This is a genomic window from Peribacillus sp. QJM3NY_7, from assembly GCF_056173225.1.
In genome coordinates this window covers 1,226,778-1,457,463 of the sequence record NZ_CM149663.1, presented here as the reverse complement: position 1 = coordinate 1,457,463, position 230,686 = coordinate 1,226,778, and the positions used below count along the sequence as shown (strand labels likewise).

Here is a 230,686-nt window from a genome sequence, read left to right as displayed (position 1 = left end):
GTCAGATCAAAACATAGTTGATTGGAGCGGGTGTGCGAGACTCCTGCGGGAATAGCGGGTCCAAGGGATACCCCACAGGCGCAAGTGCGCCGAGTCCGGACCGACCGCGGAAAGCGAGTGCCTTACGTTCCAATCAACGTCCAAATTTGTACAAGCAAAAAAATGCAGACAATCGGCAATTCGGATTGTTTTTTGTTTTTTAATAAGGCTCTTTTCGTAAAGATTGTTGTTTTTAAAACGAAACTATTTAAGGTTGATTGGAGCGGAAGTGCGAGACTCCTGCGGGAGCAGCGGGACAGGTGAGACCCCACAGGCGTTTACGCCGAGGAGGCTCACCGCCCGCACCAAGGAAAGCGAGCATCTGGAGGGGAAATCAACAACACCTCACTACCTGGTAAATAGCAACAAAGTATGTGAAAACAGCCTTTAATAACAATGAAAGTATTGTATTTCATGCGCGTCCGTCCCATAATAGGCCCATCGCTGTTGACTTCGTCTCCAACGATAACCTGCCACTGAATTATATCCGACATATGTTGGGTAAAACCAAAATGAACGGCCATTCTTAAGCCAAATATACGTATATTTGTATAAGCACCCTTTCATTGACCCAGTGTCCATTGCCTTATACATTCCTTGAAGTTGTGGAGTGAATAATGGCGGAGCTATATGAGGCGGTCCTCCTCCGTGCGGCGGCCGAGGCGGTGGCTGGCCCCCTCCGTAGGACGGACCAGGCGGGCCAGGAGGAGTCCTTACATCCATCATCTGATTCTCTAATGGATATGCCCCTTCCATGAAATGATTGCCCATATTTCAGAGATGTGCATTTCGTTCATTACCGTTATGGTCGTTCTATTGATTGAATGAATCGTAGGGTTTCATACCTTTTCACCTCATAATTTGAACGTCCATTTATCCGTATGTAGACGAATGACCATTTGTGCAACCTTTGCTCTGAACGGTCTCGAATTTGATTTCCATTTGATCTATTTTTGAAATTGATGCATCAGAAAATATTCCCTGTTTTTTTTTTGAAAAAACCCCTATATTTTTTAGCTTTCTTGCCCTAGAATTGATATAGTGTTGGTAATGATTTAAATGTGGTCAAAAGTAATATCAGGCCCTAAATCATTTTTGGACAAATTTTCTTATCTTAGAAAAAACGAGGGATTCCTATGTGGGAATTATTATTAGAATTCGATTATCAAACCGTTCGCCATGCGGTATGGGCAGGTTACTTATTTACCTTTGTCTTTCCACTGGCCGCGTTTTACTTCTTAAATAAAAAGCAATCGCTCTTGAATGACAAATATCAAGCTTCCGTTCATACAGATAAAAGTAAATCCCCTGTTCATACAGGCAGCACCTTTGACTGGCGCGGTGCACAGCGCTTTTTCACCTTTATCCGGCAAAAAGATTCACCAGATGATTCCGATGAGCCAAGCCTCCTTCTAGTTGTTTAAACATTAACAATTCGAGGAGGAATTTATATTGAAGAAGAAAAACATGTTTTTAATTGCCGTCCTATTTTTGGCAACGACCCTTTTGACTGGTTGCTCAGCAGCAACGAGCGGACCATTTCATACTGCATTGGTTAACCCTATGACAAAAATGCTGGAATTCAATGCTGGTTTATTTAATGGCAACTATGGTTTAAGCATCATCATGATGACATTTTTGATTCGCCTTGTTTTGCTACCTCTGACTGCCAAACAATACAAAACACAGCTTAGCATGAAGACGAAGATGAATGGGTTGAAACCGGAAATGACAGCAATCCAGCAGAAAATCAAAGAGACGAAAGATCCTGCTAAACAAAAGGCCCTTCAGCAGGAAATGATGCAGCTTTACCAAAAACATGGAGTCAATCCTTTAAACATGGGCTGCCTGCCGCTCTTAATTCAAATGCCGATCCTAATGGGCTTTTATTATGCGATTCAAGGTTCCCATGAAATTGCGACCCATAGTTTCCTTTGGTACAGCCTAGGTCAGCCGAATATTGCCATGGCGATAATCGCTGGTGTCATTTATTACTTCCAATCGGTCATTTCCGTGAGACAAATGCCGGAAGAACAGCAGAAACAAATGAAGATGATGAGCTTGCTCTCACCAGCAATGATTTTATTCATTTCTTTCTCTGCTCCTGCTGCATTGCCACTATATTGGTCAATCGGTGGTATATTCATGATTGTTCAGTCATTCGTGCTTCAGCGAATATATAAAAAAGACCGTGCCGCTGTCCCAGCTGCAAATGAAACGGTCATGAAAAAAAGCTAATCCACTTGGATTAGCTTTTTTCTTACATTCATTTTCCACTTACGCTGGAAAGTGAAGCGATTTCCTGGGTGAGATCACTTTGTTTTATTTCTTCGGCAACGGATTTGTAGAAACCTTTTCGAAAAATCTCTCTACATATTCGAAATCCGTGTAAAAGAACAATAATAGGTCACCCGGTTGTGATTTCTCCCAGGCTTTTATGAATGCGTCCAATTCATTAGGTTCGATGAATGTCCGATCTTTTTGTAACCCAGCTTCTACCGCAGCATCCTGAAGCAGCCCGGCTACTTCTAACGGCTCCCTCCCCCGCAAATCATCGTCTTCTTTAATGATGAACAGATCGGAATTAATGGCCGCTACCTTGGAGAGTCTGATAAGTTCTTCATCAATACGATCCCCCGGCCCTGCCAAAACAGTGATAAGATGATTTTTGTTATAGGCACTGACCGTTTCGAATATGGCCTTCAATCCCGCTTCATTATGAGCATAGTCGATGATGATCGTGCGCTCTTTTAACTTTTTCAAATTGAACCGTCCTTTGGACAAATTCGTATCAGGCATAAATGTGGCAGCCTTCCTTCTTAGTTCTTCCATGGAAATGCCTTGTGTTTCGGCTGCGGCTAACGCCTGAAGTAAATTGGCGATATTATGACGTGCCATGCCGGAAATCGTAATTGGAACCATGGTGCAATCCATAAATGGATGGATGACTCCATCAGCTGAATGACAAATGACGCCGTTTTCATTGACGTACCAAACTTTACATCCCTTATCTATCGCAGCTTTCACGTGAGGCTGGGTGGCATCTGTAGAGGTGTAAATGACCTCCCCATCTGTATAAGCGTTCATGGCAGCTACATTCGGATCATCTGCATTCAGTACACAATAGCCTGTTTTCATTACGACTTCAGCTACCAGCCTCTTTAATTTAATGAGATCATCCAATGTATCGATTCCATCACGGCCGAGGTGATCCTCACTTACATTGGTGATGATCCCCACATCACATTTACGAAAAGCAAGACCTTCACGCAGAATCCCGCCCCGGGCCGTTTCCAATACGGCAATATCGACTTCAGGATGGGCCAATACCATTCTTGCACTGACAGGGCCACTGCAGTCACCGTGATCCAATACCTCATCGCCGATATATACTCCATCAGAATTTGTCATCCCAACTTTTGTTTTTTCATTAGTAAGAAAATAATGAATCAATCTGGTTGTTGTCGTCTTGCCATTTGTTCCGGTCACTGCAATGATCGGTATAGCCCCCTCTTCCCTGGTCGGAAATAAATAATCGACAATGGCTTTGCCTACATCCCTTTTTTTCCCTTCACTCGGATAATGATGCATTCGAATTCCCGGTGCAGCATTCACTTCAATAATTGCAGTCTTTGAATGTTCGATCGGTTTTGATATATCCTCACAAATAAAATCTATTCCGGCGATATCCAAACCGATCGCTTTCGCAGCTGCAACAGCCATATTCTTAATGGTCGGATGAACCTGGTCCGTTACATCGATTGCCTTTCCGCCAGTCGAAAGATTTGCATTGCCGACAACTTGAACCAATTCACCTTGATTCGGAATCGTATCGAGCGTCCGATTCGATTTTTCCAAGTAACACGTCACGGTATGTGTAAGTGGGATTTTTGACATCGGCTTTTCATGACCTTCTCCCCGCAAATCATTACAATTTTCCTTTTCTATCAAACTGCGTATCGTTTCCTTGCCATTGCCAATAACATAAGGTGGAAGCCTCAAACTGGCGGCGATAAGTTCTCCATTAACTATCAGTAACCGATAATCATGTCCTTCAATATGCCGTTCGATAATATACTTCTCCACATGCAGCTCCAAACAATTGATTACATTGAATAGCTCATCCTTATTTTTGATATGGGTGATGACACCCTGACCCTGTCTCCCATTATACGGTTTTATGACCAGCGGAAAACCCAGCCTGTCCGCCGAGGTAAAGATATCTTCAATGGAATGGGCAACTTCCCCTTCAGGTACAGGGAGGCCACATCCTCTTAAAATGGATTTGGTCAATGCTTTGTCACATGAATTCTCAACCGCAATATTCGAAGTCTGGCTAGAGATTGTCGCCTGGACATACTTCTGCCTTGCACCTGTTCCTAAACGCAATAAGCTTTCATCACCCATTCGCTCGACAGGGATATCTTTTGCTTGCGCTGCCTTAAAAATGGCTTCGGTACTTGGCCCCAGCTTATTTTTATAATATAACTGCTCTATTTGTTTTACATAAGATTGTACATTTATAAGTTTTTCACCATTCAGGATGGCCTCCGCGATATCTTTTGCTGCTAAAAAAGCTTGAAGACCTGAGTAAGGCTCCTGATAGTCAAAGGTAACATAATAAAAACCCTTCTTTTCCATCATTATCGTTTTTCCCCGAATGGCTTCGATTCCGGCCAAGTTTTGAAGCTCAATCGTCATATGCTCCAATATATGTCCCATCCATGTTCCTTTTCTCAGCCTTTCGGCGAATCCGCCTCGATACCCTTTTGAACATGTATGGCTTCCCAAGTTCGGGAGCACCTTTAACAATTTTTCATTGAATCCAGGTATTGAATCAGATGGTTTCTGTTCCAGTTCCCCTATATCCAATTCAATGCAAATCGTAGGTGTATAAGCAAAATAATTAGGTCCTTTTAAATAACGGACTCGATTGATCTTCATTGTTGGATCCCCTTTTTCATCAACAATTTCCTTTTAAGCAGGTCAAAACGGTATCCCCTGGTTAGTGCATGAAGGTTGAAACCCGAAAGAGTCAACTCTTCACTGCCATTATCAGAAGATGTGATATTGATATAATCACTGGTGCTGCCATCAAGAACCAATACTTGATGTTGGCCGACTACTTCAAAATGACCGTCTTTAACTAAAACTGCTGTATTTTCATCAATGCCAATACCCATAATTTCTTTTTTCCCTGCTATTGCACTTAACAGACGATCAAAACGGCCACGCTGGGAAAAGTGTTGATCGATTATCAGTCCGTCCAGGAAGCCGAAACCTACGCCAATTTCAACCTTTAACTTATTGTCATTCAGCATCGTGTCAGCTGCAACGATCATATACTTACCTAAAATCGAAGCACCAGCACTTGTCCCTGCTATTACCATTCCTTCATGCCAGGCTTTAGAAAGGGCATCGTGGAACTTTGTTTTTCCAATCAGTTCAGACAATCGGCTTTGGTTTCCCCCTGAAATGAAGATGGCGGAAAAAGATGCAAGCTGTTCACAAATTGCCGGATCGTCTGCATCCTGCCTTGAATCCAGCTTGATCACTTCCACCCTGTCCACACCTAAATCCCTGAAAATCTTGATATACTCTGTACTCACTTCCTCAGGAATTTCACTCGCTGTAGGCAATATTCCTATTCCGCCTTCGCTATGGGTTGCAAGCTCGACAAATTTATTTAATACTTCACCTTCAAGGCACTTATCCTCTGCCCCGCCAATGATAAGTAATTCACCACAATTCATTCATCATACTCACCTTTACAAATGGATTCACATCATGAAATTGCTCTAAACAGAACACATAATGACTAGTATGGCAACTTCTTTCAGTATTCATTCATAAAAATGGCAAACTGCATAATTTTGTTTAACTTAATGAAAAAAGAGGAAAAGTAATAGAGTAAAAAATAAAAGGAGTGTATAAAAATGAGCCAAAACCAAATAAAAGAAAAAGTATTGAACATCATCCGTGATCATAAAATAGGAGTTTTATCTTCAGTTGAAAACAACAAACCACATTCACGCTATATGACATTTTTTAACGATGAATTAACTTTATACACACCAACGAGCGGAAAGACGGAAAAAATCGATGAAATTGCAAAGAACCCTAATGTTCATATCCTGATCGGCTATGATAATGAAGGATTGGGCGATTCTTACCTGGAAATCTCAGGTACCTCGAAAATAAACGAATCACAGGAACTGAAAGATAAATTATGGAATGAATCCTTTGAAAAGTGGTTCGAAGGTCCGAAAGATCCAAATTATTTAATTCTGCAAATTAAGCCGGAGAGCATACGGTTGATGAACAACAATGGTGAACCTCCACAAGAATTATCATTATAAATCTTTATTTTTTGTACTTACGCCAATTGACGAGTATTACGCTCAAACTCACGAGTAAACGGCCAAAATTCACGAGTAAAACACCAAAACTCACGAGTATTTGATCGAAATTCACGAGTATTACTCCAAATCACAAGTAAATGACCGAAATTCACGTGCATTTCACTAACTCAGTTACTATACTAAAAATAGCGCTATAAAACAGTTAAAAGCCCGCACATGAGTGCGGGCTTCAGACTGTAGACAAACTCGATGAAAATCGAGTTTGTCTATTTTTATGGCTTGTACAATTTGGACGTTGATTGGAACGTAGGGCACTCGCTTTCCGCGGGCGGTCGGAGAGCCTCCTCGGCTTTTGCCTGCGGGGTCTCCCCTAGACGCGCTTTTCCCGCAGGAGTCTCGTACCTTCCGTTCCATTCAACTTTGTTTTACCTTTTAGATAGAACACTTTTGCCTGGAGTCATTTTTGTTTTAAAATAGAAGTATTAAAACTTGAGGTGATGAGGATGCTTTCTAAACGAAGAAGCAGATCATCTGCGTCATCATCAAGATGTAATACCTATATATGCAAAACGTAAAGAAACGATAGAGCGTGTATTCGCAGACGCAAAAGAAAAGCATGGTATGCGTTGGACTACTTTAAGGGGACTTAAAAAATTCGATGCTTATTTTCGCTGCCATTAATTTAAAGAAGATGGCCAATTGACATGGCGAGGTCCAAAAATGGCCTAACATAGTGTGCTCGTAGAGCCCCAATCTCTTAACTTTAGGCGAAAATTCAAAGGGAATTTCAAAGTGGTTCAGAATTTTTTAATTCCGAACCCCTTTTGTCTACAAACTGAAGCCCGCACAAGAGTGCGGGCTTTTCTCATGATTATACCAACTCTGATTGGATATAATGCAAAATCAGATTGGCTGTATGCTTTAATGAAGAGACATGTGTCCGCTCGAAGGCATGTGATGCATCGATTCCCGGTCCGATCAGGCCATGGACGACATCATATCCTGCCCGGATGGCAGCGGAAGCGTCCGATCCGTAAAATGGATAAATATCGACGCGGTAGTCGACGGCATTTGCTTGGGCAAGTGAGACCAGATGCTGACGCAGTTTATAATGATAAGGACCCGAGGAGTCTTTTGCGCAAATGGAAACGCTGAATTCATCCGTCGTTTGTCCATCACCGATCGCGCCCATATCGACAGCAAGATATTCGACTGTTTTCTCAGGGATATTGGAATTTCCGCCATAGCCGATTTCTTCATTGTTGGAAATCAGGAAATGGGTCGTATATGCCAATTTTATCTTTCCTCTGGAAATGAGGTCAATGATATGAAGGAGGATGCCCACGCTAGCTTTATCATCTAAATGCCTTGATTTCAAAAAGCCTGTATCCGTCACTTCCACTCTCGGTTCAAAGGAGACAAAATCTCCAACAGAAATGCCAATGGCCTCGGTTTCCGCTTTGGTTTTCACGACAGCATCTATCCGGACCTCTATTGTCTCATCATCACGCTTCGCATCGCCGGCATTTTTATATACGTGGACAGAGGTCTGGTTGATTAAAATGGTCCCGGTGATAATGGCTCCGTCAGCAGTATGGATTTTACAATATTCCCCTTCCACCGAGTTCCAGCGGAATCCGCCGATCATCGTCAATTTAAGGCGGCCATTCGCTTTGATTTCCTTTACCATGGCCCCCAGTGTATCGACATGGGCAGTCAGCAAGCGATGTTTGTTATCATCTTCGCCTTTTAATGTAGCAAGCAGTGCCCCTTTATTAGTGATGTTATATGAAACCTTCCTCTGCTCCATGAAATCGGCCGCGTATTTAATGGCTTGCTCAGTATAGCCGGAGGGGCTGGGTATGGACACCAATTCTTTTATGTAAGATACGATTTCTTTTTCTTCGATCACGCTCATGCATATCTCTCCTTTCCTCTTTGTTCATTATATCTTTTCATGGCAACTTTTAACATATTAAAAGACCGCCAAAAGGCGGCCCTTTAATAGATTTAACTCATAAAAGCCATGACAGGCAAGATGGCCATAGCTAATGTTGCAATTCCATATAACGCTAAATTCTCCATATTCACTCTTCTTTTCCACTTATCGCGCCATACCTTGTATCTGTCCATATCTTCGTTTCTCATAAAAAAACCTCCTTCATGATGAAAGTTCAACTTCACTTCAATTGTCTTTGTTTGTTGGACATTTCCTTCATATATTCCAAGAAGGCAATTCTCTTTTCGTCTGGATAGGCTACAATGTCTGCAATGATTTCCTCTTCGAGAGGTTTCAGTAAACGGCCAACCGATTCAGTAAACAATATTTCTAACTCTCTCTTTGTTTCATTAGGATTTCTCACTTCCATCAATATCACCCTTCCAATTACTTCTATTATCTATATAACCTTTATCCACTCCATTGAAACGCAAAAAATCGACCGCCATAAAGGCAGCCGATAGTCAGCTTAAATTATTTCGTTACCCCAACATTATGCCATTGATATTGACGGCCTGCGAGATAATCGTAACCTGTAACGCGTTCATTCACTCCAGCCAATTGATAACGGAATAATGTCGGAATGACCGGAACCTCTTCATGAATCAATTCTTGCCACTCATTATACGTATCGATTCGATATTGATCATCGAAGGCTTCCTCTGAAATCCCTTTAGCAAGAAGCTCATCATTTTTTTCACTCACCCAGCGGGTATAGTTAAATTCTGCAGACCTGGACCATATTCCTGATGGATCCGGATCTGAAGCGACGCCCCATGCTGCTGAATAAACATCAACTTCGTCATTATCCTTTTTCAGGAGGTCGTAGAATGAATTGAACTCATGCAGCCTTCCATCCTGCAATTCGACGTCCAACCCTACTTGTTCCCATTGCTGGATATAATATCTTGCCAGTGGCTCAGAAACATCGGAACCGCTCATGGAAGCAAAGTTGATTTTGAACTCTTTTCCATCAGCATCTTCACGAATGCCATCATTATTCGTATCTACAAACCCTGCTTCATCCAAAAGTTCCTTAGCCTTTTCAGGATTATATTCATATGGTTTTACATCTTTGTTATTATATTTAAAGTTCGGTGTAATGACAGAGTTGGCAGGGAAGCGAAGGCCCTTGTACATCTTTTCGCCAACTTCTTCATTATTGATGGCATATGCCATCGCCTGACGAAGGCGTTTGTCCCCGAATTTCGGATTCTCATCCATAACATTTTCTTCTTTTTCCTTATCATAGTAGCCGAAATTGAATCCAATATAGGAATAGGCCAATTCAACTTTCCCCAATAATTCGACATTATCCAATTCCTTGGCCTGATCATATTGTTCAGCCAAGACCTCCGCTACATCGAGGTCACCATTTTCAAGTGACTTGACGACAACAGACGGATTCACCACTTTCAATGTGATACTGTCCAATTTAGGTGCACCGCGGTAATAATCTTTATTCGCTTCAAATTCCACCGCTTCCCCTTGAACGATTTTCTTCACTTTGAATGGTCCAAACCCAATCGGATTTTTACGGATTTTATCCGAAGATTCCAACTCTGCAATCGGAACATCTTTTAAGTATTCTTTATGAAGCGGGTATGTCCATAATCCAGTCGTGACGGAAGGATTCGCTTTTTTGAATGTGAATATGATTTTTTTGCCGTCGACTTTAATGCCTGAAATCTTATCCGCTTTCCCTTCATGATACTCTTCCATACCCTCGATTAAAGCCATTTGCTCATCATAGCGGACACCTTTGTAATCTTTGCTTCCCATGACAAGATATGCATATTCCAAATCAGCACCTGTCACAGGCTTTCCATCTTGCCAATTTACATTATCCTTAATCGTCAGCGTAACCGTTTTATGATCGTCTGAAATCTCATATGAAGCGGCACCTTCATTCGTATATACATAGTTTTCGTCTGTATCCAATAAATCCTCATCAAAGAATGTAATAACTTGGTTATCGGGTTCGCCTTGATAGAAAACCTTGTTTAATATCCCTTCAAACGGAGTATCGGATACCAAACCATATGTCAAATGGCCGCCCTTAATCGGCTCTCCTTGATTTGTCGTCTTTGTCGGGAATTTAGAAGTATCGACCTGTTCGACATCTTTCCCTTTTTTCTCTTTCGTTGACGATTTCTCCGTATCATTCGAACATGCAGCAAGCAGTAGAGACGAAATGGCCAATGCACTTAATACCTTACTGTAGCTTTTGATTTTCATATCCTACACTCCCCTTTTTTATCCTCTTCTTTGTCTTGCATCGGCGGCGCGTTTTAACGCTTGACCAACGAAATTTATACTCAGCATCAACACTAGAATCATGAGTGATGCGGGTACCCATATCCACCACTTGTTTTCCAGAACATCTGGATTTCGAGCATAACTGATGAGCGTCCCTAAACTCGGGGTGCTCTCCGGAAGGCCGAACCCTAAGAAAGTCAAACTGGATTCTAAGCCAATATTGCCTGCAAGGTTCAAAATGAAGTTGACGATGATCAATGAACTGACATTGGGCAGAAGCTGAAACAGGATGATTTTCCAATGTGGCGTCCCAAGTGTCTGTGAGGCGTGGATATAATCCAGCTCACGCTCAGACAAAGCCTTTGAACGAATCAGCCTTGCCTTTCCTGTCCATAAAAACATCGTCATGATTAAAATGAAAACATATACATTGAAGATCGGCACAATCGTGACCACAACGATGATGAACATCAATTGCGGCAGGGCAATCACGAAATCGATGACACGCATGATCACATTATCGGTTGCCCCGCCGAAGTAGCCCGCCAGAAGCCCTAATGATAAACCGATGATAGCCGTGAATAATGTAATGAATAAACTGATCGTGAATGAATTTCTGGTACCTATTATCAGTTGGCCGAATACATCCCGGCCGCCATAATCGGTTCCAAGCCAATAGTCTGAGGATGGTTCCAAATAAATGGAAAGAAAATCGACCTTGGCTATTTCTTTGGCGTCCATGAAAAACGACGCACCGTAAACAAAAAGCAATATGGCTGCTAATATAATCAATGAGCCCATGGCAAGCTTGTCTTTCTTGATTTCCTGCCAGATGATCTTGATACCTGAAGGGCTCACATCATTAACTTGTATGTTCTTACCGGTTTCCACTTTCATTTCCATACGACTCACCCCGCTCCTATTCTATCCGTATGCGCGGATCGACCGCACTAAGTATGATGTCCGAAAGAAGGGTGCCAAGCAGAGTGGCAAATCCCGTCATCATGACGATGGCCGTGACAACACTGAAGTCCCGCAGACTGACTGAACTAAGGAAAAGCTGCCCAAGTCCCGGATAACTGAAAATGGTCTCGATTATGACCGCGCCGCCGACCAATCCAGTAATTTCATAACCTAAGAATGCCGCTATCGGTAAAAAGGAATTTCTCAGGATATGCCGTGAATACACTTTTGATTCGGGCACTCCCTTCGAACGCGCTGTCCTTACGAAATCCTTGATCTTATTATCGATGATTTCATTTCGCAAATATTGGATCGTACTTGTTGTTGCAATTAAAGCTGTACTTAACGCTGGTAAAATTAAATGATTGATCTTACTTAAAACATAGGCGAATGTTCCTTCATCCACTTTTGAATCGACACTGCCTCCAGACGGGAACCAATCAAGGGCAAATCCGAAAACGAATAACATGATTAAAGCAAAAATGAAAATTGGCGTGCCAAACCCTAAATAGCTATAACCCGTAACGGTTTTATCCACCCAGGTATCGTTATACCTTCCGCTAAGTATGCCTAATGGTATCGCAAGCATATATGTAAAGATCAGCGTGACCAACGCGAGGAACACCGTATTCCAAAGCCTGTCTTCGATCACATCCATAACGGGCGTCTTATGTGTATAGGAAACACCGAAATCCCCCTGTACTGCATTGGATGCCCACCTTAGATATTGTTGGTACCAAGGATCATTCAAACCCAGCTCTTCCCTGATCCTATCAAGCTCGGCTGGATTGGCCCTAGGGTTGATTTCTTGGCCGGACAGTGCATCTCCCGGCATTGCTTTTGCCATCATGAAAACGATGATGCTCAATAAAAAGAGCTGCGGGATCATTACTAATAATCGTCTTAGGATAAATTTCCACATATTCCTTCCACCTCCTTATTGTAATGCGACTCTATGTGTCGATGAGATTGGCTTCAAATCGTAAGCACGTCCATTCTCATCGAAATATTTTGAGTAGGTAGACTCATATTCCGAGGTGAGTTTTTTTCTAAGCTGCACTTTATCTTCGCGGACTTCCGGCTCTAAATCAGGGATGGCGGCAATCAGGCGCTTCGTGTATATATGTTGGGGGTTTTCATAGATTTCCTCGCTTTTGCCTTCCTCTACCAATCTACCTTGATACATAACACCCATCCGGTCACACATATGCCGGATTACACCTAAATCATGCCCGACAAATAAATAAGTCAAATTGAACTCCTGTTGGAGATCCTGAAGAAAATTCAATACTTGTGCCTGAACGGAAACATCCAGTGCTGACACCGGTTCATCCGCAATGATCAGTTTAGGTTTCAATGTCAATGATCGGGCAATCCCGATTCGCTGGCGCTGCCCCCCAGAAAATTCATGAGGATACTTGTGAATCGATTCCGGACTCAGTCCGACTTTGTCCAAGAAATCCTGTACGATTTTCTTTTCCTCTGAAGGGGATAACCGTTCGAAGTTCCTCAGCGGTTCGGCAATGATGTCAAGTACCCTCTTCTTCGGATTCAATGATGAATACGGGTCTTGGAAAATCATTTGGATATCTTTTCTGAACGGTTTAATTTCTCTTCTGCTTAAAGATGCTAAATCCCTGCCTTCAAACAGGATTTGTCCGGATGTCACCTCATTCAGTTTGACCACTGCCTTGCCTGTCGTGGACTTGCCGCTTCCGGATTCCCCGACCAAACCATATGTTTCCCCTTGCTGCAACTCAAAGGAAACACCGTCAACTGCCTTTACGTGATCGACCACCCTTCGAAAAAAACCGCCCCTTATTGGAAAATGCACTTTTAGATTATCTAACTTTAGTAATGTCATGAGCCGATGCATCTCCTTCAGCTTGAAAATAGAATGCTTTATAGCAGGTACAGCGGACAAAATGACCGTTGCCCACTTCGTGAAGCCGGGGTGTCTCTTCATGCGCATGTTTTGGTATCCATGGAATCCTATCTTGGAAGCGGCATCCAATCCGATCCATTTTGGCTATCGATGGAACGATTCCCTCGATAACATGCAAACGGTTTTTCTCGTTTGCGGCCGAAGGAATCGAATTCAATAATGACCTTGTATATGGATGCAGCGGATTGTTGAATATCTCTTTAACACTTCCCGTTTCCACTACCTGACCTGCATACATGACAACGATCCTGTCAGCGACCTCAGCTACGACGCTAAGATCATGTGTAATTAAGATGATCCCCATTTTCGTCCTGCTTTGGATATCTTTCAGCAGATCAAGTATTTGCGCTTGGATCGTAACATCCAATGCCGTCGTGGGTTCATCGGCGATGACCAGTGCAGGGTTGCAAGCAATGGCAATCGAGATCATTGCCCTTTGCCGCATTCCGCCCGAGAGCTCATGCGGATATTGCTTGTACGTCCGTTCAGGGTATGGAATTCCCACTTGTGTCAAAAGTTCGATCGTCCTGTTCTTTTTTTCAGCACTGGAGAGTTCAGTATGGTAATCAAGATTCTCCTCGATCTGTTTTCCGATGGTCATGAGCGGGTTCAAAGCCGTTAAAGGTTCCTGGAATATCATACCCAATTCCTTACCACGGACTTTATTCATTTGTACATCATTCAACTTAAGGAGATTTTGGCTATTATAATGGATGTTTCCTTCGGATTTCGTTCTTTGCTTATTATGTAATTGCATGATGGATAAGGCCAATGCACTCTTTCCACACCCTGATTCTCCAACAACTGCTACAATTTCATTTTCATTCACCGTAAACGAAACATCATCCACCGCTGCATGATATTTGTTACCGATTCGGAATGAGGTAGTTAGGTTTTCTATTTGCAAAATAGCTTTCTTCATCCTTGCTCCCCCTAAACTATTTTATCGGGAAAATAATTAATCTTCTGATAATTATTTAAAATTTTAATCATTTTTTTACAATTATACAATAGTTTTTATAGAAAATAATCACATTTTTTTCATATTTTATAACTTTAGGAATAATTTTCTGCAACATAAAAACGTTTCCTTTATAACTGTTATACAGTAAAGTTTTGAAGTCCGATTAAATATATAGAATCAATAATTTCGGATTTATTATTTCGAGATAGCTTTTTTTGAAGTTTATGTCTATTTATTGACCTTATCATTTTACTTACCGCGGAATGGTTTCGTTTAAAGTATTTTAATATTTCAGAAAAATTAGTATATTTGTAAGAATATCATAGAAAAGGTAATTACTTCATATATATTTCAATACTTTTAAAAAAACACCAAATTTTCATTGTATGCAATGAAACCTTTTTAAAACAGATTCGTAGAAAACGGTAGAAAATAAATGATGGGGTGATTGAATGTATTCACAAACTGTACAAACATATATGCCGTCCGTCATGCGGACGTTCGCTTTATCTCTTGCCGTTTCCGTTTTAGGTATGGCTCTCGGCACTCTTGTTCCGCCATCCTTGTTTCTTCCCTTGGCGATACTTGAGATTGCCATGTTGATTGGAGCATTCATATTGCGAAGGAAAAAAGCCATCGGTTACACATTTTTGTATATTTTCACGTTGATCTCCGGAATTACGACCTATCCGATCATTGCCCACTACCTAGCCGCAGCAGGGGCAAATGTGGTGATCCTGGCAGGTGTTACGACGACAGTCGTATTTGGAGGACTGGCGGTTTATGCCACAACCACCAAAAGGGACCTTTCATTCTTGGGGGGAATGTTATTTGCGGCCTTGCTAGCTTTAGTCGTCATTAGCATTTTCAACATTTTCTATCCATTAAGTTCTACAGCCATGCTGGTCTTTTCATTTATAGGGATTTTAGTTTTCAGCGGTTATATTTTATATGATTTCAATCGAATGAAGCATTACGGGGTAACAGCCGAAGAAGTACCGCTCATGGCGTTGAATCTATACCTTGATTTCATTAACCTATTCATTAACATCTTGCGCTTCTTTGGTATTTTAGCTAGCGATGACTAAAAGACCTAACAAGGGAACATAAACAAGACGCTTGGAATTATCCAAGCGTCTTTTCACTTAATGTCTCGATCATCAATAAGAACGGCTGAAGGGATGCCTATCTTATTTATATAATCCTGGATTTGATTGATCGGTCCATGGCAGTTTCACACCGAAAGTACTTGCAATGAACTGTGTATCTTCCCTTCTTTTTTTCCTTATTTGGGCCCGTTGTTTTGCTGATTCATTTAAATTCATTTCCATCTCCGTTTCCGGAACCAAACGGGGAACAGGAATTGGTTTACCTTCTTCATTAATGGCAACAAATGTCAGGAAGGAAATGACGCATAAATTTCGGGCTCCTGTAACTAAATCCTCTGCAATCACCTTTACGATGATTTCCATTGATGTTCTGCCCGTATAAGTCACGAAGCTTTCAAGGCAAACTGCATTTCCTTCGTGAATAGGGTGCAGGAAATCGACGGAATCAGTTGATGCCGTAACGACGTTGCTTCGCGCATGACGCATGGCTGATATAGCCGCTACATCATCAATGTATGCCATTAATTTGCCTCCGAACATCGTACCAATATTATTTGTATCCGGCGGGAGGACCAGGCTTGTTTTTATGACCAAAGAGTCCCGGCAATTTTTTGTTTCTTCCATGGTGACTGCACTCCTTTATGTCTGATTTCTCACTAGTTCACTTTATCGAATTCTTACCTGTAAAGCAATTCACATGCTTATTTTCCTGCTTTTAGTCAAAATTATGCGGCTTATGATGAAGCCAACCACTTTCACTGCCCTTTTGGCTGCTTGCCTTGCTGCAGCTCACGCAGGCTTAAGCCAAATGTCATTTGTAAATGCGGATAATCCTTGAACCCTGCCCAATCCCCTCCCCAATCGAAACCTAACCCTTTAGCGATTGTTACGACTTCCATCCAGTCCGACTTTCCATTATCGTTACCGTCATAACTCATATCCCAAATGGCCTCGCCTTGTTTGTTAAGGAGGGCAAAATCTATCGCCAAACCGAAATTATGCAGCGACTCGCCACCTCTTGCATTCGTTACGATGTTGCCCGGGTCTGATCGGCCCTTTTCATAGAGTTCATTTTGCTCGGCTAAAGACCGGAATCCGGCCGTAATGATTACCGGGATGCCTTTGTCCTTAGCCAGTTGAATGAGCTCGTCTTTTTTTTCGGCTACGATCGGATTCAGCTCGTCAGTCAGTTCGATTTCGTCTAGATCAGGCGGAAGCATATACTTGAACAATAGCCACAGCAGCAATCCGAAAAAGCCCAATACCAAACATGTCCTTATCCAAGTGGCTTTCACTTAAAAAATCCTTCCTTTACGAAAATATCTATCTGAAAATGAAAAACTCAACCAGAGACGGATGAGTTTTTCTTCTATTATAACTTTGCTTTTAATTCTTCAATTTGCAATAAATGCCGTTTTTCATGCAGTCCCACGAACGGAATCCATTGCTTCAGGCTTAAATCTTTGAACAAAGGATGCGTAAAAGACTTTTGTTCGAGATCAATTTCCTTTGCATGGTCAACGACATGTACAAAAGCTTTTCGGGATTCGGACAACTTCTCCTTAACTTCACTCAAAGTTTGGTATGATTCCGACGGAGTGACAAATGGCGGGGCCTGGACCTTCATTTTACGATTTAACGTAAGTTCTATCGGTTTATCCACAGCAGGAATGCTTTCATCGCTTTTCAATTTATCGGAAATGCTCTTTGTTATGGCCCTCTCCATTAAATATAAATGATCCAAAACCTGGATGATGCTCCATCTTCCTGTTTCAGGTTGGGCGTTCAGCTGTTCATCCGATAGTCCGTTGACCGCATTTAAAAGTTCTCCCCTGATTTTTTCATTTTCATTCATTTTAGCATCTCCTCTTATCAGCCTCGCTAATCTCCTTTAATTATTCCATGTCCTATAGGAAAGTGTAAAATAATAATTCTTTTTTTGACAAAACGAACCGATTTAAAGTTGTCTATTTTTAGAAAAGCTCTATGATAGTCATAAAGGCAAAAATCATCTAGGACAGTAAAATAGGAGTGATCGTTATGAGTGGAGGACATATTCCATTCAGCCACAAAGGGCGCAGTGCAATACATGCAATACCCTCAAAAGGAAGCATATGGTTGATGCTTAAACAAATGTTCAATCGGGTCCCGTCGAAATGGAAGTTTTGCTCTTTGGTTTTATGTATCATGCTTTTCATTTCATTGCTTGAGATAATATGCGGACATTGAAGCATCTGCCGCAGGAAAAGCAGAGTAGGATATCGAATGAGACGTTGGAAATCTTTGCACCGCTTGCCCATCGTCTTGGTATCAGCACGATTAAATGGAGTTCTCCATCCCCCAATTGACACAATTTACGATTGATAAAATCATTCCCGAAAAAAGATATGACTCGTTGATCTGGATTGGTGCAGGAATTCTTTGTACTGCAATCTTATTGGCTATACTGAACTACTTTAACAGCTATATCGTTTCCAAGGTCGGTCAAAAGGCCATCATGGATATACGCAATAGCATGTATGAACATATTCAAACACTGGATATGAAATTCTTTGATAAAAACCGGACTGGTACTTAATGTCGCGTTGACCAATGATGTCAATTTACTGCAGCAGCTCATCTCTTCGAGCATGCTTCAAGTCTTGACTGACACGGTGACCTTCATTGCCGTAGCGGTATATATGCTTTTCATTAACTGGAAGCTTACCATTGTCCTTCTTATTACATTCCCTTTCATGTTCTATATCACAAGGGTATTCGGGAAACGCATCAGGATGTCATTTAGGTCTGTACAAAGTTCCGCAGGAGATGTCAGCAACCAGTTACAGGATTCGATTTCAGGAATGCGGCTCATTCAATCTTTTACAAATGAAGAATTCGAATCAAGGAGGTTTGCGGAGCGTAATCAGGAAAATATGACTGCAAACCTTAAGTCCGTTCGGCTGCGTTCCATGTTCGGGCCGATTATTGATTTATTGAACAATATCGGTCTTGTAGCAGTCATTGTGTTCGGTGCTTGGCAAGTAATGGAAGGTGAATTCACAATAGGATTAATCGTGGCCTTTCTCGCCTATTTGAGGTTACTGCAGAGTCCCGTTCGCAACTTTAGCCGGGTAATCAGCATTGTCCAGCAATCAGCCGCCGCCTTTGAGCGGATAACTGAAATATTGGAAACCAAACCTGAAATAAGTGACAAGGGAAATGCCATTGAACTCCATGCCATAAAAAAGAAAATTGAGTTTAAAAGTGTTGACTTTGCTTATGATGAGACTGTTCCAGTTCTCGGCAATCTAAACCTGACCATGAAAGCTGGTCAAGTAACCGCTCTGGTCGGCTCCTCCGGCGCAGGAAAATCGACCATCACGAGCCTACTGATCCGATTTTATGATCCGCAAAATGGAACGATTAAAATGGATGGACATAATATCAAAGATGTGTCACTGAAGTCATTACGGGGACAAATGGGAATTGTTTCTCAGGATATCATTCTATTCAATGGTTCCATCCGTGATAACATCGTGTATGGCAAACTTAATGCTACAGATTATGAAATCATCGAATCCGCCAAAGCGGCAAATGCGCATGACTTTATCTGTGCCTTTCCTGATGGTTATGATTCTCAGATCGGAGAGCGCGGAGTCAAGCTTTCAGGCGGACAAAAACAGCGCATTGCCATTGCCAGGGCACTTTTGAAAAATCCGCAAATCATCATTCTTGATGAAGCAACGGCGGCGGCCTTGGATACAGAATCTGAACATTTGATCCAGCAAGCCTTGTCACGTTTAATGAAAAAACGGACTTCAATAGTCATTGCACATCGTTTATCGACCATTCATGATGCCGATCAAATCATCGTTCTGGAAAAAGGGCAGGTTCTTGAAAAAGGAACACATGACCAGTTAATGCTAAACAACGGCCGATACAAGCAGCTCCATGACTTACAGTTCCCTCAACTAAGCGATATCAAATACCTAGCAACTTAGCAGGCAAACATGCACAGAAAGCCTTTCAGTGCATGTTTGGTTTCATTTGAAATCATAACTTTCCAAAACCCGATTCGCAATGAGCTGATACCCTTTTTCATTCGGATGTAACTTATCACTGAAATACTTTGTTTTCTTTTCATCTTCAAAAAGATCATTTGTAGGAATGAATAAAATCCTTTCATCTTTATCCGCTAATCCCTTTATTGACTCGTTATAATCGCGAATGTGCTTTTCAAGTTTTTGATTGTCTTTAATTGGGTTATATAGTCCTATTACCAGAATATCCGCTTTATCGTTTGCCTCTATCAGTGTTGATGTAATCTTTTTCAGATGGTTGATATATTCCCGTTTACCCTCATTGATTTTTCGGTCACTTATTTTCTCCAAGTTCCCGCCATTACTATTGATCAAGTCATTCGTTCCAATAAAAACAATGAAAGTATCGGCTTCATCAAGTTTCGTTTTAATTCGGTAATCATCTAGCTGTTTCATCACCCCATCCGTTTCCTGGCCTTTAATACCGTAATTCCAAAAACTCACTTTTTGCTCCGATTGGGGATTATTCAATTCATCTTCAAGGCCATCTATATATCCTTCCCCGTCCTTATCCCCTTTTCCATAGGTTAATGAATCTCCAAAAGCCATGACCCTTTGCACATCTTCCGACTCCGAGGCCTGAAATTCATATGCAGCAAAACATATAACCAGTACGATAATCAATATACCTGCCAATTTTTTCATTTGGTTCTCCTCTTGTTTTTTACTAGAAGTATTTAATCTTTTTCATACCCAAAAAATCTGCAGTACTAACATAAAAAAGAATTGTCAGATAAAGAATAAAGAGTGTATGATAATATAAAACTTTCAATGGATTGGGTTTCATTCAACGTCCCTAAAACCAAAAACGGGATTACCCTACATTCTGGAGATTGAATAAATGATAGTTAGGAGTTTAAATCATGGAAGAACACATAGAGTTTAGAGAGGCAGAACTATCTGATCTACCCAGAATTGTTGAAATATATAATTCGACAATTGCTTCAAGGATGGTCACGGCAGATACGGAACCTGTATCCGTCCAATCGAGGGTTAAATGGTTTGAGGAACATCATTCAGAAAGTAGACCGCTATATATCATTACTATAGAAGGGAAAACCGCTGGATGGATGAGCTTTCAATCCTTTTATGGCCGACCGGCATATAATTCCACTGCCGAAATCAGCATTTACATTGATGATTATTTCCGGGGAAAAGGAATTGGACAAATTTCGATTCGAAAGGCAATTGAATTGAGTCCAAAATTAGGTGTTAAGACTTTATTGGGTTTCATTTTCGCCCATAATACACCAAGCCTTAAGCTTTTTTCTAAATTCGGGTTTGAAGAATGGGCACATTTACCTCAAGTTGCCGAGATGGATGGCATTGAGCGGGATTTGATCATTCTAGGTAAACGTGTCGATATTTAAATATAATTCTTTAGAGCTATTGCCTTGAGCAGTAGCTTTTTTAGATTAATACAGGTTGAATTGCTAATTTAAAAATACCTATATGCTTCTTGAAGGGAAAAATATTCAGAATCTCTTTTACTTGCTAACGCATTCAATAGCATATCCAATTCTTGGCTGGCTTGTACAGTCTGCAGACTTGTTAAGCCGTAAATCGCTCCCAACTTTATCATTTCCTGTCTCTTCTCTTCTACTTTTTCTATAGTTACCTTACGGCAAGGCATCATAGCCACCTCCCATTTATTCAATATTTTTACACTTTTATCATAATGAAATCACTAGTTAAAATCAACTATTTTCCAGAAATTAAATGTGTTATTTTATAGGTCAAATGTGACAAAACACCTATTTTGTTATTTAATTATGTATAATTTGTGTCGTTTTCTAATAAACGCAAAAAAAGCATCCACTAGTGTAGACTGCGAATGCTTACATCATATCCCTTATTCAAAAATCCAAATATTGTATTACTATGTCATCCATTCAGAAGGTGACTCGTTATTAGGTCTATTTATAACAATCTTATATTCATCTTCAAGTACTTTTAATGGGGCATCATAAAGGTGCCTTTCATCAGAGGTTTTGTATACTCCATTGGCCAATAGCTCTTCAATGAGTTTTGCCTTCCTCTGTTCAATCCTCTTAAATAATTCTGCCATGTAAATGGCTCCTTTCCGTCCTAGTGCCTGCTTCTAGTTAGCTAAACTTTATCAACTTGTTTGATTTCACCAAATTATATATACCTTTTCTAGTATGTCACTAAACGTTATTTCCCAAAAATAAAAGCCCCTTCTAATGTAAGAAGAGGCTGACAGTGTCCGTTCGGCTCTTCTTATCTTCCAAGCATATGCTTGTTGGATTTAGCACAGTTCCCTAAACGGGTCCGCTGCCGAGGTTTCTTAGGGCCAAGTCCCTCCACCTCTCTGGATAAGAATTCAATATATAATGATGTAGAAATGATTCTATCCTAATAATCTTCAAAAGTCAATTACCTGGTTCTCCCTTTTTTCCTGGACATAAAGTGATTCCTCTTTCAAATACGGGTTGCATTTTCTTGTCTTTCTGATATGATGTCAGTAATTACATACAATTCACACCACTAGGGGAGTCTTTTTTAAGACTGAGATGGAATTAGTTCCGGACCCTTTGAACCTGAACCGGCTCATACCGGCGGAGGGAAGTGGATGATATCGTCCATTTTACAGACTATATCCATCTACCCCGTTCCGTATTCAGGAACGGGGTTTTTATTTAACAAAGGGAGCCATTCTATAGGAGGATGAACAATGGAGAATACAAAATTAGAAACATTCAGTGATAGACTGCATGCACGGGCAAAAGAGATTTGGAAAAGGAACCATTCACATGCCTTTGTCCAGGCAATTGGAAACGGCACACTTCCTGAAAAGAAATTTGCCTATTACCTGAAGCAGGACTATGTCTATCTCATGGATTATTCCAAGCTCTTTGCTTTAGGTGTCATCAAAGCCCATAACATCGAAACCATGGCAAAATTTGCGAGCATTTTAAATGAAACCCTTCAAGTGGAAATGGATATTCATCGGCATTATGCTTCCGAATTCGGGATCAGCTCCAAGGAATTGGAAAATACAGAACCTACTCCAACCACTCTAGCCTATACAGGTTACATGCTAAATGCAGCTCAGCATGGGACTTTGGCAGACTTGATCGCCTGTCTCCTGCCCTGCGCTTGGGATTATTATGAAATCGGTTTGCTATTAAAAGAACAAAATGGAGCAGCACTGGAAAACAATCGCTACGCAGATTGGATAAGGTCCTATTCATCTCCTGAATTCGGGGAAGCACACAAGTGGCTGATCGCTTTGTTGGAAGAATTGACGGAAGGCATGCCTGAAAAGGAACTTCTTAGATTAGAAAAGCACTTTTTGGTTACTTCCCGATATGAATATTTATTCTGGGACATGGTTCAAAATGAGCAGGATTGGCCTCTATAGGTGGTTGACATGAGGATGAACCCTATCAAGAAACTGACATTGACTGCCATGATCACGGCTTTAACGACGCTTACCAGTTCATTTATTTTCATCCCTGCAGGATTTGCAAAAATCTTTCCTATTCAACATCTGGCAAATGTCCTGACGGCGGTTCTATTGGGGCCTGCATATGCGGTGACACAAGCTTTTTTAGTTTCCATCATTAGAAACATGATTGGTACCGGTTCAATTTTCGCCTTTCCCGGCAGCATGATTGGTGCACTTTTGGCCGCCATCCTTTACCGAAAAACACAAAGCTTAAAATTCGCCTGTTTAGGGGAAGTGATCGGGACCGGCTTTCTCGGTTCCCTGGCCTGTTATCCGCTTGCCACCCTCCTATTGGGAGAAAAAGCTGCTCTTTTTGGTTTTTTACCGGCTTTTATGTTCAGTTCATTCGCAGGTGCGATTTTAGCTTTCATATTACTTAAAATATTGCTAAAAAATACTTATATGAAGGGGTTTTTTTATGAAAACAGCATTAACGATCGCAGGCTCTGATTCAGGGGGCGGTGCTGGAATACAAGCGGATTTAAAAACATTTTCTGCACATGGTGTATTTGGAATGTCTGCCATCACAGCCGTAACTGCCCAAAACACAATGGAGGTCCGTTCTGTACAGCCCATTGAAACAGCTATCATATCGGATCAAATTGCAGCTATCTTTGAAGATATTCCTGTCGATGCAGTAAAAATAGGCATGCTTGGATCAAAAGAAATCGTGGAAACGGTCGCTGCGTCCCTCAAAACCTTCATGCCTGCCATCGTTATCCTTGACCCTGTCATGATTTCCAAAAGCGGCCACCATTTGCTCGACGAAAAGGCCGTCTCTGCCTTAAAAATGGAATTGCTTCCGCTTGCAAATCTTGTAACACCCAATGTACCAGAAGCGGAAGTACTTACTGGCTTCCCGATTCGGACGAAACAAGATTTCTACAGGGCATGCATTTCGATACAAGAAATGGGTCCCAAAGCCGTTTTACTTAAAGGCGGCCATGCAGCAGGAAATCCAAATGATCTTTTTTATGATGGGACTGACTTCCACTGGATCAAGGGAGAGCGCATTCATACAAAAAACACTCATGGTACGGGCTGTACCCTATCATCCGCCATTACATCTAACCTGGCAAATGGACTGCCATTGCAAGTGTCGATCGAACAAGCCAAGACCTATATTTCCGAAGCGATACGCAATAGCTTTTCAATCGGTAAAGGTCATGGACCTGTCCATCATTTTCATTCATATTCAAAAAAAGAAAGGAGTGACTTATTATGAAGGTTTCTTCAGCCGATTTATTTATGAAGGTAAGAGAAAGGAAACCACTCGTTCACCAAATCACCAACTTTGTTACGGTCAATGACTGTGCAAATGCCACCCTTGCCATCGGAGGTTCACCAGTAATGACATCGAGCCCAAGAGAAGTGGCGGATATGGTCAAATTAGCAGATGCATTGGTCCTGAATTTCGGTACGATCGATGATAAGGCCTTGGAAGCAATGGAGATTGCCGGTAAAACGGCAAATGCCCTGGACATCCCGGTCATTTTGGACCCGGTGGGCGTTGGTGCCACCTCCTATCGTACAGAGCAAGTCAAAGAGCTCCTAAGTAAGATTACTTTCCAAATCATTCGCGGAAATGCGAGTGAAATCCTGTCATTGATGGGTGGGGATACCGTTACTCGCGGGGTGGATTCGGGGGAACTTGCGATTAGCAATGCAGAGCTGGCTGCACGAGCGGCAAATGAATTGAATAGCATCATCGTGGTCAGCGGAGCTAAGGATGCGGTCAGCGATGGAAAACATACGTCCATCATCGATAACGGGAACCTCCTTTTAACTAATGTTACAGGTACCGGTTGCATGTCCACTGCTCTTATCGGAACTTTTTCCGGAGTCACCGATGATTTCTATTCTGCAGCAATTGCCGGTATCTCAACAATGAGCATTTCAGGGGAACTAGCAGCCGCAACCCTTCAAAAGGATGAAGGAACAGGTACTTTCCGTGTGCGATTAATCGATGCCATATCAAGAATGGATAAGGAAATCTGGATGCATGAGGTGAAAATAAGTGAAGAAGTCCCAAATTGATTTAAGCCTGTATTTAGTTACGGAAGAGTCCATAGCAATAGAAGAATTGACCAAAATCATTGCAGAATCTGTTTCAGGAGGAGTCTCGATCGTACAACTTAGAGAGAAAAACAATTCCTCCCTCTCCTTTTATGAAAAAGCATCTGCATTAAAACAGTTATTGAATGAGCTTTCCATTCCCCTTATCATCAATGACCGGGTGGATATAGCACTTGCGGTTGGAGCGGACGGAATTCATATTGGGCAAGATGACCTTCCACTGCCTGTCGTCAAAAAAATGGTTCCTGAAGATATGATTGTCGGTGTATCTGTCTCCACTCTTGAAGAAGCACTCGAAGCCGAACGAAATGGAGCGGATTATATCGGAGTCGGTTCCGTTTTCCCCACCAAGACCAAACAAGATGCAACCCTAATGGCACTTGAGGATCTGGGGGAAATTTGCCGCGGCGTATCCATTCCCGCAGTAGCCATCGGGGGTATCACTGCCGATAACATTTCCGCTCTTTCTGATAGCGGACTATCAGGTACCGCAGTCGTATCGGCCATCATGAATGCAGATAATCCGAAGACTGCCTCCGAATCCCTTTTAAAGATCATAAAAGACTTTAAATAACAAAAGGATGGGGACTGCATGCAGTCCCCATCCTTTGTTTATGTCAAAACGGTATTCTTTGTTTCCTTCCCAAAAGCCACGGCAACTGCCCCCACTAAAATAGCAATTGTAAAAATGGTGAAAATCGAAGAAATCGGGGTGTCTGCGGCAACTAAATACCCAACAAGCAAAGGTCCAAGAACACCGCCAATCCTCCCGATCCCTGCAGCTAACCCAGCCCCTGTACCGCGAACTGATGTTGGATACTGTTCAGGTGTGTACGCATAAAGTGCCCCCCATGCCCCCAGGTTGAAGAAAGAGAGGAACATTCCGGAAACTATCAGCAGTGCCAGCCCCTCTGCCGATCCAAAGAAAAAGGCACTGACGGCCGTCCCAATTAAGTATGTGATCAAAACGAATTTACGTCCCATCTTCTCTATCAGCCATGCAGCTGAAAAATAACCCGGAAGCTGTGCGAGCGTCATGATCAAAACATATTCAAAGCTTTGAATCATGCTGAAGCCTTTAAGGACCATCACACTTGGCAGCCATAAAAACATCCCATAATAGGAAAAGACCACGCAAAACCATAGAATCCACAATACAAGGGTCTGACGGGAGTAATCCTTTTTCCAGACACTTTTCATATTGCTTAATACAGATGGTCTTTGCTTTTTTTCAAGTTCCGTATACTTTGGTGAATCCGGCAGTTTCAAGCGTAGATACAGCGCATATAAAGCTGGAACTGCGCTCAATAATAATGCAACCCGCCAACCATAAGCCGGTATGATGAAATAGGATATGAGTGCTGCCAAAATCCAGCCAACCGCCCAAAAGCTTTCAAGAAGGACGACAACCCTTCCCCTTTTACTCGCTTCAACACTTTCAGAGACCAATGTCGAGGCAACCGGAAGTTCTCCCCCAAGTCCCATTCCAATCAAAAAACGCAATATCAAGAACAGGCTGAGTGTACTGACTGCTGCAGACAGGCCACTTGCGATCGAAAACAATAATAAAGTAATGATAAAGACATTCTTTCGTCCGACCCTGTCGGCCATCGCACCAAAGAAAACGGCGCCAACAGCCATTCCTATGGAGTTTATGCTCCCAATCCAGCCAACCTGCTCACTGGTTAAGTTCCAATCCTGCTTTAATGCAACAATGATGAAAGAAAGCATACCGACATCAAGTGCATCGAACATCCATCCAAGACCCGCAACACCAAGTAACTTACGCTGCGATATCATTTTCGCATTATTTCCCATATATTCCTCCTGAAGAACTTTAGACCTTCTTGTTATTTTATCCTTTTTCATTTTAACTATTAACTTTCATTTTTGCTATAGTAATTACACATGTCATGACAAAATAATACTACATTTTTTTAATAGATGAAGAAATCTTGGATATTCTGTCGAATGTTATAGATTGAATATTCCCTTTTTTTCATTTATCATAAAAATTGGCAATCATAGCGTTAACAATAAGTCATCATGTTTTGCCCAAGATAAACATTTTATTCAGGAGGGTAATTAATGACAAATCTAACGTTAGAAGTAAGTGGAAAGCTGCAAAAATTTTTAACAGGACCAAAAAAGCTCTATATTAATGGTCAGTTTGTAGAAAGTGCTTCAAAAAAAACCTTCTCCACTCCTAATCCTGCTACAGGACAAAAACTTGCCGATGTTTATGAAGCTGATAAAGAAGATATCGACTTAGCCGTCAAAGCTGCACGCAAAGCATTCGATGAAGGTCCTTGGTCAAGAATGAGCGCAGCTGCACGCAGTAGACTGATGTATAAACTAGCCGATTTAATGGAAGAAAATAAAACTGAACTTGCTCAATTGGAAACGTTGGATAATGGGAAACCAATCAGTGAAACTACAAATGCCGACATTCCTTTAGCAATTGAACATATGAGATATTTTGCTGGCTGGTCCACCAAGATTGTTGGACAGACCATCCCGGTAAGCGGAAATTACTTTAACTACACGAAACACGAGGCTGTTGGTGTTGTCGGCCAAATCATCCCATGGAACTTTCCGCTTCTTATGGCGATGTGGAAACTGGGAGCGGCACTTGCTACAGGTTGTACGGTCATATTAAAGCCCGCTGAGCAAACACCGCTTTCCGCTCTTTACCTGGCTGAATTATTGGCTGAAGCCGGTTTCCCTGATGGGGTCGTCAATATCGTTCCCGGTTTTGGTGAAACGGCTGGACAAGCGCTTGTCGACCACCCGCAAGTAAATAAAATAGCATTTACCGGCTCGACCGAAGTTGGAAAATTGATCATGCGTTCCGCTTCATATTCATTGAAACGGGTCACATTGGAACTTGGAGGGAAATCGCCAAACATCATCCTGCCTGATGCGGATTTCTCAAAAGCCATCCCTGGAGCTTTGAATGGGGTCATGTTTAACCAAGGCCAGGTATGCTGTGCCGGTTCAAGGGTTTATATCCAAAAGAAACATTATGATAATGTTGTTGCCGATATGGCAAGCCATGCAAAAAACATCAAACAAGGGATAGGCCTAGATCCAAGTACCCAAATTGGGCCGCTTGTTTCCGAGGAGCAGCAAAATCGGGTAATGGGCTATATTGAAAAAGGGAAAAACGAGGGTGCGGAAGTTCTTGTCGGCGGAAATAAACCGGGTGAACAGGGCTACTTTGTTTCTCCTACTATATTCGCTGGTGTTGAAGAGGATATGACGATTGCTAAAGAAGAGATTTTCGGACCGGTCATAGCGGCAATGCCATTCGAGGATTTAGATGATGTCATTAACCGTGCAAATGCCAGTGAATATGGTTTGGCTGCCGGCTTATGGACAAGCGATATAGCCAATGCCCATTATGTTGCAGGAAAACTCCGTGCCGGTACCGTATGGGTGAACTGTTATAACGCGTTCGACGCAGCTTCCCCGTTCGGCGGCTACAAACAATCCGGAATCGGACGTGAAATGGGATCTTATGCACTGGACAACTATTCTGAAGTGAAAAGTGTCTGGATTAATTTGGGTAAATGATTTACTGACTATTAAGAAAGAGGGTCTCAAAGAGGCCCTCTTTCTTTCAGTCCATTGATTCACTGCACCAAATCATCAAATTATTCAACTATTCAAACCTTTTCAATAGTCTTTCCTTCTTTAGTTTTGGTAAAATGCAAGATAGACAAAATAGCTGCTGGAGCAGCTCCCTGCCGGTTATAATGAACTCCTTCGTATACGAGTAGTTTTCACAAACGATGTAAAAAGTTTCTTTTTTATATGACAAAAAGTACAATTAAAAATGTAGAAAATGGAAAAGAGGAGTTTTAAATGATGAGTGATTTTCAAACGAATTTAGAAAAATATGCAGAACTTGCCGTAAAAGTCGGCGTAAACATCCAACAAGATCAAACCTTGGTCGTAAACACAACATTAGAGGGTGCTGACCTTGTGCGTCTCATTGTAAAAAAGGCATATGAGAACGGTGCGCGCAATGTCATCGTTAATTGGAATGACGATATCGTTTCACGTACCAAATATGAATTGGCTCCAGATGAAGTGTTCCACGAATATCCAAAGTGGCGCGCAGAAGAAACGATCGAACTCGCAGAAAACGGAGCTGCTTATCTTTCCGTCATCTCCTCCAGCCCTGACTTATTAAAAGGTGTAAAACCTGAAAGGATTGCCAACTACCAAAAAGCATCCGGGACAGCACTGAAGAAGTGGCGTCAGTATATGCAATCCGATAAAGTGAGCTGGTCCATAGTTGCCGTCCCTTCAAAGGCTTGGGCCGATAAAGTATTCCCTGAAGAAGCAGAAGGAAAACGTGTTGACCTCCTATGGGAAGCCATTTTCAAAGCAGTTCGTGTTGATGTGAAAGATCCTGTGGAAGCCTGGAAAAAACACGATGATACCCTGCATGAAAAGGTTGATTATTTAAATGATAAGCATTACCAAAAATTGCATTATACGGCTCCCGGAACCGACCTGACAATCGAATTACCCGACAAACATCTATGGGTAGGGGCAGGAAGCGTTAACGTACAGGGGCATGAATTCATGGCTAATATGCCAACCGAAGAAGTGTTTACAGTTCCATTGAAAACAGGCGTTAACGGTACGGTTTCCAGTACGAAACCACTTAGTTACGGCGGAAACATCATCAATAATTTTTCCGTGACGTTTAAAGAAGGACGGATCATTGAAGTAAAAGCAGAAGAAGGAGAAGAAATCCTAAAGCAATTGGTTGAAACGGATGAAGGTTCACACTACCTTGGTGAAGTCGCGCTTGTTCCATTCAACTCACCGATTTCCCAATCGAATGTTTTATTCTTCAACACATTATTTGATGAAAATGCATCAAACCATCTCGCTATCGGCAGCTCCTATGCTTTCTGTATTGAAGGCGGAAAAAACATGGGTCCAGAAGAACTTGCAGAAAATGGACTGAATGAAAGCCTTACACATGTCGATTTCATGATTGGATCTGAGAAAATGAACATCGACGGCATCAAACAGGACGGCACTTCAGAACCTGTCTTCCGTAATGGGGATTGGGCGTTTTAATTAACCGGCTTTAAGCCCCTTCCATCACTTGAAAACCTTCAGCCACGTGATTTCTGCAGTACCTGGGAACATGTGGCTGTTTTTTCATGCCCAAAAAGGGAGACAAGCCCATAGTAATATCGACTCCTTGCTTTCGAGTAAGTTCATTCGCTATAACTTGGCCTGCCCCCGCTTAATCCCATATTGTGACATCCACTCCTTGTTCATCCTAAAACATGACCCATTAACTTTTTCTATACAACATTCAAAATTATTAGGCTCATTGCCATATGCTTAGTCTGTTTTTTATACGCAATGTATCATTGGAATATGTTGAACACATCTTTCATGGCCAAATATGTTATACTATTAGTAAAGAGGGTGGCTAAATTGAAAAGCAATAAGTATAATACTGGTGAAACAGTAACCATTCAGGATACTAATGAATCAGTAACCATTAATAAATGGGCATATGTAAAAAACATGAAGAGATATTCTTATACTGTTAAAGAACATCCGACTACTTTTTTCTTTGAAGAAGAATTTAAAAAAGCTTAATGACAAGTCACTAAAAACCTACTCAGTCAGAGTGGGATTTTTTTTTGCTTTCATTTTATAGCACAATAAAGAACAGACTCCCATCGAGGAAGTCTGTTCATATAGGTTACGATTTAATTTTAAAATTAAGCTTTTTGAACGTTAGCAGCTTGAGCTCCACGTGCACCTTGCTCAACTTCGAAAGTTACTTTTTGACCTTCGTCTAAAGATTTGAAGCCTTCGCTTTGGATAGCTGAGAAATGTACGAATACATCGTCTCCGTTTTCGCGTTCGATAAATCCAAAACCTTTTTCTGCATTAAACCATTTAACTGTACCTTGTTCCATTGTTGTTGCCTCCTAGTGCATAACACACATTGTATTACTATTTTTAATCATTTGGAAAATAACGAGTATCCTCTTCCATAACCAAAAACAATTCTATATTAGATTAACATGAATTGATGCAGATAGCAAATTTTCCAGTGATAATTTAAAGATGGCCACATTCTTTTTGCCTTCTTATTTTCTTTATTTATCCAATTTAATGATTCAGATAGTAATTAATGGGTATATCAGAGTAATAAGAAACAGTACGATTTTCACTTAAAGAATTATCAACAAGGAGGACACTCAATGAAATATTACAAAGTTTCTAATAGCGGTTTTGACAGTAAGGTCATTGTAGCCTATAGCGGGTATGAGGCACTCGGGTATTATTTAATGGAAATCGATGATCAACTTGGTTTTGTTGATGATATAGATGTGGAAGAAGTGGATGCTGATGATCGAGTCGAGATTTCCTATACCGGTTATCCCGTTTATAAGACACTTAAGGAGCTATATCAAGAGAAAGATTTTTGGCAAGTTCCTAATGTTGTCGTGGAAGTCGAATAATGAAATCACCCCACCTTTTAGGGGAATTCGAAGTTACCTCCCAATCCACCCGGTCAAATAGTATTTGGTAATTGCCAGATATTCACGGGTATATGATTTCAACAGTGACACTTTTGGTGTCTTTGCCGGCAATCCCTTCATGTCCAAGCCTTCTTTTTTTGCTATTTCGACTGCCCGGTAGATATGAAAGTCATTGCTAACGATCAACCCTGAAGCTGCTGTATCAGGAATGAGTTCTTTTGAGAAAACGATATTTTCTTGAGTTGTTGTAGATTTGTCTTCCATCATGATGCGTGCTTCTTCAATTCCTTGGGCGATTAGCCCCTGTTGCATTGCTTTTGCTTCCAATATATCTTCTCCCGGTCCTTTGCCGCCAGATACAATGACCACTGTATGTTTATTCGCCGATAAATATTCTGCAGCTTTATCAATCCGGTATTGTAAGGATAATGATGGAACCGAACCTTTGACCCTTGCTCCAAGAATCATGAGCTAATCGGCATTTTCCAGAATTTGCTGGTAAATGCTTTCCTGAATTTTCATGTGCAAAAATCCAAAATACCCAAGTACCGCAATGACACTTATTACATAAAAAAGTTTCATCATCCTTTTCAAAATTTTTCCCCGCTTCAGTTTCTTATCATATATAACTTTCATTACCATTAACTCCTATATAACTAAGATCGAAGAGAGGGAAATCATGAAAGACTTCCCTCTCTTCTCAATCGACAGTTTATTCTGCGACCATATCATCATATATCATTTTCCCAATTTTACTGATTACTTGACGGCTTTCTTCCTCTGATTTCATATCTTCAGTAAGAACTGCAGCATAAACAGTTTGTGTTTCTGACCGAATGATTGCACAATCATGGGCAACTCCCCGAATTCCGCCCGTTTTGCTTGCGACCTTGACTCCTCTGCCCATCAGAGATGGAAGTTTATCCCTTAATTGCTGATTGTCAAATACATGCAATATTTTTTCCCGGCTTTCTTTCGTTAAAAAGTTGCCTGTATGTATGGCTTTTAAGCAGGTAATCGTATCTTCTGCCGAAATGGTATTGTCGCGCCCTTCTTTTAATGCCTTAAAATCCTGCATTTTCCGTTCAAGGACAGTATTTTTCAAACCAAGTTCCTTGATGCATTGATTGATTTCTTCAAAGCCCAACAGGTTCATCATCATATTCGTGGATGTATTGTCGGAAACAGTTATCATCAATGTCAGTAAATCCTCTACGGTCAAAAATACCTTATTCGATAAGACATGCAGGACCCCAGATCCCCCAGTCACTTCACTAGGCGGGATGGTCACTGGTTGGTTCAAATAGATTTTCTTTTGTTCACTTTGACGATAACCTTCGATGATCATTGGTATTTTGATCAAACTCGCTGATTGAAAGGATTCATTCTCGTGATATCCAATCGTGTCCCCAAGACCATTTTCAATTTTATATGCGATTCTCCCATTAAATGTTTCAACTAATGCCAAGATATCATGTTCTATAGTTTGTAAGGTCATCTACTCCCTGTTCCTCCCTTAGATATCATTTAAACCCCTATAAAAAACTCCCTTATACCCTAACTTATTCTACCATGTTAAAAGCAGTACAATCTTATTAGAAATTCCAAATTGAATAAATTTTTGTATAAAAAAATAGCCTTCATATTTGAAGTCTACAGTTTTTTTGCTTGTACAAATTTGGACGTTGATTGGAACGTAGGCACTCGCTTTCCGCGGACGGTCCGCCCTCGGCGCACTTGCGCCTGTGGGGTCTCGCACACCCGCTCCAGTCAACTATTAAAAAAATTTAGATAGAACTCCTTTTGCCTGCAATCTTTTTTGTTTTAAAATAAATTTATTAAAACTTGAGGTGATGAGGATGCTTTCGAAACATCATTCTATTCAACGAGATCAACTTGAATTGATTACTTTAGATCAACTGGTGCCGGCGAACCATTTGGTTCGTAAAATGGAGGCTTCCATTGACTTCACTTTCATTTATGATTTGGTGAAAGATATGTATTCAGAGGTAGGAAGCCCAAGTATTGATCCAGTTATTTTAGTTAAACTGATTCCGAACCCCATAAGTCTACAAACAGGAGCCTTCATATTGAAGGCTCCCTTAATACCTGTCATTCATCTAGCTTTAACGGCACGGCCCTTCACTAATGGGAATCGTTTCTTCTCGGTGGTATCCACTTGTGTGATTTCACCATCATGTACGGTAATTAAAACCGATCCATATTGCAGATCCTCCAAGCTTGAAATGATATGCCTGATTTTCAATTCTTCTTTCTTTTCCATAATATCTCCCCTTCACTACTGGTAATAAAGCTTCGTTTTCACCTAATGTAAAAAAGGTTCGCACGACAAGCACATGTGCGCTTCCCACTTTCAATGTTTTCTTGGGAACTTGGTTTACCTATCATATCCTCATCACTTAACTTTCCGTATAAGAATAACCAGTTAATAGGAACTCCATTTTCCCTCCCTTCCCTATAAAAAATAAAAGGCACCCGCCATCTAACAGATTAGATGTAAGGGTGCCTTTAGTTGACTAATCGGCAATATTCGGGAATGGCAAATGTTATAGAAAAATACGATTTAATGTGGCAAACCACATTATTCTTACCAACTAACTTGGTATTTACTACTATAATCCAATTTTATCCTATTGTCAATCCTGTGTTTAAATTTTCTGATTAGTCCGCCTTTTACATTTTACTTATTTACCACTTTACCAAACTAAACTATTTGAGATATACTATTTTAGTATAAGTTGTCGGTATAAACACACACTTTGTATATAAGAAAGGTTCGATATAAATGGTAAATAAAAAATGGGGTTTATTGATTTTGACCACTTTCGTAATTGGAAATATGGTCGGCGGCGGAATTTTCATGCTACCTGCTCAATTAGCACAGGTATCCAGTCCGTTAGGGTCCACATTGGCATGGATCGTTACTGGACTAGGAGTTTTTCTAATAGCTTTGGTGTTTGGTAACCTGGCAGTCCGGAAACCTGATTTGAAGGCTGGACCTCAAAGTTATGCTCAGTCATTATTTAAATCTCCTGTTAAAGGAAGGGTTTCAGGGTATAGCATGGCTTGGGGGTATTGGGCTGCAAATTGGGCTGCGACAGCTTCTGTCATCATTTCATTTGCTGGTTACCTTTCAACGTTTTTCCCTGTGATGCATAGTCCAAAAGTGATTTATACAGCGGGTTCGTTTCAACTTGAACTAGGTAAAGCATTAACGTTTGCAGTATGTTCCGTTGCCCTTTGGGGGATTCAGGCAATCTTGGTAAGAAGTTTTAACAGTGCCGGGAAAATGAATCTTTTTGCTACAGTTACCAAAGTGCTTGGATTCTTATTTTTCATCATTATCACGATATTCATCTTCGATACTTCCAATCTAGGAAACGGAGCTGAATTTTATGATAAGGCGGGAACTGCAATCTCCCTAGGTGATCAAGTGAACGCTGCTGCCATTTCAACATTATGGGCCTTCATCGGTATCGAAGCTGCCGTCATGCTTTCAAACCGTGCCAAGTCACAAAATGATGTAAAGAAAGCGACGATTCTTGGTTTACTTATCGCTGTTGCCATTTATATCGGCATTACTTTATTGACGATGGGTGCCATATCACAAGACGAGTTGAAAATATCACAAAAACCGCTTGTTGACGCACTACAAGCAGTAGTTGGTTCAAGCGGCACGTATATAATGGCTGCTCTTGCCGTCATTTCCTTATTGGGATCGACGATCGGATGGATTGTAGTTGCCTCGGAAGTTCCTTACCAGGCAGCGAAATCGGATTTGTTCCCGGCCTATTTTGCGAAAGCAAACAAAAATGGCACACCTGTCCGTTCTATGACAATAACAAATATCATGACACAGATATTCTTATTCTCCACTATTTCAGGTACGATTTTGGAGGCTTATAAATTTTCGATGATCGTCGCTACACTTGCTTACTTGATCCCGTACCTTGCATCCGTTCTGTATCAATTGAAACTTGTGATGACCGGGGAAACCTATGACATCATGAAAGGCTCAAGGGTACGTGATGGCATTATTACAATCTTGGCGTTAATCTACTCGATCTGGGTCATCAAGACAGGTACAGCCGATATGAATACATTCATACTAGGCATTGCCTTATATGTATTCGGAATCGTCCTATACCCACTCTGGATGAGAAAAAAAGCATAACCTTAAACACCTAGGCATTTTTAAATGCCTAGGTGTTTTTTATATATCTTTCACAATCAATCTGGTTTTCAGCTGTACCGTTTCCCCTGAGCATAACTCCCTCAATCCAGTCAATTTTGCGGGCAAATCCAAATTAGGAGCATTCGTTACCCAAGTATATGGTTCAGGACAGACGAACCCTTCCTGATTGAACAATACCCAAAACTTAAAATGTTGATCGCCTTGATAGATGACTTGTATGCCAGCCTCTTGATCAGTGAGAATGCACTCGTTTTCCGGATTTCTTTCCTTATCATAGCCAAATAGGTCATCAAACAGCCGACCCTCCAAGCTAATACCGTTTTGGATTTCCAATGTATTGGCCGTTTCATGTATTGCACCTGTGGGCAATGATCTTTCATTCAACTCCCAATGTTTATTGACGGGAAGAGATATTCTGCAATCCTCCCATTTACTCACTGGTCCAAATGGAAAATTGAATACAGTATGATAACCTGCTCCCCACGGAAATGGTTCAATGCCCTTGTTGGTGATTTCCAATTGTATTTCCAATGTTCCATCCCTTAAAGATAAAGACATATTCACAGTGATATCTTGTGGAAAGCTACCTTTTAGATCAAAATCACTGCTTGAGAATTCGGTATTAATGACGATTTCCTTCCCGTTCACTTCCTTTTTGCGGACTTGCCACGGCATGTCATGCAAAAACCCATGAATATGATTGGATTTTTCCATTTCATTGATTGGAAACTTATACGAAGTCCCCTTATATGTAAATTGACCATCTTCAATTCGATTAGGAGGAAACAGGATTGGCATTCCGTATAAAATGGAAGCTTTTTTATACTCCTCCACACTATCCGGAGTTCGCAGCAACTCAATATCCTTATGCTTGTATTTCAATGAAAGCAGATTGCTTCCTAAAGATGGTACAAGGATCGCTTCCACTTTTTCATTGCCGAACTTTATGGCCTTTTCATTTAAAAAAGTGATATCATCTATATACCCTTTCACTTTTTCTCCTCCTTTGACTTGAACATATATCCATCCTACTTCCACGGACCATTTATTGCAACAAATGGAAAATATATTTCGTCCTTACTCTTTCTAAGTTTGAAATAGTATATATAATCGAGGATTTTGCTTAATTTTCTTTGCTATTTTTCTATTTTCTTTTTTTCCCTTTCCTTCTCCCGGACGACTTGTAGCTTTTTAAATAAAAAAAGGATGCCGTTACGGCATCCTTTTTTACTTATCTATTGCTTTCACTTACCAAAGCCACTATACCTTCATCATCATCCAAAACAAGTTCAATACCTGAGTACGGATCTTTATTCATATATTCATCCAGCCATAAACGAAGCGCTTCTATCAAGTTGATGGTGATTAACACTTGTTTCCGGCCATCGACAAACGCTTCCGCCGAAAAGCCATAATCATCATCATACATTAACTCCACTTCCACCTCATTAGGCTGTACCTGCTTTTTACGGGCAATGTAAACACAAACCGCATTGATGATATCTTGTTCGGAAATCTTTAGCCTCTCCATGGGTTTGGATCTTCTTTCTTCTTCTTATCTTTGAAATATGTGAATATTTTACGGATTACAACGATTAATACTACAACCGCCATCACGTTGATTAATAGACCAAGTATAGAACCAAGGGCTCCCATATTTGCAAATAGGCTACCAAAAAGTAAACCTGCCAATCCTCCTAGCATAAGTCCTTTCATTAAGCCGCCTTTTGCGAATGTGTTTCCACTCTTGGCTTTATTGGCAGTAGTGGCATCGGATTTCTTCGTTTGTTTATTTTGGAAATTCGAATTATTATTGTTGTTGCTGTTAAAGCTTCTTTTTCCGGACTTGTAACCCCTTGCATCGACTGACTCCGAATGATCCTGGAATACATACGTGCCGACTGGCGAGAATGCTAGTGTAATTGTAAGTAATGCAGCCATAAATTTTTTCATCATGTTTTTTGCCTCCGTTTAATAGTATGGAATGTTGTTTCATTATATCTTTACCCAGATTACTGAAAGTCCACATCACCTATCCTTATTTTATCTTATAGTATTTACGTTGAATATCAAAATAAGTTTCATTTTTTTTGACTTTTTTTCAAAAAAAATAAGCAGGGGCATTTTCTCCCCTGCTTATTATTGAACTATTAGTTTACACGAACGACACGGCCGTTGTATACTCCTGCCCAATATCCACTATCCATATTGGCAATTGCAACACCTGTTGAACTTTGGGAACCGATAAACTTGCCGCCGCCGACATAAATTCCGACATGCCCATCAGTTTTATAGGTATTGAAAAATACTAAATCTCCAGGTTGTTTTTGACTATCAGATACTTGACGTCCCGCATTTTTCAATGCATCCGTACTGGCTGGAAGGTTCACACCAGCTTGTTTATAAGCCCATGCAACGAATGCTGAGCAATCGAAAAGACCGTTAGCAATATCGGATGCCGTTCTTCCGCCACCAAATTTATATGTGGAGTTACCGATATATTTATAACCTGCTGTAATGGCAGAGCCTGTATTTGCACTGCTTGGCTTGCTAGATGTTACGGTTTTACTGGCTGCAGGTTTGGCAGCAGAACTGTTTTTAGATGAATTTGAAGATGATTCAGCTTTAGAAGAACTTTTTACAGAAGCCTCTCCTTTAGACGAACTTGATGATTCTTCGCTAGAAGAACTTGATGATTCTTCACTGGAAGCGTTTGAAGAATTCACTTCTTCAGCAGCACGGTCAAGATCTGCTTTTTCCGATGCTTTACGTTCTTCCTCTTTTTTGATATTTTCACGAATGGAAGCTATTTGTGCTTCTAGACCAGCATCTTTATTCTCTAAAGATTGTTTAAGCGCTTCTGTTTCCGATTCTTTCTTTTCGATCTTAGCCTTCATGTTGACAGTTTCAGCTTTTTGATCTTCAATTTGAGATTGCATGCCTTTAAGCTCTACTTCCATATCCTTAAGGCTTTGCAATTTCTTCTCAACGGTCGCTTGTTTTTTCTCTAAGTCAGCTTTATCCGCTTCCTGCTCGCTAAGAATCTGTTGGTCAGCTTCCACGATAGTGGCTACCGCCCCAACACGATTAACGAATTCACCAAAGCTTTTAGAACCTAAAACAACTTCCAGGTACTCAACGTCCCCGCCGCTCTCTTGGAAAGAAAGTGCGCGCTCTTTCAAGACTTCCTCGCGTTTTGCGATTCTTTCTTCCAACGCTTTAATTTCTTTCTTTAAAGATTCTATGTCTTTTTCGGTGTCATTAATTTCTTGTTTAGTATCTTTGATTTTTTGGTCATTTTCTTTCATTGCCGATTCGATCTGGGCAATTTGGGCATTCATTTTCGATTGTTCTTTTTTCAATTGCTGAATAACTTGTTCTGCCTCTGAAATATCTGATTGTATTCCAGTACGTTGCGATTGAATATCCGTGATAGATTCAGCTTTTACAGACGGTATGGCAAAAGCGCTTCCTAATCCAAGCATAATTGTCGTGTTCAATACGATAAGTTTTTTCTTCAAACTCATTTCCCCTGCTTTCCTCCCCTTGCATTTCCATCGACCCACTTCTTTTTCTCTATGAAAAATGATTAGTCAAAATAATTTGCTGGGAACTCTTCTCTATTTTTTTTACTCTTTATGTAATCTTCTAAGGTTGAGATAATATTAAATACATTTCTTAAACTCTACTATGTTTTCACCTAAGTCGTAGTATATCATCAGATTTTGTCAAATACGTAATAACAATATTACAATTATATTTCAATTTTAACATTAAACATAAAGATTCGACTTTTTCACGTGATAAAACATCCAATATCTTACATAATCACCTTCGCATTTTGATGCAAGACTTTCTATCTAGTGTTTAGCACCAAGGGACCATGGACTATTGGCAGGCAAAAACTCACCACCTGTGAAGGCACGGTAGCCCTTTTGGAACAGATTTCAGCTCATTTACCAATCATGGAGGAAGGTTTACTGACAGTCTATTAAAAAAAACCGCTTTCAGCGGTTTTTTCGTCAAGATTCGACCCACTCTTAAATTCCAGCCATAAAGTCGACAAAAACTTTCAATTCTTTCGGTCGGACGAATACCCTTTCCCCTTTGCTTATTTCCAGATTCAAATATTGTTCTTTCGTCAGTTCGATTTCCAGCGGTTCGTTTGTATCCTGACGAATGACTTCTATCCGGACGATGGGGCCAATTGTATGGATGTGGTCAACTATGGATGCGATCGAATCCTTTTCCGCTGGTTCTCTTTCTATGATAAAGTTATGGGCCCTTACATAACCTGTGCCCGCTCCATCTTCACTGCCCGGGGCATTCATTTCTACATTGCCAGTAACCAATTTCCCTTTATGCACGTTGCCCTTGAAATGATTGACACTGCCTAGAAAATCATAAACAAAGGGATTTTCAGGGTGATCATATACTTCTTCCGGGGTTCCAATCTGTTCAATTTTCCCTTCATTCATGATTACGACCCGATCAGCAACATCCATCGCCTCTTCTTGATCATGAGTCACGAACACACTCGTAACATTGAATTCATCATGAAGTCTTCTTAGCCAACGACGAAGTTCTTTGCGCACCTTGGCATCCAATGCCCCGAATGGTTCATCAAGCAAGAGGATATTCGGTTCAACGGCAAGTGCCCTTGCCAATGCGACACGCTGGCGCTGGCCGCCTGATAATTGCGATGGATAACGATCTTTATATCCTTCCAACTTGACGAGTTGAAGCAATTCGGTAACCTTTTGTTCGATAACTTCTTTACTGGGCCTTGTTTTTCTGGGGCGAACCTTTAATCCATAGGCGATATTATCAAAAATCGTCATATTACGAAAAAGGGCATAATGCTGAAAGACGAAACCCACATTTCGATCTTTTACATGCTTATGCGTGTAATTCTCTTCATTAAAAAGGATTTTTCCGTTCTCAGCCTGCTCAAGGCCTGCGATGATACGCAGTAATGACGTTTTTCCCGATCCGGAAGGGCCAAGCAGGGCTACTAGTTCACCGCTCTTTATTTCCAGATCGATGTTTTGGAGTGCTTGATAGGACCCGTAATATTTTGTAACATTTTCTATGATGATACTCATTTCATTCCTCCTAACTTGCTTTGGTCGATTTAAAGTCCGTTTTCCATTCTATGAAGCTTTTAATGATCAACGTTATGATTGCAAAGATGGACATCAGGGATGCAACCGCAAAAGCGGCCGAAAATTGATATTCATTGTATAAGATTTCAATATGAAGCGGCATCGTATTGGTCATGCCCCGTATATGGCCTGATACGACCGATACAGCTCCAAACTCCCCAATTATTCTGGCATTGCAAAGGATGATTCCATATAAAAGTCCCCATTTTATATTAGGAAGCGTCACATACCAAAATGTCTTGAACCCTCCCGCACCCAGCGTGAGTGAGGCCTCTTCTTCAGACGTCCCCTGACTTTGCATGAGCGGGATCAATTCGCGCGCAATGAATGGGAAGGTAATGAAAATGGAGGCGATGACAATCCCTGGTATTGAAAAGATCACTTTAATGTCAAGTGATTGCAGCAGTGGACCAAGTGCTCCATGTAAGCCGAACAGAAGGACAAAAATCACCCCGGCAATGACCGGTGATACGGAAAAAGGCAAATCTATCAATGTAATTAAGAAGTTTTTTCCCTTGAAATCATATTTTGTTATCGTCCAAGCGGCAACCACCCCAAATATGGCATTGAGCGGCAAGGTGATGAGGACAACGATCAATGTTAACTTAATCGCAGCCACGGCATCAGGATGGGCGATGGCCGCAAAATACGCTTCGGCACCTTTTTCAAAGGCTTTTACAAAGATTGCGATTAATGGGACAACTAAAAACAAAGTGAGAAATAGCAATACAATGGAAATGAGGATCCACTGTATGGATTTAGGCTCTTTAGTTGCGTTCCTCGTAATAATGACTGGGTGATTCGCTTTTGCAACGACTGAATGATCATGTTCCATCATATCCCCCCTACTTCCCTGAATATCTTTTGCCGGTCCACCATTGTAAGATATTGATGGTGAACAAAATTATAAATGTAATAATGAGCATGACGGCTGCAACAGCAGTTGCACCTTCATAATCATACTGTTCAAGTTTTGTCATGATGATCAGCGGGGAAATTTCCGTTTTAAATGGCATATTTCCGGCAATGAAGACAACGGATCCATACTCTCCAAGTGCCCTCGCAAAAGAAAGGGCAAAACCCGTCAATATAGCTGGGATCAATTCCGGGAAGATGATTTTAATGAATGTCTGCATTCGATTCGCCCCTAAAGAGGCAGATGCTTCTTCCATCCCTTTTTCGATATTTTCAAGCACCGGTTGAACCATCCGCACCACGAATGGCAGACCGATAAATATAAGGGCGATGATGATCCCTGCGGGAGTGAAAGCGACTTTAAAGCTGAAAAATTGCCCGATCCATCCGTTAGGTGAATACAAGGTGGTCAACGTGATTCCTGCAACGGCAGTCGGGAGGGCAAAAGGCAAATCAACCAGTCCATCGATGATCCTTTTGCCGGGAAACTCATAACGAGTAAGCACCCAGGCAATCAATACACCAAAAACTGCGTTAACAAAGGCCGCAGTTAACGCTGTCAAGAAACTCAATTTATAAGAAGCGAGAACCCTCGGTTCAGTTATGGTCGCCCAAAAATCCTGGAACCCCATTGAAAATGTGTTTAGAAAAACCATTGATAACGGGATCAAAACGATGATGGTGAGATACAGCAGCGTAAAACCCATCGTCAATCCAAAACCGGGTATGGTCCTCTTTTTCGTCTGTTTACCTTCAGTCACTATATTCATCGCTTCGCCTCAACCCTTTTTCTGATTTATGAAGGAGAAGATGTTAAAGCCACACCTTCTCCTTCATGCTTACTGCTGTTGGTAAATCTCGTCAAATGTGCCGCCATCATTAAAATGTGTTTCCTGGGCTTTTTTCCAACCGCCAAATGTATCATCAACAGTCACCATATCGATATTGGCAAATTGGTCTCCATATTCAGCGAGGACCTTCTCATCCCTTGGACGATAGAAGTTTTTCGCGGCAATTTCCTGACCGGCATCCGTATACAGATATTTCAGGTAGGCTTCGGCCACTTCCTTTGTTCCTTTTTTCTCAACCACTTCATCGATAACAGCTACCGGTGGCTCTGCTAATATACTGATTGAAGGGTTGACGATTTCATATTTGTCATCACCGAATTCTTCCAGTGTTAAATAGGCTTCATTCTCCCAAGCGATCAGTACGTCACCGATTCCCCTTTCCACAAAAGTGGTCGTTGCACCGCGGGCCCCTGAATCCAGGACTTCAACATTCTGATAAAGTTTTTTCATGAAATCCTTCACTTTTGTTTCGTCATTATCGAAATTTTTCTCCGCATAAGCCCAGGCAGCCAGGTAATTCCACCTTGCCCCTCCGCTTGTCTTTGGGTTTGGTGTAATGACGGATACATTCTTTTTAGTCAGATCATCCCAATCTTTAATGCCTTTAGGGTTATCCTTTTTCACCAAAAATACAATCGTTGATGTATATGGTGTCGAGTTCTCAGGTAAACGTTTTTGCCAATCCTTCGCTAATAGGTTACTAGCTTCATAAATGGCATCAATATCATAAGCCAATGCCAATGTAACGACATCCGCTTCCAATCCGTCAATGACAGCCCTGCCCTGTTTACCAGATCCGCCATGGGATTGTTGTATCGTTACATCCTGACCTGATTCTTCTTTCCAGTGCTTCACGAACGCTTCATTGAATTCCTGGTACAATTCCCTTGTCGGATCATATGACACATTCAAAAGTTCTACTGACTTCGATGTTCCGTCCCCTTTCGTTTTTTCCGAGTTGCATCCAGCAAGTACACCGAAGGCTAAAATCAAACTTGTCAATAACATCAACTTTTTCATGAGCTTCCCCCTCTTTTTACAGCAAAAAAGGCATTCTATTTCCCTTCAATTATTTTTCGGGAGATAGTATGCCTTCAGTTCTCTGATCAGCAATTATTTTGATTTTTGTATATCCTTACCATAAAGCAAAGTTTACCAAGTTGTCAACTAGGTATTGCATGTCCTTTAATTAAATTCATTCACATTTTGCAGGTTGAAAAATTCCCTAAACGAAAAGGGCTCGATCCACCGGGAAATCGAGCCCTTTTTAATACTTTGCCAATAATTATGAATTTGATGATTTTTGATAAAGCTTATTTTCCACGATATACTGATAACACTGATCGGGCAGTAAATATCGTGGTTCCCCGCCCATTGCAAATTCATCCCTTATATATGTAGAACTGATTTCCATGGAAAGGCCTTTATCAATAAGGTGAAATGTATTGCCATCATCATAATTCCTTAGCAATGGACTTTTGGATATGATTTTCAGCATATCGATTCCATCACGGGCCATGACGATGAATTTATGATTGGCAATCAATTTTTCCCTGAATTTCCATCGTAAGTGTACAGGCAGCTCCTGATTATCAATATCTTCAAGTAAATCTGCACCCATTATGAAGTAAACTTCGTCTTTTGGAAATCGAGATTTAAAATATTCCATCGTATACCAAGTATATTGTTTACTCGTTCCGGCACGTTCATTAATTTCATAATCACTTACTTCGAATATCGGGTTGCCCCCTATTGCCAGCTTGAGCATTTGCCAACGGTGTTCATTGCTTGTTTTCATCTGTTTATCGATACGGCCATTTGCGCAAGGTAAAAAAATCACCTTGTCCAGCTTAGCACGATGCGCAATGGTGGATGCTGTCCATAAATGCACATTCGTGACCGGATCGAAGGAAGATCCGTAAACTCCAATTTTACCCATCATTTTATCCCCCTCATCAGCCTTTCTTCTTCACCACGGCCCTGACCGGGCTCCCGTCCCCTGCTTCCAATGCCAGCGGCAATGCAGCCAAATCGTACAGCCCAGGCTCCAGTCCATCAAGGACCAGCCCTTCGAGTATATGAATTCCACAGCCTGACAGTTTATTGTGGGCAGGTAATTCTTTGCTGTCGAGACAGTCGACTGAAGGTAAATCAAGCCCAAGGAGCCTAACCCCTTTATTTGCAAGGAAGGGAGCTAAATCTGGTTCAACCGGTGGAATCCATTCCGGAAAACGGCTAAGGTCCTTCCATTGACCTGTTGCCACCAACAACCGCCGGACCCCTGTCAATTCGATGCCTTCAAAAGCTTTAATGCCAATGCTTTCAGCTGCATCCACCTTTACTACGGTAGCAGTGCCAATATATAAATCAAGATCGAGTTCGATGATTTTTTTTCCATTCTCATCAAAATGATAGGGAGCATCAATATGAGTTCCTAAATGTGTACTCATCCGGATTTCCCCTACATTGACGGAAGACCCTTCAGCCATTGATGAATTCAGCCGATATGAATATTGCGTATCTCCTGGCCAATATGGCGTATTTTCATTGAGGCGCTGAGAAATATCTAACCATTGATTCATGTGTTCACCCCCCTTACAGTTTGGTCCTTAATGTCCATAGCTCAGGAAAAAATGGCTGTTCGACCACTTTCTTCAGATAACTTACACCGGACGATCCGCCAGTTCCCTTTTTATTGCCGATGATACGTTCTACGGTGCTCATATGATTGAATCTCCAGAATTGTTGTTGACTTCCAATATCAACGAGTTTTTCGGCCAGCTCATACAAATCCCAGTAGTTATGCACATCACGGTAAACGGTCAGCCACGCGCTTTCAACACTTGCATTTTCCTGATAAATGACAGACCAATCCCTATTCAATACCGATTGATCAATGGGAAGTCCCCTTGCAGCCAAAGCCCCTATAACCGCATCATAAATACTAGGTTTATTCAAGGCTGCCATCATCGACTCATAAAGCTCGGGCTGATGACGGAAAACGGCCAATATTTGCGAATTCTTTTGACCCATCGCAAATTCTATCAACCTGTTCTGAAATGATTGAAACCCTGAAGAGTTTCCTAGTTTCTCCCGGAATTCCATATAATCGGCTGGCGTCAATGTCGAAAGCACATTCCAGGATTGAACTAGTTGCTGTTGGATTCTGGCCACTCTGGATAGCATCTTAAAGGAAGGCTCCAAATGTCCTGCCACAATATGATCAGTTGCCGCAGTCAATTCATGGAGGATCAATTTCATCCATAATTCACTTGTTTGATGAATGATGATGAACAGCATTTCATCGTGATGGCCGGAAAGCCGATGCTGACTTGATAAAATTTGATTTAAATGCAGATAGTCCCCATAGGACATATCTTTTTCAAAATCTGTTACCATACTTTCTTCCAAACGATGTTCATCTCTTGGATCCTTATCCATACCATCCCTCTTTCCCTTTACTTTCTTTTGAATTTCGACATCAATAAGTAAACGATGCAAAGAAAGATCAGCCAAGGAACCCCGAACTGGAGCACGATTTTAAATGGGCCAGTGAACCAGGTGGATACCGTCAAAGCAAACAAAAGAAATGCACCCAGAATCGTTAGATATGGAAATCCATACATTTTAACCGGTAATTTGCGGCCCCCTGATTTCTCCCACCTCTTCCTGAAATACAAATGGGAAATGAACACCATGAACCAGGTTAGAATGGCTCCGAACATCGATATCCCCATCATGAATGCATATGAAGTATCCGGAAGCAGGACTTTTACTCCTGCAGCAAGAAATATTCCTAAAGTGGATATGAGAAGGGCCCTTAGCGGGACACCTTTCCTGCTCACTTTTTGAAATAGGGCTGGAGCCTGATGTTGCTCGGATAATGAAAATATCATTCTGGTGGAAGCATATAATTGACTATTCATTGCAGATAAAGCAGCGGTTAAAATAATGAAATTCATTATCCCAGATGCCCCGGGAACATTCAGGATTTCCATTACCTTGACAAATGGGCTCTTATCAATACCGGCAGCTTGCCAGGGAACAATCATTAACATGATCCCGATAGTCAGTACATAAAAAGTGGCAAGCCTGAAGACAGTTGCCTTCAAAGCTTTAGGTACGGCTATATCCGGGTCCTTTGCTTCCCCCGCCGTCACCGCAATCAGCTCAGTTCCTAAAAAGCTGAAGAGCGAAATGAATATGGCGACCCAGAGCCCCCAAAATCCGAAAGGCATAAAACCTCCATCACTGGCATAGTTCTCTACACCGATCCCGCTTGAAGGTTCGGCGCCAATCACCACATAGGCACCCAGTAGAACGAATATGACAATGGCGCTTATCTTGATCATTGAAAATACATACTCAAAATTGCCGAATGTATTGACACTCGTCGCATTTACATAGATTAGCAGTGCAGCAAAAAGGACAATCCAAATGCTCCCAGGCACAGTTGGAAACCAATATTTCATATAAACAGCGATGGCACTCACTTCGACACCAATGGCAAGAACATTCGCTATCCAATAGGAATACCTCACAACAAAACCCGCAAATGGACTTATATATTTTTCCGCAATGGTTCCAAAGGATCCCGATGTTGGATGGGCTACCGTCATTTCCGCCAAACATCCCATCAGCAGAAGGACAATGAATGCACCTATTGCATAGCTGATAAGTACACTTGGACCAGCCGTTGAAATCGCAAGGCCGCTGCCCAAAAATAACCCGGTGCCAATTGCACACCCCATGGCTATCATAGTGATTTGATTCGATGATAATTCACGTTGAAGCTTATTTTTCTCCATATGTTGCTCCCATTCTAGGCAATGATTCCCCTTTTATTTTCATAGTCTTCATATAAATTGCCGTCCATGACCTTCTTTAGTACCTGTACAGTTTCGTAGACTTCCTGAAAAGAGTTAAAAAGAGCGACAGGTGATGGCACCCACAGAATGACAGGCATCGAACCCTATCGTGATTCCAAGCGTATGCGCTTCCTTCGTTAACCTTTCCATATCAAGGATCCGACCGCTTCGATATAAAACCGTCGGAAGTACAATCAACGCTATTTCCCCGTTCATCTCGGCTTTTCACCTGAACCAAGTGTGCCGAGGGGTCAAGCCCATGTAATCGTAGCTGGCTTTGAAGTGCATAGATATCACTTGGAAAGGTTAGTTCATCCGCCAAAATCTTATTCCTGCCAGCTCTCGTTTCAAAAAAAGTGGCTGCAAGCTGATGTAGATTAGCCGTAGTCGACCCTCCCATTATCACTTCATCCTCTAAAGCTCCTACCAACGGGGCACTCAATTCACCCAATCTCTCAGAAAAGTAAAACCAGGGCTCGGCACCCTCCGTCCAGCCACCGATCCCATACTTTTCCAATCTCCCAATGAGTTGCCCTCCATATAAATCATCCCGGGGGTTAAATAGAACTCCGCTCTGTAAGAAACTAATGGATCTTCCTGATCCAACGTTTTCGCATACTCTTTCGTTGACATGAAATTATGATATCCATGTTCTCCCCGCTTCCTTCAATCCACTTTTTTTCATTTGTAAATCCCTATCCCTTCCCATGCCAACCTTATCATTCCGTCAGGATCTTTTTCAATATAATCCTTTTTATCAAAAATCATTGTGTAGTGGTTGGTTTCATCATATTTCGGCCAAATTTCACCTTCCGGGGGGTTGGGGTTTCCATATTTCGCAAAGTTGACCCAATGGCCCTGCATTCTATGGGATACCTTTAGGGCAGCTGACCTTGAACCATATGAAACAATCCGTTTCCCGAATGCCGAGTCGAAGGTCTGGAAAGCAAAAGGGATTTCCATACCATGCGTCGCCCCTAATTTACTTATGCGCATGGCCGCCGTTTTATAATCAAAACGATACATCCATGTTTTTTCAAAGCGGCTGTATGCCTCCGCATACCAAACCGAGGGAATATGGAAAGTCGCATCACGGCCAATGCCTAGTACAGCTTCCTTTTCTGGGTAGTTTGTATAAGCGTTCGTAATTCGCTCTTTCGCCTTCGGATCAGTATTTTCGAACATTTTATGAATCATCGCCGTATTAGTTGGGATTAGAGGGGGGGGCATCTGATCGAATAATGTCGCTTCGTCCCTATTTGTTCCTATAAGCAAGGGTATACCCCCTGTTCTTCCCGATCGAATCGAATCTAGTGGATAATCGGGCAGGAAGTCACCATCTACGACTGGTCCAAATGCTAGGGAGCCCGGCATTTCCTGTGAATTTTCCTGTAAAAGTTGGTGGGAGGCAGCGACAATCTCTTGAACCGGAAGGGTTTTTAGCCGGTGGCTTTCACCCTTTCCAATGCCCAATATCTCAAGGAACTTTTCACTCAATTGGCGCGCAAATCCTTTTCCGTAAACAGATGTCGGAGCAGGACTTTCTGCAATGGCCTGCTTAAAAAGACCCCTTGCTGAAGGTACAGTAAGTAAAGTCGTCACCGCATTACCACCAGCTGATTCACCAAATATCGTAACATTATCAGGGTCGCCGCCAAAAGCTTCTATATTTTCTTTAACCCATTTCAAAGAAGCAACTTGGTCACGTAAACCTAAATTGTTTTCAAATATTTCCCCTTCACCTGCCAACTCGGTAAAATCCAGATATCCCAGTGCACCCAGCCTATAGTTGATGCTTACCACGACTACATCTCCATTTTTAGAAAGTAAGTGTCCATTGTACATATCAAGGGATCCAGCTCCCGTTATATATGCTCCCCCAGGAATCCATACCATGACCGGGCGTTTTTTATCATCAGCTCTAGGCGACCAAACATTCAGGAACAAGCAATCCTCATCCATTTTTTCATTTGTGCTCATCCCTGTTCTTACCGCACGATCCATCGGCTGCGGGGGAACGGGACCAAAATCCACTGCATCCATGACACCGCTCCAATTATCAACTGGCTCCGGAGAACGGAAACGCAGTCCATCAATCGGCGCTTTCGCATACCTGACTCCACGCCAAACGCATATATCGTTTTCCATAGTACCTTGAAGATGTCCTTTTACCGTCGTAACTATTGATCCAATCATTCCCAATCACCTCTTCATATAGTAGTAGATATGTAAGTTCTTCTTTTTCCATTCCCTTATATCCTTCATCTTTATCGAAAAAAGATCTATATTGTCAGTTCAGCCAAAATAAAGGAATGCCATCGTATATAAAGCTCCGGTTATAATCAGGAGTTTGAATTGTTATTATAAATAATGGTTTTCAATGACCCGTTCAACAAAAAAAAGACCCAATCAGGTCTTTTTTTGTTGAACTCGGCAAAAATCTTAGGCAAGCATGGCAAGGATACTCAATAAAGAGCTGCCCCGAACGGAAAGCTGCTGTGCAGCATATGTTAATTGCTGTTCATCGAGCTGTTCCAATAAAGGCTTTAATTCCAGCAATTCATTCTCCAGTCCTCTAAGGTCTGTAGATAGCTTGTCCACCATCAAGAGCACCTGCTCAGAATCAACAGTGGTTTCAGACAAGACTTGTAACCGTTCCTTGATTTCAGTCAAAGGCATATTCTGTTCTTTAAACCGATTAATCATTTGAAGACGATTTAAAGCATCTTCTGTGTAATACCGATATCTTGACCCCGTTTTTTCATAGTTCAGCATTCCTAATTGTGTGTAATAGTCAATGGTTCTTCTCGAAACATTCGCAAGTTCAGCAAGCTGGCCAATCCGATATACATTCATCCAGATAGTCACCTTCTTTAAAAAATCTACTGTTAACGATACTATAACATATCTATCCGAAAAGGTGACTTCAAGATGAAACTATTAGACTACTTTATCCGAATTGCCCTTCAGCTGCTTCTTGGCAAAATACAGGGCATCTTCCTTCGATTTAAAAAAGTGCTGTTTTTCTATTTTATGATACAATCCAGTGCTGAGTAACAATTCCTTTGGTTGCTGCTGAATTCCGGAAATGATCAATTTCCCCTTATATTTTCCGATGCGATTAACGATCGCCAATAGTGCTGCCTCTGCTGAAGTGTCCATATATGTTACCCGGCGCATGCTTAATACCAACACTTTCGTCTTATTATCCAAGTTCTCCAATATCGATGACTCCAGGACGTCTATCGAACCAAAGAAAAGAGGTCCTTCCAAGTTATACACATTGATCTTCGAATCCGAATTATCAATTGGAACAATCTCGGTAATCTCATGACTTCTTTCCCTAACCTTTAACGTGTGGCTCATTTTTGCAATGAAGGTGATGAATGCAATCAATAAGCCGATTCCCACTCCCATGATTAAATCAGTGAAGACAGTGATGAGGAAGGTGACTAGCAAAACCGCAGAATCAGCCGTCTTCGTTTTCAATACATGAGCGAATTCCTTTCTTTCACTCATATTCCAGGCAACAAACATCAATATGGGTGCCATGCTAGCCAAAGGTATATGCGCTGCAAATGGGGAAAGCACCAGCAAAACCAGTAAAACGACAATTCCGTGAATGACTCCGGACATCGGGGAGGCTGCCCCGCTTTTTATATTGGTAGCTGTCCTGGCTATTGCGCCTGTTGCAGGTATCCCGCCGAAGAATGGCGTCGCGATGTTCGCGATTCCTTGACCAACCAACTCTTTATTACTATCATGCTTGGTACCCCCCATGTTATCCGCAACGGTAGCGGATAACAATGACTCGACACCGCCTAACAAGGCAATCGTAAAAGCAACTGGAAGGAGTGTGATAATGACTTCCACTGATAGCTCCGGCACTTGGAATTCCGGAAAACCTTTCGGAATCGCTCCATACGTAGAACCAATCGTAGCCACCTTATCGGGAAATAAAAAGTAAGCTGCGATTGTGGAAATCAGCAGACCCAGAAGCGGTCCTGGCACTCGTGGCAAAAGTCTAGGTGCCAGCAGTATGACGACAAAACATATAATCGCAACAATCACACTATATAGATTGATCGTGTCTGCTTTAATCACCAGTTCCTTCATGTTATCCATGAAAGCTTCATGTTTTTCCACTTTCATACCAAAGAAGTTAGCAATTTGCCCTGAAAAGATTATTATCGCAATTCCTGTTGTAAATCCAATGATGACAGGACGGGGAATGAACTTCATCAAATTACCTAACTTAAGCAGACCCATCAGGACTAACATTATCCCCGCTAAAAACCCGGCAATAAGCAGGCTTTCATACCCATATTGCATAACGATTCCAAATAATAAAGGAACGAACGCCCCGGTCGGCCCGCCAATTTGATACTTGGAGCCACCCAAAATCGAAATGAGGATTCCTGCGATGATGGTCGTATATAACCCGTATATCGGTTCGACGCCTGAAGCAATTGCAAAAGCCAGTCCTAAAGGAATGGCTACAACCCCTACGACCAATCCTGCTGTCACGTCTTTTTGAAAACCCTTCATGTTATATCCTTGAAATCTAGAATCTTTTATCATCTTTTTCAAACTCACATCCTTAATCGTTTTTTAAGATTGGAATCTAGCATCATCATGAAAATGACATTCTTTTATTTTAGAGGGAGTTACTTGTTGAAATTAATCAAATTATATTGTAGGCATTTTTCAACGGGACAAACCAAGCGGGGGACTTTTCAAAACTAAGAAATAATCGTCATATATAATCTCCTTTTGTAAGGTTATTTGACATGGTCTCGACCACGCTTCAACATTATACAGTAAAACGTAAAACTGTACATTGTTAGAAACGTTAACATTTGTTTACAACTTTTTGAATATTTTTACATTAATATTACAATCCGGGACCATTTTTCCAGTCTAGTTAATTTGAAGCCGGAGATTCAGACTACGAATCAGGAGGTTTGAACTTTGGTCTAATTCCCCATACCGGAAACTTGATCAGTGAACAATGGAAAAAAGCATGTTTTGAGAAAGATTGCTCAAAACATGCTCTGCCCTAATACACACTTTCAGTTTACAGCTCTTCTCCTCTCGTCTCGATAATATGCTTATACCAATGAAACGACAGCTTCTTTTTCCGTTTTAACTGATCATGATGATCCACGTAAATAAATCCGTATTGCTTCTTATACCCGTTTAACCAACTTAAAAGGTCAATGACAGACCATGCGTAATACCCTTTTAAATGGATACCTTCTTTGATTGCACGTTTAATCACTTTTAAGTGTTCCTCAATATACTTAATGCGCGGAACATCTACTACTTCACCATCGATAATCGGATCCTCATCACCAAGTCCGTTTTCTGTAACATACATTTTAATATCGCCGTAACGTTCTTTTAACATATGCAGCCCATCTAAAAATCCTTCAGGTGAGATTTCCCAGCCCCATTTTGTATAGGTTTTATCTTCCATTTTCACGGTCCGATAAAAGCCATCAAAAGACGGGTTCCCTGGAGCCAGAGTAGATGTTTCTCTTGAATGCTCCATGCTTGAAACGGCTTCCAGGTTTTTTTCCACCCGAATGGGCTGGTAATAATTGAGTCCAATAAAATCATTTTTCTCCGCATTCCTTTTTAACGTATCCAGTTCTTCTTCTGTCCAACTTGGTGTCCAGCCTCTCTCCTTTAATTGCTCAACCACATAAGCTGGATATTCACCTTTTAAAATTGGGTCATAATACCAAAAGGTTTCATATTCATTGGCATGCCGAGCGGCTAATACATTCTCATGTTCGTCATCAATACTATAAGCTGGCAGGAATACATGGGTAATCCCGATTTCACCGTAATGATTCAGTGCCTTGTATACCTCTACCGCTTTGGCATGTGCATAAAAAACATAATGTGTCGCTTGAAAGTATTTATTTTCATCGTTTTGGACTCCAGGCGGGTGCGCTCCTTTTAAATACCCTAAACCGCAAAACATAACCGTTTCATTAAACGTGATCCAATGTTTGACGCGGTCTCCGAATGCACGAAAACAAATCTCCGCATACTTGACGAATGCTTCAGCTGTCCGCTTATTCGTCCATCCCCCATCTTGTTCAAGCGTCAAAGGCAAATCCCAATGATACAGCGTAACAAATGGGACAATCCCATATTTTAAGCATTCATTAATCACATTATTATAAAATTCCAAGCCTTTTTCATTGACTTCCCCATCACCTGTTGGCAAAATACGGGCCCATGAAATGGAGAAGCGATATGATTCAAGTCCCATCTCTGCCATTAATTTAATATCTTCTTTGTAACGATGATAATGGTCTATCGCTACATCCCCATTTGTACCTTCAAATGTTTTCCCCGGAATCTTTGAAAAAACATCCCAATTCGTTATGCCTTTACCATCTTCATCCCATGCTCCTTCTATTTGAAAAGAAGCAGAAGCTGCTCCGAATAAAAAATCGTGTGGAAATTTCATTAAAAACCCTCCCTTTTCATACCTGCTTATTAAATTGATAATAATATATTTTATTCGTTGGTACAAATATTATTTTTAGTTCACGTAAAACATAAGCCTTATAGATAGTATTTACTATCACGGAATGATTAAATCCAGAATTCCGTTGAATCAATCTCTCTTTTTCTAGCAAAAGATGATTGATACTTAGTAGCATATGAACATACAAAAACCCGTCCACCTTTTGGGGACGGGTTACACATATTAAAGATTTAGCAATCATTCCACAACCGGGAGCCAACCTTTTATCCCGATCAACTTTTCCCAAAGCGGATCTGGAATGACCAGTTCATCCTGATCTTTTTTTGAGAGGGTAGTCCGTATTTCCGCTTCTTTTCCAGACCTGATTTTTTCAATCCAATGCGGTTCCATAAGAAGTTCACGGCCTAAGGCGATAAAAGGGACCCCCGTTTCCATGGCTTCTGCAACTTCATCGGGTGTATGCAGTGAACCTACACCGACCACCGGGATACGATTACCTACTTTATCGTAAATTTTAACGATGCGCGACTTTGTCCTATCACTCTCACGGAATGAGCCATTCCAGAAGTGACCTACCGATATATGTAGATAATCCAGGTTTTGATTCGCTAATCTATCAACGAATTGGATCGTATCATCTAAAGTGATTCCAGGATTGCTGCCTTCTTCAGGAGAAAGGCGGTAGCCAATTATAAACGGCTTTTCTGCATGCTCGGCAACCGTTCTCTCGACTTCATTCACAATGGTAAGCGGGAAAATCAATCGTTTTCCCAATGTTCCGCCCCATTTATCTGTACGGCGGTTCGAGTGTGGCGAGAAGAATTGTTGAAGCAAGTAAGTATTGGCACCATGGATTTCCACACCATCGAAACCTGCTTCGATGGCCCTTCTTGTTGCTTCGCCAAATGCCTTAATAACGTCTTGTATTTCATCTTCATTCATTTCCCGCGGTACAGGTGCTTCCTCGCTGGAAGCAATGGCACTTGCAGAAACAGGTTGGTTATCAGGCAATAATTCGGGCGGACTTTGACGGCCTCCATGATATATTTGCAGGATCGCTTTTGCCCCGTTGGACTGAATCGTTTCAGCTAGTTTTCTCAAGGATGGGATAAAGGAATCGTCATCTGCACCTAGTTGGCCTGGGAATCCCTTGCCTACAGCAGATACATAGGCACATGCCGTAACAACCGCACCTACACCAGCCGAGCGCTCAGCGTAATAGACCAGTTCATCATCGGTTACAACCCCTTGGTCATCCGAAGAATAAGTGGTCATAGGAGCCATCATGATACGATTTTTCACTTCTACCCCTGATGGAAATATATATGGTTGAAAAATCTTTTCGTATTTTTGATTCATGCCAATCCTCCCCCTTTACTATTAGTGGTGATGATGTCCATGCGGTTCTTTAGAAGGATTCGTGATTTCAAAGCCTTCTTCTGGAACATAAAAATATTTAATCCAGACACCATCCAGAAATTCTTCACGTGAATCAAGCAAAATATCGATATCTTTATCTGTTTTTACGATTTCATCATATTCTGCCGGTGTATCCAGCTTCATGTCATAATGGGCATGATCGCCATGCATATGGGTGATATATACACGAATCATTTTCCCTTCGGCTTCTTCAGTGCTCAGCATTTTTTGTAAGACCTTTGCTGCATTGCGATTTATTTTGCAATTCATGTCCATTCCTCCAACAATAAAATTATCCCTGTACTGAGTTCTACCCAATTAAGGGTTATCAGTAACATCCATTTTTCCCCTTCATGATTGGCCTTATCCGCGGTCTGAAGGAAAGACGATGCCGATTTGCCTTCTTGCTTCATCCATGATTTCCATAGTCAACAGTGAATTCGAATATGTATTTATTTCGGATTCCATTTTCCCCTGCTGTATCAAATCAACAAATTCCTTCGCTTCATAATACATGGTAGGCATATCCTGTTTAACGGAAATATTTTCAGTGGTTCCATTCCGATACTGAATATCCACCGCTTGCGGTCCTGAAATTTTCTGAATGATGATGCTTCCAAGTTCTCCTTGAATTTCCGATGGCAAATTGGATTCAGTAATTTTGGAAAACATGACGACTGCCTCCATTTCATCATAGGAAAGCAGAATCGTACCTTGCCCATCAACTCCTGATTCAAGCATCGTTCCTGATGCCTGCACCTCATTCGGTTTACCGAACAGTACAACAAGTGGATAGAGGACGTAAATGCCTAAATCCATTAAAGAGCCACTGGAGAATTCCGGATTGAATGCATTCAGCACAGTTCCTTGTTTATATGAATCATAGCGTGATGAATATTGGCAAAAGCTTCCCGAGAAACGCCTAATCTTCCCGATTTTATCCAGATTCCCTTTTATACTTTCGAAATTCGGCATGATGGTCGATTTCATCGCTTCCATCAATAGCACATCATTTTGTTTTGCAGCCTCAATCATTTCCCTTACTTCAGCCGCATTCGAGGCCATTGGTTTTTCACATAATACATGTTTTTTATTTTGTAAAAATAACACGGCTTGCCTGCAATGATGAGAGTTAGGGCTTGCTATATACACAGCGTCGATTTCATCGCTGCTGGCCATTGCTTCTAAATTCGTAAAAGTCGTATGTACTTCGTATTTATTGGCAAATTCCTTGGCTTTCTCCTCTGTACGTGAATACACGGCAGTTAAGGATAAACCCTCTACATGCTTTGCAGCCTCCAAAAATCGTTCCGTGATCCAATTTGTACCTATTACCCCTAATCTTATCAACATCCTATCCCCTTTCAAGCTAACTTTATCATGTCCTCAATATACAGACATTTCACTGAAAAACAAAGTATATTGAACACTCGCAATTGCTTAAATTGGATTTTTTAGGCAATATTCGTTTATAATTTTTCTATATTACAACTGCCATGATGTTTCTACATACTCCCAAAATGGGAAAGAAAACTTAAAAGGAGCGTGTGAAGTGTATGACAGAATTAATGAAAAACAAAGTTGCCATCATTACCGGTGGGGGATCAGGAATTGGCCGGGGTGCCGCACTGAAACTAGCTGAAAACGGCGCGAACATCATCTTTTTTGACCGTACAGTCGAAAATGCCGAAAAAGTGAAGGAAGAAGTCGAGAACCTTGGTCGAGAGGCTTTAATCATTAAAACGGATGTTTCCAAGGCTGAGCAAGTTGAACTTGCCTACAAAACAGCCCATGAACATTTTGGGAAAATTGATTTTGTATTTGCAAACGCAGGCATCAACGGAGTGATTGCCCCTATAGAAGACATAAAGCCAGAAGATTGGGATAAGACACATACCATCAACCTCAAAGGCACCTTTCTCACCATCAAATACGCCATTCCTTACATGAAGGAAACGGGTGGCAGCATCGTGATCAACAGCTCCATCAACGGAAACCGATATTTCAAGAATTTTGGTTTTTCCGCTTATAGTTCATCCAAAGCCGGTCAAGTCGCTTTCGGTAAAATGGCCGCACTCGAATTGGCAAGATATAAAATCAGGGTAAATACCATTTGTCCCGGTTCCATCGATACGAACATTGACAATAACACATTCCCGGAAGAAGAAAACCTTAAAAAAATCAGGATTCCCATTGAATATCCCGAAGGCTCCCAGCCCCTGGCAAGGAAAGCGGGGACTGCCGAACAAGCTGGTGATCTCGTATTGTTCCTAGCATCAGACATGTCCTCCCATGTTACGGGCACGGAAGTTTATATCGATGGAGCGGAATCACTATTATGAATTAAAAAGGCAAAAAGCTGAAATCCACATCAGGATTTCAGCTTTTCTTTTTAAGCAACTCGCCTTAACCCGCGACGGGCAAGGAGTAAATAAGCGCACATGGCGATGACATGACAACTTACCATCACAATTCCCATCGGCAAGGGAGACTCACCTGAACCTAACCCCACTAGGGGAGCCATTAGTGATCCTAATATGAAGGGAAGCAAGCCAATTAAAGCCGAGGCACTGCCTGCCGTTTTTTTCTGATTTTGCATCGCTAAAGAAAAACTCGTTGTACCGACAATACCGACGCTGGAGACGGAGAGGAATAAAGCGGCCAAGATTCCGGCCAAGCCGATTTCGAGAAGGACTGAGGTCAGAAGTAATATTCCCCCAAACAAAGCTAGGCATAACCCCATTTGAAGCAATCTTTCTTCTTTAACCTTGCCAGCCAGCTTCCCGGCAACTTGTGAAGCGATGATGATCCCAACCCCGTTTATTGCAAAAATCAGGCTGAAGGTCTGTGGGGAAACCCCATAAATGTTCTGGAGAACAAAAGGCGATCCGGAAATATAAGCGAACATTGCAGCACTTATGAATCCTTGTGCAGAAGCATAGCCCATAAACACACGATCCTTCAATAAGTTCCCAAAAGTCCTGATCGTATCATTTACCCCGCCAGCACTCCTGTGATTGGACGATAAAGTTTCCTTTATCCCAAAAAATGCAGCCGCAACCATAATGATACTTAATACTGAAATGACAATGAAAACGCCCCGCCAAGAAGTGAACTGCAAAAGTTGACCGCCAAAAACCGGAGCCAATATCGGTGCCGCCCCATTCACCAGCATTAACATGGAGAAGAACTTAGTCAAATCCGTTCCTGAAAAAAGGTCACGAACTATGGCCCTTGAAATGACAATGCCTCCCGCTCCCGCAATACCTTGGATAAAACGTAATAATAAAAGCAATTCAATGGTTGGAGCAAAAGCGCATAACAGAGATGAAATGCAATAAATGGATAAAGATATGATTAACGGTGAACGCCTTCCTTTTGCATCACTTAGAGGCCCTAAATAAATTTGGCCCAAAGCCAACCCTAACAAGCAGGCAGTCAAGCTTAGCTGCGCTAAAGACGTACTGCTTTTCAGATCCTCTGCCAGTGTGGGGAGACCCGGTAAATACATATCAAGTGACAGTGGTCCGATCGCTGCAAAAGACCCTAGCATAAGAGCCATCAACAGCCTTTTGGATTTAGTCATTTCGTTGCCTGATGATATCGTTTCCTTCATTTCAATCATTATTAACCCTATCCCTTTCAACTAATTGTTCTTCCTAATAAACTCGACTTTCTTTATTTTACAAAAGATCGGCACAATTTACGATAAGTATGCTCCACTTGAATGGGATTCTTCCTTTCGGCACTCAGGTAAGCACAGGTGCATCAAAACTCTGAAATCTTCTAAAAAGGACAAATCATATTTCAGAAAATATCATTTGAGAATACTACGAACCAAAGAAACACTATTACATTCCTCATAAAAAAATGACCCCATTTTTGGGGTCATTTCAGATTGTAGACAAACTCGATGAAAATCGAGTTTGTCTATTTTTATGGCTTGTACAATTTGGACGTTGATTGGAACGTAGGGCACTCGCTTTCCGCGGGCGGTCGGGGAGCCTCCTCGGCTTTCGCCTGCGGGGTCTCCCCTAGACGCGCTTTTCCCGCAGGAGTCTCGAACACCCGCTCCAATCAACTTTGTCTTACCTTTTAGTTAGAACACTTTTGCCTGGAGTCATTTTTGTTTTAAAATAGAAGTATTAAAACTTGAGGTGATGAGGATGCTTTCTAAACATGATTCTATTCAGCGAGATCAACTTGAAGTGAAGAGAGCTTGCCTGCAGTTTTTTTATTTAAAAAAGGTTGCCGGTGATTTCAGAAATCCGCTCCCTTTCCGCCGACTGTCTGCCAAGCCTCCTTGACGCAAGCGTCTGTGGGGTCTCGGCAAGCCAGTTATTCGGCAGGAGTGTCGCAAATTTCTTCAATCCAATAAGGGTTATAGTAAAAAAACATGAAGGATAGTCTATTCTTGTTTTAAAATCTTTGTTCGGGATGAAACCAATCCGAACCCCATTTTAGCGTCATTTTGATTTATTCAACAATACTAAATTACGGGGAGTATCACCAGTTAATCCGTCCACCAAGTTTTGTACAGCAAGATTTGCCATTTTCATTCTTGTGGCAATGCTAGCACTCCCGATATGCGGTAATGTAACCACATTGGGCAAAGTTAGCAGCGGGTGGTCCAGAGGGACGGGCTCTTCTTCGAATACATCCAATCCAGCCGCCCAAATCTCTCGATTTTCCAGCGCCTGGTACAACGCTTTTTCATCGATAATTCCGCCTCTTGCGGTATTAATGAGCACAGCCGTCCCTTTCATCAATTCCAGCTGCTCCTTGCCAATCATATAAGCCGTTTCCGCTGTGAGCGGCAGCATGACACAAACGAAATCCGAGATTTGGAGCAATTTTTCAAGGGGCTGATATTCGATTCCTAACTCTTTTTCCTGTTCATATTTACGGCTTCGATTAAAATAAACTAAGTTCATATCAAATCCCTTAGCTCTTTTTGCAAGAGCTTCCCCAATTCTGCCTAACCCGATGATACCCAGCGTTGCACCGTGTACATCTTGTCCTGTCAGCTGCATCGGCGACCATGTTTCCCACTTTCCACTCCTTAAATAATCTTCTGCCTCCATCATCCTCCTTGCCGTTGCAAGCAGTAAGCCGAAGGTTAAATCAGCTGTCGTTTCCGTTAAAACCCCCGGTGTGTTCGTTACCATGATGCCCCGTTTTGTTGCACTTTGAACGTCAATATTATTATGGCCCACTGCCATATTCGCGATGATTTTCAGATTGGGTGCCTGTTCAATCAGTGACTCATCGATTTGTTCCGTCAATAAGCAAAGCAGCCCCTCGACTTCTTTCATTTCTTCTACAAGGACTTTTCTAGGGACCGGTATATCCTCTTGATCCCACATCCTGACATCATAATTCCGACTAAGACCTTCGATGATTTGTTCTGGCAATTTCCTTGTAATATAAATTTTTGGCTTCAAACCAAAACCTCCTATACCGTTTCGTTCCATGGAACACATTCAGTTTTCATTACAATAATTAAATTTAAAGAATATTGGCTAAATGACTAGCTTGTTTATTCAATTTTAAAATAAACTAGATAAATAGACCATCCATTTCCAATCAATCTTACTATTAAATTTCTTGATTGCCTGGAAGCTTCCGCTTGACAGTTTCAATTCATTCAACCAATCATGGAATAATAACCATTTACATCTATTCGGTCATTAGTAATATCGCAATTTTCCAGATGAAGTTTATCTCGATTTAGGAGGATATGGGACGTTCATGAAAACGAATACAACATTTAAAATTTATCCAATTATAGCTCCAAGCGCTTTATCTTTAAAAAGTATAAACTTTTATTTAGTTAAACAGGATGAATCTTTAACATTAGTCGATGCAGGTATGAATGATGATGTTTGCTGGAATGCACTGCAGCAAACATTAAACGAAAATGGATTTACAGTTGGGGACATCACGGAAATTTTGTTGACCCATCACCATGGAGACCATGTTGGTTTGGTCAACCGGATTACCGAACTCCATCCGATTCCCGTTTATGCCCATTCTAAATCCATTCCCCGTTTAAAAAGGGACCCTGATTTCTTAAGTATGAGAATTGAATTTTATAAACAGCTATACCTTGAGATGGGCTGTGGTAAACTTGGAGATAAACAAGTGGCTTACCTATTCAACGCGGTCGATAATAATAAAGATCAAAAACTGAATGGTGACATCATCGCAATCACGGAAAAACACTGGCTGAATTTTGAAGTGGTCGAATTTCCCGGGCATGCCCCGGATCAAATTGCTTTCCTTGACCGAGAAGGGAAACGGCTTCTTGCAGGTGATTTATTGATTGAACATATCTCAAGCAATGCCTTGATCGAACCTGATGAAAACGGTAATAGAATGCTGACTCTTGTAGATCATATCGATTCATTAAAACGATGTTCAGCATTACAGGTGAATCTCCTATTTCCTGGTCATGGTAACGTGATTGAACAACCCGGTCATCTGATTGAAAAAAGACTCAACAGCATAGAGAGGAAATCACAAAAGATCCTGGCCTTGATAGAATCCGGAATTTCTACAGGCAATGAACTGGCAAAGGAGTTTTACAAACAAAAGTATATAGCAGAATTCCCGCTCGTCATGTCAGAAATCATCGGCCATTTGGATTATTTGGAATATCAGGGGAAGGTCACGAAACAACTCGTTGAAAATGTAGTTCATTATCAAGCTAAATGACATCAAAAAAGGCTGAATTGAAAAAGTCCCCACTTAGCAGGGACTTTTTCATGGAAAATGTACCAAATAATCGAATCTTAAGTACTAGTCCTTTTTGGGTGTTTTAATGAATCTAACAGGAAATCGATTAGAATGTGAAGAATTTATTATTTGAATATTAAATATTTTCGGAATAGGGGATTTGCTGTGAAAAGAAAATTTTTAAAGGTTTTAAGTTCAACAGTAGTAGCCGCAACATTACTTGGCCCAAATGTCAGCTTAGCTGAAAGAGGACCAAATCCGACAGGTGGAACGAACCTTTCTACCGAAGCATTCCTAAATTATGACGAACTTGTAAAAGAATTAAATCAACTTGAGCAAGCGAGTGCAGGGATAGTCAATGTAGAAGTGGCCGGAAAAACGAATCAGGGCCGTTCCATTCAAAAAGTGACTGTCGGTCATGGTGACAAAGTCGTTCTTATTCAAAGTGAAATTCATGGAAATGAAAAAACAGGAACTGTCGCGTTATTGAACATTCTTAAAAACCTTGGTCAAAGTAACTCGCCTGAGGTAAAGAAAGTTCTTGATGAACTAACAATTGTTGCCATTCCAATGATGAACGTAGACGGCTCAGAGCTTGATCGTCGTGGAAATGAGATGAAATGGTCTGAAGTTGTAGGTAAATTCCCCCAACTTTCTAATGCAAAACCTACTTGGAACTATTACACTACTCCCAGATCAGGAGACGACTATGCTAGCAAACCGGGATTTGATGTTAATCGTGACTTCAATCCAGACCTAAATTATGTACCAAAACCTCAAGACTTCCCGGGGGCATCTGAAAAGCCAGGCTGGTTTATTACCCCCGAAGCGCAAACGCTCCGTGACACATATAAAGGGTTAAAATCGAAATTCGGAAAAGTGGATGTTTTTATCGATCTTCATCATCAAGGATTCCCATATCTCGAAGGAACTGATGAGCGTGCAACTATGTCAATATCAGGTAAATTCGTTCCTAACCCAAGCACTCCAGAAGGTGCTAAATATGCAGAGTATGCAGATGATTTCAAATATGATTTCTCTCGTCAGTTAACACTTACTGCGTATAATGCACTGCAAGCAAAAGGAAATTCAGTTTTCACAAATATTTCATTATATGATCAATCCATTGACCTGCCAGGAACTGCTTTAGGGACGTTTGCTTTAAACGGAAGTGGGACGGTTCTATTTGAAGTTAGTGGTCAAACACAAAACTTTGGGCAAAAAAAGAATGGCCAGCTCGTAAAAACGGTTGAAACGGGGCTAATGGGTATTATCAATGGCGTAACAGATGGATCGGTTCATAATCTTAATCCATCAGACTATGAAAAAATTCCTGAAAGTTCATCTACACCCGGAATCTAGTCAATTTTGAAACTTAATTGTAAAGGGGACTTGTCCGCCATCTGGCATCGGTTGAATATCGAAGCCAGATGGCAGCAAAGCCCTTTTTATTTGTCTAATTGACACTGAAATTTCAGCCTTTTCTTGCTGAAGATACTTACACGCACAAGACAATCTCTCTGGAAAAAAGGCCTTTCCTGGCAACACAGCGATCAGCAATCTCAAATCCAGCTTCATCAATCATATGATCCATCGTATCGATTGTTACGACAACGACCTTATCAGCAAAGTCCCTTGCGTGTTTAAGGATTGATAGCTGATCCTCCGGCGTCGCATGTGTATATAGATTATAAGGCATATCGATAATCGCTACATCATATTTACTGGTGACCTCCGAAATCGGACCTGTAGTTACATCACCTTCGAGTCCGAAATAAGCAATGTTCTCCCTTGAACCGTCGGTAACAAGCGGGTTGATATCCCGGCCATCAATATTGATCCCCATCGAAAGGGCTTCCACTAATACCGTTCCAATTCCGCAGCATGGATCAATTGCCTTCACCCCATCCGGATGTGGAACGGCAATGTTGGCAATGGCCCTCGCCACTCTCGTGCTAAGCGCTGTTGAATATTCACGGGGCTTCTTCATATGTTTTAACCAAACCGCTTCAGGTTTGACATACTTCCCAAAATACCAACGACCGCCAAGCGTCACGATTCCAAAGACCTGATCAGGGTTACGCACATCGGCATTTCCCTGAATGTGCCAGCCAATCTCCCGTTCAATTTCACGCTGTCCATCATAATCTATTTTTTCTTCTTTATTCAAATCATTAATTTTCACGAATAATACTTTGAACGTCGAATCAGGCAAATGAATATCCTTAACTTGCTCAACGATTTCGGATATGCTTTCCCCTTCAAACATGATGTCGACCCGCCCTTTTATAAAAGGGCTCCTGCTCGGTTCAATGGCTATATCACTTTTCAAAATATCCCCTGAAGTCTCAAAGCCAAAGAAAGAACGCATCTCCATTTTAGATAATGAGCGTTCGTCAGGGGTGCATGTAAATGTATATATATATGCCGGTTTGCGGCTATGATTAGTCAATCCATTCCCATCCTTCATTACTTTAGATTATACCTTTCTATCAAACATAGCTGTAATAGTATAGAAAAGCAAATGGAATCGTGCAGAAAAAAGCAGGAATGCTTTTTATTCAGCATTCCTGCCACTATATTTTTCATTGTTCCATCTCTAAACGAAAGGAATTATTAATCCAATTTATACAGGTGGCTATTTATATACTTCGCACGGGCCTCAATGAATTTCAGGATGAATTCGGGCTCATCATCAAATTTCTCAATATTCCCCTTGATATATGGATCTTTTGATACATAAGGTCTTAATTGATCATGCATTTCCTGAATGATAGGTTTCATATAGGCCACGGTATAATGATTGTTCAAAATCTCCTTAAGAAGTTCTTGGTACCTGACACGAAATCCCCTTACATCAAGGATTCTAGCAGTCAATGTATTGAACCCCCCGATTCCCACATAATCCTCTTCCATCACTTTCCCGTTAACATCCCTGCCCCATGTCGCATCATAATCCCATGGAATCATTTCAAATAGACCGGTATCTCCATTTCGATACAAAGCGTAGTTATGAACGAACCCATCATAGTTTTGCGTGAATATGACACCGGCCAGCCAGCGCAGGTACTTTTCCACATCGACATATTTTACGATTTCCTTTTCAAAATCCACTCTTGAAATTGTATTGATTTGGAGGATCAGCTCTTGTAAATATAATTCCTCCTTTTCTGTCCCGCATTTTTTTTGATAGCCCATCTCCAATGATTTTTTGATTCCTTTATCCAAATCGCTCATCAATGAGAAATTGGCATCGCCATCCACTGCATAGAAAATGGACCCATTGGGGAGCCCCCTTTTCTTCAAATAATATTCATCCACTGATTCCAATTCCAGATATATTCCCTCGTCCTTTCCGTTTAGATTTAGGAAAACGAACTGGGCTTTCGGTGATAAAGTCCCTATATCTGCAAAAAAATCTAAAGATAATTTATTTCTTAGTAAAGATTTATCTTTATATTCGGCATTTAAATGAACTTCCTTGGCATTCTTAAAAGTATTAGGTTTATAAAAGACTACATTATAGGATTTTTTCCGAAAACTTCGGATATGTGAGCCACGGTAAGCAATATCAATATCAAGTTTTTTTTTGTTGATCGTTAACTTTGCAGGTAAAGGATCATTGCACCATATATCTCTGCGAAGCTCCATTAAATTAACTGGTGGAATAAAAAGCTGATACACAGGCAGCTTCTTGTCAGCATTCATATAACCTAACCCTTCCCTTTCACTTTCCTATTAAATTATGGAAAAAAAGCGAGGGGTGTCACCAAAAACAAATATTTAATAAAAATGTGCTATTATCTCTGGCATATTACGTACAAGCGCATAGTTTAACGTATAGAAAGGGGGATATATAAATGTCTGACATCAATCGTGATATACAAAATGCGGTGGATAGAGCTAATTCCTTCGGGTTAAGCGATTTCATGCATAATGACCCATGTTCAAAAGGCCGTTCTTCACGTAAAAACAACAATAACAGGCGAACTTCCCGCAGAAGCACTAAACGTTGCACGAGCAGGAATCGGTCCACTTCCGGCACGCAAAGGCGCTCTTGCTGGAAACGGAGATCTACATGCAGCACACAAAGGCGCACTAGCAGGAGGAGGTCCACTTGCAGCACACAAAGGCGCACCAGCAGGAGGAGGTCCACTTGCAGCACACAAAGGCGCACCAGCAGAAACCGGTGTTCCATATGCAGCAGACAACGGCGCTCCAACAGAAACCGGTGTTCGTCCAACCACTGCAGTTGGCTTTGCGGCAATAACTTTCGCAATAAACGGAAAAGGTGCTTCTAGTTTCATGGTACCGTTTTAATGTACAACTAATATTTTTTTGCTGGATATTAAGCTTTACTCTAAGGTCCAAATTCTATAAAAAAACACAAAACTCGTCCTATAAGGGCGAGTTTTGTGTTTTTAAAATTATCACGATCGTTATATCCATTCAAATGTCCCGTTCCTTAAACGATAAAACACGGCCATTTATAATGACAGTGGACTTATTTGCCATGTACCTGAACCTATAAAAAAGGATCCTACCCTCTTACATACGGTAGGACCCTTTTCGGTTTCACTTATTTAACGGAGACCAATTCGAACTGTGCATACACATCCTTCAGCCCTGCTTGAATGGCTTGACCAGCCTTCCCACGATAATGATTTTGCACACGATCAATCAATTCTTCGATACCATCTTTCAGGCAATAACCGCGCAGCAGTTGTCGGATGAATTCCCTGCCATGCTCTGTAGCAAGCGTACAGGAAGCCTCGACTATTACTCCATATTTAAAGTCAAGCTCCACCGTGATCGTGATTGAATCATATATATTTCTCGCTGCCATCCCTTGAGGAAGTTTTGCATGCCCTGCAATAAAGTATGTGTTCATCATCTGATCTGATCTCCTCTATCTATAGTTAATGTACGGAAACTTGCTCGAAGGGCCATGCAGGCAATTGCTTGCGAAGCTCTTTATCTTGTCTATAGCCAAGTGCGTATTCACCCTGCATTACAGTATGAATCTCACGGGTTCCTTCGTAAATGACCGGAGCTTTTGAATTCCGCAGAAAACGTTCGACCGGATATTCATCCGAGTAGCCATAGGCACCATGAATTTGAACAGCATCATTGGCCGCCTCATTAGCAGCATTACATGATATCCACTTGGCAAGTGATGTTTCCTTCGTATTCCTTTTTCCTTGATTTTTCAAGGTGCCCGCTTTAAAGACCAGCAATCTGGAAATCTCTAAATTTGCTGTCATCTTGGCAATCATCTGTTGAACGAGCTGATGCCTGCCAATCTCTTTTCCGAATGTGCTTCGTTCATGGCAATACTTCAAGCTTGCTTCCAGGCTTGCTTCTATTAACCCTACAGCACCTGCGGCCACTGTAAACCGGCCGCTGTCCAATGCCGACATGGAAATTTTAAAGCCCTCACCTTCTTCACCAAGCCTATTCTCCACCGGAACTTTTACATCCGTTAAAAAGATCTCGCCTGTATTCCCGGCACGAATTCCTAATTTTCCTTTAATGGCTTTCGACTCCACTCCCTCGAAAGTCCGTTCCACGATAAAGGCAGTGATTCCCCTTGAACCGGCATCATGATCCGTCTTGGCGAAAATGAGAAAATGATCTGCATAATCACAGAGCGAAATCCATGTTTTGGACCCGTTTAAGATATAATGGTCCCCAACACGTTTTGCCGTTGATTTCATTGCCGCTACATCAGACCCTGCATTCGGTTCAGTAAGCCCAAAAGCACCAATCTTGATTCCTTTTGCCTGGGGTACTAAATATTTCTGTTTTTGTTCTTCCGTCCCCCATTGAAGCAGGGTCATGCTATTCAACCCTGTATGTACAGAAACTGCAGTTCGGTAAGCCGTATCTCCTCGCTCCAGCTCTTCACAAACGATGGCTAGGGTATTATAATCCATTCCGACCCCTCCATACTCTTCGGGTATACACACGCCCATCAACTGCAATTCAGCTAACCTTTTTAAAATATGCGGCTGGAATTGACCTTGCCTATCCCACTCTTGAATATATGGAATAATTTCCTTATCCACAAATTTCCTTACCACTTTCTTCACACTTTGCTGCTCTTCTGTTAATTCGAAATTCATCATTAAAATTCCTCCTAAATAATTTTATTTTCCTTGAATTTGCTTATTTGATCTGGACTATATCCTATTTCAGCCAAAATGGAATCGGTATGCTCACCATAGAGCGGCGGATGCTTTCTCATTGTAACCGGTGTTTTTGAAAGGTTCAGGGGAGACCCCGTCACTTTAAGATCTTCGATTGTGGGATGTTCCATGCTCACCAGCATGCCTCTTGCGATGATTTGCGGATCCTCGAACATCTCTGCTATATCATTAATCGGACCATTCGGTATCCCTGCATCATCAAACAGCCTTTTCCATTCCTTCTTTGTCTTACCTCTCAACGAATCCTCTATTATCGGTATTAATTCTTCCTTGTTTTGCAAACGTTTTTCATTATGTTTAAACTGTTCCTCTTCCGCTAAATCAGGTCTGCCTATAACGGTTGAAAATCTCCTGAACTGATCATCATTTCCCACAGCCACGACAAGCTCTCCATCCCTTGTCCCGAACGTCTGGTATGGAACGATATTTGGATGTTGGTTCCCCATTCTTTCAGGGGTCAAGCCACTGAATAAATAGTTGCTGGCGACATTCACCAATGAAGAAACCTGACAATCCATCAATGAAATATCAATTTCCTGGCCTTCCCCCAATTTATCCCTATGATGTAAAGCGGATAAAATGCCAATGCATGTATACAAGCCAGTCAATATGTCAGCTATGGCCACTCCGACCTTAACGGGACTCCCATTTTTCTCTCCGGTGATGCTCATCAAACCACTCATCGCTTGAATGATATAATCATAGCCTGGCAGATCTTTATAAGGACCGGTTAAACCAAATCCTGTAATCGAAGCCATGATCAGTTTGGGGTTGATTTCCTTTAAATCCTCATAACCCAACCCCAGTTTTCCCAATGTGCCTGTCTTGAAATTTTGAATCACTATATTCCCTGAAGCCACCAACTTCCGGAAAATCTCTTTTCCTTCCTCAGATTTTAAATTCAAGGTCATGCTTTGCTTATTTCGATTTGCACATAAATAGTAAGCGCTTTCTCCTTCGGCGAATGGCGGCCCCCACCCTCTCGTTTCATCCCCTGATTCATGATGCTCGATTTTAATGACATCGGCACCCAAATCGCCGAGAATCATTGAACAAAACGGCCCCGCCAAAACACGGGATACATCGATAATCCTGACTCCCTCCAAAGCTCCATTCATATCATCACCCCTTTCAAACTGTCGTGGATACACAAAAAAGAGCCAGTAAAACCAACAATGTCATTACATTGAATGTTTCACTGACCCTTATCCACGAACTGTCTTCCTGCAAAGGAAGATCAAGTGAACCAAGTCAATTTTTATGGATTCCAGTTTTTTATGTCAAGCCGGCCATGCAACAAGGTAACTTGTTGTCATCGGTTTGGTAAATTAAGTATAGTTGCATTTTTTGAATTTTGCAATAATTTTGTTTGAGTGTTTTATTACATCTGTTCCGTATACTTTCCGTATGCCTCAGGACTCCCCCCATCCAAAGTAATCGGAATTGCCTTTATTCGTTTGGCATGTGATGATTGAATAGGTATAACTGTCAATATATGAATTTTACATATTATCAATCGTCGCACGGCAGAAAAGGAAAGGTTAAAAAGGGGATGGCGCTATGGACAATAAAAAAATGGAAATAATCGAAGCGATCAAGAAATACCACACAATCATCATTCATCGTCATGTAAATCCGGACCCGGATGCATTGGGATCACAACTCGGTTTAAAGAAGTTATTGAAACATTCCTGCCCTTCTAAAGAAGTCTATGCGGTAGGCGAGGAAGTGGATAAGCTTCTATTCATAGGTGATATGGATGTCATTTCCGATAACAAATACAAAGATGCCTTAGTGATTGTTTGTGATACTGCCAACATTTCACGGATCAGTGATTCCCGATATGATCATGGAGACATGCTGATCAAAATTGACCACCACCCCGAATACGAACAATTCGGTGACATTTCTTGGGTCGACCCTTCTTATAGCTCTGCAAGTGAAATGCTTGTTGATTTATTCTTGGAATTTCCAGAAGGCTTCATCATGAATAAAGAAGCGGCTAAATCTTTTTATGCAGGAATACTTAGTGATACAGGGAATTTCACGAATGGGAATACAACTCCCAGGACATTAAAAATGGTTTCGCATTTAAGAGCCTATAATATTCAGCCAGAAAGAATCCATAACAGCCTTAATGTTAAGCCGAAAAACGCTTCCCGACTTCAAAAAGACATTCTCATGAGCTTCAAGGTAACCGATAAAGGGGTAGCTTACTTCATTATTACGGACGAGATTTTAAATATGTATGGGGTGGATCGGCTCGAAGCTTCGAATTTAGTCAATACGCTATCAAGTGTCAGGGACAATAAAATCTGGGCTTTCTTCATCGAATACCCTTCTGAAATCCGTGTCAGGATCCGTTCACGGAATATTCCCATCGCATCAGTCGCACGTCAATTCAATGGTGGAGGACATTCACTGGCTTCAGGCGCTACCATCCATTCCTGGGAAGAGGTTGATCATGTTATCCAAGCATTGGATCAAGTCTGTCCATAAAAGGGGGGGGCATGACCTGAGGTGTTTATATCAGGATTATTTCCCCGCTTAATTAAAATGGATTAATCCCTCCTTTTAAAAAAAGCGCCAAAGCCAGATGGCTGAGGCGCTTGCTTGTTATTTGGACACTTCTTCAAGAATTGATAAATCGATCATGCCTTTTATATCACTGCTAGGGATATAACCAGCTTCCTTGCTTATGTCGGCCATTTCTTGAATGACTTGCTCATTAACTTCAGTTGTCACTTCAAGGCGTGAAAATGCTGAAGCCACTTCTTCTTTGCTTAATTCTTTTCCAGTCAGTTCCTTCAAATGCTTAATAACCAGTTCTTGGCTTTCTTCAGGGTTTTCCTGTATGAACTTCACCGCTTTTTCATGCGCTTTCAAATAGGAAGCAGCGAGCCCCTTTTTATCCAAGAACTTCTGGCTTGCAGCCACTACCGTGTTAGGTGAATCTTTTCCCCATGCAAATTGATCCCAGTCAAGCACCAGCTTTCCTTTTGCCTGGTTTTCCAATACATACCCCCATGGTTCCTGGGTCGCTGCTGCATCGACAGACTTTTGAACAAAAAGGGCGGTTGTGTCAGCAGGTGCTGCCGCATACAGTTCAACTGTGCCCCCATTTGTAGTCGGTTTTAAATCTACATCTTGAAGGGCCTTCCTAAGCATGACATCCTGTGTGCTTCCAATGACGGGAATCGCTACCTTTTTACCGGCCAAATCTTTTAAATCCGTAACCTTGCTGCCTTCGCTAGCCACAAGTACGGCACCTCCATTAACAGCCCCTGAGATCAGGTGGTATTCAGGGTTTTTCACGTAAAAGTTAAGCAATGGACCAGGCCCGACCGTTCCGACATCAATGGCGTTTGTGGCCATTGCTTCCATGAATAATCCTCCATTGGCCACTGTTTTGGTTTCAATCTTGACATCTTTACCGAACTCTTCTTCGAAAAAGCCTTTTTCAAGTGCAATGATCGTTGCACTGTGGGTTAGGTTAGGAAAATAACCAATTTTCACGGATTTCCCCCCGGACCCTTTCCCTTCTTCTTCATTACTGCTGGATTGAGTGCATCCGCTTACTATTCCGATTAACAAAACAGACAGAATAAGGGCAAAGAATGATTTTTTCAGCATATTTTTCTCTCCTTTATAACTATTATTTTATTAAACTACCGTTACTTCACTCCCCATTTCAGTTGAACATTACGTTCAAGACGGGAGAAGACAACATTATCCACGATTGTTCCGATGATTGCGATGATGATCATCACGGAGATGACCAAATCCATTTGTCCAAGTGATCTGCCCATTTCCAGCAATTGGCCAAGACCGCCTCCCCCGCCAAGTAATTCACCTGCCATCAATGCACGCCAGGAAAAGGCCCATGCAATTCGGAGACCGGATATTATTTGCGGGACGGATGCTGGTAAAATCACGGTACGAAGAAAATGAAATCCGGTCGATCCATATGTTTTGGCAACCCGCTGATACAACTGGGGTACATTCCGGAAGCCACTTGTTGCATTAACCGTCATCGTCCAAGTTGCTCCGATGGTGACGATGAAAAGGATCGAAAAATCATTCAATCCAAACCAAATGATCGCTAAAGGGAACCACACGATACTCGGAATGGACTGTAAAGCCGTCACGACGAATCCTAAAGTGTCTTCTACCAATTTAAAGCGCCAAATGAAATATCCTAATATCAGACCTACTATAATGGCAATCATAAAGCCGATCAGGATACGGCCAAGGCTTTTTCCGATGGCTTCGGTTATTTGTCCGCTCATCAGTCCCTTAAACAGAGTTTCCAAAACCTGAGTCAGGCTTGGGAACATGAAATCCGGAAGACTGGAAAGTCTAGATGTGACTTCCCATATCCCCGCTATCATCGCGATGAATATGATTCGTCTTAAAGCTGTAATCATTCCCCATTTCCTCCTTCAGCACTTTTTCAATTTCCTCCTGCAAAATCGATAGAACCCTTTGTTCTGTATGCAAAGTTACACTATCCGGCATAACTCCATCTTTCATGGAAGGAACGGAAATCGTCTCTTTGATTTTCCCGGGACGGGTAGCAAAGACGATAATTTTTTCGGAAAGCTGAACAGCCTCGCGAATATTATGGGTAACGAAAAAAATCGTCACTTTAGTTTTTCTCCAGATTTCGAGAAGCTCTTTATGCAAAACCATCCTCGTTTGCTCATCAAGTGCGGAGAATGGCTCATCCATCAACAGGATATCCGGTTCCATCACCAACGCTCTTGCGATGGCTACCCTCTGTTTCATTCCTCCTGAGAGTTGATGAGGATAAGAGTCAACATATCGGCTGAGGTGAACCATCTTTAAAATGTCCAATGCCTTGGCTTTTGCCTCTTCTTTGGGCATTTTCTTTATCTTCAATCCGTATGTAACATTTTCAAGTACTGTCAGCCAAGGAAATAAACCCGCCTCCTGAAACACGACAACCCGTTCCGGACCTGGCTTCACCACTTTTTTCCCAGCTACACGTATTTCACCCACATCTGCTTTATCAAGGCCGGCAATCAGATAAAGAAGCGTGGATTTACCACATCCTGAAGGGCCGACGATCGAAACGAAGCTTCCTTTCTCGACCTCTATGTTTATCTTATCGAGCACCTTTATGCTTTCTTTCTTTTCATTCTTAAAACTTTTTTCAATGCCATCTATTGTTAAATACATAAAGTCACCCCACTTTTATATCGCATCGATTTACTAAACATTATTTCTTAATAATGATTAATCCAATGGTTTTTGTCAACTATAAAAATGCAAAAATTCTAATTTATCGGTATTTTTCTATTCAACTGTCAATGTATTGATGAATATTCCAAACCTACATAAAAATACATATCTATAAATACCATTTAGCAAATAAAAAAACCCGAGCCCCTTTTAAGGGTTCAGGCTGAATATAACCATAATTTTCAACTTCAGTTAACCGCGGTCACAGCACTCTTTCAATTACCTTAAAAAATCCTGCTTCCATACAATTTATCCTTCATCTTTTGTGTCCTTGCATGCAGAGGCTTTTTCAAAATGACACCTAAGATGAACGTGATTATTAAAAAGAGAATCAAGATAAAAATGTCCCTGCCAGCTACACTCCAGGTTATTCCCCCAACAGATTCACGAAGCAAACCCACAGCATAGGTGAATGGCAAGAAAGGGTTAATATGCTGAAAAAAAGGCGGTGTGACTTGAATGGGGAAGGTGCCTCCTGAACTTGATATTTGAAGGACCATCAAGACGACGCTTATCCCTTTTCCAATATTTCCAAGAACGGAAACGAAGGTGTAAACAATGAGTGTAAATACCGTACTTATCAGAACGGAAAACAGGATGTACTCAAATTTATCCGCTACATAAACACCGATAAGGAAGATGTTCCCAATAGAAACACTAAGGGCCTGCATCACCCCAATGATGAAAAATATTAGATACCGCCCGATATAAATTTGATACGGGCTGTAGACCTTTTGAGAAACACCCACGCTAAGCATGGAAATCAATATTGTACCGCCGACCCAAAGGGAAAGTGCCGTAAAGAAAGGAGACATGGCGGATCCATAGTTCGGAATCGGAAAGAGACTGTGTTTATTGAGCAGAACTGGTTCTGAAAAAAATTCACTTTCTTGTTCAATATCATTCCTTAGGAAATCGATCACTTCTTCCATATTATAAGACTTATCAATTTCCCTCATTTTAGAAGCCAGAGCCTTTATTTTCGTTTCGATTTCCGGAAACTTATTCTGTAACTTATCAATATCCGCTGTACGTGTTTCCAATGTTCGATTGGTCTCATTCAACAGCTTCCTCACCTCAGGAAGAACCTTGGTTCCCTCTTCCAGCGTAAGCTGGACATTATTCAATATTGCTTCTGTCTCATTCCAGATTTCATTGAATTTTGGCCCCGTTTCCTTTGAATAGCTCTCCTGGAAGCTTGCCAAGACTTGATCATCGTTCCTGCCAAGTTCGATAAGATTGCCGTATGCTCGGTCATTCAGCGCTTGAAGTTGGTTCGAAGCATTATCCCTAAGTTCATCAACCAGCTGTATTTCTGGCTGAAGCACGTTTTTCTCATTAAATTGATTGACTCTCACCAATAAATTATACATACTGTCCAAAAGGTACAACTCTTTATTTATCCTCGTTACACCTTGTTCCACTAGCTGACCCGACTCATTGTCAGGTAAATCCTGACCCGTTAACCGGTTAGCCAGCACTAAAATGGATTCATTATCGCTCCTTATGTTCTCGATATCATTTTTCAAGAGGGGATTGATTCCTTCGAATGCCTGCCTTGTTGAATCTACATAACTAGAAACGTCCGATACCAATTTGTCCTTCTGTGATGTTATTCCTTCTATCGAATTCAGGCCATCATTGACCCTCTTAATGATATCTTCAGCCTTTTTGACATGTGTTTGAACGGTTTTGATATTTTGTTCAAGCTCAGGCAATTCAGCCTCTAATAAATAAACCATATTCTTCATTTTTTGAATCGTCGGCAACTCGTTTTGCAAGGTGATTCCCAGTTCATTAAAAATTGCAAGGATACTCCCACTGGCTGATTTGATAAAGGTTTTGCTCACATTGTCCACAATGCTGTTGGCACCCGCTGCCGTAATTTTAGGAGCAATGGAATTGATTTTTTCATTAACATAGTAATCAATCCCCGCCTTCTTAGGGTCATCGGTCATGATCGTCGCAATATGTTCGGAAAAGTTCTCCGGAATGATGATGGATGCATAATAATCACCCTTTTCCACCTTTTCTATCGCTTCTTTTTCCGATGTGAACCTCCAGCCCAGATCCTTATTATCCTTTAACCCTTCCATTACTTCCTTGCCTATGTTCACGGCTTTGCCATTTAACTCCGCACCTTTATCATTATTGGCAACACCGACAAGAATTCCTTCCGTGTTTGCATACGGGTCCCATGATGCAACAATATTAAACCACGCATAAATGGAAGGGATGAACATGAGAAAGACGACTACGATACAAACAAAGAAATTTTTATAAATGCTTTTTAAATCGTCAATGAAAATTCCCTGAATATTTCTCAAAACATACCCCCGTGCAAATGTATTTTGATACTATTATTCGTAGAAATTTCTTAATCGATACTAAGTAAACATATCCATGGATTCATCAAATAAAAAAGAAGCAAGTATTGAGCGGCTTGCTTCTGATATTTCACTAATATGAATGCCTGGTTTATTGAATGTTGTTTCATAATTCATTTTTTTATGTATCGCACCAATCGTTTAAATCTATTAATTCAAGAGGGGTTCCCAAATCAAAGACGGTTTCTTGTCTGTTTCCTTTACAGAATAAATGGCAAGGTGTAAGAACATACTATCTCAAACGAACTGTCGGGAGTTTTGTAAGGGAGAAATCGTCATGTCGGAATCTGTTGAAATCATCTTTCGAACCTTTACCTCTTTTATTTTATTATGGGTATTTGTCCAACTTCTCGGTAAACAGACAATTGCCCAGAAGACCTATCACCTTTATATCGCTTCCATTACGATGGGGACAATTGCAGGAAATCTAGCATTCAATATTAAAATTAAATTCCTGTATTTCATCATTTCCATAATTATTATGGGTACCGTCGTTTTCATGCTCAATCTTCTAGCGGTTCGAAATCCGCGTTTCGGGAAATGGATTGCCGGAGAACCTGCCACTTTAATTCAAAAAGGAAGAATTCTTGAGGAGTCAATGGAACGGATAGGGTATTCACTGGATTCTCTTAAACAGGCTTTGCGGGGAAAAGATATCTTCAACATAGATGAAGTTGAATGTGCCATTTTAGAGATAAATGGTTCACTCTCTGTATTAAAAAAAGAACAATACCAAAATGCCACCAAGCAGGATTTACCAATACTGCCCCCAGCAGGTTCTGTACCGATTGAACTGGTCTATAACGGAAAAATCTTATATGATAACCTAACCACACACACCTACAATGAAGGATGGTTGATGGCTGAACTCAAAAAAAGGAACCTTGTTGTTTTTGATATCTCGTATGCTGTCGTAGGGACAAAAGGAAATTTATATATTGATTTGATTAAGGATCAATCAAGGGAATGATCTTAATCACTATCACTATTAAAATAAATTTGGGTATGGATAAAAAAAGTGTTTTTTCCTGAAGGAAAAAACACTTTTTCACCGTACTATGGATTTAACCCTTTTCAATCACGTTTATCAATTCCCTTAAATAATCCGGCAGATCAGGCGGACGCCTGCTTGACACAAGGTTTCCATCTACGACGACGGGCTCATCTATCCAAGTTGCCCCTGCGTTTTCCATATCATCTTTAATGCCAGGTGTACTCGTTACATTCTTCCCCTGTAAAATTTTCGCGGATATCAACACCCAACCAGCGTGACAAATTTGCCCAATGGGTTTTTTATTTTCTTCCATGCTTTGGAGGAGCGATAACACTTCAGGAAACCGGCGAATTTTGTCGGGTGCCCAACCGCCCGGTACAAGAATGGCATCATATTCTCTAGCGTTAATACTGCCATACTCATAATCAGAAATGGCTGGTACACCATATTTTCCAATGTATGTTTCATTCGCCTTTTCACCAGCGAGGTGAACGATCGCCCCTTCTTCTTTTAAACGTAAAATCGGATACCAAAGCTCTAAATCTTCAAAATCATGGTGCACAAGACTGATTATTTTCTTTCCTGCTAATCTCATGAAAATCTCTCCTTCTTTCGTACTTTCCGCTTTACCATTCTTCCCTATTACTTCCCTTTTTCTACTGCCTGTACACATTACATTCATTAACACATGCATCAATATCCGGTCTAAAAATCAACCTTTACCAAGTATAACCCAGCTGCCTCCGCCATACGGCCCGTTTGGATTCTTTCTTTTGACTCTATAATACTTGGTATATTTTCAGCATCTATTTCATTTAACCCTACTTCTATCAACGTCCCGACAATCTTCCTAACCATATTATAAAGAAATCCATCGCCTCGCACCGTAATTTCGATGAAGCCGGCATTCTCTTCTATATCAATGGTATATATTTCACGCACCATGGATTTTTTCTTGGATTTTGCATTTGAAAAAGCAGTGAAATCATGTTCACCTATAAAATGTTGACATGCTTTTTTCATTCTAGTGATATCCAGCTTTTCCTCTACATGCATACTGTACTTTCGCATGAAAGGATTTGTATATGGCTCGTTCCAGATCTTATACAAATAGGTTTTATCCTTAGCATTATAACGTGCATGAAAACGTTCAGGGACTAACGTAACCTCGACAATGCTGATATCTCTTGGTAAATATCTATTCAAATAATCCATGATTTCAACTTCAGTCAGATTTTCACCGATCTTAAAATTGGCGATTTGAGCAAGGGCGTGTACACCGGCATCCGTTCTGCTGCATCCGATGATCTCGATTTTTCCCCCTGCCATTTCCGTTAATACATTTTCTATTTTCCCTTGGATCGTATCATCACTATTACCAAGTCGCTGCCAGCCTTTATAGCGCCCGCCATCATATTGAATGGTCAATTTATAATTGTTCATTGCTTCCTCCTTATTTCATCTAAACAGAAAATTCTCAATAAAATACAAGCCCCCATACAACTCCTGCTGTATGAGGGAACAGATGGTCTTCTTAGAAAAACTTTTATATTGTTAAGGTTTTGTACCATATTTCGTTCGGGAGCACCCCACCGCTTACAAAGACCATGAATTATGTAAAGGTGACAGCATCTTATCTATCATTCGATAGTCAATCCTAGCTGAAATGCACTTCTGCATAGTGTACCAAAGTGGCTAGCGTCATGCAACGAACGATTCACCTTCACATACAGTTTCTGTGCCACTTTGTGCAATGCATAAAAACACACAGGAATGATTATTTGGATATGCTGTGACATCAAGGATTTGAGCCTTTGTTAGTTGATGACCTGTAAGGGCCCTAAATATTAAGGACAGACCTCTATCTTAATTATAAAAAAATGTAATACTTGAAAGTTGATATTCTAGAAAAAAGTCACTTAGATGACAATAAATGGATTATCCAATACAATGTAATAAGGATATTAGCAAGATGATAAATCAAGAAGGAGCTCAGATAGACATAGTGTCACTGGGGTCATCTGTTTTCCCATTTACTCTAGGAGGTACATTTTGAAAGAATCTAAATCGAAAAAAGGATGGGTAGGTTTGGGGGCAATCGGGTTATTTTTCCTTGGAAAAATGAAATGGTTGTTTGCGCTATTGAAATTAGCAAAAGTAGGTTCCCTGATTTCTATTTTCGTTTCATTAGGAGCGTATGCCTTGGTTTACGGTTGGAAATTTGCCGTAGCCCTAGTCTATCTAATTTATATCCATGAAATGGGGCATTTACTTGCTGCAAAGAGAAAAGGCATCAAAACATCCAATGCCATTTTCATCCCTTTTGTCGGAGCATTAATTGCCCTTAAGGAAGAACCCAAGAATGCTAACCAAGAAGCTTATCTTGCCTTCGGAGGTCCTTTATTAGGTACATTAGCATTTCTACCAGCCATCCCCTTATTTATGATGACGGAAAATCCATTTTGGCTTTTAGTTATTACACTTGGAGCCATGATTAACCTATTTAATCTAATGCCTGTGCACCCTCTTGATGGAGGACGTATAGTGGGAGTCATCTCCACAAAGCTTTGGGTAGTAGGGATTATCGGGATGGTTGTATATTTATTTCTCCATCCAAATCCATTCTTAATTCTTTTCTTATTATTGGGCATTTCTAAGTGGTGGAAAGAAATTCGTAGCGAGACAACCAGAAATCAAAGAGACATCATCATAGAATTGAATCAATTTGGATTAAGGCAACTAGAACAATATGCAGCAGCTGCAACAGATGAAGAAAAAATTCGCCTGGTTAATATTTGGAATATGGAATCGAGCCAACAATATGAAAAGTTTAACAACATGAAGAGTTGGCATATCCCGCTATTTGATGATAATAAACTAAAAGAAAAACAGCTGACCGAGGTGAAATTAAATATGTATAGATCCTTAATGGATGCTGCTAATTCGAATGAATACCAGAACGGACCGACCGATTTTGAAAATATAGGCACATATGAACGAATAGCAGCAACCTTTTTTAAAGAAGTGCAAGAACAAACTGAAATTAGGGATAAAGAGAAATCCTATTACTCATCGAGTCTCAAAACAAAAGTCATCTGGTTCTCATTATACATTGGGCTTGCCATTTTCTTAATGATAACAAGCTTATATGCAGGTGATTTAATGGAACAATATAAAACTTTATTACCGTAATACATTATGAAAAAGGGACCTCAATTTATGAAGGTCCCCTTTGACTGTCCATTTTTAGGCTTGTAAAACATTAATGTTAATTATGTATAAATAAAAGGGACTACTTCTTGCACATAACCCTGTCAAGTAGACAATAAAAAAAGAGTATTTTTTAAGCTGCGGCCTTTTCTCGATATTCAATTGGGGAAAGGCCGTTGAATTTCTCTTGAAAGCGAGCCGTATTGTAAAACTCTATATACTCTTGAATAGCTAGATAAGCTTGCTCTGCTGTTTTTGGACATTTTAAATATAACTTTTCTGTTTTTAAATGTGAGAAGAAGCTTTCTATACACGCGTTGTCGTGACAATTGCCTCGACGAGAGTGTCTTCCTCGAATGCCGAGTTCCTTCACCTGATTTTCATATGATTTCGTCGTATATTGGAATCCTTGATCTGAGTGCAGGAGAGCCCCCTTGCTAAACGGCTTGTCCCTTAGCTGGTTTAGCGTATTATGAATCAATTCAAGATCATTTCGTGTAGAAACTTCCCATGCAACAATTTCATTATTATACAAATCTAAAACGGCGGAAAGGTAGGCAAACGTGTCTCCAATCCGTACATAGGTTATATCTGTTACTAACTTATGAAACCTCATCTCTGCGTAGAATTCACGATTTAAGACATTATGAAATACAACTGACCTTCTTCGACCGTAGAAAGGGCGTTTCTTCCGAATGACTGATTGGACCCCCAACTCTCTCATTAATCGACGAACACGCTTGTGGTTTACAACGATTCCTTCTCTGGACAAAGCTCCAGTCATCCGTTTATATCCGTAGTAGGGGTGTAGCTTATGGATGGCTAAAATATGTTCCTTTATCCATAAATTTTTCTCAAGTCGCAAAGAACGAGCAGAATGTGTCTTCCGCCATTTGTAGTATCCAGCCTTTGAAACTTCAGCGATTTTTAATAGCCACGAAAGTGGGTACGTTTTCCTCAAACCATCGATTATTTGAAACCTTTCGGCTTTCAGGACCATTCCTTCCCATGTAGATTTGGATTGCGCTTTTTTAAATAATCCACCTGAGCTTTTAGATAGGTATTTTCCTCTTCGACACTAGAAAAATTCTTACGGTTCCATACACCACGTTGATCTTCAAAAGACTCGTTATTCTGCACTTTCTTCACCCAACTGGCTATCTGTGCATCACTTTTAATACCAAAACGCTCACGAATCTGGCGATATGACCAACCTTCCTCCACTTTCAGACGAACCACTTCTCTCTTTAATTCTTCTGTATACGCTTGAAACGTTTGCCCCTTCTTTGCCATACAAAAAATCCCCTCCAGATTGACAGTTAAGAACATTTTATCATGTTCTCTTTTTTCTCTGTCTACCTGAAGGGGATAATACCATCTTGTACTCTCTTTTATTAAACCTATAGTACTAAAGCTCCTGTTAATCGAAGAAAGACCATCAGTATTATCAAAAACTTAAACACCAAATATCTCAGTTCCTAAAATCAAATATACAAAAGGAAATATTAATAAAACCGAAATTACAATGATAGCACTAAGCATCCAAATCTATGCCCATAACATTGAAGGTTCTGTTAATACCATCTTATATAGCAAGAAATTGGTCTCGATTAAATTGCTTCAAGTTTGGCTGGATAAAAACATCGTAATTATGGTCTGCTGTATCTAAATTACTGCCATGAACAAATCGTTGGATGAGCAGGTCATAATACTTATCTACGCAATCGTTCTCTGGAGCCGCTTGACCAATAATCTCTTTCCTCTTTATCTAGTATATGTTGTTCATTAAAACCTCTCTTCAGAAGTATGTTCAGTCCAGTGTATTTCTTTTGTCAAGCAATCGATATCTCTTAAAAGTCGAGCACGAACTTTGAACTTGATTTTCTCTTTGTTTATTCATCAATCTTTCTAAGACAACTCCTCTTTCTCTGGGTCTTGTCTTATTGGATATCAGTTTAATTTCTCACTCAAAAATTCAGCCAGAGAGATTCTCCAAGGAGGCTTCTTTTTCTTGTTTTAGTTTATAGTCGAGTCTCCATTTTCTTAGAGTACATTAATTTATTAACATTTTATCCAATTCACGAACTTTATCATATGACTCCAATAGGTGTTCCGGTATTAATGTTCTCCCATAATCCCAAGCATTAGTTTCTATTTCAGATTTCAGCTTTTCTTTTTCTTCTTCGTGACCATACATTAAAATCCTTAAATCATGTTTGTTTTTCTTAAAATCTAAATAATAACCAATCATACGATAAAGAATAATTTTAACAAAGTCTTCCTCTGTCTCTTTAATTCTAATTTTCCCTTTATAACCGTTAACTTGAAGGTAATTGAATTTTATAGTATTGGTCGATACGTTATAACTCATAGGTGCACTTAGGTTATTGTCAAATTCATAAATAATATCCAAATTGTGCTCATTTAATGTGTTATTAATTATCTTTCCGATATCGCTTATATAAAGCATTTAACAATCACTTCCCTTTTAAAGACTTACCAAATTATAGTAGTAGATTAAATACTTCATACTTCATACTTCATCCTTTATCAATATAATAAACTGTTGAGGTATTAAAATCATCCGTTAAAAACAAAGGGAATATTTACTATATAATACTGAAGTGGAGGGTAAGGGTTGTAATTCTTCTTTATATTGTTCTACCATCATTTTAAGTGAAGTCATTGTATTATACTTTTCAAGCCAAGAAACATCGTTTGCTGATATTTTGCATAGTCTTCATGCGTCATGTTCAGGGCTTCCAGGAAGTATTCCCGTGCATGGTATTTAGTAGTGAGTAATCCAACACATTATAGTAAACTGGATTTTACCGAAGAATATGATTATGTACCTTTTAAAGAAAAGCCAAAAATACGGTCTTATTTTTAACATCCATCGTTAGCTGAATAAGCGAAAGGCTTTACCTACAGTTCATTGAAATATTAATCATTACAAATAATTGACCTGTATTAGGTTTAAATGTTGCTCTATCCGCCACCAATTCAGTAAATAATACATAATGAACTATATCTTTAAAAACAAAAAAAGGCCCAAATCCTTGTTATATCAAGGATTTGAGCCTTTGGCAGTTGATGACCTGTGAGGGATTCGAACCCACGACCCCTTCCCTGTCAATTTTGTTTCATAAATACAAACTGGTTTAACTCCATTAAATGAGTGTAAAAAAGGTTGAATTCTCAGGGTTTTGTAAGGTCTTTATATAAGCACAGGAAATTAAATAAAGCTCAATAAAATAATTATGTTAGCAAATGTGTGAGCAGGTGGTCTGCTAAAATTATCATTGTGACTAATCGTTTATTTTTCTTCCACTGACCAGTTAGAAACAAGAGTAACATTACAGTTAAGTTTTTTTACCGGAATGGGTTCACGTTTAAGATAATAAAAAATAACACTTGTTCTGCCTTTTCTTGTGTACTTAGCTTTTATCAACTGTTTCGAATTTATTGAAGATGGTAGTTCCAATGTCTTCTTCCATATTTTTGTCATATGAAAACTGGACTGACTTTGAAGTACTTAAAATTGGGTTCAGCTTTACACCAAAATCAATCCGTGAAGATTACCCTAAGGAGGCTGTTATTATGAATGATTCCAAAAAGCCCAGGTTGATGAATAACAGACAAGCAGCCGGTTACTTTCTTCTTGCTGCCAAAAATGCAAAGCTATCCAGAGGATTAACGGAAGAGTTATTAAAGGAAATGTATTATTGCTTTGATGGGTTCACAGAGGAAGAAGGAGAAGAAATAGGGTTTAAATGGTATAACTCACTGTTCACCGAATTTGAGAAGACACTTAATGATTCTAGGAAAGAGATAGTTCAAGAAGAGAAGCATAAAAAAGACGAGCAATTCGGAACTTTCGGGAAGTTGGCTCGGGAACATTTCGAACAAAAAGAAAAAGACTCAACTATCCGAATTTATAAACAAGCATTCCTAGAAACACCACCTGAAAATTTGAAAGTAGTGTTAGAAATTCTTTTTGTGAACTATCCTCTCAGTGAAGAGGATTTGAACAACATTCTGAAAGAACACAACATTGATGAGAAAATTTTGGATAGAGTTAGAAAGAAAAAATAAATGCCGCTTATAGTACTAACAAAAATACTCTTGAGGTGGATTGTTTTAAAAAGAAGTTGAAGCTCCCTCGAGAAGTTGGAACCTTATAAAACAAGAAAATGACGTGTACATTTCTCACGTCTTTTATAAATGTCCTTTTGCTATTTTGCATACAAAACGAGACGCTTTAAAATCAATATTTGAGTAATTGTTAAAAACTTTTGGTTAATTGTTTGATAACAAACAAAGGAGTAAATCCGAAAGAAATTCTTTGCACCTGTTTTTCTAGGATCTTTAAATACCCAAGAAAGAGCCGTCCTATATAAAAAGACTGATTTTTTTATTGGAAATCTATATTGGTCTTACTACAAAATTCTTTGTAAGAATACAAGCAAGAAGTAGAAAGGGAATAAGTATCTCCTTTCTACTTTTTTCTAACCTTTAATACAACAATTAAATTAGGAAAAATAGCTTTCAACTTTTTCTTCTAACCAGCTCATTGCACCCCTAAAGGACATAAATTCCGAATCACTAACCGTAGATGCGTGAGATTCTTGATTTCTATTTATTCCAAGTTGGTCGATTTTAGCAGAGAATTTTTTTAAATCAATCTCGAATATATTCCTATAACAATTTTCCCAATCTTTTTTCATTATCTCAACTAATTCAGAGAAATATAATGGAACTTTATTTGTATCAAATAACTCTTTATAAGTGAGTTTTTCATATTTTGGTCGATCTTTTTTTGAAAATCTTTCTATCATTCTATCTTTAGCTTTTTGGGGATTATGAAGTATCTTAAGTTGGTTTTCAATAATCTTCCGTAATCTGATTTCAATTTTATCTCTTCTCTCCCACATTTCTTGTCTCATTTCTTTTTGAGTTAGTGTTAATTTTTTATATTTTGATTTTGAAATAATGTATCTTTTAATAACATCAATTTTAAAACCATATTTACCACCAGATTCTTCAATAATTCCATAACCTATTAGATGGTTAATACTATCCGGCTTTGATGAAACTACTTCATTGAATATTTCTGTATCACCTAGAGCTAATTTCTCGAGTAAAAGATATTCTTCTTTATAGAAACTTTGTAAAACATCTAAAATCATTTCAGAATATTTGTGTCCATAATCTTTATCGAACATTTCTCGGACAACTTCATAAATAACCTTTGACACAGTAAAAGGTCTATCAACTTTTATTTCTTTTGATACATAAGTATTTATTAGACTACATACTTGCCTGATTAAAAACGGATGCCCACCATAATCCTGTGTAAGATTGGAACAAACAATTTCATCAAAATGCAATCCCATATAATTTCCTAGAGTATTTACCATATTAGAAGTTTGCATATGATTAAATGATGGGACATAATTAGCAACTTTCCCAGGTTTTATTTGACTGAATATAGGATTCTCTACCCCCTTTATTCTTACTTCCTCAAAAACTCTAGGATTTGTTCCAGCAACTAAATAAGAATAGAGATCGTCATTCTTTTGATATATAGATCGTAAAATAAACCAAAAGTTTAAAAAATCTCCTCCATCCTTCCAATAATCATTATTAGATATCTCAAATGAAAGGTGTTCAATTTCATCGAATATTAACAATATTTTTTTTCTTCCTACCTTCTCAAAAATAAATTTGATATCTTCTTCAAATTTTTCTGCACAATTTGTTTCTGTATAGTCTGATTCCTTACTTTCTATTTTAATTTTGTATTTGCCAGCTAAAAGATTTACTATATAAAATAATGCTGTATACCACCTTTTAAGTTGTAATAATTGACAGTCTATAATTACACTTGAATATTCAGATATCTCAATAGTCCTTTCTATTCCATTTAAAATTGACGTTTTCCCTGACTTTCGAAGACCAAAAACACCTGAATTTTCTCCGCTTATGTGCCGATTTACAAGTGAAAGAATCAAATCTTTTCTACCAAAAAAGTATAATTCTTTTTTTAATGGAGATTCAAAATCAAAGAGATCCCTCTCATAAAAATACTCCTTTATTCTGTTTACAAAAAAATATTCAACATTGTCTTCGTTATTAATTACTTCATCAAACGTAAAAGGACAAATAACCTGCATTTCTGAGTCTTGTGAAATCAATTTATCTATATTTAAAAGAATATTTGAATCACTACTAATTAATATGCTAAAAACCTTATCTACTCTAGATCTTGGATTTAAGCTTATAATTTTATCTATAGCATCAAATGTGCGGGATTCCAATTTGTCGTAGTGACTAAAAAGAACGATAATTTCGTGCTGTAAGTTAAACATTTCTTGATATTTTTTTGTTGGTTTTATTAGAAAATACTTATACTGGCTGGTCACACCAAGTTCAATCTTTACTCCGCCATTAGTAACATAAAATTCTTTGGCAAATATATTTAGTATTTTCAATTCTTTTTCGTTAAAATGACGAGTTTTTAATTTAGGATTCTTCCCAGGATATACATTTCCTGTATTATTGTCACTATTTTGAATATCTTTAAAACTCCACTTGTTATTTAAATCTTTATTATATTTATTTTCTTTACTTATGTTTTGAGCTTCATTTCCTCTTTCTGTTTTAATTATTTCAAAGTTAATAATATCTCCTTCATTTATAGAGCCTTTATCTAACTCTCTATTTTTTTTAATATGGAAGTAGACATCGGAACTACCATTTACTTCAATAAATCCGAAACCTCTCTCCGAAAAATACTTTTTTAAAACACCTTCCAATATACTCAACCCCTTTAAGAATATTAACTGGTGATCTTGTAAGGTAGAACAGACAAGAAAATTTCTATTATAGATTGCCAAACGCTTTAAGGGAGTCCTCCTAACTGTAATATAAATAGATTTAACAATTAACGTCCCAAAGATATTAGAAATCTTAATAATTTATAATACTTCTGTCACAATTAAAATAGAATTAAAAATTACGAAGCATACCAATTAATTTTTTTCCCATCCCATATCTTAAATCAATTCCTGAATTTTTATTTCGGGCTTGCCAAGATACAACAATATGCCATCCTCTTTTTACAAATATAAATCCTCCCTGTTTGCAGCGTTTTATTTTCTGAGGGTATTTACCTAATATATATACAATTGAGCAGGGAAAATTTATAATTTTTATTTTCCCAACCCATATCCGTGACTTTTTATTTATATTGTTGAATGATTCACCTTTAGTTGAAATAGAGATAATAAACTTAGTTCTTTAACAAGTTTATAATTGTTATATACTTGTATTAATAATTAATATTTCTGATTTGGAGGTAAATGATTGAAGAACGCTAATTCTTTTTTTGATGATCTTGAGGGATATAGAACACCTAAAGAGATGAAAAAATACTTTGAAGATAAAAAAAAAATCATAAATACTGATGTGGAATATATTCAATTGGCCAGATTAAAAATTGGACGATTTAAAAAGTTTTTAGAAGAGTTTTACCCTCTTTATTGTTTCAGTCAATCAAAATATTGTGATCAAAACTCAAAATTAACTGTTTTAATTGGTAATCAAGGTTATGATGGCTTAATTATTCAACCAGACGGAAAGGAAATAAGAGTTGAAATTACTTCATATTTAGATGGCAGATGGGAATTTGAAGATGCTCAAAGACTAAATAAGAGAGGATTTGGAGACGTTCGTTTCAGGGATACCAAAGATTTAGAAAGTAGAGCTTTAGGTTATTTAGAAAAAGTAATTGGTAATATTAAAAAGAAAAGTAACAAGAATTACAACGGAACTAGTATTCTCTTTGTTGTAGATACAACTGATTATTTTGAATCATTTTGGAATAGTTCTGAATCATTTATTGAGAGGTTGAAAAATGAAATTTTCAATATTGAGTTTATGGCAGATGAAATTTATTTATTGGTTTTAAATGATCAAAATATAAAACAAATTGACCAAAACATTTATTTTATAAAATAAACCTATTAAATTTCGTTGGTAATTTTCTAGCCCCAACCTTCTTTTAAATACTTTTTTAGTAAACTACATACGTTAAGTTAATATCAAAAGAAAACCATATTAACAAAAAAAACAAGGATATTTATCACTGAATTGGAGCAAACTATTTAATTTGTTTAAATATTGAAAAAATACCCATATTAAATATATAATAGATTGATGCATTACTAATTAAGGAGTGGTAGATTGAACTTTTTGAGTATTACCGTTGAAGATGCAATTTTAATTATTCTAGATGACCTGAACAATGCGAAAGATGTTTTCCCTTTGTCAGAGGTAAATACTGTGACTATGTACCCTTTTTATCAAGCTTTAATAGCACTCAAAGATAAAGGGCTTATCAATACTTCTGATTCATACCAACCTCAGCCGTACCCTAAAGAGGCTCAACATCGTCTATTTAGTATTAGTATATCCCCTACTATCACGTTAGATGGCATTAAATATTTAGCAGATTGGAAGTCTGAAGCGGAATCTGCAAAAAAACGTTTAGCCGGTATTACAGAAGAACAAGTGATTGCGGAAGTGAAAAAGCTGTCAATAACCGAAAAAATTGCTAATACTGCTAAAATATCAGGTGATTTATCTAAGATTCAAAGTACAGGAGAAAGCACAGTTTCCATCATTAAAAAAGTTACTGATTGGTTTTTCGGTATCAATTAAAAAAAGGTTCGTCATTTTTAATTTTCAATTTTCCCACATCAATATTCATTAATATTTCTCTTAGTGAATACTTAGTGAGGAATTTTATAGATATGTGCTTGGCTTTAATTCAATATCAAGGGTTGCTGCGGCAGCCTTTTTCTTAATTGCTCGTATTCTTTTCTTGCTAATTTTACTACATATTATTATTTTTTAGTGGAACTTAAAATAGGAGGTGGCTTTATGTTTAAATATCTATATTATCCATCAATGGCCCTACCAAATGATATGTGGCTAAGGAGTACTTTACTATACTCTGACAAGATCGCATCTATTGTTCCATCTGATATTCAACGTTCCCTTAAGGATCAAATTAAATTTTTAGAGGATGAGAACGAATTTGAGATGCTTACACCCGAATCTTTTTTTGAAAACTTTAAAAAATCTAGCGACTTCGAGACTGAGGTAATTGAATATTTCAATTCAAAAATGTATCAAGAAATTACTAAGAAACCCTCAACGAACGCAATTACAGAATTTCATAATTCCAAGTTTTCCTATCAAATAATGAATACACTTCGTAAACACTCATTCTTAAAAGACATTGACGATATGTGGTCGGAGCTCCCTCATTATATAGGGACAATTTATATGGGTATTTTAGCTAAATATATGGCTCAAGAAAAAAATTACATCCCAACTACAAACCTGATAAGTAATCAAGATTTAGTTTATAAATCAATTTCCGAGGAGAATGAAATTCAGGCAGGTGAACTTTTACTTATAGAAGCCTTGCCTACGCCAACTATTGAAAATTCTCTAGAATCTATCATTACTTTTAAAAAGCAACGGAAGAATGAGCTGTATAGATTTAGAACAATTTTAAGAAATTACACTACGAAAATTAGCCAATCAGAAACAGAACAAGATATCTTTAATCACATTCAAGAGTTCAAAGAAGAAGTAGAATTGGGGTTATACGATATTTCTCGGCTTTTAACTGAACGAAAAATTTCATTCCGTTTAAATTCGCTTAATACATTAATTCATTTAAAAAATCCTGCTTTACTGGGTACTTTGGCCAATGTGTACTCTAAACAAAATGATTTTTCTCCTTTAATTGGGACGGCTATTGGCGGATGCATCGGATTGGGGATACAGTATATTCAATCTCGGGTAAAGACGAATTATGAAATCAATAATTCCCCTTACAGCTATGTCTTTCATTCTAATAATGCACTACGAAGAAACGATTCAAGGATATTTTCCAATTTGGTGACTAAACATTAACATCTTGTTTATGTAAAACCACTTTATCCTATTATCAAAAGTTTAATTTAAAAAAGCTATAAGCCCGCCAATTAGTCATACTGCATCATAACTAAAAAGACCTGGACGATTGGTAAATTTCGGATTTCTTTTTTGATTTTCGTATCATAAAAAAAATCACTTTTGAGTATAGAAAGTGATATTCTTTCTTATTTAATTTTTCCAGCCGCCACGTAGTTCCGCATACAAAATTCTGATAATAATCTGTCCTTTTACATAGACTTAGAAAATCCATTGGTGTTTAATCACCAACCGAAATAGCCACCCAAATCTGCTTACTAAGCGGGGTGGCTTTTTATATGTCAACTTTATCAAGAATAGCGAGTTAAGATATAGAAAAGTTTATAGAAGAATGAAAATCCTAGTGAAATCTTGATGATGTTTGGTTTATACACTTGTTTTTAAGTCCTAAAATCATATCATTTCCTCCTGTTGTCCATATTGACAATAAGGAGGTTTTTAGTTGTCTTTTAATTCACTCTTTATAATAAAATAATTACTGAGCTAAAACAGATGGTATTGAAAATTATTAATCAAATCAATGATGTTGAACTATATACTAAGTAAAATGCAGTTAGTGAATTGCTAAATGTAATTTCTCGACTTGATGAGAGCCACAAGCCTCATATTTATCAATTTATCCTAGTCGTTTCTTATGAAACGCCCTTAGTAAGCCCTCATTTCTAAGCTATTCATCTTTAAAATAATCATAATCTATTGCTTTCACCACAAAAGTGTGGTTGATATCCACCCCAACATTGTGAGCGATCATTAGTTTTGATAGTTCAATACCATCAATTAAAATAATTTTTTTCGATTCTAATCGTTCGGCATATTTCCTAGCACCATCCGTAAAGTGAGAAGTTGTAATAAAAACACCCTTCCTTGCACCTTTTCCGTCTAGAGCACCAGAAAAGCTTTGAACAACATCACGACCAACAGAATTATTTACAGCATACCTTTTAGCTTGAACATATATATTATCTAGACCTAATTTATCTTCTTTAATTACTCCGTCCAACCCTTCGTCATTAGTTCTTTTTGTAACTTGACCGTCTCCATACCCCATTACAGTCAAGAGTTCAACCACTATATCTTCAAATTTCATCCAATGGACATTTCTTAATTGCTTCAATAAATTATCTGCCAATTCATTATTTAATTCTTCTAACTTTTGTTTAACGACAGTTAGAGGATCTACTACTTTCTCTAACTCTTCAATTTCCTCTTCGATTTCACCTTTGCCTTCATTAAGTAGCTCAAGACCATCATTTGTAATTTGGTAGGTTAGCTTATTGATCTCCTCAATATAGTTTTCTTTTTTTAAGCTATATCTGATACTTCGTACTCTAGAAAGAAATACTATGTCCGAATTATTTTCATACCTCATTAGTCGCTGCTCTTCAGTTAGTTTATAGAAGTTTACTAATTTTTCTGTAATTTGATTAGCTGAGTATGCTTCTCCATCTTTTATCATTTCTAAATAAGGAATCATCATTTCTCCAGCAGAAGGGATAGTACTTTTAATATTTTCATCATAATCTTTATGTACTCGGTTAATCTTGTGCTTTCCTATTAGCATTTGCTCTTCTTTTTCAGATTTAGGCATTCCTTCTTTATTAATTATCAGTTTAATTTCTGGTATAGTTAAACCAGCTTCGTTCAATTTTTTTAGAAATTTCATTATTCTTAACGATTCCATCGTGTACATAACTTTATTTCCATTAACATTTGTAGGTATATAATCATTAAAATGTTTAACCCATCTTCTACCATTCGCTTCAGACCAACCAACTATCTCAGACATTTTTGTTTTTGTTAAAAGTAAATTATTCCCCAAAATATCCCCAACCCTTTCATACTAACGATTTGATTGTTCAATGAAAGTCTTAAGTTAGTATTCTATTTTAAATGAGTATTTCTCTCCCCTTATATTTATTTTCTTAATATCTATATGGAACACTTACAATTGCAGAGTTAATTTAATATAATAATTTACATAAAAAAGCTTATCTTTATAGATAAGCTACTATTTTTAGTTCAATCTATTACCCTAATTGTTGCTACTTCATATTAATAATAACCGGCTCTTCTTTAGCATTGGCAGATGACTCTGAAATAAAAAGCTTATGAGCCACTTTCCCGATGGTATTAGTAGACAATGCATCAACTGTTCCACCAATTACCCCGCCTGCCAAAGGTACCATCTTCCCTAAATTAATAACTCCCTTTTCTCCGAATTTCGTCAAAAGACGGAATCCTACCGTTTGGTTTATCTTTTTTATAACCTCAAAAGGTATTCTTTTTATACCAGTGAATGCTAGCTTTTTCCCAATTTGGATTCCTGCATTTTTAAGAATATCTTTAGCCCCATTTCCTGCTAAACAAGCATAAACAAAAGACTTTACTTGATCATCTTTTAAATTATACCCTCCCATATGAGCGATAGCCGCTACCATTCTAACTTGTACCAAGATTACACTAGCAATATTCGCTGGAATGGCAATTGGTAACGTAATGATTCCACCTAATCCTGTTATAAAACCACTTGTGGCACTTTTTGTATTTTGCCAAAGAATTAAAGTTTTAACTTTTTCATCTAATGTTCCACTCTTTTGTAAGTAATTATCTGCTAACTCTATGGCTGTATCCATTCCAGGGATACCTCCGTTAACCGCTTTATCATATGACCAATCTAATGCTTTCATTATTGTATCGTGCGTTATAGATTTTTTCTCCCTTGCCACTTTACCCTCACCTTTCTTCCACTCGTTGATGGTAATATTATACTTTAACACCATCAAATATCATAATTAATTTGCAACTCACCAATCCGCAATACCGTTATAACTTTATAGTCTCTCTATAATGGCACAGACAAAACTGATATAGGTATGTATTGGAACTATGTACCCTGATGAACTTAAGCCATATTATTTTAAAAATTTGACCATAAAAAAAGCCAAACCATTAAGGTATAAATGATACGTAAGTATGAAAAGGTGGAGTTTTATTGGATATTTTATGGTGGGGATTAACGATCGTCTTATTTGCATTAAGTTTTATAGGAATTGTCTATCCTATTATTCCCTCGGTTGTTGCCATTTTGGGAGGATTTGCAGTTTATCAATTCCTCATTAATTCTGATGAGTTATCCTTATGGTTCTGGATCAGTATGGTTGTGTTGAGCGGTGTATTAATAGCGGCCGACATCATCGCAAATAGTTATTTTGTTAAAAAGTATGGGGGGTCGAAAACATCCGAGACAATAGCAGCTATTGCCACGATTGTTGGTTCATTTGTCTTCCCTCCTTTTGGAATTATTCTTGTACCATTTTTATCAGTCCTCGTTACGGAATTAATCATTCAAAAAGATATAATGAAGGCTACTAAAGTTGGGTTTGCTACTATCATCGGTTTTTTAGGCGGCAGTTTAGCCAAAGTATTAATTCAATCAATTGTTGATGATTGTTTGGTTTATTTTAGCGGTAATTTTTTAATTATTTTTCAACGGCCACATTAAGAATAAGCTGACTTTCAACAGGCAGCTTTTTCTATTCAATTTAAGTTTAAGCCATAAGCTCTTGTTCCAAGTTTATCTTTATATTTGCCTTCTTCTCTAAGAACTTCATTTTGGGTTAGTGTTCTTGGTAAAGTCTGAAGTATCGTATATTTGAATGTATGTATTCGTTTCGGGTCTGCTTCAATCAGCTCTTTTAATTTTGTATTATTTCCGTGACCATTAATCGCGTATTCTTTCCACCTTCCGAGCAAACCCTCTTTTCCGGAGGCGGACCCAACATATTGCTTCCCTTCTTTTGTATCGACAATCAGGTAGACAGCCCCAACTGAAGAAAGCATTTTATGCCAAATCGCATTAGCGTTAGGATCATTAACTATGCCCTGTAGTTCACGGAAAGATATATTGATATCCAAATAACCAGGGAAATCTCTTACAAACCCTTTGGGCAGTAATTGAACAACCTCATTAGCAAATGTATCTATTTTGACACACCATCCCTGGCCCCCCCCGCCCACTTAATGACCAGCCTATGTTCCAAGTCCTCAAATCCAGGTACTTTTACTAATTCATATCTATATTTGCTTCTAAGCATCGCCTTGCCCCTAAAAGGGACATCTACGTCCTCTGGAATGGTCGTGTTATGCTATTTCTACTCCACTTAAATAGTATATAAAACCTTTCAAACGTTTGTGATAATTAACTTTATTTTTTAGATATGCTTTAATACCTTTGCTTTAAATATAAAAATATATATCAATTGAAAAAAACTTTTCTTTCATATTGTTTTTTCGAAACTACAAAGAATATAATCACTTCGTATAAAAATAACTGTTGTAATGAGGGATTTTAATATTGGAAAAGGATTGTAAAGAACCGGAATGGATCAACTATATATATGAAAACTGTGAAAATGTTGGAGTCTCCAAACAAATTATCGAGCGTTTCTCAAATTATTTTCTTAAGGAAGGGGTTGTGATAGATGACTGATTTATATCAGTTAATGAAAGAATTGAAGACACCGGCAAGTGAACCAAAGATCTTTATAAGGCCACACGGTAAAAATACAAATATTTCAAGCGTTTATCAACTGGAGCTAGATTTAGAAGAACAAGAGGAATGATATAGTATAAGTTTTTATCCTTTCGTCAATGATTATATTATTACTTGATGAAAGGATGAAAGCAATGTCTCATAAACCCGTAGTAAAGGTTTCTTTTAAAGAAGATAATGAGGAAGAGTCAATTTATTTTTTTAAAAGATTGGTTGAAAAAATCGTCATAGACCAATTAGAACTTACACCCTTTATGAAAGGCTCATTCCTACTTAATAATAAGGATTTTATGGATAAGGGGTAAATATGTCGTACATAGATGTTAAAGAATTATATCAAGAATATATCGGTATATATTGCAGAGTCTCAACCGGAAGCCAAGACATTGAAAAACAGATAAGTTTAGCTGATATTTACCTATCTCGTAATAATATTAATACTGAAATGGTACTAAGGTTTATCGATAATAATGTATCTGCAAATAAACTATCTTCTGAAAATCGGCCGCAATTTCAAAATCTTTTAATAGAAATTAAAAAAGGGAGGATAAAAACAGTCCTTGTACAAAATAGGGACCGCTTGGCTCGTAATTTCTATGAATACGTTGATCTTGTAAAAATATTATATAGATACAATGTGAATCTCATTTTCACAGATTATAGTCAAGCACAATTTTCAAAGGTATTGTCAATAGAAGCACTATACGGTATTTTCCCCCAGTTTGATGGCCGGAATATTTCTCAACGTACCACTCTAACAAGATTACAGTATCCTGGTTCAATATTCGGTTTTAATATAATAGGGGAGAAATACAACAAGAAATATATACCTAACCCTAATGTGGAAACTGAATTAAAATCCTTTATTTTTTCTGTGATAAACATCAATTCTGCTGATGAGCTGCTGGAAGAATTCATCAAATATAAAAAGCTTTTTAAGGACCATCAGAAAATACTAAGCTTTCTAAAAAATCCTTTTTATTCGGGTCACATAAAGATTCAGAATGAATATGTGGCTCTACCGCACGTTTCCCCTATCATTTCTCTAGAAGTTTTTTTAAAAGTAGAGGAAGTTTTATCGAAGTGTGAGCAGGAAGTACAAACGGCCCTATCATTTTCTCATAATAAAGGATTGAAAGTTCCGGTATGTAGTATTTGTAAAACACCTATGAATTTCCGCTCCACCAAATTAGGGGAAAGCGGATACTATGTCTGTTCCAAAAAACATCCTAGAATTGAAATTGGGGTCTCTCAGTATGATCAATTAATCTCTGAACACCTTAAATATGTCCTTAATAAAATTTCAGTTAATGAAATTAAAAATGACGTATTCACCCATTTATACAACTTAGAAAAAAATCACAAGCAAGAAGTTACTTTATTGCAAAATACTCTAATATCAGTTCACGAAGAAATTACAAAGTTAGTTGGATCTCATCAAATATCAAAGTTAAAAAAATTAGGTCAGCAATCAAAATCTCTCAAAGAAGAAATGAAGAAAATTCACACGATATTAATCAAAATCACAGATACAAGGATCGGAATCAATTCTTTTGTTGAAGTTGTAATAGATAGCCTTACAAATGAGTTGCAAAACTATCAAATTAACCACTTAGTAAATCTTCTCATTTCAAAAATAGAAGTAAGTTCTAATGCTCTGATTTACCACACTACATTTGGGAAATATATAGAGGGGAAGGATGAAATGGATGAGTTTCCTGCATAAATATATTTATAACGTTAATGGTATATATTTGGTTACTGAAGAAGAAAGACCAGAACTTGAAATAGTAGAGTTACCTTGGCATATGTATAAAGATCCTGTAAAACTAGTTACCGGATACATACGTTGGTCAGATGAAAAGCAAACTAAAGGGTTCTCTCTTTCTATACAAGAAAGGGAAATAACAATCAAAGCTAAATCACTGGGGTTTTCTGTAGTTGTTATATTTGTTGAGGCAGCAACCTCTGCTTTTCATAACAATGCTAATAAACGTGAAAAAATGAATGAAATGAAAGAATTCATTTTAGGAAATCCAAATGCAAATACAGTTATATTCTATGATGAATCACGAGTAACTAGATTGATTGCAGATTTCTATTTAGACTTTATTTTGCCAATTAGACAAAAAAAGCCGGAACTCAAGTTATTTTCCACAAAAATGGAGGTTGAGTGGGATGAAAATAATCCTTTAGTTCAAATGCGACTTTCACTAGATTATGATGAATCCCAAAAAAAGTCTTATACTGCGGCCAAATATCACGTCAATGTAATTAATAAACCCGTTAATGGTAAGCCCAATCGCCCCAAAACTCGTATGCCATATGGATATTCCAAATCGGGAATAGACGGTGAAGATGAGTTAATACCGAATGAAGCTGCTTCCATTGTCCAATTTATTTTCTATTTATATAGTTTTGGATATAGCGAAAGGAAAATTGCTAAATTACTTGAAAGCTCCAATGTACCTTCTCCATCTGGATATAGCCATTGGAATGATTCAACTATTAGATATTTATTAAACAATTTATGGTATAAGGGAGATTTGGTGTGGTTTGCCCGTACAAGTTACTCTGATAGCAAAAAAAAACCTCTGGAAGAAGCCTCATTGTTTTCAGACCATCATCAAGCCTTAATAGGTCCTGCACTTTGGGAAATCACTCAAAACTTTAGAAATTCAAAGAATAAGGATCGAATGGATAGCCCCTTTATATTAAGAAATATTATATTTTGCAGTGATTGTGGGGAAGAATTAAATACAAAAAATCAAACATCCGCCAAATCAAAAAAAGATGGATCCATTTATTTTTGCCCTAATTGTAAATGTAAAATCCAAAAGGATGCCCTTCACCAAAAAATAATTAATGATTTTACCTTACGTTGGTCCAGAGAATTAAAAGCGAATAAAACTATGTTTAAAGAGATCTCAGCAACTTGGAAAAAACTATGCAATAAAGAAGTTCAATCTTTAAAAAATGATATTAAAAATCTCCGGTATAAAATGCAATTACTAAATCCAGTGATGGAATATTACGAAGAATTTCTGCAAGCTTTTAAATTACAACTTAAATTAAAAGAGGAAAACAAACTTCTTTACAATAAGGTCCTTATACAAATTGATTGTTTATTAGAAGATCAGATGACTTTAGAGCTGATCGACCGTTATACACTAAATGTGTATCAATATAGTAATGAAGAAAAACGATCCATTATTCTTTTAGCTATAAAGAAAATCGTTTGTGATTTCAAACGAGATCATTGTGCTATTGAGTATCGTTTAAGCCCATATATTGACATTGAATCGATAATGGATTCCATTAAAGAACGTAAGACTAGTTAAACTGTTGTTTGTAACAACAGTTTTTTTATGGGGCAATCTCCTTAAAAATATACTACTTACATTACCGAAATGTTTTCGTCCATACTGCTTATATTACCGAAACATTCTATATTACCCTTGTTATTTTTTTGTGAAAGATCTAGAAACCCTTTGATATCAAGCTTTTCGTGGGCTTTTTTTTCGGTAAAGTGCTTATCGAGGGATCCCTAGATAAGCACTTTACCGAAATCCTTTTTAACATTATGCTCACATTACCGAAAGATATACAACGAAATGAGAGTTTTATATCCTCCCTTTAATTATAATGGAACATTTGATACTTTAAGTTCCTTTAACCTGAAATGTTCCATATCCGTACCAGTAATAAACTCCTTATTGTCGTGCTTCACTCTCTTCTGTTTTAATTTAGTTTAGCAATCCCGGAGTGACTTAAGTGAATTAGTATAGGTTATCCCGGTATTTCTTGTAACGAAACCAAAAAAGCAACGGAATGTCCGTTGCTTCGTTTTTCATTACAATCTGGTCTCTACTAACCTTCTTGTTGTAGCATAACCATTATATGTGCAATAGGTCCAAACAATACAGAAAGAAAAACAACAGATATACAATCTGCTGTTCCTTCTTGTTGAAATGCTTTGACATTTATTCTCTGAATTTTATTGAATATTCATAGGTGTTTCCGTTTGGTTTTGTAGCAAAAACAGAAAGCCTACTGCCGTTTACAATCGGGCCTTTCCCGTCTTCAAAGTCGATTCTCATATTCATTGAGGATGAGATGAGGGTCCAATGCTAGTTACAATGCCCAACTCATCTAAGTCATCTGGAGAGTATGTTTGGAGAACAGAACCACGAGCATCATAAACTTTCACGCTATCTATAGCAACTGCTTCTTTGCCATAATTAATGAGCTCAAATCCACTCCTCCACCCCTCATAACACCAGTGCTATAATCGGGTCCCCATCCCCAGGAATCGAAACGGAGTTCAGGTCTCCCGGAAACAGTCGTTGAGAATAGTCCCTTATCTGTAGACTCCGCTTTGGATTGATCAGTAGAGGAACAGCCTGTAGAAAGGGGCATTAATAATTTTAACTTCCCCCTTCCTTCCCAGTTCTCACTTAATACTTAATATCAAGGATAAATAGCTTGAGAACACGAATAGAATACTCATAAAAAATGATACCAATGTAGATGTTTTCTTGATAAATGAATATATTGTTAAAACTAAAAATAGTACGGCTAAAACAATAAGGATTGCACTTGTTGCATTAAAACTGAAATTCACAACCATATCAGGGTTAAAGGAACCTTGGTATAGTGTTGTAAATAGTTTAGAAGCCCCTTCACTTTTAACAGTTGTAACAATATCGTGAGGTGGTGATTGCTGTCCTAATGCTGCCGTCGCAGAAAAGATAAGCAAGATTACTATACTTTCTACTCTTGCCCAAGGTTTTGGGTTAAATGACGTATTAGTTCTTAGTTTCTTTCTAATTAGAATACTATTGATTATTGCATAAGCTAATAAAGGGATTATTAACAAATGCTTGATTAATAGAGTTTGACCATAAGAAAGTAACCAAGCATTTACATAGTCTTTTATATCAACTACAAATGTCATTAGTATTATTCCTGTGATAATAGTTACTGTTAAGCAAGTAATCGCAACAGGGCTAAACCATCTTAAAAAGTTCAGCCAATTGGAATGGTCTTTTGAAAACCACCCTACAACAAGTAAAATCCCTACCCAAACGGTAACTGCAATAAAATGTGAAGTATGTGTTAATGATCCTTTCCACCCTTCAAGGGAACTTGCGTGACTTGCCCACCCTAAAGCTAAGATTAGAATCAAGTTAAAAAGCATTCCTATAATTGCGTATAGAGGTTTCTTCTTATAATCAAACCAAACGATAAAAATGAATAATAAATTAGAAACAAGATAGGTGAAAATCCACGCTTTCCCCACTTCGAAGGTAAATAGAACTGATTGGAACGTTTGTCCTACACCTATATCTTGATAGAGGTGTAAAACCAATTGAAGGACAGGAATAAATGAAAAGATAGCTATTCCCCCTACAGCCGTCAGTAATGCTCCTTTAGGAACAAAAATATCAGGACGTTTAGAATTTGGGACAAGATGTAGGATTAAGCTCCCTATTATAAGAGAAAAGCAAAGATATAATAATACTTCACCTATCATTCCGACGATTAACATTAGTTATTCCTTCCTCCTCATTAACAACAACAAACTTCCCAATCCAATAATAATCAAAACTGCAATAACCGAAGGAATCAGATACGATGGCAATTTTTTTTGTTCATCTTCTTTGTTCTCCATTGCTTTTTTGTTTTCTTCCTCTTTAGGTTCTTCTTTTTGGGTTTGATCTTGCTCAGATTGTGTTAGGTTTTTTGGGATATCAACAGAGAAAGAATACTGACCTTCTATTTGGTGACCATCTGCACCAATTATTTTAAACACTGTTTGATAAGTCCCTTTCCCTAATGGGGTTAGTAAACCCCCAACCATTTTGTTTTCATTTATAAAGATATTTTCTACAGGTATTGATTTCCCATTTGAATCTGTTAAATGAAATGTACTACCCTGTTCTATTTTTGTTTCAAAAGATAATGTAATCTCTTGAATTTCCTTTTTGACAATTTCTCCATCTTGAGGAGAAGAACTTTCTAAGCCTGTATGTGCCAAGGCGTTGTTGTTAAAACCTATAAAAAAGAAAAATGTAATAAACAATATTTTTTTAATCATATGTATCCTCCAAATCGTAGCTCAAATCTAAATCAAATTGGTTATTACGCTTCAAAAGGGTATTTGAATAAGTTTTGACTAATTAGCAAACTAGTAATGACTTACCACACAAAAGCATTTAGAGTAAACGCCCTCAAAAAAAATCGAGAGCGTTAGTAATATATTAGACTAAAATATGTAATTCTTATTTTTTCTCATTCTTTGAAGACCTTAAAAGAAACATAAAGATTATTATTAAAGTGAAGGCTGTAAGAGCTAAAAACGGAATAGTAACAACACCGGCCCAGTTAATATACTGTGCATTGCAGGGAACCCCATTGACACAAGGTTTAATTGGTGCAAAACCCGGAGCTTTTTGCAACAAATAATGATAAAAAGAAATAATCCATCCAATAATCGCCATTGGTAGTACAAATCTTTTAACCGATGGATCATTTTGAAATGTTCCTATTCCTAGTATTAAAGCAAGAGGGTACATTAGAATGCGTTGATACCAACAAAGTTCACAGGGGATAAATCCACGTAATTCACTAAAATATAGGCTTCCGAGAGTGGCTATTACTGACACTAACCAAGCCCCATATAAGTATATCTGTTTAGTATTTAAGTCACTCATTACTCCATACCTTTCAACTCTTTATCTAAAAGATTTTTTATTTTCTCATAGTTAAAAGGATCTCCAAGCATTGTGCCGTTTATCATTATGCTTGGTGTTTTTTCCACCTTAAACTCCTGGACTAACTTATCGTCTGTGTTAACTTCCTCGACCACTGACTGATCCTTCATATCTTCTTGTAATTTATTTACGTCAATGTCGGGAATCGTTGCAGCAACTTCATTAATTTTCTCACTTGTTATCCATAATGCATCGTGGTTTTCTCTTGGCTGTTCCTTAAACAACGCTTTATGAAATTCCCAATACATATCAGGATTTTGTTTATAAACTGCCTCCGCTGCAAGTGAACCCAATTTTGATTCTTCTCCGTGAAATAACACGTTTACAAAAGAAAATTTAACCTGCCCCGTATCAACATAGTCCTTTACTAACTGAGGATAAATGCTTTCTCCCCACGCTTTACAAGCAGGACACTTAAAGTCTCCAAACTCTACTACTGTTACAGGAGCATCTGACTTACCTAGTGTCGGTTGCCCTTCAATTGGCGGTATTTTCTCATATGTAGCGTCTTTATCCTTCGAATTGTTTATAACAAATAGTGCAGTTAATGCAGCAAAAATCAGCAAAGTTGCAATCACCAATAATTTAAATGGTGATCGTTTACTTTTTGAATTTTTCCTTTTTTCCACCCTTACCTCTCCTCTTCTGCAATTAAGCAAAGTATTTTTTGAAATTTTCATAAAATTTGACACATATATTAGTGCTTGCTAATATGATAATATCAGAACATATTAGTACTGTCTAATATGATTGGAGGAAAAGTTTATTATGGTTAAGACTGATTTAGATATGAAGGTTAAATTCCTACGTGGTTTTTCAGATAAAACGAGGATTCAAATTCTTGAGTCAATTAAAGAACAAGAAAAAACAGTTTCAGAGATTGTAGAGGATATAAAGGGTAAACAATCAAACATATCTCAACATTTAGCTTGTTTAAAAGGCTGTGGACTCATTGTGGGTAGACAGGAAGGTAAATACATTAGATATAGCCTGCGAAATCAACAAGTAAGAGATCTACTCACAATGTTCGATATGGTATTTGAAGAAGTGCATACTGATATTGCTTGTTGTGAAAATCATATTGATTAAGGTGGTGAAATCCATTGGCCGATGAATGTTGTAATTCAAAAGAAAATAATCATAAAGACAAAAATAAAAGCTGTTGTAGCAGTACTTCAAACCCATTACAAAAAACTAATGATAATGAAACAAAGAGTTCTTGCTGTAGCAGTGATTTTGCCGCTTTAGAAAAGACTAATGAGGCAAAAAGCTCTTGCTGTAGCAGTGATTCTGTCGCTTTAGAAAAGACTAATGAGGCAAAAAGCTCTTGCTGTAGCAGTGATTCTGTCGTTATAGAAAAGCCTAATGAGGCAAGAAGCTCTTGCTGTAGCAGTGATTTTGCCGCTTTAGAAAAGCCTAATGAGGCAAAAAGCTCTTGCTGTAGCAGTGATTTTGCAGCTTTAGAAAAGCCTAATGAGGCAAAAAACTCTTGCTGTAGCAGTGATTCTGTCGCTATAGAAAAGCCTAATAAGGCAAAAAGCTCTTGCTGTAGCAGTAATACTGTCGCTTTAGAAAAGCCTATTGGGGCAAAAAGCTCTTGCTGTAGTAGTAAAGTTGAGGATGAAGGACAAATAACAGACATCCCACTTTCATCTTCCGCTTCTGAAGGAAAAGTTGTATACCGTGTGCACGGAATGGATTGCCCAGCTTGTGCTGTTACCATAGAAAAAGGTTTAAGTGCTTTAAATGGGATCAGGGATGTAACTGTGAACTACAGCACAGCAAAACTACAAGTCGTTGGAGACAGTGGTTCGTTTGATCAAATTGAAAATCACGTTCAAAACCTTGGTTATACGCTTGAATCAGTAGAACAAAACCAAAATATGAGGACGTACAACGTCGAAGGAATGGATTGTGGTAGTTGTGCGAAAAGTATCGAAAACCATTTAAACACTTTACCTTCTGTACTAAATGTTAGTGTGAATTTTTCTACTGGGAAAATGAAGATTGAACACGACAATAGTGTTGAAGATATCGTGTCTGAAGTGGCTAAAATTGGTTATAAATCGTCTTTGGTTTCGAGGAATAGTAAACCTACCCAAACTTCTACACACAAAGATGGAAAAGGGTTAATCACCTTGTCAGGGATTTTAATTGCTCTAGGGTTTATCGGTTCATACAATGATGTTTTGCCTTTAATGAGCAATATCTTATATGCAATAGCAATCTTATTGAGTGGATATAAGCCTGTCAAAAGTGCTTACTATGCTTTAAAAAGCCTTTCACTTGATATGAATGTCTTAATGTCTGCTGCGGCAATTGGAGCTGCTTTGATTGGTGAATGGTTAGAAGGAGCAACTGTAGTTTGGTTATTTGCTGTAGGGATAGCTTTGCAGAATCGTTCTATAGAAAAAACAAGAAATTCCATTCGGAATTTAATGGATTTAGCTCCGCCAGAAGCGTGGGTGCTTACTGGCTCAGAACTGGTTAGAAAGCCGGTTGAGGAGATTTCCATTGGTCAAGTTATTGTAGTTAAACCCGGAGACAAAATCCCATTAGACGGAGAAATCATTCAGGGTATATCCAGTATAAACCAAGCTCCAATTACGGGAGAATCAATTCCAGTTGATAAAGGAATGGGTGATACAGTTTATGCAGGAACTATAAATGAAAGTGGTTCCCTTGAAATTAAAGTAACCAAGTTAGTTGCGGACACAACGATTTCAAAAATTATTCACCTAGTAGAAGAAGCACAGGAAAAGAAAGCTCCTACACAAGCGTTCGTAGATAAATTTGCAACTATCTATACCCCCATTGTCTTTGTATTAGCCCTAGTTGTAATGATCCTACCTCCTATTCTCGGCTTAGGAACTTGGGGAGAATGGTTTTATAAGGGACTTGAATTACTGGTAGTTGCCTGTCCTTGTGCATTGGTTATATCGACTCCTGTAGCTATTGTTTCTGCAATCGGAAATGCGGCTAAAAATGGTGTTTTAATTAAAGGTGGAACATTCTTAGAAACAGCAGGATCTATTAATGCGATTGCTTTTGATAAAACGGGTACATTGACTGAAGGAAAGCCAAAAGTTTCGGAAATAAAAGCTCTAGGCACATCAGATGACGAGTTGTTGTCCGTTGCTTTGACATTAGAAGATTATTCAACTCATCCAATTGCTAAAACAATTGTAAACTATACAAAAGACAAGGGCATACAATCAAAAAATGGTCAGTTGTTTAAAAGCATTGTTGGTAAAGGAGTTCAGGCTACTATTGATGGAGTTATTCATTATGCAGGCAATCTTAAACTGTTTGAAGAAATGAATGTAACCTTAGGCAATGTAAAAACAACTGTAGAAGAGTTTCAAAGACAAGGAAAAACAGTAGTTATTATTGGTACGGAACAAAAGATAATGGGTATAATCGCTGTCTCTGATATTATTCGTAAGACAACTGTTACTGCCTTAAATGGTTTAAAACAAATCGGGATTAATCAAACCGTAATGTTGACTGGTGATAATGAAGGCACAGCTAAAATGATTGCCTCTGAAGCTCCTATTGACCGTTATTTTGCTGAATTAATGCCCGAAGATAAAGTGAGTTCTATTAAGCAACTACAAAACGAAGGTTATAAAGTAGCAATGGTTGGTGACGGCATAAATGATGCACCAGCACTTGCAACAGCTGATTTGGGGATTGCAATGGGTGGAGCCGGAACAGATACAGCAATGGAAACAGCTGATATAGTTTTAATGGCTGATAATCTTGAAAAGCTGCCTCACACAATCAAACTCAGTAGAAAGGCTTTACAAATTATTAAACAAAACATTTGGTTTTCTTTAATTGTAAAGTTTATTGCACTAGCTTTGATCTTCCCAGGATGGTTAACATTATGGATCGCTGTTCTTAGTGATACAGGTGCTGCCATAATTGTAATTTTAAATGCACTACGCCTATTGAAAGTTAAAGGATAAACACAATAATTATTCATTCTATAAAACACAGAACAAGACACCCATCATATGATTAGGTGTCTTTGATTTAAATAAGAAAGATTTATCTTTCGATTTTACGTTCACCAAAAGTGACTATGAAATTCATTTGGTGGTTATTCTTAACCCGTGAATAAAGAAGAGGTAAATGAGGTAATATATAGTAAAACACTTGAATTGCTTAAAAATGGAGGTGATGGCCTTATGTCTAAAGTTCTAAACACTTGGAAAAGTATGACTAAAGAAGAGGCTGAGAAGTATTGGAAAGAAGGCATCGGCTTTGAAATGGCCCATTACGATTCCAATATGGAAATGGATAAAGAAATTGACACTAAAGAGAAGCTATTGAAGAATTTGATTATTTTAGGCAAGCATACTAAAGATGAAATGAAAGACTTGATTGTCTTACCGGCTTCAGCTTTTGAAATTATCTATGCTAGAAACAAAAAGTAAGGACTTCTGTTAATCTTATTATAAAAAATCTATATTAAAAAGCTCTTCAATTTTGAAGAGCTTTATTATTTATTTAAAACTAAATAATATTTACTCTTAATCTCCTACAATCACACTAATAATCTCATCAAACTGAATATACTCAAAGGAACTATCTTTCTTCTGAATACGTAACTCTTTCGTAACAGGTTGTATGTACACACAATACCCGTGCAATTCTTGTTGATTTCCCGCGTTATGCAATGTAAAACTTATCGGTAAATGATATTCCATTGCATAATGAATGTTGTTTTCAAACTCTTCGACCTGGTATTCATCAAGGACAGGTTTTTTATTTAGGAAATTATCTTCCTCGCCCATTTTTTTATTCAAGGCCTTATGTTCAGGTAACATCAATGCTGCTTGCCATTTAATAATCCCTCTATCACGAATTGTACCCATCAGAAAGATCTCTCCTTTCTGTCCATTATACACGAACAAGAGTTCTTATAAAAAGCAGAAAAAAATTCCTCTTTCCCTAAATAAGTTCAGGCTAAAGGAACAATATTTATAAACGGCATTGTTTATTTTTTACAAATAAAAGAGACCGCGATTTGTGGTCTTCTTTCGTGTCTTATGGAACTAACGCACCCGTTAGTTGATTAGTAAAGTCTATTCAAATAATGGAACTTTTGGGTCTTTCCCATAACAATGAACAAGCATAGAGTGTAATTGTCCTCTGTGATGATAAACGTGAGCTACAATCTCTAACAACCATTCATATCGTGAGTAAGTAACGCCCCAATAAGAAGTAATTTCCTCTTGAAGTTCGACTTCTGTAAAATTCATAAATTTATCTTCTAAAAATCGATGATTTTTTATCAACGCTTCTTTCATCTCATATAAGCTTTTATATGTAACACTTGAATAAAATTTATTCATCTTGTCTTGGGATGCCCCGTCCGATATAAGCGAATCAGCTTCACAAATAATAGCAATGTGTTCTAACAGCTCTCCTATGGAATGCTTATTGGGTGTAGGTCTTTTTTGTAAGTCATTTTCTTCTAACTTTTCCATCATCTCAACAATTGTCTTTACAGCCACTTTAATTTGATTCAATGCACTATTACAATATGTATTCATCTTATCCTCCTTTACTTCAAATAAATAATGATATAGGTTCGTATTTCATTTTAGTTTTATCCTTTATGGAACTATCCTGCCCCGTTAGTGCCATAAGAAAAAGAGCTGATCGTGATCGTCACAGCTCATTAAAGCTATAGCACCTTTTAGTCAAGTAACCTTCTATTGATAAAAACATATACAATTGTTAATAAAAGCAACATAGCAATTATAAGAACCGTTAATTCATAAGGATAGTCAATAAAACTATTGAAAACTACTAACAATCCTAACGGTAGAAAAAAAGTTCCACCTGTCACTGTACCTAATAAAGACTTATTTTTTATCATTTTTTCATTAAATCCTGCTAACAACCAGGTTTGTTTTTTCACAGCTACTAAGTACGATACAAGTAAAAGAGCTATACCAATAACCAATAATCCATAATCCACCTTTTCACCCCCAAAGGACAATTTTATTTCCTGCTACTTTTAATACGAACTAAAAGGTAAAGGTTACCTTTTTATGTTGATTTTACCACAAGAAAAACCATTTTCCTTATTCAACTAACCTGCCCCAATAGTTGCATATAGAAAAAGCCGTCTTAATGACAACTCCATTCTTTTGCTAACGCTCCCAGGTTTAAGTACACATATCCATACAGTCACAGGCGTATTGTGAAAGCAAATGTCGGTCATTGTGCATTTAAACTAAGTTTTAAACTAAAATACTATTAGAAAGTGAGCTCCCTAAGCAACTCCCTTATTCGCAATTTACATTCAAAACTAAAAGTAGAAACCAAATATGGCCAAGATGGATAAATAAACACATATGATTGCTGAAGTAAACAAGATAACAGAAGTTGTAAGATTTCTCCTCATTTTGATACCATAAGTGCAAAAAAAGATAGCCGCAGCTATTTTGGAGCCGCTTTGAAAATAAGCATTATTAGAAAAAAATGAACTGCTAAAAATAATGGATATTAGTAAAGTTGTAGAGATAAGAACTTTAAACCACAAAGGCTCTTTTAGGAATTGTTTAATCATTAGTTTTATCCACTTCATAACTTTACCTCCCTTCAAGAAACATTTAATTCTAATTATGTATATGATGTGTTATTTAAATTACTTATCATCTTGAATTTTCATAGGGATAATTTCTTCTTTACCATTCCACTTAACAATTACCTTGATTAATTCATCTTTTCTTTGTATATCACCACCAGTACCTTCTTCATTGGTTCGAATATACGTTGTGCCAGGAGGGCTTTCAGACCCACGTTCGTTTCCACTGCTTGCCTTATAGGAATAGTTTACTATTGAATTGGAGATATCCGAATATTCCCCTTTGTATACAAGTACAAAATCTTTTTGGCGTTCATCATAATGGGAAGATGTGCTTCCCCTCCCTTTAAAATTTAAAGTTGCCTTCCAATGCGTTCCTTCACCATAAAACTTATAATGATGGTTAATTCTTTCGGTTTCTTTGCATCCTATTAAAAGGGAACAAATTATTAGTATAAATAAAACCGGATGTTTCCTCATTTTTTTACCTCCACATAAAGAAAAATGAACATCAAAGAAGGTATCTTTTTCTTCCTTGGTGAATTAATTGAATTTCGGTTCTACCGTTAAAAGAATCGGATCATCACCATCTGGTAGCATTTCTGACCATTGGTTCCACGTCCATTATTACTAAGATTATCCGGCAGTATTCTTTCTTAATGACCGATATAATATGAATTATATGTCCTATATGAAATTTGTTAGATGGCTGGGTACCTGACTTCACTAATAAGTGCTGATCAGCCACTCTTTTTCTTATGGAATAAATATATTTGAAGCAAAAAGCTAGATTAATTAAGGCGGGGAAAAGATGGATGCGAAAAGAGAGTATTTAGTTCGAACATTTTCCAGGACTAAAAGGAAAGATTATGAGAATTATATTTTAAACAGGATTTGGAATCGATTAAATCGGTTAGATTTAAAACCTGTTACTCAACAATATGTGAAACGAGCGGATGGTAAATACGCCTTGCTTGATCTATATTTCCCGCAGATTCATTTAGGGATTGAATGTGACGAAGGGCATCACAAAAGTAACGCACTTAATGATGAAATTCGAACATTAGAGATTGGAAAAATGTTTCAAGCAGTTAAGGAAAATGAAATTAAGATTGAACGAATAGATGCCACCAACTCAATAGAAAAGATACATACTAAAATTGAAGAGATCGTTCAACTAATCAATAAAATGGTTTCTAACAGCAAGATAATACCTTGGTCTGAAGACGTAGATTATGCAGCGTTAGCAGTCAAGAAGGGTACATTATCCGTTTATGATGAGTTTACGTTTCGTACAATTTCAGAGGCGATGCGTTGTCTAGGAAAGAATTATGATAGTCTTCAAAAATCTTATTGGAAGTTTAATGAACGCTATATGATGTGGTTCCCCCAGTTATCTATAGACATTGGACAAGGAAATGTCTCAAATACTCGAGGATGGATTAACCTTTTCAACAAAAATTGGACAGAAATTGAAGAAAAAAGAATGGAAAAGGATTATATTCCGCTCAACCTCCCGGTGGGTAAACCAAGAGATCGAATTACATTTATGAAGGTTAAGGACCCCATTTTTAAAACTAATAAGTATCAATTTGTTGGTATTTTTCAGTGGAATCATATCGAGGGGAATTCGGTATTCTATAAACGAATCGCTGAAGAAATTGATTTAACCCCCTACAATAAATAAATGGGAATGATAATTGCGTCTCCATTTTGCAGATAGCTTTAATCAGGGAGGATTTACCTCACTACTTTCTTCTTATTCAACAAAGAGTACGTTGTTAGCGAGTATACAAAAAGGCCTCTAATCGGGGCTTTTTATACGTGTTTTCAACTTTCGTCCATTCAAATACCATATTAAATTAGTGTTGGTTCATTACCAATTTAACCAAACGATAATTCCTAATATGATAATGGGAATGAGAGCCATAAAGATCCCATAAAAAGAAAGTTTAAATTCCTCAGGATTTCCCATAAACGCTCTTTGACCGGCTCTATCCAGGGAAGGTTTTTGTATTTTACTTTGTTCTTCAGTTTTTTTACTCATAACTTACCCCTTTTATAAATTTGTCGACTTCATTGAATTTACGAATTTACGTACCTTTTTACTACTATGTTTCAATCGTTTAGATACTTAAGTCGATATTAACATAAATATCCAAAAAATGGTTGGGTTAATTTGTGATTTATACTAAATTAAAGCAGACCGAGGTTAAATTAGAAAGAGGTATATAGTTTAAACTGACATTTTAACTAGCTGCCCCGTTTGTTTCGTAAGAAAAAGGTTGCCGCAGCAGCAATCTTCATTATTGAAGTAAATTATTTTATTATTCCTCGTGTTTTTTACCTGTCACTGCAAAATTGTTCTACTTTCCCGGATTTTTTATCATACTGGTAGTAATATACACTGTCTTTATCGTCTTTAAATACAACAGCTATTTCAAATCTTTTCTTTCCTTTTAGCTTAGCGTTATCAGTCACTTTAATTTCTTCTATGTTGTCTTCAACATAGTTCTTCTCATTAATTAAGTATTTATTGACACCCCATTTTAATTGTTAAGAGTATTCTAATTCCGCACTTGTAGGTTGTGTGGAAAAATAGAGAATACTTCCCTCTATAATTAAAGCGGCCACAATCCCTAAGAATATTAAAATATTTTTCATTTCTTTATATACCTTGCTAATAAGTAAATTCCCACTATTATTATTACTGCCCAAAACACTAAAGGAGTTATTTGCATTAAGTTTTCCAGATTCATTCTCCTTTCTTCATAAAGGTTTTTCTTAAGCTCCTCTATGATGCCATCGTGGCGAAAATTATTCCAAAACCAATATAAAAAGCCGAGGAGTTAACCTCGACTTGTGTATGCTTTTAACCTTTAATGTTTTACCACTGTAATCGTTCTCTTAGAACTAGTATTCCCTGCTTTATCTTTTGCAGTTATAGAAAGTGTAGTTCCTTTTTTCTGTGCTTTAATGTTAACTGAGTAGATACCTTTAGAACTAGCTTTTGCTGAACCAATGGATTTACTTCCTACTTTAACAGTTACAGTTGAGTTTGCTTCAGCTTTCCCTTTTATAACTTTATCGTTATCATCTACTTTATTTACTGTTGGCTTGCTTGGTGCAACAACATCAGCAACAGTTACCGATACACTCGAACTCACATTGCCGGCACTATCTTTAACTGTGACTGTCAATTTAGTCCCTGCTTTTTGAACAGGTATTTTAATAGAGAACGTACCTTTAGATGTTGCTTTTGCTGAACCTAGCACCTTACTTCCATTTTTAACAGTAACAGTAGAACTGGCCTCTGCTTTTCCAGTTAATACTTTGTCATTATTATCAACCTTATAAACTGTTGGCTTAGATGGTTTAACATTGTCTACATATCCAGTTCCGATAGCGTATATGTCTTCTGTTGTATTATCGTCAATATATTCGTTGTCTAGGTCTATGACACCCACATAGTATGTGCCCTTCTTAGCTTGATACGCTTGTATTTCAACTCCATCCTCATCTTCCTCATAGCCTAAATATTCTAAGTTATTGTTTTCAACAAAATCTTTTTGAACTGCCCCGAACCCAAGATCAATAAAGTATGAGTCCGTAAATCCTGCTACTAACAAAACTCCATCACTAGGAACAACCACTTTATGTAAATCCAAATCATTCATAGGAAGCAACTGACCAATAGATGATTTTTCATAAGAACTATTATCTGCTGAACCAAAGTCGTTATTGGGCTCAGTTTCCAAAATAAAATTACTACTGGAAGAACTACTCATTCTACCCATTTTGTTAGAATCTTTAACTGAAACCGATTGAGAATCATTTACTTTTTTTTCAAGTTGATTAAACATTTTAGAATCAATAACACCTTTTTCAAGAGGCTTTTCCACTTGGCTTTCAAAGGCCTTCCTCGCCAAGCCGTTATCGTTTCCTTCTGCCTTAACAACACCTACAGACAATGATGAAGCAAATAGACCTACAGAAACCAATGACAATATACCTTTGTTACGCACAAAACGTCCCCCTAAATTCGTTATAACGAACTATTTACTCCACTTATAATAATACATAAGTACCTGAATTTCCATAAGTTTCTTTTTTATATTTTTTTACATAAAAATACATTAAAATCCAAACGATTAAGGTTCTCGCTGCGAATTAGGAAGAGAAAAGGCGAAGAATAGCAATTGAATTCCCCTATGAAGTTACATAGCCTAAAATTTTTTCTGTTCTTAGTGGTGAGAAGTTTTATTGAAACTTTTTTTTAATTTTTTCGTATATAGCTTTATAATGTTTGTTTCATTATTGATGAACGCCTTATTAAGATAAGGTTCATTATATTTTAGGAGGGGCTTAATTGTTTAAACGGATTTCCTTATTTATTTTCGTTAATATTCTCGTATTGATCACCATTACCACGATCACCACGTTACTAGGTGTAGAAAGTTATATTGGTGGCGGTGGTTACGGTTCCCTACTTGCCTTTAGCGTCATCGCCGGTTTTGCTGGTTCCTTTATTTCTTTGTTAATGTCCCGTAAAATGGCGAAATGGGTTATGGGTGTTCAATTAATTGATGAACATTCCCCGCGTGGCGATCACGAACGTTTTGTATTGGAAGAAACCTACCGATTAGCACATACGGCTGGTTTGAAAGGTATGCCGCAAGTTGGTATTTATCATTCACAAGAGGTCAACGCATTTGCTACTGGACCAAGCAAAAAACGTTCTTTAGTAGCTGTTTCAAGCGGTATGTTAGAAAGAATGGATCGAAAGGCGATTAGTGGAGTTATTGCACACGAAATAGCACACATTAAGAATGGTGATATGGTTACAACCACACTATTGCAAGGAATGATAAACACGTTCGTTATTTTCTTCTCCCGTATTGCTTCAAAAATCGTTTCAAGTTTTGTAAGAGAAGAAGTTGCCGGTATTGTTTACTTCGTATCTTCTATAGTTTTCGAGATTCTATTCGGTATTTTAAGCAGTCCCATTATCTTTTGGCATTCAAGAAAACGTGAATTTAAAGCGGACAAATTAGCTGCCGATTTAGGTGGAAAGGCAAATATGATTCACGCTTTAGAATCATTAAGACATACCACGAACTTGGTTGATGACAGCCAAAAGTCTATTGCTGCCTTTAAAATAAGTGGCAAAGGGAAATTTTCCAGACTGTTTTCTACACACCCACCATTAGAAAAACGTATTGAACATTTGAAATCACTTTAATAGATAAGACTTCCTACATTTAAACGATGTAGAAAGTCTTTTTTTGTTAGGCTTTTTTCTAAAAGATTGTTGCTCTCAGGATAAAAAACCAACAACCTTCAATATATGGTATTCAACAAACGGGCAGTTTAATGGAGTTGCATTTTAAACGTTTGTACATAGGAGTTAATTTAGGGGTTGTTAGTACGAAAACACAAAATATCAACATTCAAAAGATTATAGAAGATTATAATGTATCTGGATTAAGCATTGCAGCAATTAATGGTGGTAACATAAGAAGTACAGAATACTTTGGTTTACTTGAAGCAGAAAAAGATAAAAGTGTGGAAAGTAATTCTATATTTAGTGCTTGTTCAATCAGTAAATTTCCAACCTCAATTCTAGTGAACCTGCCCCTTTAGTTCCATAGGAAAAACTGCCTTCAAGACAGCTCCGATCTTCAGCTAACGCACCCGTTAGTTCATTAAGGAATGATTCAATACTCAACTATATTTAACCATTGACCATCAGGACCAATGGTTATGTGAGGGATTTTATTTGATTCAAATACGTTGTAAATATCAATGTTCTTGTTTAATATATTTAAATGTTGAGATATATCAGTCTTTGAAAACACTAACAAATCCATTGTTGTAGACCGTAAGTAAAATTCGTATATATATTGTTTCTTACTATCCTTTACATATCCTAAGAACCCCATTGTTCTTGGAAAAATGCGTGTTAGAGGGAACGTAAATTTATTAATTATAATAAAATCATCTGAAAGTTCGTTAAATAGTTCTTCTTCCCATTCAGGAATAACGGCATAGATATAACAGTCTTGCTTATAAATGCCATTGATTATACCAACAAACTCCTGTTCATTTATTTCTTCGTCAAGCAATATTTCCCTTACCTTTGGAACACTTTTCAACCCAATCACCCCTTTGTCTAGATTATACAATTTGATTTTAGTGTTTTCCTTCTTCAACTAAACTGCCTTAATAGTTAAATAAAGAATATGCTAACTTAAAGTCAGCTCCGATCTTAAGCTAACGCCACCCTTAGTTAATTGTTCAGAGTTAGATTTCAAACAATTCTTTTTTCTCTTCTTTTGATAGACCCGTGAAGAACTTTTTATGTACTCTTAATTCTTTTTCTTTTTTAGGTAAGACCTTTTCAAACCAAGTTACAGCCATAGGAGTATGTTCCGGCTGAGCATTAACTTTTTCTAAAAACCATTCATATTCTTTCACAGTTTCATCAGTCAGAAGCGAAATATCTCTTTTTCTACTTTTATAATCAAGTTCAGCAAGTTCTTTTGCAGTGATAAGACCATTAATTTTTTTTACTACTCCAATTTCACAAGGCATACGCTCATCATTTATAGACACAAAGTAATATATATAGTTAGGTAATCTAAATAGCCCCTTTTTTGTATCCTTATTATTAGCAATATAAAGCCAATCTCCCTTATTAGCAAAACAATTCAAATTCGCATCTTTAATCGCAATTAACATTTTTTCATACTATTTCATAACCACAACACCTCTACTATAAAAAATATATAACCATACCAATATGTTCAATAAATAGATCAAGCGTTCCTTCTCTTATGGAACTAAACTGCCCCTATAGTTCCATAAGAAAAGAGCTGCCTTAAAGACAGCTCTGATCTTCAGCTAACGCACCCTGTTAGTTCATTAACAATTGAGTTAATAAATATATCTAAAAGTCTCATATTTTTCATACTTGATAACAGTTTTAAATTCTTCTCCACCATTTTTATCCTTTAACAAAGCATCCATCTTACCATCATTAATATTGTAATGTCTCTTATTCAGAAAGCCTACACTTCGGATTGTTGGATGGTCTAAAATTGGTGATAAGTCACCATCTAACACATTAGTATCAACAAATCTAAAGTCAATTAGGTTAGGAAACTGATTTAAAAAATTCAAATTCTCAAGATTACCGCAAGAATTAAGGCACAGAACCCGAAGATTTTTCAAAGAGAATAATTCTTCATTTGGTACAAATTTCTTAGATTGATTAATATGTAAATGTTCTAACGTATTGGCTAATACAGACAAACCAAAATCATTTTGTAAGTTAGTACAATAATGTAATTCTATACGCTTTAATTTATTCATTTTTTCTATCCAAAGGAAATCTTGTATATTGGACCTGTTTAATTCTAGATAGAGGAGATTTTCAGGAATACTCACAAAGTTTCCCTGCTTATTCTTTTTATGATGCCAAAGAGTTAAATACTCAATGTTCTCAAGCTGCATCTCATTAAACTTATCTTCTTTTAAGTTTATGTAAGACTGAAGATTATCTGGTATTTGTTCAAACCAAATCGTATTATTTCTCCAGTTATCCATTTTGAATCGCCCCTATATTCGCCATTATTTCTTTTTTTCTTATCATTTGAACTTATAAAACTAACTGTGCCCCTTTAGTTGCTGCCTTAAAGACAGCTCCGACCTTCAGCTAACACACCCGATAGTTCATTAGGCAGAGTTATTATTTTTCTTCTACATTACACAAATCTTCTGCTATCTGCTTTATTCTTTTAAATCCAAGTCCTTCTCTTTGCTCTAAGGATAACGGGTGTTGTGTTGATTCTAATTCTATAGAAGGACGTAAACCTATTGGACGAGTGTGAACCATTGTTTTTAAGTTTAATGTTTCAGGATAACAAGGAATAGAAGTTTGCAGCCAACCAAACATTGGTTTCAAATCCTTTTCTCTGCCTTCAACTTCCCAATACTCCATCATTTTATCAAAATTCGTTTCACTTAATGAAACCCAAACATCCCAAATAAAAGGACCTTCCCCATCTATTACTGGAAGTTCAATATAGCCACGAATAAAGAAATATTCATCATCAATAATACACACATCTTCATTCATCTCAATTCGTTTTTCTTGTTCTTCGAATGGTACTTCTTCATAGTAATCAGGAACAGGACTTCCATAACTCAAGGGAAGTTCATCGTGATAGTTTCCACAACTTTTACATTGATAACCAACTTTATAATTGCTCATTTTACATCCCCCATATATAAAAAAATAGCCTTATCTTATCTCAATATTAACCCAAAAAGATAATGCTAAGTTTGATAATTTCGCGTGATACGTTGGTTGAGTAACATAGAATTCTTATTGAACTATGCTGCCCCTTTAGTTCCATAGGATGTCTATCCCCATTCCACAAAACATTATCGTTAGGATGAACCAAAATATATATTCTCTTTTTTTAACAATGTAGTTTTCAATTCCTATTAGAAGGGTGATTATCCCTGCAATTAGTCTTATAATTCCAGAGTAAAAATAATCTATACTGTCATTAGTTTGGAAATATAATATTATTGCAAAGATTGTTAATACCCACTGTATAAACAGAATAGGTTTATTTCTTTCATCCCAAAATTCTTTTCTTAAAAAAGAACGCATTATTTTATCTCCTCAATCTAAATCAAAGTCTACTTGTATTATAAACGTAATGAACTCCCTCAGTTTAATCCGATTTTCTTACAAATACTCGCTTATTCGCAGGATTTCATCACCCTTGAATTTTAGTTCATGGTTAAACGGAGTGATTTCAGGACATGGATGTTTCGTGAAGGCACAGGGAAATAAAGGAGTTGTACAACACTCCATATTTTACCATATAATGTACATTCTCCACGCCGCCCCTGGAGGCTTTCCCTCCCATGTCTCAACGGGTCAATTGCCCTATCATTCCTTCGTCATGCCTATCCAAGGGGTGGAGGCCAGTTATGCTAACCTGATGGGTCGGTGCCCTTTTGTTCAAGAAATCTGGTACTCCGTACATATTTGAAATCCTACGAATAAGCCAACATTAGTAAAAAGAAAACTATGAACATCAGTTTTTAAAGGTTCCCTTCGAGAACCCTATTAAGACATCCCCCTTTAACTACGCAACCAGTTCAGTTATAGGTTGAACTTTATCTGCACAATAAGACTCGTTTCTGCGTGCTATTCCAACAAATATCCTAGCTAGCTTACCTACCAATTTCATAATCGATTTCATTTTCTTCATTTTTTTCACTTTAACATTATGGGAGTGAATGGCTTGAAATTCCGTGTTATTCATCACAAGGCTCATGGTGGCTAAGTAAAGGAAACGCCTTAGCCTGGATCGCCCTCGCTTAGAGATAACAATTTGGCCTTTCCACTTTCCAGAGCTTGCTTCAGCCAGATGCAACCCAGCGTGCCGAAGTAAAGAATTACCGTGTGAAAAACCACTTAGATCTCCTGCTTCACCTAATATTCCGGCTAAAGAAATTTCACTAATTCCCTTTATGGCAAGCAGCTTCTTGGCAAAAGGTATTTGTTTTAATACATCCTTAACCTCTTGTTCCACTCTTTCGAGTTGTAAGACTGCGAGATCATACTCCTCTAATAATTGTTCCAAATGGAATTTATACGCTTCAAGTGCTTGTCTTGTGCCGACAGATTTCTTAGCTAACTGAAGAAGTAATTGAGCTTTCTTTAATCCAGGCTGCCTCTTCATTATTGATTTCCATCCTGAAACAACATCATGAGGTTTCAGGGAACGCAGTTCCATTGGAGATGGAAATAAACGAAGTGTGGCAATAGCCCCTTTAGCAGTGATGTCTTTAAATACTTGCCTGAGTTCGGGAAAGACAATATCCACCCAACGGTTTAATTGATTAATCGTGCTAACGAGTCGTTTAACTACCACATCACGGTTAGACATAAGGACCCTAAGTATCTCAAATGATTCTGAAGTGTCCCTGACAAAGGTGTAGTAACCGTTTTTCACCATATCAGCGATGACCAGGGCATCTTTCCTATCACTTTTGGACTGAGTATTATCACGGTTTTCTTTATTCCTTTTTACTAAGTGGGGGTTTACCGTTACTACCTCGATTCCTTGTTTAAATAGCCATTTTGAAAGATTAATCCAGTAATGTCCTGTAGGTTCCATTCCCACGATGGCTACCTCCAGTTTATTTAATCTTTGAAGCTTATCCATCCATTTTAATAAACTAGCAAACCCATCTTCATTATTTTCAAATACAAGTGGATCTCCGACTACAATTCCACGGAAATTCACTGCTCTAGCCACATGTAATTGTTGGGCAATATCCACTCCAACAACAAGGTGATTATCGGAAATTCTTTCTATTAGTTGATTTTGTTTATCTTGCATTTTAAACTTCATATTAGGGTTCCTCCTTAGGGTTTGAGTTAGAGTGGTGTCTTACTCATATCTTACTGAGGAGCCCTATTTTTTTCAAAGCTGAAAAATAACGAACTACAGGAATGCTAACCTGCCTCGTTAGTTTGCATAAAGAAAGAGCTGCCTTAAGACAGCTCTGATCTTCAGCTAAAGCACCCGTTAGTTTAAGTACAATCCTTCACAATTTCGTCTACCTCATATTTTATAAGTTGTTCAATCCATATAGGTTTTGGTCTTTTGTACATACACGGCTTAGCAGTCGGCGGGGGCAGGAGTATTATAGAGGCTGTAGAACCCACACTGGAATCAATAAAAATGAATATATAAGTGTAAGGGAGATACAGAACAAAAACAGAGATTTTCGGAACATCATTATCAAAAAAGGAGGGTTTAATAGCTAGTTATGACTAAGAAATTAATCGGTTATCATAACCTGTACCAGCAACAAAAGAAAACAGGACTGTATAATAAAAATAGTTGTTTATCACCAAGTCCACCAAGAGGTTGTCCAAACATTTATCCAGTGAGGGAAAACCCAAATCCAATTAACATTTTAAAGGTAAAAACTTTTCAATATACTGCAATCTCTGACGGTATAAAAAGGATTTATACCAATCAAGATAGAGTATTAAAATACGGAAGCTCTGGGATTCTTAATCCAAATAGCGTATCTTATATAAACTTATTTATAAATGGAATATTACAGCCAAATATAAATTACATCGTAGAACAGGGAAAACTTACATTCTCTAACGATTTACCCCTATCTGGGTCCCCTATTATTCTTCAATTTGTAATAATTTATGGATAAAGAAAAATGGAAAGTTCTTACGTATCCAATGAACCAATGCCGGACAATTACCCTATTGATTACCGGCATTGTATTCATTAGGAAATCAGAGTATTAGTTGACTACGACTTCAACTACAATTGGAGTTGAAGGATCAAGTACATCGCCACCTGGAATAGTTATAGTAGTAGTAGTAAGGGTTGAGGTATCAGCTGTTTGTATCTGAGCATTTATATATAAAACATAATAAGCAAATGAACCTGGAAATGCGGTTGCAGCTGCACCAGCATCATCTAAAAATGTTGTTGCTGCAATTGCAAATGTCGCTCCAGTACCTGTACCATCTCCTATTGTGGCAGTAAACTTTCTGGAAGCCATAAAAGGTTTAATTATCGCCATTTATATCCACCCCCTTCTTTTTTAATGTTCGGATTTTTTTTAGAAAGTTTTCTTAAGAGGTTGTCCGTCCCCTTGTTAATTATCTTATTCCATACTTCGAATTAGGGAACGACAAATTCCACTTTTCTTATGGAGCTAACCTGCCCCGTTAGCTCATTAAGAAAAAAGCTACCGTATTGGTAGCTCCCGATCCAGAACTAACACACCCGTTAGTTAAATTAGAATAGTGGTATTTCAATTCCCATTTATGTCATTGAAGATATATAAACCTACACCCAATATAAAAATAAGAATAAAAACAATCCACTTTGTATAATACCAACCCTTTATTCTATCAATAACCACAGAAAGAGTAATAATAATAAGAGATATACCCAAGGATACACCCAATGCTGTCCATATGTTCCTATATTGGATAGGAAGTAATTCAGTTAATAGATAAACACTTCCAAAAAAAATAAAATGCCTGGAGGCTGTTTCCTTTTATATTTTTCAGTTCGTTTAGGATATAATTCCATTTACTCTTGGACACCTCAACTATAATTCCTAAAGTGATAAAGTTTAATTAACTCATATATTCTTCAACTCTTGTACCTGTTAGTGGAACAAGGTACTTACATTTAATCCCTGTAATTTTATTATATCATCTTAATGAACTAAACTGCCCCGATAGTTGCATAAGAAAAAGCTGCCTTAAAGACAGCTCCAATCTTCAGCTAACGCACCCTTTAGTTTAAGTACAATCATTCACAATCTCTATTAACTTCTCTAAAATTTTTAAGTTATGTACTAAAACTATACTTTGGCATCGCATAAAGTATAGAGGTTATTTCAAGTAAAATAAAACTGCCAAGTTGATTTTTAAAATCACTTATTTATTGAGTTCATTAGTTGGAAGAAGTATTCAGGTTTGTGAGTCTTATTTAGGTTATACCACGAGTGTAATGCATCTGGTGCAAATACATCTAATTTTTTCAGTACTTCCATCGCAAATTCCAAAGGAGCTACTCCTGATGCAGTAACCAAATTTTCACCCGTTACTACAGGTTCCATCTCATAAAAATTTTCTCCTTTATAATTAGGACAGACCATTTTAATATACTCTAAGCTATTGCTTGTATGCTTTCTAGAATCTAGATATCCCATATTCGCTAGTCCCTCAGTAGCACCACAAATAGCAGCAACAATAGTGCCAAGCTTTAAAGCCTCGCCAATTTTTTTCAAGATAGGTTGATGAATAGCTTCTCCCCAAGTATTCCCTCCAGGTAGAATTACAAGATCTTTACTATCAAAGTTACATTCATCAAGAGAAATATCTGGTTTTATACTCAGTCCCCCCATCGTAGTAATAATTTCTTTATTCGCTCCTACTGTAATTACTTTTAAAGGTGCTAAATCTTTTTTGAAATATCTTCCTGAATTTAGTTCAGCAATTAAATATCCATATTCCCAGTCTGACATTGTATTAAATACATATAGATAAACTTTTTTTATTTTCATCTACTAACACTCCAATCATAATTTTCATAGTTTATTTTTTCCACATCAAAAGCTACTCCACCAAAAAAGAACGTACGTTCCTTTTAATGCAATTATATGCCACAATTAACCAATAGTCAATTTCTTATGGAACTATCCTGCCCCTTTAGTTCCATAAGAAAAGGAGCTGCTGATCAGCTCCTAGTAATGAAAAGCACCCATTAATTTAATAAAATAAACCTACGAACTAATTTGTAATAAACATAAAAAATTGAATAAGCCAATAAATAACTAACTCCAGTCCAAATGATATTCCATTCATTTCTGTATACTATTTTATCTAGATACACCAGTATGCACTCTCCAAAGTTGTCACTAAAGTAAAAACTAAAAATGTAATAAGAATAGGCATTTTTTTATAATGTATAACGCAAATAAATAATTTAGATCTATCTTTCAACTTAAAATTGGACTTAATCTGTAAGATGCAATTTGTCATTTCATTACTCATTTAGGATACTTTTTTATTAATGTTTGAGTTAGACTTCAGAAACTGTAATTTTAATAGTGGTGGGGCTATTAAGAGGGCCAACCTTCAATCTCGAAATAGGAAATCATTTAGGCGAATAAAGCTACTTCTTTTTCTGTTGTACTTCTTGTTCCTCTTCTTCAAATGAAAATGGTGCAAAAAATAAAGTGCATTTCAATACTTCTTTTCGAATTTCTTTAGTAATTCGATAATTTCTGTTTGAGTATGACCATCCCAACCACGCGTTGCTCGTTCTAAACAACCATCTATAACTGCTCCGGTGTTAAGTAAAAATGAAGCAATATCAACAAAGCCAAAATAACACGCAATTAATAATGGTGTCTTGCCTAGACGGTCAGTTTTGTTAACAATCGCACCTTGATGAACCAGATGTTTAGTAAATACTAAATTATTGCTATGAACTGCCCAGTATAAAAGGCTCTGACCTTGAAGTTCCTCATTAAGATTGTGTGTTTTTAAAAATTCATTTAAACCATCTATATCTTCTCTACGTAATAAATCGAAAAAATCCATTTGTTAATTTCCCCCAAGTTTAATAAGAAAAATCGATTATTCAACTAAACTGCCCGGTAGTTTAATAAAATTTGTGGACTGTCTCATAGTCTTTGAAACAAAAAGACCACGTTTGGTTATCCCATTTGCGTACTTTTCCATTTAATTTTATTTTTATCCCTTTTTTTGTTGGAACTCAATATATCGTTCAAGGGTAAGAAGGTAATGCATTTTTGAATTCGGAAATTCCCTTTCAACAGTAACTTTCATACTAGGAGTAATCTCATTTTCTCCTTTATAAATTCCTCTTGCTACGATTCCATTAAAACGGCCTACATAATCTCGAGCTGACTTTTCACCTATTCGATATTTCTTCATCAGAAAATCCTTAAACTCCATCTTAATCCCCCATAAGGTAAGTCCTTTTTCTTAATGATACCTTACTTTCCGGTTCTATTTTTATATTGAAATTTCCCTATTCTCCAATAAAAACTACTCATCCTTTTATAGCGAAGTGTGTATCCCTATTCAACTAACCTATGCTCCGAGTGACATAAGAAAAAGGCTGCCTCATCACTACCTGTTATTGAAGTAAAGCACCCGTTAGCTTATTAAAATAATATTTATTGCTTGTCATCAGGTTTTTACAGATCACCCATTATTTTTTGATTCTTACTAATATGATTAGCTATATATAAAAGTAAACCAAAACCCCCGCCAACAAGTACCTTAAAACCTGAACCAACAGCTACCCACTCCAAGGCGTAAAAAATTATCACACCGAGAAGAATATATGAAAAAACTGTATTAATCTTAATCAAAATCCACCTTTTCCTTTATTTGACGTACAATATAAATTCTATTTCAAATGCATTATCCCTTGTTCCTTGAAAACGATAGGATTAAAAAAATATAATGTGTCGAAATTAATAAGCTAATTTAAATTAATAAATTCGATCAAAGAAGAAAAATAAATTAGCCTAAAACATCGAAGATTATCCAATGATTTAACAGCCTTACACTTATCCAATATCTTATTCCGGGACACTAACCGGCAGTTTTTTTTTTTCGAGTCCCCCCTTGAAAACGATTGTTTTTTAAAAATATAATGTTTCCGAATTAAATAAGTAAATTCAAATTAATTACTATTAAACTAATAAATTAGAACTAAGAGGAGAAATAAATTATGCCAAAAAACATCGAAGATTATCCAATGATTTTAACAGCCGTACACTTATCTGAAATTTTGATGGTGTCTAAGCCAACTGCTTATGAGTTAATGGAACAAAAATCTTTTCCACTTATTAAATTAGGTCGCAGCAAACGCGTGCTCCGTGATGAATTTTTTAACTGGCTGACGCAGCAACAAGTGAGCAGCTTATAAACCGTGAGTACGGAGTGGTCATATCACCAGCTACCTACTTACCTTACATAATTTTTATCAAACATTTACGGAGGTTAGCATAATGAGAGGTAGCTCAAAAAAGAGCGAAAACTCTTGAACATATAGTAGATTTTGAGAAAAATTCGCTAACAGGTGAATGTAGACAAAAAATATAAAGCAGACTCACACGCCAAAAAGATGCACAAGCAGCACTATTCAAGCTGCTATCTGAAAACTAGAGGAAAAGAGTGGCTTATAGAACCGAAAGTAAGTGGTCAAACTGATACTAGACCACTTGCTTTCCATTGTTCTAACACGAACTACAATAGGATATGGGGGCAAGCAATATGAAAGGCACTGTTAAAAAAAGGGGAAATACTTGGTCATATATTGTAGACATAGGAAGAGACCCGATTACAGGTAAACGTAGACAAAAAACAAAGGGTGGTTTTCCTCGTCAAAAAGATGCAGATGCTGCTCTTCGAAAGATTCTAAATGAGCTGGATGCAAATCGATATCTGGAACCGAGCAACGAATCATTTTCATCCTATATGGATTTTTGGTTTACGTCACATTATCAAAAAAGGATTAAAGAAACAACGGCCTCAAGCAGAAAGTATTTGATGGATAAGCACTTAATTAGGGAAAATCCTTTTGCCAACAAACCCCTTTCAAAAATTACGACCGAAGATATCGATGCTTTTTATAACCTCAAATTAGATGAGGAGTATAGTACGAGTACCATTAGAAAGTTACATCAGTTGTTAAATCAGGCATTCGGTCAAGCAGTAAAATGGAAAAAGATTAGTTCCAATCCGGTGATCAATGCTGATCCACCCTCGGTTAAAAAAGAAGAAATGAAGATATGGTCTTTTGATGAGATTGATTCGTTCCTTAATCAATGCAAGGGAGAACGACATTATCTAACGTTCTTACTCGCCATTTATACAGGAATGAGGAAAGGTGAGCTCCTTGGGCTAAAATGGAGCGATATTGACTTTGGAAAAAAATCTATCCGTATACAACGTTCCCTTTCTCACATCCCTAATAAAGGATATCTTTTATCAACACCGAAAACGAAAAAATCAAAACGGCAAGTCCCGATTCCTGATTCCCTTGTCAAGGAATTAAAGGCTCATAAAGAACGTCAAGAAACACAGAGGAAAAGGCTTGGTGAACATTATCAAGACCAAGACTTAGTCATTTGTACAGAGATCGGCACCTTACAAGATCCAAGGAACGTGTTACGTGTGATGAAGCGTATCAGTAAAGCGGCTAACGTGACATCCATTCGGTTTCACGATATCAGGCACACACACGCATCCATCTTGATCTCTGAAGGGGTAGATATCGTCAGAGTAGCGGCTCGTTTAGGACATTCGGATCCTACAATCACGTTAAAGAATTACGCCCATTTGATTCCAAACCAAGATGATGAAGTAGCTGATATTTTCCACAATGCTATTCAGAAGTCACGTTAGCAAAATGTGAGCAAATCACTATCATTGGTCTAAACGCATCCCGTAAGACAAAATAAAAAAAGGCCCAAATCCTTGTTATATCAAGGATTTAAGCCTTTGTTAGTTGATGACCTGTGAGGGATTCGAACCCACGACCCCTTCCCTGTCAAGGAAGTGCTCTCCCACTGAGCTAACAAGTCGTATGTAATCAAGCTCTATAGAGCTTGGTTTAAAACTTACTTAGTTGCTGACTTCTTTTCTGAACAAGATTTATTATATAGTGGTATTCAAAATAAAACAAGTAGTTTTGCTAAAAAAGTTTTTTTTCCGTAAAGTGTGGTCTTAGGCGTTAATCCCTGAAAGTACGATCTGACCCCCAAAATTTCTCGGAATAGAATCTACCTCACCTTTTTCAAGGAGAATCCAAGGCTCCTAATCATACGTTTACTCGACTTTAATTAACAAATATGATGTCCATTTACTCAATCTAAGACTAAAGCAGAAAGATCTTTACATTGGAGAAGGGAATCTAGCAGCCTGAAAGTTTGTTAAAGATGCTTCTGCTAAAATTTCTCCGTTTGCATCTGCGCTAAATAATACTTGTACCCGATCTCCTGCTTGTAACTGAAGGATTGTAGTAACCGATAGTCCAATAGGTCTTGATTTCTCCAAGAAGTCATTAACAATATCTAAATTATCTCCGTTTACGTTAATGGAAATGGATGCGACATATCCTTCTTTTGAAGAACTCCTTTTTTTGTCTTTTGAAGAATGATGTTTTCTGCAATAATCACAGTTGCAACTATTTTTACTGCAATAATCACATTTGCAATTATCTTTTTTGTTTTTTGAGGAATCATTGCTTTTACTTTTTGACGGACAAAACGAGACTTTTGCTGTTATCTCATAAATTCCATCCTTAGTTGGAATAAATGTTGATATGTGCTGATTATATTCATCCGCTAAATCAAACTGTTCAGTTTGGAATAAAACTTTTACAGAGGGAGTTAACGCTGCTTCGTATAGTTGTGGTGTATTCTTATTAGCCCTGAACGCAGATGCTCTTACTAGATTATGTTTCTTATTGTCACAGTGACAGTCATTATGTTTCTTATGGCATAAATGACAGTCATCGGTTTTCTTTTGCTCACAAATACAGTCACTGTGTTTTTTATGACAGCAATGACAATCATCCGGTTTCTTTTGATGACAAATACAGTCATTATGTTTCTTATGGCACAAATGACAGTCATCATCTTTCTTTTGCTCACAAATACAGTCATTGTGTTTCTTATGACAGCAGTGACAATCATCCGGTTTCTTTTGGTGGCAAATACAGTCATTGTGTTTCTTAAGACAACAGTGACAATCATCCGGTTTCTTTTGGTGGCAAATACAGTCATTGTGTTTCTTATGACAGCTATGACAATCATCCGGTTTCTTTTGGTGGCAAATACAGACATTGTGTTTCTTATGGCAGCTATGACAATCATCCGGTTTCTTTTGGTGACATATACAGTCATTGTGTTTCTTATGGCAGCTATGACAATCATCCGGTTTCATTTGCACACATTTCTTATTAAGATATGTGGTGTCTATAAAGGAATTACAATGTGAAATGGAATAATGATTTTTAATTATAATCACCTTTTTCTTTTTTTATTTTCGGGTTATTTTATTCATTAAAAGAAAAGATGTTTGTACATATGTTACAAATTTGAAAATAAATCTAACTCAAACAGCAAAAATCTACTGGATTATATATCTTATTAAGAAGGTGGTCGTTAACAATAAGGAAGGGATTTTTGTGGATATAATCGGGGAAACAGATTCTTTATTCTCAATCTGAAAATGAAGTGAGGTATAATCGCACTTCAGTTTTGGTTGATGAAGAACCTAGCTACTGCGATTCAAAGAGACCTGTTAGTAGAAAGGTCAGAAATTGAGTACATAAATCATTTTTTGTTTTTTTGTTAAAAACTCTACATATAATATTATTCCATTTACCCTCACAACAAGACAGAACGAACATTCGCTTTTCACTTGCATATAAAACGTACGTTCGCATATAATGATAGCAAGCAAGTCAGCAAAGGAGTGACCGGGAATGAAATATATACTTCGTAAACATATGGAAGAAAATGCTCCATTAGAAATAATTTATCTCTCCGAACAAGGTAAGATTACACAACGGAAAATCCAGGTGCTTGAAATTTATCCAGGCCATATTCACGCATTCTGTTTTCTAAGGCAGACAAAACGGACATTTAAAGTAGCCAACATCCTTTCTGCCCGCCTCATTAAGGCCAGGTTTTACAGGTCTGGCTGAACATTGCTCTTCAAGGTTCAACCTATTAACTCTTCTTCTTCCTGGATGTCCTTTTCCTGTTCAGTTAACGATTCCTCTTCATCTCTCAGACGATGAGCTAACCTTGAGGCGGCACTCGCGGCAATGCTTGCAACGATGTCATCCAGGAAGGTATGCACGATTCCTTCTTGCTTCTTATCAAGTTCGTGTATGACGCCTATTTTATTTTTATCCAAATGGCCAAAGGTTGTTACAGCAATGCTTCCATAACCGAGTACTGCACCAAAGGCAATCGTTTCATCCACTCCGAATAGCCCTTCATCCGATTCAACAATCGATTGCAGGGGTTCTGATAGTTTTTTTTGCTCTGCCAGTTTATCCAGCTCCACACCGACTAAAATGGCATGTTGAATTTCCCTTTTCAACAGGACACGCTCAACGCTGTCGATGCATTCCTCCAGCTTAAGATCAGCCTTGTACGGGAACTGCAATTCATAAACGATTTTTGCAATTGCCTCCACACTGACACCACGCTCCAATAATGTTCGTTTAGCCGCCTTTGTCACTTCCCTGCTGTGCACGTGTACATCTGCCATTTTATTCGCCACCTTTTTTTGTATTATTTTTCTATATCCTTGTATTATAGCACCTTATAATTTAAATTTTTAGAAAATATAACGAAAATTTTATATTCCAAATTCTTGTCGCGGGAAAAAGTTGCAAGGCTATGCTAAAATAATCAAGTAAGTTGTTTTTCATTATTAATTATCATTGAGGTGCGGGAGAATGAGTTTACGCAAAGGCACAATTAAAGAGTACATGTTTAAAAGCGAAGCTTTAGGAGAAGAATTGGAATTGCTTGTCTACTTGCCTGCTAATTATTCGCCATTGTATAAATATTCGCTTGTGATTGCTCAGGATGGCCGTGATTATTTTCAAATGGGCCGAATCGGTCGGGTAGCAGATGAACTGTTAGGGAACGATGAGATCGAGAATATCATCATTGTCGGCATTCCTTATAAAGACCGCTTTGACCGCAGGCGCAAATATCATCCGGACGGGGAACAGCATATTGCATACATACGTTTTCTTGCCCATGAACTAGTTCCGTTTTTAGATGATGAATTCCCAACCTATCAAATGGGACATGGTCGAACTTTGATCGGTGACTCTCTTGGCGGTACAGTTTCTTTATTGGCCGCTTTGCAGTATCCGCATACATTCGGTAAATGCATCATGCAGTCCCCGCTTGCCAATGAAGCAGTAATGGATGCTGTACGTAATTTTGAGGATCCGCATCTCCTCGAACTTTACCATGTGATCGGGACCGGTGAAACGGATGTACCGACGACGGATGGCAATAAGGCAAACTTCATAGAACCAAATAGGGAATTGCATAAATTAATAAACCAAAAAGGATTTCCTTGCTTCTATGAAGAATTTGAAGGTAATCATACCTGGAAATACTGGCAGGCAGATTTGAAACGAGCACTATTGGAAATGTTCTAATTACTCGAAATCATCTGTTTGGGATGGTTTCAAGAAAAAAACATGTCCAACTATAATACAACAATAAAAAATATCAGGAGGTTTTATTTATGAAATATGGTGTTGCAATTTTCCCTTCAAAAAAACTTCAAGATTTAGCTAACTCCTATCGCAAACGGTATGATACGAAGTATGCTTTCATACCACCGCATCTAACGCTTAAACCAACGTTCGAAGCGACGGATATGGAAATTTCAACAATCGCGGAACAATTAAAAGGCATCGCTCAAAAGTGCAGACCTTTTACGATGAGCGTAACCAAAACGAAGTCTTTCCAACCCGTAAGCAATACGATTTATTTCAAAGTAGAATTATCCGAAGGGCTTCAAGAGCTGCATGATGCGCTTAACAATGAGGATTTCATAAAAAGTGAAAGTGAACATGCATTTGTCCCGCATATTACAATCGCTCAAGATTTATCCGATAATGAGCATTCTGATGTTTTAGGCCAATTAAGCATGCTTGACATCAGCCATGAAGAAGAGGTGAAACGAGTTCACTTGCTGTATCAACTTGAAGATGGGGCATGGACCGTTTATGAAACATTTAGATTAGGAGCTGAATGATTTCGTGTTTGTAAAAATCGCAGAGAACAGCCAAGAGCTTGAAAACGCATATATGATTCGAAGAAAAGTGTTCGTCCAAGAACAAAACGTCCCTCTTGAAGAAGAGATTGATGAATATGAAAAAGATTCCACACATTTCGTTTTATATGATGAGCAGCATCAGCCAATCGGTGCCGGCCGCTTCAGGGTCATTGACAACATCGGTAAAGTACAGCGCATTTGTGTACTGTCATCGGGCCGTAAGAATGGTGCCGGCGCCATGATCATGAATGCTATTGAGGAATACGCAATCCAGCAGGAAGTGCCTCAATTAAAGCTTGATTCCCAAGTGCATGCCATACCTTTTTATTCTAAATTAGGTTATGAGATCGTTTCCGACGAATTCATGGATGCTGGCATTCCTCATAAAACGATGAAGAAAACCATTTTTTGATATAAAAAAGCTGTTCTTTCAGTCTTCTGATTGGACAGCTTTTTTTGTTCGTTCATGGACTTAAATTATCGTTTTATGAAAAAAACCATTTCCGTTCAATGGCAAACTCATCAAAAATACATAGTCTATATATAGAAAGCAAGAAGGAGGGAAAATTTTATGGGTAACAATGATTTTAACCTGGATGAGTCTCAAAAAAGACTGATGGAGCTGCTGGTTTCGAGGACTTTGAGAAAACATGGTTTCAAAAAGGAAAAGGTCGATCTAACTGAAAAAGAGAGAAACAACCTTAAAGAAACCGTTCGTTATTTACAAGAGCAATCACTAAAAATCATAAACCAAGAAAAGAACATCACGGAACATGATGTTAATCCAGTTACCAATTCCATTCACAACAAATTCACGGATTCCAAAAATAAATGACGCACCATATCACCTAATCACCTTACTTGCTGGCGAGAAATAAGTAAACCTAGACATAGCAGCACTTACATTTCATTCCTAAAGCTCCAGCTTCTTTATTATTCATCCCCCACACACTAATACTTTCTCTAAGTATTTAAAAAATAGACGAATGAACTGATTTATTCGTCCAACCCGATTAACCATCAAAGCATATTTTAATAGGGAATAAAACCTAAGGAGGAAAAAACAACATGAACCAAAATGTATATCGTAGCAATTGTAACACACATGATGACTCTGAAAGGTCATGGTCGGCTCTAGATTCCGCTTCCAGACATCCCCTTTCAGGATTCTGTAACGACGATGACACAAAGATTGACCAAGATGCAAGACAGGATAATAATCAAGTTCAGCTTTCTGAAGAACTTATTTACATTAAAGATTCTTGTAATGTAAATATCACTTCAACGGATGTTAAAGCGGCCCTCTCACTACAAGCTGCTCTACAAGCTGCAATTGCGGTCATCGTAAGCATTTCCGTTGCAGATGCTGATAATGCTGATAAGATCACTCAACAATTAATCCAATCTTCCAATGTTAAACAAATCACGCGCCAAAAAACAATTGTTGAAAACAGCCGTGATATCGACATTACAACAACTGATGCACAAATCGCTCTAAACATCCAACTTTTATTGCAACTATTGTTAGCCCTAATCGTGGAAATAGACATTCTTTAAGAAGTCAGCACAAAAAGGACACTTCACGTGTCCTCTTTTGTCTTTCTGGAGGAACTAGACAATTTCGTTGATGATCCTGCCTTTTCCTGTCATTCCAGCCGTTAAATCTTTCCTGACGCTCCTGCCCATTTCATGTTGATATGTGCCTGCTCCATATGCACTTACCCGAACATTATCTTGAATTTGATTTAATCCTTCAACGCTTTCCCTTTCCCTTTCCAACACCTGATCAAAACGGATGGGTTGAATGGGTGCCGCTCCTTTAACAATTCTTACTTTCCCTGCAGCTTCGACCGTCCGGTTGGCATATTGAATATAATCAAATTGTGTGACAGGTGCTATATATCCCATAGTAACCCCTCCTTATATCGAATTAGTTATGATGTCATTTAATTACCCTGCCAGAACAATATTTAAACATGATTTCCACATTCTTTTTTCCTAATCTTCTGGTATGATGAGTATTGCCGATATTTTTAATAGATTAGAGGTATCCATTTATATGAATCAAGCAAAATCTGGCAATGAAATCGTACATTTACATACCGTTTCAGCTGGTGAGCTGCAGACACTTTTTGAAAAAGGAAAACGTGATCAGCTTTCTTGTATCATTTGTCATAAACCAGTGAAATTATTTATTGGAATCCATGAGACACCTTATTTTTATCATAGCGACCCATCGCAGGGACCCTGTGAAATGCCAATTTCAGAATCCATAAATGAAGATAAGCCCTTAGAATATATGGAACAGAATGGATTTAGGATTCCAACATCACGAACCATTACTGAAACGAAAACCATTACCGAACCTTTCCTTAAAAGCCGCCCCATAACCGGCAATCCGAAATATTCAGATAAACCATATGACATGGCACAATCAGAGGAACCATACTTTCAAGAATTATCCTCTTCAGGGGTTGTTCTCGATGCAGAGCAACTCAAAGCGGTAATGACGATCGATGGACCCATCCTTGTCCTTTCAGGAGCAGGCAGCGGGAAAACCCGCGTATTGACGGTACGCACTGCCTATATGCTCACAGTGAAAAAGATTGATCCCAAAAGTATCATGCTTGTAACATTTACGGCGAAATCCGCAAAGGAAATGCAGCAGCGTCTGCTCGGTTATCCCTATATGACGCCCTCCCTTGTTTCTCAAATCGTTAGCGGGACCTTTCATAGCATCTTTTATAAAATCCTGATTTTCCACGAACCAGCCAAATGGCAGCGCGATTTCCTATTGAAGTGGGAGTGGGAAAAAGAAAAGGTATTGAAGCAGGCTGGCAGGGAATTGGAACTTGATGATAAGGAATTTGCATATGATCAGGCCCTTCAACAAATCGGGCTTTGGAAAAACTCTTTGGCCTTTCCAGAAGATATTCACCCTAAGGACGATTGGGAGAAATCGTGTTTATTTTTATATAAGAAATATGAAGAATATAAACAGCAAACAGGGAAGTATGATTTTGATGATATGCTTGTAGGCTGTTATGTATTTTTAAAAAATCACCCAGATTTTTTAAAGAAATATCAGCAAAGGTTTAACTATTTTTTGGTAGATGAGTTTCAGGATATCAATAAAGTTCAATATGAATTGATAAAACTCCTCTCTGCTGAATCAAAAAATGTATGTGCGGTTGGAGATGATGACCAATCCATCTATTCATTCCGTGGAAGCGATCCGAAGTATATTTTGAATTTCAATCATGACTTCCCTCGATCCCAAGTGGTGAAGCTGACGGAGAATTACCGCTCTTCCCATGAAATTGTCGCTACAGCGAACCGCTTGATCAAGCGAAACCAGAACCGGATGGATAAAAAGATGAGGGCACAGCATGATTCAGGAAATCCACCTGTTTTATTTTATCCTTATGATGAAGAATTGGAAGCGACGATGATCGTATCCGATATCCAAGAGAAAATATCCAAGGGAGCAAACCCTGGGGACTTTGCAGTATTGTACAGGACACACACGATGTCCAGGGCCATTTTTGAACGGCTTGCCGCTTCCAATCTGCCATTCGTCATTGAAAAGGATGCGGATTCGTTTTATATGCGCAAGGTCATTCGCGGCATGCTTGCCTTTATGCGCTTGAGTTTGTTCCCGCATGACAGCAAGGCAGCATCTGATGTCCTTTCCTCCCTATTCTTAAAGCAAAGTATATTACAAGAGTTAAAAGCAATGACAATATTGCAGGATTGTGACTTCATCGATGCATTTGCTTTTATTAAGACTGGACATGCTTTTCAAGAACGAAAATTAAAAAAGATTCCTGAACAGATTCGGTCTTTAAAAATTATGTCGCCACTTGTAGCGTTAGAGATCATCGAGAAAGATTTAGGATACCAGGAATATGTAAAAAAACGCGGTAATGATGCGAACCTGGAAAAAGGATCCGATGACATCCGTGACTTAAAGGTGGCGGCAAATCGTTTTCCAACCGTCGCCGCTTTCATTGAACATGTGGATCATATGACTGCGATGGTCCAAGAGATTAAACAGCTATCGAAACACTTTAAGGACGCCATACAGCTTACCACCATACATCGTTCCAAAGGGCTTGAATATCAAACCGTATATGTCCTTGCTGCTGTCGATGGCAGCATTCCTCATGATTTCGCACTTGAATCTTACCGAAAAGGGGAACTATCCCCTCTTGAAGAGGAAAGACGATTGCTCTATGTAGCGGCAACGAGGGCTAAAAAGGACCTTTACCTTTCCATCCTGCAAACTAGACGCGGACGGACTGCCCATCCATCACGTTTTCTGAAGCTTTGACCAAAAGCCGATACTATAAATCTTGCAAATGGACTTTTTTAGTTTAAAAAACTGCAGGCAAACTCGCTTTTTTTCAAGTTTGTCTGCAGTCTGAAGGCCTGCATGATAGCAGGCCCTTTTTCATTTTTTATTTATCATATTGGATATCGTCCCGAAATCAAGTTTATTCCCTTCAGCTACGATGGAATGAACGATTTTATCTTCCGTTTCCTTATTGACCGGTTTATTCGCTATTTTTGAAACACGCTTAATGACGTTTCTAACAGTTGTTTCATCTTTGAAGTTGGCTCCTTGCAGCGAGTTTGCCAATTCTAATACATCTTTCATATTTACGCCGGTTTTACCTTCTATGTTTTTAAAAAAGTTATTATCCATACTTAAGCCCCTCCCTTTTCTGTACCTATCCTATGGCATTATCAGAAAAAAGTGCTAGGCCCATACAAAAAAATAAAAGGAATAGGCTTCTTCTGCCTATTCCTTTTACGCCTTAGCAGAAAGAAGCCCCTACAATGATCAATAGGATGAACAATACAACGATTATCGCGAAAGTAGAACCGCCGCCGTATCCTCCGCCATATCCGCCGCCGTATCCATAACCGCCGCCGCCACAACAACCGTAGCCACCAAAACCAAACATACATATCACCTCGCTCTCGCTAAAGCTTACTGATAACATATGTAGGTCTGGACAAATATGTATAGGCCATGTCCCATTCCAAGGCTGCCTATTTCGCTAATTTTATCCTTTTGGCCTGAAAACCAATGCTCCGATGAATCCAAAAATGATTGCTGCAGAGATACCGGAACTCGTAATTTCAAACATACCTGTCAGTACGCCAACGAGCCCATGTTTTTCCGATTCCATCATCGCCCCGTTCACCAGCGAGTTCCCAAACGAAACGATCGGTATGGTTGCTCCTGCACCGGCAAAGTCCACCAGCGGCTCATATAAATCAAATCCGCCAAGAACAGCACCTATTACAACGAATAAGCTTAACGTATGTGCCGGGGTCAGCTTAGCAACATCGAAAAGCAGCTGGCCTACTACACAAATCAAGCCACCGATGACAAAGGCCCAAAAAAACATTGCTAACATCGAAATCCCTCCTTTTTCATGAATTCATCCCATACTCAATGGACACTGCATGGGCGATGCACGGAATCGTATCTTTTTGCTGGACGGAAAGCGGCGACAATAACGCTCCTGTTGCGACAAGCAGGATTTTTTTATATTTACCGGAAATCATTTCATTTAATATATGACCGTATAAAACGACTGCCGAACATCCCGCACCGCTCCCGCCAGCCAAAACAGGCTGGTCCTTTTTAAAAATCATCAATCCGCAATCCTTGAATTTTTCCTGATTGATATTACAGCCCTTTTGTTTCAATAAGTCATGGGCTGTCTCACTCCCTATTTGACCTAAATCCCCAGTAATGATGAAATCATAATCATCCGGGGTCAAACCAGTATCTTTGAAATGGGCAAGTATCGTATCGACTGCGGCCGGGGCCATTGCTCCCCCCATGTTGAAAGGATCTTTCAATCCCATGTCAATGACCTTACCAATAGTGGCCGAGACAATATGTGGATATTCCCCTTGCTTGCTTCCATTAGGAGCAACCAGCGCCACCCCTGCTCCTGTTATCGTCCATTGGGCTGTAGGTGGCTTTTGCCCGCCATATTCAGTTGGATAGCGAAATTGTTTTTCAACAGCTGCATTGTGGCTCGATGCACCTGTCAACACATAGTTAGCCCCGCCATAATTAGTGATGAAGGCAGCTAGAGCAAGACCTTCCATCGATGTGGAACAGGCTCCAAACAAGCCGAAATATGGAATTCCATTGGTTCTTGCCGCAAAGCTTGTCGGTGTAACCTGATTGATTAAATCACCAGCCAAGAAAAACTGTACCTGCTCCTTATCAATCTCCCCTTTCTCCAATGCAAGCTCTACCGCTTTCTCCATCAAATGGCGATGAGCCTTCTCATATGAATCCTGCTCCATCCATAAATCGTCGTATAGAATATCGAAATCACCCGCGATTTCTCCATTAGCTTCAAAAGGCCCCCCTGTTACCCCTGTTTCCAAGATGACCGGTTTATTGGTGAACATCCATGTTTGTTTTCCCTTTAACACCGCTTAGCCCCCACTCATTAGGTAAATCGTTTTTATCAACGCCACGACAAAGGCTGAAAATACTCCGAATAAAATAACCGATCCTGCCAATTTAAACATATTGGATCCTACTCCAAGTACAAAACCTTCCGTCCGATGTTCGATTGCTGCAGAAATGACTGCGTTACCGAACCCAGTGACAGGGACGGCACTCCCTGCCCCAGCAAACTGGCCAATGCGGTCGTAAAATCCGAAACCGGTCATCAAAAGGGCCAGAAACACCATGGTAGCCGTTGTCGGACCTCCAGCTGTCTGCTCTGTAAAGTTGAAAAAATAAATATAGAAGTAGGAAATGGCTTGTCCCACTATACAGAAAATGCCACCTACTAAAAAGGCCTTCAAACAATTCTTCACTATTGGTCTTTTAATTTCATGCTTCCCTTGAAGCTTTTGATACGCATCCTGTATTGGGGTCGTTTTATCCTTGCCGCTCATGTGTTGAACCTCTCTTCTAAATTAATTCTTTTTGAAGTTCTTCAATTTCCTTGAACTTCTTCCTTGCCTTTTTCTCGGGAACATCCTTTTCCTTGAGTAACTCGTTCAACCTTACTGATTCCAAAAAGATTTTATAATCGCTTGAAACAATAAAATCATTCTCGGGAAACTTTTCTTCCAGATTTTCAGTCACAGTCTTTTCGATTTTCTTCATATGAAAACGTTGTAAGTGCTTAACTTTATAAGCGACGATAATCTTTTTCCCGTTTTTCACGACGATCACGTCATAGATTGTGTCTTCATTAGCAACTGTTTCCTTTACCTTTGAGATCAGTCCCTTTTCATCCTTCTCATCCATTCCATTAATGATATCCATCGGTTCAGGATTCGTACGTTTAATCATCGCGAAATTCTCCGTTTTTCCATCATTCTGATTGCTGCACGCCGTAAGCACACACAAAACAACTATAAAAATCAGCCAGCTTCCCTTAAAATATCTTCCTTGTCTGAACATAGAATCACATCCTAATTTATCGTTCTATTGTTATTTTCTTGTTTAACGGTTTTTTTATGAATGGTAGGATTAGGAAATAAAAAACCCTTCCAAAATGGAAAGGTTTTTTCACTCAATAGCCTTTATTTTTATTGTTATTATTACAGCCACAATCTTTCTTGATTTTGATTGGCTGATCTTTTTTTATCGGTTTTGCATATGCCCATGGATTATTCTGTTTCTGATTCAATTCATGACTCCTCCTTTAAGATCTATATCATTACTATATGAATGATTAGACAAGTTGTTTCCAATCAAATGTCCATAATTTTGCTGATTATGACCTCAATTATCGCTCCTACTGCTGCAACGGCAAGGATCAATATCAGTACGTCGCCTATAAACCAATGTTGGATATAAAGGAAAACCAGAAAAAGGCTGACCCAGACACCCACACACCAAAAGCAACTTAGCAATTGACCAATCCACCCCAGCAGACCCTTTTCCTTGGGCATTAAAAATATTTCCACAATTCCTTCTTCATTTTTTTCCTCTATCTCTTTAAAAAAGGGGCTGCGCAGCGGCTCCATGATTTTATCGAAAACGATCAAGCGTGTCAGCCTGAAGGAAGCCAAGCCTAATATGATAAATAAGGTAAATTCACTTTGTGGGGGAAACATTTAATATTGCTCCTTCACTTGGATTCTTCAATTATTTTGGCATCGATGATATCCGGCAGACCCACGAAACGGATATGGTTCCCTCTTTTAATTTTCACTGATTCCCCTCTCATGCCCAACACATGAAACCGAAGCTTTTCTCCGTTAATTACAGCCTCACATAATGGTTTTGGAAAACCTTGGTGATTGGATAGGCGGGAGATGATGTCACGGGAAGATTCTTTCTTCTCCACCTTTTTCCTTTTTCTCTTAACTGGCTTTTCATTTTCCTGTTCAATTTGTTCAGGATGTTCCATTTTTTCAACCGGAGCTTGCTCAGGGACATATTCTTCCGTGATTTTCCTTAATCCCGTAATCTCTTTTTCAATTTCCATCATGGCATCATAAACGCCAAATTCGCGTTTGACCTGTTCGATTTTTTCTTCTTTATGCTCGGCCTCTTCCTGAAGTTCCGGCTCAGCGCTGTCTTGAGGTTTAGCCTTTTTCGTTCGAAAATCACTTTGCATATTTCCACGCAGATCTGATATTTTTGCTTGATTGACATATATAAGTGGTTTGGATTCCTTATCGCCATTTTTCCCTGACATGAAAACCCTCCTTAATATTTCAGAATATCCACGGACTGCAGCTGTTCCATTTGGTATTGGACAACTTTTTTCCCGAATTTATGCCTTATGAACAAACTGGATTCTTTTTTTTGTTCCAATTTCCCGAATAGTGTACGGTCATTGATAATGAACTTACAAACAGGCTTAGGTGCAAAGGCTGGAAGTCGGGACAATAGCTCCACCAATTCCTCGGCGGTATATGAAGTATTGATATTTTTTCCATGTAAATTGATATGTCTCTTCAGCGTATTTTGTATAGTTTGTTTTCCATCAGCACAAGGCACACCAATTTTTCCCACGTCCATGATACCCCTCCTTCTTTTTCTCGAATAGGGTTGAAAGCAGCTTTATGCCGATTCTCGCAAACAATGAATATCCGCTCTATGTATCATTTATATGAAACTCACCCTTCTTTATGCTGTAGATGTGACACTCCTTCAAAAAAGGACATCAACCAAGCTTGGATATGTTGGGCATTAGTGGAGAAAACTAATAAATAATGGCTGTTAAAGGAGGAGCTCCGAAGATGAAAAAAAGCGGAAAAATTTCAACTGTACAACTATCTTTAATCGTGATCACGGCTGTCGGTTTAAAAAATCATGTCACGATCCTTCCTCATTTACTGCCAAGTGCAAAACGGGATGGATGGATTTCCGTACTGCTTGCTCTAGGATTGATATTGATATGGTGTTTACTTTTGTTTTACATACACAAATCCACCGGACAGACCAACATATTTGTATGGGTGGAAACGAATATCGGAATGGCATCAGGCAAAATTTTATCCATTGCCACGAGTATCTTTTTCGCTTCATTAGCTGCAGTGTCGTTGAAAGAGATGATTGTGTGGACAAAAGTTTCCTATTTGCCCATAACGCCACCAATTCTCGAAATAATCCTTTTTACGGGATTATGTTTTTTTCTTGCTTCCACTAACATTCAAACGATTGTTATCACGAACACATTCGTACTGACTGCGGTAATCGTTTTTGGAATATTTGTGGCGATCGCAAATATTCAATTTAAGGATTTTTCACTATTAAAGCCCATTATGGAAAATGGTTGGTCTCCAGTTGTTTCTGGGATGATTTATCCTTTGTCCGGACTCATTGAGTTGATTGTCATATTATTCATGCAGCAGAAAGTCCATGGCCAATTAAAATTCAAGGCATTTACATTAAATGCCATTATCCTCACCTGGCTAATCCTTGGACCCCTAATTGGTTCCATTACGGAGTTCGGTCCGCTGGAGGCTTCCAGACAAAAGTATCCGGCTTTTGAACAATGGGGACTGGTGACTTTAGGCAGATTCATTGAGCATCTTGATTTCCTCTCGATTTACCAATGGTTAACCGGAGCCTTCATAAGAGTATCGTTTTTCTTATTCTTATCACTGGAAGTGCTATCCATAAAAAAAAGCGAAGCAAAACGATTTTGCTACTTGCCTATTCAATTTTACTTATCGTCGCCAACGCATACAGCTTCAGTGATGTAATTTTATATCACATTATCGGAGCATTTGTCATGCCGATTACGTTCTGGTTCTTTTTAGCGGTTTCCATCCTTTTAAGTATTTTTGTTTTCTCCAGCAATCGTAGAAAAAGGAGGCCCACATCCGATGTTCAAGAAAACCAAAAAGCAACTGTCCAAGCCGAAAAGTAATAAGGATTACATAGAAAAGCTTGAAATAAAGGAAGAATCCGATTTAAGAAAAATATTCCAAAATTCAGGAGATGTTTTTTTCCAAAGCAGTCTATATCGCAATGAGTTTCCCCTTAAAGTCACATTAATAGGATGTGAAGGACTTATCGATACCGAACTGTTAAATAATCTTGTTTTTGAAAGATTAACATTATTTTTTCAAAAGTACCCAAAGGGGAAATTGACGATTGAGGAGTTAAAGGACTCCCTTTACCTTCCTCAACTCGCCGAAGTTAACACAAAAGAAGAGTTATTTGCAGACATCTACTCTGGGAAGTTAATCCTTCTCATTGAGGGATTCGAATATTTATTATCCGCTAATATTTCTAAGCGTCCCCAACGCAACCCTGAGGAAACATCTGCCGAAGTCACGATTAAAGGCCCTAGAGATAATTTCATAGAAGATTTATCCATTAACGTCGCTTTAATCCGTAAGCGAATGCGAACAAACTCCTTGAGTGTTAAATATTTCGAGGTGGGCAAGCGAACTTTGACTAAAGTCGCAGTTTTATATATGGAGGACATTTCCAATCCCGATATGGTTCAGGAGATATCTCGAAAAATAGAAGCGATCGATGTGGATGGGATATATGGCGGTAATCAATTTATGGAATTGATTGAAGAAAAGCCTTCGATACTTTTCCCTAGGCATGACTATTCGGGAAAGCCGGATTTTGCCGTACAATGCCTGTTAAAAGGAAGGCTCCTAATTTTAATTGATGGTGTTGCCTACACAATGATTACACCAATCAACCTCTTCATTGTCTTAAAAACATCCGAAGATAATGAATATCCGTCCATTTATGCTTCATTTGAAAGGACCCTTCGATTATTCGGTATTTTTATTGCGGCTTTATTACCTGGTTTTTGGGTCGCATTAACAACCTTTCATCAAGACCAGCTACCGCTGATATTGCTGGCAACGGTAGTGGAGTCCAGAAGGGGCCTGCCACTTCCAACCGCACTGGAGGCAATTACCATGGTGATCGTCTTTGAAATCTTCAAAGAAGCAGGGATGCGTCTCCCCACTTCGATTGGATCTACATTAAGTGTATTGGGAGCCTTGATCATAGGGGATGCCGCCATCCGTTCCGGTTTAACCAGTCCGGCCATGCTTGTTGTCATTGCCGGCTCGGCTGTTGCCACTTTCACTCTCGTCAATCAATCGATCATTGGCGTCATCAGCTTAATAAGACTCGTGGCCATTATATCCGCTTCATTTTTGGGCCTTTTCGCATTTATGCTACTAGCTCTATTTTTATGTGCATATGTAAGTAATATCCGGATATTAGGAGTTCCTTATATGGAAGTTTCCGCTAATTTGAGTATGTCCAACATAGTCAAAACACTTTTTCGCATTCCTCCCTCATTTGATAAAAGACGACCATCCATCTTTTCTTCAAAAGATCCTACCAAGAAAGGTGAGGAAGGACATAAATGAAAATGAAATGCACTTTCATTCTTTTATTAAGTGTTTTCGTTCTAGCTGGCTGTTGGGATTCCAATGAACCTGAACGCCTTATGTATGCAAATGGTTTAGGTATCGATTATAAAAACGGAAAGGTCCTCGTTCACCTTCAAATAATAAATATGAAAGGATTAGCCAAATCGGAATCCGGCGGTGACCCAAGTTCACTTAGCGCAGCTGATGTTGGAACAGCTACTGGAAACACTTTGGAAGAAGCATTATTCAATTTATATCATACGGCCGATCGGCGTATTTATTGGGGACACCTCTCATTTGTGATTTTTTCTGAAAAAGCGCTTAATATGGGCGGGCTCAAATATACGGTTGATTTTTTGGACCGTTACCGTGAAACACGTTATCGGATATTCTTTTTCATGACTAAAGATTCAATAAAAGATGCCATGCTCATTTCTCCCATTGAAAATATCTCCATGGCATTTTCAAAGTTGAGTGATCCGGATGATAACTATCATCAAAGTTCTTTCATCCCGCCCATTAATCTAAGAGAAATTATCATTCAACTGGATGAACCTGCTTATCAAGTATCCATACCAGAATTAAAAATAACAGAGCAATGGACCGGTCAGGATAAAAATAAGAAGTCATTATTAATGGAAAGTGTAACTATCATTTCCAATAATAAAATAAAAGAATTTCTGCCGAATAATGTCATGAATGGAGGGCGTTTAGTCAATAAAGATTTCGTTCGTGATAGCATAACCCTTTTCCCCGGAACAAAAAAGGATACATCTGTCGTCCTTTACGATAAAAAGACAGAAATCACTCCTATCATCGAGAAAAACGGCAAAGTCCGATTTGATGTGGACTTGAAAATAAGGGCAAGTGTGGAATTGATGAAAAATGATATAACGCGTAAACAATATGAATCGGAAATAAAACGCTCAATCAAGAAAGAGATAAAAAAGACATATCAATATACGCAAAAAAGAGATATCGACCTCTTCAAACTCTCTAAAATACTCTATCGGAATGAAAATGATACCTGGAAAAGAATTGAGAACGAAGGAATGATCCCCTTGGAAGATGATACGCTCAGATCAATTTGGGTTGAGGTAGAACTTCAAGATACCGGTAAACAAAAATTATCTCCTATCTTTGAAGGGCAGAAAGACAAAGGAGTGAAAAATCAATAAAAAGGGGACCGATATCGGTCCCCTTCTTTTACTGTCATCCGATTATATGGTAACCAGAATCCACATGGATATTTTCCCCTGTAATCCCGCGGGACATGTCACTTAATAAAAATACTGCCGTATCCCCTACTTCTTCTGGAGTCGTTGTACGACGAAGCGGTGCTTCTTCTTCAATCTTCTTTAAAATGGTATTGAAGTCGCGAACACCTTTTGCGGATAGGGTACGGATAGGTCCCGCTGAAATAGCATTCACTCGAATGTTATCTTTGCCAAGATCACTTGAAAGGTAACGGACATTGGCTTCAAGTGAAGCCTTAGCCACTCCCATTACATTATAATTAGGCATGACCCGTTCACCGCCAAGATACGTCATTGTGACGATGCTGCCGCCTTCCGGCATGATTTCTTTCGCCGCTTTAGCTACAGCCGTTAAAGAAAATGAACTGATATTATGGGCAAGCAAGAACCCTTCACGGCTCGTATTGACGAACTCACCGTCCAGTTCTTCCTTGTTAGCGAATGCGACACTGTGTACCACGCCATGAATGATACCTGTTTCTTCCTTAATCGTCGCAAAACATTTTTCAATGCTTTCATCCTTCGTTACATCACATTGTAAAATGATGGAGGGCTCCCCTTCCAATGTAGAAGATAGTTCCCTAACGCTTTTTTCCGTACGGTCTTTTCCGTAAGTGAAAATCATCTTTGCACCTGCTTTATGTAAGGAACGGGCAACTCCCCAAGCAATACTTCTTTTATTCGCAACACCCATTATGACAAACGTTTTTCCCTCTAATGAAAAAGTCATCGTATGTGACCTCCTATTTTTAATACAAGTTATTAGTACCTGCTACTAATGACAGTATATCAAATTTCCCTTGATAAAAACACCGTTTTCTAAAGTCCTCTGGGAATGACCCTCCAGGAGGGCCTTCATTGACTTATAGTAAATAGCCCATTAATAATGTCGCTAATCCGAAATAAATAAGAATACTGATAAGGTCATTTATAGTTGTGATGAAAGGACCTGAAGCTACTGCTGGATCGATTTTCATTTTATGCATGAGAAGCGGGACGATTGAACCGGCAAGTGTGGCAACGATCAGAGTTATGAAAATCGAAATACCGACCAATAACCCCAGCATTAAATCTTTTTGCCAAAAATAGACGATGAAAATGATGGCAATTCCGCATGTCAGACCAATAATAAGGCCAGTTCCAGCCTCCCGAAGGACTAGTTTCCACTTGCTTTCCTGTTCTAATTCACCTGTTGCGATTCCTCTGACCGCCACTGCCAATGCTTGTGTTCCTGTATTTCCAGCCATGCCGCCAATCAATGGAATAAATACAGCCAGAATCGCTTTTTGGCTTAGTGTCTCTTCGAATCGCCCGATCAAACTCGCAGTCAGCAAGCCTAAGAACAAGAGGATGACCAACCATGGAAGCCGTTTTTTTGCAGCTGAAAACGGACTCTTATCAACATGATCCAGATCAGATATACCGGCGAGTTTAGAATAATCATCGGATGCCTCTTCATCCATGACATCAATGATATCATCAACCGTAATAATCCCTAACAAATGGTTCTGGAAATCGACGACCGGCACGGCAAGGAAGTTATAGTCCCTTATTTTTCTTGCCACCTCTTCCTGGTCTTCAGATACAGGTACGGAAACTACCCTGTCATCCATTAAATCACCAATTAACGCATCTTCATCAGCAATGATCAAAGTCCTGAGCGATAAAACACCAAGCAGCTTCTTATCCTGATCGGTAACGAACACATAATATATCGTTTCCGCATTCGGAGCTTCCCTTTTTAAGATCTGCATGGCTGATCGAGCCGTTTCATTTGCTTCAATGGCAATGAACTCTGTCGTCATGATGCTTCCTGCCGTAGATTCCTCGTAATTCAGAAGTTCCTGGATTTCGCTTGCCGCTTCATCATCCATGATGGTCAAATAGCTGACGGCCTGCTCATCATTGATTTCATTCAGGACGTCAGCAGCATCATCCGCATACATATGGGAAAGCATATCGGCTGCGTAAGAAGGATTCATTTCAGCCAACAGGCTTTCATAATCCTCTTCATCTATTTCTATATTCTCAAAAAGGTCCGCCATTTCTTCCGGTGACAAATATGTGTAAATGACGGATCTGAATTCATCTGACAAGCTTGTATAAAATTGAGCCTGATCATAGGGATGCATTTCGAGGAACTCCGTACGGAACTGATCTAGATTTTCCGTTTTAAGCGCTTCAAGCAAAAACTCGTTATTCACTTGACTACTCTCCCGCTCCCTCTCCCGGTCCTTCATCTCCTCCATAACCATACACCTCCTAAAACAAATTTTTCATTTCTTCGTTTATATTTTATTTTTTAAATAATACTATACTAATACCATAAACATATACAAAACAAACAAAGGATGTGTCAAATGAACATCGATATCATAGGGGACATTCATGGATGTTTCGCTGAATTCAGGCAGCTGACCGAAAAAATGGGCTATACATGGGAGACTGGGGTTCCTGTACATCCCTCTGGAAGGATTCTCGGCTTTGTAGGGGATTTAACCGATCGCGGCCCCAATTCCCTTCAAGTAATCGAGGTTGTCCATGAATTAGTCATTAACCAAAATATAGCAAGGTATGCCCCAGGTAACCACTGCAATAAATTGTATCGTTATTTTTCAGGCAATAAAGTACAAATATCACACGGTTTAGAAACTACTGTAGCTGAATATGAATCACTGAACAGTCGGGAGCAGAAGAAAATCCGAAAAAAATTCATGGATCTATATGAACGCTCCCCACTTTATCAAATCATGGATGAAGGGCGATTGATCATTGCTCATGCAGGAATTCGCAGTGACTATATTGGTCAATATAGCAGTAAAGTAAAAACCTTTGTCCTCTATGGTGATATAAATGGCTCCAAACATCCGGATGGGTCTCCGGTCAGGAAAGACTGGGCCAAATCATACAAAGGGGAATCTTGGATCGTATATGGCCACACACCTGTCCCTGAAGCTAGACAAGTCAATCATACATACAATATTGATACAGGCTGCGTCTTCGGTGGAAAACTGACGGCTGTCCGTTATCCCGAAATGGATCTTCAAGAAGTGCCTTCAACCATGCCATATATAGCGGAAAAATTCAGGACATCTTTTGATTAACCAAAAAAACTCGCCATCTTGGTGAGTTTTTTTGCGTCCATGATTTTTTTCAAAATCCTGAATCGTTCGTTTTAATGTGCCCCGTTATAAAATCAGGAATGCCATCCTTTACTTCCATCGAGCAAACGGGACATATCTTCTGGCAACTCTTCTTGAAACAACATCATCCTCTTTGTGAAAGGATGTAAAAATTTCAGCTCAAAACAATGCAGGGCTTGGCGAGGTATACCTCTCCTGTTCCCTCCATATAAATCATCACCAGCCAGCGGGTGACCAATATGAGCCATATGGACCCTGATTTGATGCGTACGCCCTGTTTGGAGTTCCAAATCAAGGAATGTATGGGACTCTGTATGTGCCAATACCTTAAATAGGGTACAGGCATGCCGGCCATCCTCCCTAACTTCCCGTTCGATGATGCTGGTCGATTTTCGTCCGATTGGCGCCACTATCTCTCCTACAGGTCCTTCAACGATCCCCTCAGCTATGGCTTGGTATCTCCGTTTAACCTGTCCTGATTTTTGCTGTTCACTTAATAGGTGATGGATATGCCGGTGCTTGGCAATTAAAACCAGACCTGATGTGTCCCGGTCAAGACGTGTAACTATATGGATCGTCGCCTGTACTCCCGTCTTCCTATAATAACCCGCCAAGCCATTCGCCAGACTGCCGTTGGGATGCTCGCGGGAAGGAATGGTATTCATGAAAGGGGGCTTGGCCACCACCAATACAAACTCATCTTCATACCTGACATCCAGGGGGATCGGTTCCGGTAAAAGGCCTTCGCTTGCCTGCTCCGGCGGGAATATGACGGTGACGGTGTCACCTGTTTCAATCCGTTCCCTTACGGTTACTTCTTCACCGTTCAACCGGATATATCCACCTTTAAACTTAATATCCGTTAATGCTCGTTTTGAAATATCGCATTTGCTGAGAAACTCTCGCAATAAAGAGCCAGAATCCTCTTCAGAAACCGACCAGGTCAAAGAAAAGTTTTGATTTGACATGAGGTGAGTCTATCTCCTTAATTAGCAATAAATGAATCATGCACTCTTTTCCAGAAAGGAAAAGGGCGGAATCTGGCAAATCGGATCTTTTCATCTGCCACCCGGCACTGTATCGACTTTACATTTTCCTGAAGCAAGGACAAATGGTCGACCGTAATTTGAAAATTGACCGCATTGACCGGCCTGAACATACATGTATGATGTGCCGGCAGCAGAAGTGGAGATCCTACCGTTCTAAACACCCGGTTATTAATGGATGCCAATTCGGTAATCTGGATGGCATCGATTGATGGATGGACGATGGCCCCGCCAAGCGCCTTATTATACGCCGTGCTTCCAGATGGGGTCGCAATGCATAAACCATCTCCACGGAACGTCTCGAAATGCTGGCCGCGTATTTCAACGTCCATTACGAGCGTCCCTTCAACACTTTTGACTGTCGATTCATTCAAAGCCAAAAATCTGTTTTCCCGTCCTCCATGCTGATAACGGACAATCGTTTCGAGCAGTGGATATTCCACTATTTGAAATGGGGTTTTGGCTAAAGCTATCACCAATTTTTCAATTTCATCAGGGGTCCAATCTGCATAAAACCCAAGATGACCTGTATGTACTCCAACAAAGGCAGTTTTATCCAATCGATTCTTATAACGGTGAAAAGCATATAATAAAGTGCCATCACCACCGACAGAAATGACAATATCCGGCTGATCTTCGTCATATTCCAAATGAAAGTCCTGAAGATACGTTCGCATCCTTTGCATTAAAGTATTCGATTTCGCATCTCCTTTTGACGTAATCGCAAATTTCATGTAATCCCACCTTCAATTTAGATTTCTTCTCGTTTACCCATTTATTTGTTCAAGAATCTTTCTTCCGGGAAAAAAGACGCTGGGCTTCCTGGATTTCCGTACGGATTTGCGACATCTCTGCATCAAGCAGGAAGGCAGCTTCAGCTGCACGTTTGAGTCGCAGTTGAATATCTTCCGGGAAAATGCCTTTATATTTATAATTTAAAGAATGTTCAATCGTCGCCCAAAAATTCATCGCAAGAGTCCTGATTTGAATTTCGGCAAGGATATTCTTTTCGCCATGGATCGTCTGGACCGGATATCGGATTACAACATGATAAGAACGATAGCCGCTAGCTTTTTTATGGGAAATATAATTCCTCTCCTCGACTATCTCAAAGTCATTTCGACCTCGTAAAAGTTCAACCACCTGTTCGATATCATCCACGAACTGGCACATCATGCGAAGCCCTGCAATATCCTGGATCTCAGTTCCCAATTTATCAATGGGAATGTCCTTTAGGCTTGCCTTATCCAATATGCTGACAATCGGCTTTACCCTGCCTGTTACAAATTCGATCGGTGAGTGAATATTCTCTCTCTCAAACTGTTTCCTTAAACCCTTTAGCTTAACCTTCAATTCTTCGACAGCCTGAGTATAAGGCGCCAAGAAATCGTCCCAACTCTCCATTGCCACACCACCTATATCTATCTAAAAAGCGCCTGTTCAACTCTGGTATGGGCAGAACGCTCTCCTAAACCCAGCAGCCAAATGACTTTATGCCAATTCACCACTGGTTCCTATTAAATCTTTCTCTAGCAAAGAATATGTATTAAATTTCTATATATACGATTGACCAATTCTCGTGCTCAACGTTTATATTTTATCATATCCTGCAATTGATTCCTAAAAATTCAAGTACAATAGCAAAAAATTATTGAATTCAATTTGACAGCTGGAATGGTTCTTATATGATTAACCTAAGAATCAGCGAGAAAGGATGGGACACATGAACCAGCATATTGAAATTGAATTTAAAAACCTCTTAAGCGAAAAAGAATTTCGTCAACTGATCGAATACTTTCATGTCGGGGCATCGAACTTTAAAACACAGAAAAACCATTACTTCGATACACTTGGATTCTCTTTGAAACAGCAAGACTCTGCACTTAGGATCAGGGAGAAAAATGGGCGATACGAGCTGACTTTAAAACAGCCCGCTAAAGAAGGATTATTGGAAACGAATCAAGATATTCCTGAAGAAACCGCATATGGCTTCCTGAAACATAACATATTCCCTGATGGCGAGATCCGACATCTTATCCTCGAGTGCGGAATTGATCCAAAAGACTTTACCTGCTTTGGGACACTACAGACAGACCGTTTTGAATTTCCTTACAAAGAGGGTCTGCTCGTTTTAGACCATAGTTCGTATTTGAATCAGGAAGACTTTGAGCTTGAATATGAAGTGTCGGATGCAAAAGCCGGGAAAAAAAACTTCCTGACCCTCCTTGAATCCCTTAAAATTCCGGTAAGGGAAACCGAAAATAAGGTTAAGAGGTTTTATCGTGCCAAATTCCAAAAATAATCCTGTTGAATCCATTCGGAGGTGGAGAGTTTGAAAATCCAAGATTTCAAAACGTTTATGGAATTGCAGGCAATCCAGCAATTCACGAACGGCAACATCCAAAATACAAATTCATCTCGATCCGTTTTCCAGGACATGCTCTCGGCATTGGTTTCGGGTGATGCTCTAGAAGGCACTTCGCAGACATTGGGTTCCTTATTATCCAATGTGGAAACGGAAGCGAAGAAGTCCTTTCTTCAACCCATCGGCCTGACATCCATGAACATCAACCCGATTTCCGCTGCCCATGCTAACAATCAGAGCAGCGGAAACGCAACAAACTATGATCATATCATCAGCTGGGCGGCAAGTTTATATAATCTCCCGGAAAAACTGATTAAGTCTGTCATTAAACAAGAATCGAACTTCAACCCTGAAGCCACCAGTTATGCGGGTGCAACCGGCCTTATGCAGTTAATGCCAGCAACTGCAAAAAGCCTTGGGGTGGATGATGCAACCGATCCAGAACAAAACATCATGGGCGGGAGTAAATATTTAAGTCAAATGATGGCTCGTTATGACGGGGACATTCAGGTTGCCCTTGCTGCATATAATGCTGGGCCAGGAAATGTCGATAAATATAACGGCATCCCTCCTTTTAAAGAAACTCAGAACTATGTCCAAAAAGTTTATGGCACATTTTCAAGCTAAAGCAAGCTGACCCTTTTTTTTATGATGGGTCAGTTTTTTCATGTCTATATATGCTTCTTCCACGCACCTTGAACAAATGGTAAAGCTCCTCAAATGCTGTCATCTTCAATCATTTCCCTGTGTCATACTACAGATGTAAAATTTTCTTTAAGCTATATATTTGTTATATCAGTACGTCATTGATAAAATATGAATAAATATCAACCATCTTTCTTTAAAAGGAGTAATCAACATGATGCAAGGGAACCCTACACCATATGAATTAATTGGAGAAGGGCAATTACACAAATTAATTGATGTGTTTTACTCCAACGTTAGTCAACACCCGGATCTGCAGCCAATATTCCCTGACGATTTAACTGAAACGGTCCGTAAGCAAAAACAATTTATGACTCAATATTTAGGCGGTCCCTCTTTATATACCGAAGAGCATGGCCATCCTATGTTGCGGGCTCGACATATACCTTTTGAAATTACACCAGAACGTGCGAAAGCATGGCTCTCATGCATGTATCAAGCCATGGACGAAGTTGGCCTTGAAGGTGAGATTAGGGAGTTTTTCTATCACCGCCTCTATTTGACGGCACAGCATATGATCAATACATCCGGAACTGACGGGAAAGGAGAAGACAGTTGAGCGCACAAAAACCAGTTTTCAATATTTCCGATTGGATCAAGACGCAGCATTGCTATGAAATAGGAAAAAAGCCAATTGAAATTTATGTTTTTGTTGATCCGCTTTGTCCCGAATGCTGGGGCTTAGAACCAATTATTAGGAAATTACAGATAGAATATGGCCAACTGTTCAGTTTGCGCCATGTTTTAAGCGGTAAAATCGATTCTCTTAATATGGGGAAAAATAAAAATTATGAAAACCTTGCTCAAGTTTGGGAAAAGACAGCCAGCCGCTCGGGAATGTCCTGCGACGGGAGCCTTTGGTCTGAAAACCCAATCTCTTCTCCATATACAGCTTCCATCGCAATAAAGGCAGCGGAATTGCAGGGCCGTAAATTGGCCATTCGTTTTTTAAGGCAGCTTCAAGAATATGTATTCATAGGTAAAAAGGATATATCCAATATCGAGGTCTTGATCGAATGTGCCAAAATGGTCGGTTTGGATGTGGAGGAATTCCTTTATGACATCAATTCTTCCAGTGCAGCAAAAGGCTTTCAATGTGACATGAAAATCACAAGTGAAATGGAAGTGACTGAAATACCTTCCCTTGTCTTTTTCAATCAAAATATAGAAGAAGAGGGAATAAAGGTTTCAGGTGTCTATTCTTACGAGGTATATGTTCAAATTTTAGAAGATATGCTGAATGGTCTTCCAGCCCCCGCACCCCCTCCCTCTCTCGAAGAATTTCTAAGCTGTTTCAAACTAGTGGCCACAAAGGAGATTGAAACGGTTTATAATATGAGTAAGAATACCGTCGAGTTGGAAATGAAAAAGCTTGTTTTAAAACAGTTGGCAGAGAAAATTCCTGCTAAATACGGAACGTTTTGGAGATACACAAAGAAACAGTCATGAATTTGACGCTTCTTTGTTATATATTAAAAAGGAAAAACCATGCAAATCAAAAGATTGCATGGTTTTTTATTATAAGAAATAAGGGGATGGGAGAAATTTTTCACGATCAAACAAAGGGGTATAAGTTTGTTTGTGATTCACTTCACAATATATAATATAACAGATAACCCATTTATGTTTCAACTGTATGTGTAACTTTTCACAAATTGTTCACAATATATATTGTTCGTCTTTTATTATCCTTTCTAGTATATATACCAAAATAAGAGACGGTTTTAATTTTTAGGCCATACGTGTTTTGATAGCTGATTTAGTATGGAATTGAGTCTATTTGTGAAATTGATCACAATAATGGCTAAACATTTCTTTTTATTCATTCAGCTTACGTTCAACTTTTATTACTACCGGTACCATTATATTTCATGGACATGAAAAACCCCGGCAAATCACGAAATTTGCTGGGGTTTTCACCTATTTATACGATTAAGGGGATAGGAGAAATTTCACGACGAACAAACAAAGGGGTATATGTTTGGGATGTGATAACTTCTATATCTGTACTATAGCAGATTACACACCTTATTTGCAAGAACTTTGTGCGCGACTTCACATTATTGTCATATTCTTAGAATACTGCTTATTCTAAAACATACTATCTAATAATGAGCAGATGAGTTTTTACTGCTGCCAGGTTGGAGGTGACCAAATTGAAAGGCTTTATTCTTCTCATACTCTTGATGGGGTCGCTATTTGTCCAGCTACTCGGTATCATGGACCTCATTCCTCTGTATTTTACCTCCCCTATTTTATTTTTTGTTTTGTTCATAATTCTTCATAGCTTAAATCAGAGAAATCGTTTTAAAGGATTATGACGGACATCCAGATAAAGATGAAAAGGACCCGAAGTGTTCGGGTCCTATCCACATCCTATTTATTCAAAAGTTCTTCCAACTCATTTAATTTTTCTTCGAATACATTCATGGCTTCTTGTACAGGCTCGGCTTTTGTCATATCGACGCCGGCCTTTTTGAGTACTTCAATCGGATAATCGGAACTTCCTGATTTCAGGAACTCCAGATACCTTTTGACAGCAGGCTCTCCTTCTTCAAGGATTTGCTTGCTCAATGCTGTTGCTGCACTGATTCCAGTTGCATATTGATAAACATAGTAATTATAGTAGAAGTGTGGAATACGAGCCCATTCCAAACCGATTTCTTCATCAATGGTCACGTTCTCGCCAAAGTATTTCTTGTTCAGCCCATAATATTCCTTAGTAAGCATATCCGCCGTCAACGCTTCCCCATTTTGAGCTTTTAAATGAATGGTATGTTCAAACTCAGCAAACATCGTTTGTCGGAACAATGTGCCACGGAAGCCTTCCAGGTAATGGTTCAGTAAATAGATGCGTTTCTTTTCATCTTCGATCGAATTCAGTAAATAATCATTCAACAGGTTTTCATTACAAGTGGATGCAACTTCCGCTACAAAAATTGAATAATTCCCGTATGGATATGGCTGATGTTTACGTGTATAGTAGCTATGGACCGAATGCCCAAACTCATGAACGAGCGTGAATAAGTTATTGACGTTATTTTGCCAGTTCATTAGAATATAAGGGTTCGTCCCGTATGTCCCCGAAGAATAGGCACCGCTTCGTTTCCCTTTGTTCTCATGCACATCGACCCAACGGTTTTCAAATCCCTCTTTCAAAACATTCAAATAGTCCTCCCCTAGCGGAGCAAGACCTTTAAGGACATAATCTTTGGCCTCGTCATATGTCACTTCCATCTTCACTTCTTTAACAAGAGGAGTGAATAAATCATACATATGAAGTTCATCTAATTCCAGTACCTTTTTACGTAAGTCAAGATAACGGTGCAGTAATGGCAAGTTGTCGTTGACCGTTTTAACGAGATTATCGTATACGGTCTCCGGAATGTTATTATTACTTAAAGCCGCTTGGCGTGCTGAATCATATTTTCGAACCGTGGCATTGAAGTTGTGGTTTTTCACCTCACCTGACAGTGTTGAAGCAAATGTATTACGGAACTCCCCGTACTTGCTGTATACCCCTTTAAATGCCTCCTCACGTACACGGCGATCTTCACTCTCAAGAAATCTGATATACCTTCCGTGAGTAATTTCCACTTCATTTCCCTCTTCATCCTTGATGGTCGGGAATTTCAGATCGGCATTGTTAAGCATACCGAAAGTATTACCCGATGCATCGAGTACTTCTGATGCCTGTGCCAATAGTTCTTCCTGCTCTGCTGATAGGATATGGGGTCTCTGAAGATTAATTTCCTCTAAAGAATGTTTATATAATTTCAATTCTTCTTTTTCTTCCAAAAACCCTTCCACTTTACTTTCTTCAATACTCAATAGTTCAGGAACCATATATGAAAACGCAGCCGCTGCCTGTGCGTATAAAGCTTTTGCCCGATCCTCCATCCCTTGATAAAATGGATTGGTTGTATCTTGATCATTGCGCATATGTGAATAAGAATAAACTTTCCCTAGCTTCTCGAAAACCTCATCTTGAAGTTGGAGGGCCGCAAATAGCTTTTCTGCGCTTTCTCCCAACGTCCCTTTATGCGCCTCCGCTTTCTTGAGGTCTTCCTTTACCGCTTTGAAGGCAGCTTCCCAATCTTCCTCGGTTGCGAAGATATCTTCCAGTCTCCACGTATCTTCAGGAGCTATTTCACTTCTTGAAGGTAATGTATTCGTTTTTGTTTCCTGTGCCATAAAAATTCCTCCCCATTCTATAGAAACTTGCCATTGGGCTAACTCATTAAACCGGATTGAACACTGCCATGCTTCATTCTGTTTAATTCACAGTTCTTATTACTATTTCTCCATTTACAAAAATAATCCTGCCATTTCATCTGAATTCAAGATAAATTGAGATGTCATCACTGATTATACTGGATATTCCCCTTTTCCATCATCAATTTATGCTTATCATAGAAATCTTTTTCCAAAATTTGAGCTTGATCACTGGTGAAGGGAAGGGTAAATTCCTTTTCAATTTTAAAAACCCCTTCTTCCAGCTTTGATAGATAACCCAATTGTTCCAAAAGCATGATATATTGATCAATAGGATACTCGATGGTTTTTTCATGAAGCAATGGCAACGGTCTGAACTTTATTTCCCCTTTTTTTGAACGCTTTCTAAAAATGCGGATAATATCAGCCATATAAATCTTTTCCCCTGTTCTTTTCTCTTGAATCGCATCCATGTATAACCATGCCTGCCATTCGATTGAGGCAGTTTCGATCAACAGCATCCCTCTGACGGGAACACCCACTTCAATTGGAAGTGTCGCAGGTGAAATATGATGTAAATATAGGGCTTCGAAAAAAGGATCGCATCTGCGTGCTGTTTTCACTCGATGGAGCGACCAGCCATTTCGTTTATATCTCCATACAGGCAGAAAAGGGAAACGAAAGCAGTTTTGGGGGACTGCCCGACTAGGGGGAAGGAGCTTTAGAGAAGCTGTTGTCAATTCGGCAAAGACGGTTCTAGGGGTAAAAGGAGTGAGGTTCTTCAATACTGATAAATGATCAGTTTCCGGGCAATACATCCAAAGAAACGGATGATGGAAGCTGCCGGTGACGAAGAGCCATTGGAAGCGGGATATACTGAATTCATAAAAGCTTTTCCTTTTTAAGCTTTTTGCAGCGAGGATCCAGATTGGTTTAATGCCTATGCTTTGATAGGCTCTTGACCTTTCCATGAATTCCGCCTCGGGGATAACGGAGCATTGAAATTCTATCGCATAACGATTACCCCCTATCCTCACTAAAATATCAGTCCTTTTCTTAATTACGGGAAGGTAGGCTTCTAGATCCACTTGATAACCATGTGATAAAAACCACTGAAACAATTTTCTTTTTCCCATTAAATGATAAGCGGATTCCGGTTCTGAAGAAGCACGGCATGAAGAACTATTTTTATGGGCGAAATGCGGAACCCTTACACTGCCCGCTTTGATGGTCAATTCCATCTTGCAGCATGGACAGTAATAATCTGCTGACTTTCTCCAGTCATCAATCATGTTTGCCGGTATCTTTTCAGGGAGGGTAATCCAAGTCCCTTCTTTATTTATCGCAGTTAGCATACATCTCCTCCTCACCCACTACATTCGCCTGGTTCGCTTAGGATTCCTTTTAATGTGAAAAAAAAATGCCTGAACGGCATAAAAGAGAGTTACTATCTAAAGAAGAGGTGAAAGCAATCGGCAAGTGGACTCCAATAATTTCAAACCAAAATTCCGTTTGGAAAACTCATCAATCTCCACTTCCTTGGATACCTTTATATCTTCCATGTAATCATTCACCAGCTGCTGAGCACTTTCCGTCCGGTAAAGAAATGCATTGACCTCGAAATTCAGGTGAAAGCTTCTCATATCGATATTGGTTGTCCCAATTGATGCCATTTGGTCATCCACTATGATGATTTTACTATGCATGAAGCCTTCATTATATTGAAATATACGAACTCCAGAAGCAAGCAATTCGGGAAAATAAGTTCTCGAAGCATGAAATACGATACGTTTATCGGGGTTCTTCGGGACGAGAAGCCTGACATCCAAACCACTTAAAGCAGCCACCTTTAACGCTTGTAAGATATTGTCATCAGGAACGAAATACGGGGAGGCAATCCAGACGGACTTTTCTGCTGAAGTGATCATCTTAAAAAAAATGCTTTTAATGATCGTCCATTCACTATCCGGCCCTCCGCCAATCAATTGAACTCCGCCATATCCGTGATGGTTCGGCATTCCGGTCATGAGGTATTCATCGCTTAAAAAACTATTGTTGGTGCTATAATACCAATCCTGCAGAAATATGAGCTGTAACGTCCTGACAGCTTCCCCCTTTATGATGAGATGCGTATCCCGCCAAGAACCGAATTTCTGGTCTTGTCCCAAATATTCATCCCCTATATTGAGGCCGCCGATGAAACCGACAGAGCCATCTATCACAATTATTTTACGATGGTTGCGAAAGTTGAATTTATTATTTAATAAAGGGAGATGCAACGGACCAAAGGCAACCATTTCGGCTCCCGCATTCTTCAGTTCATCGATATAAGATCGGGCTAACTTCCAGGAACCAACCGCATCATAGAGAAAACGGACCTTTACCCCTTCTTTTACTTTTTGTATCAAGATGTCTTTTAGCAGTCCGCCAATGCGGTCATCCCTAACAATATAATATTCTAAATGAATATGATGTCTTGCTTTTTTTAATTCTTCGATGATATTGGAAAATGTCTCCTCACCATTCCGTAAAACCCTGGTTTCGGTCGTAAATGATACAGGGCTATTCCCCAGCCTATTTGCAAGAGTGATTAACTGCTGAGGGTGCTCGCCCATTTCCATAATTCGTTCATTATATCCCGCTTCGCCGCTTATTTTCACGAAAGTCTGTTTATCCAAAAAATACTTCTTGCGAAATATCCTATCTTTCCGAAAATTACGGCCAAACAAAAAGTAAAAAATGAAACCGATGAATGGGAAAGCGCAAAAAATAACAAGCCATGTTATGGTCTGGATGGGATCTCGATTTTCGAGGAAAATGTTGAATCCAATTATCACCAAGAAAATGGTCAAAATAAGGCTAGAATAAAAAATCAGCCTGCCATCAACGTCATTTAATAGAAAATGCCAAGTGCTGACCAACATGAGAATAAGCAGACCGATGCCAACTATATTCTTCACCTAGACTCCCTCCAATTAACAAACACAGGAACACTAAAAAAACCCCCTTAGACGAAAAGACCGATTTCTACTGAAATCGGCCTCAACAGTCTATGCGAAATATTTATCGACCGTTGTGAATACATCATTTTCGATAACTATCTTTCCGTACTCTTCAAGCATGTGCACCGTTATAGGCGACTCCTGGCTATATTCCAATAAAAGACTTAGAACATTATCGATTTCTTCCTCATCAATCTCCGCTTCGGAAAATTCGATATAAAGATAATATTTATTCTGATAAACATAAAGTTTAGTCGTCCAATCATCCAAGCCATGACGTTTGCTTAATGAAATGACATCTTCGAAATCCTCGAAAGTCGTGATGAATTCAATCATACCATCTTCGAATGTCATACCGCTTTCTTCATCTTTGCCATGAAAATGTTGATCAAGAAGCGTATCCATCTTGTCTGATACATTCAAATCCCTTAACTTATCATCTGAAAGAGGCAGCTCGAGTTTCTGACCATCTTTGGCAAGCTGGGCTTTTGTGACCAAAACTTCCAAGCCTTTTTCAAGGGCTTGAACTTGAATCCATAAAGGTCCTTCAATCATGAATTCTTCTTCCTGATGCACTTCATCCATCATTTCCCAAAAAAGCTCCTCACTTCGCTCGCGGCTGTACCAAATTTCTTCGCGATCAAAGCCTCTTTCCTCAATATCTATATAGGAAATATAAAATTTTACTGTATCGTCATTAATGCGTTCGATTTCCATGATTCCCCTCTCCCTTCCTTTCTCATTTTGAAGGGATAATAACCCCCAAGCGAAAATTGCTCTTAAAAGCTCTTTACCCGTAAGTGAATACTGTAAATCATGATAGTCATTAAAACAGACTATTTTACATCATTTTATGACAAAACCTTGAAGAAGGGAAATAAAAAACATTACTTATCTAAAAAACAATTGTTTGCCTAATATTCCATTCATTCTATAAAAAAATACATCCGCATGCAACTATCATAATGCTTTATTAAATTTCACTCTTACTGCCGTCAATGTCATATTATATACATGGCATGATGAGTTGCATTCTTATTTTTTCTTTAAATGATGACCGGTTCAAGGGACCTGTTGCAGCTAAGAAACGACCGCTGTCGCCTATCAATCCTGTTATGTTCCCCGTCATTAAGTTAAAAAATCAGCGGAAAATCGGATATGTATAAAGAAAAAGCCCTGCACATTTCCTGGCAGAGCTTGAAAGACCTTATTAGTTGACCATACGTTGTGCTTCCCGTAATTGGAAGGTACGAACTTTACGTGGTAAAAATCGTCTTATCTCATCTTCATTATAACCAACTTGAAGCCGTTTCTCGTCAAGGATAATTGGACGTCTCAACAGTCCAGGATTCTCCTTGATCAATTTATATAATTCTTGAAGAGGCAGGCTCTCTAAATTTACGTTTAACTTTTGGAAAGTTTTTGACCGTGTTGAAATGATTTCATCGGTTCCATCTTCTGTCATTCGAAGAATTTCTTTAATCTCATCAATCGTTAACGGTTCTGAAAAAATGTTTCTTTCTTTATATCCAATCTCATGTTCCTCTAACCATGCTTTTGCTTTTCTGCATGAAGTACAACTAGGTGATGTATATAATGTTACCATGCTTACTCACACTCCCTAAATATAGAATCGGTGATCTATGAGGGGAAATCTACTATTAGTATTCATAAGTACCACTCTAATTTGAAATAATTTTAAATAAGTATTTCATGTTCCTTATTATACACTAATTTTTTTAAAATGAATACCCTTTTTGATATTTGAAAAAATCCTTTAAAACTTCCTGTTCAGGCTGTACTATAGCTATTTCATTTTTTTATGTAATACATTAAGACCACATTTTCTAATTGAAAAAACATACCTGCCATTCTCATTTAACTCTCAATTCGGCCCTCATGATTATTTAATTATCTCGTTACTTTTATTTACCCCCAATCCTTGTCAATAAACAAGATCATGTTAATATATTTTCTTTAATAAAAAGCAAATTCCTCCTTTTACAAGAAAAACCATTCTTTTAGCACATATATTTCCAAAAGTAAAAAAGGTAATTCGAAAGAATCCGCAATAAGGGAGTAATCTACCATCCAAGAAGTTATGGATATTCATTTGCCTGCAGAATATGCCAATAAAAGACAGTTAGTCTTCAGACTAAAAAACGATTCAGTTGATTCCAGAAATCCGCTCCCTTTCCTCCGACTGTCTGCCAAGCCTCCTCGACGCAAGCATCTGCGGGGTCTCGGCTAGCCAGCATCTCGGCAGGAGTGCCGCAAATTTCTCAATATATTGGAGGTTACATCCAATATGACTTTATTGAATATTAACCAAATTATCCTTTTAAAAAACATGATCTCAACAAACTAAAAAGGGCAGGTTAACAACCGGCCCTTTTTACTCAAACTTCCATCTCTTTAAAAATATCGGCTTCCTGACCTGCATTCAAGCTAAGTACATCATCTACATCTTGATAAGATTTACCATAAAGATCATCATCTTTGTAAGTATGGATTTCAGAATAAATCTCTTTCATGAAATCAAATACATCTTCTTCATCGACAGATGGATTTGCCGGCCAATACAAGATTTCCATAGGCGTATTCTCCTTGGTGGCAAGCGATTTTCTGCTGTAGGAAATCGAAGAGGCGTGCTTGAATCCTTCCCTTTTATAAAATTTCAGCCTTTTAAATGTATCATCATCATTTTCTTGTACTGGTTCTACTTCCAGCAAGATCGTTTTCTGCTTTTTTTGCAACTTTTGAATTAATTTCCTTCCAAGTCCCTGCCCCCTTGATTTTTTTGATACAAAAAGGTAATCAACGAATATAAACTCGTCCCCTTCCACATATAATAAAACATGGTCGGGACCTTCATCCTTTTTATATATTTCCTGCTTATCTTCTAAAAGAACTTCTATGTGTTCTTTTGACTTCATTTCTTCAATAGGGAAATACTGGTTTAGCTTTTCATACCAATTCATAATTTAATCTCCTCATTTGCTAGTTTATACTTTCCAGATTTTTTCTTATCCACTACAATGGAACTTGAATAGCTTGAAAATATTAGGAGGGTTTTGATGATCAGCTACTTTTTGGACTTTTTTTTAGTCGCCGCTTGCGTTATCGGCATTACGGCTGTGAATGGCGTTGTGACGAATGGCATCGGCGAAAAATGGTTTGGCGGGAAACGTCACTCTCATATTTTCGATCAATCGAAACGAATTCAGTCAGGGTGGAGTCAAGTTGGCGGGAATAAAAAGCGGTAATTCAGAGAGAATTTTGGATGACCGGAAGGAACTTCCTAGGTCATCCTTTTTTTCATGGGGTATAGTCTACTCCCTTTGTATATCGATTTGCTGCATTCCACAATAGGTATTCATCAATACCATTATCATTCAATGCTTTTATTTGGGCTTCCACTTCTTCCTTACCATACCTTTGGTAATTACCATCACCTAAATATGAGGCAGTAAAATCTTGGAGCCATGGTCTTGAAGTAGGTGGTGTTTTTAATTCCTTCAGCTTCCCGTTCTCCAATTTCGCATATTCCTTAACGAGATTATAAGGCTCCAAATCAGGCTTTTCGATACCAAAATAAGATGTCCAGTGGCTCGGATAGATCATCGAGGAAATAACATCAACATTCTCAGAGATTTTTGTGAAGTTTTGCCCAATTCCGGGAGCTTCAGGCAATGTAGCCGCATATCCAAAAATATCCACCGACACTTCGACATCGTATGGTTCCAGTTGTTTCCTCGCATAACTTACGAAATCCGTAACTGCCTGAACCCTTTTGGCTGTATGACTCATTTTCGCTTCATCATATTCACCGACATCATATTTCAAATCATCTTCTTTATTTTCGAATCCTTCGGGAAAACGGACATAGTCAAATTGAATTTCTTTAAAACCCATCTTTGCCGCTTCAATGGCAATACCGACATTATAATCCCACACTTCTTTTAAGAATGGGTTAACGAAGGCTTCCCCTCGACCATTCTTCCATACCTTTTCACCATCTAAAAAAGACAACTCAGGTTTCTCTTTGGCCAAAAGGGAGTCTTTAAAGACGACAACCCTTGCAATCGGATAAATCTGTTTATCCTCAAATTTTTTCAGCATTGCCCTTGGGTTTTTTATGTAGTCTTTACCAATCCCAGCATATGGAGAGTCGGGATCTTCCGTTTTATACGTTACGTTCCCCTTGTCATCCTTAATGTCAATGACCATCGCATTCAAATCGGTTTCATCTACATATTTGATAAGTTCATTCAGTTTATTGCCACCCGCTGCAGGCCCTGTCACATATATTCCGCGTACAGCATCCGGATAGTCGAATTTCAACCCCGAATCAAAAACAAAACGCGGTACGCTCGCAGGCAATTCTTTATTTTCTAATGCTACCTGCCTCGTTTCGTTCATGCCTTGCGCATGAACTGGCTGTTGAATCAGGAATATGCACATACCTGTCATCAACCATTTACACATTGGTTTCATTTTCTCCACCTCATTCGCCATCAGTCATCAATATTCAACAAATATAATAAACCCCTTTCTTTAATACCACAAACAATTAACTTTACTCCTAAATATGATAAATAATTAAAAAAACTTCTTTACAAAGTTTCAGCTTAAGAATACGTTCACAATCCTGTATTCCCTTGTGAGTATCCTTCCCTAAAATGGTCTGCTCATTGTGGTATATGTTAAACGGTTTGATTTTCCTCGAACCCTTCATTTTTTCCATGTCAAAAAAAGAAACGGAAATCCTTTCTAATGGCTTGATTTCCGTTTCGATTATACATTTAATATGAATAAATGCTAAAATACAGTATAGTGGACATTTCGTATTCTCAGAATGGCATCGATACAGGACAAAACGGCCCTCCACAAGATTCAAATGAGCGTTTTCCCACACAGGAACATGCACATTTCTTTCAAGAATGTGGATTCATTTTCTATTTATCCTTACAATAATGAAGAGCGAATATCCATTTATCAATAAACGTATTTAGAGGAGTGACTAGCAGTTGAAAAGGATTTTCTCCGGCATTCAGCCATCCGGTTCCGTTACTTTAGGAAATTACATCGGAGCCATGAAACAATTCGTTAACTTACAAAATGAATATGAATGTTTCTTTTGTATTGTTGACCAACATGCAATTACAGTTCCACAAGACCGCATCAAGTTAAGGAAAAACATTAAAACATTGGCTGCTTTATATCTGGCCATTGGCCTGGATCCTGAAAAGAATACTATCTTCATTCAATCAGAAGTACCAGCGCATGCACAGGCAGGCTGGATTTTACAGAGCATATCCTATATCGGGGAACTTGAGAGAATGACACAATTCAAGGACAAATCCGCTGGCAAAGAAGGGGTATCCGCAGCACTGCTCACTTACCCGCCGTTGATGGCTGCCGATATTCTCCTTTATAGTACAGATGTGGTCCCTGTCGGGGAAGATCAAAGACAGCATCTAGAATTGACACGCGATTTGGCTGAACGATTCAATAAAAAGCATAATGACATCTTCAAAATCCCGGAAATCAGCCTCCCTACAGAAGGGGCCCGTATCATGTCCCTTCAGGAACCAAACAAGAAAATGAGCAAATCCGATCCTAATAAAAAGGCGACGATTGCCTTATTGGATGATCCGAAGCAAATCGAAAAAAACATCAAGAGCGCAGTTACCGATTCGGAAGGAATTGTCCGTTACGATAAGGAAAACAAAGCAGGTGTTTCCAACCTGATGTCCATATACTCCATTTTCAGTGGAAAATCCTATTCAGAAATTGAAAAGATGTATGAGGGCAAAGGCTATGGTGACTTTAAAAGTGATTTGGCTGAGGTGGTTCTTGGAGAAATCCTACCAATCCAAGAACGCTATAATGCATTGATCGATTCACCTGAATTGGATGAAATTCTGGACCGCGGTGCAGAAAAGGCGAATATTGAAGCCAATAAAATGATCAGAAAAATGTATAATGGCATGGGACTTGGCAGAAAGAGATAAAAGAAGACGATTCTCAACGAATCGTCTCAGTGTGTAAGCAAAAGGTTTCGGAATGGTATCATTCCGAAACCTTTTGTTTGTTTGGAGAAGTTGACCTCTCGTGATTCTTTTCACATTCTTGCCAAATATGTCACTCCTCCGCGGGCACAGGCAAATTTTCAAATTGTACATAAAAAACTGTAGACAGATTAGATTTTCAAGTCTTGATCTGACCCAATAAAGTTAGACATATAATTTAAACAGCTTCTAAGACCTGAGTTCGGTATTCTATCGGACTCAGGTCTTTTAATTTTACCTTCATTCGTTTGTGGTTATAGTAATGTATATAATCATCTAATTCCTTTTCAAAGTGCTCCATACTTTCAAACTCTTGGAGATAAAGCAATTCAGACTTTAACAAGCCAAAAAAATTTTCAATGACTGCGTTATCTAAACAATTTCCCTTACGGGACATGCTTTGTATAATGCGGGAATCTTTTAAGGTTTTTTGATAATTCTTCATTTGATAATGCCACCCTTGATCCGAATGGAGGATGACCGTATCTTCTGGTTTTAGGTGTTTAATCGCCTCATCTAACATATCTCCAACAAGTTTATAAACAGGGCGTTTCATCACTTTGTAGGCAATAATTTCACCATTACATAAATCAAGGATAGGGGATAGGTAACGTTTCTCCCCAAATAAATGAAATTCCGTTACGTCTGTTACCCCTTTTTGATTCATTTTCTCGGCTTGAAAATCACGTTGTAAAATATGGGGGGCAATTCGACCAACTCGCCCCTTATACGAACGATACTTTTTCATACGGACTAAACATTTTACGCCCATTTCATTCATGAGGCGGTTGATGGTCTTTGGATTGTGAGAAAACCCATATTTTTTTAACTCTTTTGTGATACGACGATAACCGTAACGTCCTTTATGTTCATGATAGATAGACTGAATAGTGGCTTTTACCTTCGAATACTTATCTTCTCGATTCAAGCGTTTTTCCCAATAATAGTACGTGCTACGTGGAATATCAGCGACTTTAATTAAGGCCACAACCTCATAAATGGACTTTAGTTCATAAATTACTTGCGCTTTGATTTGGGTTGTAATTTTTCCTGCATTTGAACTAAAGTATTTAACTTTTTTAAATACGCATTCTCCATTTCTAGTTGTTTAATTCGTTCTTCAAGATCTTTAACCGAACCTTCAATTTGTTTGGATGGATTGATATCTTTTTTCATGGATGGTCTCCCCTTTTTCTTAGAAATTAGGGCATCTAATCCATAGGCATTAACATTTATTCTCCACGTCCGAATTAGCGCTGGAGATGAAATATTAAACCTTGCGGCTGCGTCGTAAGAAGATATACCCGTTTCATTCATATAATTAAGTACATCCATTTTAAACTCCGTAGAATAACTTGTATAGGATTTCTTAAATCCATCGGCTCCTTGAATTTGGTATAAACGAACCCATCCTTGAATTATTTGATACGAAACTTCAAATATTTTTTGAAGATCCATATAGCTGTGCTCACCTTCAAGGTAAAGTCGTGTAATGAATATTTTCTGTTCGGCAGAAAAATTAGCCATAAAAAACACCCCGTAAATGTTAGTTTGGTGTCTAACATTTACGGGGCAGTTCAAGATTCGATTTTCAAGTCTGTCTACAGTCTGAGACTTATCCTCAACGGATCGTCTTTTTTGTTCATAAAATCGATGGGCTATCGCCAGCCTCCACTTGCCAAAGCTTTTCAAAAAAAGGCTGCCCCTTCACAAGGTTTTCACAAAGTTGAAGGTGCTTCTCTGACCAGCCTTCCTTCATTTCCTCATATAACTCAAGCCAAGCTATCTGAAAATCCATTTCTTGAATGCTTTCATATTTCTCAGGGGCCCATTCTGTGTACCAATAGCGGATTTCAGCAGTGTTTTTCGCCGTGAATAATTGGTCCATGGCCATGAATAGCAATTGCTTAAGCTGTCTTTCTTTTCTTGTCAAACCGTTCATGAATAAGGGAGACGGCGACAAAATATGATATTCTTTCTCAGATGTAGGTTTTTCAGTAAAGGTGTAATCCATCTCATCATGGTTTTCTATCATGTCATAAACAATTTGTTCCTGCCGGGGAATTATTCTGCTTTTCCTAATCGGAATATGATAACCTATCGTATCAACAGCTAAAATTCCATTTCCGTCAGTCACGATAAAACAATAGTCAAGCTGAATTCGCTCATGATTTTTCCTTGCATATGCTTTTTGATAAACATCATTCAGCAATGGCTTAGGTAATTCTGACAAGTCGTTTTCTATGTAGTGGAACAATGTTGATGACACTTTCAACAAAGGAACTTGATCTAGTAGTTCGATCCCGTCATCTTTCCTCCATTCATGAAAATGACAAATATTATAGCCGTTTTCTTCTCCTTCAAACCAGTTAACCCATACATCATGAAGATATAGCATCATTCATCCCTCACTTAAACAAATTTCTGTTTGTCAATCAGTATAGGCAGGAACCATACAATTTATTCCTATTCTAGAAAACAGATTAAGAAAAAAAGAACGTATATTTTAGCTCTATTTTGATAAGAATTCTTCAGATTGAATAATGAATGATCTTTTCACGGAGAGTTTTTCAAAATTTTTCACCAGGTAATAGCCACTACAGTATCCAAGCATATATGGATATCCTTTTGTCCCAAGCAGAAGTACATCATGAAGGGGATCTGTACGTTTTATCGTGTGCTTTCCCTCTAAATGCTTTCTCCAATATTCTCGTAGTTTATCTTCCTGATATAACTTAGTCCAATTCGCTAAATATTTTGTTCCTAAATATTTTCCCACCGTTCTTTCCGCCAGTCCTTCCATGATCATCGTATCAAGGAGAGTGAATTCTTTTTGGTCCTTTTTCAAATGATGCAGACGGCAAACATGATGGTATTCATGAATCAACAGGGCTTCCATTTCCTTTTCGGCTATCCCCTTTCCGTAAAAAAGGAATAGTTTATTTTTAAAGGCCAACCCTGACTTCGTTTCAACTTTTTTATTCCATATCCCTGTAGACATGAGCGGGAAAATATATATGGGAACATCAGGCCCTCCCCATAGCTTCTTATAAGCTGTAAACAAGCTTTGTGTTTTTTCCCATACATCGTTTTCCTGTAAGTCTTCCCATGTGAGTTTTGTTTTTTGATTCGGCGAATACATGCCATGCTTCAATAAATGATGATACATCATTTCAGCATCAAGGGTATCGTTGAAATTGCTTTTAAGTCTTTCCATCATCTGGATCGGCCGGTTGAAATCCTTCCTCATCCATTCATTGGTTGAAATGACTCCCATTTCCCCAAACACCTCCGCTTCTATTGACTATCGTATGATTTAATGAAGGCGGATGACACAATATATCCCTTTTCCCTTTAACCTAAAAAAGAGCAGATCCCAAAAAGATCTGCTCTTCCTTCAAAACTTATTGATATTTCTTGAAAAGAATCGTTGCGTTATGTCCACCGAATCCAAGTGAATTGCTGATGGCTGCATTGATTTCGCCCTTCCTTGCTTGATTCGGGACATAGTCCAAATCACACTCAGGGTCTGGTGTTTCAATATTGATGGTTGGAGGCAAAATGCTGTCCCTGATTGCCTGAATCGTGAATATTGCTTCCACACCGCCTGCTGCACCTAACATATGGCCTGTCATTGATTTAGTGGAACTTATCGCAAGTTTATTAGCATGGTCGCCAAAGACTTCTTTGACTGCCATCGTTTCGTATTTGTCATTGTAAGGCGTACTCGTTCCATGGGCATTCACATATTGGATGTCTTCCGGATTCAAACCTGCATCCTCAATTGCAATTTTCATGGCTCTTGCACCGCCCTCTCCACCTGGTGCCGGAGCGGTAATATGGAAGGCATCTCCAGTTGAGCCATAACCAGCTATTTCAGCATAAATATTGGCTCCTCTATTCAATGCATGTTCAAGGTCTTCCAGAACGATGATTCCAGCTCCTTCACCTATTACGAAACCATCACGGTTAAGATCGAAAGGACGGCTAGCGGTTTGTGGATCAGGATTTGTCGATAAAGCCGTATTTGCACAGAAGCCTGCAACCGACATTTTTGTGATTGGCGCTTCTGCCCCGCCTGTAATCATGACATCGGCATCGCCCCGTTGAATGGCTTTAAACGCATCACCAATTGAGTTTGTTCCTGTTGCACAGGCTGTTACCGTACATGAATTGATTCCTTTTGCACCCAGTAAGATAGAAACCTGGCCGGCTGCCATGTCCGGTATCATCATTGGAACAAAAAATGGGCTAACCCGTTTATATCCCCTGTTTAAAAAGTTTTCATGCTGTGTTTCAAGTGTCTCCAGCCCGCCGATACCCGAACCGATCCAGACCCCGACACGTGCAGCATTTTCATCGGTTATTTCCAGCTTGCTATCATTATATGCCATAACGGAAGCCGCAATTGCATAATGCGTAAAACGGTCCATTTTGCGAGCTTCTTTACGATTTATATATGTTTCTATATCAAAGTCCTTGATTTCAGCAGCCACTTTAACGGGATATTCTTCAGCATTCAAACGAGTTAAAGGCCCTATTCCCGATTTCCCCTCGATTATATTCTTCCATCCAGTTTCTGCATCATTACCAACTGGAGAGATTGCTCCAATACCTGTTACAACTACACGACGATTAGTCATTGAAAATGGCTCCTTCCTATTTTTAAAGCTCTTACGATTTGTTTCTTCTTTTTATTTACCCCACCTAAGAGCGATCGCTCCCCATGTAAGGCCACCACCAAAACCGACCATGACGATTAAGTCATTGTCCTTGATTCTTCCCGCTTCCATTTCTTCCACAAGGGCCATTGGAATGGACGCTGATGAAGTATTTCCATATTTATGAACCGTTTTTGTCATTTTTTCAAGCGGGAGACCCAGGCGTTCCCTTGAGGCTTCCATTATGCGTATATTTGCTTGATGCGGAACAAGCAGATCCACATCTTCCTTTGTCAAACCAGCTTTGTCCAATACACCCAGGCTGGATTCCCCCATCTGACGGACAGCAAATTTAAATACTTCACGTCCATTCATATGAATGAAATCTCCTTCCTGTAATAAGTGCTTCCCGCCAGTTCCATCTGCGCCTAATTCAAAGGAAAGGACCCCTTTGCCATCAGAGACAGGTCCAAGTACAGCTGCACCCGCTCCGTCACCAAAAAGGACAGCAGTATTACGGTCTTCCCAATTGGTTACTTTCGAAAGTTTTTCAACACCGACAATCAACACATGCTTATATGCACCTGTCTTAATAAATTGCTGTGCCGTGATCATTGCATACATAAATCCGGCACATGCCGCACTTACATCCATTGCAGCTGCCTTCATCGCTCCCAATTTCTCTTGAATCATGCAAGCGACAGAAGGAAACGACTGATCAGGTGTAACGGTAGCCACAAGAATCATATCTATCTCTTCAGCCGAAATTTCCGCATTTTTCAATGCAGCCTTTGCGGCTTCATAAGCCATATCTGATGTATCAATATCATCATTTGCAATTCTTCTTTCCTCGATACCCGTCCTGGTCCGGATCCACTCGTCAGAAGTGTCCATAATTTTTTCTAAATCCGCATTTGTAACGATTTTGTCGGGTAAGTAGCGGCCAAGCCCTAGTATTCCAGCATTCATCTTGCCATCCCCTTATATTTTAATGAGTTATTATAATCATCTATTATTACCTGGTACTAATTTTATATAAAAAAAGACTTCCTTGCAAGAGTTAACAATTTGAAAGGCTAAAGAAATCTCTTTCGGAAGTCGGTCAAGCGCCTATGCCAGGGGAAATTCAGGGACATACATTATAAATAAAAGGAGTAAAGGAGGACTCATTGTGGACATTTTCAATCGCAACCGCGAAAGAAACCCGGATGATCATTTTTCGAATTTGATGTTTGGCAGGAAACCCGAACCGGAGCAAGAGGAATCGAAGGTTGATTACTTGCAATTGATGGCGAGCGTTGAAACATTGATGGGCTTGTACAGTCAATACAAACCGACCATTGATAAAATCAATCTGGATCCATTGATTGCCAAGTTCTTGAAAAAAGAATAAAAAAATTAAGGCTGCCCTTTATCGGGACAGCCTGCCTTTAATTAACGCTGAGCATCTTGTTTGCCAAGCTCATAAGCTTCTTGCATTACGCTTTTAAAGAGCTCCATGAATGGCTCTGCCATCTCCATTGAAAATGGAATCCCGCTTGCCTCAAGCTTCGCTTTAGCCTCTGGGAAGTATTTCATGGCGATTCCCATAAATTCAAGAGTTTTATCTGAACTCATTCGCGTTTCCCCCTATCTTTTGAATATTCATCAATTGATTTGTGATGCCTAAATAAAGCTCAATAATATCATAATTCCACAGAACCCTTTCGTAAAGGGCGCACATATAAAATCATGGATATCTTTTGATGTTCTTCCTATCCTTGTACATTATAGTACAAGACATATAGATTAGAGGCAAATATACCGTTTTGTTCTTCTCAAATAACGAAAATATTTTTTTTAATCACGCTTTCTCCACTTTTTAAGTAAGTTTAATCGTTTATTATGTTTTTTTTGTAATGCAATGCCTTCTTCCGGTTCCATTTTGCATTGCACTTCAAATATTGTTCCTTTATTGATTTTAGTTGTTGATTGTTGGGGAGTGAATGAATCCATGCTTTCATCAAATATTAGCTTGGCACATTCATTCCAATGATCATCAATAGAGCTGCACAATTGGATGTCCCTATCGGAACCTGAGGTTAGCACCGCTTCCAAAGCATTAACAAAATCAGTGATATAGAGAGCATCAAAGGTATATTCGGCAGCAATTGCCGCTTTGATATCAGACTGCCCAAGCTGATTGATTCCAGCTTCAAAGCTCATGCCTTCCGATTGCCAAGGTCCATAAATCGTCGGTAAAAATATGATTTTTGCGGAATCGATTTCACGAATCGAGGTTAATACGGAATGGAAAATACTGACATCTTTTTCAATGGGCATGAAAAGAACGAAATTGGGCGTTTCATTCTTGCCATTTTTGAATTTCTCAATGAAGGAGACGATTTCGCCTATCAGAAAATCGATTTTCCCCATTTTGCCGCTTTGAATATCGTAGCAAGAGATGAACACCGTGTCCTCCTGTGAAATATCCAATAATTTAAGTTTATTTATCGGAAAGTATATAAAATTTGAATTCCTTCCTATTTCAAGTTCTTTTTCTTCCATAATATATTGATTTGCTTCGGAATCATCCCAATCGATTCCAATTACTTCTTTCCCTTGATTCAAAAAATATTGAGTCACATAGAATCCCACAAATCGATAAGTGCCAATGACAATGTTTGTTTGCATAAATACAGCCTCCTCGTATGCCATAAAGCCCACTTCTCCCGGCACGTCTAGTTTTTTTAGATGCTGTATCGTATGCAAACTATTGTAAAAATATATCTCTTCTCATAAAATCTCTTCATTCTCATTGAAAAACTTTTGTATTTGATAGGGGATTTTATAACGTTTTTCGGGCAATATATACGTCAGCTGCAGGTCTGCTTTTCTTGCCAGCTGGATTTGCCGATAAAGGGAGGCTTGCTCTTTCCGTAAGCTTCCAAAAACCTGAATCACTTTCATGGGGATATTCTCTGCGATTACTGAATCTTCAGTGTCCAGGATATGCTGCTCACATTCCGCAGGCTCAAGCTCATATGCAGCAGCAACCTCGGACAGCCACTTTTTATAGAAGAACTTATTTTCCTTTTCTTTCTCCAATTGTGCTTTCAAGGAAAAAACCGGATCAATCAATACGACAGACCGAATTTTATTTCCAAGTTCATTCATTAGCTTTAGGGCAAGTAGTGCGCCTGTCCCCTCTGCCAATATATGAACCCTTTGATTGACTATTTCTTTTTTCATGAAAAGAATATATAGGTTAAGGGAAAGGTCCAGTGCTTTAGGACTGCCCCAGTTGGCTCCGTGAAAATTGGATGAAAACAGCGTGTATCCGTATTCCTTTAAATATTCCAATATCTGCAGCCTCCCAGGATGCTGCAGCCAAAAGCTGCTGTCTTTTTCGACAAAATGACTGCGGTCTCCAATTACCATTACGGAAAAACCACTGGGCCGCTCTGGATAATAGATGATATTCCACTGGTCATCAATTTGAAAAGTTCGTTGTTCCATCGTTCTAACTCCTTTATGGAATATTACTACTATATTAATTTATGACGAAAAATAGAAAGGGTCAGTGGAAACGCCTAACTTCTTATCTTAAATTAAGCAAGCAGGGACGATTTTTATTTTTATTTCCCCCTATAATTTCCTTTTTGAAGTTTTGAACCAACTTGTATGCCAAAAAAAATTCTCTTATGATTTAATGTATTGAATAATTTAAAGGTTATTATTAAAAACACGTTTTAACTGTATATTAATTATGGTAAGATAAAAATGAATGTAGTGGAATGAGGTGAAATTCGATGCGTTATGCTTGGACAATTTTTTGGACATTCTTATTAGTGCATATGACTGTATATGTTGTTTCTTCCATGATCGGAGTTTCATACGATGCTGCGCAGGGAACGATTTTAGGATTGGCTGCTGCTATCCTGATTCTTATCATCCCTGCTATCTTGCCTGCTGGGCCAGCTAAAGACTCCCATCAACATTAAGAAGCAAAAGAGGACATCCTTTTTAGGATGTCCTTTTTGTTATACCATACTTTGCTTACGGGTTTACTGCATGGCGACGTTTTTATATGAGGACCAATTCATCATGATCATAATCAATCGTGATTCCTTCTTTAAGCTCAACAGTCCCAGCTATGATTTTACGGGCGATTTTCGTTTCGAGATGCTTTTGGATGAATCGCTTCAGCGGTCTTGCTCCATATACCGGATCATATCCCTGGTCCGCAATGAATTCTTTAGCCGCTTTTGTGACGTTGAGGACTATATTTTGTTCAGTTAACCTCACTTGTAATTGATGAACCATTTTATCTACGATTTCAACGATTTCTTGTTTTGTCAGAGGTTTGAATAAAACAATATCATCAACTCGATTCAAAAATTCCGGACGGAAATGCCCTCTTAATTCTTTAAAGACCTGATCTTTTATTTCTTCTTCAATGCCACCATCCACCCGGTTGGATTGCAATAAGAAATGGGAACCGATATTGGAAGTCATGATGATCACCGTATTTTTACAGTTGATTGTTCTGCCTTGGGAGTCTGTTATTCTTCCATCATCCAACATTTGCAGTAAAATATTGAAGACTTCCGGATGCGCCTTTTCAATTTCGTCCAATAATATGACTGAGTAGGGGTTTCTCCTAACAGCCTCCGTAAGCTGGCCACCTTCCTCAAATCCAACATAACCGGGAGGTGCACCAACAAGTCGGGACACGGAATGTTTCTCCATATATTCCGACATATCAATTCGAATCATATGTTCCTCACTATCGAATAATGTTTCTGCCAAAGCTTTTACCAATTCGGTTTTACCGACACCAGTCGGCCCAAGAAAAATGAATGATCCGATTGGTCTGTTTGGATCTTTTATTCCAGCCCTTGCTCTTAAAACAGCATCGGATACGAGTTCCACCGCTTCTCCTTGACCGATTACCCGTTCATGCAGGATATCTGATAGGCGAAGCAGCTTCTCCCTTTCACTTTCCACCAGCTTGCTTACCGGAATCCCTGTCCACCTTGCCACAATCGAGGCAATTTCCTCCTCCGTCACTTCCTGGCGAAGCAATCGTGATTCCTGTTTTTCCTTTTCCAATTCGTCTTCCATTGCTTCCAATTCTTTTTGAAGCTGCGGGATCCTTCCATGCCGAAGTTCAGCTGCCCGGTTAAGGTCATAGTCATTCTCTGCCTGTTCCAGTTCATGACGCAGTTTCTCAAGCTCTTCACGTTTGTCCTGCACCTTTTGAAGCGCTGATTTCTCCATTTGCCACTTGGATTTCATGCTATTCGCTTGATCCTGAAGTTCTGATAGTTCTTTTTGAAGCCCTTCCAGCCTTGCTTTGCTTTGAGGGTCGTCTTCATTTTTCAGGGCCGCTTCTTCAATTTCAAGTTGCATGACTTTTCTCGTGATTTCATCCAACTCGGATGGCATGGAGTCGATTTCCATGCGGATCATCGCACAAGCTTCATCCACTAGATCGATCGCTTTATCCGGTAAAAATCGCTCCGTTATATATCGGTTCGAAAGGACAGAGGCTGCAACGATCGCCCGATCATGTATCCTGACGCCATGATGAATTTCAAACCGTTCCTTTAATCCCCGCAAAATTGAAATCGTATCTTCAACATCCGGTTCAGGAACCAGAACCTGTTGGAAACGGCGTTCCAAAGCCGGGTCCTTTTCAATATATTGCCGATATTCATCAAGGGTCGTTGCACCGATACAATGCAGCTCACCGCGCGCAAGCATCGGCTTTAACATATTTCCGGCATCAAGGGCGCCATCCGTTCTTCCTACACCGACAATTGTATGCAATTCATCAATGAATAAGAGAATTTTCCCATCACTCTTCTTGATCTCATTCAACACCGCTTTTAAGCGTTCCTCAAATTCACCTCGGAATTTGGCCCCTGCGACAAGTGCACTCATATCGAGTGAAAAAACGGTCTTATCCTTTAAACCTTCCGGCACATCCTTCCTGACGATCCTTTGAGCCAACCCCTCGACAATCGCTGTTTTACCTACTCCAGGTTCTCCTATTAATACAGGATTATTTTTCGTTTTCCGTGAAAGGATCCGGATGACGTTACGGATTTCCGTATCTCGACCGATTACTGGATCGACCTTACCCGATTTAACCTCAGCAACGAGATCTCTGCCGTATTTTTTCAGTACTTCATAAGTGCTTTCAGGATTTTGACTAGTCACTCGCTGATTCCCCCTTATATCGCTTATAACCCGTTTTGCTTTATCATAATCAATTCCATATGATGAAAATAGCCTGTTTACATTCGTTCTATTGACTTGCAAAGACGCAAGCAGTATATGTTCGACAGATAAGTATTCATCCTCCCACTTCTGCATTTCCTTTTCGGCAGCCGTCAGAATTTGCTGTAGGGAGGATGACATGTAAACCTGGGAAACACCCCCGCTCACTTCCGGTAATCTATCCAATTCCTTATTCAGCTCTATATCAAATAGATTCACCGATTTACCAGATTCCGATAAAATCCTGATTAATAAACTTTCATCCTGCTCCATTAAGGCCTTTAATAAATGAAGCTCCGTCAGCTCGGGATTCCCTCTTTCATTGGCTAGCTCCTGACCGCCAGTGAATGCCTGTTGGGTTCTCTCCGTCATTTTATTAATATCCATCTTGAAACCTCCCATTCATCTATATCATGAACGAATCCCCACTGAGTTTGACCAATTTTGACCTTTATATTTTCATTATACTTCTAATTCTCCCCATGTAAAGGAAAGTTATAAGAAATGCAGTAGTTTGGAAAATAAACGGAAAAAGCCTTTCTTCATATAGAAGAAAGGCAGAACCATTTGTAACATGGATACATTCCTTTATGGATGAAACAAAATGGTTTATGCTTTCACGGCCGTTTTATTGTAACCATGAAATCCATCGACGAATTGGAAATCCCTATCCGTCCGACCTGCAAGGATCGTATCTCGGAGCAGAATGCCTGCATCGGTCGTATTGTGGATGATTTCCCCCCACATTCTTGCACTCGTTTGAACATTAGCCGTACGTGGAATGCGTTCCTCCTGGTATTCCAAAAATGCCTGTTCAATGTCATTCCCATGCTTATGGAGCATATCAAACAAATAAGCTGCATCTTCTAAAGCCTGGCAAGCGCCTTGTGCCAAGTATTGAAGCATCGGATGTGCCGCATCGCCCATAAGCGTAATTCTTCCTTTTGTCCAATTATCAATTGGGAAACGGTCATACATCGGCCAACGGCGTTGTCTTTGAATGAATGAAATCGCATTCTGAACAAGCTCACAAGTTCCGGCAAATACACGGTCCATTTCTTCCGGTGTTCCCCATTGATCTGTTTTTTCGTTTTCTTCCGTATATTGAGAACTTTTGAAAACCACTACTTGGTTATAAAGTTCTCCCCTTCTAACCGGATATTGAACAAGATGAAGGTCTGGCCCAATCCACATGTATACATCATCTAAATCCCCATGGCTCGTAACCTCCTCCATCGGGATCGCTCCCCTGTATGCAACATATTGAGAGCAGACCGGCTGATCTTCCACAAAAAGTTTCCGTGCCTTGGACCATAATCCATCGGCTCCAATGACAGCAGCTCCTGAATGTTGGGACCCGTTGGCAGAAGTAACCGTCACTTCCCCTTCATACTCTACTGTCTCAATAATGGTTTGATTCGTGACCAGTTCGATATACGGGTTCTTTTCACAGGCTTCAGCCAATACTTTATGCAAATCGGAACGATGCAAAACAACATACGGAGCTCCATATCTTTCTTTATAAACATCACCTAAATCCAAAGCGGAAAGCTCTTTTCCGGAAAAGGCGTCCATCAGCACCAATCTTTTTGGAAATACTGCAATATCATTGATTTTATCCATGACACCTAAACGCTGCAATACGTTGGTGGCATTTGCTGCAAGCTGAATCCCTGCACCAATTTCCCCAAATTCGGGAGCTTGTTCCAGGACTTTTACATACTGTTTTGTTTCTGCGATTCCTAAAGCAGTTGCCAATCCGCCAATTCCCCCACCGATAACGATGAATGGTTTTTTTTCTGTGTTCATCATCAATTCCCCCTATATTAGTTGCTTTTAGCCAAAGTTGCGGATCTACCACAGTAAGCGTTTTCATTCGAATGGCATTCATCTATTCACTAGTATCTCAGCTGAAGGTTCCAAACCGATTATTTTCAAACCAAAACAGGCTTGAATTCACTTTCAACCTTTTGGTACCCATTGTTTGTGTCTAATGCTTGTTGCTGTTCCAAATCGAATCTTTCCATTATTGGTAGGTCGTTTACCGAGAATAAGTAAGAATCAGCTTCTGCAACGTGCTCATGCCATGCCCAATTCGGAACGACGAAATAATCTCCCTTGGACCAGTCAAAACGCACTCCATTAATGACCGTATATCCTGATCCTTGGTGCACTTGATAAATCGTGGAATGGGTATGGCGATGGGCTTTCGTATGGAAACCTTTAGGAAGTTTCTGCATCCATGCCCCCATCGTCGGATTGGCCGTCTGGCCATTTGATGGATTGATATATTCCACGGCAAAACCTTCATATGGATCCGGTTCGAAATTCATCAATCCTTCTATCGCTGCTTTGGTGCCTTTCCACTTGTAGTTGGCAAGCGGTGCCACTTGTGAATAACGGTCGGATACTGGACGAACCATTCCGCCTTGATAACGGAGCTCTGAAAAATTATCCGGCCGCTTAGGCGTTTCAATCCGATCTGGATATGGTTCAAAGAAAGTGCCGCCTATGGAATAGATGGTTGGGATATCAAGGGCATCCATCCAAATCATTGGTTTTTCCCCAACATGGCCATGACCATGCCATAAGTTTTTAGGCGTGATCAAAAAATCGCCTTCTTCCATGAAGATCCTTTCTCCCTGCACGATGGAGTAGGCACCTTCACCATCCGTAATGAAACGAAGTGCACTTTGGGAATGACGGTGGGAAGGGGCCACTTCACCTGGCAACAGTAGCTGGACCGCTGCATAAAGCGTTTGTGTTGTCGAAGCCCATCCCCAAGGCTGGCGATAAGTAAGGCCAGGGTTTTGAAAATAAATCGCCCTGCGCTCCCCGCCTCGGTCAGGTGTGAAGATTTCAGCCGCTTCCATCAATTTTTTTGTCAAAAGCTCTTCTTTCCATAAATAAGCATGCGCATGAGGTTTAGGTTCATGGTCCATCAGAGCGGGAATGGCTTCCCACAGCGGCCCAAGGTTATACTGCTGAATATCCTTTGTAAAATCTTTTACGATTGTACTATTCATGTATTCCGATTTTTCAGCCATATTAATCCCTACTTTCTTTTTTATCTTGCCTCACTGGATTTTAGAAAGATTTCGCTTAATTTGATCATAGTGTCCTGAAACATGCTCATCGATGAAGTGATCGACTATATAAGAAACTGGTTTATTTCCGAATTTAGCGAAATTCCGGTGTGGCGATTCTTTTGATAGTGTTTCTTCATCTAAATTCCCGAGACCGCTCTCCACTTTATATTTAAGCTCCTCCACTTGCTTCATGACATCATCCACAGCAAGTTTGTCAGTATCGGTAACCGCCGCCAATCGGGCTGGATCTTGCAATCCACGCCCCCATTCGGCTCCAGGCATCGCTATTACAGTTTCCACTTCACCTAACCAATAAGGAATGGCTTCAGCTAAATGGGAAAGTATCTGCATGATCGACCATTCATCCTCTGCCGGTTTAAATCGGATCGTTTCTTCCGGTAGGTTTGCCGTTGTCTCAAGAATATGGTCGATGGATTGTTGCACTGATTGGATTGATGTCCCGATTTCCTGATAAGCCATTTTATTCTCCCTCCCCGACACGTCTCACACGGTTTTCAAGATAACCTATTTTGTCGATTTCGATTTTGACAACGTCACCATCTTTCAAGAACACTTGTGGATCACGGGCTACTCCTACCCCACCCGGTGTTCCTGTTAGTACGATGTCACCTGGTTCAAGAGTCATTAAGTTCGATAAGAATTCAACTAGATACTTCACATCGAATACGAAGTTGGATGTATTGGTTTTTTGGCGTTCTTCACCATTTACCGTTAATCGGACATTCAAGCCCGATGGATCGGACAGTTCATCGGAAGTGACTAACCAAGGCCCCATCGGAGCACTTCCTTCAACCGTTTTCCCTTGTAGCCACTCAAGTGTACGCCGTTGGATATCACGGTAAGTGACATCATTCGCAATTGTATAACCAGCTACATAATCAAGAGCATCTTCTTTTGAAACATTACGTGCCCTTTGTCCGACAACAAAAGCGAATTCCGCTTCATAATCCAGTTGTTCCGAGATTGGGAAAAACGGTATATCATCCTGGGGACCGATAACTGTATTGGCGAACTTTGCGAATACTACAGGGAATGGCGGCAGTTCACGGCCCATTTCAGCAATGTGTTCACGGTAATTATGGCCGACACAAATAATTTTGCTTGGCTTTTGGACAGGGGCCTCAAGCTTTATATTTTCAATTTCATGTACCAATTGATGTCTGAAGGAATCACGATTGTTAATAGCGTAGTCCGCAGCCTTTTGCGCGATGGAAAGGCTTTCATTCCCTCCCTGTAAAAACTCCTCCATTGTTGTAGGGACATAAGCGTCAGCAATTTGTTCACTGCGAAGTTTCCCTTCGCTTTCAAGAAGCGCTTGATAGGCATAGTTCAAGTCAACGACTACATTTTCCGGGTAAATTGCACCGATGCGTTTAAATCCTTGACTGCTGAACGTTACTAATTTCATATTCATTCTCCTTTATTAATCTGGATTTTTTTAAAACCTCTTTTTTGATGCCAACATCCTAATTCTGCTGGATTTGCTTCGCAAACCAGAATTTGAATGGCGTACACCTTATCTATTTCACTTATAGATAACATTGTTCACTATTTATATAAATGATAACTTAATTTTCGGAATACTGTCAAGAAAGTATTGCAAATTTTTGTGCAAATGTTATCATCTACACCATTATCAGTACTGCGGAATCAAAAAGTTCGTTATTCATTTAATAGGAACGTATATTGATAGCTTCAAGCATCCGGCGGTTTTTCTATTGATTTTCATGTATATTTTACATATTCTGATATACTAGACCTAAATTAAAATAGATTAGGGAGATTGATTTATGGAAATCGTAAAATCCGGTTCGACGATTCAATCATTACAAATAGGGATGAGCATCATAGATTTACTTGCTTCCCACAGAACTCCTTTAAGATTCTCTGATATTCAGGAATTAACGGAGATAACGAAAAGTAACCTCTATAAGTATTTGAATACTTTGACTCAACTTGAGTTACTATATCGCGATAAGACAACCGGTATGTATCACCTTGGGAGCAAATTGATTCAATACGGAATGGCAGCGATAGGAAATGAGGATATAACGAGCAGAATAACTCCTTATTTACAGGAAATCAGTCACCATACTTCCTGCACGGTCCTATTTTCCGTTTGGACATATGATGGACCAATCACGGCAAAAATATGGAATTCCAATCAAAACTTAAACATAGGGGCACAGTTAGGTACACGACTTCCGCCATCATCCTCTTCCGGAAAGGTATTCACTGTATTTCAGGATCCTTCCTTGACAGCGGAATGGATTGAAAAAGATCGTAATGTTACGGGCTCGTTCCTTAATGAAACGAATGAATATGATGAAATTCGGACATACAAAATAGCTTTTGCCAAAGAGCCACTTGTACCATCCGTTTCCTCCATGTCCATTCCGGTTTTTAATTATAATTCGGAATTGTTGGGAGCAATCACTGCCGTTGGGTTCACCGAAAACATTCCTGATCATTATGAAGATCCTTTAAGTGTCTATTTAAGGAAAAGCTGTTTGGAAATCTCGAATATATTCGGTTATTCCGGTGAATAGAAAAAAAGCAGGAAGAAGGATGGCGACCATTCCTTTTTCCTGCTTTTTGATGTTTCATGGCTTCCGCTTATAGGTCCATATCCGATTATGATTGGATGTTTCAGGAAAAGAATCCCCTGCATCCAGCTTTACCATTTTCGGATTCACTACCGTGCTGCCCGTTTCACCGATTTCTACGTAGGTCCCATTATTCGGTGCCTTCTGACCTGGCTTAAATTGACGATTTTGCCCCATAGATTTCACCCCTTTACATGCTTTCCCTGTTATTATTACCAGGTTCCTACCTTTCATGTCAGAAAAATTTGGAACATACAGGAAATTCGGCTGAATTAAAAAGCGTCTGTTCTCTGAGCAGACGTCTTTTTAAGTTTTTAAAAATTGACCGCCGATTGGAACGTAGGGCACTCGCTTTCCGGGGCGGTCCGCCCTCGGCGCCATTGCGACTGCGGGGTCTCCCTTGGACGCGCTTTTCCCGCAGGAATCTCGAACACCAGCTCCAATCAACTTTGTTTTAACATTAAGGATAGAGCCTTTTACCTGCAGTCTTTTTTGTTTTAATATAGATGGATTAAAACTCGAGGTATAGGGATGCTTTTCTAACCATGGTTCTATTTTAGCGAGATCAATTTGAAATGATTACTTCAGATCAACTGGTACCATAGAACCATTTATTTCGTAAAATGAAGGCAACAATTAGTGTCTTTTTCATTTAAACTTGATCGAGATATGTTTTAGAGGTAGGGTGCCCAAGTATTTATCCAGTTATTATTCTCTAACTGCTACAAATAAAATCAAAAAGGTTTCGGAATGAGACCATTCCGAAACCTTTTTTTCTACAAACTGAGTGACTGCTCTCTTAAGTAAGCTTTTTTGGTTAAGACATTAAGTCCACCAGGACCGCCTTTTGGGCATGAAGGCGATTTCCGGCTTGGTGAAAAACGACGGAATTAGGACCATCGATGACTTCAGCCGTAACCTCTTCCTCCCGATGTGCAGGCAGGCAATGCATGAATAAATAATCTTCTTTAGCAAATTTTACTAGCTCACCATTAATTTGATAATCTTTAAAAGCTTCTAAGCGAATACCATTCTCGATTTCCTGCCCCATGGAAGTCCAAACATCCGAATAGACGATATCCGCATCTTTTATGGCCTCCGAAGCTGAGGTTGTCACCAAAATTTCACTGCCAGTCTCTTCTGCCACTTTTTTAGCATAGGCGACGACCTTTTCATCAGGTTTGTAGGCGTCAGGACACCCAATGGAAAAATCCATTCCCATTTTTGCACAGCCTACCATCAATGAATTTGCAACATTATTGCCATCACCGATATAACTCATCTTCAAGCCTTTTAACTGCCCTTTTATCTCGATGATCGTCAAGAAGTCTGCAAGTACCTGACAAGGATGTGCAAGATCTGTTAACCCATTGATGACTGGGATAGAAGCATTTTCTGACAATTCCAGGATTTTTTCATGCTCGAAGGTACGAATCATGATGCCATCAATGTATTCAGAAAGAACTTTTGCAGTATCGGAAATCGTTTCACCACGTCCAATTTGCAAGTCATTGCCACTTAGGAACAAAGCGTGCCCGCCAAGTTGCATCATGCCCACTTCAAAAGAAACACGGGTACGGGTAGACGATTTTTCAAAGATCATCCCCAGCGTTTTCCCTTTTAAAGGCGTATATTCTTCACCTGCTTGCAATTTGCCTTTAATGGTCTGCGCTAGCTTTAACAAATCTGCAATTGCCGTTGGTGTGGACTCTTTCATGGTCAAAAAATCTTTTCCATTTAAAATCTTCGCTTGTGTCGGTGCCGTCATTGAACTCATACGTGTGACACTCCTTTCGAATATGGTATAAGCCATTCCTGAAGCGAGGTAACCCCTGGATCGGCATTCTCCACCGATTGCAGATAGGCCTTGAACGTCTCTTCTTCCGTAAAAGCAAGCAGTCGGTATTTCGCTGCAAGTAACCTTAGCTGCTTATCTTCCTCCGTTGTTCCATATGCCAAAACGACCGCCGCATTTCCTTCATTTAACCATTCATCAAAATCTGAATTCCCCAATGTCAAACCTGCTTCTTTGATTTGCACTAACAGGTCTTCACTTAATTGAACTGATTCTGATTGATAAACGCCTGTGGTATGATTAGCTTTTTGAGCATGGAACACTTTTGTCAATGCTTCATTTACCGTTTCCCCGATGGCGATTCCTTCACCTGTTGATTTCATTTCCGGACCTACCTTCGAATCAAGTCCGCTTAGTGCAAAAGTAGAGAATACGGGATATTTGACAACTGCATATGGAATTTCATCCATTAAGCCCGTTTTTTCGAAAGCATTCGACAATGAATATTTCCCAAGCAATATTTTTGTCGCTATTTGCACCAAAGCTACATCGGTCACTTTACTGATGATTGGAATTGTTCGACTTGCACGAGGATTCACTTCCAATACGTATACACTATTTCCTTCGATCACGAATTGGATGTTCATAAGACCTTTATAACCAAGTTCACTAACTAGTTTTTTAGCATAAAGAGTCATTTTATCTTTAATATCATCCGTTAAGGATTGAGCTGGCAATAAGGCCATGCTATCTCCTGAATGGACGCCTGCTTTTTCTATATGTTCGGCAATGATGGGAATATAAACATCATTTCCATCAGCAATCAAATCGATTTCGGCTTCCTTCCCTGGAATATAGGAATCGATCAACACGGGATAGACTAGTGCCGTTCCATTAGCCATTCTATTCAACAAGCTTTCTTTGGAGCCGATGATTTCCATTCCCTGGCCGCCAATTACATAGGATGGGCGTAAGAGTACCGGAAAGCCGATGGCCTCTGCCCGGGAAATTAATTGTTCTTCTCCATTAGCCATTGAACCTGGTACATGGGGGATATCCAGTTTTTGAAGAAGCTGATAAAAACGATCACGATCTTCTAATTGATCAAGTGTATCGAAGGATGTCCCCAACAAATTGACACCGTATTCTTCCAGGCCTTTAGCAAGGTTTATCGCAGTCTGCCCGCCAAATTGGACGATAACATCTTTTATGTCTTCCGCTTCTATCACATTAAGAACATATTCAAGGGTCAACGGTTCGAAATAAAGGCGATCTGCTGTCGCAAAATCCGTGCTTACCGTTTCCGGATTATTATTGATCATGATCGTTTCAACATTTTCATCCTGGAGTGCATAAACACCGTGAACTGAACAGTAATCAAACTCTATTCCCTGCCCGATGCGGATCGGGCCGCTGCCAATCATCAAGACTTTCTTTTTATCCGTTTTTTGCTGTTCGTTCTCACCAAAATATGTTGAATAGTGATAGTTTGTATGTGATTCGAACTCGGCTGCACATGTATCAACCGTTTTGTAGACCGCCGTAACACTTAGTGATTTCCTGTGTGCTCTCACTTCCATCTCATTTACTTTCCATACGGAAGCAAGATAGCGGTCTGAAAAGCCCTTTTCCTTGTATGACTGAAGTTCTTCCCTTGTTACATGATCGATTGCCTTAGCTTCAATCTCCATTTCGCTTTGAATCAATGAAGCAAAGGATTTAAGGAAGAAATAATCTATGGCTGTCGCTTCATGAATTTCTTCAATCGTCACGCCTTTTCTAAGCATTTCAAAAATGACAAAGATTCGTTCATCCGATTTTTCGGCAAGCTTTCCCCAAAGTTCAGGAACGGTTTTATTTTTCAGTGATGATAGCTGCAGCCCAATCGTTTTCAATTCCAAAGAATCGACGGCCTTTTGGACTCCCCCCTCAAAGCTGCGGTGTAAAGCCATGACTTCACCAGTTGCCTTCATCTGTGTTCCCAATTTGCGGTCGGCGGTCGTGAATTTATCGAATGGCCACCTCGGGAACTTCACCGCTACATAGTCAAGCGCAGGTTCGAAGCTTGAATATGTGCTTTTCGTTACAGGATTGATGAGCTCCGATAAATCGTAGCCGACAGCGAGCTTTGCCGCTATGCGGGCTATGGGATAACCTGTTGCTTTTGAGGCTAGTGCCGATGAACGGCTGACGCGCGGGTTCACTTCTATTAAATAATATTGCTTGCTATTCGGATCAAGTGCAAATTGAATGTTACATCCGCCTATGATCCCTAAAGCAGAGATGATTTTAATGGATGCGGCACGCAGCATCTGAAACTCATCGTCCGATAAAGTCTGTGATGGTGCCACGACGATCGAATCACCTGTATGGATCCCTACCGGATCGATATTTTCCATATTACAGATAGTGATGCACGTATTGTTGCCATCTCGCATAACCTCATATTCGACTTCCTTAAAACCAGCTATGCTTCTTTCAATCAAGCATTGTGTAATTGGACTTTCTTGCAGTCCGCCCCGTACAAGTTCCTTAAAGGTTTCCGGTGAATCGGCAATACCGCCGCCAGTTCCGCCGAGTGTATAAGCGGGACGAACGATGATGGGGAAACCGATTTTGTCGGCAAAAGCCAGCGCTTCATCAAGAGTATGGACAATCGTACTGTCGGGAACGGGTTCACCTATTTCAAACATCAACTCACGGAACAGCTCACGATCCTCCCCTTTTTTGATGGAGTCGATCGGAGTTCCCAATAATTTGACCTTATATTTTTCAAGTATTCCAGCATCATCCAACTGATAAGCTAGGTTCAATCCTGTTTGACCGCCTAATGTAGCTAGCAGGCCATCCGGCTTTTCTTTGGAAATGATCTTTTCCAGTACATCAACCGTTAAAGGTTCGAAATAAACAGCATCCGCATTCATATCATCAGTCATGATCGTTGCCGGATTGTTATTGACCAGTATGACTTTATACCCTTCTTCCTTTAAAGCGAGGCAGGCCTGTGTACCTGCATAATCGAATTCGGCGGCCTGCCCGATGACAATCGGCCCCGAACCAATCACTAAAATGGTCTGTATCGTGTCGTCCTTAGGCATAAGCTTTTTCTCTCCCGCTATAATCATTTATCATTTGTAAAAAGTCTTTGAATAGTAATGAACTCTCGATAGGTCCTGGATTTGCCTCTGGGTGGTACTGGGTAGTGAAGATTGGCAAGTCTTCATGCATGAGTCCCTCAACCGTGTTATCATTCACGTTTCTGAATCTCACTTGAAGCGATGTTCCTTGCAAGCTCGGTTCATCAACCTCATAACTATGATTCTGCGAACTCATATACACCTGTTTCGTTTTCAAATCGACCACGGGCTGATTCGCACCACGATGTCCAAACAGCATTTTTTTTGTATTTCCACCTAAGGCAAGGGCCGTTAATTGATGACCGAGGCAGATGCCCATCGTTGGAAAACTCGTAATGATCTTTTTTATGTTTCCTAAAAGGTATTCAAGCTGTTTTGGATCCCCAGGCCCATTTGAAAGCAAAATTCCATCTGGCTTCAAGTCCTTGATTTGCTCGAATTCCGTATCGAATGGTACGACAGAGACTCGGCAGCCTTGAGCGACCAATGAATCCAAGATTGATTTTTTATAACCGAAATCCATCATCACAACGTGCTTGCCGCCTTCACCAAATTTCTCGACAACCTTTGTGGATACCTCAGCTACATGTGCTGATAAACCATTCAGGCTGGGTACGACAGTGTATTTTTCATCAGCTGTGATGACTGCCTGCATGGAACCTTCCTGTCTTATATTCTTAACGACCGCTCTTGTGTCCACATGGCTTAAAAGAGGAATGTTCCACTTGTCTAAATATTCACCAATTGAATATTTAGCCTGATAATGGGAATGGCTCATATTTCCTTCATATACAATTACACCGGCAACATGCGGCTTTTTACTTTCAAAATCATGTTCATTGATTCCGTAATTTCCGATTAGTGGGTATGTGAAGATGACAATCTGGTCCTTATATGAAGGATCTGTCAACACTTCTTGATATCCGGTCATTCCTGTAAAAAAGACAATCTCTCCAGCGATTGTTTTTTCAGTCGATGTAGTCAGCAGTTCCCCTTCAAAGACGGAACCATTCTCTAAATGTAGATAGCTTTTCATGATTTTCACCTCTTTAGATGATGTATATTTATATATACAATAGCATAATTATTCATTTTATTCTATAAAAATTCAATTAATTTAGACAGTTTGTTTTATTGCCAATACTTTTTTAATTTTATTTATCGCCGTATCGATCTCCGATTCGGAAACAGTCAAGGATGGAAGTAAACGAAGTACTTTAGGACCTGCACTCAATACAAGTAAGCCCTCTTCTTGCAATTCCATTAAAAACACTTGAACATCTTGTTTACATTCAATTCCGACCATCATTCCCAGACCGCGAATCTCTTTCACTTCTTCGATGCCTTTCAATGCTTTTGCCAATTCGCTCTCAAGGTATTCCGCCTTTTTAACGGTTTCTTTTAAAAACCCTGATTGAAAAATTTCCTTTAATACAGCTTCGGCTGCTGAGACACTAACTGGATTCCCTCCAAAAGTGGATCCATGACTTCCAGGGTCAAAGAATACAGATAACTCTTCCTTCCCAATCATCGCCCCGATTGGCAGGCCATTTCCCAAGCCCTTTGCCGAAGTGATGATGTCCGGCAGGATATTGAAATGCTGGAATGCAAATGGCTTTCCTGTACGTCCTATCCCAGTCTGAATTTCATCTATGATAAGGAGAGCCCCGTGTTCTTGGCATTTAGTTTGAATCGCGTCCAGATATGATTGCTGTACAACATGGATGCCGCCTTCTCCTTGAACGATTTCAATCATTACAGCTGCCGTATTTTCATCGATGGCCGCTTTCATGGCATCTTGATCATTAAATGGGACATATTCGAACGAAGCTAGCATCGGTCCGAAACCAGTCTTGATTTTTTCCTGTCCCGTTGCAGCCATCGTTGCAAACGTACGGCCATGGAAAGACTGCTGACACGTGACAATCTTGCTTTTCCCGGTAGCTTTACGTGCTAGTTTGATGGCCGCCTCATTCGCCTCGGCACCGCTGTTGGCAAAGAACACCTGACTTAAACCAGAGGCATCAGCCAGCATTTTTGCTGTCCGTTCCTGTATGGAACTTTGAAACATGTTCGATACATGCCAATATTTATTAAGTTGTTCCGTCACGGCCATTTTTACCAACTCATGACAATGTCCAAGATTCAAAACCCCGATTCCGGATGTGAAATCCAGATATTCTTTACCTGTTTCACTCGTAATCTTCAATCCTGACGCTTTTCTTGGCTCAATGTCCCACCTAGCGTATGTAGGAAATAAAGAACTCATTGTAATACCCCTTCTTCCTGAAGAAATTTTGTACCGATGAATTGTCCGCCTTGATAAAAATGATCTTTCCCACTAACGATCATCACTTCTTCAATCCCTTTATTCAGCACCGACAAGGCTGTATTGACTTTCGGGATCATTCCGCCATGGATACTTCCATCCATGATCAAATTCTTCGTTTCCGTTTCATTCAATTTCTCAATGATCTGCCCATTCTTCAAGACCCCTTGAACATCGGTCACAAATAAACACATGTCAGCCGATAGTGCCTTAGCTACAAACCCGGCAGCCATATCGGCATTCACATTTAGTTTATTGCCCTCTTCGGTAGATGAGATGGGCGTCAATACCGGACAATAGCCATTTTCGAATAAAAGTCCGAATAATTCCGTATTGACTTGTTTTATTTCACCAACAGCCCCAAGTTTCTGTTCATCGATATAATCACCTGTGAGAATCCCGCCGTCCGAGCCATTTAAACCGACTGCCTTGATGCCATGGGCTTCCAATTTATGAACGAGGCTGCGGTTCGATTTTCCTGCCAGCATAAGTTCCACAATTTCCAGCACTTCTGTGGTCGTTTTTCTTAACCCATCTTCAAATACTGGTTCAATTTCAAATTTTTCAAGCATTGAATTTATATCAGGGCCGCCCCCATGCACAAAGACAATATGGTATCCGCGGTTTTGTAACTCTTTAATACTATTGAAAAACGACTCCGATAACTCATTGATGATGCTGCCGCCGCACTTTATGACTAATATGTTCATACTTTTCACCTCTTACGAACGATAGCTTCCGTTTATTTTCACATAATCATAGGTTAAATCGCAGCCCCATGCCGTGCCTGATTCATTACCATCTTTCAAATAAACATGAATGATGATACTTTCATTTTCCAAGTATGCTTTGGCTTCTTCCTCAGAAAACATAATCGGCTCACCGTCTTTAAGTACGACGATATCACCAAAAACGATTGTTGTTTGATCCGGATTGAATCCCACTCCGCTTCTTCCCATTGCAGCTATGATTCGTCCCCAGTTTGCATCCGCTCCAAAAGCTGCCGTTTTCACAAGATTTGAACCGACGATCGTCTTCGCCATCATCTGTGAATCTTGTTTCGTATGCATGCCATGAACATTCACTTCTATCAGTTTAGTCGCACCTTCTCCGTCTTTCGCAATTTGTTTGGCGAGGTTTTCGGAAGTTTGTTTTAATAATTCCAGGAAGATGGACCATTCTGGATGGTCAGGTGTCAAAGGTTCATTGTTCGCTTCTCCATTCGCGAGCACTAACACCATGTCGTTCGTTGAACAGTCGCCATCAACCGTGATTTGATTGAATGTATCATTGGTAATCGAGGATAATGCTTGCTGTAAATCATGCGGTTCAATGACGGCATCCGTCGTAATGAAACCTAGCATTGTGGCCATGTTCGGATGAATCATTCCCGAACCCTTGGCAGCACCGCCCATTTTCACGGTTTTACCGTCGATGATTGTTTCATAACCACAACTCTTCGTTACAATATCCGTTGTTAAAATGGCGGTACCGAAAGCTTCAGCAGCTTCAGGTGTATTTTCTGGCTGCAATGCCTCTATGCCGTTTCTTACTTTCTCCATTTCCATGAATTCCCCAATGACTCCCGTTGAAGCCACTGCAAATGAATGGTCCTCCAAACCGAACTTTTGAGCCGCAAGCTTCCTCATTTCATTTGCATCTTTTAAACCTTGTTCACCTGTACAAGCATTCGCACAAGCACTATTCACTACAATGCCGTGAAGTTTTCCAGTAACGGCAATACTGTCTTTCGTTACATTGATTGGAGCGGCTTGAACGACATTTTGTGTATAAACGGCCGCGGCTGATGCTGGGACATCGGTAAAAATGATGCCAACGTCCTTTTTAGAATAGCGTAATCCTGCATGGACACCTGACGCTTTGAACCCTTGGGGCATTAAAATGTTTCCTTTTTGAATTTGTTTAATTTCTTCAACTGGCTGTAGTGTATTCATTGGTTCCCTCCATAGTTTACGGATATAACGGACTGTTCCATAGTCCTGCCGTTTCTTCTAGTCCCATTAATATATTTGCATTTTGAATGGCCTGCCCTGCGGCACCCTTCACTAAATTATCAATAACCGAAACCACCGTTACCTTACCTGTTCTTTCATCATAATCGACGCCAATGTCGCAAAAGTTCGATCCGTATACTTGTTTCGTGGATGGAAAGCGATCAAGGGGCTGTACCCGGACAAATGGGTGTCTCTCGTAAACCGTTTCGTACAAATCCTTTAATTCAACATTTGAGGTTTCCCGATTTACCTTTATATACATCGTTGCCATAATCCCTCTTGTCATTGGGACAAGATGGGTATTGAAGGAAATGGGCTGTAAACCTGATGACCATCGCCCAAGCTGTTGCTCGATTTCCGGTATGTGTTGATGTTGATTCACCTTATATATCTTAAAGTTCTCATTCATTTCACTAAAATGGGTGACTGCGGAAGGTGATTTACCCGCCCCTGAAACCCCGGATTTTGCATCGATGATCACATCGGCATCCGCTCCGGCCAATCCTTCAGTGAATAAAGGGGCAAGACCTAATAGTGATGCGGTTGGGTAGCACCCAGGATTTGCAATGATCTTCGCTTTTTTTATAGCTCCGGCATTCCATTCAGCCAATCCGTATACGGCTTCTTCAATAATATGCTGAGGCGCTGCCGGCTTTTTATACCAGTTTTCGTATTCACCTGGAGTTTGAAGCCTAAGGTCTCCTGATAGGTCGATCACTTTAATGTTGAGGTCAGAAAATTCCGAAATCAATTGCGATGAAACGCCCGAAGGAGTTGCAAGAAATACAATATCTGATTTTTTTGCAATCGCTTCCGGGTCGATTTCTTCTAATGTATCTTTCATATGCATTAAATGTGCATTTTCTTCATATAAATTTCGACCAAATTGGGATGAAGTATGCAATGATTTTATTTTAAATTGCGGATGATTATTCAAAAACCTTATTAGTTCCATTCCTCCATAACCCGTTGCACCTACTATTGATACGTTCATAAAACCATCTCCTATAATTTCAGGTCCCTCTGTCAATCTTTGATTCTATTATTATAAGACTGAATAAAAATAAAATCAAATGTATTTTTATAAAATTATAAACATAAATTTTAAATGAAATATTATCCAACAAAATTCCTAGAATTATCCAAACCTGTTGACTACTAGGGTTTTTTCCGTTTAAATCAAAGGTAGTAATTGAGTAATGACGGTTTCTGAAAGGTGGTCATATGCATGAATGAATTATCGTTATCCAATCGGATGCAAGCAATTTTAGATAATAAACAACAAATTAAACATATGGAAAAAGGGCGCTACCTTTTTCATGAGAGCACCCCAGCAAGTGATTTGTATTACATTATAAATGGGAAAGTAGAAGTGAGTAAGGTTGTCCCAGACGGTCGGGAATTAACTATACGCATTAGTTCGGAGAATGATTTGGTTGGGGAGACAGTCTTATTTTCTCAAAATCCTAAATATATGATGAATGCAAAAATGATGGAAGATGGTACTGTCGCGGTTATTTCCAAAGAAGCATTAGAAGAAAAAATCGCCTCCGATAGCCATCTCGCAGTCGAGATGATGACATGGTTATCCGCTCAAAACCGTAAAAATCAGGCTAAATTCCGCGATATGCTCCTGCACGGTAAGAAAGGTGCATTTTACTCCACCCTCATCCGTTTATCAAATAGCTATGGCACTGAAGCGGAAGACGGCAAAGTTATCAATCTTCCCTTTACAAACCAAGAACTCGCCAACTTTTGCGGCACCTCCCGCGAAGTAGTCAATCGAATGCTCGCTCAATTAAGGAAAAACAATGTCATCTCCATTAAAAAGGGCCGCATTACGATTCTTGACTTTGACTATTTGAAACAGGAAATCGACTGTGAAAACTGTCCAATAGAAATCTGTACAATCGATTGAATCCTTTCCCATAAAAAGCAGCAATACATAAAGCCTTAATGATCTTAATAATGAATGGAATTTATTTCAGACTAACCCATCCCTAGGACCATTGAATCATTTTCATTACCTGTATCCTAAATAAAAATGCATAAAAAAAGTATAAACATGGATTTCGCCATTGACCGGCATCAGGTCCTGACAACTATACAAAAAAGGGATGGCATAGCTGCCATCCCTTTTTTTTTCATTCGGACGGATTATCCGCCAATGAATGACATTTCGATTTTTTCCTGTTTCTTCACCGTTCCCGCTGCACGCTCATCCGAATAGCGGTCGTCCCTACGGTTCCAAAGTGAAATGATGAACCCTGTCAATTCTTCATCGGTCATGTCGGAACGAAGCAATGACTTCAAGTCATGTCCCTTTCCATTAAACAGGCATGTATATAAACTTCCATTAGCAGAAAGACGTGCACGTGTACAACTTGAACAAAAAGACTCGGAAACCGAGGTAATGAAGCCTACTTCTGCAGTAGTGCCCTTATAGCGGAAGCGTTTTGCGACCTCTCCAAAATAATCTTCTTCAACTGGTTCGAGATCGAATTCGGTTTGGAGCATTGCAAGCAGTTCTTTTTTCGTAATGACATTCTTTAACTGCCAGCCATTTGTATGTCCAACATCCATGAATTCTATATAGCGTAATTGAAGGCCCTCATCTTTACAAAATCGGGCCATCGGCAGGATTTGAGATTCATTGGTTTCTTTTTTGACTACCATATTCACTTTAACGCCAAGCCCTGCTTCTTTAGCAGCAGCGATGCCTTCAATTACGGGCTTTATGCCGATATCCCTGCCGTTCATCTTCTTGAAAAGATCGTCATCGAGGCTGTCCAAGCTGATATTCACCCTCTGCAAACCAGCTTCCTTCAAATCTACGGCATGTTTTTTCAAGAAGACCCCATTCGTGGTCAGTCCAATATCTTCAATACCTTCAATTTTAACGAGATTTGAAATCAGAGTGGTAAGATCTCTTCGGAGTAATGGTTCCCCGCCAGTCAACCTTAGTTTTTTTACCCCTAAGCCTGCGAAGATTTTAGAAAGCCTTACAATTTCCTCATAAGATAATAGCTCACTTTTAGGCAGGAACTGAAAATTCTCGTGAAAAATTTCAGCAGGCATGCAATACTGGCAGCGAAAGTTACAGCGATCTATGACTGAAATCCTTAAATCCCTTAGTGGCCTGTCCAATGAATCTTTAATTTGACTGTTCAATTAACCACTCCTAGCCGAAAGTATTAGAAAAAAACCAGACCATAAAAAGTGGCTCCTTGAATGGGTTCACTTTTTTTGACTGGCTTTTCATTTCTATTACAGAGTTATTATTTTATACCTAATGCAATTTTAGCATATCTGGACATTTTGTCTTTCGTCCATGGCGGACTCCAGACTATCTTCACGTCCGTTTCCTTGACCTCGGGGATATCTTCCAGAACCAATTTAACTTGATCGACGATCGTCCCAGCCATCGGACAGCCCATTGCTGTCAATGTCATCGTAACGGTGGTCAGACCTTCCTCATCCATATCCACATCATATACCAAGCCTAAATTAACGATATCTATACCAAGCTCAGGGTCAATGACCTGCTCCAAAGCTCCAAGAATAATGTCTTTTGTATCTTGATCCACTTCAATCACTCCTTTTATGGAAAATCTCTAGTTTGTCGCTTTCATCATTATGTCCGTATAAGCATCATAACAGATTTCGAGTGAGTACTTAAGCATTTTGCACAGCAGACAGTAAATGTTTCGCGAACCAGTCCGCTGTCTTAAGCACTCCTTCTCTGCTGACCTTATGCCCAGCCTTAGGGTCAAGGATAAAATCAATTTTTTCATCTGCCTTGCCATACCCTGCTTTGACCCCCTCATAAAAACGGTATGCATGCTGATAAGGTACAACCGGATCTTTGGCACCATGCCAAAAAAGAAGCGGTCGGTCGCAAAGCTTATCCTGATTTAAACTCAAATCAAATGGCTTGAGCTGTTCAATCACCTTCGCAACTTCCTCATCAGTAACTGGGAAATCAACTTTCCTTTTCTTAATCTCCTCCATTTGGAGCTCTGCATACCCGACATATGATGGGTTCCCCATTAAACTGACTCCGGCGGAAATCCATTCATATGCAGCCAGAGCCCCATTAGTAACTATTCCCCCCATTGAAGTACCTGCCACGCCAATTCTGTCGGGATCAATCAATTTTCGGGATAATAAATCATCCTTCAACAAAGATAAATCCTGGATTGTTTGTAAAACCATTTCCCAAAAACGGGGCATCATTTGAGAATCACTTAAACCGGCTTCCCTTTCCCCATGATGAATCACATCGGGTAGAAGCACACGAAACCCCTTTTCAGCCAATAAATAAGCATAGTGCAGATTATGTTCTTTTGCACTTTGAAAACCATGTATAAAAATAATAAGCGGCAATTCCTGATTGAAAGTGGTTTGTTTCCCTAAGTGCAAGACAGGAATTTGTCCAATTCGTTCTTTTTCAATTATTATCAAGTTAACCCCTCCGAATAATTTGTTCCGGTCTTTTCAATCCATCATCAAAATGGAATTAATTACCTCAAACCTAAGCTTCGCTTTAGTTATCATACTCCTGGATATAGTAATATCATACAGGAATGCATAAAGAATGAAAAAGATTTACATTTACTTTAAAATAGGCTTAACAATATTTGCATATAATGAAATCAAAAAGAACAGAAGGTGTGTACATGACTGAGAAACATTTAATCGTATTGGATCTTGATGGCACTTTACTTACAGATAACAAAACAATTTCTTCAAGGACTAAAAAAACACTCCTAAAACTTAAAGAAGATGGACACGAGGTTATGATCGCTACCGGGCGCCCCTTTCGCTCAAGTGAACTTTATTACCGGGAACTGGGGCTGACTACACCAATCGTTAATTTCAATGGCGCTTTCGTCCATCACCCATTACATACAAGCTGGGGGGTATACCACTCTCCACTGGATATTAATGTTGCGAAAGATATTGTCGAAGCGTGTGATCAGTTTAAATATCACAACATCATCGCTGAAGTGCGGGATGAAGTTTATGTCCATTATCATGATGAAAAGTTGATGAACATGTTCAATCTAGGAAATCCGATCATGAAGACAGGTGACTTGCGCAATTACCTTCAGGATTCCCCAACTTCGATGCTGATTCACACAGATAGTGAATTCGTAGGGCAGATTCGCCAGCACCTATCCGATGTCCATGCAGAATTGGTCGATCACCGCCGCTGGGCAGAGCCTTTTCATATCATCGAAATAATAAAAAGCGGGTTAAGTAAAGCTGTAGGGCTAAAACGCGTATCCAACTATCTGGAAATTCCTCAAAACAGGATAATCGCTTTCGGTGATGAAGATAATGATTTGGAAATGCTCGAATATGCGGGAACCGGGGTGGCCATGGGAAATGCGATCTCACCAGTAAAAACGGTAGCAAATACGACGACATTGACGAATGAAGAAGATGGTATAGCCGTCTTCCTCGAAGAAAAATTCAATATAAAAGCCTAATACGTCATTTTTTACCTTCATAATATTCAACTTTCAAGCCAAACTAATATGGACAACAGATCTATTCCGTTGTCGACAACGCTCAGAATCGGAGGAGATAAGAATGGGTAAAAGCAGTAAATCTAAACGATTTGTACAGCAGGGCAAAGAAAGTGTTGCCAAGCATGCCGAAAAAATCCCTTATCACACTACGTTTGAAGAAGCTGAAAAAGACAGGTTAAGAATTATGTCTGAACAAAGCTATGGTGGCTTCTAATGGGAAACAAATTATTCCAGAAGGCTAGGGAATTTGTTGAAGAAGCTCTCCACTCTGAGCATGACGGTGACCAGCATAAGACAGAGGAATTTGTTGAAGGAGCTCTCCACTCTGAGCATGACGGTGACCAGCATAAGACAGAGGAAATCGCTAAAAACGCTCTTTCATCAGCCTTTGCCAATACGAACGAGGCTGAAAAAGAACAATTGCGAGAACTCCAGCAAGAGCTGGAAAATCACTCTAAATAATTTGAAAGCCTCCAGGGATTCCTGGAGGCTTTCGCTTTGTTTTTCATCAATTGTTATTTCGTGCCTTACCGCCTTTTTCACCGATCTCCTTATAAAAATCTTTACCATGGGAATCAGCAGTGGCTTCCCCGCCCTTTTGTCCAATTTCCTGATAGAATTCCTTATCATGATTATCCGAAGTGGCTTCTCCGCCCTTTTGCCCAATTTCCCGGTAAAAATCCTTGTCGTGATTTTTAGAAGTGGCTTCCCCGCCTTTACGGCCTGCTTCCTGCCTGCTCATTTTTTCGTCGTTAGCCATTTTAATCACTCCTTCATAAGATTTTAAATTGGCGCTACAATATAAGAATTAGCCGTTTTGTACAGGCAATAAACTTATTACGCCGAAATACCTCCTTTTGTAATAGAAGTGTAATGGCCTTGATTTTTCATTAATATCATTCCCTGCGGAAAGTCCCTACAATTCCTGACGTTTCTATGATGTTTGTGAATGCGTGTGGATCCACTTCCTTGATGATCTTTTCAAGGTCATACAGTTCATACCTTGTAATGACAATCAATAACATTTCCTTAGTTTCGTTAGTGAATGCACCTTTTGCGGGAACCCTTGTAATTCCGCGGACTAATTTAGCATGGATTGCCTGTTTAAGCTCTTCGCTTTTCTTTGTAATGATCATTGCCGTAAGCTTTTCATGACGTGTATGTATCGCGTCCACGACACGGGTCGATGTATAAAGGGTAACAAGTGTATACAAAGCTTTTTCCGGTCCATAAACAGCACCTGCCGTTACAATGATCACGCCATTCAACAGAAATAAATAAGTCCCTACAGGTTTATCCTTCTTCCGCGAAAGAAGCATGGCGATAATATCCATTCCGCCAGTCGATGCACCGTATTTCAAGGTGATCCCCACACCAACTGCAGCTATGACTCCGCCAAATACCGCATTCAATAATATGTCAGGTGACCAGCGTGTAATCGGGATGATTTCCATAAAAAAGGACATCAAGGCAACGCTGAGGAAACTATAAAAAGTGAAAGACTTTCCTACCTTTCGCCAAGCAATGATCGTTACTGGAATGTTCAATAAAAGCAATAGAATACCTGTCGATACATTAATAGGAGCAAAAGATCCAATCATCCTCGATAGAAGCTGGGCCACTCCGGTAAATCCGCTTGCATATACGTTTGCCGGTATTAGAAAAAAGTTCATTGCGATGGCATTAAGCAATGCCCCGACCACAACTATGATAATTTTCTTCATTTCACCACTGTACATCCTAAAAACCTCCATTTCACCCTTATTCTATTATCTTTTTACCCTTAATGATTTATTCTATTTACGTAGAGATTGAATTTTTACCGTTACGTGCTACACTAAAAAGTAGAGTGACCACTCATTTTCTAAAAATTGTAAAAAGAAAGCAGGTGTATTATGGCTATCACAATTCTTGCAGATAGTGCATGTGATTTGCCGTTGTCTTTCTATAAGGAAAACAATGTTTCATTAATCCCTTTACAAGTCCATCTTGACGGGGAAACTTATGAAGATTTACTTACCATTAATTCTCACGAAGTCTATCAGGCGATGCTTGAAGGAAAAGCCCCGAAAACATCGCAAGCTTCTCCAGAATACTTTATAGAACTTTTCACACAGTTTGCCAAAGAGAAAAAACAAGGGATATATATCGCCTTTTCCTCCGAGTTATCAGGAACATATCAAACGGCAGTCATGATTCTTAATCAGGTGAAGGAAGAGTACCCTGACGTTGACATTGAAATCGTCAATACGAATTGCGCTTCGATGGGCGTCGGCTTAATTGTAAAGAAAGCAGCCGATCTGGCAGCAAACGGTGCCACTAAAGAAGAAATCCTGGCTGCCATAGAATTCCAAACCCGGCATATGGAGCATCTATTCACTGTAGACAACCTTGAATATCTGGCCCGTGGCGGCCGCATCTCCAAGACATCTGCCCTTGTTGGCGGTTTATTAAACATTAAACCGTTATTGCATGTTGAAGATGGGAAGCTTGTTCCGCTTGAAAAGATACGCGGCAAAAAGAAATTGATCAAACGTGTAATCGAATTAATGCACGAAAGAGGCAAAAACTTAACTACCCAAACGATTGCCATCAGTCATGGTGATGATGAAGCAACGGCCCTGGAATGGAAGGAAGCCATCCAAAATGAATTCGGGACAACCGACTTCATGATCCATACAATTGGCTCCGTCATCGGCGCGCATGCCGGCCCTGGCACAATTGCCCTCTTCTTCTTAAACGATACCCCTGAGAAATCATAAACATACATACTCCCTTCCATAATTGTGAACAATATATATTGATCAGATAATGGAAGGGAGTTTTCACTATGTCCAAAACAACCGATGACAATAAAAGGCCAAAAGATAACCAAGCGAGAAATGCTGAAAAAAATATCGCTTATCAGGAAAACCTTACTGCAGGTAAGCACTCCTATTCGAAGAAAACGGACCATAAATGAAGCGCGGGGCTTGTCCCCTCGCTTTTTTAATTATCGTTTAGATAGTTGTCTTCCTATCATACTTTCTCTATAATAAAGGAAATAAACCCTGCTGGAGGTAAGTGATGGCAAAGGAAAATTCATTTGATATTGTTTCGAAAGTAGACTTTTCAGAGGTAACGAATGCAGTTACCATGGCTATGAAGGAAATACAGACACGCTATGATTTTAAAGGAAGCATAAGCAGCATCACCATTGATAAAGAAGACTTGGTTTTGGTATCCGACGATGAATATAAGCTCGAACAGCTGAAGGATGTTCTCATCAGTAAACTCATTAAACGTGACGTACCCGTCAAGAACCTGGATTATGGAAAATTGGAAGGAGCTTCTGGCGGGACCGTTCGCCAACGGACCAAGTTAATTCAAGGCATTGATAAGGAGCAAGCAAAAAAAATCAATACCATCATTAAAAATAGCGGCCTTAAAGTGAAAAGCCAGATCCAGGATGATCAAATCCGGGTTACCGGTAAGAACCGGGATGATTTACAAGGAATCATTTCCGCGATTCGGGGCGCTGATCTGTCCATTGATGTACAATTCTTAAATTACCGCTAATTATGAAGGCCTCACCTGCTTTGGGTGGGCCTTTTTTCATTTGTTTCAACTGCCCCCATCAGCGCTCATCCTCCTCTTTTTTGTATGAAAACACAATAGTAAAAAAGCCATGCTAAAATAAACCCTCCATATTCTCATTTTTTTGATGGGGGTAAATGTACTATGTCGTTATTTAACTGGTTATGCAGTTTGTTGTTCAGATGGAGCGATTGTATAGCCTTTCTTTTTTAGGTATTCGATCATTTTTAATTCTTTGTTCATTTGTTTTTCTTCAAGGTAATTTGAGCCTAGTTCATGATAAGGTTCTCCTGTTTTTAAGATGTTGTAAGCAATCGTTAATAGTAAATGGGCAGATGCGATTCGTCCCTTCATTTTCCCCTGTCGTTTAGTAATCCTTTTTCGATGTGAAGCAATTCGGTTATTTTGCCTTGATGTCGCTAATACACACTCTACGGCCATCGTTTTTAATGCTTTATTTCCTTGTGTGGTTTTACTCGTTTTTTTTACCAGCACTTTCGTAATTTCCGGGACTCACACCAGCCCAAGATGCAAGATGTTTAGCCGACTTAAATACGGACATATCAACGCCCATCTCCGCAATAAAAGTAGCTGCGGCAGCTTTGTTCACACCAGGTATACCATCCAATAATTCTACTTCCTTACGATAGGGGGACAGGAGTTGATCGATTTGTTTTTCCAATTCTTCTATGGCTTTTTCTAAATAACTCATATGATCCCAATGGTAACGCAACATATCACGGTGATGACGGCGAATACGACCATTAATTGCATGGGCAATGTCAGTAATACTTGCTTTTGTTCGCCAATCCACCATTTTTCGGAGACCATCGGTCTCTATTTTTTCGCCGTTTAGAATCGCTTCAAGGATACGGCGTCCCGATACACCAAAAATGTCTGATAATACGGATGTTAGCTTGATATTAGCATCTTGAAGAATTTTGTGAATTCGATTCTGCTCTGAAGTGCGATGATGAATCAATTTTTTTCGATAACGAGTAAGATCTCGTAAATCACGAATATTTTCTGGTGGAACAAAATTGCTTTCAATAAGTCCGCATCTTAAAAGCTTGGCAAGCCATTCGGCATCTTTCACATCAGTTTTACGCCCTGGAACATTTTTGACATGTCTGGCATTGGCCAGAACAAGGTGAAAAGAATCTTCGAGTATATTCCATATTGGTTTCCAGTAGACTCCAGTACTTTCCATCACAACATCGGATACCTGAAGGGTAGCGAGCCAATCACTTAAAGCCAAGAGTCCCGTTGTTGTAGTTGAAAAAGTTTCAATAGAGGTCTTTGGCTTTTTATCTAATGAACCAAATAACACACAGGCTACTACTGTTTCTTGGTGTACATCTAGGCCAGCACACCGTTCAATCATTGCTTCCATAGGAGAATCACCTCAAAAAAGATTAACAATACATATGACAGGAGATTTGTTACAAAAATTTTTGTATACGTACTAGTAGTACACTAAATGGTTCTTCAATCCTGTCACAACCAGTTTCTTATACAGGGTATCTTCCTTAAGACCCACCAAAAAAAGCTCAGCCTGGTTGTATTGTTATCATCCATTATCGTCAAGGGGTTAATGGGTTAGACTCTATTTTTGAGTTTAGATTTTCGTAGTAGATGGTGGCGGCGAGAGCGCCGCCATAGGAGTTTCTTATGAATCGCCTTCATGGAACATGGAAAGACTAGTCATGTTCCCTTCAGTTAAAACACATAAACCAAATTTTTGTGGGTATTTTTTCCATGTTTTCTTTTTCCTAAAAGAAGGAATAGAAAAAGCGTAGATCATTAAATGGGAGGCGTTTATATCTTGACTACTCAAAACCAAAATCAGAACAAACAAGGATTTCCACCTCAACATCAGCAGCATCAACCTGGATTGGAAACAAAAATGGAACCGAACCCTGATTCAATTAATGCTGCCTACAAAGGAAGCGGCAAATTAAAAGGTAAAACGGCAATCATAACGGGAGGGGACAGCGGAATCGGAAAATCAGTTGCCATTTACTACGCTAAAGAAGGAGCGAATGTGACAGTTGCATACTTGGATGAACACGAGGATGCCAAAGCGACAAAAGAATTGATCGAAAAAGAAGGCCAGAAATGTTTACTCATTTCCGGTGATATCGGTGATGAAGCCTTCTGCCAGGAAGTCGTCAAAAAAACGGTTGATGAATTTGGCGGTTTGGACATTCTAGTCAACAACGCCGGAGAACAGCATGTGCAGACAAGTATCCTGGAAATTTCAGCTGAACAATTGGAAAAAACGTTCCGCACGAATATTTTCTCGATGTTCCACTTAACTAAAGCTGCATTGAAGCACCTGAAAAAAGGAAGCAGCATCATTAATACAACCTCTATCACAGCCTATCAGGGCAACCCAAAACTAATCGATTACTCTTCAACTAAAGGTGCAATACTTGCATTTACAAGAGCCCTGTCGAACTCCATTTCAAAAGATGGCATCAGAGTGAACGGTGTGGCTCCAGGCCCGATTTGGACACCGCTGATTCCTGCCTCATTCGGCGAAGAGGATGTTGCCAAATTCGGACAGGATACTCCAATGGGCCGTGCAGGTCAGCCTGAGGAATTGGCACCAGCCTATGTATATTTGGCAAGTGATGATTCATCCTATGTCAGCGGACAAGTCATCCATGTAAACGGCGGGACCGTTGTTAACGGATAAGGCCTTACCTTTTTTCCAAAAGCAGTGGATTTCATAAAAATTGAAATCCACTGCTTTTACTCTTTCAGGCAGGATATTTCCGGATAACGCGGAATATATGACTGGGAAGGAGTGGAGTCATTTTTGAAAAATATTGTAGATCCATGGTTCACCGTTCAGGGATTGGACTCAAAAACGTTTGCAATCAGTGAATATGGTCATTGGGAGAAAGTTCATTCCTTTTTATTACTTGGTGAGACCCGGGCTGCGTTAATCGACACAGGATTAGGCATCGATTCGATTAAGCGGATTACAGACCAGCTTACCGATCTTCCGATCATCGTCCTGACCACACACGTTCATGCGGATCATATTGGCGGTCACGGTGATTATGAAATGATTTATGTTCATGGTGATGATGCCAATTGGCTGATTAACGGCATTGAAGGTTTGCCCTTGGAACAAATAAGAAAGAACATGGCCCGGGATATCACATTACCCATACCCGATTCATTCAATCCTGATACATACAAGCCATACCAGGGGTACCCCGATAGACTTTTATCGGACGGGGACACGATTGATCTTGGAAACCGAAGTTTAAGCATTTATCATACACCTGGTCATTCGCCTGGCCACATTTCAATTTTGGATGATGAAACAGGTTATTTATTTACTGGCGACCTGCTTTATTCAGATACTCCCGTTTATGCCTTTTATCCCTCGACAAGCCCTGAAGACCTTGTTAATTCGTTAGAAAAAATCGCAAAGATCAAGGCAGTCTCCAAAATCTATGGCGGTCACAACCAACTAGGCCTCGAACCAAAGATCCTTGAAGAAGTCCTTGCAGCCATTCAATATCTTAAAGAGAATCATTTGGTCAGACACTGAACGGGTGTACATGCATTCAAAAGTTTCAGCCTACATTTCTAGATAAAAAAGGCATTGCTTTTACGCAATGCCCTCTCGTTCAAAAAGTCATGGCCATTGCACCTTGCTTGATCGATCTGCAGGAATGCCTTTCCACGAAATGATGTGGAATGATGGTCCCGGCAGGAGCATCTCCAGTCTGCAGTATATGAATGATGCCCTTAGCGGCCTGATATCCCAAATCAAAAATATTAATATCTACGGAGGTCAGAGCTGGTAATGACAGTTCAGAGAAAAGAACGTTATTGAAGCTGACGATAGACATTTCTTCAGGAGTGCGCACGCCCATTTCGCGAAGTGAATGCACGATGCCAAGTGCCATGAGATCATCACTGACCACCAAAGCGGTAGGGGGTTCATCGATGGATAGTAACCTTTTTGCAGCGGCTTGTCCCCCATCATGCAAAAAATCTTCATGCAGGGTATATTCCATCCTTCGATCGATTCCAGCCCTCTCCAATGCCCGTTCATATCCTGATAAGCGATCAATGGTCATCATGAGGGATTCATCACCTCCGATGAATCCAACCCTTTCATGTCCTAGCTTTATGAGGTAATCCGTTGCCTGTTCGGCAGCCAAGACATTATCGTTATCAACATATGTTATCTCCTCGATATAATCATAGGGTTTCCCAATGATCACAAATGGAAAATCCCTTTCCCTCAAATAGGTCAGAATGTGATCGTTCATCCTTGAATACATCAGGATTATTCCATCCACCATCCCCCCCTGCACCATATTCACTACTCCTTCGTAGATTTCATTTTCTGTTTTTCCCGTACTTAACAACAGGGAATAATGATTTTCCTGAGCTCCCTCACTTAGACCCTGGAGGATCGTAGGAAAAAAGGGATTTTGATAATAATCATTTGACGAACTTGGCATTACCAAGCCAATGATCCTGGTCGATTGATTGGCAAGACTACGTGCAATGAAGTTTGGATGGTATCCTAATTTAGTCATCGCCTTACGAACCCGTACCTTTGTTTTTTCACTTATCCGAGGATTGTTTGCAATCACTCGAGAAACTGTTGAAGGAGCAACATTCGCTAGCTGTGCCACATCTTTTATTGTGATGGCCATGCATTTCCCCTCTCCTTTCTTAGCCTTTATTGACTTCATTTTTAAAAAAGGTGAATACCAATAAACACTTCTCTAATATTAATTTTATATTTATACATTTTGTATGTATTCATAATACACTCAGTTCAATAGTTATATCCATACTTTTTTTAATGTTTGTTTAATTTTTCAGAAAATACTCACTTTTCCGTTTTTTAACCTAAGTTTAAAATCCAAAAAGAAGCTGATGGATGATCAGCTTCTTGAAAAACGACAGTCTATTGGAAATTAAGAAGTCAGACGACTAACTACATAGGTTTTAAGCTAATTTCCAATCAAGTCCATAGAATCAATAACGATAAATCCTCGTTTCATATGGACGTAAATCAATAAGGGGCACCTCAGGACAATCCTCATAATTAGCCAGCAAGAGTTCCATTTCCCCCCAATAAGAAAGGTCGATTTGATGGTGATTCATACTAAAGTTACATACTACCATGACTGAATTTTCATTCATATTTCTTGTATAAATATAAAGTTCAGGATGATCTTCCCATAATAACTCATATTCCCCATAAACAAGGACCTGATGTTTTTTTCGAAGTTCAATCATCTTTTTATAAAAATGATAAATGGATGACGGGTCATTTTTCTGCTGTTCTACATTAATGGCGCGATAATTTGGATTAACCCTCATCCAAGGGGTTCCATGAGTGAATCCGCCATTTTCAAGATCATTCCATTGCATCGGTGTTCGTGAATTATCACGGCCGCTATGCCATATAATGTTCATGATCTCATCATGAGGCCGCCCCTTCGAGGTCTCTATCCTATAAAAGTTTTTCATTCCGACATCATCATAATCATCAATCGAATCAAATTGGACATTTGTCATGCCAATTTCCTGACCTTGATAAATAAAAGGTGTCCCTTGCATGAAAAAGTAAAGGGCCCCAATCATTTTTGCGCTTTCCAACCAATATTGATGATCATTTCCCCAGGTGGATACACTTCTCGGCTGGTCATGATTTTCAAAAAACAAAGCATTCCATCCTTTGTTTTTCAGCCCCTTTTGCCATTTCGTCATCGTTCGCTTTAACCCTTGAACATCAACAGCGTGATTCTGTCCCCTATTCCATAGACCAAGATGTTCAAATTGAAAGATCATATTGAACTTCCCATTCGATTCCCCGACCCATTCTTCCGCCTGCTCTATCCTGACGCCATTGGCCTCACCGACCGTCATGATATCATACTTAGAGAAAGTCTCTTCTTTCAACTCCTGAAGGTAATCCAGAATCCCGTCCTGATTCGTATGCATTTCAAAAGCAGGTACATACTGATGCCAATAAGGATTGGGCATATCAGGAAGGCCTTCACGCTTATGAATATGCGTGATCGCATCAATCCGGAAGCCATCGATTCCCTTATCGAGCCACCAATTGACCATTTCATATAATGCCTTTCGCACATCAGTGTTTTTCCAGTTTAAGTCCGGCTGCTTTTCGGCAAATAGATGTAAATAGTATTGATTGGTCCTTTCATCGAATTTCCAGGCACTTCCGGAAAAGATGCTTTCCCAATTATTAGGCTCACGGCCATCCTGACCATCCCTCCAAATATACCAATCCCGTTTCGGATTATCGCGGGAAGAACTTGATTCGACGAACCAGGGGTGCTCATCACTTGTATGATTCAAAACAAGGTCGAGGATCACCTTCATCCCACGCCCATGAACATCTTTCAATAACAGATCAATATCTTCGATAGAACCGAATTCATCGGAAACTGCTTGATAATCACTAATATCATAGCCATTATCTGCATTGGGCGATTTATAAAAAGGACAAATCCAAATGACATCTATCCCTAATTCCTGCAGATAGTCGAGCTTTGAAATCAAACCTTTTATGTCTCCGACCCCATCACCATTACTATCCATGAAACTGCGCGGGTAAATTTGATAGCAAACCGCTTCTTTCCACCAGGTCTTATTCATGCTGTAACCTCCCGATCCTGTTTTCCACAAAGCCTTAGGGACAATGTTTGGCGGTTACCGACAATCGAGAGGTATATGATTATTTTGGTTGATTCCGTTTTGAACGTTTAATAACCAAAGCAATGAATATACCAAAAATGAGAAGAACCAATCCTATGACTAACAGGTAAGGAATATTAATAATCGACTTAGGTGACAGCGTATAGACTTCTGTCGTCTCCCTGTCGATTACGATAGAGTAGCTGTTGTCCTTACTGCGGACCAGATCCCCATTCAGCATACCTCTCAACTCTTTATTACTTTCAAGTTCCTTATCAGCAAGGTTTATCGTTTGAGTTTCAGTCGTATTGTTCATGGCGACGACGATCGTTTCATCACCATACACACGCTTGAATACCGAAGCTCCGCCTTCTTCATATAAACGCTCCATATCCCCTTTTACCAATGCTGGGTACATGTCTCTGAGATCAGAAAGCTTCGTTATATATTCCACCAATTCCTGTTCTGTCTTAAAATTCATCAACTTATGATTATCCGGGGCAATATCGCCATTTAAGGCAATTTCCGATCCATAAAATACGATAGGCACCCCTGGCATCGTATAAAGATACGACAGAGCCATTCTCCATCTGGAGCCTGGATTTTCGTTATGATCGGCTGCATCCTTTGTAAAACGGGGCATTTCCTGTGTGTCCATGAACAATGCCTGATGGGCATTGCCCCCTAATTCATCTTCGCTTTTTGCAAACGCATTAAAAACAGGTTTCAATTCCTTATCGGGCGCAGCAAATGCTTCACGTAGCTCAGCATTCTGCGGATAAGCCATAAAAGCATCGATACCCGTCTCCTTGTAGCTTGAGATCAATTTCGCATCACCTTGAACATCGCCTATTATATAGAAATTTGATTTTTCAGATTTGACTGCATTCACAAATTCCTTCCAAAAATCTTTTGCTACGTATTGGACTTTATTGATACGGTATCCATCAATATCGGTTTCCGTTATCCACCATTTGGCAGCATCAAGTAAATATTTCCTTGTTTCCTCATTATCTTGATTCAAATCGGGAAGACCATCAACCCACCCTGTTTCCAAATCCGTTTGGCTACCGTCCTTGGAAATCTTTTTTTCTTCATGGAACCAATCTTGTTTTTTGGGATCGGTCAGCCACGCGGATTCAGGCCCCACATTATTTGCTTGAAAATCAATGATCACCTTCATATCGCGTTTATGTGCCTCATTCACGAGTTTTTTAAACTCTTCCATTGTCCCATAGTGTTTATCCGTTTTATAAAAATCGGCCACCCAATCGCCATGATAACCATTTGCATCATTAGCGAAAATCGGTGAAAGGATGATAGCGGTATAACCCATATCTTTTAAATAATTCAGTTTCTTCGTGACACCTTCGAAATCCCCGCCATTAAACGTGGAAGGATCATTCACGTTCGCATCTCCATTATTTTGGGTATCCCCATCGAAAAATCTGTCGACCAATAATGAATATACGATTTCATCCTTCCAAGTTCGTTGTTCTTTTTCAGCTGCTCCTACTGGAATGGCGTAAAAAAGAAGCAGCGGAATTAAAGCGAGTGATAACGCTCTTTTTCTCATATCCGTTCTCCTCCTAGCTATCTCTTTACGCCTTTAAGATTAGCCTTTTGACCCCTTAACGTCAAATCCAATTTATAAAAAACTTTACACTTAAGGGACAAACTGGGGATACTGGTTATGGTTACTGAATTGGAAAAGAGCCGAACACGGTTAACGTTCTTTTTTTATCTTCTTGACCGCTTTATCCAAAGCCCTTTTTGGTTTTGCTTTTTGAGTGGTCATTTCATCCATGGCTGAATTCATCGGTCTCCATACTTTATTCATTTCCGGAATATTCGGCACGGGTTCGGCGTATTGTAATTGTATGCTTAAGGCTTGTGCCCTTTCATTTTCTTTGATTGCGGCATTGTGTTTAATTGATTTATTAGGTGGGATTTCCCCTGTTAAATCAAAACGCTTCATTGCATTATCATCATTAGTCAAATATTCAACTAACTTCGTAGACCAATAAGGGTGTTTTGTGAATGCTGTTACATGCCAGCCTTTGATTTCCATAAACGTTTTCATTGGCTGACCATTTGGCAATTCTGGCATGGGGGCAATTCCTGTATCCTTTTGCTCGGTAAATGAGTTCCCGTCACTCATGATAGAAGCCAATTTACCTTGTAAAAACAACTTCTCGATTCCTGCCTTGCCGCCTTTGGGAATCAAACCCGCCCTATACCATTTTTGGATGTACCCAGCCCCTTTTATGGAACCCTTATTATTCAAACCAATGTCGGAAGGGTCTAACTTTCCATTCTTATCTTTAAATATATAACCTCCCATTCCAGCCATTACTCCATACGAATCATGGAAATCATTCCACTTGGCATAGTAACCATACAAGTTACGCTTTCTTAATTCCTTCGTCATTTTATAAAGGTCATTCATCGTCTCAGGAGCCTTAGCCATTAATTTTTTATTATAAATGAAGACGGAGGTGGTTACGGACTTTGGCAATCCAAAAACCTTATCTTGATACATCTCCCCCCTAATTGAAGGTTCAATGAATGCATTCAATACCTCATCTTTCACCTTCACTTCCTGAATTAAGCCTTCCTTCACGATTTGCCCGACCTTTTCATGGGAAAAAGTTACGACATCCGGTGCCTTTCCATTTCCGATTGGCCCATCTCGACGAAGTCGTTCATACATCCCGGTAGTCATTTCAACCTCTTCATGCTCAACTTTGATTCCATATTCTTTTTCAAAGGCTTCAATCACCGGCTTTAGGGCCTCCGCTTTACCCTCTTCCTCCCAAATGATCAATTTTTCCGGCTTCGCTTCATTGCTGGCTTCGTCTTCTTTTTTCTTATCTTCTTTCACTGCTTTATTTTTATTTTCTAAATCTGAACTGGATCCGCAAGCACTTACACTAACAATCAATAATATGGACATGAACAAATGAAAAATCAGCTTCTTCACTTTCATTCTCCTTTTTGCAATGTTTATTCTATCATGTCCAAAAGCACCAAATAATACTGTTTTTCAGTTCAGTACTTCAAATAAAGCCAATTGATGAAAGCGATACCAAAGCTATTGTTATCATTATATGAACGGCTTTGATTTTTACAACATTTTCCTTGGCGTATTTATTTCCTTGTAGTGATGAACAATTTTTGTTATTTTTTAGTTAATAAGTGCTTCTTTCAATTGAAATTGGGTATATAACCAAAATGAAAAAGCACTTTACCTGGCTTAGTACCACTTCATAGAGACCCTCCTCGTAACAGCCGGAAGTTTCCTTTTTCACAGTCCCAAAACTTATAGAATCGGAGTGGTTTTCATGGAATTTTCATCCATACACCATAGACCTAATGACAATTACGGCTATCCTATCAACACTGAAACCCTACATATCCGCTTACGTACGAAAAAACAAGATATCTCCTCAGTTGGATTGATTTTTGGGGATCCTTACATTTCAAATAATGGTCAATGGCAGTACGAGGAACTTCCCATGAGTCTGTCGGGCAGCGATACCCGTTATGATTATTGGCATATCTATGTGAAGCCTCCTTACCGAAGAATTCGATATGGGTTCAAGGTATCGGCAGAAGAAGAATGCTCCATTTACACGGAAAAGGGCTTCTTCAAAGAGCCTCCCCGAGATCCCGGATGCTATTTTGCGATTCCCTATCTCCATCAAAATGAAGTTTTCGGGGCACCGGAATGGGTCAAAGATACAATTTGGTACCAAATTTTTCCTGAACGATTCGCGAATGGAAACCCCGCCAACGACCCCGAAGGTGTGAAACCCTGGGGAAGTGAAGAACCGGCGGTGGATAATTTTTTTGGCGGGGACTTCGAAGGAATCATTGAACATTTGGATTACCTTGAGAATCTCGGCATCAACGGAATTTATTTCACGCCAATCTTCCATGCCTACTCCAATCATAAATACGATACGATTGATTATCGGAGTATCGATCCGCAATTCGGAACGAAGGAAACATTGAAAACACTAATAGCCGAATGCCATAAACGGAATATACGGGTCATGCTGGATGCCGTTTTTAACCATAGCGGCTACTATTTCCCCCCTTTCCAGGATTTACTCGAAAAAGGAGAGAAATCGAAATATAAGGATTGGTTCCACCCTCACAGCTTCCCTCTTAAGGGAGGGGAAAGGCCCAATTATGAAACATTCGGTTTCTTTGAATCGATGCCAAAATTGAATACGGCAAATCCGGAGGTGAAAGAATATCTGCTCGAAGTCTCGGCTTATTGGATCAAGGAGTTCGATATAGACGCCTGGCGGCTCGATGTCGCAAATGAAGTCGATCAGCCATTCTGGCGTGAATTTCGAACAACGGTGAAAAATATAAAGCCTGACCTTTATATCCTTGGGGAAATTTGGCATGACTCCATGCCATGGCTTCGCGGCGATCAGTTCGATGCCGTCATGAATTACCCTTTCACCAACCAAGTCTTTCGCCTGGTCGCCTCACAAACCATCAATGCACGCGAGTTCACTGAAGAAATGACAGCCATCTATCACAGTTATCCAACCAATGTTTTTGACGTGACATTCAACCTTCTTGGAAGCCATGATACACCGCGGATTTTCACGGATTGCGGGGAAGATCTAGCTAGGGCCAAGCTCATTCACGCAATCCTGCTGACATTCAATGGCAGCCCTTGTATTTATTATGGAGATGAAATCGGCTTAACCGGCGGCATGGATCCAGGATGCCGAAAATGCATGGTCTGGGAAGAAGAAAAACAAAACACCGAGCTACTCAATGAAATTAAGGCATTGATCCACTTGCGAAAAGAAGAACGGTTACTTGCCAATGACGGGGAGTTCAAATTCCTTGATACAGCCGGAAACGAAAATATCGTGGCTTACCAAAAGTATAATGAAAAACGTTCTGTCGTGATCCTCATCAATCCGACCGATGTCAAGCAATCCATTACCCTTCCTGTTGATTTGAAAGGACGTACACTAACGGATTTAAGGACGAAGGAAACCACACAAGTTGGCAAATTTGAATTGGATGGTTATCAATATAAAATTCTCGCAATCAATCATTGAGGCAAATGGAAACGGGGCGTTGATAATCATCCGCCCCGTTTTTTTTCACTCGATTATTTGGATATCATATTCTTTGAACCATACATGGGTCTGTGCCAAATGCGCGAGCAATTGTGGCCCTGACATCAATTGGCCGAACCATGGCACTTTAAAAGCCGCACCCTTGGAATCTACTATATCGGTTAGCTTCTGTTTATCGAAAAATTCATGCAGGATCGAATTATTATCCGTCAGTAAGTCTTTCAACCACGCCTGCACCCGGTCTGTATATATAGGGTTATGGGTTTTGGGATATGGACTTTTTTTACGATACAATACTTCATCCGGTAATAGCCCCTCCAAAGCCTTCCTAAGAATACCCTTTTCACGGTTGCCTTCCATTTTCATTTCCCAAGGAATGTTCCATGCATATTCAACAAGGCGATGATCGGCAAATGGCACGCGCACCTCTAGACTTGCCCCCATACTCATCCGATCCTTCCGGTCAAGGAGCGTCGTCATGAACCATAATAAATTCACATAGAAAAGCTCTCTCCGCTTTGCCGCTATACCGCTTTCCCCTTCCAATTTAGGCGTTTCGGCAAGGGTGGCCAAATAAGCTTCCTGGGCATATTCCTCCAGCTTCAATTTCTCGCGCCATCCCGTTTTCAATAAAGATACCCGCTCATCCGTAGATCTCATCCATGGAAAACCAGCACGATTCAAATCATCCTCACGGTGAAACCAAGGATAACCTCCAAAAATTTCGTCCGCACATTCGCCGGACAGGCCTACGACAAAATCCCGCTTGATTTCCTTACAAAACCAAAGTAAAGAAGAATCGACATCCGCCATGCCTGGGAGGTCCCTTACAAGGACAGCTTCCGTTAAATAATTTGTCAGCTGCTCTTGAGAGATGACCGATGAATGGTGAACCGTGTTAAAACTATCCGACATCTTTTTAATCCAATACCCATCGGAGTTTGGCTGAAAATCATTTGCCTTGAAATAACGCTCATTATCCTCATAATCAATGGAATACGTATGAAGCTGGCCTTTCCCTTCTTTTTGATAGGCATTTGCAGCAATGGCCGTAATTGCGCTTGAGTCAAGCCCTCCTGATAAGAAGGTACAAAGCGGAACATCAGATACAAGTTGCCGCGTCACTGCATCTTCAACAAGGAAGCGAACCCTCTCGGCCGTCTCATCAAGCGTATCCCGATGTTCTTCGCTTTTCACATTCCAATATCTCCAAATCCGGAGGCCTTTCCTTGATAAAGTAAGCGCATGGGCGGGCCTTAATTCCTGGATATCATGAAATACGCCTGAACCTGGCTTCCGGGATGGACCAACACCAAAAACTTCAGACAACCCTTCGCGGTCAATCTCCGTTTTAACATCCGGATGGGCCAGAATCGCCTTCAGCTCCGATCCGAAAATGAACCCGCCGTCCCTTTCCGCATAAAAGAATGGTTTTACCCCCATTCGATCTCTTCCGACGAATAATTTCTGTTCCTTTTCATCCCAAATCGCAAACGCAAAAATCCCATTGAACAAGTCAATGCATTTTTCTTTCCATTCTATATAAGAAGTTAGCAAAACTTCTGTATCAGAATGACCGTTAAAGGAATATCCTTTTAATAATAGCTGTTTACGAATATCCTCGGTGTTATATAGCTCACCATTATAACAAAGCGTATATCTGCCGTTTTCATGATTTTTCGTCATCGGCTGTTTTCCGCCTTCCGCATCGACAACCGTTAACCGTTTATGACCAAAGGCAACATGGGCTTCGCTCCAAACATTATCTTCGTCAGGCCCCCGCTTTGCCAACGTTTTTGTCATGTTTTCCAGCGTTTTCGTTTTTGTCCGTAAATCTTTTTGAAAATGCACCCAGCCTGTTATCCCACACATTTTACACTTCATCCTTTCTATCCGGACTATCAAAAATATATTGGCTCCCTGTCTTAAAAAGATTTACAGTCCCTAAGTATCGCTCAGCATCATTCCGTAGGGCCACCTGCCAACAACGCCCGGCGTCGTTAATGAATTGTTGAGCAAAGCATCCCGTGTTAAACATAGCCTATGCAAAGACGGAAAGATGGTTATTTGTCCATAATATTTTAAAATATACAGTTATATTTTCATTGGATTTTGACTAAAAAGTAGGTGAGGATTCCACTATTGGAGGTAGATGTATGAGTCAGCAACAACGAACTAAGTTAATGAATAGGCAAACAAGAGCTTTTACCGAAGGAACAGTGGAAAATATCAATCAACAATGGATTTTTTTCGATGATGAAACAGATGAGGCCTGCTCCATTGAAGACCACGTTGACAGCATCATCGAAGTGTACAGGGGCGGGCGCTGGCAGCAAGGAGTAATTGAGGAAGAGGGAAAGATCCTGCTTCATCGGGAAATCACCTTCTTAAGGGAAAATGAGCCCATTCGGATACGCAAAAAACTGCTCTACTCTTTTGAACGTTTATTGGAAGAATTGAACGATGATTCCTTTTTCCAATTTGTAACGACATTGAATTCACTTGATTTTTCTATTTATGATTGTATATATAGCTATAACCAGCTCACTTTTTTAAGGGCCGTCCCAAACCAGTCCGGCGTGAATTTCTTCACCTTTGATAACGAGAGCCAAATTTGTCTCGTTCAGCACCATTTTTCTTACGGGAAAAAGGATCATGATCGTTTTGAATTCACCCTGAACACCGGAAAAAGGATCGTCATTGAGAAAGTGAATTCACAATAACGGGTAAAAGAAAACGGGTAAATGAGATTTCCTCATTTACCCGTCTTTAATTCTGTATTAAAAAAAGTCCATTCCTTGTGGCAGTGAAAGTCCTAAATAAAGGACGAATACAAGCGCTACGATGAACAATATCCACATGGCACCTGTGCTTTTTCTTTTTTTCGTACGGACCAGCACCATTTCCATCGCCGCAATCACGATGATTCCAACAATCATTTTTACTGCGTAAGCACCAAAATCAGTGATCAGCATGCCGCCAGTAAGGAAAATCAATAGATAGAACAACCGTGTTATCATATGTAGCATTTTCGCTTTCGGGTTTGCACCTTTAAGCATCGAATATGTGACAAAGAAAAGAATGATTCCGATAACCCAAGCTGTAATATGCATATGTGTCATTTTTTTGCCCCCTCGTTCAGTTTCCATTTCATCATATCATAGGCTTTTACAAAAAAACAAAGCTAAGTATCCACCTGAATGGGTAAAACCAACAATTTAATGAACATCATTTACATTTCTTCTTAACTGGTCCCTACCTGCGCATGACCGGCTTTTTACCATACGTAAAAAAACGCCATATATATTCAACCGGTCCGTATTCATAAAGGCCCATCCACAATAAGGAAAGCAGGATTTGCAGGCAAAACAGGGCTATTAGAAAAACAAATCCTGTCGTATATGAGACTGATCCATATAAACCAAGGCCATATGAATAAAAAATGCCCGTACATACCATCGATTGGAACAAGTAATTGCTCATCGACATCCTTCCGATATACGATAGCGGATGTAACAGGCGGGAAGCCCCTGCCCGTTCCGCCAAAAGCGTGATTGCCGTGATATAAAAAATCGTAAGTAACGGTCCTCCCAAATAATCCTGGACGAATATCGTTCCAAAATGGTATACCGTCACATATGGCAGCATCTTAATTGACATGCCCAATAGCAAGCTTACGATCGATATCGCTTTCAATTGTCGTTTATATTGGGTTGGATTTTGGAGAAAGCCCTGTTTTGCCACGCCTGCTCCCATTAAAAAAAACGGAAAAATCGATAAAAAAAGGATAATGGCATTTAATGGGTTGTTCACCATATACCAATCCAACGCCCTTTGACTCATCAGTTCCGTATATGTACCAGATTGATAAACTTCCAAAGACTGTTTCATCATCGCCGAATCAGTCGTAATCGCCATCCCTTCACTATCAAAAGTGCCCATTATAAGAAATAGAGAACCCAATATTGCAAAAGGCAGGACATAACAAACCGAGCCAAGCAGAATTAAATTCCGGCCCTTCATCTTATAAAAAAACAAAAGTGCAAACCCAAATACAGCATAATTAATGAGGATGTCCCCATGCCAGATGAAGAAAGCATGAATACAGCCCAGTATCAGCAGGAAACTTAGCCTTTTCATATATAGTAACGGAAATGAAATACCCTTTTCTTCACTCCTTACTGCCAAAATGATTGCCCCGAAACCGAACAGAAAGGCAAATAACGGATAAAAGCTGGCCTGTGCGACTATATCACTGAATCTGTACAAAATCCCATCCCATCCTCCTGCCCACCGCTCGGCACCATCTATGTACAAGAGCGGGGAGTGGAAAGAAGGCATATTCACTAAAAATATCCCTAAAATGGCTAATCCACGTAAAATATCGATGCTTACGATCCGTTTACTTTCCTGCAATGGTACCATTGCGCCCTTCATAGGTACACCCTCTTTCATTCATACAGATTTAACATCTTTTCTATATCTCCATTGCATCACCTTTAACTTTCGTGACCGCTTTGTGCTTTTTTATCAGTATGACAAACAAGCTGCCCAATAAGCAAAAGATTCCTGCAAGGAAGAATGCCCATGTATAGGAGTTGAATATTTTGAAGATAAGCCCTCCACCGTACGCCGCCACTGCTGCACCCACCTGATGGGCCGCGAATATCCACCCGTATACGATCCCGCTTTTCTCCATGCCAAATACTTGCCTTGAAATGCTTATGGTCGGAGGAACGGTCGCTATCCAATCCAAGCCATAGAAAACGGAAAAGATAATCAATAGACCGATAGAACCTTCATTTAATGCAAAAGGAAGTAATACGAGGGAAGCACCCCTTAGAGCGTAATACCAAAACAACAGCCAACGGTTATCAAAACGATCTGATAGCCATCCGGATACAGTCGTACCAATCAAATCAAAGATTCCCATGAAAGATAGCAGAGATGCTGCCGTCACAACCGGTAAACCAAAACTAATGCAGTAAGAAATGAAATGTGTCCCGATCAACCCGCTCGTTGAAAGTCCGCATATAAAAAAGCTACCTGCCAATAACCAGAATTCCTTCACTCTCACTGCTTCAATCAACGACTGAAAAGCCATGGCGATGGGATTCTTATTTTGGACTGTAACAGTCTCCTGCTTTTCCTCTTCCAATCCATATGGAAGAGTCCCGACTTCCTTCGGATTGTTTTTCATGAATAAAAGGATGATTGCCAGCATGATCAAGCTAAGGAACAAAATTAATCCAATCGCCCATCTCCATGAATAATTCTCAATGATGATGGCTAAAACCGGAAGCAAAATGAGCTGGCCCGTGGCCGTACTTGCCGTCAGTATCCCGACCGCCAGCCCCCGCCTCTTCTCGAACCAACGATTTGCCACATATGGGCTCAATACCGTTAAAAACACTCCAGAACCCAATCCAATGATAATTCCCCAAATTAAAATGAGCTGCCACTCATGCTGCATGAAAAAAGTGAGGAGTATCCCTGCCAATAAAGTGGACATGGCCGATACCATCATTTTCTTCAATCCAAGCACTTCAATTAGGGCGGCCATGAATGGACCCGATAATCCATAAAGAAAAAGACTTATGGCAAAGGCTAAAGAAATGACGGACCGGTCCCACCCGAACTCATTTTCAAATGGTACGATGAATACTCCCGATGATGACCTAACGATTCCGGCTACAATAATCGAGAAGAATGTTATGATTAAAATGACCCAGCTATAATGAATACGTTTCAATGATCTCCCCCACAATCCAAAACTGTTAAAATCAACATAATGAAAAAAGAAAAATTATAATAATTTGAAATATTTTATAATAGTAACACTTTATCGTTAAACAAGAAGCTTTTTTTCAAAACAAATTCCAGTGTTCCTGATTGACCTTCCCTTATCCAACAATGGCTTGAATTAGCGGCTTACATATCAGTGTCCACCTCGATCCTCCTTTCATCAGGATCGATATCTGCATAGCTCCATATGAAACCGAATTTAAACGGCAACAAAAAAATGCTGTTCATTTCTGAACAGCGTTAGCGAGCTTCAATTAACGAATCTGCCTGTTTTCCCCTTAGATTCCCAATAATCATTACGGAGATGGATTTTTTGTATTTTCCCCGATGCCGTTTTTGGAAGCTCATCGACGAACGACACACTGGTGACTGATTTAAAATGAGCTAATTTTTCCCGTGTGAAGGCCTTTATATCATCCACCGTTAATTCCACGCCCATTTTTGGCACGATGAAGGCATGCGGTGTCTCTCCCCACTTTTCATGCGGAACGGCAATGACTGCCGCTTCAAGAATTTCCGGATGTTCGTAGAGTACTCCTTCCACTTCTATTGAAGAGATATTTTCTCCGCCACTAATGATTATATCCTTTTTGCGATCTACTATATCCACATTCCCGTTTTCATCGATTGTGGCCATATCCCCTGTATGCAGCCATCCATTTATCAGTGTCTGGCTGGTCGCTTCTTCATTTTTCCAATAACCTAACATCACTCCATGACTGCGGACGATGAGCTCCCCGATATCCACGCCATCATGGGCCACTTCCTCACCATCTTCATGGATAACCTTTACCTCACTGCCTATTATGGGATATCCGGCTTTCGCCTTCATTCTGTATTTTTCTTTTTCCGGAAGATCATCGAATTCAGAACGAATCAGCGATATCAGACTGACAGGTGTTGATTCTGTCATTCCGTAAATTTGAATGAACTCCCAGCCTAACTCTTTTTCCACCCTTGTAACGAATGCAGGAGGCGGAGCGGAGCCTGCAACGACGATTCGGATATCCTGCTCGATATTCGGGACATTCCGCTCATAATATTGGAACAGTGAATTCAGAACCGTCGGTGCCATATGCATGATGGAAACCTTATGCTTTTGCAGTGCATCAAATATCATTTCTGGGCTGGTTTTCCTCAAACAAACTTGAGTGGCACCATTTGCCGTATAATAAAATGGCGCCCCCCACCCATTCACGTGGAACATCGGCAGTACGTGCAAATATGTATCGCGGTCATTGACCCTGAAATGATGCATCGCACCCAGGGCATGTAAATAGTTGTTGCGGTGAGTCAGCATCACCCCTTTGGGATTTCCTGTGGTCCCGCTCGTATAAAGAAGGCTCGAAACATCATTTTCATCCACTGACTCCCGGTTAAAACACTTGTTATCATAACGTTCCAGCCAATGGCTGTAATCGGTTTCATTTATCTCTTCATCCTTATAATGAACGATTATGTGCTCCACCGATTCAAGTTCATCTTTGACAGGGGAAATTAGATGATACAATTCCTGATCCACGAAAAGGACCTTTGACTCGCTATGGTTTAAAATGAATACATAATCGGCAGGCTTCAAGCGGATATTCAAGGGTACGATTACAGCACCAAGTTGAAATACCCCATAAAAGCCTTCAAGCATTTCAATTGAGTTAGGTGCCAAATATGCCACCTTATCACCCTTTTTGACACCGATATCCCTTAAACCATTTGAAAGCTGGTTTACACGGCCATTCAGCTCTAAGTATGTTAAAACCTTGTCATCTCCAATGATGGCTTTCTTATCTCCATATAGTAAGGCTGCTCGATCTAAGAAATGCGATAATACTAATGGTACATTCATTTCCTCACCTCTATCTTTATTTGAAAATTCTGAATTAGCATTATATTACCATATCTGTTACCAACATTCCAATAATATCAGCCGTTGTTATATAACAATATATTAATAGGCAGATGAATCACATCAATCATGAGCCAACATACAATACAGTGAAACTCCCTTCAGTGATAGGCTCATTGCCTGAGATACATGGGGAAAACCAGAATAAAAAAAGGGTGATTTTCTTGCCGGCCATCGTAGGAGTCGTTCAAGTCATCAACGTCGGTAGCAGTGGAATTGTCCATATTGGCGACGTCTTTAAAATTAGTCCATATGCCACTTCAAAAACGTTTGCAGGTGCTGGCTCGTTTAATACGGGTGAATCCATATCCCTTTATAATGCCTATAGCACCACAAATACAAATGATACAGATGGTGTTGATCAGCCACTGGTCTTAAATCTCTAATGTTTTTAAGAAAGGAGTCAGTATGATCTTCAATATTCACCAGACCATACAAATCAATATGATAAAAATTGAAAGCATCTCCAATTCATCCGTTTTTCAAATAGGAAGTGCCGGGGTGATTAAACCATATTCCACATTAGCCAATACCGGTGGATTCACTGAGCCTGCTCCTGAAATCGAAGCTGATGTAGTCCCATTAACCAGTTTCGTCCCATTTACACCTTCTTAGGCATTCACCCATATCCAACTTTTTCATATACTGTCATATATGAATTTATCTTTTTATGAAGGTGAGGTGTTGAATCGTGAATCAGGATTTATATTCGTATTCCATACAAATGCAGCGTTTTCTTGAAGCCCAGGATAAACGGATCATGAAACTTGAACACGAACTCAAACGCCTGACAGATGAACTTGCCGAGCTGAAAAATAAACCGCCAATCCATGTAGATAAAATTGAATATAAATTCGATCAGTTAAAGGTCGAATCTTTAGATGGAACATTGAATATCGGTTTAAATCCCAATGACCTTAACAACATTGATGAATTTGCCGTCAACAACCAACCCGTTCAACCTGCACCAAACCTATTTCCAGGCAGGGAAATCGTCGTCCAGGAAATTCACAATGATATACTTTCAGACTTGGAAAATATGATCAACGATGCTGAAAACCAACTGAAAACATCATTGGAACCCTCATATCATGACTTCATTAAGCAGGACGTCGAACGCCAGCTTCATCAACGTATCAATATGTATTTCGATAATCTCTCTTATGCGGAACGTGCACCGCAGCAAAGGGAGAATATCAAGGAAAAGATCAGGGAGAAGGTAAAATCCGATATTCAAACTGCATTATTCCAATTCATTACCCATTCACAAGCCGAGACAGGAGGAAATCCAAATGGAGTTTAATGTAATCAATCACCAGCTTTGTGTAGGTGATATTAAAATTACCGGTGTAGCAAGCTCTGCTTTATTTCTAATTGGGGATGTCCAAACGGTCCAACTTTCTTCTGCATTCGATACCCCGCCGGAATCCCTGATCATCGGGCCATTCGTGCCGCTTTCTCCAGAAGGATAAATAACATGTTTTCTAGAATATCAAAAGTAAAATCTATAGTATCCGACACGGTATCATTCAGCTCCGCCCTGCAAATCGGGGATACTTCATATATAGATGGAAATGCCCTTGCTATAGCCGTTCAGAAGAAAAGTGAAACTTTTGCTTCAGTCGATATTCATTTCAATGACTATGACATTTTTAAGAAACCACTTTATATCCCGAGATTGAATGAACCCGTAATATCGAGTTTTTCAAATCCGAATCCCTTCATACGGGTCGGCAATATCAATATAATCGGGATATCATCCTCATCTGTGGTGGGTGTGGGGAACGTAGGCCATGCGCGTATGGAATCAAGAGTTAAACATATTCGGGAGGTTCCTAAAAAAAACGAAGAGACGCCAATCGAGGATTCAACCAACAACACTTAAACTATTAAAGGAGGGGTTCATATGCCCGCCATTATCGGCCCAGTTCAAGTATTTAATGTCGCGCAAGGAAACCTGTTATTCGGTGATTGCGCCGTCATTTCCCCTAAGTCTTCCTCCAAATCCGTTTACGGATCCGGATCAGGGAACACAGCTGCAATCACCTTCACGGCCAATGGCCTGAACGGTAGCAATGTCCTTGATGTCAATGGGGTCGACCAGCCCATTACGGGGAATAATTAGTCATAGAAAAAGCCTCCCATCTCCAGGGAGGCTTTTAATTTCGGCCTATTTTTCTAACATGTTGAATACTTGCTCGACATCTTTGTCTCCCCTGCCTGATAAATTAACGATCAGTATATCATCCCTTGTTAACTCTTTAGCGAGCTTCATGGCGTGAGCTAGGGCATGTGAGCTTTCGAGAGCCGGAATGATTCCCTCTGTTTTGGATAATACCTGAAAAGCCTCAAGAGCTTCTCCCCCTTTTACCGTCACATACTCCGCTCGTCCGCTTTCTTTCAAAAAACTATGCTCGGGCCCCACACTCGGGTAATCCAAACCTGCAGCTATAGAGAATGTCGGTTTTGGTTCTCCTTGTTCATCGACTAACGTCAAACTTTTGAATCCATGCAATACTGCCGGGACACCTTGCGAAATACTTGGGGCTTCAATCGGTTCTACACCAATTAAACGGACATTTTCTTCATCGAGATAATGAGCAAAAGCACCGATCGCATTACTTCCCCCTCCTGCACAAGCAATGATGGCAGTTGGCAGTTTTCCTTCCTTTTCAAGGATTTGGCGTTTTGATTCTTCACTTATGATTGATTGGAAATGTTTAACGATCGTTGGATATGGGTGTGGCCCCACTGCTGAACCAAGCAAGTAAAAAGTATTTTCATAGTTTTGCACCAAGTCATTCAATGCCTCATCAACAGCATCCTTCAATCGACCCTGTCCCTTTTCGACAGCTACGACTTTTGCCCCCAGCAATTCCATCCGAAAGACATTCAATGCCTGCCTCTCCGTATCCAGCTTACCCATATAGATCACACACTCCATGCCAAACATCGCACATGCTGTCGCAGTCGCCACACCATGCTGTCCTGCTCCTGTTTCTGCGATGATGCGTTTAGCACCCCTTCGTTTAGCGAGCAGGATTTGTCCGATCGCATTATTAATTTTATGAGCACCTGTATGATTCAGATCTTCACGCTTCAAGTATATTTTTGCCCCGCCAACCTTTTCCGTTAAATTCTTTGCAAGTGTTAACGGGTTTTCGCGTCCGACATATTCTTTCAGATAATATCGGAACTCCTCAATGAATTCCGGGTCATCCTTATATTTCAGGAATTCCGTTTCTAAAATATCCATAACTTCCTGAAGTTCACCCGGTATAAAGCTTCCACCGAACTCACCAAAGTATCCCTTGCTCTTGATCTCACTCGTCATACTCTTCTCTACTCCTTTAAAAAGGTATTTTTCTCCACTAGTATATAGTAAGCATTCACACCTTTTCAAACTATTCTGTTTATTCAACCGAAAAGAAGCGTCCCACATCAATGGGACACTCCTTCTCTCTTATACTTCCAATAAATGCGAGCCGTCAAAGAAAAACAAGTAACGGCCGGTTACCTTCTTATTCATTATTCCCTCAACAGCCCTCGTATAAAGCTGAAGCTGCATCTGGTATCGATCGGCAAGAATCCCTTTAGCCCCTTCGTACCCGCTTGCAAAACGGCCGGTGATCGTATCCGTTTTATAGTCGAGAAGCACAAGACCTTGTTCATCCTCAAAGATACAATCAATCACCCCTTGGATAAGGACTTCTTCATCTCCAGCTGTCCAATCGCTGTAAGCTTCCTTTGCAGGCAGCGACATCGTAAATGGCACTTCACGGCGAATGCTTTCGGCCCTCTGCATTCTTTGGCCGATTTCACTATCGAAGAAATCGACAATCGTCTCCGGATCCACAGCTTCTTTCTGTTCCTCCGTCAACAGCTCACGTTGAATCAGATCAATGATCAGTTGCTGAATCGATTGAATGGTAATCTCTTTAGATAGATCAATATGCTGCATGACTAAATGTGTAATCGTACCCCTTTCAGCAGGAGTCAGTGACTTTTCTTGCATGAAAGTCGGCCGCTTCGTGATAGGCCGCTTAAATTTACGCAACAGCTCTGTGGAGCTTTGCTCGTCCTTGAGTTCATATTGACGTTTTAATTCAGAAACGGATTGCTTGGAACGATACACCGTCGCCTCATGCTCGGGGTACTCCCATTCCAGCTGTTCCTTGATATCATCATAAAACTCGGAAACGATGCCGACCTTCTCCGATTTCTGGACATGTTCAAGCATTTGCTCTTGAACCAGTGCCTCTTCCTCATCCAGAACAGCAAGCTCTTCACTTGGAATGACGGAAATGGACCAATTCGATGGATGCGACTCCATTTCCAGGCCAAGACCTGCAGCACCAAGAGAATCCCGATGTCGGACAAGGGATGGACCAATCCAATCAAGATAACATTTTGCACCTGCCCGTACATAGTCCTTCAATAGCCAATCTCCATGTGCCGCATTACTTTCCCAGTTCTGCTGCGTTTTTTCTGCATCATTGATACTGGCAATCAAATAAAGCTTTTCCTTAGCCCTTGTTAGCGCCACGTAGAGGACACGCATCTCCTCGGCAATTAATTCAAGCTGCTTTTTTTTCTTAAAAGCCAATTGAGGGAGGGATGGATAAGTTATCCGTAATTCGGAATTCACGTACTTTGCCGCAAAGCCATAATCTTTATCCAGTAAATAGGACTTTCGTAAATCCATCATATTGAATTGCTTGGAAAGACCGGCAATGAACACGATCGGGAACTCAAGCCCCTTTGACGAGTGAATTGTCATCAGCCGGACTACATCTTCCTGTTCCCCTAAAGCCCGAGCTGCCCCTAAATCATCTCCACGTTCTTGCATCCTTTCTATGAACCGCAAGAAACGGAACAGACCGCGGAAAGAACTTGCTTCATATTGCCTTGCCCTGTCATACAGCGCTCGTAAATTGGCCTGACGCTGTTTGCCGCCCGGCATCCCACCTGCAAAATCATAAAACTGCGTTTCGCGGTATAGGAGCCAGATTAGATCTGATAATGCCTCCTGCCTGGCAAGCTTCCGCCACTTCACAAGTTTTTTATAAAATGCAGAGGCTTTTTCATAAAGCCCCGGATGTTCTTCAGGGTCACTCTTTCTGTAAAAATCAGCTAGTGCTTCGTAATAGCTTCCTGTATGGAATAAACGCACCTTTGACATCTCTTCTTCATCCAACCCGACGATAGGTGAACGGAGAACGGAAGCCAATGGGATATCCTGTTGCGGATTATCAATCACCTTCAATAAGGAAATCATGATGGCCACTTCGGTCGCTTCAAAATACCCCGTGGATAAATTAGCATATACTGGAATTCCCTGCTTTTTAAATTCCTCCATGATTTGCGGTGCCCATGGCATTGAACGAAGAAGAATGACCATGTCCCGATAAGTGGCAGATCGGTACCTTTTGGTTTTCGTATCATATATCCGATGCTTTTCGCTTATAGCCTTTTTAATGAGCTTGGCCATCTGCCTTGCTTCGAGCTGCGCTTTTTCAAGCTCCTCGGCCTCAAATCCGCCATCATATCCTTCCATTTCCGAATGAGCTTCAGGATCGGCTGCTCCATCAATTAAATGGAGTTCGATCGGGTATGGATCGTCTTCGGGATATGGGGCACCTTTTTTCAATTGGGCATCTTCATCATAATCAATCTCACCGACTGTAATGCCCATCAACTGTTGAAACAAGAAATTGGTCCCATCAAGAACTTCCTTTCGGCTCCGGAAATTGCGGTTTAAATCAATTTTCAGTCCGGAATCAACACCATCATGGGTAAATCGTGTGTATTTTCCAAGGAAGAGATTCGGTTCTGCAAGCCTGAACCGGTAAATGGACTGCTTGACATCGCCTACCATGAAAAGATTCCCCTCATATTCTCCGTCAACCGTCACCAATTTTAAGATCGATTCCTGAACCAGGTTCGTGTCCTGGTATTCATCCACTAGTACCTCTTTGAACTGGTTCCTGTATTCGATGGCTGCCGCCGAAGGTTTTCGTTCACCATCCACCGTTTCCCCTGTCAAAATTTGAAGACAATAATGTTCCAAATCGGCAAAATCCACCAAGTTCTTTTCTGCTTTTGCAGCAAAGAATCTTTCGTCAAACCGTTTAACAAGCATTACAAGTGTATCGACATAACCCTTAAGCTCCCTTATATCCCGCAGGTAGCTTTCCGGTTTCCGGGAAAATAACTCTTCCTGTAACGATTTGATGATCTTCTTGGCCTTATCCCGGTACTTGGTAGCCTCATCAGCCATTTCCTTGATAAAATCTGCACCGGTAAGGCGTTTTGCCGTCCCGAATTTCACGTTTTGGATTTCCTCATAAAGTGCATTCCAGGATTGGTCCTTCACTTCCGAAAGTTTAGCAACCAGCGCAAGATCGGCTAGATAGTTCTCAGCCCTTGGAGCCGGCCCCCCAGGGGTTTTTGTCAACGCAAGCGAGCGTTCCAATAAATCCCTGGCCGTGTCCAATTGTAAACCAATATCGAACTTCAATGAATCGATAAACGAAAGATCATCAATCTCATCATCATCTGCCAGCTCATACATGCTGGCGGCACCATCGAGCCATCGGTCCGGGTTTGGATTCGATTGCGAAAAATCATGCAGCGACCGAACGATATTCTGAAGTGCATCATCATTTCGATCGCTTGTGAAAGCATCGACCAAATTAAAGAACTCTTCGTTATCACTTTGGCCATACTGCTCCTCGAAAAGCTCTTCCAACACTTCATCACGGAGCAGCTGGATCTCCGTTGAATCTGCAATCCGGAAGCCCGGGTCGATATCCGTCAGATAATAATACTTCCTGATCACCTCTAGACAAAACGAATGGAGTGTGGAAATCGAAGCACGATTAATCAAGCTCAACTGCTTACGTAAATGCTGTGAATGCGGATTATCATCGATCGCTTTTTCTAATGCCTCACTTACCCGATGGCGCATTTCGGCAGCCGAGGCATTGGTGAATGTAACCACGAGCAGTTCATCAACATCGATTGGATCTTCTTCTGAAATGACTTTTTGAATGATCCGATTGACCAGTACCGCTGTTTTCCCTGAACCCGCAGCGGCCGCAACCAGGATGTCCTGATCTTTAGCCCATATTGCCTTCCATTGATCTTCCGTCCAAGTCACGTCTCCTGGCAGAGCAGGAATTTTCGTTTTACTCATCGCTCTCCCCCTCTCCCCTTAATAGCTCAAGAACGTCATTTTGTTTCTTCTGTGCCAAATTCCTGAATTGGTTCTCCTCCAGTGACTGGTCGAATTGGCATACAGATTTAAAGGAACAAAAGGTACACGGCGTTTTTTCCTTTAATTTGTATGGAGTAATATCCACATCACCATCGACCATTCGATCTCCAGCCTCCTGATAAATACGGCGCACATGATGATTCAGAAGGGAAAACTCCTCCATGCTGGCAACTTTGGAAGCCGCCAGGAGCGATCCGTCCTTTTTAAATCCAGCTGGAATGATATCCGACTTACCCGAATTTTCAATATCAAGCGAGGTATCCATCAACTGAATGACATTTGAATGGTCCAGTACAAGTCCATTCATTTTAAAGCTTTTATAAATTTCTTCTTCAATTTTATCCAAACTGAGCATTCCCTTTGATTTGACAACGGGATTATGCACATGAAAATACAAAACTCCGGCTGGAATCGCTTCTTTTCCAATCAGCGACTTGGAATGGGTGACAACGATATCTAGGTATGTCAACATTTGCAGCGCTAGTCCATAATATACTTCACTCATGTTCAGTTCCTTTTCACTCGACTTATAATCGAGCACACGCAAATAGACACCCTCATCTTCTTCCGCTTTATCCACGCGGTCGATCCGCCCGATCAATTCCATCTTCGTACCGTTTTTCAATGTGAAAGAAAGTGGCGGCAGCTCGCCATTTTTTCCGAATCCAAGTTCTAATCCGATCGGAGCAAAACCGCTCGCCTTTGCATGTTCACTTAATACGATCGAGGCACGTCCAATCACGTGTTCGAGTTTCCTGCGTAAATAGTGATGGCGGTTCGTACTTAACAAAATCTGATTTTGGAGTTTAGGAGCAAGTCTCTCCACAGCAATTCTGGCCAGCTCCAAGCATTGTTCCGGGGTCAATGTAGACCAAGGAATATCATGTTCCTTCAAGTAATCGGAAATCATTTTCAACGCTCCATGGAACATCTCGCCTATATCCGGGGCATCCAAACGGAAAATCTGCCTTTCCCTCAATTTCAAGCCATGAGCCGCATAATGGGAAAACGGGCAGCTATTGAACATTTCCATCCTGGATACACTCGTAAGAATGCTCTCACCGTATAATTGCTTACTTGTTTCCTCAGTTAATTTCTTTGTCCTATTTTGATAAAAAAGGCTCGATAAAACCTTAGTTGCTGAAGGACCGGCCATTTCATCATCAATAATGGAATTATATACATCCCACCATAGTGAATGGATTGGATAGTTCCTTTTCTTCAGCTGCAATTGGGCAGCCAGGTACGAAAGGGCCACATCATGATTCGCTGCATATTTCACCTGTTCCTCTGCAGACAGATCGGACGGATCGTTCATATAATACACATCGGAAACATTAGGCAATACGTCCCTTACCCGTTTCAAATAGGATGAAGGCAAAAGCGCCTTCCCTTCCTCATCGGCAAGCGGATATGATAAATAAAGGGCCTCGGCAGGCGTAGTGAATGCTTTGTACGCTGTGAACTCCTCATCCAGCAGGCGCACTTTCGAACTTGGGGCAACATCAAGTCCACCAGCCAGCAGCACATCACGATCACTATCTGAAAATATCCCGTCAGATACTGCTTTTCCCGGCAGAACCCCTTCGTTCAATCCGATAACAAAAGCTGTCTTCACATCATCCAGGCGGGATAAATCTAGATTAGCGACTAATACTTGGTCAATTGCCGGCGGTACCAAAGAAAATTCAAGAGACTCCAAACCAGCTTCAATGATTACCGCAAACTGTTTCATGGAAAGCTCTTCCCCGCTCAGCAGTTCAACGAATTGGTCCAATAGGTCGACAACCGCATTCCATGTTTGCTCATGCTCTCTTGCCGATACCAAATCACCTGCTTCTTCTGCCTCCAGTTTCAGCTTTTCCAATTTTTCCGGTATATGCAATTCTTCAAGATATAGATAAAGGGCTTCACACAATTCCCTGCCATTAGCAGCCTTTTTAGCCCGTTTTGAGAGCCTCAAGATGGGCTCGGTAAATAATTGCTTCATTTCATTCAACTCTTGCTCAAGCATCATTTCCCTATCCGTTTGGTTCCGGTCCTCGAGTTCCAGACCGCGGAAGCGCCGGTAGGTCCAACGATCTTTGGACGTCCACCCGCTTCCTTTAATGCCGCGGGCCAGCACATAGTTTTCCAGCTTATCTACCTGTTCACGCATCCGGTCGTGGTTTTTTTGCAACGGAAATAGAAGCTCCGTCTTGATTGCACGAAATACCGGTTCATAACGCCAATAGCCATTGATGATCTCCAAAGTCGAACGAATCAGTTCAATCAGAGGATGATTCAGCATCGTCCGTTTGGAATCGACGAACAAGGGAATTTGATAATCCCGAAAAACGGTTTGTAAAATATCTGCGTATGCTTCCCCGTTACGGACTAAAATCGCAATATCACGGAAACGGTGCTGTTTCTGTCTGACCAGCGACAAGATATCCCGGGCAACTCCTTCAATCTCAGCTCTGCGGTTAACTGCCTGGGCGATCGTTACATCAGGTGACTGCTGCTCAAACGTTCGTGCAGGACGAATGGAAAAATAAGTTTCCAGATGATTCAGCCCCGGACTCTTTCCAAACCTTTCCGATCTTTTTAAGATTCGATCTTCTGAAATCGGTATGCCATTCCTCAATCCAGCCTGATATAGGTGATGATAAAGGTTTCCCGTTTGCCTGAACAATTGCAAATCATCCGGAGCATATTGCCTGTAGGGCTGATCTAACGTCAGCGAGATCGTTACACTCCTGCACAGCTTCATCATTTCTTCAACAATCAATAATTCCTGTGGAGTCAAGCTATAAAAACCATCGATATATATATCCGCATTCCTTATATATGAAGACTCTGACATTTTTTCGATCAGCAAAGTGAAATAATCTTCGGAGTCTAAATATTTATTGACCATTTCATCCTCAAAAGCCTGATAGACCAATTCAAGATCATGCAGTTTATCCTGAATGCCGCTGCCGGCCTGTGAGGTTTCAGCCAAATAGTTTTGAATGTCATCAGGTTGGATGCAATACTGCTTGAACTCAGCCAGCATTAGCTCCATCTGTGCAATGAACCCCTGCTTATCAGCAGATCGACTGAACATCTTTAACTCTTCCTTTTTATCATCCATGATCTTCCGTATCAGCATATTAACGCCAACACTGTCAAGATGCAGCCGGCTCATCCCCCCGGTTTCCTGAAGAACGCGCCAAGCAAGCCTGCTAAAACTGAAAACCTGTGTCCGGATCATTCCGGCAAGTCCTGGTGTTTTAATTAATTTATATTCAGATAGAAACGTCATCTGATCAGGAACGAGGTAGATAATTGGACTTCCTTCGGGATCTTCTGCCAATTTAGAGCGGATTTCGTCCAATATATTCGAAGTTTTCCCTGTACCCGATCTTCCCAGTAAAAAACGGAGTGACATCTCTTTTCCCCCTTACAACATAATATCTAGATCCATCATACCAGAAATACTTTCGTCTTTATGACTAGGTTTCTGTTTCCAATTAGATTTACTTTCTATTATTTTACCGTTTCCCTTAAAAAAACACCAATCGTACGTTCGCGTTTCCCCCAAAAGAAAAAGCCCGCATCTTACTCGGGCTTCCACAATCACTCACCTGTAAACTTAAAATTGAAATCATTGACCGGCCAATATCGAACATCCACTTTACCGACAACATTTTCTACCGGTATATAACCAAAGTGACGGCTGTCAGCACTTTCAAGACGATTATCACCCATGACAAAAAGTTTGCCCTCCGGAACTTTGGTCATATCCGTCAATTCTTTTAATGTAAAATCACCTGTAAAATCCTGTCCTGGGAAACCTTCCTTGAATTTCTCAAGATAAGGCTCATCCACTTTCTTACCATTTACGTAAAGCCAATCATCTTTATAACGAATACGGTCACCTGCAACCCCTATAACCCGCTTAACATAATCTTCTTGTGAATTCGCATGAAAAACAATAATGTCAAAACGGTTGATATCATGAATCTGGTAATTGATTTTATTCACGACAAGTTTATTTCCATCTTCAAGGGTCGGCTGCATCGACTTTCCTTCAACATCATAGCTTGAAAAGAGAAATGTACGGATTAAGATGTAAATAACAAAAGCTATCATCGCTGGTTTTATCCAATCGGATAAAGAATTCTTGTTTGTTTTTTCCATCTAGTTCAACCCCTACTGCATTTATATATTAATTTATTGCCCTTCTTCTCTCTTCATGCTTTTATTTAACCGGACTTCCAGCCTTTTCCCCACATACCATAGGATAAAGATGACGATTCCGATAATGATCGTTCGCACAGGTTTATGAATCAATGATACTAAATCGTAACCTACGAAGCTGATCGTAAAAATCATCACCGCCTTCCCTCCAACTACTGCAAGTCCATATTGCAGGGTACTGACTTTTGAAAGTCCTGCCACGATATTAACGATGGCCGAAGGTGTAAAAGGGAAGCAGAGCAATATGAACAAAGGACCGAATCCATGGCTCTCAACCCATACCATCAACCTCTGCACCTGTTTATGTCTTTGCAAAAATCGGAAAAACCTCATTTGACCATATCTTCTAATAATCCAAAAGATCAAAAAGGACCCCGCTACCGCACCAATCCAAGAAAATAAAAACCCCCACCAGAGACCAAATGCCGTTGCATTGGCAAGCACGAACACCACTAAGGGCAAAAAAGGCAAAAAAGCTTCCAGCATCGGCAGTAAGATTCCGGGAATTGGACCGAATGAGCGATATTGCTGAATAAGTGCCGATATATGATCAAGTGTAAACCACTCACGTATAGTATCCAAATCCATAATTATCTCCCTCGACATGCTGCCATCAAAGCAGCATAAACTTATTAAAAACCGTTTATTTTAGATATATCACTTTCCCCCGAAATTGCAAGAATTATTATCCATATATCTTCATACTTTCCCTATCTCCGGAAAACATAATCTTGTTAACGAATATTTCTAGATTTATCAAAACTGCTTGCATAACCACTGAAAATACATTAGGATAAAAACAGAACAAATGTTCTTATTTTTGCAGGATATACATATTAGTATTAAAAACGCGCTATTTAGAAAGGGGCGGTCATGATGACCCGCATTCCAGAAGGTGACCGAAATATGATTGAAAAAGCCATCTACCTCCCTATGGTTAT

The 230,686-nt window shown here is 39.5% G+C and carries 228 protein-coding genes, 1 tRNA gene, 7 pseudogenes and 2 riboswitches (1 of these 238 running past the window's edge); of the genes and pseudogenes, 85 read left to right on the top strand and 151 right to left on the bottom strand.

Features of this window, described 5'->3' with window-relative positions; translation table 11 throughout:
* Nucleotides 1-1,175: 1,175 nt before the first annotated feature.
* Both AC0VX1_RS07080 and yidC read left to right on the top strand, forming a co-directional pair.
* Entirely contained in the window at nucleotides 1,176-1,463 is a 288-nt protein-coding gene (locus AC0VX1_RS07080; RefSeq protein ID WP_034314256.1) for a hypothetical protein, read from the top strand.
* 28 nt (nucleotides 1,464-1,491) lie between these two features.
* Nucleotides 1,492-2,277, top strand: a complete 786-nt coding sequence (yidC, locus tag AC0VX1_RS07075; protein ID WP_413010672.1) for a membrane protein insertase YidC — start codon at nucleotides 1,492-1,494, stop codon at nucleotides 2,275-2,277.
* An 84-nt stretch (nucleotides 2,278-2,361) separates the two neighbouring features.
* On the opposite strand, the gene cphA is transcribed toward yidC, so the two are convergent.
* Entirely contained in the window at nucleotides 2,362-4,983 is a 2,622-nt protein-coding gene (gene cphA, locus AC0VX1_RS07070) for a cyanophycin synthetase (RefSeq protein ID WP_413022115.1), read from the bottom strand.
* A complete protein-coding gene (locus AC0VX1_RS07065) occupies nucleotides 4,980-5,792 on the bottom strand; it encodes a cyanophycinase (protein WP_475470541.1) in 813 nt (270 codons plus the stop codon). Before AC0VX1_RS07065 ends, cphA begins: the two co-directional genes overlap by 4 nt.
* A 183-nt stretch (nucleotides 5,793-5,975) precedes the next feature.
* Here AC0VX1_RS07065 and AC0VX1_RS07060 point away from each other — a divergent pair, with 183 nt between their 5' ends.
* Both AC0VX1_RS07060 and AC0VX1_RS07055 read left to right on the top strand, forming a co-directional pair.
* Nucleotides 5,976-6,398, top strand: a complete 423-nt coding sequence (locus tag AC0VX1_RS07060) for a pyridoxamine 5'-phosphate oxidase family protein (RefSeq protein ID WP_057278966.1) — start codon at nucleotides 5,976-5,978, stop codon at nucleotides 6,396-6,398.
* Between the two features lie 519 nt (nucleotides 6,399-6,917).
* Nucleotides 6,918-7,130 (top strand): annotated as a pseudogene (locus AC0VX1_RS07055) (transposase); the annotation flags it as partial.
* A gap of 142 nt (nucleotides 7,131-7,272) precedes the next feature.
* Here the strand turns inward: AC0VX1_RS07055 and AC0VX1_RS07050 are convergent.
* The 8 genes from AC0VX1_RS07050 to AC0VX1_RS07015 all read right to left on the bottom strand — a co-directional run bounded on the left by AC0VX1_RS07050 (nucleotide 7,273) and on the right by AC0VX1_RS07015 (nucleotide 14,489).
* Complete coding sequence (locus tag AC0VX1_RS07050; protein ID WP_413022117.1) at nucleotides 7,273-8,319, bottom strand: M42 family metallopeptidase; 1,047 nt, start codon at nucleotides 8,317-8,319, stop codon at nucleotides 7,273-7,275.
* A 92-nt stretch (nucleotides 8,320-8,411) separates the two neighbouring features.
* Nucleotides 8,412-8,549 (bottom strand): hypothetical protein, encoded by a 138-nt coding sequence (locus AC0VX1_RS07045; protein ID WP_156319562.1) that lies wholly within the window; start codon nucleotides 8,547-8,549, stop codon nucleotides 8,412-8,414.
* A gap of 32 nt (nucleotides 8,550-8,581) precedes the next feature.
* Nucleotides 8,582-8,770 carry a hypothetical protein gene (locus tag AC0VX1_RS07040; protein WP_034314269.1) on the bottom strand — a complete coding sequence of 63 codons (189 nt, stop codon included), beginning with the start codon at nucleotides 8,768-8,770 and terminating at the stop codon, nucleotides 8,582-8,584.
* A 104-nt stretch (nucleotides 8,771-8,874) separates the two neighbouring features.
* A complete protein-coding gene (gene opp4A, locus AC0VX1_RS07035; protein WP_475470538.1) occupies nucleotides 8,875-10,638 on the bottom strand; it encodes an oligopeptide ABC transporter substrate-binding protein in 1,764 nt (587 codons plus the stop codon).
* A gap of 18 nt (nucleotides 10,639-10,656) precedes the next feature.
* Nucleotides 10,657-11,556 carry an ABC transporter permease gene (locus tag AC0VX1_RS07030; protein ID WP_057279040.1) on the bottom strand — a complete coding sequence of 300 codons (900 nt, stop codon included), beginning with the start codon at nucleotides 11,554-11,556 and terminating at the stop codon, nucleotides 10,657-10,659.
* 22 nt (nucleotides 11,557-11,578) lie between these two features.
* Nucleotides 11,579-12,544 carry an oligopeptide ABC transporter permease gene (opp4B, locus tag AC0VX1_RS07025; protein WP_057278962.1) on the bottom strand — a complete coding sequence of 322 codons (966 nt, stop codon included), beginning with the start codon at nucleotides 12,542-12,544 and terminating at the stop codon, nucleotides 11,579-11,581.
* 15 nt (nucleotides 12,545-12,559) lie between these two features.
* Nucleotides 12,560-13,486, bottom strand: coding sequence for an ABC transporter ATP-binding protein (locus tag AC0VX1_RS07020; RefSeq protein WP_475470535.1), 927 nt, complete (start codon nucleotides 13,484-13,486; stop codon nucleotides 12,560-12,562).
* Nucleotides 13,464-14,489, bottom strand: coding sequence for an ABC transporter ATP-binding protein (locus tag AC0VX1_RS07015; protein WP_475470533.1), 1,026 nt, complete (start codon nucleotides 14,487-14,489; stop codon nucleotides 13,464-13,466). The genes AC0VX1_RS07020 and AC0VX1_RS07015 overlap by 23 nt, the downstream gene beginning before the upstream one ends.
* Before the next feature lie 494 nt (nucleotides 14,490-14,983).
* On the opposite strand from AC0VX1_RS07015, the gene AC0VX1_RS07010 reads away from it, so the two are divergent.
* The gene (locus AC0VX1_RS07010) at nucleotides 14,984-15,619 is read left to right on the top strand and encodes a Bax inhibitor-1/YccA family protein (protein WP_413022120.1); all 636 of its coding nucleotides are present in this window, start codon (nucleotides 14,984-14,986) and stop codon (nucleotides 15,617-15,619) included.
* A 102-nt stretch (nucleotides 15,620-15,721) separates the two neighbouring features.
* On the opposite strand, the gene AC0VX1_RS07005 is transcribed toward AC0VX1_RS07010, so the two are convergent.
* From AC0VX1_RS07005 to AC0VX1_RS06995, 3 genes are all read right to left on the bottom strand, one after another.
* On the bottom strand, nucleotides 15,722-16,264 hold the full coding sequence (locus AC0VX1_RS07005) for an acyl-CoA thioesterase (protein ID WP_034314279.1): 543 nt from the start codon (nucleotides 16,262-16,264) through the stop codon (nucleotides 15,722-15,724).
* A gap of 131 nt (nucleotides 16,265-16,395) precedes the next feature.
* Nucleotides 16,396-16,860 carry a M15 family metallopeptidase gene (locus tag AC0VX1_RS07000; protein ID WP_081088762.1) on the bottom strand — a complete coding sequence of 155 codons (465 nt, stop codon included), beginning with the start codon at nucleotides 16,858-16,860 and terminating at the stop codon, nucleotides 16,396-16,398.
* A 152-nt stretch (nucleotides 16,861-17,012) separates the two neighbouring features.
* Nucleotides 17,013-17,495 carry a DinB family protein gene (locus tag AC0VX1_RS06995; RefSeq protein WP_475470530.1) on the bottom strand — a complete coding sequence of 161 codons (483 nt, stop codon included), beginning with the start codon at nucleotides 17,493-17,495 and terminating at the stop codon, nucleotides 17,013-17,015.
* Between the two features lie 358 nt (nucleotides 17,496-17,853).
* Here AC0VX1_RS06995 and AC0VX1_RS06990 point away from each other — a divergent pair.
* The 3 genes and pseudogenes from AC0VX1_RS06990 to AC0VX1_RS06980 form a co-directional block, all read left to right on the top strand.
* Nucleotides 17,854-17,967: pseudogene (locus AC0VX1_RS06990) on the top strand (HD domain-containing protein); the annotation flags it as partial.
* 17 nt (nucleotides 17,968-17,984) lie between these two features.
* A complete protein-coding gene (locus AC0VX1_RS06985) occupies nucleotides 17,985-18,218 on the top strand; it encodes an ABC transporter transmembrane domain-containing protein (RefSeq protein ID WP_475470528.1) in 234 nt (77 codons plus the stop codon).
* Nucleotides 18,193-19,623 carry an ABC transporter ATP-binding protein gene (locus AC0VX1_RS06980; RefSeq protein WP_475470526.1) on the top strand — a complete coding sequence of 477 codons (1,431 nt, stop codon included), beginning with the start codon at nucleotides 18,193-18,195 and terminating at the stop codon, nucleotides 19,621-19,623. The genes AC0VX1_RS06985 and AC0VX1_RS06980 overlap by 26 nt, the downstream gene beginning before the upstream one ends.
* A 42-nt stretch (nucleotides 19,624-19,665) precedes the next feature.
* Here the strand turns inward: AC0VX1_RS06980 and AC0VX1_RS06975 are convergent, their stop codons facing one another.
* Complete coding sequence (locus AC0VX1_RS06975) at nucleotides 19,666-20,367, bottom strand: DUF459 domain-containing protein (RefSeq protein ID WP_475470525.1); 702 nt, start codon at nucleotides 20,365-20,367, stop codon at nucleotides 19,666-19,668.
* Nucleotides 20,368-20,585: 218 nt separating this feature from the next.
* Here AC0VX1_RS06975 and AC0VX1_RS06970 point away from each other — a divergent pair, with 218 nt between their 5' ends.
* Entirely contained in the window at nucleotides 20,586-21,092 is a 507-nt protein-coding gene (locus AC0VX1_RS06970) for a GNAT family N-acetyltransferase (RefSeq protein WP_034314287.1), read from the top strand.
* 68 nt (nucleotides 21,093-21,160) lie between these two features.
* Here the strand turns inward: AC0VX1_RS06970 and AC0VX1_RS06965 are convergent, their stop codons facing one another.
* Nucleotides 21,161-21,355: a Spo0E family sporulation regulatory protein-aspartic acid phosphatase gene (locus AC0VX1_RS06965; protein WP_413022130.1), complete on the bottom strand. Its 195-nt coding sequence runs from the start codon at nucleotides 21,353-21,355 to the stop codon at nucleotides 21,161-21,163.
* A 246-nt stretch (nucleotides 21,356-21,601) separates the two neighbouring features.
* Nucleotides 21,602-21,790, bottom strand: coding sequence for a Fur-regulated basic protein FbpA (locus AC0VX1_RS06960; RefSeq protein WP_034314291.1), 189 nt, complete (start codon nucleotides 21,788-21,790; stop codon nucleotides 21,602-21,604).
* Between the two features lie 170 nt (nucleotides 21,791-21,960).
* Nucleotides 21,961-22,065, bottom strand: a riboswitch (SAM riboswitch).
* Nucleotides 22,066-22,222: 157 nt separating this feature from the next.
* Nucleotides 22,223-22,327, top strand: a riboswitch (TPP riboswitch).
* 90 nt (nucleotides 22,328-22,417) lie between these two features.
* On the opposite strand from AC0VX1_RS06960, the gene tenA reads away from it, so the two are divergent.
* The 5 genes from tenA to thiE are packed head-to-tail and all read left to right on the top strand — an operon-like array spanning nucleotide 22,418 to nucleotide 25,844.
* Nucleotides 22,418-23,107, top strand: a complete 690-nt coding sequence (gene tenA, locus AC0VX1_RS06955) for a thiaminase II (RefSeq protein WP_328134786.1) — start codon at nucleotides 22,418-22,420, stop codon at nucleotides 23,105-23,107.
* Between the two features lie 15 nt (nucleotides 23,108-23,122).
* The gene (gene thiW / locus AC0VX1_RS06950) at nucleotides 23,123-23,644 is read left to right on the top strand and encodes an energy coupling factor transporter S component ThiW (RefSeq protein WP_063577812.1); all 522 of its coding nucleotides are present in this window, start codon (nucleotides 23,123-23,125) and stop codon (nucleotides 23,642-23,644) included.
* Nucleotides 23,613-24,419 carry a bifunctional hydroxymethylpyrimidine kinase/phosphomethylpyrimidine kinase gene (gene thiD, locus AC0VX1_RS06945; protein WP_187050675.1) on the top strand — a complete coding sequence of 269 codons (807 nt, stop codon included), beginning with the start codon at nucleotides 23,613-23,615 and terminating at the stop codon, nucleotides 24,417-24,419. Before thiW ends, thiD begins: the two co-directional genes overlap by 32 nt.
* Nucleotides 24,416-25,231 (top strand): hydroxyethylthiazole kinase, encoded by an 816-nt coding sequence (gene thiM / locus AC0VX1_RS06940; protein WP_413010682.1) that lies wholly within the window; start codon nucleotides 24,416-24,418, stop codon nucleotides 25,229-25,231. The genes thiD and thiM overlap by 4 nt, the downstream gene beginning before the upstream one ends.
* Complete coding sequence (gene thiE, locus AC0VX1_RS06935) at nucleotides 25,212-25,844, top strand: thiamine phosphate synthase (RefSeq protein ID WP_034314302.1); 633 nt, start codon at nucleotides 25,212-25,214, stop codon at nucleotides 25,842-25,844. The genes thiM and thiE overlap by 20 nt, the downstream gene beginning before the upstream one ends.
* A gap of 38 nt (nucleotides 25,845-25,882) precedes the next feature.
* Here thiE and AC0VX1_RS06930 read toward each other — a convergent pair whose 3' ends face one another.
* Nucleotides 25,883-27,088, bottom strand: coding sequence for an MFS transporter (locus AC0VX1_RS06930; RefSeq protein WP_034314304.1), 1,206 nt, complete (start codon nucleotides 27,086-27,088; stop codon nucleotides 25,883-25,885).
* A 270-nt stretch (nucleotides 27,089-27,358) separates the two neighbouring features.
* Here AC0VX1_RS06930 and AC0VX1_RS06925 point away from each other — a divergent pair, with 270 nt between their 5' ends.
* From AC0VX1_RS06925 to AC0VX1_RS06915, 3 genes are all read left to right on the top strand, one after another.
* Nucleotides 27,359-28,846 (top strand): aldehyde dehydrogenase family protein, encoded by a 1,488-nt coding sequence (locus tag AC0VX1_RS06925; RefSeq protein WP_034314306.1) that lies wholly within the window; start codon nucleotides 27,359-27,361, stop codon nucleotides 28,844-28,846.
* A gap of 294 nt (nucleotides 28,847-29,140) precedes the next feature.
* Nucleotides 29,141-30,373 (top strand): aminopeptidase, encoded by a 1,233-nt coding sequence (locus AC0VX1_RS06920; protein WP_098864395.1) that lies wholly within the window; start codon nucleotides 29,141-29,143, stop codon nucleotides 30,371-30,373.
* Between the two features lie 369 nt (nucleotides 30,374-30,742).
* The gene (locus AC0VX1_RS06915; protein WP_164468809.1) at nucleotides 30,743-30,910 is read left to right on the top strand and encodes a hypothetical protein; all 168 of its coding nucleotides are present in this window, start codon (nucleotides 30,743-30,745) and stop codon (nucleotides 30,908-30,910) included.
* Between the two features lie 125 nt (nucleotides 30,911-31,035).
* On the opposite strand, the gene cspC is transcribed toward AC0VX1_RS06915, so the two are convergent.
* Complete coding sequence (cspC, locus tag AC0VX1_RS06910; RefSeq protein ID WP_034314312.1) at nucleotides 31,036-31,236, bottom strand: cold shock protein CspC; 201 nt, start codon at nucleotides 31,234-31,236, stop codon at nucleotides 31,036-31,038.
* 288 nt (nucleotides 31,237-31,524) lie between these two features.
* Between cspC and AC0VX1_RS06905 the strand changes: the two genes are divergently transcribed.
* Nucleotides 31,525-31,785: a hypothetical protein gene (locus AC0VX1_RS06905; protein ID WP_048687304.1), complete on the top strand. Its 261-nt coding sequence runs from the start codon at nucleotides 31,525-31,527 to the stop codon at nucleotides 31,783-31,785.
* 33 nt (nucleotides 31,786-31,818) lie between these two features.
* Here AC0VX1_RS06905 and AC0VX1_RS06900 read toward each other — a convergent pair whose 3' ends face one another.
* From AC0VX1_RS06900 to AC0VX1_RS06890, 3 genes are all read right to left on the bottom strand, one after another.
* A complete protein-coding gene (locus AC0VX1_RS06900) occupies nucleotides 31,819-32,274 on the bottom strand; it encodes a YdcF family protein (RefSeq protein ID WP_475470518.1) in 456 nt (151 codons plus the stop codon).
* A 3-nt stretch (nucleotides 32,275-32,277) separates the two neighbouring features.
* A complete protein-coding gene (locus AC0VX1_RS06895) occupies nucleotides 32,278-32,442 on the bottom strand; it encodes a hypothetical protein (RefSeq protein ID WP_475470516.1) in 165 nt (54 codons plus the stop codon).
* Between the two features lie 76 nt (nucleotides 32,443-32,518).
* On the bottom strand, nucleotides 32,519-33,304 hold the full coding sequence (locus tag AC0VX1_RS06890; RefSeq protein WP_098864394.1) for a serine hydrolase: 786 nt from the start codon (nucleotides 33,302-33,304) through the stop codon (nucleotides 32,519-32,521).
* A 361-nt stretch (nucleotides 33,305-33,665) separates the two neighbouring features.
* Here AC0VX1_RS06890 and AC0VX1_RS06885 point away from each other — a divergent pair.
* Nucleotides 33,666-33,857, top strand: a pseudogene (locus AC0VX1_RS06885) (transposase); the annotation flags it as partial.
* Between the two features lie 65 nt (nucleotides 33,858-33,922).
* Here AC0VX1_RS06885 and AC0VX1_RS06880 read toward each other — a convergent pair.
* Nucleotides 33,923-34,090 (bottom strand): YezD family protein, encoded by a 168-nt coding sequence (locus AC0VX1_RS06880; protein ID WP_065311211.1) that lies wholly within the window; start codon nucleotides 34,088-34,090, stop codon nucleotides 33,923-33,925.
* A gap of 522 nt (nucleotides 34,091-34,612) precedes the next feature.
* On the opposite strand from AC0VX1_RS06880, the gene AC0VX1_RS06875 reads away from it, so the two are divergent.
* Complete coding sequence (locus AC0VX1_RS06875) at nucleotides 34,613-36,001, top strand: amino acid permease (protein WP_057278945.1); 1,389 nt, start codon at nucleotides 34,613-34,615, stop codon at nucleotides 35,999-36,001.
* A 39-nt stretch (nucleotides 36,002-36,040) separates the two neighbouring features.
* Here AC0VX1_RS06875 and AC0VX1_RS06870 read toward each other — a convergent pair whose 3' ends face one another.
* From AC0VX1_RS06870 to AC0VX1_RS06775, 20 genes and pseudogenes are all read right to left on the bottom strand, one after another.
* The gene (locus AC0VX1_RS06870; RefSeq protein ID WP_475470513.1) at nucleotides 36,041-37,015 is read right to left on the bottom strand and encodes an aldose 1-epimerase; all 975 of its coding nucleotides are present in this window, start codon (nucleotides 37,013-37,015) and stop codon (nucleotides 36,041-36,043) included.
* 238 nt (nucleotides 37,016-37,253) lie between these two features.
* Entirely contained in the window at nucleotides 37,254-37,553 is a 300-nt protein-coding gene (locus AC0VX1_RS06865) for a YxcD family protein (RefSeq protein WP_034314323.1), read from the bottom strand.
* On the bottom strand, nucleotides 37,541-37,975 hold the full coding sequence (locus tag AC0VX1_RS06860) for a hypothetical protein (RefSeq protein WP_475471725.1): 435 nt from the start codon (nucleotides 37,973-37,975) through the stop codon (nucleotides 37,541-37,543). Before AC0VX1_RS06860 ends, AC0VX1_RS06865 begins: the two co-directional genes overlap by 13 nt.
* Nucleotides 37,976-38,172: 197 nt before the next feature.
* Entirely contained in the window at nucleotides 38,173-39,549 is a 1,377-nt protein-coding gene (locus AC0VX1_RS06855; RefSeq protein WP_475470510.1) for a C40 family peptidase, read from the bottom strand.
* A 513-nt stretch (nucleotides 39,550-40,062) separates the two neighbouring features.
* Complete coding sequence (locus AC0VX1_RS06850) at nucleotides 40,063-41,127, bottom strand: sulfate/molybdate ABC transporter ATP-binding protein (RefSeq protein ID WP_057278941.1); 1,065 nt, start codon at nucleotides 41,125-41,127, stop codon at nucleotides 40,063-40,065.
* 10 nt (nucleotides 41,128-41,137) lie between these two features.
* Nucleotides 41,138-42,022 carry a sulfate ABC transporter permease subunit CysW gene (gene cysW, locus AC0VX1_RS06845; protein WP_475470508.1) on the bottom strand — a complete coding sequence of 295 codons (885 nt, stop codon included), beginning with the start codon at nucleotides 42,020-42,022 and terminating at the stop codon, nucleotides 41,138-41,140.
* Nucleotides 42,023-42,032: 10 nt separating this feature from the next.
* Complete coding sequence (gene cysT / locus AC0VX1_RS06840) at nucleotides 42,033-42,872, bottom strand: sulfate ABC transporter permease subunit CysT (protein ID WP_095390067.1); 840 nt, start codon at nucleotides 42,870-42,872, stop codon at nucleotides 42,033-42,035.
* A gap of 69 nt (nucleotides 42,873-42,941) precedes the next feature.
* A complete protein-coding gene (locus AC0VX1_RS06835; RefSeq protein ID WP_063577013.1) occupies nucleotides 42,942-43,973 on the bottom strand; it encodes a sulfate ABC transporter substrate-binding protein in 1,032 nt (343 codons plus the stop codon).
* 265 nt (nucleotides 43,974-44,238) lie between these two features.
* Nucleotides 44,239-44,892 carry a nicotinate (nicotinamide) nucleotide adenylyltransferase gene (gene nadD / locus AC0VX1_RS06830; RefSeq protein WP_057278937.1) on the bottom strand — a complete coding sequence of 218 codons (654 nt, stop codon included), beginning with the start codon at nucleotides 44,890-44,892 and terminating at the stop codon, nucleotides 44,239-44,241.
* Between the two features lie 16 nt (nucleotides 44,893-44,908).
* Complete coding sequence (gene kynB / locus AC0VX1_RS06825) at nucleotides 44,909-45,535, bottom strand: arylformamidase (RefSeq protein ID WP_048682948.1); 627 nt, start codon at nucleotides 45,533-45,535, stop codon at nucleotides 44,909-44,911.
* Between the two features lie 13 nt (nucleotides 45,536-45,548).
* The gene (kynA, locus tag AC0VX1_RS06820; RefSeq protein ID WP_475470505.1) at nucleotides 45,549-46,394 is read right to left on the bottom strand and encodes a tryptophan 2,3-dioxygenase; all 846 of its coding nucleotides are present in this window, start codon (nucleotides 46,392-46,394) and stop codon (nucleotides 45,549-45,551) included.
* Between the two features lie 17 nt (nucleotides 46,395-46,411).
* On the bottom strand, nucleotides 46,412-47,761 hold the full coding sequence (locus tag AC0VX1_RS06815) for an amino acid permease (protein WP_475470503.1): 1,350 nt from the start codon (nucleotides 47,759-47,761) through the stop codon (nucleotides 46,412-46,414).
* A 132-nt stretch (nucleotides 47,762-47,893) separates the two neighbouring features.
* Nucleotides 47,894-48,454: pseudogene (locus AC0VX1_RS06810) on the bottom strand (kynureninase); the annotation flags it as partial.
* Nucleotides 48,455-48,502: 48 nt separating this feature from the next.
* Nucleotides 48,503-50,017: a carboxylesterase/lipase family protein gene (locus AC0VX1_RS06805; RefSeq protein ID WP_475470501.1), complete on the bottom strand. Its 1,515-nt coding sequence runs from the start codon at nucleotides 50,015-50,017 to the stop codon at nucleotides 48,503-48,505.
* 246 nt (nucleotides 50,018-50,263) lie between these two features.
* A complete protein-coding gene (locus tag AC0VX1_RS06800; RefSeq protein WP_057278932.1) occupies nucleotides 50,264-50,677 on the bottom strand; it encodes a MerR family transcriptional regulator in 414 nt (137 codons plus the stop codon).
* Between the two features lie 84 nt (nucleotides 50,678-50,761).
* Nucleotides 50,762-52,402 (bottom strand): SulP family inorganic anion transporter, encoded by a 1,641-nt coding sequence (locus tag AC0VX1_RS06795; RefSeq protein WP_057279038.1) that lies wholly within the window; start codon nucleotides 52,400-52,402, stop codon nucleotides 50,762-50,764.
* A 496-nt stretch (nucleotides 52,403-52,898) separates the two neighbouring features.
* The gene (locus AC0VX1_RS06790; protein ID WP_475470499.1) at nucleotides 52,899-54,308 is read right to left on the bottom strand and encodes a GH1 family beta-glucosidase; all 1,410 of its coding nucleotides are present in this window, start codon (nucleotides 54,306-54,308) and stop codon (nucleotides 52,899-52,901) included.
* 258 nt (nucleotides 54,309-54,566) lie between these two features.
* Nucleotides 54,567-55,688, bottom strand: a complete 1,122-nt coding sequence (locus AC0VX1_RS06785) for an NADH-dependent flavin oxidoreductase (RefSeq protein WP_475470497.1) — start codon at nucleotides 55,686-55,688, stop codon at nucleotides 54,567-54,569.
* Nucleotides 55,689-55,709: 21 nt separating this feature from the next.
* Nucleotides 55,710-56,018, bottom strand: a complete 309-nt coding sequence (locus AC0VX1_RS06780) for an iron-sulfur cluster assembly accessory protein (RefSeq protein ID WP_057278928.1) — start codon at nucleotides 56,016-56,018, stop codon at nucleotides 55,710-55,712.
* A 93-nt stretch (nucleotides 56,019-56,111) separates the two neighbouring features.
* Nucleotides 56,112-57,098, bottom strand: coding sequence for a Gfo/Idh/MocA family protein (locus AC0VX1_RS06775; protein ID WP_475471723.1), 987 nt, complete (start codon nucleotides 57,096-57,098; stop codon nucleotides 56,112-56,114).
* Nucleotides 57,099-57,304: 206 nt separating this feature from the next.
* On the opposite strand from AC0VX1_RS06775, the gene AC0VX1_RS06770 reads away from it, so the two are divergent.
* Nucleotides 57,305-58,090 (top strand): SDR family oxidoreductase, encoded by a 786-nt coding sequence (locus tag AC0VX1_RS06770; protein ID WP_034314352.1) that lies wholly within the window; start codon nucleotides 57,305-57,307, stop codon nucleotides 58,088-58,090.
* Nucleotides 58,091-58,140: 50 nt separating this feature from the next.
* On the opposite strand, the gene AC0VX1_RS06765 is transcribed toward AC0VX1_RS06770, so the two are convergent.
* Together AC0VX1_RS06765 and AC0VX1_RS06760 are read right to left on the bottom strand one after the other, a co-directional pair.
* Nucleotides 58,141-59,364, bottom strand: coding sequence for a multidrug effflux MFS transporter (locus AC0VX1_RS06765; protein WP_413022176.1), 1,224 nt, complete (start codon nucleotides 59,362-59,364; stop codon nucleotides 58,141-58,143).
* Between the two features lie 850 nt (nucleotides 59,365-60,214).
* The gene (locus AC0VX1_RS06760; RefSeq protein WP_475470494.1) at nucleotides 60,215-61,192 is read right to left on the bottom strand and encodes a 2-hydroxyacid dehydrogenase; all 978 of its coding nucleotides are present in this window, start codon (nucleotides 61,190-61,192) and stop codon (nucleotides 60,215-60,217) included.
* A gap of 307 nt (nucleotides 61,193-61,499) precedes the next feature.
* Here AC0VX1_RS06760 and AC0VX1_RS06755 point away from each other — a divergent pair, with 307 nt between their 5' ends.
* The gene (locus AC0VX1_RS06755) at nucleotides 61,500-62,465 is read left to right on the top strand and encodes an MBL fold metallo-hydrolase (protein ID WP_475470492.1); all 966 of its coding nucleotides are present in this window, start codon (nucleotides 61,500-61,502) and stop codon (nucleotides 62,463-62,465) included.
* Nucleotides 62,466-62,651: 186 nt separating this feature from the next.
* Nucleotides 62,652-63,848: a M14 family metallopeptidase gene (locus AC0VX1_RS06750; protein WP_063577030.1), complete on the top strand. Its 1,197-nt coding sequence runs from the start codon at nucleotides 62,652-62,654 to the stop codon at nucleotides 63,846-63,848.
* A gap of 136 nt (nucleotides 63,849-63,984) precedes the next feature.
* Here the strand turns inward: AC0VX1_RS06750 and AC0VX1_RS06745 are convergent, their stop codons facing one another.
* Nucleotides 63,985-64,956: a TRM11 family SAM-dependent methyltransferase gene (locus tag AC0VX1_RS06745; protein WP_475470490.1), complete on the bottom strand. Its 972-nt coding sequence runs from the start codon at nucleotides 64,954-64,956 to the stop codon at nucleotides 63,985-63,987.
* Nucleotides 64,957-65,102: 146 nt separating this feature from the next.
* Nucleotides 65,103-66,194, bottom strand: coding sequence for a CotH kinase family protein (locus tag AC0VX1_RS06740; RefSeq protein ID WP_413022151.1), 1,092 nt, complete (start codon nucleotides 66,192-66,194; stop codon nucleotides 65,103-65,105).
* A gap of 152 nt (nucleotides 66,195-66,346) precedes the next feature.
* Here AC0VX1_RS06740 and AC0VX1_RS06735 point away from each other — a divergent pair.
* Nucleotides 66,347-66,400 (top strand): annotated as a pseudogene (locus AC0VX1_RS06735) (hypothetical protein); the annotation flags it as partial.
* Between the two features lie 22 nt (nucleotides 66,401-66,422).
* A complete protein-coding gene (locus tag AC0VX1_RS06730; protein ID WP_057278920.1) occupies nucleotides 66,423-66,806 on the top strand; it encodes a hypothetical protein in 384 nt (127 codons plus the stop codon).
* Nucleotides 66,807-67,065: 259 nt separating this feature from the next.
* Here the strand turns inward: AC0VX1_RS06730 and AC0VX1_RS06725 are convergent, their stop codons facing one another.
* Genes AC0VX1_RS06725 through AC0VX1_RS06715 form a run of 3 tightly spaced genes read right to left on the bottom strand, consistent with a single transcriptional unit; the run spans nucleotide 67,066 to nucleotide 69,813 of the window.
* Complete coding sequence (locus AC0VX1_RS06725; RefSeq protein ID WP_095679647.1) at nucleotides 67,066-67,377, bottom strand: DUF3870 domain-containing protein; 312 nt, start codon at nucleotides 67,375-67,377, stop codon at nucleotides 67,066-67,068.
* A gap of 28 nt (nucleotides 67,378-67,405) precedes the next feature.
* Entirely contained in the window at nucleotides 67,406-68,611 is a 1,206-nt protein-coding gene (locus AC0VX1_RS06720; protein ID WP_054400504.1) for an acyl-CoA dehydrogenase family protein, read from the bottom strand.
* A 14-nt stretch (nucleotides 68,612-68,625) separates the two neighbouring features.
* A complete protein-coding gene (locus AC0VX1_RS06715; RefSeq protein WP_475470488.1) occupies nucleotides 68,626-69,813 on the bottom strand; it encodes a CaiB/BaiF CoA transferase family protein in 1,188 nt (395 codons plus the stop codon).
* Nucleotides 69,814-70,255: 442 nt separating this feature from the next.
* Between AC0VX1_RS06715 and AC0VX1_RS06710 the strand changes: the two genes are divergently transcribed.
* Complete coding sequence (locus AC0VX1_RS06710) at nucleotides 70,256-71,194, top strand: DHH family phosphoesterase (RefSeq protein WP_475470486.1); 939 nt, start codon at nucleotides 70,256-70,258, stop codon at nucleotides 71,192-71,194.
* 117 nt (nucleotides 71,195-71,311) lie between these two features.
* Here AC0VX1_RS06710 and AC0VX1_RS06705 read toward each other — a convergent pair whose 3' ends face one another.
* The 4 genes from AC0VX1_RS06705 to AC0VX1_RS06690 all read right to left on the bottom strand — a co-directional run bounded on the left by AC0VX1_RS06705 (nucleotide 71,312) and on the right by AC0VX1_RS06690 (nucleotide 76,287).
* A complete protein-coding gene (locus AC0VX1_RS06705) occupies nucleotides 71,312-72,328 on the bottom strand; it encodes an aliphatic sulfonate ABC transporter substrate-binding protein (protein WP_475470484.1) in 1,017 nt (338 codons plus the stop codon).
* 41 nt (nucleotides 72,329-72,369) lie between these two features.
* Nucleotides 72,370-73,122, bottom strand: coding sequence for an ABC transporter permease (locus tag AC0VX1_RS06700; protein WP_034314377.1), 753 nt, complete (start codon nucleotides 73,120-73,122; stop codon nucleotides 72,370-72,372).
* On the bottom strand, nucleotides 73,055-73,897 hold the full coding sequence (locus tag AC0VX1_RS06695) for an ABC transporter ATP-binding protein (RefSeq protein WP_057278916.1): 843 nt from the start codon (nucleotides 73,895-73,897) through the stop codon (nucleotides 73,055-73,057). The genes AC0VX1_RS06700 and AC0VX1_RS06695 overlap by 68 nt, the downstream gene beginning before the upstream one ends.
* A 287-nt stretch (nucleotides 73,898-74,184) precedes the next feature.
* The gene (locus tag AC0VX1_RS06690; RefSeq protein ID WP_475470481.1) at nucleotides 74,185-76,287 is read right to left on the bottom strand and encodes a YhgE/Pip family protein; all 2,103 of its coding nucleotides are present in this window, start codon (nucleotides 76,285-76,287) and stop codon (nucleotides 74,185-74,187) included.
* 337 nt (nucleotides 76,288-76,624) lie between these two features.
* Between AC0VX1_RS06690 and AC0VX1_RS06685 the strand changes: the two genes are divergently transcribed.
* Nucleotides 76,625-77,317, top strand: coding sequence for a DUF421 domain-containing protein (locus AC0VX1_RS06685; RefSeq protein ID WP_475470479.1), 693 nt, complete (start codon nucleotides 76,625-76,627; stop codon nucleotides 77,315-77,317).
* Nucleotides 77,318-77,411: 94 nt separating this feature from the next.
* On the opposite strand, the gene AC0VX1_RS06680 is transcribed toward AC0VX1_RS06685, so the two are convergent.
* Both AC0VX1_RS06680 and truA read right to left on the bottom strand, forming a co-directional pair.
* Nucleotides 77,412-77,936, bottom strand: a complete 525-nt coding sequence (locus tag AC0VX1_RS06680) for a type 1 glutamine amidotransferase domain-containing protein (protein WP_054397137.1) — start codon at nucleotides 77,934-77,936, stop codon at nucleotides 77,412-77,414.
* A 110-nt stretch (nucleotides 77,937-78,046) separates the two neighbouring features.
* Complete coding sequence (gene truA / locus AC0VX1_RS06675) at nucleotides 78,047-78,784, bottom strand: tRNA pseudouridine(38-40) synthase TruA (RefSeq protein ID WP_187050640.1); 738 nt, start codon at nucleotides 78,782-78,784, stop codon at nucleotides 78,047-78,049.
* A gap of 609 nt (nucleotides 78,785-79,393) precedes the next feature.
* On the opposite strand from truA, the gene AC0VX1_RS06670 reads away from it, so the two are divergent.
* A complete protein-coding gene (locus AC0VX1_RS06670) occupies nucleotides 79,394-80,533 on the top strand; it encodes a site-2 protease family protein (protein WP_413009460.1) in 1,140 nt (379 codons plus the stop codon).
* 151 nt (nucleotides 80,534-80,684) lie between these two features.
* On the opposite strand, the gene AC0VX1_RS06665 is transcribed toward AC0VX1_RS06670, so the two are convergent.
* Together AC0VX1_RS06665 and AC0VX1_RS06660 are read right to left on the bottom strand one after the other, a co-directional pair.
* A protein-coding gene (locus tag AC0VX1_RS06665) for an IS3 family transposase (protein ID WP_475470476.1) occupies nucleotides 80,685-81,844 on the bottom strand; the annotation gives its coding sequence in 2 pieces (ribosomal slippage) (nucleotides 80,685-81,586 and nucleotides 81,586-81,844; 1,161 coding nt in all).
* Between the two features lie 760 nt (nucleotides 81,845-82,604).
* Nucleotides 82,605-83,021, bottom strand: coding sequence for a hypothetical protein (locus AC0VX1_RS06660; RefSeq protein WP_098864093.1), 417 nt, complete (start codon nucleotides 83,019-83,021; stop codon nucleotides 82,605-82,607).
* Nucleotides 83,022-84,034: 1,013 nt separating this feature from the next.
* On the opposite strand from AC0VX1_RS06660, the gene AC0VX1_RS06655 reads away from it, so the two are divergent.
* Complete coding sequence (locus AC0VX1_RS06655) at nucleotides 84,035-84,646, top strand: hypothetical protein (protein WP_475470474.1); 612 nt, start codon at nucleotides 84,035-84,037, stop codon at nucleotides 84,644-84,646.
* Nucleotides 84,647-85,083: 437 nt separating this feature from the next.
* Here the strand turns inward: AC0VX1_RS06655 and AC0VX1_RS06650 are convergent, their stop codons facing one another.
* A complete protein-coding gene (locus tag AC0VX1_RS06650; protein WP_440440174.1) occupies nucleotides 85,084-87,369 on the bottom strand; it encodes a cold-shock protein in 2,286 nt (761 codons plus the stop codon).
* Nucleotides 87,370-87,919: 550 nt separating this feature from the next.
* Between AC0VX1_RS06650 and AC0VX1_RS06645 the strand changes: the two genes are divergently transcribed.
* From AC0VX1_RS06645 to AC0VX1_RS06635, 3 genes are all read left to right on the top strand, one after another.
* Nucleotides 87,920-88,573 carry a hypothetical protein gene (locus AC0VX1_RS06645; protein WP_440440175.1) on the top strand — a complete coding sequence of 218 codons (654 nt, stop codon included), beginning with the start codon at nucleotides 87,920-87,922 and terminating at the stop codon, nucleotides 88,571-88,573.
* A 225-nt stretch (nucleotides 88,574-88,798) separates the two neighbouring features.
* Complete coding sequence (locus AC0VX1_RS06640) at nucleotides 88,799-89,275, top strand: TroA family protein (RefSeq protein ID WP_440440176.1); 477 nt, start codon at nucleotides 88,799-88,801, stop codon at nucleotides 89,273-89,275.
* A 222-nt stretch (nucleotides 89,276-89,497) separates the two neighbouring features.
* Nucleotides 89,498-90,544: a DUF6236 family protein gene (locus AC0VX1_RS06635; protein WP_106027779.1), complete on the top strand. Its 1,047-nt coding sequence runs from the start codon at nucleotides 89,498-89,500 to the stop codon at nucleotides 90,542-90,544.
* Between the two features lie 727 nt (nucleotides 90,545-91,271).
* On the opposite strand, the gene AC0VX1_RS06630 is transcribed toward AC0VX1_RS06635, so the two are convergent.
* Together AC0VX1_RS06630 and AC0VX1_RS06625 are read right to left on the bottom strand one after the other, a co-directional pair.
* Nucleotides 91,272-92,423, bottom strand: a complete 1,152-nt coding sequence (locus tag AC0VX1_RS06630; RefSeq protein WP_440440177.1) for a restriction endonuclease — start codon at nucleotides 92,421-92,423, stop codon at nucleotides 91,272-91,274.
* 223 nt (nucleotides 92,424-92,646) lie between these two features.
* Nucleotides 92,647-93,330, bottom strand: a complete 684-nt coding sequence (locus AC0VX1_RS06625) for an EcsC family protein (RefSeq protein ID WP_440440178.1) — start codon at nucleotides 93,328-93,330, stop codon at nucleotides 92,647-92,649.
* A gap of 266 nt (nucleotides 93,331-93,596) precedes the next feature.
* Between AC0VX1_RS06625 and AC0VX1_RS06620 the strand changes: the two are divergent.
* A pseudogene (locus tag AC0VX1_RS06620) lies at nucleotides 93,597-94,083 on the top strand (DUF456 domain-containing protein).
* 58 nt (nucleotides 94,084-94,141) lie between these two features.
* Here the strand turns inward: AC0VX1_RS06620 and AC0VX1_RS06615 are convergent.
* Nucleotides 94,142-94,621 carry a GIY-YIG nuclease family protein gene (locus AC0VX1_RS06615; RefSeq protein ID WP_475470470.1) on the bottom strand — a complete coding sequence of 160 codons (480 nt, stop codon included), beginning with the start codon at nucleotides 94,619-94,621 and terminating at the stop codon, nucleotides 94,142-94,144.
* Between the two features lie 464 nt (nucleotides 94,622-95,085).
* On the opposite strand from AC0VX1_RS06615, the gene AC0VX1_RS06610 reads away from it, so the two are divergent.
* The 4 genes from AC0VX1_RS06610 to AC0VX1_RS06595 all read left to right on the top strand — a co-directional run bounded on the left by AC0VX1_RS06610 (nucleotide 95,086) and on the right by AC0VX1_RS06595 (nucleotide 98,497).
* A complete protein-coding gene (locus AC0VX1_RS06610; protein WP_440440180.1) occupies nucleotides 95,086-95,226 on the top strand; it encodes a hypothetical protein in 141 nt (46 codons plus the stop codon).
* Nucleotides 95,227-95,290: 64 nt separating this feature from the next.
* Nucleotides 95,291-95,461 (top strand): hypothetical protein, encoded by a 171-nt coding sequence (locus AC0VX1_RS06605; protein ID WP_430026624.1) that lies wholly within the window; start codon nucleotides 95,291-95,293, stop codon nucleotides 95,459-95,461.
* 2 nt (nucleotides 95,462-95,463) lie between these two features.
* A complete protein-coding gene (locus AC0VX1_RS06600; RefSeq protein WP_440440181.1) occupies nucleotides 95,464-96,882 on the top strand; it encodes a recombinase family protein in 1,419 nt (472 codons plus the stop codon).
* A complete protein-coding gene (locus AC0VX1_RS06595) occupies nucleotides 96,857-98,497 on the top strand; it encodes a recombinase family protein (RefSeq protein WP_475470468.1) in 1,641 nt (546 codons plus the stop codon). The genes AC0VX1_RS06600 and AC0VX1_RS06595 overlap by 26 nt, the downstream gene beginning before the upstream one ends.
* A gap of 1,112 nt (nucleotides 98,498-99,609) precedes the next feature.
* Here the strand turns inward: AC0VX1_RS06595 and AC0VX1_RS06590 are convergent.
* The 4 genes from AC0VX1_RS06590 to AC0VX1_RS06575 form a co-directional block, all read right to left on the bottom strand.
* Nucleotides 99,610-100,707, bottom strand: coding sequence for a copper resistance D family protein (locus AC0VX1_RS06590; RefSeq protein ID WP_440440183.1), 1,098 nt, complete (start codon nucleotides 100,705-100,707; stop codon nucleotides 99,610-99,612).
* Nucleotides 100,708-100,710: 3 nt separating this feature from the next.
* A complete protein-coding gene (locus AC0VX1_RS06585; RefSeq protein ID WP_440440184.1) occupies nucleotides 100,711-101,256 on the bottom strand; it encodes a copper resistance CopC family protein in 546 nt (181 codons plus the stop codon).
* A 184-nt stretch (nucleotides 101,257-101,440) separates the two neighbouring features.
* Nucleotides 101,441-101,872 (bottom strand): disulfide oxidoreductase, encoded by a 432-nt coding sequence (locus AC0VX1_RS06580; RefSeq protein WP_440440185.1) that lies wholly within the window; start codon nucleotides 101,870-101,872, stop codon nucleotides 101,441-101,443.
* Nucleotides 101,872-102,612, bottom strand: a complete 741-nt coding sequence (locus tag AC0VX1_RS06575; RefSeq protein ID WP_440440186.1) for a DsbA family protein — start codon at nucleotides 102,610-102,612, stop codon at nucleotides 101,872-101,874. Before AC0VX1_RS06575 ends, AC0VX1_RS06580 begins: the two co-directional genes overlap by 1 nt.
* Nucleotides 102,613-102,700: 88 nt before the next feature.
* On the opposite strand from AC0VX1_RS06575, the gene AC0VX1_RS06570 reads away from it, so the two are divergent.
* The 3 genes from AC0VX1_RS06570 to AC0VX1_RS06560 all read left to right on the top strand — a co-directional run bounded on the left by AC0VX1_RS06570 (nucleotide 102,701) and on the right by AC0VX1_RS06560 (nucleotide 106,374).
* Entirely contained in the window at nucleotides 102,701-103,021 is a 321-nt protein-coding gene (locus AC0VX1_RS06570; protein WP_328109878.1) for an ArsR/SmtB family transcription factor, read from the top strand.
* Nucleotides 103,022-103,446: 425 nt separating this feature from the next.
* On the top strand, nucleotides 103,447-105,903 hold the full coding sequence (locus AC0VX1_RS06565) for a heavy metal translocating P-type ATPase (RefSeq protein WP_475471720.1): 2,457 nt from the start codon (nucleotides 103,447-103,449) through the stop codon (nucleotides 105,901-105,903).
* A 222-nt stretch (nucleotides 105,904-106,125) separates the two neighbouring features.
* Nucleotides 106,126-106,374 carry a hypothetical protein gene (locus tag AC0VX1_RS06560; protein WP_475470464.1) on the top strand — a complete coding sequence of 83 codons (249 nt, stop codon included), beginning with the start codon at nucleotides 106,126-106,128 and terminating at the stop codon, nucleotides 106,372-106,374.
* A gap of 96 nt (nucleotides 106,375-106,470) precedes the next feature.
* Here the strand turns inward: AC0VX1_RS06560 and AC0VX1_RS06555 are convergent, their stop codons facing one another.
* The 5 genes from AC0VX1_RS06555 to AC0VX1_RS06535 form a co-directional block, all read right to left on the bottom strand.
* Complete coding sequence (locus AC0VX1_RS06555; RefSeq protein WP_440440188.1) at nucleotides 106,471-106,815, bottom strand: YolD-like family protein; 345 nt, start codon at nucleotides 106,813-106,815, stop codon at nucleotides 106,471-106,473.
* Between the two features lie 210 nt (nucleotides 106,816-107,025).
* On the bottom strand, nucleotides 107,026-107,496 hold the full coding sequence (locus AC0VX1_RS06550) for a DinB family protein (RefSeq protein WP_475470462.1): 471 nt from the start codon (nucleotides 107,494-107,496) through the stop codon (nucleotides 107,026-107,028).
* 146 nt (nucleotides 107,497-107,642) lie between these two features.
* A complete protein-coding gene (locus AC0VX1_RS06545; RefSeq protein WP_063595431.1) occupies nucleotides 107,643-107,927 on the bottom strand; it encodes a DUF3784 domain-containing protein in 285 nt (94 codons plus the stop codon).
* 333 nt (nucleotides 107,928-108,260) lie between these two features.
* Complete coding sequence (locus AC0VX1_RS06540) at nucleotides 108,261-108,539, bottom strand: hypothetical protein (protein ID WP_440439307.1); 279 nt, start codon at nucleotides 108,537-108,539, stop codon at nucleotides 108,261-108,263.
* Between the two features lie 60 nt (nucleotides 108,540-108,599).
* On the bottom strand, nucleotides 108,600-109,019 hold the full coding sequence (locus AC0VX1_RS06535) for a hypothetical protein (RefSeq protein WP_440439306.1): 420 nt from the start codon (nucleotides 109,017-109,019) through the stop codon (nucleotides 108,600-108,602).
* Between the two features lie 331 nt (nucleotides 109,020-109,350).
* Here AC0VX1_RS06535 and AC0VX1_RS06530 point away from each other — a divergent pair, with 331 nt between their 5' ends.
* Nucleotides 109,351-110,226, top strand: a complete 876-nt coding sequence (locus AC0VX1_RS06530; protein ID WP_440439305.1) for an AbaSI family restriction endonuclease — start codon at nucleotides 109,351-109,353, stop codon at nucleotides 110,224-110,226.
* Nucleotides 110,227-110,415: 189 nt separating this feature from the next.
* On the opposite strand, the gene AC0VX1_RS06525 is transcribed toward AC0VX1_RS06530, so the two are convergent.
* From AC0VX1_RS06525 to AC0VX1_RS06515, 3 genes are all read right to left on the bottom strand, one after another.
* Complete coding sequence (locus AC0VX1_RS06525; RefSeq protein WP_155726552.1) at nucleotides 110,416-110,586, bottom strand: hypothetical protein; 171 nt, start codon at nucleotides 110,584-110,586, stop codon at nucleotides 110,416-110,418.
* 296 nt (nucleotides 110,587-110,882) lie between these two features.
* Nucleotides 110,883-111,020, bottom strand: a complete 138-nt coding sequence (locus AC0VX1_RS06520; RefSeq protein ID WP_440439304.1) for a hypothetical protein — start codon at nucleotides 111,018-111,020, stop codon at nucleotides 110,883-110,885.
* Nucleotides 111,021-111,418: 398 nt separating this feature from the next.
* Complete coding sequence (locus AC0VX1_RS06515; protein WP_440439303.1) at nucleotides 111,419-112,564, bottom strand: Ig-like domain-containing protein; 1,146 nt, start codon at nucleotides 112,562-112,564, stop codon at nucleotides 111,419-111,421.
* Nucleotides 112,565-112,908: 344 nt separating this feature from the next.
* On the opposite strand from AC0VX1_RS06515, the gene htpX reads away from it, so the two are divergent.
* Nucleotides 112,909-113,781: a protease HtpX gene (gene htpX / locus AC0VX1_RS06510; protein ID WP_063236483.1), complete on the top strand. Its 873-nt coding sequence runs from the start codon at nucleotides 112,909-112,911 to the stop codon at nucleotides 113,779-113,781.
* 131 nt (nucleotides 113,782-113,912) lie between these two features.
* The gene (locus AC0VX1_RS06505) at nucleotides 113,913-114,182 is read left to right on the top strand and encodes a serine hydrolase (protein ID WP_475470457.1); all 270 of its coding nucleotides are present in this window, start codon (nucleotides 113,913-113,915) and stop codon (nucleotides 114,180-114,182) included.
* Between the two features lie 74 nt (nucleotides 114,183-114,256).
* Here AC0VX1_RS06505 and AC0VX1_RS06500 read toward each other — a convergent pair whose 3' ends face one another.
* The 6 genes from AC0VX1_RS06500 to AC0VX1_RS06475 form a co-directional block, all read right to left on the bottom strand.
* The gene (locus AC0VX1_RS06500) at nucleotides 114,257-114,694 is read right to left on the bottom strand and encodes a hypothetical protein (protein WP_440439300.1); all 438 of its coding nucleotides are present in this window, start codon (nucleotides 114,692-114,694) and stop codon (nucleotides 114,257-114,259) included.
* 148 nt (nucleotides 114,695-114,842) lie between these two features.
* Nucleotides 114,843-115,280, bottom strand: coding sequence for a hypothetical protein (locus AC0VX1_RS06495; protein WP_475470455.1), 438 nt, complete (start codon nucleotides 115,278-115,280; stop codon nucleotides 114,843-114,845).
* Nucleotides 115,281-115,475: 195 nt separating this feature from the next.
* Nucleotides 115,476-116,147 (bottom strand): hypothetical protein, encoded by a 672-nt coding sequence (locus tag AC0VX1_RS06490; RefSeq protein ID WP_328109891.1) that lies wholly within the window; start codon nucleotides 116,145-116,147, stop codon nucleotides 115,476-115,478.
* Nucleotides 116,148-116,289: 142 nt separating this feature from the next.
* Entirely contained in the window at nucleotides 116,290-116,814 is a 525-nt protein-coding gene (locus tag AC0VX1_RS06485; protein WP_475470454.1) for a DUF2199 domain-containing protein, read from the bottom strand.
* A 135-nt stretch (nucleotides 116,815-116,949) separates the two neighbouring features.
* Nucleotides 116,950-117,222, bottom strand: coding sequence for a hypothetical protein (locus AC0VX1_RS06480; protein ID WP_427679986.1), 273 nt, complete (start codon nucleotides 117,220-117,222; stop codon nucleotides 116,950-116,952).
* Between the two features lie 484 nt (nucleotides 117,223-117,706).
* Nucleotides 117,707-118,981 (bottom strand): IS110 family RNA-guided transposase, encoded by a 1,275-nt coding sequence (locus AC0VX1_RS06475; RefSeq protein WP_475469042.1) that lies wholly within the window; start codon nucleotides 118,979-118,981, stop codon nucleotides 117,707-117,709.
* 421 nt (nucleotides 118,982-119,402) lie between these two features.
* Here AC0VX1_RS06475 and AC0VX1_RS06470 point away from each other — a divergent pair, with 421 nt between their 5' ends.
* The gene (locus AC0VX1_RS06470) at nucleotides 119,403-119,810 is read left to right on the top strand and encodes a DUF4183 domain-containing protein (RefSeq protein ID WP_475470451.1); all 408 of its coding nucleotides are present in this window, start codon (nucleotides 119,403-119,405) and stop codon (nucleotides 119,808-119,810) included.
* A gap of 93 nt (nucleotides 119,811-119,903) precedes the next feature.
* On the opposite strand, the gene AC0VX1_RS06465 is transcribed toward AC0VX1_RS06470, so the two are convergent.
* The 5 genes from AC0VX1_RS06465 to AC0VX1_RS06445 all read right to left on the bottom strand — a co-directional run bounded on the left by AC0VX1_RS06465 (nucleotide 119,904) and on the right by AC0VX1_RS06445 (nucleotide 123,530).
* Nucleotides 119,904-120,188, bottom strand: a complete 285-nt coding sequence (locus AC0VX1_RS06465; RefSeq protein WP_475470450.1) for a DUF4183 domain-containing protein — start codon at nucleotides 120,186-120,188, stop codon at nucleotides 119,904-119,906.
* 867 nt (nucleotides 120,189-121,055) lie between these two features.
* Nucleotides 121,056-121,688 carry a type 1 glutamine amidotransferase family protein gene (locus AC0VX1_RS06460; RefSeq protein ID WP_475470448.1) on the bottom strand — a complete coding sequence of 211 codons (633 nt, stop codon included), beginning with the start codon at nucleotides 121,686-121,688 and terminating at the stop codon, nucleotides 121,056-121,058.
* 682 nt (nucleotides 121,689-122,370) lie between these two features.
* On the bottom strand, nucleotides 122,371-122,730 hold the full coding sequence (locus tag AC0VX1_RS06455) for an ankyrin repeat domain-containing protein (RefSeq protein WP_475470446.1): 360 nt from the start codon (nucleotides 122,728-122,730) through the stop codon (nucleotides 122,371-122,373).
* A gap of 153 nt (nucleotides 122,731-122,883) precedes the next feature.
* Entirely contained in the window at nucleotides 122,884-123,108 is a 225-nt protein-coding gene (locus AC0VX1_RS06450) for a hypothetical protein (protein ID WP_283930179.1), read from the bottom strand.
* A 245-nt stretch (nucleotides 123,109-123,353) separates the two neighbouring features.
* On the bottom strand, nucleotides 123,354-123,530 hold the full coding sequence (locus AC0VX1_RS06445; RefSeq protein WP_475470444.1) for a hypothetical protein: 177 nt from the start codon (nucleotides 123,528-123,530) through the stop codon (nucleotides 123,354-123,356).
* 365 nt (nucleotides 123,531-123,895) lie between these two features.
* Between AC0VX1_RS06445 and AC0VX1_RS06440 the strand changes: the two genes are divergently transcribed.
* Together AC0VX1_RS06440 and AC0VX1_RS06435 are read left to right on the top strand one after the other, a co-directional pair.
* Nucleotides 123,896-124,093 carry a helix-turn-helix domain-containing protein gene (locus tag AC0VX1_RS06440; protein WP_100533856.1) on the top strand — a complete coding sequence of 66 codons (198 nt, stop codon included), beginning with the start codon at nucleotides 123,896-123,898 and terminating at the stop codon, nucleotides 124,091-124,093.
* Between the two features lie 347 nt (nucleotides 124,094-124,440).
* Nucleotides 124,441-125,574: a site-specific integrase gene (locus AC0VX1_RS06435; protein ID WP_475470441.1), complete on the top strand. Its 1,134-nt coding sequence runs from the start codon at nucleotides 124,441-124,443 to the stop codon at nucleotides 125,572-125,574.
* A 107-nt stretch (nucleotides 125,575-125,681) separates the two neighbouring features.
* Here AC0VX1_RS06435 and AC0VX1_RS06430 read toward each other — a convergent pair.
* A tRNA-Val gene (locus tag AC0VX1_RS06430) sits at nucleotides 125,682-125,753 on the bottom strand.
* Between the two features lie 310 nt (nucleotides 125,754-126,063).
* The gene (locus AC0VX1_RS06425) at nucleotides 126,064-126,795 is read right to left on the bottom strand and encodes a hypothetical protein (protein ID WP_475470439.1); all 732 of its coding nucleotides are present in this window, start codon (nucleotides 126,793-126,795) and stop codon (nucleotides 126,064-126,066) included.
* On the opposite strand from AC0VX1_RS06425, the gene AC0VX1_RS06420 reads away from it, so the two are divergent.
* Entirely contained in the window at nucleotides 126,787-127,170 is a 384-nt protein-coding gene (locus AC0VX1_RS06420; RefSeq protein WP_475470437.1) for a hypothetical protein, read from the top strand. The genes AC0VX1_RS06425 and AC0VX1_RS06420 overlap by 9 nt on opposite strands.
* Nucleotides 127,171-127,660: 490 nt before the next feature.
* Nucleotides 127,661-127,882 (top strand): hypothetical protein, encoded by a 222-nt coding sequence (locus AC0VX1_RS06415; protein ID WP_034314444.1) that lies wholly within the window; start codon nucleotides 127,661-127,663, stop codon nucleotides 127,880-127,882.
* A 17-nt stretch (nucleotides 127,883-127,899) separates the two neighbouring features.
* Here AC0VX1_RS06415 and AC0VX1_RS06410 read toward each other — a convergent pair whose 3' ends face one another.
* Nucleotides 127,900-128,457 carry a phosphatidylglycerophosphatase A family protein gene (locus tag AC0VX1_RS06410; protein ID WP_475470435.1) on the bottom strand — a complete coding sequence of 186 codons (558 nt, stop codon included), beginning with the start codon at nucleotides 128,455-128,457 and terminating at the stop codon, nucleotides 127,900-127,902.
* A 190-nt stretch (nucleotides 128,458-128,647) separates the two neighbouring features.
* Here AC0VX1_RS06410 and AC0VX1_RS06405 point away from each other — a divergent pair, with 190 nt between their 5' ends.
* From AC0VX1_RS06405 to AC0VX1_RS06385, 5 genes are all read left to right on the top strand, one after another.
* Nucleotides 128,648-129,370, top strand: a complete 723-nt coding sequence (locus tag AC0VX1_RS06405) for an alpha/beta hydrolase (protein ID WP_475470433.1) — start codon at nucleotides 128,648-128,650, stop codon at nucleotides 129,368-129,370.
* An 89-nt stretch (nucleotides 129,371-129,459) separates the two neighbouring features.
* Entirely contained in the window at nucleotides 129,460-129,975 is a 516-nt protein-coding gene (locus tag AC0VX1_RS06400) for a YjcG family protein (protein ID WP_034314450.1), read from the top strand.
* Between the two features lie 4 nt (nucleotides 129,976-129,979).
* Nucleotides 129,980-130,408, top strand: a complete 429-nt coding sequence (locus AC0VX1_RS06395; RefSeq protein WP_034314452.1) for a GNAT family N-acetyltransferase — start codon at nucleotides 129,980-129,982, stop codon at nucleotides 130,406-130,408.
* 159 nt (nucleotides 130,409-130,567) lie between these two features.
* On the top strand, nucleotides 130,568-130,831 hold the full coding sequence (locus AC0VX1_RS06390; RefSeq protein ID WP_034314453.1) for a hypothetical protein: 264 nt from the start codon (nucleotides 130,568-130,570) through the stop codon (nucleotides 130,829-130,831).
* A 233-nt stretch (nucleotides 130,832-131,064) separates the two neighbouring features.
* Nucleotides 131,065-131,553 carry a spore coat protein gene (locus tag AC0VX1_RS06385; protein WP_063577043.1) on the top strand — a complete coding sequence of 163 codons (489 nt, stop codon included), beginning with the start codon at nucleotides 131,065-131,067 and terminating at the stop codon, nucleotides 131,551-131,553.
* Between the two features lie 54 nt (nucleotides 131,554-131,607).
* Here AC0VX1_RS06385 and AC0VX1_RS06380 read toward each other — a convergent pair whose 3' ends face one another.
* A complete protein-coding gene (locus AC0VX1_RS06380) occupies nucleotides 131,608-131,904 on the bottom strand; it encodes a hypothetical protein (protein ID WP_475470431.1) in 297 nt (98 codons plus the stop codon).
* 151 nt (nucleotides 131,905-132,055) lie between these two features.
* Here AC0VX1_RS06380 and AC0VX1_RS06375 point away from each other — a divergent pair, with 151 nt between their 5' ends.
* On the top strand, nucleotides 132,056-134,329 hold the full coding sequence (locus AC0VX1_RS06375; protein ID WP_475470429.1) for an ATP-dependent helicase: 2,274 nt from the start codon (nucleotides 132,056-132,058) through the stop codon (nucleotides 134,327-134,329).
* A gap of 120 nt (nucleotides 134,330-134,449) precedes the next feature.
* Here AC0VX1_RS06375 and spoVIF read toward each other — a convergent pair whose 3' ends face one another.
* From spoVIF to AC0VX1_RS06330, 9 genes are all read right to left on the bottom strand, one after another.
* Complete coding sequence (gene spoVIF / locus AC0VX1_RS06370; protein WP_034314458.1) at nucleotides 134,450-134,704, bottom strand: sporulation-specific transcription regulator SpoVIF; 255 nt, start codon at nucleotides 134,702-134,704, stop codon at nucleotides 134,450-134,452.
* 112 nt (nucleotides 134,705-134,816) lie between these two features.
* Entirely contained in the window at nucleotides 134,817-134,966 is a 150-nt protein-coding gene (locus AC0VX1_RS06365) for a YjcZ family sporulation protein (protein WP_082609450.1), read from the bottom strand.
* A 102-nt stretch (nucleotides 134,967-135,068) separates the two neighbouring features.
* Nucleotides 135,069-135,425 carry a stage V sporulation protein AE gene (gene spoVAE / locus AC0VX1_RS06360; RefSeq protein WP_057278904.1) on the bottom strand — a complete coding sequence of 119 codons (357 nt, stop codon included), beginning with the start codon at nucleotides 135,423-135,425 and terminating at the stop codon, nucleotides 135,069-135,071.
* 16 nt (nucleotides 135,426-135,441) lie between these two features.
* Complete coding sequence (spoVAD, locus tag AC0VX1_RS06355; RefSeq protein ID WP_278089579.1) at nucleotides 135,442-136,467, bottom strand: stage V sporulation protein AD; 1,026 nt, start codon at nucleotides 136,465-136,467, stop codon at nucleotides 135,442-135,444.
* 3 nt (nucleotides 136,468-136,470) lie between these two features.
* Nucleotides 136,471-136,941: a stage V sporulation protein AC gene (spoVAC, locus tag AC0VX1_RS06350; protein ID WP_057278902.1), complete on the bottom strand. Its 471-nt coding sequence runs from the start codon at nucleotides 136,939-136,941 to the stop codon at nucleotides 136,471-136,473.
* Between the two features lie 16 nt (nucleotides 136,942-136,957).
* Entirely contained in the window at nucleotides 136,958-137,455 is a 498-nt protein-coding gene (locus AC0VX1_RS06345) for a YhcN/YlaJ family sporulation lipoprotein (RefSeq protein ID WP_057278901.1), read from the bottom strand.
* A 293-nt stretch (nucleotides 137,456-137,748) separates the two neighbouring features.
* Nucleotides 137,749-138,114 (bottom strand): DUF1360 domain-containing protein, encoded by a 366-nt coding sequence (locus tag AC0VX1_RS06340; protein WP_034314467.1) that lies wholly within the window; start codon nucleotides 138,112-138,114, stop codon nucleotides 137,749-137,751.
* Nucleotides 138,115-138,128: 14 nt separating this feature from the next.
* Nucleotides 138,129-138,701, bottom strand: coding sequence for a hypothetical protein (locus AC0VX1_RS06335; RefSeq protein ID WP_369315629.1), 573 nt, complete (start codon nucleotides 138,699-138,701; stop codon nucleotides 138,129-138,131).
* An 11-nt stretch (nucleotides 138,702-138,712) separates the two neighbouring features.
* On the bottom strand, nucleotides 138,713-139,027 hold the full coding sequence (locus AC0VX1_RS06330) for a hypothetical protein (RefSeq protein ID WP_475470423.1): 315 nt from the start codon (nucleotides 139,025-139,027) through the stop codon (nucleotides 138,713-138,715).
* A 221-nt stretch (nucleotides 139,028-139,248) separates the two neighbouring features.
* Here AC0VX1_RS06330 and AC0VX1_RS06325 point away from each other — a divergent pair, with 221 nt between their 5' ends.
* The 3 genes from AC0VX1_RS06325 to AC0VX1_RS06315 all read left to right on the top strand — a co-directional run bounded on the left by AC0VX1_RS06325 (nucleotide 139,249) and on the right by AC0VX1_RS06315 (nucleotide 143,045).
* Nucleotides 139,249-140,217, top strand: coding sequence for a GerAB/ArcD/ProY family transporter (locus AC0VX1_RS06325; RefSeq protein ID WP_475470421.1), 969 nt, complete (start codon nucleotides 139,249-139,251; stop codon nucleotides 140,215-140,217).
* A 123-nt stretch (nucleotides 140,218-140,340) separates the two neighbouring features.
* A complete protein-coding gene (locus AC0VX1_RS06320) occupies nucleotides 140,341-141,864 on the top strand; it encodes a spore germination protein (protein ID WP_413022164.1) in 1,524 nt (507 codons plus the stop codon).
* The gene (locus AC0VX1_RS06315) at nucleotides 141,861-143,045 is read left to right on the top strand and encodes a Ger(x)C family spore germination protein (protein ID WP_413009451.1); all 1,185 of its coding nucleotides are present in this window, start codon (nucleotides 141,861-141,863) and stop codon (nucleotides 143,043-143,045) included. The genes AC0VX1_RS06320 and AC0VX1_RS06315 overlap by 4 nt, the downstream gene beginning before the upstream one ends.
* Nucleotides 143,046-143,079: 34 nt before the next feature.
* Here the strand turns inward: AC0VX1_RS06315 and fabI are convergent, their stop codons facing one another.
* Together fabI and mgtE are read right to left on the bottom strand one after the other, a co-directional pair.
* Nucleotides 143,080-143,853 (bottom strand): enoyl-ACP reductase FabI, encoded by a 774-nt coding sequence (gene fabI, locus AC0VX1_RS06310; RefSeq protein ID WP_034314473.1) that lies wholly within the window; start codon nucleotides 143,851-143,853, stop codon nucleotides 143,080-143,082.
* A 133-nt stretch (nucleotides 143,854-143,986) separates the two neighbouring features.
* Nucleotides 143,987-145,363, bottom strand: coding sequence for a magnesium transporter (gene mgtE / locus AC0VX1_RS06305; protein WP_214808780.1), 1,377 nt, complete (start codon nucleotides 145,361-145,363; stop codon nucleotides 143,987-143,989).
* Between the two features lie 120 nt (nucleotides 145,364-145,483).
* Between mgtE and prpE the strand changes: the two genes are divergently transcribed.
* Nucleotides 145,484-146,227 (top strand): bis(5'-nucleosyl)-tetraphosphatase PrpE, encoded by a 744-nt coding sequence (gene prpE, locus AC0VX1_RS06300; RefSeq protein WP_057278897.1) that lies wholly within the window; start codon nucleotides 145,484-145,486, stop codon nucleotides 146,225-146,227.
* Nucleotides 146,228-146,319: 92 nt separating this feature from the next.
* Here prpE and AC0VX1_RS06295 read toward each other — a convergent pair whose 3' ends face one another.
* Genes AC0VX1_RS06295 through yjbM form a run of 3 tightly spaced genes read right to left on the bottom strand, consistent with a single transcriptional unit; the run spans nucleotide 146,320 to nucleotide 148,716 of the window.
* Nucleotides 146,320-147,234: an RluA family pseudouridine synthase gene (locus tag AC0VX1_RS06295; RefSeq protein ID WP_413022168.1), complete on the bottom strand. Its 915-nt coding sequence runs from the start codon at nucleotides 147,232-147,234 to the stop codon at nucleotides 146,320-146,322.
* Nucleotides 147,235-147,251: 17 nt separating this feature from the next.
* The gene (locus tag AC0VX1_RS06290) at nucleotides 147,252-148,046 is read right to left on the bottom strand and encodes an NAD kinase (RefSeq protein WP_034314482.1); all 795 of its coding nucleotides are present in this window, start codon (nucleotides 148,044-148,046) and stop codon (nucleotides 147,252-147,254) included.
* Between the two features lie 49 nt (nucleotides 148,047-148,095).
* Nucleotides 148,096-148,716, bottom strand: a complete 621-nt coding sequence (gene yjbM, locus AC0VX1_RS06285; protein WP_034314484.1) for a GTP diphosphokinase — start codon at nucleotides 148,714-148,716, stop codon at nucleotides 148,096-148,098.
* Nucleotides 148,717-149,035: 319 nt separating this feature from the next.
* Between yjbM and AC0VX1_RS06280 the strand changes: the two genes are divergently transcribed.
* The 4 genes from AC0VX1_RS06280 (at nucleotide 149,036) to AC0VX1_RS06265 (ending at nucleotide 151,831) form a co-directional block, all read left to right on the top strand.
* Entirely contained in the window at nucleotides 149,036-149,614 is a 579-nt protein-coding gene (locus AC0VX1_RS06280) for a CYTH domain-containing protein (protein ID WP_098864116.1), read from the top strand.
* A 21-nt stretch (nucleotides 149,615-149,635) separates the two neighbouring features.
* Entirely contained in the window at nucleotides 149,636-150,304 is a 669-nt protein-coding gene (locus AC0VX1_RS06275) for a lytic transglycosylase domain-containing protein (protein ID WP_475470416.1), read from the top strand.
* A 232-nt stretch (nucleotides 150,305-150,536) separates the two neighbouring features.
* Complete coding sequence (locus AC0VX1_RS06270) at nucleotides 150,537-150,941, top strand: globin domain-containing protein (RefSeq protein WP_053534150.1); 405 nt, start codon at nucleotides 150,537-150,539, stop codon at nucleotides 150,939-150,941.
* Nucleotides 150,938-151,831, top strand: a complete 894-nt coding sequence (locus AC0VX1_RS06265; RefSeq protein ID WP_475470413.1) for a ClpXP adapter SpxH family protein — start codon at nucleotides 150,938-150,940, stop codon at nucleotides 151,829-151,831. Before AC0VX1_RS06270 ends, AC0VX1_RS06265 begins: the two co-directional genes overlap by 4 nt.
* Before the next feature lie 927 nt (nucleotides 151,832-152,758).
* Here the strand turns inward: AC0VX1_RS06265 and pepF are convergent.
* The 6 genes from pepF to AC0VX1_RS06235 form a co-directional block, all read right to left on the bottom strand.
* Nucleotides 152,759-154,576: an oligoendopeptidase F gene (gene pepF / locus AC0VX1_RS06260; protein WP_413009446.1), complete on the bottom strand. Its 1,818-nt coding sequence runs from the start codon at nucleotides 154,574-154,576 to the stop codon at nucleotides 152,759-152,761.
* Nucleotides 154,577-154,743: 167 nt separating this feature from the next.
* A complete protein-coding gene (locus AC0VX1_RS06255) occupies nucleotides 154,744-155,952 on the bottom strand; it encodes a competence protein CoiA (protein ID WP_413022172.1) in 1,209 nt (402 codons plus the stop codon).
* 96 nt (nucleotides 155,953-156,048) lie between these two features.
* Complete coding sequence (gene cls, locus AC0VX1_RS06250) at nucleotides 156,049-157,557, bottom strand: cardiolipin synthase (protein ID WP_063577056.1); 1,509 nt, start codon at nucleotides 157,555-157,557, stop codon at nucleotides 156,049-156,051.
* A 90-nt stretch (nucleotides 157,558-157,647) separates the two neighbouring features.
* Complete coding sequence (mecA, locus tag AC0VX1_RS06245; protein WP_034314498.1) at nucleotides 157,648-158,316, bottom strand: adaptor protein MecA; 669 nt, start codon at nucleotides 158,314-158,316, stop codon at nucleotides 157,648-157,650.
* Nucleotides 158,317-158,809: 493 nt separating this feature from the next.
* Nucleotides 158,810-159,205 (bottom strand): transcriptional regulator SpxA, encoded by a 396-nt coding sequence (gene spxA, locus AC0VX1_RS06240; RefSeq protein WP_034314502.1) that lies wholly within the window; start codon nucleotides 159,203-159,205, stop codon nucleotides 158,810-158,812.
* Nucleotides 159,206-159,998: 793 nt separating this feature from the next.
* Nucleotides 159,999-160,580, bottom strand: a complete 582-nt coding sequence (locus AC0VX1_RS06235; protein ID WP_063577057.1) for a GNAT family N-acetyltransferase — start codon at nucleotides 160,578-160,580, stop codon at nucleotides 159,999-160,001.
* Between the two features lie 96 nt (nucleotides 160,581-160,676).
* On the opposite strand from AC0VX1_RS06235, the gene AC0VX1_RS06230 reads away from it, so the two are divergent.
* Nucleotides 160,677-160,865 carry a hypothetical protein gene (locus AC0VX1_RS06230; protein WP_034314508.1) on the top strand — a complete coding sequence of 63 codons (189 nt, stop codon included), beginning with the start codon at nucleotides 160,677-160,679 and terminating at the stop codon, nucleotides 160,863-160,865.
* A gap of 52 nt (nucleotides 160,866-160,917) precedes the next feature.
* Here the strand turns inward: AC0VX1_RS06230 and AC0VX1_RS06225 are convergent, their stop codons facing one another.
* On the bottom strand, nucleotides 160,918-162,063 hold the full coding sequence (locus AC0VX1_RS06225) for a putative glycoside hydrolase (protein ID WP_054400505.1): 1,146 nt from the start codon (nucleotides 162,061-162,063) through the stop codon (nucleotides 160,918-160,920).
* A 566-nt stretch (nucleotides 162,064-162,629) separates the two neighbouring features.
* Between AC0VX1_RS06225 and trpS the strand changes: the two genes are divergently transcribed.
* Nucleotides 162,630-163,616, top strand: coding sequence for a tryptophan--tRNA ligase (gene trpS, locus AC0VX1_RS06220; RefSeq protein ID WP_475470409.1), 987 nt, complete (start codon nucleotides 162,630-162,632; stop codon nucleotides 163,614-163,616).
* Between the two features lie 235 nt (nucleotides 163,617-163,851).
* Here trpS and AC0VX1_RS06215 read toward each other — a convergent pair.
* The 5 genes from AC0VX1_RS06215 to AC0VX1_RS06195 all read right to left on the bottom strand — a co-directional run bounded on the left by AC0VX1_RS06215 (nucleotide 163,852) and on the right by AC0VX1_RS06195 (nucleotide 169,303).
* A protein-coding gene (locus AC0VX1_RS06215; protein WP_475470407.1) for an IS3 family transposase occupies nucleotides 163,852-165,200 on the bottom strand; the annotation gives its coding sequence in 2 pieces (ribosomal slippage) (nucleotides 163,852-164,741 and nucleotides 164,741-165,200; 1,350 coding nt in all).
* A 115-nt stretch (nucleotides 165,201-165,315) separates the two neighbouring features.
* On the bottom strand, nucleotides 165,316-166,071 hold the full coding sequence (locus AC0VX1_RS06210; RefSeq protein WP_034314514.1) for a YjbA family protein: 756 nt from the start codon (nucleotides 166,069-166,071) through the stop codon (nucleotides 165,316-165,318).
* 114 nt (nucleotides 166,072-166,185) lie between these two features.
* Nucleotides 166,186-166,950 (bottom strand): DUF2268 domain-containing putative Zn-dependent protease, encoded by a 765-nt coding sequence (locus tag AC0VX1_RS06205; protein ID WP_413024804.1) that lies wholly within the window; start codon nucleotides 166,948-166,950, stop codon nucleotides 166,186-166,188.
* Between the two features lie 127 nt (nucleotides 166,951-167,077).
* Nucleotides 167,078-168,316, bottom strand: a complete 1,239-nt coding sequence (gene fabF / locus AC0VX1_RS06200) for a beta-ketoacyl-ACP synthase II (RefSeq protein WP_057275861.1) — start codon at nucleotides 168,314-168,316, stop codon at nucleotides 167,078-167,080.
* A gap of 51 nt (nucleotides 168,317-168,367) precedes the next feature.
* On the bottom strand, nucleotides 168,368-169,303 hold the full coding sequence (locus tag AC0VX1_RS06195) for a beta-ketoacyl-ACP synthase III (RefSeq protein WP_034314519.1): 936 nt from the start codon (nucleotides 169,301-169,303) through the stop codon (nucleotides 168,368-168,370).
* A gap of 202 nt (nucleotides 169,304-169,505) precedes the next feature.
* On the opposite strand from AC0VX1_RS06195, the gene AC0VX1_RS06190 reads away from it, so the two are divergent.
* Complete coding sequence (locus AC0VX1_RS06190) at nucleotides 169,506-169,727, top strand: hypothetical protein (protein WP_063577060.1); 222 nt, start codon at nucleotides 169,506-169,508, stop codon at nucleotides 169,725-169,727.
* Nucleotides 169,728-169,768: 41 nt separating this feature from the next.
* Here the strand turns inward: AC0VX1_RS06190 and AC0VX1_RS06185 are convergent, their stop codons facing one another.
* The 3 genes from AC0VX1_RS06185 to AC0VX1_RS06175 all read right to left on the bottom strand — a co-directional run bounded on the left by AC0VX1_RS06185 (nucleotide 169,769) and on the right by AC0VX1_RS06175 (nucleotide 171,832).
* Nucleotides 169,769-169,951, bottom strand: coding sequence for a ComZ family protein (locus tag AC0VX1_RS06185; protein WP_034314525.1), 183 nt, complete (start codon nucleotides 169,949-169,951; stop codon nucleotides 169,769-169,771).
* Nucleotides 169,952-170,173: 222 nt separating this feature from the next.
* Entirely contained in the window at nucleotides 170,174-171,007 is an 834-nt protein-coding gene (locus AC0VX1_RS06180; protein ID WP_475470403.1) for a hypothetical protein, read from the bottom strand.
* Nucleotides 171,008-171,109: 102 nt separating this feature from the next.
* Nucleotides 171,110-171,832 carry an alpha/beta fold hydrolase gene (locus tag AC0VX1_RS06175; protein WP_057275858.1) on the bottom strand — a complete coding sequence of 241 codons (723 nt, stop codon included), beginning with the start codon at nucleotides 171,830-171,832 and terminating at the stop codon, nucleotides 171,110-171,112.
* 293 nt (nucleotides 171,833-172,125) lie between these two features.
* Here AC0VX1_RS06175 and AC0VX1_RS06170 point away from each other — a divergent pair, with 293 nt between their 5' ends.
* Nucleotides 172,126-172,317, top strand: a complete 192-nt coding sequence (locus AC0VX1_RS06170) for a YjzD family protein (RefSeq protein ID WP_034314532.1) — start codon at nucleotides 172,126-172,128, stop codon at nucleotides 172,315-172,317.
* An 82-nt stretch (nucleotides 172,318-172,399) separates the two neighbouring features.
* Here the strand turns inward: AC0VX1_RS06170 and clpB are convergent, their stop codons facing one another.
* From clpB to AC0VX1_RS06145, 5 genes are all read right to left on the bottom strand, one after another.
* Entirely contained in the window at nucleotides 172,400-174,988 is a 2,589-nt protein-coding gene (clpB, locus tag AC0VX1_RS06165) for an ATP-dependent chaperone ClpB (protein ID WP_475470401.1), read from the bottom strand.
* Nucleotides 174,989-175,210: 222 nt separating this feature from the next.
* On the bottom strand, nucleotides 175,211-176,410 hold the full coding sequence (locus AC0VX1_RS06160; protein ID WP_475470399.1) for an FAD-dependent monooxygenase: 1,200 nt from the start codon (nucleotides 176,408-176,410) through the stop codon (nucleotides 175,211-175,213).
* Between the two features lie 125 nt (nucleotides 176,411-176,535).
* Entirely contained in the window at nucleotides 176,536-177,648 is a 1,113-nt protein-coding gene (locus AC0VX1_RS06155) for a cupin domain-containing protein (RefSeq protein WP_057275854.1), read from the bottom strand.
* Between the two features lie 30 nt (nucleotides 177,649-177,678).
* Nucleotides 177,679-178,170: a DinB family protein gene (locus AC0VX1_RS06150; RefSeq protein WP_057275853.1), complete on the bottom strand. Its 492-nt coding sequence runs from the start codon at nucleotides 178,168-178,170 to the stop codon at nucleotides 177,679-177,681.
* Nucleotide 178,171: 1 nt separating this feature from the next.
* Nucleotides 178,172-179,119, bottom strand: coding sequence for a fumarylacetoacetate hydrolase family protein (locus tag AC0VX1_RS06145; protein ID WP_475470397.1), 948 nt, complete (start codon nucleotides 179,117-179,119; stop codon nucleotides 178,172-178,174).
* 382 nt (nucleotides 179,120-179,501) lie between these two features.
* On the opposite strand from AC0VX1_RS06145, the gene AC0VX1_RS06140 reads away from it, so the two are divergent.
* On the top strand, nucleotides 179,502-180,260 hold the full coding sequence (locus AC0VX1_RS06140) for an IclR family transcriptional regulator (RefSeq protein WP_413009441.1): 759 nt from the start codon (nucleotides 179,502-179,504) through the stop codon (nucleotides 180,258-180,260).
* Nucleotides 180,261-180,314: 54 nt separating this feature from the next.
* Here AC0VX1_RS06140 and AC0VX1_RS06135 read toward each other — a convergent pair whose 3' ends face one another.
* The 8 genes from AC0VX1_RS06135 to argC all read right to left on the bottom strand — a co-directional run bounded on the left by AC0VX1_RS06135 (nucleotide 180,315) and on the right by argC (nucleotide 190,587).
* The gene (locus AC0VX1_RS06135; protein ID WP_034314546.1) at nucleotides 180,315-180,494 is read right to left on the bottom strand and encodes a YjzC family protein; all 180 of its coding nucleotides are present in this window, start codon (nucleotides 180,492-180,494) and stop codon (nucleotides 180,315-180,317) included.
* 640 nt (nucleotides 180,495-181,134) lie between these two features.
* Entirely contained in the window at nucleotides 181,135-182,094 is a 960-nt protein-coding gene (gene argF / locus AC0VX1_RS06130; protein WP_239860536.1) for an ornithine carbamoyltransferase, read from the bottom strand.
* A complete protein-coding gene (locus AC0VX1_RS06125) occupies nucleotides 182,091-185,210 on the bottom strand; it encodes a carbamoyl phosphate synthase large subunit (RefSeq protein WP_413009439.1) in 3,120 nt (1,039 codons plus the stop codon). The genes argF and AC0VX1_RS06125 overlap by 4 nt, the downstream gene beginning before the upstream one ends.
* Entirely contained in the window at nucleotides 185,203-186,285 is a 1,083-nt protein-coding gene (locus AC0VX1_RS06120; RefSeq protein ID WP_063591832.1) for a carbamoyl phosphate synthase small subunit, read from the bottom strand. The genes AC0VX1_RS06125 and AC0VX1_RS06120 overlap by 8 nt, the downstream gene beginning before the upstream one ends.
* A gap of 81 nt (nucleotides 186,286-186,366) precedes the next feature.
* On the bottom strand, nucleotides 186,367-187,518 hold the full coding sequence (locus tag AC0VX1_RS06115) for an acetylornithine transaminase (protein ID WP_098185150.1): 1,152 nt from the start codon (nucleotides 187,516-187,518) through the stop codon (nucleotides 186,367-186,369).
* On the bottom strand, nucleotides 187,515-188,288 hold the full coding sequence (gene argB / locus AC0VX1_RS06110) for an acetylglutamate kinase (protein WP_475470392.1): 774 nt from the start codon (nucleotides 188,286-188,288) through the stop codon (nucleotides 187,515-187,517). The genes AC0VX1_RS06115 and argB overlap by 4 nt, the downstream gene beginning before the upstream one ends.
* Before the next feature lie 12 nt (nucleotides 188,289-188,300).
* On the bottom strand, nucleotides 188,301-189,533 hold the full coding sequence (gene argJ, locus AC0VX1_RS06105; RefSeq protein WP_475470390.1) for a bifunctional ornithine acetyltransferase/N-acetylglutamate synthase: 1,233 nt from the start codon (nucleotides 189,531-189,533) through the stop codon (nucleotides 188,301-188,303).
* A 16-nt stretch (nucleotides 189,534-189,549) separates the two neighbouring features.
* Nucleotides 189,550-190,587: an N-acetyl-gamma-glutamyl-phosphate reductase gene (gene argC, locus AC0VX1_RS06100; RefSeq protein WP_475470388.1), complete on the bottom strand. Its 1,038-nt coding sequence runs from the start codon at nucleotides 190,585-190,587 to the stop codon at nucleotides 189,550-189,552.
* Between the two features lie 234 nt (nucleotides 190,588-190,821).
* Here argC and AC0VX1_RS06095 point away from each other — a divergent pair, with 234 nt between their 5' ends.
* On the top strand, nucleotides 190,822-191,511 hold the full coding sequence (locus tag AC0VX1_RS06095; protein ID WP_034314560.1) for a Crp/Fnr family transcriptional regulator: 690 nt from the start codon (nucleotides 190,822-190,824) through the stop codon (nucleotides 191,509-191,511).
* Nucleotides 191,512-191,750: 239 nt separating this feature from the next.
* Here the strand turns inward: AC0VX1_RS06095 and moaA are convergent, their stop codons facing one another.
* The 3 genes from moaA to AC0VX1_RS06080 all read right to left on the bottom strand — a co-directional run bounded on the left by moaA (nucleotide 191,751) and on the right by AC0VX1_RS06080 (nucleotide 194,057).
* A complete protein-coding gene (gene moaA, locus AC0VX1_RS06090; protein ID WP_475470386.1) occupies nucleotides 191,751-192,764 on the bottom strand; it encodes a GTP 3',8-cyclase MoaA in 1,014 nt (337 codons plus the stop codon).
* 107 nt (nucleotides 192,765-192,871) lie between these two features.
* A complete protein-coding gene (locus tag AC0VX1_RS06085; RefSeq protein ID WP_034314562.1) occupies nucleotides 192,872-193,180 on the bottom strand; it encodes a metal-sulfur cluster assembly factor in 309 nt (102 codons plus the stop codon).
* 88 nt (nucleotides 193,181-193,268) lie between these two features.
* Nucleotides 193,269-194,057 (bottom strand): alpha/beta fold hydrolase, encoded by a 789-nt coding sequence (locus AC0VX1_RS06080; protein WP_475470383.1) that lies wholly within the window; start codon nucleotides 194,055-194,057, stop codon nucleotides 193,269-193,271.
* Nucleotides 194,058-194,272: 215 nt separating this feature from the next.
* Here AC0VX1_RS06080 and AC0VX1_RS06075 point away from each other — a divergent pair, with 215 nt between their 5' ends.
* The 3 genes from AC0VX1_RS06075 to AC0VX1_RS06065 all read left to right on the top strand — a co-directional run bounded on the left by AC0VX1_RS06075 (nucleotide 194,273) and on the right by AC0VX1_RS06065 (nucleotide 195,592).
* On the top strand, nucleotides 194,273-195,088 hold the full coding sequence (locus tag AC0VX1_RS06075; protein WP_413003829.1) for a Cof-type HAD-IIB family hydrolase: 816 nt from the start codon (nucleotides 194,273-194,275) through the stop codon (nucleotides 195,086-195,088).
* A gap of 103 nt (nucleotides 195,089-195,191) precedes the next feature.
* Nucleotides 195,192-195,344, top strand: a complete 153-nt coding sequence (locus AC0VX1_RS06070) for a hypothetical protein (protein WP_202190617.1) — start codon at nucleotides 195,192-195,194, stop codon at nucleotides 195,342-195,344.
* Entirely contained in the window at nucleotides 195,344-195,592 is a 249-nt protein-coding gene (locus tag AC0VX1_RS06065; RefSeq protein ID WP_413009435.1) for a DUF3813 domain-containing protein, read from the top strand. The genes AC0VX1_RS06070 and AC0VX1_RS06065 overlap by 1 nt, the downstream gene beginning before the upstream one ends.
* Before the next feature lie 49 nt (nucleotides 195,593-195,641).
* Here AC0VX1_RS06065 and AC0VX1_RS06060 read toward each other — a convergent pair.
* Both AC0VX1_RS06060 and AC0VX1_RS06055 read right to left on the bottom strand, forming a co-directional pair.
* Nucleotides 195,642-195,890: pseudogene (locus AC0VX1_RS06060) on the bottom strand (KGG domain-containing protein); the annotation flags it as partial.
* Between the two features lie 136 nt (nucleotides 195,891-196,026).
* On the bottom strand, nucleotides 196,027-196,869 hold the full coding sequence (locus AC0VX1_RS06055) for a YitT family protein (RefSeq protein WP_034314573.1): 843 nt from the start codon (nucleotides 196,867-196,869) through the stop codon (nucleotides 196,027-196,029).
* Nucleotides 196,870-197,025: 156 nt separating this feature from the next.
* On the opposite strand from AC0VX1_RS06055, the gene AC0VX1_RS06050 reads away from it, so the two are divergent.
* The 3 genes from AC0VX1_RS06050 to AC0VX1_RS06040 all read left to right on the top strand — a co-directional run bounded on the left by AC0VX1_RS06050 (nucleotide 197,026) and on the right by AC0VX1_RS06040 (nucleotide 198,688).
* Entirely contained in the window at nucleotides 197,026-197,892 is an 867-nt protein-coding gene (locus AC0VX1_RS06050) for a DegV family protein (protein WP_057275838.1), read from the top strand.
* A 68-nt stretch (nucleotides 197,893-197,960) separates the two neighbouring features.
* Complete coding sequence (locus AC0VX1_RS06045; protein ID WP_082196697.1) at nucleotides 197,961-198,092, top strand: DUF3941 domain-containing protein; 132 nt, start codon at nucleotides 197,961-197,963, stop codon at nucleotides 198,090-198,092.
* A 104-nt stretch (nucleotides 198,093-198,196) separates the two neighbouring features.
* Nucleotides 198,197-198,688: a YajQ family cyclic di-GMP-binding protein gene (locus AC0VX1_RS06040; RefSeq protein ID WP_475470379.1), complete on the top strand. Its 492-nt coding sequence runs from the start codon at nucleotides 198,197-198,199 to the stop codon at nucleotides 198,686-198,688.
* Between the two features lie 180 nt (nucleotides 198,689-198,868).
* Here the strand turns inward: AC0VX1_RS06040 and AC0VX1_RS06035 are convergent, their stop codons facing one another.
* Nucleotides 198,869-199,201 (bottom strand): hypothetical protein, encoded by a 333-nt coding sequence (locus AC0VX1_RS06035; protein ID WP_475470378.1) that lies wholly within the window; start codon nucleotides 199,199-199,201, stop codon nucleotides 198,869-198,871.
* A complete protein-coding gene (locus AC0VX1_RS06030) occupies nucleotides 199,179-200,099 on the bottom strand; it encodes an IS110 family RNA-guided transposase (protein ID WP_475470376.1) in 921 nt (306 codons plus the stop codon). The genes AC0VX1_RS06035 and AC0VX1_RS06030 overlap by 23 nt, the downstream gene beginning before the upstream one ends.
* A 432-nt stretch (nucleotides 200,100-200,531) precedes the next feature.
* Here AC0VX1_RS06030 and AC0VX1_RS06025 point away from each other — a divergent pair, with 432 nt between their 5' ends.
* Nucleotides 200,532-201,407: an SDR family oxidoreductase gene (locus AC0VX1_RS06025; RefSeq protein ID WP_413009433.1), complete on the top strand. Its 876-nt coding sequence runs from the start codon at nucleotides 200,532-200,534 to the stop codon at nucleotides 201,405-201,407.
* A gap of 132 nt (nucleotides 201,408-201,539) precedes the next feature.
* Nucleotides 201,540-202,277 (top strand): MBL fold metallo-hydrolase, encoded by a 738-nt coding sequence (locus AC0VX1_RS06020; RefSeq protein ID WP_475471717.1) that lies wholly within the window; start codon nucleotides 201,540-201,542, stop codon nucleotides 202,275-202,277.
* A 79-nt stretch (nucleotides 202,278-202,356) separates the two neighbouring features.
* Here AC0VX1_RS06020 and AC0VX1_RS06015 read toward each other — a convergent pair whose 3' ends face one another.
* From AC0VX1_RS06015 to AC0VX1_RS06000, 4 genes are all read right to left on the bottom strand, one after another.
* Entirely contained in the window at nucleotides 202,357-203,400 is a 1,044-nt protein-coding gene (locus tag AC0VX1_RS06015) for a LacI family DNA-binding transcriptional regulator (protein WP_475470374.1), read from the bottom strand.
* A 328-nt stretch (nucleotides 203,401-203,728) separates the two neighbouring features.
* Nucleotides 203,729-205,378, bottom strand: coding sequence for a glycoside hydrolase family 13 protein (locus tag AC0VX1_RS06010; protein ID WP_096339829.1), 1,650 nt, complete (start codon nucleotides 205,376-205,378; stop codon nucleotides 203,729-203,731).
* A 79-nt stretch (nucleotides 205,379-205,457) separates the two neighbouring features.
* Complete coding sequence (locus AC0VX1_RS06005) at nucleotides 205,458-206,993, bottom strand: alpha-amylase family glycosyl hydrolase (RefSeq protein WP_475470372.1); 1,536 nt, start codon at nucleotides 206,991-206,993, stop codon at nucleotides 205,458-205,460.
* 150 nt (nucleotides 206,994-207,143) lie between these two features.
* Nucleotides 207,144-208,400 carry an extracellular solute-binding protein gene (locus tag AC0VX1_RS06000; RefSeq protein ID WP_475470370.1) on the bottom strand — a complete coding sequence of 419 codons (1,257 nt, stop codon included), beginning with the start codon at nucleotides 208,398-208,400 and terminating at the stop codon, nucleotides 207,144-207,146.
* Between the two features lie 361 nt (nucleotides 208,401-208,761).
* Here AC0VX1_RS06000 and AC0VX1_RS05995 point away from each other — a divergent pair, with 361 nt between their 5' ends.
* On the top strand, nucleotides 208,762-210,513 hold the full coding sequence (locus AC0VX1_RS05995) for a glycoside hydrolase family 13 protein (protein ID WP_475470368.1): 1,752 nt from the start codon (nucleotides 208,762-208,764) through the stop codon (nucleotides 210,511-210,513).
* Nucleotides 210,514-210,558: 45 nt separating this feature from the next.
* On the opposite strand, the gene asnB is transcribed toward AC0VX1_RS05995, so the two are convergent.
* On the bottom strand, nucleotides 210,559-212,406 hold the full coding sequence (asnB, locus tag AC0VX1_RS05990; protein WP_278089168.1) for an asparagine synthase (glutamine-hydrolyzing): 1,848 nt from the start codon (nucleotides 212,404-212,406) through the stop codon (nucleotides 210,559-210,561).
* 284 nt (nucleotides 212,407-212,690) lie between these two features.
* On the opposite strand from asnB, the gene AC0VX1_RS05985 reads away from it, so the two are divergent.
* Nucleotides 212,691-213,257 carry a DUF2777 domain-containing protein gene (locus tag AC0VX1_RS05985; RefSeq protein ID WP_020018810.1) on the top strand — a complete coding sequence of 189 codons (567 nt, stop codon included), beginning with the start codon at nucleotides 212,691-212,693 and terminating at the stop codon, nucleotides 213,255-213,257.
* Between the two features lie 57 nt (nucleotides 213,258-213,314).
* On the opposite strand, the gene AC0VX1_RS05980 is transcribed toward AC0VX1_RS05985, so the two are convergent.
* From AC0VX1_RS05980 to AC0VX1_RS05965, 4 genes are all read right to left on the bottom strand, one after another.
* Nucleotides 213,315-213,656: a YisL family protein gene (locus AC0VX1_RS05980; RefSeq protein WP_048686864.1), complete on the bottom strand. Its 342-nt coding sequence runs from the start codon at nucleotides 213,654-213,656 to the stop codon at nucleotides 213,315-213,317.
* A gap of 133 nt (nucleotides 213,657-213,789) precedes the next feature.
* Entirely contained in the window at nucleotides 213,790-214,971 is a 1,182-nt protein-coding gene (locus AC0VX1_RS05975) for a DUF418 domain-containing protein (protein WP_475470365.1), read from the bottom strand.
* A gap of 40 nt (nucleotides 214,972-215,011) precedes the next feature.
* Nucleotides 215,012-216,286, bottom strand: coding sequence for an MFS transporter (locus tag AC0VX1_RS05970; RefSeq protein ID WP_413009426.1), 1,275 nt, complete (start codon nucleotides 216,284-216,286; stop codon nucleotides 215,012-215,014).
* Between the two features lie 303 nt (nucleotides 216,287-216,589).
* Entirely contained in the window at nucleotides 216,590-218,182 is a 1,593-nt protein-coding gene (locus AC0VX1_RS05965) for a long-chain-fatty-acid--CoA ligase (RefSeq protein WP_475470363.1), read from the bottom strand.
* 224 nt (nucleotides 218,183-218,406) lie between these two features.
* Between AC0VX1_RS05965 and AC0VX1_RS05960 the strand changes: the two genes are divergently transcribed.
* The 6 genes from AC0VX1_RS05960 to AC0VX1_RS05935 all read left to right on the top strand — a co-directional run bounded on the left by AC0VX1_RS05960 (nucleotide 218,407) and on the right by AC0VX1_RS05935 (nucleotide 220,367).
* Nucleotides 218,407-218,628: a spore germination protein gene (locus tag AC0VX1_RS05960; protein ID WP_106026617.1), complete on the top strand. Its 222-nt coding sequence runs from the start codon at nucleotides 218,407-218,409 to the stop codon at nucleotides 218,626-218,628.
* Nucleotides 218,629-218,650: 22 nt separating this feature from the next.
* On the top strand, nucleotides 218,651-218,857 hold the full coding sequence (locus AC0VX1_RS05955) for a spore germination protein GerPB (protein WP_268564339.1): 207 nt from the start codon (nucleotides 218,651-218,653) through the stop codon (nucleotides 218,855-218,857).
* A gap of 76 nt (nucleotides 218,858-218,933) precedes the next feature.
* Nucleotides 218,934-219,545, top strand: coding sequence for a spore germination protein GerPC (gene gerPC / locus AC0VX1_RS05950; protein ID WP_475470360.1), 612 nt, complete (start codon nucleotides 218,934-218,936; stop codon nucleotides 219,543-219,545).
* On the top strand, nucleotides 219,535-219,714 hold the full coding sequence (locus AC0VX1_RS05945) for a spore gernimation protein GerPD (RefSeq protein ID WP_268564337.1): 180 nt from the start codon (nucleotides 219,535-219,537) through the stop codon (nucleotides 219,712-219,714). Before gerPC ends, AC0VX1_RS05945 begins: the two co-directional genes overlap by 11 nt.
* Before the next feature lie 5 nt (nucleotides 219,715-219,719).
* Entirely contained in the window at nucleotides 219,720-220,127 is a 408-nt protein-coding gene (locus tag AC0VX1_RS05940; protein ID WP_413009424.1) for a spore germination protein GerPE, read from the top strand.
* A gap of 21 nt (nucleotides 220,128-220,148) precedes the next feature.
* Entirely contained in the window at nucleotides 220,149-220,367 is a 219-nt protein-coding gene (locus AC0VX1_RS05935; RefSeq protein ID WP_095392665.1) for a spore germination protein, read from the top strand.
* Nucleotides 220,368-220,412: 45 nt separating this feature from the next.
* Here AC0VX1_RS05935 and trpB read toward each other — a convergent pair whose 3' ends face one another.
* The 5 genes from trpB to AC0VX1_RS05910 form a co-directional block, all read right to left on the bottom strand.
* Nucleotides 220,413-221,576: a tryptophan synthase subunit beta gene (trpB, locus tag AC0VX1_RS05930; RefSeq protein ID WP_475470357.1), complete on the bottom strand. Its 1,164-nt coding sequence runs from the start codon at nucleotides 221,574-221,576 to the stop codon at nucleotides 220,413-220,415.
* Between the two features lie 129 nt (nucleotides 221,577-221,705).
* Nucleotides 221,706-225,440, bottom strand: coding sequence for a helicase-exonuclease AddAB subunit AddA (gene addA / locus AC0VX1_RS05925; protein WP_475470355.1), 3,735 nt, complete (start codon nucleotides 225,438-225,440; stop codon nucleotides 221,706-221,708).
* Nucleotides 225,433-228,933 carry a helicase-exonuclease AddAB subunit AddB gene (gene addB, locus AC0VX1_RS05920; RefSeq protein WP_413022338.1) on the bottom strand — a complete coding sequence of 1,167 codons (3,501 nt, stop codon included), beginning with the start codon at nucleotides 228,931-228,933 and terminating at the stop codon, nucleotides 225,433-225,435. Before addB ends, addA begins: the two co-directional genes overlap by 8 nt.
* 188 nt (nucleotides 228,934-229,121) lie before the next feature.
* Nucleotides 229,122-229,685: a signal peptidase I gene (gene lepB / locus AC0VX1_RS05915; RefSeq protein ID WP_053534099.1), complete on the bottom strand. Its 564-nt coding sequence runs from the start codon at nucleotides 229,683-229,685 to the stop codon at nucleotides 229,122-229,124.
* A 33-nt stretch (nucleotides 229,686-229,718) separates the two neighbouring features.
* On the bottom strand, nucleotides 229,719-230,333 hold the full coding sequence (locus AC0VX1_RS05910) for a TVP38/TMEM64 family protein (RefSeq protein WP_034314626.1): 615 nt from the start codon (nucleotides 230,331-230,333) through the stop codon (nucleotides 229,719-229,721).
* 288 nt (nucleotides 230,334-230,621) lie between these two features.
* Between AC0VX1_RS05910 and AC0VX1_RS05905 the strand changes: the two genes are divergently transcribed.
* Nucleotides 230,622-230,686 carry the start of a YhjD family protein gene (locus AC0VX1_RS05905; RefSeq protein WP_034314629.1) on the top strand. Its footprint extends 304 nt past the window's final position, so only the first 65 of its 369 coding nucleotides appear in the window; its start codon is at nucleotides 230,622-230,624; the stop codon falls past the right edge of the window.

Excerpts from the sequence above, each read along its gene's own strand:
- AC0VX1_RS06280 (WP_098864116.1), top strand. The coding sequence starts at position 149,036 with ATGAACCAGCATATTGAAATTGAATTTAAAAACCTCTTAAGCGAAAAA.
- mecA (WP_034314498.1), bottom strand. The coding sequence starts at position 158,316 with ATGGAAATCGAACGCATTAATGACGATACAGTAAAATTTTATATTTCC.
- AC0VX1_RS07050 (WP_413022117.1), bottom strand. The coding sequence starts at position 8,319 with ATGAGCGTGATCGAAGAAAAAGAAATCGTATCTTACATAAAAGAATTG.
- AC0VX1_RS05980 (WP_048686864.1), bottom strand. The coding sequence starts at position 213,656 with ATGACACATATGCATATTACAGCTTGGGTTATCGGAATCATTCTTTTC.
- AC0VX1_RS06390 (WP_034314453.1), top strand. The coding sequence starts at position 130,568 with ATGGGTAACAATGATTTTAACCTGGATGAGTCTCAAAAAAGACTGATG.
- AC0VX1_RS06460 (WP_475470448.1), bottom strand. The coding sequence starts at position 121,688 with ATGAAAATAAAAAAAGTTTATCTATATGTATTTAATACAATGTCAGAC.
- prpE (WP_057278897.1), top strand. The coding sequence starts at position 145,484 with ATGAACATCGATATCATAGGGGACATTCATGGATGTTTCGCTGAATTC.
- AC0VX1_RS06315 (WP_413009451.1), top strand. The coding sequence starts at position 141,861 with ATGAAAATGAAATGCACTTTCATTCTTTTATTAAGTGTTTTCGTTCTA.
- AC0VX1_RS06880 (WP_065311211.1), bottom strand. The coding sequence starts at position 34,090 with ATGGAAAAGAAAGAAGAATTGAAAATCAGGCATATCATTTCAAGCTTG.
- AC0VX1_RS06790 (WP_475470499.1), bottom strand. The coding sequence starts at position 54,308 with ATGAAATTTCCACACGATTTTTTATTCGGAGCAGCTTCTGCTTCTTTT.
- AC0VX1_RS06175 (WP_057275858.1), bottom strand. The coding sequence starts at position 171,832 with ATGGAACAACGAACTTTTCAAATTGATGACCAGTGGAATATCATCTAT.
- AC0VX1_RS06770 (WP_034314352.1), top strand. The coding sequence starts at position 57,305 with ATGACAGAATTAATGAAAAACAAAGTTGCCATCATTACCGGTGGGGGA.
- lepB (WP_053534099.1), bottom strand. The coding sequence starts at position 229,685 with ATGGAAAAAACAAACAAGAATTCTTTATCCGATTGGATAAAACCAGCG.
- AC0VX1_RS06560 (WP_475470464.1), top strand. The coding sequence starts at position 106,126 with ATGTCTAAAGTTCTAAACACTTGGAAAAGTATGACTAAAGAAGAGGCT.
- AC0VX1_RS06205 (WP_413024804.1), bottom strand. The coding sequence starts at position 166,950 with ATGGGAGTCATTTCAACCAATGAATGGATGAGGAAGGATTTCAACCGG.
- AC0VX1_RS06900 (WP_475470518.1), bottom strand. The coding sequence starts at position 32,274 with ATGATTCTTGGAGCAAGGGTCAAAGGTTCGGTTCCATCATTATCCTTA.
- AC0VX1_RS06795 (WP_057279038.1), bottom strand. The coding sequence starts at position 52,402 with ATGATAAAAGATTCTAGATTTCAAGGATATAACATGAAGGGTTTTCAA.
- AC0VX1_RS06335 (WP_369315629.1), bottom strand. The coding sequence starts at position 138,701 with ATGTCAGGGAAAAATGGCGATAAGGAATCCAAACCACTTATATATGTC.
- trpB (WP_475470357.1), bottom strand. The coding sequence starts at position 221,576 with ATGACGAGTGAGATCAAGAGCAAGGGATACTTTGGTGAGTTCGGTGGA.
- AC0VX1_RS06755 (WP_475470492.1), top strand. The coding sequence starts at position 61,500 with ATGAAAACGAATACAACATTTAAAATTTATCCAATTATAGCTCCAAGC.
- argF (WP_239860536.1), bottom strand. The coding sequence starts at position 182,094 with ATGAGTTCAATGACGGCACCGACACAAGCGAAGATTTTAAATGGAAAA.
- kynB (WP_048682948.1), bottom strand. The coding sequence starts at position 45,535 with ATGAATCAATGGTTAGATATTTCTCAGCGCCTCAATGAAAATACGCCA.
- AC0VX1_RS06705 (WP_475470484.1), bottom strand. The coding sequence starts at position 72,328 with ATGCTGAAAAAATCATTCTTTGCCCTTATTCTGTCTGTTTTGTTAATC.
- AC0VX1_RS06710 (WP_475470486.1), top strand. The coding sequence starts at position 70,256 with ATGGACAATAAAAAAATGGAAATAATCGAAGCGATCAAGAAATACCAC.
- AC0VX1_RS07045 (WP_156319562.1), bottom strand. The coding sequence starts at position 8,549 with ATGAGAAACGAAGATATGGACAGATACAAGGTATGGCGCGATAAGTGG.
- AC0VX1_RS07015 (WP_475470533.1), bottom strand. The coding sequence starts at position 14,489 with ATGAAGAAAGCTATTTTGCAAATAGAAAACCTAACTACCTCATTCCGA.
- spoVAE (WP_057278904.1), bottom strand. The coding sequence starts at position 135,425 with ATGTTAGCAATGTTTTTTTGGGCCTTTGTCATCGGTGGCTTGATTTGT.
- AC0VX1_RS06235 (WP_063577057.1), bottom strand. The coding sequence starts at position 160,580 with ATGAATTGGTATGAAAAGCTAAACCAGTATTTCCCTATTGAAGAAATG.
- spoVAC (WP_057278902.1), bottom strand. The coding sequence starts at position 136,941 with ATGAGCGGCAAGGATAAAACGACCCCAATACAGGATGCGTATCAAAAG.
- AC0VX1_RS06505 (WP_475470457.1), top strand. The coding sequence starts at position 113,913 with ATGGAGTTGCATTTTAAACGTTTGTACATAGGAGTTAATTTAGGGGTT.
- AC0VX1_RS07080 (WP_034314256.1), top strand. The coding sequence starts at position 1,176 with ATGTGGGAATTATTATTAGAATTCGATTATCAAACCGTTCGCCATGCG.
- AC0VX1_RS05910 (WP_034314626.1), bottom strand. The coding sequence starts at position 230,333 with ATGGATTTGGATACTATACGTGAGTGGTTTACACTTGATCATATATCG.
- AC0VX1_RS06325 (WP_475470421.1), top strand. The coding sequence starts at position 139,249 with ATGAAAAAAAGCGGAAAAATTTCAACTGTACAACTATCTTTAATCGTG.
- AC0VX1_RS06930 (WP_034314304.1), bottom strand. The coding sequence starts at position 27,088 with ATGGGAAATAATGCGAAAATGATATCGCAGCGTAAGTTACTTGGTGTT.
- AC0VX1_RS06920 (WP_098864395.1), top strand. The coding sequence starts at position 29,141 with ATGAGTGATTTTCAAACGAATTTAGAAAAATATGCAGAACTTGCCGTA.
- AC0VX1_RS06340 (WP_034314467.1), bottom strand. The coding sequence starts at position 138,114 with ATGTTTCCCCCACAAAGTGAATTTACCTTATTTATCATATTAGGCTTG.
- AC0VX1_RS06295 (WP_413022168.1), bottom strand. The coding sequence starts at position 147,234 with ATGTCAAATCAAAACTTTTCTTTGACCTGGTCGGTTTCTGAAGAGGAT.
- AC0VX1_RS06800 (WP_057278932.1), bottom strand. The coding sequence starts at position 50,677 with ATGAATGTATATCGGATTGGCCAGCTTGCTGAACTTGCGAATGTTTCG.
- AC0VX1_RS06525 (WP_155726552.1), bottom strand. The coding sequence starts at position 110,586 with ATGAGTAAAAAAACTGAAGAACAAAGTAAAATACAAAAACCTTCCCTG.
- AC0VX1_RS06895 (WP_475470516.1), bottom strand. The coding sequence starts at position 32,442 with ATGAAAGTTATATATGATAAGAAACTGAAGCGGGGAAAAATTTTGAAA.
- AC0VX1_RS06875 (WP_057278945.1), top strand. The coding sequence starts at position 34,613 with ATGGTAAATAAAAAATGGGGTTTATTGATTTTGACCACTTTCGTAATT.
- AC0VX1_RS06590 (WP_440440183.1), bottom strand. The coding sequence starts at position 100,707 with ATGTTAATCGTCGGAATGATAGGTGAAGTATTATTATATCTTTGCTTT.
- AC0VX1_RS06010 (WP_096339829.1), bottom strand. The coding sequence starts at position 205,378 with ATGAATAAGACCTGGTGGAAAGAAGCGGTTTGCTATCAAATTTACCCG.
- cphA (WP_413022115.1), bottom strand. The coding sequence starts at position 4,983 with ATGAAGATCAATCGAGTCCGTTATTTAAAAGGACCTAATTATTTTGCT.
- kynA (WP_475470505.1), bottom strand. The coding sequence starts at position 46,394 with ATGGATAAGGATCCAAGAGATGAACATCGTTTGGAAGAAAGTATGGTA.
- AC0VX1_RS06045 (WP_082196697.1), top strand. The coding sequence starts at position 197,961 with ATGTCCAAAACAACCGATGACAATAAAAGGCCAAAAGATAACCAAGCG.
- AC0VX1_RS06405 (WP_475470433.1), top strand. The coding sequence starts at position 128,648 with ATGAGTTTACGCAAAGGCACAATTAAAGAGTACATGTTTAAAAGCGAA.
- AC0VX1_RS06180 (WP_475470403.1), bottom strand. The coding sequence starts at position 171,007 with ATGCAAACAAACATTGTCATTGGCACTTATCGATTTGTGGGATTCTAT.
- AC0VX1_RS07010 (WP_413022120.1), top strand. The coding sequence starts at position 14,984 with ATGTATTCACAAACTGTACAAACATATATGCCGTCCGTCATGCGGACG.
- pepF (WP_413009446.1), bottom strand. The coding sequence starts at position 154,576 with ATGGCACAGGAAACAAAAACGAATACATTACCTTCAAGAAGTGAAATA.
- AC0VX1_RS06540 (WP_440439307.1), bottom strand. The coding sequence starts at position 108,539 with ATGAAGTGGATAAAACTAATGATTAAACAATTCCTAAAAGAGCCTTTG.
- AC0VX1_RS06040 (WP_475470379.1), top strand. The coding sequence starts at position 198,197 with ATGGCAAAGGAAAATTCATTTGATATTGTTTCGAAAGTAGACTTTTCA.
- AC0VX1_RS06050 (WP_057275838.1), top strand. The coding sequence starts at position 197,026 with ATGGCTATCACAATTCTTGCAGATAGTGCATGTGATTTGCCGTTGTCT.
- spoVIF (WP_034314458.1), bottom strand. The coding sequence starts at position 134,704 with ATGGATAATAACTTTTTTAAAAACATAGAAGGTAAAACCGGCGTAAAT.
- AC0VX1_RS06970 (WP_034314287.1), top strand. The coding sequence starts at position 20,586 with ATGGAAGAACACATAGAGTTTAGAGAGGCAGAACTATCTGATCTACCC.
- argJ (WP_475470390.1), bottom strand. The coding sequence starts at position 189,533 with ATGAATACACTACAGCCAGTTGAAGAAATTAAACAAATTCAAAAAGGA.
- AC0VX1_RS06555 (WP_440440188.1), bottom strand. The coding sequence starts at position 106,815 with ATGGGTACAATTCGTGATAGAGGGATTATTAAATGGCAAGCAGCATTG.
- AC0VX1_RS06720 (WP_054400504.1), bottom strand. The coding sequence starts at position 68,611 with ATGAATTTCGAATTAACAGAAGAGCAGCAAAGTGTGAAGAAAGTGGTA.
- AC0VX1_RS06170 (WP_034314532.1), top strand. The coding sequence starts at position 172,126 with ATGCGTTATGCTTGGACAATTTTTTGGACATTCTTATTAGTGCATATG.
- AC0VX1_RS06030 (WP_475470376.1), bottom strand. The coding sequence starts at position 200,099 with ATGGAAGCAATGATTGAACGGTGTGCTGGCCTAGATGTACACCAAGAA.
- AC0VX1_RS06230 (WP_034314508.1), top strand. The coding sequence starts at position 160,677 with ATGATCAGCTACTTTTTGGACTTTTTTTTAGTCGCCGCTTGCGTTATC.
- AC0VX1_RS05995 (WP_475470368.1), top strand. The coding sequence starts at position 208,762 with ATGGAATTTTCATCCATACACCATAGACCTAATGACAATTACGGCTAT.
- AC0VX1_RS06890 (WP_098864394.1), bottom strand. The coding sequence starts at position 33,304 with ATGACCTTACAAACTATAGAACATGATATCTTGGCATTAGTTGAAACA.
- AC0VX1_RS06385 (WP_063577043.1), top strand. The coding sequence starts at position 131,065 with ATGAACCAAAATGTATATCGTAGCAATTGTAACACACATGATGACTCT.
- AC0VX1_RS07060 (WP_057278966.1), top strand. The coding sequence starts at position 5,976 with ATGAGCCAAAACCAAATAAAAGAAAAAGTATTGAACATCATCCGTGAT.
- AC0VX1_RS06470 (WP_475470451.1), top strand. The coding sequence starts at position 119,403 with ATGACTAAGAAATTAATCGGTTATCATAACCTGTACCAGCAACAAAAG.
- AC0VX1_RS06290 (WP_034314482.1), bottom strand. The coding sequence starts at position 148,046 with ATGAAATTTGCGATTACGTCAAAAGGAGATGCGAAATCGAATACTTTA.
- AC0VX1_RS06095 (WP_034314560.1), top strand. The coding sequence starts at position 190,822 with ATGAATGAATTATCGTTATCCAATCGGATGCAAGCAATTTTAGATAAT.
- AC0VX1_RS06210 (WP_034314514.1), bottom strand. The coding sequence starts at position 166,071 with ATGCTATATCTTCATGATGTATGGGTTAACTGGTTTGAAGGAGAAGAA.
- AC0VX1_RS06600 (WP_440440181.1), top strand. The coding sequence starts at position 95,464 with ATGTCGTACATAGATGTTAAAGAATTATATCAAGAATATATCGGTATA.
- nadD (WP_057278937.1), bottom strand. The coding sequence starts at position 44,892 with ATGGGTAAAATTGGAGTTTACGGATCTTCCTTCGATCCGGTCACGAAT.
- AC0VX1_RS06715 (WP_475470488.1), bottom strand. The coding sequence starts at position 69,813 with ATGAATGGAGCTTTGGAGGGAGTCAGGATTATCGATGTATCCCGTGTT.
- AC0VX1_RS06450 (WP_283930179.1), bottom strand. The coding sequence starts at position 123,108 with ATGGAGTTTAAGGATTTTCTGATGAAGAAATATCGAATAGGTGAAAAG.
- AC0VX1_RS06055 (WP_034314573.1), bottom strand. The coding sequence starts at position 196,869 with ATGTACAGTGGTGAAATGAAGAAAATTATCATAGTTGTGGTCGGGGCA.
- thiM (WP_413010682.1), top strand. The coding sequence starts at position 24,416 with ATGAAGGTTTCTTCAGCCGATTTATTTATGAAGGTAAGAGAAAGGAAA.
- AC0VX1_RS06610 (WP_440440180.1), top strand. The coding sequence starts at position 95,086 with ATGACTGATTTATATCAGTTAATGAAAGAATTGAAGACACCGGCAAGT.
- AC0VX1_RS06455 (WP_475470446.1), bottom strand. The coding sequence starts at position 122,730 with ATGGATTTTTTCGATTTATTACGTAGAGAAGATATAGATGGTTTAAAT.
- AC0VX1_RS06780 (WP_057278928.1), bottom strand. The coding sequence starts at position 56,018 with ATGAATTGCAAAATAAATCGCAATGCAGCAAAGGTCTTACAAAAAATG.
- AC0VX1_RS06485 (WP_475470454.1), bottom strand. The coding sequence starts at position 116,814 with ATGAGCAATTATAAAGTTGGTTATCAATGTAAAAGTTGTGGAAACTAT.
- AC0VX1_RS06570 (WP_328109878.1), top strand. The coding sequence starts at position 102,701 with ATGGTTAAGACTGATTTAGATATGAAGGTTAAATTCCTACGTGGTTTT.
- AC0VX1_RS06495 (WP_475470455.1), bottom strand. The coding sequence starts at position 115,280 with ATGTTAATTGCGATTAAAGATGCGAATTTGAATTGTTTTGCTAATAAG.
- AC0VX1_RS06140 (WP_413009441.1), top strand. The coding sequence starts at position 179,502 with ATGGAAATCGTAAAATCCGGTTCGACGATTCAATCATTACAAATAGGG.
- AC0VX1_RS06475 (WP_475469042.1), bottom strand. The coding sequence starts at position 118,981 with ATGAAGTTTAAAATGCAAGATAAACAAAATCAACTAATAGAAAGAATT.
- clpB (WP_475470401.1), bottom strand. The coding sequence starts at position 174,988 with ATGGATATTAATAAAATGACGGAGAGAACCCAACAGGCATTCACTGGC.
- opp4A (WP_475470538.1), bottom strand. The coding sequence starts at position 10,638 with ATGAAAATCAAAAGCTACAGTAAGGTATTAAGTGCATTGGCCATTTCG.
- AC0VX1_RS06225 (WP_054400505.1), bottom strand. The coding sequence starts at position 162,063 with ATGTGCATATTCCTGATTCAACAGCCAGTTCATGCGCAAGGCATGAAC.
- AC0VX1_RS06655 (WP_475470474.1), top strand. The coding sequence starts at position 84,035 with ATGTCTTCTTCCATATTTTTGTCATATGAAAACTGGACTGACTTTGAA.
- AC0VX1_RS06995 (WP_475470530.1), bottom strand. The coding sequence starts at position 17,495 with ATGAATGAAAATGAAAAAATCAGGGGAGAACTTTTAAATGCGGTCAAC.
- AC0VX1_RS06535 (WP_440439306.1), bottom strand. The coding sequence starts at position 109,019 with ATGAGGAAACATCCGGTTTTATTTATACTAATAATTTGTTCCCTTTTA.
- AC0VX1_RS06740 (WP_413022151.1), bottom strand. The coding sequence starts at position 66,194 with ATGAATGCTGACAAGAAGCTGCCTGTGTATCAGCTTTTTATTCCACCA.
- AC0VX1_RS06345 (WP_057278901.1), bottom strand. The coding sequence starts at position 137,455 with ATGTTCAGACAAGGAAGATATTTTAAGGGAAGCTGGCTGATTTTTATA.
- cysT (WP_095390067.1), bottom strand. The coding sequence starts at position 42,872 with ATGAATATAGTGACTGAAGGTAAACAGACGAAAAAGAGGACCATACCC.
- AC0VX1_RS06120 (WP_063591832.1), bottom strand. The coding sequence starts at position 186,285 with ATGAAAAGCTATCTACATTTAGAGAATGGTTCCGTCTTTGAAGGGGAA.
- AC0VX1_RS06150 (WP_057275853.1), bottom strand. The coding sequence starts at position 178,170 with ATGGCTTATCAGGAAATCGGGACATCAATCCAATCAGTGCAACAATCC.
- AC0VX1_RS06605 (WP_430026624.1), top strand. The coding sequence starts at position 95,291 with ATGTCTCATAAACCCGTAGTAAAGGTTTCTTTTAAAGAAGATAATGAG.
- AC0VX1_RS06550 (WP_475470462.1), bottom strand. The coding sequence starts at position 107,496 with ATGAATACATATTGTAATAGTGCATTGAATCAAATTAAAGTGGCTGTA.
- AC0VX1_RS06320 (WP_413022164.1), top strand. The coding sequence starts at position 140,341 with ATGTTCAAGAAAACCAAAAAGCAACTGTCCAAGCCGAAAAGTAATAAG.
- AC0VX1_RS06365 (WP_082609450.1), bottom strand. The coding sequence starts at position 134,966 with ATGTTTGGTTTTGGTGGCTACGGTTGTTGTGGCGGCGGCGGTTATGGA.
- AC0VX1_RS06835 (WP_063577013.1), bottom strand. The coding sequence starts at position 43,973 with ATGAAAAAGTTGATGTTATTGACAAGTTTGATTTTAGCCTTCGGTGTA.
- AC0VX1_RS06015 (WP_475470374.1), bottom strand. The coding sequence starts at position 203,400 with ATGGCCATCACAATAAAAGATGTGGCACAGCTAGCGAATGTTGCTCCT.
- addB (WP_413022338.1), bottom strand. The coding sequence starts at position 228,933 with ATGTCACTCCGTTTTTTACTGGGAAGATCGGGTACAGGGAAAACTTCG.
- AC0VX1_RS06400 (WP_034314450.1), top strand. The coding sequence starts at position 129,460 with ATGAAATATGGTGTTGCAATTTTCCCTTCAAAAAAACTTCAAGATTTA.
- AC0VX1_RS06635 (WP_106027779.1), top strand. The coding sequence starts at position 89,498 with ATGTTTAAATATCTATATTATCCATCAATGGCCCTACCAAATGATATG.
- AC0VX1_RS05940 (WP_413009424.1), top strand. The coding sequence starts at position 219,720 with ATGTTTTCTAGAATATCAAAAGTAAAATCTATAGTATCCGACACGGTA.
- AC0VX1_RS06490 (WP_328109891.1), bottom strand. The coding sequence starts at position 116,147 with ATGGATAACTGGAGAAATAATACGATTTGGTTTGAACAAATACCAGAT.
- AC0VX1_RS06960 (WP_034314291.1), bottom strand. The coding sequence starts at position 21,790 with ATGGCAGAATTATTTAAGAGGATTGAACAGAGGAAGGCAAAACTCATT.
- AC0VX1_RS06380 (WP_475470431.1), bottom strand. The coding sequence starts at position 131,904 with ATGGGATATATAGCACCTGTCACACAATTTGATTATATTCAATATGCC.
- AC0VX1_RS06415 (WP_034314444.1), top strand. The coding sequence starts at position 127,661 with ATGAAATATATACTTCGTAAACATATGGAAGAAAATGCTCCATTAGAA.
- AC0VX1_RS07065 (WP_475470541.1), bottom strand. The coding sequence starts at position 5,792 with ATGAATTGTGGTGAATTACTTATCATTGGCGGGGCAGAGGATAAGTGC.
- AC0VX1_RS07020 (WP_475470535.1), bottom strand. The coding sequence starts at position 13,486 with ATGACATTACTAAAGTTAGATAATCTAAAAGTGCATTTTCCAATAAGG.
- AC0VX1_RS06865 (WP_034314323.1), bottom strand. The coding sequence starts at position 37,553 with ATGGAGAGGCTAAAGATTTCCGAACAAGATATCATCAATGCGGTTTGT.
- AC0VX1_RS06155 (WP_057275854.1), bottom strand. The coding sequence starts at position 177,648 with ATGGCTGAAAAATCGGAATACATGAATAGTACAATCGTAAAAGATTTT.
- thiD (WP_187050675.1), top strand. The coding sequence starts at position 23,613 with ATGAAAACAGCATTAACGATCGCAGGCTCTGATTCAGGGGGCGGTGCT.
- AC0VX1_RS06905 (WP_048687304.1), top strand. The coding sequence starts at position 31,525 with ATGAAATATTACAAAGTTTCTAATAGCGGTTTTGACAGTAAGGTCATT.
- AC0VX1_RS06700 (WP_034314377.1), bottom strand. The coding sequence starts at position 73,122 with ATGATTACAGCTTTAAGACGAATCATATTCATCGCGATGATAGCGGGG.
- spxA (WP_034314502.1), bottom strand. The coding sequence starts at position 159,205 with ATGGTAACATTATATACATCACCTAGTTGTACTTCATGCAGAAAAGCA.
- AC0VX1_RS06975 (WP_475470525.1), bottom strand. The coding sequence starts at position 20,367 with ATGAAAAAATTGGCAGGTATATTGATTATCGTACTGGTTATATGTTTT.
- tenA (WP_328134786.1), top strand. The coding sequence starts at position 22,418 with ATGGAGAATACAAAATTAGAAACATTCAGTGATAGACTGCATGCACGG.
- AC0VX1_RS06765 (WP_413022176.1), bottom strand. The coding sequence starts at position 59,364 with ATGAAGGAAACGATATCATCAGGCAACGAAATGACTAAATCCAAAAGG.
- argC (WP_475470388.1), bottom strand. The coding sequence starts at position 190,587 with ATGAACGTATCAATAGTAGGTGCAACGGGTTATGGAGGAATGGAACTA.
- AC0VX1_RS06580 (WP_440440185.1), bottom strand. The coding sequence starts at position 101,872 with ATGAGTGACTTAAATACTAAACAGATATACTTATATGGGGCTTGGTTA.
- AC0VX1_RS05975 (WP_475470365.1), bottom strand. The coding sequence starts at position 214,971 with ATGAAGGGCGCAATGGTACCATTGCAGGAAAGTAAACGGATCGTAAGC.
- AC0VX1_RS07030 (WP_057279040.1), bottom strand. The coding sequence starts at position 11,556 with ATGAAAGTGGAAACCGGTAAGAACATACAAGTTAATGATGTGAGCCCT.
- AC0VX1_RS06965 (WP_413022130.1), bottom strand. The coding sequence starts at position 21,355 with ATGCCTTGCCGTAAGGTAACTATAGAAAAAGTAGAAGAGAAGAGACAG.
- AC0VX1_RS06745 (WP_475470490.1), bottom strand. The coding sequence starts at position 64,956 with ATGAAGGATGGGAATGGATTGACTAATCATAGCCGCAAACCGGCATAT.
- AC0VX1_RS06330 (WP_475470423.1), bottom strand. The coding sequence starts at position 139,027 with ATGGACGTGGGAAAAATTGGTGTGCCTTGTGCTGATGGAAAACAAACT.
- AC0VX1_RS06925 (WP_034314306.1), top strand. The coding sequence starts at position 27,359 with ATGACAAATCTAACGTTAGAAGTAAGTGGAAAGCTGCAAAAATTTTTA.
- AC0VX1_RS06270 (WP_053534150.1), top strand. The coding sequence starts at position 150,537 with ATGATGCAAGGGAACCCTACACCATATGAATTAATTGGAGAAGGGCAA.
- mgtE (WP_214808780.1), bottom strand. The coding sequence starts at position 145,363 with ATGAAGGACCGGGAGAGGGAGCGGGAGAGTAGTCAAGTGAATAACGAG.
- yjbM (WP_034314484.1), bottom strand. The coding sequence starts at position 148,716 with ATGGAGAGTTGGGACGATTTCTTGGCGCCTTATACTCAGGCTGTCGAA.
- thiW (WP_063577812.1), top strand. The coding sequence starts at position 23,123 with ATGAACCCTATCAAGAAACTGACATTGACTGCCATGATCACGGCTTTA.
- AC0VX1_RS06850 (WP_057278941.1), bottom strand. The coding sequence starts at position 41,127 with ATGAGTATCATCATAGAAAATGTTACAAAATATTACGGGTCCTATCAA.
- cspC (WP_034314312.1), bottom strand. The coding sequence starts at position 31,236 with ATGGAACAAGGTACAGTTAAATGGTTTAATGCAGAAAAAGGTTTTGGA.
- AC0VX1_RS06435 (WP_475470441.1), top strand. The coding sequence starts at position 124,441 with ATGAAAGGCACTGTTAAAAAAAGGGGAAATACTTGGTCATATATTGTA.
- AC0VX1_RS06005 (WP_475470372.1), bottom strand. The coding sequence starts at position 206,993 with ATGAGAAAAAGAGCGTTATCACTCGCTTTAATTCCGCTGCTTCTTTTT.
- AC0VX1_RS06065 (WP_413009435.1), top strand. The coding sequence starts at position 195,344 with ATGGGAAACAAATTATTCCAGAAGGCTAGGGAATTTGTTGAAGAAGCT.
- AC0VX1_RS06860 (WP_475471725.1), bottom strand. The coding sequence starts at position 37,975 with ATGAAAAAATTTATGGCTGCATTACTTACAATTACACTAGCATTCTCG.
- argB (WP_475470392.1), bottom strand. The coding sequence starts at position 188,288 with ATGAACATATTAGTCATAAAGTGCGGCGGCAGCATCATCAATGAGTTA.
- AC0VX1_RS06785 (WP_475470497.1), bottom strand. The coding sequence starts at position 55,688 with ATGAATCAAAAATACGAAAAGATTTTTCAACCATATATATTTCCATCA.
- AC0VX1_RS06135 (WP_034314546.1), bottom strand. The coding sequence starts at position 180,494 with ATGGGGCAAAATCGTCAATTTAAGCCAGGTCAGAAGGCACCGAATAAT.
- AC0VX1_RS06440 (WP_100533856.1), top strand. The coding sequence starts at position 123,896 with ATGCCAAAAAACATCGAAGATTATCCAATGATTTTAACAGCCGTACAC.
- AC0VX1_RS06530 (WP_440439305.1), top strand. The coding sequence starts at position 109,351 with ATGGATGCGAAAAGAGAGTATTTAGTTCGAACATTTTCCAGGACTAAA.
- AC0VX1_RS06195 (WP_034314519.1), bottom strand. The coding sequence starts at position 169,303 with ATGAATGCTGGAATACTAGGGCTTGGCCGCTACTTACCCGACAAAATC.
- AC0VX1_RS06375 (WP_475470429.1), top strand. The coding sequence starts at position 132,056 with ATGAATCAAGCAAAATCTGGCAATGAAATCGTACATTTACATACCGTT.
- addA (WP_475470355.1), bottom strand. The coding sequence starts at position 225,440 with ATGAGTAAAACGAAAATTCCTGCTCTGCCAGGAGACGTGACTTGGACG.
- AC0VX1_RS06805 (WP_475470501.1), bottom strand. The coding sequence starts at position 50,017 with ATGATTGGATCAATAGTTACGACGGTAAAAGGACATCTTCAAGGTACT.
- AC0VX1_RS06145 (WP_475470397.1), bottom strand. The coding sequence starts at position 179,119 with ATGAAATTAGTAACGTTCAGCAGTCAAGGATTTAAACGCATCGGTGCA.
- AC0VX1_RS06255 (WP_413022172.1), bottom strand. The coding sequence starts at position 155,952 with ATGCTAACTGCGATAAATAAAGAAGGGACTTGGATTACCCTCCCTGAA.
- cysW (WP_475470508.1), bottom strand. The coding sequence starts at position 42,022 with ATGGAACATGATCATTCAGTCGTTGCAAAAGCGAATCACCCAGTCATT.
- AC0VX1_RS06115 (WP_098185150.1), bottom strand. The coding sequence starts at position 187,518 with ATGAGTTCTTTATTTCCTACATACGCTAGGTGGGACATTGAGCCAAGA.
- AC0VX1_RS06680 (WP_054397137.1), bottom strand. The coding sequence starts at position 77,936 with ATGAGATTAGCAGGAAAGAAAATAATCAGTCTTGTGCACCATGATTTT.
- AC0VX1_RS07005 (WP_034314279.1), bottom strand. The coding sequence starts at position 16,264 with ATGGAAGAAACAAAAAATTGCCGGGACTCTTTGGTCATAAAAACAAGC.
- AC0VX1_RS05935 (WP_095392665.1), top strand. The coding sequence starts at position 220,149 with ATGCCCGCCATTATCGGCCCAGTTCAAGTATTTAATGTCGCGCAAGGA.
- AC0VX1_RS06480 (WP_427679986.1), bottom strand. The coding sequence starts at position 117,222 with ATGCGTTCTTTTTTAAGAAAAGAATTTTGGGATGAAAGAAATAAACCT.
- AC0VX1_RS06185 (WP_034314525.1), bottom strand. The coding sequence starts at position 169,951 with ATGAGTTCAGATAAAACTCTTGAATTTATGGGAATCGCCATGAAATAC.
- AC0VX1_RS07000 (WP_081088762.1), bottom strand. The coding sequence starts at position 16,860 with ATGCTTCCGCCTGATCTAGACGAAATCGAACTGACTGACGAGCTGAAT.
- AC0VX1_RS06410 (WP_475470435.1), bottom strand. The coding sequence starts at position 128,457 with ATGGCAGATGTACACGTGCACAGCAGGGAAGTGACAAAGGCGGCTAAA.
- AC0VX1_RS06125 (WP_413009439.1), bottom strand. The coding sequence starts at position 185,210 with ATGCCTAAGGACGACACGATACAGACCATTTTAGTGATTGGTTCGGGG.
- fabI (WP_034314473.1), bottom strand. The coding sequence starts at position 143,853 with ATGACTTTTTCATTAGAGGGAAAAACGTTTGTCATAATGGGTGTTGCG.
- AC0VX1_RS06855 (WP_475470510.1), bottom strand. The coding sequence starts at position 39,549 with ATGAGTTTGAAGAAAAAACTTATCGTATTGAACACGACAATTATGCTT.
- AC0VX1_RS06685 (WP_475470479.1), top strand. The coding sequence starts at position 76,625 with ATGTCGGAATCTGTTGAAATCATCTTTCGAACCTTTACCTCTTTTATT.
- AC0VX1_RS05985 (WP_020018810.1), top strand. The coding sequence starts at position 212,691 with ATGAGTCAGCAACAACGAACTAAGTTAATGAATAGGCAAACAAGAGCT.
- asnB (WP_278089168.1), bottom strand. The coding sequence starts at position 212,406 with ATGTGTGGGATAACAGGCTGGGTGCATTTTCAAAAAGATTTACGGACA.
- AC0VX1_RS05955 (WP_268564339.1), top strand. The coding sequence starts at position 218,651 with ATGATCTTCAATATTCACCAGACCATACAAATCAATATGATAAAAATT.
- AC0VX1_RS05945 (WP_268564337.1), top strand. The coding sequence starts at position 219,535 with ATGGAGTTTAATGTAATCAATCACCAGCTTTGTGTAGGTGATATTAAA.
- AC0VX1_RS06815 (WP_475470503.1), bottom strand. The coding sequence starts at position 47,761 with ATGGAGAAAAATAAGCTTCAACGTGAATTATCATCGAATCAAATCACT.
- opp4B (WP_057278962.1), bottom strand. The coding sequence starts at position 12,544 with ATGTGGAAATTTATCCTAAGACGATTATTAGTAATGATCCCGCAGCTC.
- AC0VX1_RS06585 (WP_440440184.1), bottom strand. The coding sequence starts at position 101,256 with ATGATTAAAAAAATATTGTTTATTACATTTTTCTTTTTTATAGGTTTT.
- AC0VX1_RS06730 (WP_057278920.1), top strand. The coding sequence starts at position 66,423 with ATGACCCATGTTCAAAAGGCCGTTCTTCACGTAAAAACAACAATAACA.
- AC0VX1_RS06070 (WP_202190617.1), top strand. The coding sequence starts at position 195,192 with ATGGGTAAAAGCAGTAAATCTAAACGATTTGTACAGCAGGGCAAAGAA.
- AC0VX1_RS06725 (WP_095679647.1), bottom strand. The coding sequence starts at position 67,377 with ATGAACACATACTTTATTGCAGGGCATGCAAAACTTCCTCAAGGGATG.
- AC0VX1_RS07040 (WP_034314269.1), bottom strand. The coding sequence starts at position 8,770 with ATGGAAGTGAGAAATCCTAATGAAACAAAGAGAGAGTTAGAAATATTG.
- truA (WP_187050640.1), bottom strand. The coding sequence starts at position 78,784 with ATGAACAATTATAAATTGACCATTCAATATGATGGCGGGCGCTATAAA.
- AC0VX1_RS06695 (WP_057278916.1), bottom strand. The coding sequence starts at position 73,897 with ATGTATTTAACAATAGATGGCATTGAAAAAAGTTTTAAGAATGAAAAG.
- AC0VX1_RS06075 (WP_413003829.1), top strand. The coding sequence starts at position 194,273 with ATGACTGAGAAACATTTAATCGTATTGGATCTTGATGGCACTTTACTT.
- AC0VX1_RS06575 (WP_440440186.1), bottom strand. The coding sequence starts at position 102,612 with ATGAAAATTTCAAAAAATACTTTGCTTAATTGCAGAAGAGGAGAGGTA.
- AC0VX1_RS06465 (WP_475470450.1), bottom strand. The coding sequence starts at position 120,188 with ATGGCGATAATTAAACCTTTTATGGCTTCCAGAAAGTTTACTGCCACA.
- AC0VX1_RS06420 (WP_475470437.1), top strand. The coding sequence starts at position 126,787 with ATGGCACAAATGACAGTCATCATCTTTCTTTTGCTCACAAATACAGTC.
- fabF (WP_057275861.1), bottom strand. The coding sequence starts at position 168,316 with ATGACTAATCGTCGTGTAGTTGTAACAGGTATTGGAGCAATCTCTCCA.
- AC0VX1_RS06160 (WP_475470399.1), bottom strand. The coding sequence starts at position 176,410 with ATGAACACAGAAAAAAAACCATTCATCGTTATCGGTGGGGGAATTGGC.
- AC0VX1_RS06595 (WP_475470468.1), top strand. The coding sequence starts at position 96,857 with ATGAAATGGATGAGTTTCCTGCATAAATATATTTATAACGTTAATGGT.
- AC0VX1_RS06660 (WP_098864093.1), bottom strand. The coding sequence starts at position 83,021 with ATGCTTTATATAAGCGATATCGGAAAGATAATTAATAACACATTAAAT.
- AC0VX1_RS05965 (WP_475470363.1), bottom strand. The coding sequence starts at position 218,182 with ATGAATGTACCATTAGTATTATCGCATTTCTTAGATCGAGCAGCCTTA.